This window comes from Streptomyces sp. NPDC055287 (assembly GCF_053646035.1).
Genome location: NZ_JBSHNE010000003.1, coordinates 168174 through 398859, shown reverse-complemented (window position 1 = coordinate 398859; position 230686 = coordinate 168174). Strand labels below are relative to the sequence as shown.

The window sequence follows — 230686 nt, the reverse complement described above, 5'->3', positions numbered from 1 at the left end:
TCACCAAGGTGGAGGAGCGGTTCGAAGTCGGTCTGACACCGGAGGACCTGCCGCTCGACCTGCCGCTGGAGACGCTGCTCAGCAGGCTCACATCGGACATTCAGGGGCGCGCGGCGAACATCGCGGCGCAGGACCTCCCGGCGGAACAGGAGCGAAGCGCGTGATTCCCTTTCTGCGTCCACGCCGCAACGACAGCCCTTCCGTACGGCTGATCGTGTGTCACCACGCGGGAGGCTCCGGCACCGCCTATTTCCCGCTCGGGCGGCGACTGCCCGAAGACTGGGACGTGCTGCTGCTGGACCTGCCCGGCCGGGGCAAGCGGCACGCGGACGAGCCGCTGCGGACGATGACGGCCATGGTGGCGCGCGCGACGGAGGACATCCTGCCGTGGGCGGGTCCGCCCCTCGCGCTGTTCGGCCACAGCATGGGCGCGGTCGTCGCCGTGGAGACCGCTCGCGCGCTGGCGGAACGCGGCGTGCGTCCTGCCTGGGTGGGCGTGTCCGGGCGGCTCGCACCCGAGGACTGCGTACCGGACCGCCACCTCGATCCTGCGCTGCCGGACGAGGAGCTGATGGCGGGGCTGGCCGGTATGGGAGGTATTCCGGACCGGTTCGACGAGGTTCCCGAGTTCCGGCAGCGCTTCCTGCGCGTGGTGCGCGGCGATCTGTACGCCCTGGCCTCCCATCGCCCGGGCCCCGCCCGCCGTCCGCTGACCGTACCGCTCACGGCCTTCGGCGCCGACGGGGACCGGCTGGCGCCGTCTTCGCGGCTGCGCGGATGGTCGGCCGAGACCACGGGGACCTTCCGGCAGCGTGACTTCCGTGGCGGTCACTTCCACTTCCTCGACGACGCTTTCACAGGCCTGGCCGGGGTGCTGACACAGGAGATCGAGCAGGCCCTGCGGCCGCAGGCAGCCCCCGACGATCCGGTGAGGTCGACCGTGTGAGCGGTGACCCGCGCCCCTTTCCTCATGAGAGGCGAACATGAACAGCATCAACAACGAGCCGCCCGGCGTCGGCTCCTCCGCCGCGTCCGGGATGCCGTCGGCGCCCCATGAACTTCCCGACATGCGCGGGCTCATGGGCAGTTTCCCGACCGGTGTGTGCATCGTGACGTCCATCGACGAAGGCGTGCCCTGGGGAATGACCTGCACCTCGCTGTGCAGCGTGGCCCTCGATCCGCCGACACTGCTCGTCTGTCTGCGTCAGGGCAGTCCGACGCTGGGCGCCGTCCTCGGCAGCGGGTCGTTCGCCGTCAACCTGCTGCACGACGAGGCCCAGTCCTCCGCCGAGCTGTTCGCCTCCGGTGCGCACGACCGTTTCGAACGCATCCGGTGGGAGGCGGAGCAGGGCGCCCGGGGGCCGCACCTGGTGAAGTCGGCCCACACGATCGCCGACTGCGACGTCAGCGAAGCGAGCCGGGTGGGCGACCATGTCGTGATCATGGGCCATGTCCGGCGGATCACGCGGCTCACGTCGCAAAAACCCCTGTTGTACGGACTGCGGCGCTACGCCACGTGGCCCGAGGCCGTGGCGGACAGCCAGCCGTACCTCGACTTCATCAACTGACGACCAAGAAGCAGGACACCACCAAGAAGCAGGACACGAGCAGCGAACTGAGCAACCTCGAAGTCGCGTCGGGGCGGCCCGCGTTCCTACGATCGATGCGACGGCCGACGCCGCCCAAGGCTCTGTTCCCGTGCCGTGCCCTGCCGACCAGAGGAGACGATGTGCCCGCATCCCAGGACGCAGCCAGGCCTCAGGAACGAATCAGAGCCGATGTGTGTGTCATCGGCTCCGGCATCGTCGGACTGATCAACACCCTCGCCCTGGCGAAGCGCGGTCTGTCCGTCGTCTGCGTCGACCAGCCCACCGAGAAGCAGCAGTCCAGTTACAAGGTCGGCGAATCCCTGCTGATCTTCTCCAACGCCTTCCTGCGCACGCTCGGAGATCTGGACGACTCGCTCAGCAACTCGTTCCAGAAGGCCGGGTTCTGGATGGCCCACGGTCTCGAGGGGCGCACCGCCTTCGACGACTCCGTGTCCGAATGGGGATTCCAGAGCAAGCTTCCCGAGCGCTGGATGGACAAGTTCAACAACGCGTTCTTCCCCCGCGTGATGTTCCAGGACTCGCAGATCGTCCGGCCCGAGATCGAGGCGGAGTTGCGGGAGCGGGCGCGCTCCACCAAGGGCGTCACCTTCCTCGATCGCGGTCTCGTGCGCGACATCGAACTCGGCGACGACACCGCCGACCATGTGCTCACCTGGAGCTCGCGCGACAAGAAGGAGAGCGGCGAGATAGCCGCCCGCTGGATGGTCGACTGCTCGGGCCGGGCACGGCTGCTGGCCCGCCGCTACGGTCATGACCTCCCGCTGGACGAGGAGTTCAGGACCACCGCTGCCTGGGCGCAGTTCTCCAACTGCTCCGACGACTTGTTCGACGAGCGCTGGAACTATCACTTCCCCGACGGAGACGTGGCACAGAGGGACCGCAACACCCTGCACCTGTGGGGCGACGGTTACTGGATCTGGATCATCCGGCTCGGCGGCGACCGGGTCAGCGTCGGCGTGACCTATCACCGTGGCCGGCCGCCGGAGGACGGCAACGCCCGTGAGGTGTTCTGGAAGGTCCTGCGCAGGTATCCCATGCTGGAATGGCTGACCGAGGACAACGTCCTGGAGTTCAGTGCCTACCGTGACGTCCAGCACTGCACCGACACCTTCGTCTCGCCGAAGCGCTACGCCATGGTCGGAGACGCCTCGTCCATCATCGACGCGTACTACAGCCAGGGCATATCGCTGTCGATGACCACCTCCTGGCACATCGCCAACATCGCCCAGCGCGACATCCAGGAGAGCGCGCTCGACATGGCGTACCTGGACCATGTCAACCGTGCCGCGACCGCGGACTGGCGCATCATGCGCTCCATGGTCCGTTCGAAGTACAGCCCGGCCATCGCCGACAGCCGTTTCTTCATCCTCGATCACCTGCTGGACCTGATGATCTTCGGGGCGGCCATGCTCGCCCGGTTCCGGGCCGCTCGCTGGCTGATCGAGACCGGCGGGCACACCAGCGAGGAGACGGCCGAGCACGAACGGTTGCGCGAAGGGCTGAGCCGGCGCCTGTTCCTGTCGCAGTCGGCGCCCTGGCACCGGGTCGATCCGCACGTGGTGGCCGGACTGGTCGAACGCTGGCACCAGAGCCTGGAGCGGCGTGCCGTGTGGCGTCTGGACAGTGGTGTCCGGCTGCCGGCGACCAAGGCGGGGATGCGGGCGCACGCGGCGCTGCCGGGCATCTGGAAGCTTCCCTTCGGCGGACGGCCCGGCGCGGTCGACCTCACGCTGCCCGCGCCGTCGAGGGAGCCGGAGTTCCTGCAGGTGAAGGGGGACGAGTACCGGCCGGTGCACATGGCGGTCTCGGGTACGGCCCTGCTCACCCTGGCGTCGATCGCCACGTTCGTCGACATCGCGGACACCCAAGTGCGGAGGCTGCGGGGGCTCGGCGGGTCGCTGCGCAGGCGCCGGACGGGGTGGCGCTGAGGTGCCACGACGGACAGTGTCCGGTTCGGGACACGATGTGTAGTGTGGTTACACATGAAGGCGGAAACCCTGAGAGGGAACCTGGAAGGGATGCTGCTGTCTGTGCTGGAGCCTGGACAACTGCATGGATACGCGGTGATCGAGGAGCTCAAGCGGCGAAGCGGTGACGCGATCAACCTGCCCACCGGGACGGTGTATCCGGCGCTTCACCGGATGGAGGCCGCCGGGCTGGTCGGCAGCGAGTGGTCGCGTCACAACGGCCGCCGCCGCCGCAACTACTTCCTCACCACCGCCGGACGCCGTGCCCTGGCCGACAAGCGCATGGCCTGGCAGGAGGTCTCTTCCGTCATCTCGGTCGTGCTGGGAGGGGAGGCGTGATGGAAGCGGCGGTACTGCAGCGCTACACCGACCGTCTGGCGCGGCATCTGGTCGGGCCGGACTCCCGGCGGACCGCGATCATCGACGAGGTGCTGGACGGTCTCCAGTGCGCGGCCGAGGGCAATCTCGACGACTGCCCCGACGCCGAGGAGGCCGCGCACAGAGCCGTCCAGGAGTGGGGGTCGCCGAGTGAGGTGGCCCGCGCCTACAACGACGCCACGCTGCGCATCAGCGCGAACCGGCTGTCCATGCGGGCGGTCTGCGTGCTGCCGCTGCTGGCGGCGACCTGGGCGTGCGCCCTGCTGGGAGGCCCGGCCGGGCCCTGGGCGTACCGTCATCCGCCGACGCTGCTGATGGGGCTGTCGATCGTGGCGTTCGGCTGTGTCCTGTCACTCGCGGGGGCACTGTCCGGGCTGCGCAAGGGCAGCGGCATCGCGGCGGCGGCGGCCGAGCGGGACCAGACGGTCACCACCGGCACGTTGGCGGCCCTGATCGGCCTGCTCTGTGTGCTCGGGGCGCTCGTCCTCCTGCTGCTCAATCGCGGTCTGAGCCATCCCGAGTCCCTGGACTGGCCGATGGTCTCCGTCCCAGCCACCATCACGCTCCTCTCGGGCGCCTATTTCGGGCTGTCCCTGAAGCGTTTCCTGTCCGTGGTGCGGGGGGCCGGCTCGCCGCAGTAGCCCGTTCCGCCCAAGCACGGTCCGGTACTCCGGTACGAACGGCCCGGCACGAGAGCTCCCGGCGGGAGCGACACCTTATCCGGGTGGCGCTTCCGCCGGGAGCTCTGTGCGTGTCCGGGGCGGCGGCGACGCCAACTCGCTTACTGCGCCGAGGGATTGCTGTTGCGGAGCCGCAGTCGGCGGGCTACCTTTGCCTCGATAGGTAGTGTGGCTACACAATAGCGTCCCTACAGGAGGTTCAACCGTGGAGCGCATGACACGGTGGGTACTTGCCCATCGATGGCCCGTGGTCCTCGTCTGGCTGGTGCTCTTCCTTGTCGGGGGCGCCATGTCGAGCGGCACGATCGACAAGCTCACGTTCGAGTCGCGGCTCCCGGACAAGCCTGCCCAGGAGGCCAACGACACCTTCGCCCAGCGCTTCGCGCAGACCGGCGGGAAGAACGCGCCGCTGCTGCTCGTGGTGACCGTGCCCGAAGGCACCACCGCGGACAGCGCGGACGTGCGCGGACAGTGGGGCGACCTGATCGCCAAGGTCACTCCGCAGGGCGGTCGCAGCGTCTCGTACACGAGCACCGGCGACGACTCCCTGCTCTCCGAGGACAAGCGGACCACCGTCGCGCTCGTCTACCCGCCGGCCAACCCGTCCAACGTGCCCTACGAGCAGTCGCTGCCGGCCATAAAGAAGACCGTCGAGCAGACGAAGATCGCCGGTGCGCAGGTCGAGCTGACCGGCCAGCCCGTCCTCTCCGGCCGGGACAGCGGTGCCGAGCGCAGTCCGATCTACGAGACCCTGATCGGCGCCCTCGGCGCCCTCATTGTCCTGGCCCTCGTCTTCACCAGTGGACTTGCCATCGTGCCGCTGCTGATGGCCGCGGTCGCCATTCCCACCACGTTCCTGCTGGTTCGCGGCATCACCGGCATCACCGACGTGTCCTTCATCGTCCAGTACCTGGTCGCGCTCATCGGTCTGGGCATCGCCATCGACTACGCCCTGCTCGTCGTCACCCGCTGGCGGGAGGAGCGCAACAAGCCCGGTGCGGACGGCCCCGAGCCCGAAGCGCGGAAGGAAGCGATCGTTCGCTCCGTCGCCAGCGCGGGCCACGCGGTCGCGCTCAGCGGAGCCACTGTGGCCATCTCGCTCGCGGCCCTCGTGGTGCTGCCGGTGCCGTTCCTGCGCAGCGTCGGGTACGCCGGCCTGCTCATCCCGCTCGTCAGCGTCGCCGTGGCCCTCACCCTGCTGCCCGTGCTGCTGTACGCCTGGGGCGACAAGCTCGACCGGCCGCGCCGCACGCACCGCCCCGACAGCAAGATGTGGACGCGCATCGCCCACGTCACCACGCGCCGGCCGCTGCTCTGCGCGGTGCTCAGCGGCGCGGTCCTGCTGGCCCTGGCGGCCCCGGTGCTGGCCCTCCGGCTCGGCCAGCCGGCCACCTCGACCCTCGCGCAGGGCGGGCAGCCCGCCGCGGCGTTCGAGCGGATCGTCGACGCCGGCTTCGGCGAGGGCATCGCTCGACCGGTCGAGGTCATGGTGGACTCCGGCTCCGCCGACGACATGAACGGCAAGCTCGGCGGCATCGAAGGCGTCGCCGGCTCCGTCGCGCCGCAGGACTGGCAGCGCGACGGTCAGCGCATCGTCGACGTGTGGACCAAGGCGGACCCGTCGAGCGGGGACGGCCGTGACGCGGTGACCAGCGTCGTGGACACGGCCCGGGAGACACCCGGCGCGCTGGCCGGAGGCGGGCCGGCACAGGACGCCGACTTCATCGACGCGGTGTACGGATCGCTAGGGCTCATCCTGATCTTCGTCGGCCTGCTCACCTTCATCGTCCTCGCACGCACCCTGCGTTCGGTGGTGCTGCCGCTGAAGGCCCTGGTGCTCAACGCGCTGTCCACCTGCGCCGCGTACGGCGTGGTCGTCCTCGTCTGGCAGAAGGGTTACGGCAGCGAGCTGCTGTTCGACACCCCCGCTGTCGGAGCGGTGACCATCTGGGTCCCCATGGCGGTCTTCGCGTTCCTCTTCGGACTGTCCATGGACTACGAGGTGTTCATCCTCCACCGGATCCGCGAGACCCATCTCGACCTGACGGCCAAGGGGGAGACGGACACCGTGATCCCGTCGGTGGTGACCGGCATCAGTCGTACGGGTCGGCTCGTCACCTCCGCGGCGCTCATCCTCTTCCTGGCCTTCACCGCGCTGGCCAGCATCCCGATCACCGATGTGAAGGTGTTCGCCACGGCGCTGGCGGCGGGCATCATCATCGACGCCACCGTTGTCCGAGGCCTTCTCACCCCGGCACTCGTCACGCTGCTGGGGCGGTCCAACTGGTGGTTCCCCCGCTCCTTGGGCCGGTTGCTCGTCACCACCCCCGGACGAGGTTCCGGCTCAAGGTCCCCCTCCGCCTCCTCCGGTGAGGCACCCGCCGGCTCCGAGGAGCCGGCCGGCGAACCGGCCGTCGCCGCCCGTTCCTCGGAGCCGGGCCGACAGGGCCGCTGACCGTGTGAGCCACCGCCCCTCGGGGCGGTGGCTTACGCGTGCTTTCTCTTGCCTTCATCGGCGTCCGCGAGGCTGGTCGGGCGGACGCGCGGCACACCGCGCCGTCCGGGAATCGACGACTGCGAAGGGAACCGACAGTGTCCACACAGAGGCCGAGCTACGACGTGGTGATCCTGGGGTCCGGTATCGCCGGATCCACCCTGGGCGCCGTTCTGGCCCGCAGCGGAGTGAAAGTACTCCTCGCCGACGCGGCCACGCACCCCCGTTTCGCGGTGGGGGAATCGATGATCCCCCAGCTGATCGCCTGGCTGCAGGTGCTGGCCGAGCGCTACGACGTTCCCGAGTTCGAGGCCCTGGCCGATGCGGACACCATCAACGAGAAGGTGAGCAACACCTTCGGCCGCAAGCGGCACTTCGGGTTCATGCTGCACCGCCCCGGACAGGAGCCCGACCCCGCCGAAGGCCACCAGTTCGTCATACCCGACGCCCTGACCTCGGCGAGCCATCTGTTCCGCCAGGACAGCGACGCCTATCTCTTCCGTGTCGCGGTCGGCTACGGATGCGACACACGTCAGCAGTGGCGGGTGGGTGACATCGACCTGGCCGACGACGGTGTGACCTTGACCGGCACGGACGGCCAGGTCGTCCGTGCCCGTTACCTGGTGGACGCCAGCGGCTTTCGCTCACCGCTGGCGGACAAGCTCGGCCTGCGGGAAGAGCCCGCCCGCTTCAAGCACCATTCCCGCTCTCTGTTCACGCACATGGTCGGAGTACGTCCCTTCGACGACGTCGTGGACGTGCCGCAGGAGAGCCGGCCGCCCGTGGCCTGGCACGAGGGCACTCTGCACCACCTCTTCGAGCGCGGCTGGTTCTGGGTCATCCCCTTCGACAACCACGAACTCTCCCGCAACCCGCTGTGCAGCGTCGGCGTCACCCTCGACCCGCGGCTCTACCCCAAGCCCGAGGACATCAGCCCCGAGGAGGAGTTCGCACAGCTGGCGCGGCGCTTCCCGGCGGTGGAACGGCAGTTCGCCGGCGCCAGGAAGGTCCGGGAGTGGGTCTCGACCGGGCGACTGCAGTACTCGTCGAACAAGACGGTGGGGCGGCGCTGGTGCCTGATGTCGCATGCCGCCGGCTTCCTGGACCCCCTCTACTCGCGCGGTATGTCGAACACCTTCGAAATCATCAACGCCCTGGTGCCTCGCGTTCTCGACGCACTCGCGGACGACGACTTCGAGGAGGAGCGCTTCCGCTACGTCGAGGAGCTCGAGCAGGGGCTGCTCGACCACAACGACACCCTGGTCAACTGCTCGTTCATCGCCTTCTCCCACTTCCGTCTGTGGGACGCGGTTTTCCGGGTGTGGGGCAGCGGTAACACCCCCGGCACGCTGCGGATCAACAACGCCCTGCGCTCCTTCCGCGCCGACCGCGACGCGAGTGTCTTTGAAACCCTGGAGAAGGTTCCCCATACCGGACTGTGGTGGCCCGACAGCGACGCTTTCAAGGTGCTGCTGGACGGAATGGCACACGCATGCGAACAGTACGAGGCGAAACTCATCGACGGCGACGCGGCGGCGGACCGAATTCTCGGTCTCATCCGGGAATCCGAGGCGGTCTCTCCTGGATTCGGCTGGAAAGACGTGAACCAGAGGTTCATCTACCCGGACCGGCGCGCGATGACGGATTTCCTCGAGTGGGCGGCCGCCTCGCCCCTCCCGGAACTGAGCACGATCGGCCGCGAGAGCCTCGACGCGCTGAACAGGGCGCAGTCCCGGCCCGCCGCCGCGACTCCGAAGAGGTGAAGGACATGACCGCACGCGACGAGGCCGGCGTCCAGGAGGCCAACAAGGCCCTTGCGCGGTACTGGTTCGAAGAAGGCTGGACCCGGGGAAACGTCGACGTGGCGGACCGGATCTTCGCTCCAGGTTTCGTGCTGGGCGGTGAGCGAGTGGGCCCCGAAGGGCCCAAACGCAGTGTGCTGCGCCGGCATGCGGCCTTCGCGGGGCTCCGGGTCGAGGTCGGGCTCCAGATGGCAGACGGGCCGTGGGTGGCGAGCTGGTACACCATCCGGGCCACGCACGTGGGGGAGTTCGCGGGGGTGGCCCCGACCGGACTGCCGGTCACCTCGGAGGGAATTCAGCTGTGGCGGCTGGACGACGGCCTCGTCGTCGAGGACCACAATGTGTTCGACCTGTGGCGGGTCGTTTCCCAACTGCGTTCGGGAGAAGGGCGTGACGCCGGTCACGCCGGTCCGGAGCAATTAGTCAGGGACCGACGTGGATAATGTTCTTCTCGTACGCGAAAATGACCGCGTGCACGCGGTTGCGGAGCCCCAGCTTCTCCATTACTTTCTGGATATGGGACTTCACGGTGCTCTGACTCAGGGTGAGTTCCTGAGAAATCTCGGCATTGCTGTATCCCCGCGTGATGAGGCGGAACACCTCGATTTCCCGGTCCGTGAGCTGTTCCAGCGGCGAGCCGTTCGTCTCCTGCCGCGCGCTGGGGATCAGTAAGGAGCGCCCGGTGGCCATGATACGGACCGCGGCGGCGAGCTCCTGGGAGCTGCTCCCACTGGACAGGAGGCCTTTGACGCCGGCCTGCAATACCTGGCCCGCCGCCGCGTCCACATCGTTCACCAGGACGAGCACATTGGGGACAGGCGGCGGCTGCGCCCGGAACAGCGCACTGACGCTGGTCAGGGCCTCCGTCGCGTCCTTGTGCGAGTTCACGATGACGACGTCGGGCCGCAGCTCCCCGTACCGGCCGGCCGCGGTGGAGCCGTCCCGGGCGACGCCGACCACACGCAGGTCGGGGCAGTTGTCGAGAATGGTGCGCAGTCCGGTCAGAGAGATCGGGTGGGAATCGACGAGCAGGACGCTGGTGGGTGCCGAGCCTGACATGTGCTCCCCCGGTATGCGTGGACAGGGCTGACCTTGCAGACAGAATAGAGCGGCCGCTGTCGGTCCGATCCGATCCGACGCTTATCCCATATTGGCGAACTGGCGTCACGCCGGTGGCCCGGCCGGAGGCGTTGAGCGGCCCGTATTGAACCTCGATTTCGGTAAGCGGAATGCGAAGAACACCCGCTTCCGGGGCACGGGCCCCGGAAGCGGGTTCGTTCTTTGGTGCCGGTTGTCAGTTCCTCCGGCCGACGACCGCGGTCGTCAACGCGGGAAGCGGGACAGTCCGTTCCACGGTGAAGCCCGCGTCCGTCATCCACGAGGCACACTCGGCCGGCGAGAAACCCCGCGCCTGCGCGGACTGGAGCATCATGATCAGGCTGAGCATCAGGGTGTCCGCCCGGTCGCGCCCGTCGTCGATCATCGTGTCGTAGACGATGAGTGTTCCGCCCTCCCGGACGGCGTCGTGGGCCTTGCGGAGCAGCCGTGCGCGCTGCTCGTCCGGCCAGTCATGCAGTACGCCGCCGAACACGAGGACATCCGCCCGCGGCAGCTCGTCCTCGAAGAAGTCGCCACCCACGAAACGCAGTTGCTTGTCCACCCCGCGCCCGGCGACGAGCTCGTCGAAGTGCCTCTCCATCGACGGACGGTCCAGCACCGTCCCGGTGAGCCAGGGATGCGCGGCCGCCAGACTCGCGGCCAGATTCCCGCGCGCCCCGCCCACGTCCGCGAACGTCGAGTACGCGGACCAGTCGATGACGTCCGTCAGCGCGGGCGCGACGGCGCTGCTGAAGCTGTCCATCGCCGACAGGAACTGCCGCAAGCGCTCGGGGTCGTGGAAGATCCGGGTGAACGGAACCTCACCACCGGCGCCCTGGCCGCGGGCGTTGCCGCTGCGCAGCAGACCAGTGAGCGAGTCGTGGTCCCCGCCCATCAGTTCGCTGGTCATCCGCAGGAAGCCGCCCACGAAACCCGGCCGGTCCGGCAGCAGGTGCCGGGCCGCCCCGGGGCTGTTGCCGTACCGGTCCTCCTCCCGCACCAGCAGCCCAATGGCAGCGAGCGCGTCGAGGAAGTCCCGTGCTCCGCGCGGATGAAGCCCCGTACGGTCGCAGATCTCCTCGGCGCCCAGCCAGTCGTCGCCCAGCACCGTGAACACGCCCAGGTCCATGGCGGCCGTGAGCAGCTTGCTGCGGAAGAACGACCAGCCGACGAACATCACGTCGAAGGGGTCGTGCAGAGGGGGCCGGCCCGAGGAGCCGGACGGGGCTGACAGGGCCCCGTCCGCGACCGGCTCTGGCGTTGTCATCCCCGTCAGCCTCATTCCGTCGGTGTGGGACTGTTTTCGGTCCGTCGGACCGGTACCTCGCCCGCAGAGGTCGGGGGCGAAGGCGGAACCTGCGGCCCTCTCCGGCCTGTCCGGGAACGCAGCCACAACTCCGTAGGGCGTTCGTAGAATTGATAGAGCAGCGCACAGAGTGCTGTGGTGAGCACCAGGGCGAGCAAGACCCAGCCGGCATTCGACCAGTCGGCCTCGACGGGCCGCATATAGAACTCGACGATGCTCTTGCGGTCGAATACCGCCGAGGAGATCTCGAACAGCACGGTGAAGTGGAGAAGATAGAAGGCGTACGACCATTCGCCGAGGGCAACCATGGGCCTGGAGCGCAGCCAGGACGAGCCGCCTGCGATGTCGCGCTGGGCGACGGCGACCACCAGCAGGGCGTAGAGCGGCGCGGTGACCTGACCGAGGGCGTCGAACACGACGTACAGACGCCATGTCTCCTCACGCAGCAGCCAGAGCACGAACAGCCCCCCGACGAGCAGGGCGGAGGCCGAGCGGACACCGAGGGGTGAGCGCCACCCCTTGCGGACCGCGGCCGCCGCGACCATGCCCAGCAGGAACTCCCACACCCGGGCGATCGGCGAGTACGTTCCGAAGATCAGCCCGTCCATGCCCGTGAACGACGGGCGCGGTGTGGGCGGGTAGGCCTGCCAGAGCCAGACCTTGATGCCCCAGCCCACCAGGACCAGCACCACGGCCGCCCAGCCGAGCCAGCGCAGCGAGCGCCGCAGCGTGTACTTGGCGAAGAAGGGGAAGATCGCATAGAAGAACGCCTCGCAGGCGAGTGACCAGGTCACCGGGCTGGTTCCGCCCAGGATCCAGCCGGGCACCCACGCCTGGTACAGCAGGACGGCCGAGAGCGCGATCTTGATCAGCGTGCCGGACTGGCTGTCCGGGGCATCGGGGAGCTGCAGCAGCAGCGGTACCAGGACGCCGATGAGCAACAGCGGCCAGATGCGGGCGAACCGGCGCCCGTAGAAGGGGCCGACCCGGTCGCCGGCCATGTACGTCCAGGTGAGGACGAAGCCGGAGAGCACGAAGAAGAACGTCACACCGGACGAGCCCATGGCGAACACGGCGTCCGTGTGGGGGAGCGGCAGCAGGGTGCTGACGTGGGAGAGGAACACCGCTGAGGCGGCGATCCAGCGCAGGCCCGTGAGGGAGTTGAGCCGGACCGCCGGCCCGGCCACGGGTGCGAGCGCGGTGACGGGTGGGGACTCTCGTCTTTGAGCTGAGGAACTCATGGCAGTTGCACCAGCCATTTCGACGGCGATGGGAAAGAGCGGACCATTTTGTGACGGTGTCGCAAAATGCGATGCGATGTTGAGCCGGTGTAATCGGAGACGAGCCGAGCGTGCGGCCCCATTGCACCACTGGCCGATGAATCCGTGATTAAGTCGTCATAAATCGATCGTGCGCGAGTAATTGATTTACATTTCCCGCTGTCCGCCCGCATCCCGGAGGCTAACCTGATGTCGGCGCACAGCTGAATTGTCGAAGAGATTCGGGGAATGGCATGCGACGATTTCCGTACGGCAGGGCGATGGTGACCGGGGCATCGAGCGGTATCGGTGAGGGTTTCGCCCGCCGGCTCGCCGCGCAAGGGGTCGACCTCGTCCTGGTGGCCCGGCGCGGTGATCTGCTCAAGCAGCTCGCGAGCGGACTTGAGACCGAACACCGGGTGAACGTCGAGGTGATGCAGCTCGACCTCACCGACGAAGGCCAGGTCACGCAAGCCGAGGAGCGCCTCGCGGACGGGGCACGCCCGGTGGATCTCCTGGTGAACAACGCCGGATCGAGCGGTTCCGGGTACTTCGCGGAGCTGCCGCCGGAGCGTGAACTGCACACCGCGGTGCTCAACGCCCTGGTGCCGCTGCGGCTGTCACGTGCCTGCCTGCCCGGCATGATCGCCCGGGGCGCCGGCGGCATCGTGAACGTCTCCTCTCTCGTCGCGGTGCTTCCCAAGCCGCGCTCCGCCACCTACGCGGCTTCCAAGGCTTTCATGTCCTCGCTGAGCGAGAGTCTGGGCATGGAAGTGGCGCGACACGGTGTGCACGTCACCACCGTCCACACCGGCCTCACACAGTCCGGGTTCCATGCCGCGGCGGGTGTCCCGGCCTATACACTGCCGCGCATCAGCTGGCTGACGCCCGATCAAGTCGCCCGGTCCGGGCTGGAAGCGGTGGCGGCCGGCCGGCCGTCCGTGGTGCCGGGCCTCGGCTACCGCATCAGACTCCCGCTGATGCGCGCCATGCCGCGGTCGATCGTCAGGACCATCATCCGGCGCGTCCACAAGGCGTAACAGTGAGCGTTTTCAGCGTTGCCTCTCCAGGGTGAGGACGGCGGCAGCGATTGACGTCATGCGATTGGGGCTGGCCCGCGACCTGCGGAAGATCCGCCAGGACTTCAGCTGTGCCATCCCGCGTTCGACGGGTGCTCGTGCCTGGGCCAAGGCGCGGTTGACCGTGCGCTGGGTTGGGGACAGTTCGCCGCCGGGCGGTCGTTTGCGGCCGGTGGTCACCCACGGCCCGGCGCCCTGGTAGGCCCGGTCGGCGAGGATGGGAACACCTTGGCGTTCGCAGATCCGGATGATCCTGTGGGCGCGGGCTGCGGTGAGGTCGTGGGTCCGGCCCGGCAGGGCCGGGGAGATCCACAGCACCTGGCCAGTGGGGTCGGTGACGACCTGCACGTTCACGCCGTGGCGGCGGTGCTTGTGGGAGTAGTCGCCGCGGCTGTCGCCGACTCGGTCGCACTCGGCGAGGGTGCCGTCCAGCAGGACGTACTCGGGGCCGTTCTCACGCAGGGCCTTCAGCAGGCCCGTTGCCCGGTCGGCGAGCAAAGCGATGACCTTCGAGGTGTAGGCGTGGGCGGTGCCCACCGAGATGCCGAAGCCGGCGGCGACCTGGGCGAGGGTGTCGTGCTTGCGCAGGTACACCAGGGCGACCAGCGCACGCTGGTGCGGCGGGAGCTTGCAGCGGCGGTCACCCTCGCGGGTGACGATGAGCATGGTGACCCACTCGACCAGGGCATGCGGCAGGTCGAGTGCGGCAGGATAGGGAACCAACGAGGCTCCTGTGCCGGTGAGTTGAGACGTCGAACACCTCCCTCAACGGCACGGGAGCCTCGTGCGTTGCGTCCCCTGTAGCCATCACCCGATCAGTGGCCAAGCTGAAAACGCTCAGTGCTCCAGGGCGTGCACAGTGTCCCCAGGCGTGCACAGTGGTCCCAGCGGGCGGCGTGCCGACGGGCGAACCTGCGCCGCCGCCCCGTTTCCGCCGTACGGCGAGGAAGGACAAGTCATGACCACACCGAGCTCCATCTCCTCCCGGCACAGGGCGCGCAACAAGGTTGTCGTCTTCTTCCACCGGGTGGGGCTGCCCTTCGGCCCCATGCACCTGCTGACCGTTCCGGGCCGCAGCAGCGGCCTGCCGCGGACCACCCCGGTCGCTCCGGTGGTCGTCGACGGAGCCCGCTACATCCTCCAGGCGTACCCGGACTCCGACTGGGTCAAGAACGCCCGCGCCGCCGGCCGCGGGATTCTCGCCCGGGGCCGGCGCCGACTCCAGGTGGACCTGGTGGAGCTTCCGGTCGAGGAACGGGGGCGCGTGCTGCGTGAGTTCCCGGCACAGAACCCCCGGGGCGTCGGCGCGTTTCTGCGGAACGGCCTGGTGGACTCCGCGTCCCCGGAACACTTCGCGGCCGCGGCGCCGCGGTGCCCGGTCTTCCGCGCCACTCCGCGCGCCGGCTGAGCCGTTCCGCGGCCCACAAGAGGCCGGACATCGCGGACCTCATGGAGACGTGACGGCGGGCGGCTCCCACTCATCCGTGGGAGCCGCCCGCCGTCGTGGCGTCCGTACGCCGCGTCAGTGCGGCACGGGCGTCCTCTCGGGTGCCTCGGCCAGGGGCATCCCGTGCACATCGACACCGGCCGTGAGGTACCGCAGTTCGTCCGGACCCTCGTGGCGCAACCAGTGCGCCATCCTGCGCAGATCCTCCGGCTTGGGGTACACGAACCGGCACTCCGGATCGCGCAGTCCCAGGTGGTCCAGTACCACGGGGGCGTTCGCCACGGTCGTCATCAGCTGCTTGCCCGCGTCCGCGGTGGCCAGTTCGCCGCGGTCGACCGCCTCGCAAACCCGCACCATCTCGTCGAACAGCGCTTTGTAGCCATGTGATCCGGGCACCGGAAGGCCGGGATGGGCAGCCTCCTCCATTGCCCTGAGCACCCCTTCGTCGCCGGATTCCGTGTAGCGCTCGGTGAACCGGTCGAACCGGAGATTGATCGGGACCTCGGCCGCGCACCAGATGCGGTAGACGGCGTTCCACAGGGCATGGTCGGAGAAGGAGACGAACGAGCAGTTGACCAGTTCGTCGTTGTAGCGGATGAGGCCCTGCTGAAGCTCGTCGACGTAGCGGAAGCGCTCTTCGTCGAAGTCGTCCTCGGCGAGTGCGTCCAGGAGTCGCCAGGCCAGGGAGTTGACCACCTCACCGGTGTTGGTGAGGCCGCGCGAGTACAACGGGTCGATGAAGCCCGCCGCATGCGACATGAGGCACCAGCGATGGCCCACCGTCCGGTCGGAGCTGTACTGGATACGGCCGGCCGACACCCAGGGCCGTACGGTCCGGGCATCGGTGAACAGCCTTTCCACCGCCGGGAACCGGGCCGCGAACTGCCGGAACTCCTCCTCCGGGGACAGGTCCTCGGATTTCGGGTAGAGGCGTTCGTCGAGCGTGAGACCGACGCTGACGAGGGGGTTCTTGGAGTCGGGCGTGTTGTTGAACGGAATCGACCAGAACCAGCCGCGCTCGAAGAGGTGGTGCATGGTGCCCTCGACCCACGGGATCGGAGGCGCGTCCTCGGGTCCCACCCGCAGGCACTCGTCCGTGGGTCTGACCCCGATCATGTGGGTGAACATCGAGCGCGAATGGTGCTTGAGCGCCCCCGGAGGCCGGCGCAGGTCCAGCTGCCGGGCGAGGGGGGACCGGAAGCCGCTGGCGTCCACCAGGTAGCGGCCCTCGAGGCGCCGGCCGTCGGCTCCCACCACGGCGACATGGTCCTCGGCGAGTTCCACATCCTCGACCGCGAAGGCCTGGCGGGCCTCGCAGCCGTAGCCGATGGCCGTGTGGAAGAGGTACGCGTCGGTGTCCTGGCGGAACAGATGACTGGTCTGCAGTACCTTCGACGGCGGACTGAACTGAAGGAACTCCGCCGGATCCGGTTCCTTGCCCTCCTCGTGGCGGATGAAGCCGAAGTGCCGCTTGGTACCACTGGTCGGGGCGATCTCGTCCCGGCAGCCCTCGTACGAGGTGAGCGGCTCCAGTTCGGGTACGCCGTAGCGGCGGGCGAGCAGCCGGAACACCTTCAGTGTGTAGAGGGTCGTCGATTCACCGACGGCGAAGCGGGGGTGCGTTCCGCTGTCGACGAGCAGGACCGAGACGCCCTGCCTCGCCAGGATCGCGCCCAGGGTCGAGCCGGCGATGCCGGACCCCAGAATGATCACGTCATGACGGCGGGGTGAGCTGGAGAGCGGCCGCGGGCGGTGTCCGGGCATGGGTGTCCTCCCTGGTGTGACTGGTGCGACGTCGGGGCGTGCACTGCGGGGGACGGCCGGGGTACCGGGAGTTGCCCTGTACCCCGGCCGGTTGTCGCCGGTTCACGCCGAGCGGCGGCGCGCCGGCGGTCGAGAAGGAGCGGGAGCGCCGGGCGCCGGAGTGCGGTTCGGTCAGCCCCGGGCTCCGCGCGCGGCGGCGGGCGGACCACCCATGCTGCCGCGGACACCGGCGGGCGGTCCCGGCACATCACCATGGGCGCCGGGCGGCGGCTGGAAACCGCGCATCTGGTGCGCGTTGGCGAGCTCCTGCATCTTGCTCCAGTCGGGCCGTCCGTTCGCGACCAGCCGGGAAAGCCCGATGAAGAAGTTCTCGACGCCTCCGGGAGTGGCGATGACCAGCAACTGCCCCGGCTCGTCACCGACGTTGAGGAAACGGTGCGGTACGCCGCGCGGACCGAACACGACGGTACCGGCGGTGACGATTTCCGATACGCCGCCGACCTCGAACTCGTAGCGCCCCTGGTTGACGAAGAACGCCTCGTCGACCGTCTCGTGCACGTGCATCGGCGGACCGCTGCCGGGACGGGTGGTGATCTGGTAGAAGCTGTACAGGCCGCCCGTGTCCTCCTTGCGCAGCAGGAAGCGGCCCTCTTCGCCGAACCAGCACACCGGCTCGACATCGTCCCGGTTGACCACTTTTCGTTCGAGCTTCGACACGGTTCCACTGTCCTTTCGGTCGGGTCGTCCTTCGGAGGACGGAGGCCGCTGCCCAGAAGAGCAGCGGCTGAAAAGGGGGCGATAAAGGAGCGGAAAACCCACTGGCCGGTGATGCCGGCCGTACGTCGGGAGCCCTCCGCCGTGCGACGGAATCAAGCGAACGCGGTGCCGCCGTCCGCGAGCAGGCAGCTGCCCGTGAGATACGCGGCCCGCTGCGAGGCGACGAACGCGATGACCTCGGCGACGTCCTCGGGCGTCCCGTTGCGCCGCAGGGCAGCACGCTCGGCGGCCGCCCGTCGCTGCTGCTCGGGGATGTGGTGGGCGAGTTCGGTGAGGATGAGGTTCGGCTCCACGGCGTTGACGCGTACGCCGTGCGGCCCCGCCTCCAGCGCCAGCGTGCGTACCGCGGCCTCCACGCCCGCTTTGGCGACGGCCAGTGACAGGAAGCGCGGCGCCGGCCGGCGGGCGAGTGCCGCTCCGACCGCCACCACCGACCCGTGCCCGCGGGTGATCATGGCCGGAAGTACTTCCCGGGTGGTCAGGAACAATGCCTTGAGCTGCTGGGTGACCACACGTTCCAGGTCCTCCCAGGCCAGTTCCGTCGCCGGGGCGATGGCAGCCTCGTGGGCACCCAGACCGGACGCGTTGAGCACCAGTACGTCCACCGGCCCCAGCTCCGCGGTGACGCCGGCGACCAGGTCGCCGACCTGGTCCGGATCGGTGACGTCACCCTGCAGCGCGACCGCGCGGCCGCCCTGCCGCGCGATCGACTCCACGACCTCCTGTGCCCGGTCCGCGCTCTTGTGGTAGTTGACCGCCACCTGGGCGCCGCGGGCGGCCAGCAGCCGCGCGGTGGCCGCGCCGATGCCGCGGCCGGCCCCGGTGACCAGGGCCACCTTGCCCGTGAACTCGTACGGCCCCGCCGGATGCCCGGGGGCTGAGGGAGCGGGCGGGTTGGTGCGCTGTTCCGCGTCTGCGGTGTTCACCGGATCGACTCCTCGGCTGAGAGATGGATGACGGTCGGGGGGAGGGGGCGTTCACGCCCAGGCCAGCCAGCAGCCGCACAGCGCGGCGCCGAAGGCGAGCGCGGCGAAGGCCGTACGCAGCCGGTTGGCGCGCGCCCAGGCATCGCGCAGCGTGCCCCAGTCGTCCGGGAACTCGCCGGCCTCGGCCCAGGCGTCGATGCGCCTGTTCATCCGCACATTGCGCAGTTCCGACACCAGGGCTACGCCGGCCACCCCGCCCAGTGCCGACGCGAAGGCGGCCTTCGCGTCGGCTCCGGGGGCGAGGAACGACAGCCCCAGCCCCATGGCCAGGGCCACCTTGTTGACGGTCGGCATGAGCGGGTCGAACCCGGGGTCGAGCCGCCGGTGCACATCGGACCAGGCCTGCCGGGGCAGGCTCAGCAGCATGGGCACCACGGCCTGCTCGACCGCTATCAGCGCCCCGGCGAGGACACCCGTGCACAGCACGAGCACGGCGGCCAGGGAAGCGACCAGCATGACGGCCCCTCACCCCGGCCCGAGGCCGGCAGGCCCGGTGGCGGCCGGAACCGGTGTGCGCTCCAGACGCCCGTCCAGCATCAGCCCGTAACTCTGGCCCCTGGCGACGCTGTCGAAGAACGCGTACATCATCAGGTCGCGCAGCCGTGAGAGCGGGGCGCTGTGAACGAGCCCCAGCCTGCCGATCTGCCACGAGGTGGTCACCATGTCCGCGGACCGGGCTCGCCGCGCGGACTCGAACCGGCGGAGGGTCTCCGGGACCGCCTCCGGTTCGCTGCGCCCGAGCATGTCGGCGAGCACCACGCCGCTCTCGATGGCCTGACCGGCGCCCTGGCTGAGGTTGAGTGTCATCGGATGGGCCGCGTCGCCGACGAGCACGACCCGGCCCCGGCTCCAGCCGCCGTCCGGCGGGCGGTCGTGGATGGCCACCGGCAGAATCGCCTCGTCCTCGGTCGAGGCGATGATCCGGCCGATGGGGTCCGGCCAGTGGCGGTACGCGGCGGCCAGCGCCGCACGGCGGGTGTGGCGCACGGTGTCGATGCCGGCGGCCGCGCGGTCACTGGTGATCGCGTCCCAGTACACCTCGTTCTCGTTCAGCCTGCAGTACAGGAAGCGCAGACCGCCCTTGCCCCACAGATTGAAGAAGGTGCCGGTGGGCACCAGTGACTCGCCCGGCAGCCGGGTGATGGCCTGCCAGGCCGTGTAACCGGCGTACCTCGGCGGGGGCTCGAAGCCCCGCCGCATCGTCGCCCGGACCGTGGAGCGCAGCCCGTCCGCTCCGACCAGCACGTCGCCGCGGGCCGTCGATCCGTCCGCGAAGCGGGCGGTGACACCGTCCGAGTCCTGGGTGTACCCCGTGAGCCGGGAGCCGAGCCGGATCCGGTGGTCGCCGACCGCCTCGGTGAGGACTTTGTGCAGAGAGGAGCGGCGCAGGGCGCAAGCCGGCGCGCCGCACTCCTCCGTGGGTCCGTCCAGCTGCCAGCGGGCCAGCCGTCTGCCGGTGTCGGACCGGAACTCGTGGAACCGCATGCGCACCGAGTCGGCGGCGACGGCCTGGTCGAGCCCGATCCTGCGCAGCGAGAGGAAGGCGTTGTGCCAGAGCATGAAGCCGCCTCCGGTCAGCAGACGCCCCGGAGAGGGGCGCGCCTCGAACACCTCCGCCTCGATGCCCTGCCGCAGAAGACCCGCCGCCGTGGTCAGCCCGCCGATACCGGCCCCGATCACCAGGGCCTTGCTGATGGTCGCCATGGTCGCCGCCGCTCAGGTGCGGGACGGCACGCTGTCGAGCCGGGTACGCAGATCGTAGATCCGCCGCTCGATGCCGCCCCCGCTCCAGTACGGGAACATGGGCGCGGCCATCTCCCGGTGCGAGGGGGCGTCCTCCCAGGCGCGGAAAGCCTCTTCGCTCTCCCACTCGGCGAGCAGGATGTAGCGGCCGGGCTCCTCGGCGTCGCGCAGCAGCTCGTCCCGCAGATGTCCGGGCGTGCCGCGCACGACCGCGGTGACCGACCGGTAGGCCTCCTCGAACGCCTCCTGGTCCTTCTCTTCGATACGGGCGGACACCATGACGCGTACGGTCACGACGGATCACCTTCCAACGGTGCGGGAGAGGACACGTGCTCGACGGTTTCGAGCACGCGTTTGTGAGCGGATTCGCGGAACTTCTCCAGACGGGCGCTGAGCTCTTGACGAACGGCGCTCTTCTGGAAGGCGTCCAGGGCGGTGTGGTCGGCCCAGTCCGCCATGATCAGATGTGTGTTGGGGCGGGACGGATCGCGCAGCAGCGTCTGGGCGACGCTGCCCGGCAGCCGGGCGGCGGCCCTCGCCGTCTCGAGCCAGGCCGCGCGGAAGTCGTCCACGCAGCCGTCGCGGACCGTCATCTCCAGTACGGTGCGTACCACGGTCGCTTCCACTCTCAGATGCCGCCGTCGGCGTCGAGCGTGGCTCCCGTGATGTACCGGGCGGCGTGCGAGACGAGGAACAGCACCACGTCGGCGATCTCCTCGGGCCGGCCCAGCCGGCCCAGCGCGATCATCTGCTCGTAACGGGCCCGCCCCTCGGCCGTGACGGCCTTCATCTGGTCGGTCTCCACCAGACCGGAGGCTACGCAGTTGACACGGATACCGCGCGGTCCCAGTTCCTTGGCCAGCGCCTTCGTCAGGCCTATGACACCTGCTTTGGACGCCACGTAGTGGGCGGCGGCGGGCATGCCGTGGTGGGCCACGGCCGAGCTGATGTTGACGATCGAGGCGACGTCGGCGACGTACGGCAGCGCCGCGCGTATCACGTGGTACATGCCCGTGAGATTGGTGTCGAGGATGCGGTGCCACTCGTCGGGGGCCAGTTTCTCCAGCGGCAGGTGGCTGATGACACCGGCGTTGTTGACCACGGCGTCGATCGCGCCGTACGTCCGGTGCGCCTCGGCGGACAGCCGCTCGGCCTGCTCGTGGTCCGTGATGTCGCAGCGTACGAGCGTGCCCTGCGCCCCCTGCTCGTCCAGCTCGCGCCGCAGGGAAGCGACCTGCTCGCTCTCATTGACGTAACAGGCCGTCACCGAGGCACCCTGCGCCGCCAGGGCCAGCACCGTGGCCCTGCCGATGCCCCGGGCGCCACCGGTGACCAGGACGTGCTTGCCCTTGAGCGCGAAGTCCGGGCCCGTCATCGCGCCACCGCCGCTCCGGCGCGCCCGCGTGCTGCCGCCTCGACCCGCTCCTTGATGAGAGCCATCTGGATCTTCGAGTTCTTGTTGATGCGCTCGACCATGGCCGGGTCGTCCACCGGGGCGTCCCGCTTCATGTGGAACTCCTGCACCCACCGCATCTCCACACCCGCGGGGGTCTCCCGGTAGGACCAGTCGATGTTCATGAAGGCGAAGGGGCCGGTCTCGACGCGATGGGCCCGGACCGACTTGTTCACCCGGTCCATGACGCGCTCGGAGACCCAGCTCCACACCTTGCCGTCCGGCTCGGGGTGGAGGGAGAGGCGGAACCGCACCGTGTCGCCCTGGCGGTGCAGGATCGTCGCGGAGGCGTACTCGCTGAAGAGGTCCGGCCAGTTCGCCACATCATTGGTCACGTCCCACACGAGGTCGAACGGCGCGTCGATGACGATGCTGTTCTCGGTGCGGGCCGCGGCCGGCCGCAGCTGCTCGTTGATCAGGGAGTGGATCTCGGGAAAACAGGTGACACCGTCGGCTTCCAGCCGGATGTCGTACCGGTTCTCCACCTCGGTGAGCACATTGAGCAGGCCCAGGGAGTCCACTCCCATGTCCTCGATCGTCACTGTCGGGTCGTCCACCTGAAGCACCTCGGCGGGAACCCCGGTGCAGCGCTGGACGATGGTCAGGAACTCCTCGTACGTGAGGGGTGGAACGGTCATGGAAGCCGGTCCTTTCGCAGTCGCGTGGTCAACATCGGACATGGGGGCCATCAGGGCAGCGCCCGGACGACCAGGGCGGAGTTGAATCCGCCGTAACCCCGGGCGAGCACCAGGGCGGTGCGCAACGGGACCTCCCGGGGCTCGGACACGAGATCGAGCCGGTGGGCGGCGTCCGGTACGACGCCCGGACCGGTGGGCGGGATCACCTGCTCGCGCAGAGCCAGCAGGGCGGTGACGACGTCGAGCGGGGCTCCACCCGCGTAGAGCCGTCCGTAGCGCGCCTTGGGAGCCGTGACGGGCACCCCGGCAGGACCGAACACCTCGACGAGACAGCGCGCCTCGGCCCGGTCGAGGTCGGGAGTGGCCGCCGCGTCGGCGAACACCACATCGATCTCGTCGGGCCGCACCCGGGCTTCCCCGAGGGCGAGTTCGACCGCACGGCGCAGCGCCCCGTGGCCCTGGCGGGCCGCGCCCGACGGCGCCGGGTCGAACGTGGCCGCGTGGCCGGCGATCTCGCCGTACGGCCGGTCGGCGCCGCGCTCGCGGGCACTGTCCTCGTCTTCGAGGACCAGGAGCGCGCCGCCCTCACCGGGCACATGACCACAGGCGTCCGCGTCGAAGGGAACGTAGGCACGCTCCGGGTCGGCGCTGCCGCTCAGCCGCCCCGACGTCATCTGGCAGGTCAGCGCGTACGGACTCAGCGGTGCCTCGGTGCCACCGGTGAGGACGAGCCTGGCGTCCGCGTGCAGTACGGCCCGACGGGCCTGCGCGATGGCGTCCAGCCCGCCGGCCTGCTCGCCGACCGCCACTCCGCAAGGGCCCTTCATGCCGTGCCGGATGGAAAGCTGTCCTGTGGTGGCGGCGTAGAACCATGCGATGGACTGGTACGGGCCGACGTGGCGCGGCCCCTGCGACCACAGGGCCCCGATCTCGCGCTGTCCGAACGCGTTGCCCCCGGAGGAGGACGCCGTGATGACCCCGAGGTCGAACGGCGAGAACGCTTCGGGCCGCACCCCCGCGTCCGCCAGTGCCTCTTCGCCCGCCAGCAGCGCGAACTGGCTCCACCGGTCGGTCTGCACGGCAAGCCGGGGATCGACGCCCGGCAGTACGCCGTCCTCGAAGACTTCGCCGACCACGCGCACGGGGAAGCGTTCCGCGTCGAAGTGCGTCACGGGACCGAGACCGCTGCGGCCTTCGAGCACATTGCGCCAGAACGCCTCAGTACCCCTGCCGCCCGGTGCTATCGCCGAGATTCCGGTGACCACCGCCCGGCGTGCGGCCGTCGCTGTGTCAGACATCGCGCCTCTCCGGTCCGGGTGCGGTGAGCACCATCGCGGTCTGGAAGCCGCCGAAGCCACTGCCGACGCTCAGTACGGTGTCCGTCCTGTGCTCCCGGGCGGTCAGCGGAACGTAGTCCAGCCCCAGTTCCGGGTCGGGGCTGTGCAGGTTGGCGGTCGGCGGCACGGTGTTCATCTCGATGGCCAGAGCACAGGCGGCGAGTTCCAGCGCACCGATCGCGCCGAGGGAGTGCCCCACCATCGACTTGATGGAGCTCACCGGAACGCGGTAGGCGTGCTCGCCGAGCGACTTCTTGAACGCGGCTGTCTCGTGCCGGTCGTTCTGCCGGGTGCCCGAGCCGTGGGCATTGACGTAGTCGACGGTCTCCGGGGCCAGCCGTGCGCGGTCCAGGGCCACCCGGACCGCCTCGGCCAGCTCCTCGCCGTCGGGGCGCAGACCCGTCATGTGGAAGGCGTTGCTGCGCTGTGCGTATCCCGCCACCTCGCAGTAGACATGGGCGCCGCGCCGGCGGGCCGCCCCCTCCTCCTCCAGGATCAGCACCGCCGCGCCCTCGCCGAGCACGAAACCGTCTCGGTCACGGTCGAAGGGACGGGAGGCGTGCGCCGGGTCGTCGTTGTTGGGCGAGGTGGCCTTGATGGCGTCGAAGCAGGCCACGGTGATCGGTGAGATCGGCGCGTCGGTCGCGCCTGCCAGCACCACGTCGGCGGCCCCGTCCTCGATGAACTGGGCACCCTGGGCAACGGAGTCCAGACCTGACGTGCAGCCCGTCGACACCACCCGTACCGGCCCCTGGGCGCCGGCCGCCCAGGCGACCTCCCCGGCCAGGGCGCTGGGCACGAGTGCCCTGTACAGATGCGGGTACGGGTCCTCGGCGTCGACCACCCAACGGCTGCCGCCGCCGCTCACGCGCACGTATTGCTGCTCCAGGGTGACCGTGGAGCCGACGGCGCTGCCGACGGAGACCCCGATCCGGTGGGGCGGCACGTCCTCGGGCTCGACGCCGCTGTCCGCGAGCGCCTCGCGCGCGGCGACCACGGCGAACTGCGCGCAGCGGTCCATGCGTTCGATCTCGTCCGGGCTCAGCCCGGCTGCGGCCGGGTCGAAGTCGCACTCCGCGGCGATCCTGGACCGGTAGGCCGAAGCGTCGAAGTGGGAGATGGCGCGGGTGGCCGTACGGCCCTCGGTCAGCAGCTTCCAGAACGCCTTGGCGCCGATGCCACCCGGCGCCACCACCCCGATGCCCGTGACCACGGCCCTTCGGGCACTCATACGGACTCCTGTTCCGGGAGCGGTTCGGTGTCCACGTGCCCGAGCTCGGGGCGCGGTGCCAGGGGGCCGAGCTGGAAGACCATGAAGGCGGGCTCGGCGCCGTGGTTCTCCAGCCGGTGGCGGACGTTGATCTGCAGGTGGAGCGCCTCGCCGGCCGCGAGCGGGACCGGCTTCCCGTCGACGAGCGCCGTGATCTCACCCCTGACGAGGTACAGGAACTCCTCCGAGTACGGGTGGTAGTGCTCGGTGACCACCTCACCGGGCTCCAGGGTGAGTACCCCCATGAATCCGGACGTCGTGTCCGCCGTGGCCGGGCTCAGCAGCGTCCGCAGGTCCCCGCCCCGCCGCCGGTTGGGCTCGATGTCCTTCGCCGCGATCTTCGTCATTCGGTTGCTGGCCACGCCAGCCTCCTCTCGTTGTCCCGCACGTGTGGTGCGGCCCCCCGTCCGGAGACCCCGTCGTCGCCGGAAGGTGCGCTCCGTCGTCGGAGCTCAGCTGTCCGCGTGCCAGGTGTAGAACTCGTGGGCCATGGCGTCCTTCGGGCCGCGCCATGTCTGCGGGTCGTAGGCGGTGATGTGTGCGCTCAACTGCTCACTGACACCCGTGAAAAGCGAGTGGCCGCGCATTTCGTCGATCGAATCGCGCACTTCGTCGTCGGACGCGATGTAGTGCATGTAGAGATCGTGGAAGCGGAACAGTCTGCGTTCCCTCACCCCGATCAGACCGGGCAGTTCTCCGGCGTCGGATTCCGCGAAGATACGCTTCACATCAGCCGCGGCGTTCGGTTTCATACGGGCCACGATGAGCGTGCTGCGCATTCACTTTCCTTCCGTTCCAGGTCGGGTGCCGCTCTGTACGCGGCGGAATCAGACTCACCTGGTGGCGTAAAGCGGGGATGAGGGCATGGAAAACCGCCAGGGAGCGGGCAGCGGGCCGACGCCGGCTCGGCCGGGGCCGTCCGCTTCCACAGCGGGGCAGCAGTGGCTGGCCAGGCCTGTGCGGCTCTCCTGGATTGCCCAGTCCGCGTCGCCGGAACCCGTTCGCCGCCGTCGCTCCCAGCCCAGTTGAGCAGGGGATTCTCTGGCGGGTCGGCCTGCGTTCGGGTGCGGGCTCCGACCGAAAGTACGCCCCGCCTCGTCCCTTGGGCCGTAGGCGCCGCCGACACCGCCTCGTTAGGCTCGCCCCACCCGCGCCGCCCTGGTTCCGGCTTGGGCACGTGTTTTGCGACGACGGGCGGGCGCGGTCATTCCTAGGGGGTTCTAGTGGACAGCCTGACCGTTTCGGAAACCGAGGAGAAGCGCGCCGCGACCGTGGACGCGGGAGCGATCCGGGAGGTGTGCGGCCGGTTCGTCACCGGTGTCGCAGTGATCACCTGCCAGGACAGCGAGAAAAACCCGGTGGGGCTCACGGTGAATTCGTTCACCTCCGTGTCGCTCGACCCGCCGCTGGTGCTTTTCTGCATCCATGGCGCATCACGGGGCTTGGCCGCGATTCGCGAATCGGACGCCTTCGCCGTCAACATTCTGGCGGCGGACCAGGCCGCTCTGTGCCGTGCGTTCGCCCGCCGCGACACCGCGGGATTCGACGGCCTCCCGCTCGAGGCCGCGGAGACCGGCTCCCCGGTCCTGGCCGACGCGCTCGCGTACCTGGACTGCCGGTTGCATGCCATGTTCCCGGGGGGAGACCACCAGATCGTCGTGGGAAGGGTCGTCGACCTCGGCCTGCTCCGCGAGGAGCAGCCGCTCGCCTTCTTCCGCAGTACCCACCCGAGCCTGGAGGTCCTCGCATGACCGCGTTGACGGAGGCGCGGATCCCGGCCTGCGGCGCGCACGACCTCGCCCCGCGCAAGGTCGCCCTGCGCCTGCTGGGGCCGCTGGAGATCGTCGTCGACTCGGTCGAGGTGCCCCTGCCTCAGCGGAAGCTGCGGCAGCTGCTGGCCACCCTGCTGATCCGGCCGAACGCGACCGTGTCCAACGAGGCACTGATCAGGGAGCTGTGGGGCGACCGGCCGCCGGCCACCGCGCTCGCCGCGCTGCGGGTGTATGTGTCGCAGCTGCGGAAGTTCCTGATCCGGCATGACCTCGACGGCCGGTGGTGCACTCTGCGCACCCGCGCCCCGGGCTACCAGCTCCAGGTCAACGACGGCATCCTCGACACCGTGTGCTTCGACCGGCTGTGCGCGCTGGCCGCGGACTCCGCCGAGGCCGGTCGCCACGAGATGGCCTCCAAGCAGTACCAGGAGGCTCTGGCGCTGCGCCGCGGACCCACACTGGAGGACTTGCGGGAGAGCTCGGCTCTGTCGGGCACCGCCCTTCAGTACGACGAGGCCTGGATGACCGCGCTCAAACGGCGCGTCGACCTGGACCTGAAGCTCGGCCGGCACCTCGAACTCGTCGGCGAGCTGCGCAGACTCGTCGCCGAAGACCCGCTCAACGAAGGGTTCTGTGCCCGGCTGATGGTGGCGTTGCACCGCAGCGGCCGCAGTGGTGACGCCCTGGCCTCCTATCGTGGTACCCGCGGCCAGCTCATCGAGGAGCTCGGCATCGAACCGGGCCTGGAACTGCGCATGGCCCATCAGACCGTGCTGGCCGACGACGCGGTACTCCACCTCGGCGCGCGGGTCTCCGCCTGACCGAGAGCAATCAGGGAGATGACAGCGCACTCCGCACACCGCGAGACTCTCCGAGGCCGCACCTTCCCGGCGTGCGGCGCGCGTCCGGGCGCGTGGGACACGGAAACAGCGAGGGCGGAACGGCCGGTGTCCGCGACACCCGCGGACGCCGGCCACGCACGGCCCAGGCCGTGCGGTCGCGCCCAGAAGGCGGAGGAATGAGTAATCTGTCTCGGCAACCCCGGCCGGGCGCGCCCAGAGCCCTTGTGTTCTACCGCGCTTCGGCCACGTTGCTGTTCCTGATGACCTTGGTGCAGGTTGGTCTCGGGGCCGGCTACATAGGCGGCGACTACGAGTCGATCGACATGCACGACGTCAATGCCCGGGTGCTGATCGTCCTGGCGCTGCTGACTCTGATCACCGCGATCTGGTTGCGGCGCGCGGGCGGCCCGGTCAGGGCGGTGGCAGTGGCCGCCGTCATGCTGGTTGCCCTGGTGGCCCAGATGATGCTCGGCATGGAGCGCGTAGTGGCCGTGCACGTCACCCTCGGCGTGATCATCTTCGCGGCCGTCACGGTGCTGCTGATGAGGGCCTGGACCGCGACCGTGCCCCCGAGGCGAACCGCAACGCCGGACACCGCGGACCACGGCCGGCCCGCGGAGCCCGTCTCATGAGGCGACGACAGTTCATCGGCGGCGCCGCAGCGGGTGTCGCCGGGCTGGCCGGCGTCACCGTACCGCTGCTCGGCAGCGCCCTGCGCAAGGCCGGCGGGGAGAGCCCGGGCAAGCTGCTGACGTCCCGGGCGAAGCTTCCGAAGCCGTACGAAGTGCCGCTGCCGGTGCCCAAGGTGCTCACTCCGGCGAGCAGCGGCGGAGCCACTGACGTCTACGAGATCACCCAGCGGGTGGCCGATCTGGAGATCCTGCCCGGACTGCGCACCAGGGCCTGGACGTACGGAGGAACCTTCCCAGGCCCCACTGTCGTGTCGCGCACGGGCCGGCGCACCCAGGTGAAGCACCGCAACACTCTGTCGCAGCCCACCGTGGCCCACCTGCACGGCGGACACACACCCGCCGACAGCGACGGTTATCCGACGGACGTGATCCTGCCCGCCGACGGAAGCGTCACCGCCGACCGTGCCATGGCGGCGATGATGGAGGGCATGCCCGGCCACTCCGGCCACGGCGCCCGCTCCGGCGTCAGCGGCATGGCCGAGGGCGAACGCACCCACACCTATCCGATGGATCAGCGAGCAGCCACCCTCTGGTACCACGACCACCGCATGAGCTGGACCGGCCTGGGCGTGTGGCGGGGCCTCGCGGGGTTCCATCTCGTCCACGACGACGAGGAGGAGCGCCTTCCGCTCCCCAAGGGGGAGAGGGACATCCCGCTCATGATCACGGACCGGGCGTTCGAGGAGGACGGTTCCTTCCGCTACCCGCTTCTTGACCCGAAGCTGTCCCGCCCCGGTGTCACGGACGCGTACATGGACGGAGTCCTCGGCGACGTGGTGCTGGTCAACGGAGCGCCCTGGCCGGTGCACCGCACACCGCGCGCCCGCCACCGCCTCCGTCTGCTGAACGCCTCCAACGCCCGTCCGTACAAGCTGCAGTTCGATCCCCAGCCGGCCGGGGGCGATGCCTTCGTCCAGGTGGGCAGCGACGGCGGACTGCTCGACCGGCCCGTCCGGCACGACGCCGTGCACGTGGGACCGGGTGAACGCTTCGACGTGGTCGTCGACTTCTCCCGCTGGCGAGCGGGCACCAGGGTGCGGCTGGTGAACACCCTGTCCGAGGGCGGCGCCCATGACGTGATGGCTTTCGAGATCGCCGACGGCCCGTCCCGGGACGACGCCAGTGTGCCGGACCGTCTGTCACGGATCGAGAGACTGGATCCCGGCAAAGCCGTCGTGACCCGGGACTTCCGCTTCCGCCAGGGCAAGGCCGGCTGGACCATCAACGACGAGATCTTCAGCCCCGGCCGGGCTCTGGCCCGACCGAAGCTCGGCCGGCTGGAGATCTGGCGGTTCACCACGAGTCTCCATCATCCGGTGCATGTCCACCTGAACCACTTTCAGGTGGTCGCCCGCAACGGTGGTGACCCGGGTCCCTACGACGCGGGCTGGAAAGACACCGTGGACCTGCCGCCGACACAGTCCGTCGAGGTGGCGGTCCGCTTCACCGACTACGACGGCACCTACATGCTCCACTGCCACAACCTGGAGCACGAGGACATGGCGATGATGGCCGACTTCATCACGGAGTGACCGCACGGTCGACGACGTCGGGCCCCGCACCCCTGGCCGAAGGGTGCGGGGCCCGACGTCCTCGTGGTGCCCCAGGCACCACGACACACAGGCTTTATCAGTACTTTTGCGTGACGGGCAACGATTGCCTCCATGCGTTTCCACATCACACGCCTGCTGCGCGTGTTCTTGGATGCACTCATCGCCTACGGACAGATATACGTGCACGTCCCGGACCAGCGAATCGACGAGCCCGGTCCGGGGCATCCCGAGCGCCTGTGCGCGGAGCAGCCTCTGACCGCAATGGAACGCGCGCTCGACCATCAACTGGAAGGCAGAAGAGGCGGGAAACGAAATGGCTGAAAACCGCAGTCTCACACCTTTGTGTCCTGATGACGCGCCTCGTCCGGCTCGGGGGCCTCCGAACCCGGCTCCGACCGGTCCTTGAACGTCGCCACGGCCGTGATGACGAGCAGGATGAAAGCGATCAGCGCGGTGGAGGTGCGCATCCGGTTGAACATGTCCCAACGCTGCAGAATCTCCACGTGATCGGCCGGCGCCGAGGTGACCGCCCACTCCTTGATCCGCGCGTTGATGGGCACGTTGCCGAAGCGGGTGATCAGGAAGGATCCCACAGTCAGTACGGTCGCACCGACGGCGAGCAGCCGCTCACGGCCCCGCGTCCGGAGAGCCAGCGCGAGCGAACTGAGCGCCGCGGCGACCATCGCGGTCTGCATGACCGGGGAGTTCATCTTCATCAGTTCGGCGTGGAAGGAAAGGCGCATCTGCAGCGGCACCTCCCAGAACGTCGGTGCGAGATTGACAGCCCCGTAGCCGAAGGCTCCGGTGAGAAGTCCGGTGGCGGTCAGAGCCACCCCCTTGATTGCCCGAACGAGCATAACTACTCCCTGCGTTGAGCCGGTCCACGGTCCATTCTGCTGCTGCCGTACGCAGGATATCCACGGCGTCGGCGCGGGGGTGAACAGAGGGTGCCGGGCCGGCCCGGTCAAAAGGGCCGGAAAGCACCGCCAATAAAAGCGGTCGGCGAGAAGCAGCCGCGATTTCCGTACGGACAGTTCTCCGGCAAGCCTGTGCGCCGACCAGTTGGAGGCCTTGCATGACATTCGAATCACGGGCAGCTGCGGACTCCGCGGCGGCCCCCGCGACGCACGCTTCCCGTCACCCGCTGATCGCCCTGCTCGTCATCGCGGCCGCTGAACTCATGGTCGTGCTGGACGCCACCATCGTGAACATCGCGCTGCCCAGCATCCAGAGCGCCCTCGACATGTCCGCCGGGAGCCTCGCCTGGGTGGTCAACGCCTACGCCGTGGCCTTCGGGGGACTGATGCTCCTCGGCGGCCGTGCGGGCGACCTGTTCGGCCGCCGCAGGGTCTTCCGGATCGGCATCGTCGTATTCGTGGCCGCCTCGGTGCTCGGCGGCATCGCCCCCAACTCCGCCCTGCTGATCGCCGCCCGGGTCCTGCAGGGCGTGGGCGCCGCAGTCGCGGCCCCCACCGCGCTCGCGCTGATCGCCACCAACTTCGCCGAGGGCAAGGAACGCAATCGGGCCATGGGCGCCTACGCCGCCATGGCGGGCGTCGGCTCCACGCTGGGACTGATCGCCGGCGGCCTGCTCACCGAATATCTCAACTGGCGCTGGGTGCTACTGGTGAACATCCCCATCGGCATCTGCGTCCTCGCCGGCACAGTCGTACTCGGTGAGGCCGCCGGACGCTCCCACGGCAAACTCGACATCCTGAGCGCCGCCGCGGGCACCGCCGGACTGCTCTCCCTGGCGTACGGGGTCACGCGCGGCGGACAGGACGGCTGGGCCGACGGCCTGACCCTGACCTGCTTCGTCACCGCCGCGGTGCTGCTGACCTTCTTCCTGCTGCGCCAGGACCGCAGCGAGCACCCGATGCTGCCGCTGCACGTCCTCAAGGAACGCAGCCGCGCCGGCACCTACACGGCGCTGTTCCTGGTGGGCGTCGGCATGTTCTCCACGTTCTACTTCCTGACGCTCTACATGCAGCACGTGCTCGGATACAGCGCGGTCCGCACCGGCCTGGCCTATCTGCCCTTCAGCGCCGGTATCGGGCTGATGGCCGGGATCGGCTCCAAACTGGTGGTGAAGCTGCCCCCCAGAATGCTGGCCGCCCCAGGGCTGGCCACGGCCGCCGCGGGCATGCTCTGGATGAGCACCCTGACGCCGCGGTCCTCGTACGTGGGGGCGCTGATGCCCGCCATGTTCGTCACCGCAGTCGGACTGGGCTGTGCTTTCGTGCCGCTCACCCTCGGCGCCGTCCGAGGCGTTGCCGACAAGGACTCGGGCAGCGCGTCGGGGCTGCTCAACACCGCTCAGCAGACCGGCGGGGCACTCGGACTCGCAAGCCTCGCGACGCTGGCCGGCGCCGCTTCCGACCAGCGCCTGCCGCAAGCGGACGAGGCCTACTTCGCCGGGCTGCGCACCCACGACGCGGAGCTCGTGACCCGCGCGCAGGAGGCCCTGACCCACGGCTACACCACCGCGTTCGTCGCCTCGGCACTGGTGTTCCTGGCCGCGACCCTGATCGCGGCCGTCGTCATCAACGCGGGCAAGCAGGAATCCGAACGGAATCACCCACGGCCCGGTGTACCCGGACCGGGGACAGCAGCGGTCCGCAAGGCCGAGTAGGAGCGCCGTTCGAGGGCGGGGTGTTATCGGCGCATAGCGTGATGTGTGTGCCATGGCTGGCGTGGAATCAGCTCGCCGACTCCCCAGAGAGCTTGAAGCAACCTGTCATGCCTAGGATGATCAGCGGCTTCACCTCTCCCCCCGCTTCATGAGGATCTGATGACACAACACATACCGGAGGCGGTGGTCTGGTGCCTTGCTGCCTGTGTGCTCGCGGGTTCGGTCCTGTTGATCCGCCAAGGCCGGCTCACCGCCGCTCTGCGCCGACGCCTGACGGAGGCGGAGGACAGCCTGCGCGCTCGTGACGCAGAGGCCCGGCATCTGGTCGAGGCCCGCCTCTCGGCCCTGTCCGAGGCCCGTCATCACGGCGCACCCCCGCCCGGGCTGCTCGATCCGCGGCTGGCCGTAACGGCGTTCGGACAGAGCCTGCAACAGGTCGAGGATCTCTTCACCACCGCCGTCGACACGGCACGGTCCCGGGCCGATCAGTCGGCGAGAGCGACGCTCAAGGCGGCGATGCGCGCCCTCCAAGCCCTCGCGAACGAACAGCAGCTGTCCATCTCGGACATGCAGGACCGGCACGACAGCCCCGATGTGCTCCAGGACCTGCTGGAGATCGACCACGCCAACGCGCAGTTCGGCCGGCGGGCCCAGGCCATCGCCGTTCTCTGCGGGTCGTGGCCGGGACGGCAGCGGGTCGCGTCACCGCTGATCGACGTCGTACGCGGCGCGACGTCGCGGATCCGGGACTACCGGCGCGTCCAGGTCCACTCGCGGGTCGACATGGACGTGGTGAGCCGGGCGGTGGAGCCCGTGGTCCTCGCGGTCGCCGAACTGCTCGACAACGCGGCGCGGCACTCGCAGCCCAACACCACCGTCGAGGTCGGCATCCAGCCCGCGCACAACGGCGTCAGCGTGGTCATCGACGACGCCGGAGTCGGCATGGACGCGCGGGAGACCGATGAGGCCGGCCGGCGCCTGTCGGGCCATGTGGACACCGACATCAACCGGCTCGGTGACCCGCCGCAGTTCGGCTTCGCCGCCATCGGAGTGCTCGCCGCCCGGTACGGGTTCACGGTCTCGGTCGACACCCGGTCCCCCTACGGGGGAGTACGCGCCGTGCTGTTCCTCCCCAACGCACTTCTCAATCGCGTACGCGCCGCCACGCCGGCGAGCGCAAAGGAGGCCGAAACCACCCCCGTGGCAGCCCCCGTACCGGCCTCCGCTCCGGCAGTGGCCCCCGAAGCCGCTCTCACGCCCGTCGAGCGGTCACCTTCACCGGCGACCGTGAGCGCGGCTGTGCCCGCGCCCGCGACCGCGGCCGTTCCGGAATCCACGGCGGGCGGTCTCCCCAAGCGCCGCCGCCGGTCCGCCCAGGAGCACGACGCGGAGCAGCGGGCAGCCGCCGTACCACCGGACGCCGGTCACACACCGGTCCGCCCGGCCTCGGAAACCGCCTCCCGCATGGGTGCGTTCGCCCGCGGCACCCGCTCCGGGCGCGCCACCTCTCAAGACGACGAAGGGAATCCGCAGGGATGAACGACCACATGGCCAACGAGCTCGGCTGGATGCTCGACGAGGTCCTCAAGGTCCCCGAAGCCCGCCACGCGATCCTCCTGTCCGCCGACGGCATGCTGCGGGCGCATTCCCGGGGCATCGCGCGCGACGAGGCGGAGCGCCAGGCCGCCGCGTTGTCCGGCCTCCAGTCGATCAGCCGCAGCACCGCCGAGTTCTGCGCACAGGAGTCCTCCCCCTGGCAGCAGACCCTGGTCGAGTTCGTCGACGGGTACGTCTTCCTGGTCGCCGCCGGCGCGGGCGCCTACCTGGCGGTCTCCGCCACCCAGAACGTGGACATGGAGGCGGTCACCTACGGGATGCACAAGCTCGTCGACCGTCTGGGCAAGGAGCTGACCAGTCCGCCCCGGCAGGACGCGGTACCGGCGGCCCGGCCAGGCACCAGCCGTACGGCATGACCCCGCCCCACAGGCGTGAGAGGGGACTGGTGCGCCCCTACGTCGTGACGGAGGGCCGCGCCCACCCGACGCGCAACACGCTCGACCTGGTGACGCTCGTGACGGCCGCGGCCGACCGGCCGCTCAAAGGGCTCAGCCCGGAGAAGCGCCGGGTCATGGAGCTGTGCCGGGGAGGAGCGCTGTCGGTCGCCGAGGTGGCAGGACACCTGTCACTGGCGATCAGCGTCACCAAGGTCCTGCTCAGCGACCTGATCGACAGCGGCCACATCAGCACCCGCCCGCCCATACCGAAGGCCCAGCTGCCCGACGACCAGCTTTTGCAGGAGGTGCTCGATGGACTGCGCGCCCGGCTCTGACCACGTCGATGTGTACGTCTCCGACACGGTCAGGACCGCGGTCAAGATCCTGATCGTCGGTCACTTCGCGGTCGGCAAGACCACGTTCGTCGGCACGCTGTCCGAGATCCGGCCACTGCGTACCGAGGAGACCATGACGCAGGCCAGTGAACCGGTCGACGACCTGGCCGGCAGCCCGGACAAGACCACGACCACCGTCGCCATGGACTTCGGCCGCCTGACGCTCAGCGAACAACTGGTGCTCTATCTGTTCGGCGCTCCCGGCCAGAAGCGCTTCACCCCGCTCTGGAAGGACATGCTGAACGGGGCTCTGGGCGCCCTGGTCCTCGCGGACACCCGCCGGCTCGACCAGTCCTTCGACATCATGGGCCTGCTGGAGGAACACGGCATGCCGTACGCGGTGGCCGTCAACCAGTTCGACGGCGCACCGGTCTTCCCGGCCGCGGAGATACGCGAAGCCCTCGACCTGCTCCCCGAAACCCCCCTCGTCACCTGCGACGCGCGGAACACCGCATCCTCCACCGGGGCGCTGATCTCCCTCGTCGAGTACCTCCAGACCCGCACCTCTCAGGAGCGCTGATGACCACCCCCCAGCCCGGTCCGGGCACAGCACCGCCGCCCGGCTGCCCCGCGCACGCGGGCCACGGCGATGGCACGACCGCCGCGCCCGCCGCCCGTACGGCGGAGCCCCTGTACGGACCGGCGTTCGCCGCCGACCCGGCAGCGACGTACGCACACCTGCGTACGTACGGCTCCGTCGCGCCGGTGGAGATCCACCCGGGCGTCCGCGCCTCGCTCGTCACCGGCTACGAGACCGCCCTCGAGGTCCTGCGCAGCCCGGAGCGGTTCTCCAAGGACCCGCGCCGGTGGCGCGCCCTCGCCGACGGGACGGTGCCCGCCGACAGCCCGGTCGTCCCCATGATGATGTACCGGCCGAACGCGCTGTGGACCGACGGTGACGAGCACGCGCGGCTGCGCGGGGCGATCACCGACAGCCTGGCCCGCGTGGATCCCAACGCGCTGCGCGGGTACGTCGAGCAGAGCGCCGACACCCTCATCGACCGGTTCGGTCCCAGGGGGCGGGCCGATCTCCTCGGCGAGTACGGAGCGATCCTGCCCCTGCTGGTCTTCAACCAGCTCTTCGGCTGCCCGCCGGACACCGGGGACAAGCTCGTGGAGGGCATGTCCGGGATCTTCGACGCCGATGCCGACTCGGAGAAGGCGAACGCGGTCCTCACCGAGGGCGTCGCCGAACTGGTCGCTCTCAAGCGCCGGCAGCCCGGCGCGGATGTGACCTCCTGGCTGATGGCCCACCCCGCGCAGCTCACCGACGAGGAGATGATGCATCAGCTCGTGGTCCTCATGGGCGCGGGCACCGAACCCCAGCAGAACCTCATCTGCAACGGACTGCGGCTGCTGCTGTCCGACGACCGGTTCGGCGGCGACCTGGCCGGCGGCAGCATGCCCGTCGAGGACGCGCTCGACGAGGTGCTGTGGACCGACCCGCCGATGGCCAACTACGCCATCCACTACCCCCTCCACGACCTGGAGCTCGACGGAACCCTGCTGCGCGAGGGCGAGCCCGTCCTGATCAGCCTGGCCGCGGCGAACACCGACCCCGCCCTGGCCGGCGACCGGCGCGGGGGCAACCGCGCGCACCTGGCGTGGAGCGCGGGTCCGCACACCTGCCCGGCGAAGAGCCCTGCCCGGCTGATCGCCGCGGTCGCCGTGGAGAAACTCCTCGACCGGCTCCCGGATACCGAACTGGCTGTAGGGGTAAGCCGGTTGGAGTGGCGGCAGGGCCCCTTCCACCGGGCCCTGGCCGCCTTGCCTGTGCGCTTCCCCCCGATCACCGTGCCGGTCACCACGGACGAGCCCTCTGGAGCCAGTAAATGGAACACGAACCCCGCCCCGTCGTCATCGACCCCTCCGGCGCAGACATCCACGGAGAGGGAGCCCGCATCCGGGAACAAGGGCCGGCGGCGCTGGTGGAGCTCCCTGGCCAGGTGGTGGCGTGGGCAGTAAGTGACCACGCCCTGCTCAAGGAACTGCTCACCGACCCCCGTGTGTCCAAGGACCCCCGCCGGCACTGGCCGGCGTGGATCAACGGGGAGATAACCCCGGACTGGCCGCTGTTCACCTGGGTCGCCGTAACGAACATGTTCACCGCGTACGGAAGCGACCACAGGCGGCTGCGGAAGCTGGTCTCCACCGCGTTCACCGCGCGCGCCACGGAGGCCCTGCGCCCCCGTATCGAGCGCATGACCGCCGATCTGCTCGACGGCCTCGCCGCGACCCCGCGCGGGCAGGTGGTGGATCTGCGCGAGGAGTACTGCTACCCGATCCCCATCCAGGTCATCTGCGAGCTGTTCGGCGTCGATGACGAAGGCACGCGCAAGGAACTGCGCCGCCTGGTGGACGGCATCTTCAACACCGCCGCCTCCGCGGAAGAAGCCGCGGCCACCTTCCAGGGCATCCACACGGTGCTCTGCGACCTCGTCGCCCTGAAGCGGCGTACCCCGGGCGACGACATGACCAGCGTCCTGATCGCCGCCCGGGAGGAGGACGGCGAGCGGCTCACGGAAGGGGAGCTGGTCGACACGCTGCTCCTGGTGATCAGCGCCGGGCACGAGACCACCGTCAACCTGCTCGACAACGCGATCCACGCCCTGCTGACCCACCCGGACCAGCTCGAACTGGTCCGCACGGGCGCGGCCACCTGGAACGACGTGATCGAGGAGACGCTGCGCGTCCAGTCGCCGGTGGCGAGCCTTCCGCTGCGGTACGCGGTGGAGGACATCGAGACCCGGGGTGTGAGCATCAAGAAGGGCGAGGCGATCCTCGCCGCCTACGCCGCGGCCGGGCGCAACCCCGCGCTCCACGGCGAGGACGCGGACCGGTTCGACGTCACGCGGCTGAACAAGGAACATCTCGCGTTCGGGCACGGCGTCCACTTCTGCCTCGGCGCGCCGCTGGCCCGGCTGGAGGCCCAGATCGCCCTGCCGGCGCTCTTCGAACGCTTCCCCGACCTGGCCCAGGCCGTCCCGGCGGACGAGCTGCGGCCCGTGGAGTCGTTCATCTCCAACGGCCACCGCAGCCTGCCCGTGCACCTGGGCAGCGAAGCACCGCAGGCCGGCTGACCCCGGTCGCCCGCGTTCCGGGCAGAGGGAGGAGATCCGCTCCGGGCGGCTCTCCTCCCTCTCGCCTTTCCGGGCTCGCGCGCGGGGCCGCTGAACCCGGGAGGCCGGTGATTCCGCCGATGCCCCCGTGCCGTGCGTACGGCGACAGTGGCACCCGCCAGCGAACACGGCGGTGCCCGCTCCCCCCCCGTACGACCGGTCCCGGCCCTCGGCGACGAGTGCGGTGCCCGGTCAGGCCCAGCGGCTCCGCCACGACCGAGAGGACGACTCAGTCGTGCACCAATACAGCAGTGAGATCAGCCGTGGCGCCCGGAGCGCCCCCGCCCACCGCCGACGCGGAACCGGCCGCCTGCGCTCCCTCATGGCCGGCCTGGCGGCGCTCCTCGCCGTCGGCGGGCTCAGCACCGTTGCCACCCCTGCCGCCCAGGCGGCCGACAATCCGTACGAGCGCGGCCCCGCACCCACCACAGCGAGCATCGAGGCGCCCACCGGCCCCTACGCGGTGTCGCAGACCTCCGTCTCCTCCCTCAGCGTCACCGGGTTCGGCGGCGGGACGGTCTACTACCCGACGTACACCGGCGACGGCACCTTCGGCGCGGTGGCCGTCTCGCCCGGCTTCACCGCCGGCGAGTCGTCCATTGCCTGGCTCGGTCCGCGGCTCGCCTCCCAGGGCTTCGTCGTCTTCACCATCGACACCCTCACCCGGTACGAACAGCCGGACAGCAGAGGCCGCCAACTCCTGGCCGCGCTGGACTACCTGACCCAGCGCAGCACCGTACGCGCCCGGATCGACAGCAGCAGGCTGGGCGTGATGGGGCACTCCATGGGCGGCGGCGGCTCACTGGAGGCGGCCAGGAGCCGGCCCTCCCTCCAGGCCGCCATCCCGCTCACCGGGTGGAACACCGACAAGACCTGGCCGGAGCTCCAGACCCCGACCCTGGTCGTGGGGGCCGACGGCGACACGGTCGCGCCGGTCGCCTCGCACTCGGAGCCCTTCTACGAGAGCCTGCCGTCCTCGCTCGACAAGGCGTACCTGGAACTCAACAACGCGACGCATTTCACGCCGAATGCGTCCAGCACCACCATTGCGAAGTACAGCATTTCCTGGCTCAAGCGGTTCATCGACAACGACACCCGCTACGAGCAGTTCCTCTGCCCGCTGCCTCGCCCGAGCCTGACCATCGAGGAATACCGCGGCAACTGCCCGCACACTTCCTGACGTTTCCGGCAGGTCCGGTGCCGGCCGCGTGCCCCGCGGCCGGCACCGGCACACGGCTTTGTCCGGACCGTGTGCGCCGGCACAGACTTCGCCCGCCGACGCTGGGCGCGCGCCCAGCGAAGAGCCGTCCGGACCGCCGTTTCCCCAGGTGAGGCGGTGGGCAGGGCCTCCCGCCCGGTAGCGGACACAAGGCTTCCGTCAATGCTTGCGCGGAAGTAACGTGACAGGCGTGACCGGAAGAAGACCGTGAGCAAGGCCGTGAACGGGGCTCTGCCGCTGTACGGCCGGCATGCCGAACTGGAAGCCGTGGCAGCCCTGTCGGACCGGCTGCGCTCCGGTCGCGGTGGCGCGCTGCTGTTCGCCGCGGAGCCCGGTCTCGGCCGCACCGCCCTCCTCCGCCGGGCCGCCGGCGGCTTCGAGGCCGGTCCGGTGCTGCACACCCGAGCCGTTCCGGCCGAGAGCCGTCTCCCGTACAGCGGAGTGCACGCGCTGCTGTGTGCCGCCGGCGACGCGCCGAGCGCCGCGCCCGCCCGCGTCCTGCGGTCCGGCCTCGCGCCCGGTGACCTGCTGGAGCTGCTGCGCGCACTCGCCGCCGGACGGCCGCTGCTCGTCTGCGTCGACGACGCCCACCTGTGGGACGCCTCGTCGCGCGCCGCCCTCGGTTTCGCCGCCCGGCGACCGGACGCCCTGCGCGACGTCGGACTGCTGCTGTCGGTGGCCGGACACCACGCGCACGATCCGGACTTCGCCGGGCTGCCCGTCGTCCGCCTCGGCCCGCTCACCGAACGCGCCGCGAGGGACCTGCTGGACGAGCTGACGGGGGAGGGGACGGACCCTGGGGTACGGGAGGCCCTGCTGCACGAGGCCGAGGGCAATCCGGCCCTGCTGGAGGTACTGGTCGCCCGCCTCTCACCGGCCCAGCTCTCCGGCCACGCCCCGCTGCCCCGGCCCCTCGCCGACGGTGACACCCTGCTGCGTACCGTGGGCGGCGCTCTGGCCGGCCTCCCGCCCGACACCGCGTTCGTTCTCCTGCTGGCCGCCGCCGCGCAGGAACAGACCCCGGGAGCCGGGGGAGCGGACGCGGCCCTGGTCCTGGGCGCCGCCCGCGCCGCCGGCATCGGGCCGGCGGCGCTCGACGCGGGCGAGGCGGCAGGCGTGGCGCGCTGCGACGGGGACCTGATCCGGTTCGCGAACCCGCTGCTGCGACGCGCCGTTCACGTCGGCGCCCCTCCCGCCCGGCGGCGCGCCGCCCACCAGCTGCTCGCGACGGCCCTCGTCGGTGACCGCCACCGCCTCCCACGCCTGCTGCACCGGGCCCTGGCCGCCGACGGACCCGCACCCCGGCTCGCCGCCGTCCTGGCCGCGGCCGCCGGCGCCCCGGACCCCTGGATCCCGGGCCTGCAGCGCTCCCTGGCGTACGCCCGGGCCGCCGAACTCGGCACCAGCGACGACAGTGTCCGCATGTCGCACCTGACCGCCGCCGCGGAGCACGCCAGGCTGGCGGGCCACCCGCACCGAGCCCGGGAGCTGCTGGCCGCCGCGCGTCCGGGGACCGCCCACGACGCCGTACGCGGCCGGGCCGAACTCGTCAGAGGCGCCCTGGCGCTGGGCGACGGACCCGCCGGGGACGCGTACGGGGCGCTGATGGTGGCGGCGGGCCTGCTCGGCGGGTACGACCCCGGGAACGCTCTTGCCGCGCGGTTCGGTGCCATGGAAGCGGCCTGGGCCGCGGGTGACGCAGCGGCCTGCCTGGCCGCGCTCGACGGTCGCGATCCGGCGCCGGCCGTGCGGGGCGCGTACCCGGCGCGACAAAGCACGTACCCGGCACCGCAGGGCATGTGCCCACACCCCCCGCCCGTGCGGGCGCCGTTGTCCGTCCCGGGTGGGCGCGGGGTCTGTCGGGACTACCGGGCCGGGATGCTTGCCGCCCTCGAGGCACGCCCCGACGCGGCGCGGGCGCCGCTGCGGCGGGTGGTGGACCGGGCGGTGAGCGACGACGATCCGGAGCGGCTGCTGCGTGCCGGAGCCGCAGCGCTCGTCCTCGGTGACATCGCGGCCGCCTGCCGCATCAACGCGCGTGGTCTCGCCGTCGGCCGGGCCCGGGGGCTCGTCGCGCTCGTACCCCGGCTCCTGGAGCACCTGGCCTACGCCGAGTTACGTGCCGGACGTCACGCCCGCGCCGGAGCGCACGCCCGGGAGGGCCTGGGCGCCGCCCACCGTGGCGGCCAGCGCAACGCCGTCGCCCATCAGCACGCGATCCTCGCCCTGGTCGCATCGGTCGAGAGCGACGCGGCGGCCGTGGCCGGTCATGTCGCGGCGGCCATGGCGATCGCGGGGCCGCACGGCCTCACCCAGGCCGCCACCCTGGCCGAATGGGCCTCGGCCCGAGCCGACCTGGGGCGAGGCCGGGCGGGCGACGCCGCGGCACGGCTCGCCCCGCTGGTCCAGGCCGGGCCGCGCCGCGGGCACTTCGCCGTCCGGATGCTGGCCGTCCCCTGTTTCGTGGAGGCCACCGCGCTCGCCGGGCGGCCCGACGACGCACGCGCAGCGGTCGGGGAGTTCGCCGCCTGGGCCGCCCACGGCGGCGATCCGCAGGCCCCCGCGCTGCTCGCCCGCTGCCGGGCGCTGCTCGCGGGCCCCGAGGAGGCCGACGCCCTGTACGCCCATGCGCTGGCCGTACACGAACGGACCGCCGGCGACTTCGAGTGGGCCCGCACCCAGTTGCTGTACGGGAAGTGGCTGCGAAGACGGCGCCGTCCGCGCGAGGCGCGGGGCCTTCTGCGGGACGCGCTGGTCGCCTTCGAGCGCTCCGGGGCCCGGAGCTGGGTGGACCAGACGCGCGCGGAACTCCGGGCCACCGGCGACGTGGGCGGAGGCGAACCGGCGGGGGTCCTGTCCTGCCTGACCCCCCAGCAGCTCCGGATCGCGCACTGTGTCGCCGAGGGGGCGACCAACCGTGAAGTGGCGCAGCGACTGTCCGTCAGCCCCCGCACCGTCGATCACCACCTGCGCAATGTCTTCGCCCTGCTGGGTGTGCGCTCCCGTGTGGAGCTGTCCCGGTTGGTGGCCCGTGCCGGAGCCAACGACGCACACTCCTAGGCACGGCCGTGCCGGCGTATCGGTTGAACTCCGATCCGGCTTACGGTCTGCAACGCTGTGTGCCGCGATTACCACGTACTGATCACGGAGGCAACCACTCGTTTTCCTGGCGTGGCTGGTTATGATCTGCATCCCCCACGTCTCACCCCCTGTCGGCCCGGCCGTCCCCAAGTTCCGCTCCCCGTCCCACGCCGACCCGGGCGTCGGCCTGCCTTTCCGCTCCCCCGTCCCCGAGGACTGATGTCTCCCATAGAACCCGAAGGCTCACGAGACACGCCGACACGTCGTCGCCGGCGCGCCGTTCGCCTGCGCACCCTGCTCATCTGGCTGGCGGTGGTCCCCACCGTCGTGATGAGTGTCCAAGTCGGCGTGACCGCGGACCGGTTGCTGGATCAGTCGGAGCATCTGCGCGCCGATGTGGCGGCCGGTGAGCGGATCGGCGTACCCGCGTACGCACTCGTGGTCGAGTTGCAGGCCGAGCGGACCGTGACGGCCGCGCGGTGGGCGGGAACCGAGGTGTCCGCCCACGACCTGCACGATCGGCGCACGGCCACGGACCGCGCCGCCGCCGAGTTCCGTACGGCGGCCGCAACCGGCCGGCCGGGAGCAAAGCAGTCGGACCACCACCTCGGCGAGGTGCGGCGAAGCCTCGACGACCTGGACACCCATCGGGAGCGCGCCGATGCCCGCAGCGGCGGCGCCGACCGTTCGATCCGGTACTTCACCGGCGTGATCGGCGACCTGATCCACGTCTACCAGAAGGAATTCAGCCACACGCAGGACGCCGAGCTGACCCAGGAGAGCCGGCTCGTGGCCACGATGTTCTCCGCGTCCGAGCTGCTGGCACGCGAGGAGGCGATCCTCGCGTCGGCCGGTCCGTCCAGGGAGTTGACGGCCTCGAGATTCGCCGATTACGTCAACGCCGTCGGAGCCCACAGATACCTGTACGACACGTCGATCGCGCCGTATCTGCCCGCCGAGGACAGAGAGGTCTACGAGCAGATCACCGGCTCGGGCGCGTGGCAGGCCAAGACCCGCATCGAGAACGTGGTGATGGCCGACCACGAGGACACCGCCTCCGGTGTGAAACTGCCGCTGGAGTCAGCCGGCTGGCGAACGGCGCACGACAAGCTGGCCGGACAGCTGGCGACGCTCAACGACGACCGTTCGCGAGGTGTGCTCGTACGCGCCGACGCCACGGCGGCGGAGCTGGAGGCCGAGGTCGCATGGCTCGTCGCGGGAAGCGGCGGGGCGCTGCTGGTCGTCGCCCTGGTCGTCGTGTTCACCACGCGTTCGCTCCTGCGCCGCCTCCGTGACCTGCACGAGCGCACGGTGGCCGTCGCCGAGAAGACGCTGCCCGACGTCGTGGCCCGGCTGCAGCGGGGGCAGGGCGTCGACGCCGACGCGCTGCCCGCGCCCACCGGGGCCGAGGACGAGGTCGGGCGTATCAGCGACGCGTTCGCGCGGGTCGTCGCCGTGTCCGTCGACGGGCACCGGCAGCTCTCGGACGAGCGCCACGGGTTCGGCATGTTCGCCGCCGGCATCGCGTCCCGCACCGGAAACCTGGTCAGCCGTCAGCTGAGCCTCACCGAGGACCTCCAGGACACCTTCGGCCACGACGAGGCACTGCTCGCCCAGCTGATGCGCTCCGACCAGCTGACGGTCGGCATGCGGCGGCAGGTCGAGAACCTGCTGATCCTGGCGGGCGGCGAGATCCCCGATCCCCACACCGCGCCCATGCGCGTCGCCGACCTGCTGCGCGAGGCGGCCGCGGAGGTCGAGGACTTCCGGCGGATCGAGCGGCAGGCCCTGGACGAGATCAGCGTGGAACCGCGGGTGATCAGCCAGATCAGCCACCTTCTGGCGGAGCTGCTGGACAACGCCACCCGGTTCTCCCCGCCGCGATCGAAGGTCGTCATCCGGGCCGAGCTGGTGGCCGACGGACTGTCGCTGGAGATCGAGGACCGCGGCCCCAGGGTGGCCGCCGCGAGCTACGAGGAGATGAACCGGCGACTGCACTCGGCTCCGCCGTACGCCGTCCTGGCCCAGAACGCGCACCGGCTGGGGCTCTTCGTGGTCGGCCACCTCGCCGACCGCCTCCCGGCCACGGTCACGCTGCGCCGTTCGGTCTACGGCGGGACATCGGCCGTGGTGATCATCCCCGGCGAGCTGCTCGTACCGACGGAGCCGGAACCGGCACGCGAGCCGGCGCCGGCCGTCCGCGCGCCGGCCGTCCCCGAGCTCCCCGCGCCGCGCCGCCTCGACGAACCCAGGCCTGGGCCGGGCCCGCAGGGGAAGCCGGGGCTGCCGAGCCGCCGGACGTCCGAGCGCCCGCCCGAGCCGGTGAACGAGCGCTCGCAGGCACGCACGCACCCGGCCCTGCCCGCCGCTCCGGCCGGCGACGCACGCCCGGCCCTCCCCGAGCGCGTACCGCACACGCACATCACCGAGCAGCTCCGCGCGCCACGCGCACCGGAAGCACCGGCCGGCCAGGACGCCGCGACACCCGAAGAGGTGGCCGACGCCTGGGCGGACTACGAACAAGGGACCCAGAAAGTGGAAGCAGAGCTCCGACAGGACCAGCCATGACGACGACATCGAACGACATGATCTACAGCATCCTGGACAACAATCTGACCAGGATCGCCGGCATCGAGGGAGCCGTGCTCCTCTCCAACGACGGCATCAAGCTCAGCGCCTACCTGCTCGAACGGGACCGCGCGGAGCGCATAGCCGCCGCGTCCTCCGGCATCGCGGCGACCATGAAGGCGATATCCAGGGAGATAGACGGCGGCGGCGTGATCCGCCAGCTGGTCGAGATGGACGACCGCTATCTCTGCATCGTGGGGTGCGGCGAGGGCAGCACGCTCATCGTCGTGACCTCGCGCAAGGCGCGGCTGGGGGAGCTGGGCGGTGAGGCGGTACGGACCGCTCAGGCGCTCGGTGAATGGCTGGGCACCCCGGAGCGCACCCGGGTACTCCCCTCGTAATGGCGGACGATCCGCCGGCCCGAGTCCGCCGCCGTACGCGGCTGTACGCCCTGACCGACGGCCGTACAGCCGCCCCGCACACCGTCCTGACCATGGACACCACGATCACGGCGGCGGTCGCCGGGGACGCAATCTCCGGTCTGCCCACCGAATGGCAGGACATCCTCACCATGTGCCCGTCGCCGGACGGGCGGGCGGTCGCCGAGATCGCCGCCCGCATGCACATGCGCCTCACCCCGATGACGGTCCTGCTCGGCGAGCTCGCGGACCGCGGACTGATCCACCACCGGGCACCCCTCGAGGGCGCCGAGACCAGCAATGTCCACCTGCTCATGAGAATCAGGGACAGCCTTGCCCACCTATGACACCCCGGACCGGGAAGCGGCCCCCGTCAAGATCCTCATCGCCGGCGGCTTCGGCGTGGGCAAGACGACGCTGGTCGAGACGGTCTCCGAGATCGAGCCGCTGCGTACGGAGGAGCGGCTGACGGCCGCGGGTGTCGGCGTCGACGACCTCGACGGCATCGAGTCCAAGACGGTGACCACCGTGGCGATGGACTTCGGACGCATCACCCTCAGCGATGCCGGAGTCGTCCTCTACCTGTTCGGCACACCGGGCCAGGAGCGCTTCTGGTTCATGTGGGACGACCTGCTCAACGGTGCGTTCGGCGCGGTCGTGCTGGTCGACACCCGGCGCCTGGACCGCAGCTTCCCGGCCGTCGACTTCTTCGAGAGCCGAGGGCTTCCGTTCGTGGTCGGCGCGAACTGTTTCCACGGTGAGCAGCCGTACACCGCGCAGGAGATCGGGGCGGCGCTGCATCTGCGTGACCCGAACACGCCCATCCTCATGCTCGACGCCCGCTCCCGCGAGGACGTGCGCGACGCCCTGCTGGCCCTCCTGGACCTGCTCATCGCCGAGGCGGGGGCGACCGCGGGGGTCTAGCACCCGCTCTTCCTCCCCGGCCCGGGCGGTTTTCCCTTCCCGCTTGGCCTTCTCGGCGTGCGTCCGGCCGGAGTCGGACGGAGTATGAAGCCGATGAGCGGAGTAGCTGTGACCAAGGGAAACGCGACGCCGGGTACGGACGATGCCCTCGTCGTGCTCAAGAACGTGAACAAGCACTTCGGCGCGCTCCACGTGCTTCAGGACATCGACCTGACCATCTCCCGCGGCGAGGTCGTCGTCGTCATCGGGCCGTCCGGGTCGGGCAAGTCCACGCTGTGCCGCGCCATCAACCGGCTGGAGGCCATCGACTCGGGTGAGATCGCGATCGACGGCAAGCCGCTGCCCGCCGAGGGCCGTGAGCTCGCCGCGCTACGGGCCGATGTGGGCATGGTTTTCCAGTCCTTCAACCTCTTCGCCCACAAGACCGTGCTGCAGAACGTGACGCTGGGCCAGATCAAGGTCCGCAAGAAGGACAAGAAGGAAGCCGAGGAGCGGGCGCGCTCGCTCCTCGAACGGGTGGGAGTGACCACCCAGGCGGACAAGTACCCCGCGCAGCTGTCCGGTGGCCAGCAGCAGCGCGTGGCGATCGCCAGGGCGCTGGCCATGGAGCCGAAGATCATGCTCTTCGACGAGCCGACCTCGGCCCTCGACCCGGAGATGATCAATGAGGTGCTGGAGGTGATGCAGCAGCTCGCCCGTGACGGTATGACGATGGTCGTCGTCACCCACGAAATGGGCTTCGCCCGGTCGGCCGCCAACCGTGTGGTCTTCATGGCGGACGGCAAGATCGTGGAGGAGACGACACCCGACCAGTTCTTCACCAACCCGCGCAGCGACCGGGCGAAGGACTTCCTGTCGAAGATCCTTCACCACTGAGGCCCCACCTAGACCCCCCACTTGAGCGGGCCCTTGTGAGGACCGGTCCCCGCGCTTCGCGGACTCACCCTCCCCCCACATCAATCCCCAGGGATGATCACCATGAAGATGCTCAAGGCCACCGTCGCGGCCGCCGCCGCGCTCGCGCTGTCCCTGACCGCCACGGCCTGCGGCTCGGACGACGACGAGAGCGGGTCGGGCAGTGACAGCAACAAGATCACCGTCGGCATCAAGTACGACCAGCCGGGCCTCGGCCTGAAGACCCCGGACGGCCAGTACACGGGCTTCGACGTCGATGTGGCGACCTACGTCGCCAAGGAGCTCGGCTACGAACCCGGCGACATCGAGTGGAAGGAAGCCAAGAGCGCCGACCGCGAGACGCTCCTCGAGCGCGGCGACGTCGACTTCATCGCGGCCTCCTACTCGATCAACGACGAGCGGGAGCAGAAGGTCGACTTCGCCGGCCCCTACCTGCTCGCCCACCAGGACATCCTCGTCCGCGCGGACGACGACTCCATCAAGAAGCCCGAGGACCTGAACAACAAGAAACTCTGCTCGGTCACCGGGTCCACCTCCGCCCAGAACGTGAAGACGGAGCTCGCGCCGCAGGCCCAGCTCCAGGAGTACGGCGGCTACTCGGAGTGCCTGACCGGCCTGGAGAACAAGGTCATCGACGCGGTGACCACCGATGACTCGATCCTTGCCGGGTACGCCTCCCAGCAGGAGCACCAGGGCAAGTTCAAGCTCGGCGGCTTCAAGCTGAGCAACGAGAACTACGGCATCGGCGTCCAGAACGGCAGCGATCTCAAGGGCCAGATCAACACCGCCCTGGAGAAGATGGTGTCCGACGGCTCGTGGGACCAGTACGTCGAGAAGAACTTCGGCCCGGCCGACTACCAGAACGAGCCGGCCCCGAAGATCGGCAACATCGTCAGCTGAAGCGGATCACTGACCGGCGCGCCGCGCAGCGTTGCGGCGCGCCGTGCCCTCCACCTCTGCGGAAGTGCGGGAGACCGTGTTCGACTTTCTTGAAGGTTACGATCTGCTGGGAGCCTTCTGGGTGACGGTGCAGCTCACGGTCTACTCGGCCATCGGCTCCCTCATCTGGGGAACTCTCCTGTCGGCCATGCGGGCCAGCCCTGTCCCGCTGATGCGCGGCTTCGGCGCGGGCTACGTCAACGTGGTGCGGAACATCCCGCTGACGGTCATCATCGTCTTCACCTCGCTGGGCCTCTTCCAGACACTCGGCGTCAGCCTCGGCGCGGACGACTTCGAGACCATCAACTTCAGGCTCGCCGTGCTGGGCATGATTGCCTACACCTCCGCGTTCGTCTGCGAGGCGCTGCGCTCCGGCATCAACACGGTGCCCGTCGGCCAGTCGGAGGCGGCGCGCGCCATCGGCCTGAGCTTCCCGCAGGTGCTGTCGCTCATCGTCCTTCCGCAGGCTTTCCGCTCCGTGGTGGGCCCGCTGGCGAACGTACTGATCGCCCTGACCAAGAACACCACGGTGGCTTCCGCGATCGGTGTCGCCGAGGCCGCGACGCTGATGCGGGAAATGATCGAGAACGAGGCGCAGCTCATCCTCATCTCGGCCATCTTCGCGCTCGGATTCATCTGCCTCACCCTGCCGACCGGACTCTTCCTCGGCTGGGTGAGCAAGAAGGTGGCGGTGAGGCGATGACGTACGTTCTGTACGACGTACCGGGGCCGCGCGCCAAGCGGCGCAACGTCCTGTTCACGATCGTCTTCCTGGCCGCCCTCGCGGCAGTGGTCTGGTGGGTGCTGCGGAGCCTCGCCGACAAGGACCAGCTCGAATGGGTCAAGTGGGAGCCGTTCTTCACCGACTCCCGGGCCTGGACGACGTACATCCTGCCGGGGCTCAAGAACACGCTCATCGGCTCCGCCCTCGCCATGGTCATCGCCCTGCCCCTCGGAGCGTTCTTCGGTATCGCCCGGCTCTCCGACCACTGGTGGGTGCGCGGCGCGGCCGGCACGGTCGTGGAGTTCTTCCGCGCCATCCCGGTGCTGATCCTGATGCTGTTCGCCAACGCGGCGTACTCCGAGTTCACCGATGTCAGCCCCGACAACCGGCCGCTGTACGCCGTGGTCACCGGCCTGGTCCTCTACAACGCCTCGGTACTCGCCGAGGTCGTGCGGGCCGGAATCCTGTCCCTGCCGGCCGGGCAGACCGACGCGGCCAGGGCCGTCGGTATGCGCAAGGGGCAGGTGATGCGGTTCGTCCTGCTGCCGCAGTCGGTCACCGCGATGCTGCCGGCGCTCGTCAGCCAGCTGGTGGTCATCGTGAAGGACACCGCGCTCGGCGGCGCGCTGCTCGGCTTCTCCGAACTGCTGGCGTCGGTGCGCCCCATGAGCGCGAACTACGGCGCGAACACCATCGCAAGCTTCACCGTTGTCGCCGTGATCTACGTTCTGGTGAACTTCGCGCTCACCACCTTCGCGAGCTGGCTGGAGGGCCGGCTGCGGCGCGGCAGGAAGTCCACCGGCGCGGTGGTCGGCGCCGACGCGGTCGAGGACCTCGCGACGCCCGGCGAGCACGTGAACCCGCGCGGACCGGACAAAACGCAAAGCTGACCGAACGGCAGGGCGCGGCCGAGGAGAATGACCGCATGGCCGAGATACCTGCCGATCGGCGGCAACGCTCCCTGACGCCGACGGCGCACGTCACGCGCGCGACGGGCGAGGCGACGCGGCGGCTCGACGAGTCGCCCCGCGTCCTGGTCGTCGAGCACGAGGCGGAATGCCCGCCCGGACTGTGGGGTGCGTGGCTGACCGAAGCCGGTCTGCGGCTGCACATCGTGCGCCCGTATCTGGGCGAGCCGCTGCCCGAGGACGTGCGCCCTTTCGACGGCCTGCTCGTCCTGGGCGGATCCCCCGGTCCGCTCGACGACGACCACTTCCCGTGGCTGCCCGCCACCCGGGCTCTTCTGCGTACGGCCATCGAGTACGGCACGCCCACATTCGGCATCTGTCTCGGAGCCGAGCTGATGACCGCCGGGCTCGGCGGCCGCACGGCACGCCGTGAGGTGCCTCAAGTCGGCGTGTACGAGTTGAAGGTGTTGCCCGCGGCGGCCGACGACCCCGTCTTCGCGGGACTGCCCGAAGTCCCGCCGGCCATGCTCTGGCATCTGGAGGAGATGGCCGCGCTGCCGCCTGAAGCGGTGCTCCTCATCGGCGGCACCGACTCCCCGCACCAGGCCTTCCGTATCGGCGACCGGGCATGGGGCACCCAGTTCCATCCCGAGGCGACGCCGGGGATCGTCGCGCAATGGGCCCGCGACAGCGCCGTACTCGGTATGACGGGGGCCGGGGCGTACGAGATCGTCGAGCAGCTCGCCGCTGCGCAGGCCGAGGCGGCGCGGGCCTGGCGCCCCGTGGCCCGCCGCTGGGCCGCCCTGGTCCGCCGGCGGCACCGTGAGCCTCTCCCGCCGTCGTGAGCAGGCCGGGCTGAGGTGCGACTTCGGGCAGGCGATATGGTGCGGCCCGAGAGGCGGCTGACCTGGGCCGGCGCGAAGAAGGGGGGTGGGTCGCGGCATGGCGGTACCCGTGGGGACGGTGGATCTTTTCGACCAGGAGTATGTGCTCGACCCCTTCCCGGTCTGGGACGGTCTGCGGGAGAACGCGCCGGTCCACTACGACCCGGACACCGGCCTGTGGCTGGTGAGCCGGTACGACGACGTACGGGCGGTGTTGCTCGATACGGACACCTTCCTCCCGGACAACGCGATGGACGCGATCGGCCGCTTCTCGGTGGCGACCCTGCGCGTCCTCGCCAGGGCGAGGTTCGCCCTGCCGCCCACCCTCGCCAGCAACGGCGGCGAAAGCCACGCCGGGTACCGCCGCATCATGACCCGGCTGCTCAACGCGCAGGCCGTCAGTGCCTGCGTGCCGATGGTCGAGCAGGTGACCGCCGGCTGTCTGGACGAGCTGGAGGAACGGCTCGACGCCGACGGGGTGTGCGACCTGGCCACCACGCTCGCGCAAGACGTGCCGATGAGGGTGCTGCTGCGGCTGCTCGGCCTCGAACAGGCCGTGGACGTCGGCACCGAGACTCTGGCCCGGTGGAGCGACGCCTCGCTGGAGCTCTTCTGGGGACGGCCGGACCCCGTGGGACAGGTCGAGCTGGCCGGGGAGGCCGCCGACTTCTATTCCTGGCTCAGGCGCCTGGTGACCACGCCCGGCCCGCGGGAGGACACGCTGCTCGGCGCCCTCGCGGCGCACCGCCTGCCGGGCGGCGAGCCACTGGGCGTGGCCGAGTCGGCCGCGGTGCTCTACTTCATGATCATCGCTGGCCAGGCGACCACCCGCCAGATGATGAGCACCATGTACCGGCGCGCGCTCGGTGAACCCGGGCTGTGGCGGCGCTTCGCCGACGAGCCGGGCAGCGTGGAGCCATGGGCCGAGGAGATGCTGCGGCGGGAGCCCCCCATCACCACGTGGCGGCGCGTCACCGGCCGGCCGGTCACCCTGTCGGGGGTGGACATCCCGGCGGGTGCGCCGCTGTTGCTGATGCTGGCCGCCACCGGCTCGGACCCCGACGTGTTCGAGGACCCCGCGGAGCTCTGCCCGCACCGGCCGAACCGGCGCAAGCACCTGTCCTTCGGCGTGGGGCGGCACAGGTGCTCCGGGGCCGAACTGGCCAGGGCGGAGGCCGGTGTGCTGCTGCGGATGACCGCGGCCCGGCTGCCCGGCCTGCGGCTCGCGGACCCCTCCTCGGCCCCGGAGATACCGGCGCTGCTGTCCTTCCGGGCGCCGCTGCGCGTACTGGTGCGACGAGGCTGACCTCACCCCCGGCGAAGGGTGAGGCACAGCGGCTTCGGTGCTCGACCGATCAGCTCGCGGACGGCAGGTCCTGCCGCACCGTGATCGCGTTGAGGCGGATCGTGTACCGCGCGGTGTCGCCGACGGTCAGGGCCCGGACCTCCTGGGGGCCGAGAGCGACTGTCACATTGACGCAGAAGGCGATCGTGTAGAGAGACGCCCCGGTCTCCTCGTCCTGGAGGGCGAACAGGAGGTTGTAGTAGTAGCTCGTACGGTCCGGCTCCTCCCGGTAGAAGGAGAGGTGGGTGCCCTCCTGCCGGCCCAGGCCCACGAAGGCCTCGGTGAGACCCCGCTCGGCCTTGTCCCAGAAGGCGGTGCCGGCGTACGGGAGCGGAAGGGCCTGGCGCACGGCCTCCTTGAGGGAGAGGACCATGACACTGACGGGCGCGGTTTCCTGGAGCCCCCAGCCACGGATGATCTTCACGGTCGAACAGTCGGGGATGACGCTCGCCGCCCTGCTGATCTCGCCGAAGTCGAAGTCCACGGTCGCCGGGGCGATCGCGTGCTGGAACCCGGCCTCGATGTCCTGCGCCCGGCCCATGAAAGACGACCCCACCTCGAAGACCGTCTTGAAAGTCGTCTTCTCGGTGGCGATCTGGTCAGCCATCGCTGCTCCTAGCGTTTCGGAAATGATCGCGCCCGGTCGGCAAGTATGCCGTTCGGCATTCAGCCCGCCGCACGGGGCACGGCCCTCCCGGCGTCCGTCACAGCGCGTCGCCGGGCAACCAGGACAGATCGTCCGGATCAGGCTCCGGCGCGGGCTGCTGACCGTCGGTCAGGGACTGCTCGGTCCACATGACCTTGCCGGTCGGCGTGTATCTGGTTCCCCACCGTCCGGCGAACTGGGAGACGAGGAACAGCCCGCGCCCGCCTTCGTCCGTGGTGGCCGCACGCCGCAGGTGGGGGGCGGTGCTGCTGCCGTCGGACACCTCGCAGATCAGGCCGCGGTCGTACATGAGCCGTACGTGGATCGGCTCGGAGCCGTAGCGGATCGCGTTGGTGATCAGCTCGCTCAGCATGAGCTCGGTGGTGAACCCGATCTCACCGAGGCCCCACGACTCCAGCTGACGGACGCACGCCGCACGGACGGGGCCGACGGCCGAGGGGTCGAAGGGGACGTCCCAGTCGGCGACCCGCGAGCGGTCCAGCAGATGAGTGCGGGCCACCAGCAGCGCGATGTCGTCTCTGCGGTGCGGGGGCAGCATCGCGCTGAACACCGCCTGGCAAGTGTCCTCGGGGGTCGGGTTCGCCGGGTCCGCCAGGGTGTGGCGCAGGAGGCGCAGGCCGGTGTCGATGTCGCGGTCGCGGTGTTCGATGAGGCCGTCGGTGTAGAGGACGAGCCGACTGCCCTCGGGCAGCCGCACCTCGGCGGTCTCGAACGGCAGGCCGTGCAGGCCCAGCGGCGGGAAGACGGGCACTTCGAGGAAGTCCACCGTGCCGTCGGGGTGGACCAGCGCCGGGGCGAAGTGCCCCGCCGTCGCCATGGTGCACACGCCGGAGACCGGATCGTAGATGGCGTACAGGCAGGTGGCGCCCGTGATGCCGTCGCCGCCGTCGTCCCCCTCCTCGTCGTCGATGCGGGAGACCAGGTCGTCGAGGTGGCCGAGGAGCTCGTCCGGTGACAGATCGAGGGCGGAGAAGTTGTGGACCGCCGTGCGGAGCCGGCCCATGGTGGCGGCGGCGTGCAGGCCGTGGCCCACGACATCGCCGACGACCAGGGCGACCCGGGCGCCCGGCAGCGGGATGACGTCGAACCAGTCGCCGCCCACACCGGCCTGCGCGGGCAGATAGCGGTACGCGACATCCAGGGCGTCCTGCTCCGGCAGGACCCGGGGCAGCAGGCTGCGCTGGAGGGTTACGGCCATGGCGTGCTCGCGGGTGAAGCGGCGGGCGTTGTCGATGGCGACCGCGGCGCGGGCGGCCAGCTCCTCGGCGAAGGCCAGATCTTCCTCCCCGAAGGGCTTACTGGTCTCCGCGCGCCAGAAATTGGCCATCCCCAGGACGACACCGCGAGCCTGCAGCGGCACCGAGACCAGGGAGCGGATGCCGTAGGCGAGGGCCCGGTCGGCCCCCTGCGGATCCTGGGACCGCCAGCCGTGGGCGACGGTCAGATCGGCCTCGAGCACCGCGTGGCCGCTTCCCAGCGCCGCCGCCATGGGCGTCGTGGGCACGAGGAACCTGATCAGGTCGCCCACCGGCTGGAACGGACGGTCCTCGCGCCCGCCGCTCACGGCGGCGCGGCGCATCTCGGTATGGGTCCCCGTCGGCTCGTCGCCGCGCAGTACGGGGTCCAGCAGCTCCACCGTGGCGAGGTCCGCGAAGCCGGGGACCGCCACCTCCGACAGCTCCTCGGCGGTACGCGCCACGTCCAGTGTGGTGCCGATCCGCACTCCGGCCTCGTACAGCAGCTTCAGCCGCTCCCGGGCCACCTGCGCCGCGCCGGACAGTGCCAGCAGCTCGGTGGTGTCGCGGAGCGTCGCGACAGTGCCGGGGGGCCCGCCGTACGGCGCGGTGGGCCGGGTGTTGACGGCCAGCAGCCGGTCACCGGCCAGGTGGACCTCGTCGGTCACGGCGCGGCCCGAAACCAGCAGCTCGGCGATGGGCTCGTCGAGGCCGAGGTCGGTGATGTGCCGGCCCTCGGCGCCGGCGGGCAGTTCGAGGAGCCTGCGTGCCTCGTCGTTGAGCAGCGTGAGCCGGCCGTCGTCCCCGATGATGAGCACCCCTTCCCGGACGGCGTGCAGGACCGCGTCGTGGTGCTCGTACATACGGGTCATCTCGGTGGGGCCGAGGCCGTGCGTCTGGCGCCGCAGTCTCCTGCTGACGAGCACGGAGCTGCCGATGGCCAGGGCGAGCGCGGCGACCGCGCTCGCGAGGAGCATCGGCAGATGGCGGTCCACCGCGTCCCCGACGTTCTCGACCGTGACTCCCGCACCGACCAGGCCGACGACGGTGCCGTCGGCGTCGGTGACCGGGACGATGGCGCGCGCCGCGTCGTTCGGGGCGCCCTTGAAGATCTCGGTGAAGGCTACTCCGGCCGCGGCGCGCCCGACACCCTCGGCGCGCGTGCCGATCAGTGCCGGATCGGTGTCGGCGACCCGGGTGCCGTCCGGTGCCATCACGGCCATGAAGTCCACGCCCGCGCCCCGCTGGGCCGCGTCCGTATGGGCGCGCAGCGCGGCGGTCGGATCGAGGGAGCGCAGCGCCTCGACGGTGCCCGGGGCCTCCGCGAAGGCCTCCGCCGCGGCGAGGGAGCGGTTACGGGCGTCACCCGCGCTGTCGTGGCGCGTCTGGACCGTGAGTGCGACCACCGCGGCGGTGATCAGCAGCACCGCGACCACGATCTGGAGGAGGAGCACCTGGCCGGCGGCGCTGCGCACCTCCAGCCGGGAACGCACTCCTCGCTGCCGAGACGAGCGCGGTGACCCGACACCCCTGGGTCGTCCGAGACGTCCGCTCATGCCCTATTTTTAGCATTGCGTGACTTTTTAGGGGCTGTGTTGTCTTGTGGCAGATGGAGACGCCGGCTGGGCCGACGGCTCTAGAAGGGGATCGAGCCGATCCCGGAGATCTTCAGCCGCCCGCTGCCGATGGCGGTGCGCTTCGCCACGACGGCGGCCTCCCGGCCGTCGGCCAGCCGCAGGGTGACCTGTCCGCTGTCCATCACGGCGTAGAACTCTTCCGGCACCTGGTCGGTCTGGGCGCTGCCGCCCCACTCGAGCGCCCCCGAGCGGCCTCCGCTCAAGGTGGCCACGACGTCGATCTGGGCATTGCCGGTGATGAGGACCGCGGGGCCCTGATAGTTGCTCATGGCCCCCAGTGTGCGCCCACCGGCCGCCGCTTCCCGCCAGATGGGGGCTGCCGGACGCGCGACGGCCTGCCGGCTCCGTCGGGGCACCCTCGGGGGCCCTGCGGGAACGGGCAGGCCGTAACGCTTCGAGCACTCACTTCGGGAGGGCGTTCACCCACCCGGTGGCCGTTTTTTAGTACGGGCCGTTCACGTTGTCGATCGAGCCGTAACGGTCCGCGGCGTAATTGCAGGCGGCGGTGATGTTGGCGACCGGGTCGTAGCTGTCCGTCGACGTGCCGGGCACGTGGTAGGCCAGGAACGTCGGCTGGATGACCTGGAGGAGGCCCTTGGACGGCGTACCGGCCACAGCGTTGGAGTCCCAGTTGTTGATCGCCATCGGGTTGCCCGAGGACTCGCGCATGATGTTGCGGTGGATGCCGTCGTACGTGCCGGGGATGCCGTGCTTGGCCATGACGGCCAGCGACTCCTTGATCCAGCCGTCCAGGTCGTCGGTGTACGTCGTTGTCTTGGCGACGGCGGCGCGGGTCTCGGAGCGGTCGGCGCGGTCGGCCGCGGGCTTGGCCTTCGCGGGCGCCTTCGCCGGTGCCTCGGCCTTCGCGCCGATCGTCAGCTTGAGGCCGGGGTGGATCAGCGCCGGGTTGTCGCCGATGGTCTTGCGGTTGTCCTGGTACAGCTTCTTCCAGCTGCTCAGCGAGTGCGCGTCCGCGATCTTGGAGAGCGAGTCACCCGCGACCACGGTGTACGTCGTGGGTGCGGCCTTCTTCGCGGCCGGGGCGGCGGCGGGGGCCACGGTCTTCTCGACGGCGGCGGGCTGAGCCGCGCCGGCGGTGGTCGCGCCGACCAGCGGCAGGACCAGGGCGGCGCCACCCGTACCCACGGCGATGAAGCCACGGGTGAGGGATCTGGCCTTGGGACGACGGTGCTTACCCTTTGCGGGCATGACAAATTCCTCTCCGTCGCCTGCGAGGTGAGCTGTCGGGTTCGGGCTGGAGATGCCCGGTCGCACGGTCAACGCGACTTCACCCCGAGCCGTTCCGGATTACCGGACCGGCGGCTTACCTGGGTCCCCCGCTCCTGCCGTACGTGAGTGTGAGTGGGTGTGGATTCCGGACGGCGGCAGGATTCGGCGGTCCACCCGGATTGACGGTGACGTTAAGCGAGACGGATGGAGAAGAACAAGCCCCGGAATGATCGCCTCGATCGCTCGGCCGACCGGGGCGGGGGAACTTCCGTCACTGTCCGTTGGCGCCAAACTCAACTTTCTTTCTGGGGGCGGGAGCTGACGCCCGGCAGGACTTTCACATTCCGTTGCGGACGTGACTCGTATCACGGGAGGCCGGGCTCAACGGCCTTTCCGGCAAAACGCCCATATCGGTCAATCGCGGTCGCAACGTGCACCCCGGGAGCATCTGCGGTCGAGGGTGCGCTCTCGGGGCTGAGGAACTTCTCGCGCCCTGCGTCGACTTGGGCGTCTGTGAGGGGAATTACCCTCATTGTCCAGGGGGGTGCTGCCCGCCTCGCGGTGTAGTGGGCATCGCGGTGCGCGTCGAGAGGGGCGTCGGCTGGACCGGCCGCGACGTGCGGCAAATCGCGCCATATGGGCACAATTTGGTTCCGGTGAATCGCATCAAAGCGCCGGGGCCGGCTTCATGGCAGGGGAGTGCCACCCGTGGCATTGACGATCTCGGCCGTGATGTAGCTGGCCTGCGGAGAGGCGAGGAATACGTACGCCGGGGCCATTTCGGCCGGCTGTGCGGGCCGGCCCAGAGGTGATTGCTTTCCGAACTCCGTGGTGTCCGGCATGGTGGCCGGAATCAACGGAGTCCACACCGGGCCCGGAGCGACGGCGTTGACGCGGATTCCGCTGGGCGCCACCATGTGCGCCAGCCCTTGCGTGAAGGCGACAATCGCCGCCTTCGTCATCGCGTAGTCGAGCAGATGCGGGCTGGGCTTGTACGCCTGAACGGAGGCGGAGTTGATAATGCTCCCTCCCTCGGGCATATGGGGGAGGGCCGTCTTCGAAAGCCAGAACATGCCGTAAAGATTGGTCTTCATGACCCGGTCGAATTGTTCGGTCGTGATGGCGCCGATGCCGTCCGGCTGGGACATTTGATACGCCGTGTTGTTCACCAGAATATTGATCGCGCCGAATTCCGACACAGCGCGCCCGATGAGCGCACGGCACTGCTCCTCGTCCCGGATGTCACAGCTCACCGCCACGGCCCTGCGGCCCGCCTCCTCGACGAGCCGTGAGGTTTCCGCGGCTTCCTTCTCCTCCTCCGGAAGATGGGTGAGCAGCACATCGGCACCCTCACGGGCGAAGGCCAGACTCACCGCCCGGCCGATCCCCGAATCGCCGCCGGTGACCACGGCCGCGAGGCCCTTCAAAAGCCCGCTGCCCCGGTACGACTCCTCGCCGTGATCGGGCGGCGGATCCATCGGGCCCGTCCACCCGGGGTGCGCCTGTTCCTGGTCGGGGAGTTTCGGCTGCGGGTGCTTCGTGACGGGATTCTCCGTCTCGCGGCTCTCGTCCTTCACGGGCGGCCTCCTGCTGGTCGGTGGGTGGTCGGTGGCGGCTGGTCGGTTCGACCACACCTGGGTTCCCCGAAGCGGGGCGCCCAAATCCGGAGCTCCCCCTTCGCGGCCTGCTTTCCGGCCTCGCGTACGGAGCCGGGCCGCCGGCCGGCGCCATACTGGTGCTTATGCGGGTGGCGTTGATGACAGCGGGTTCGCGCGGTGACGTATCGCCCTACACCGGGCTCGCGCACGGCCTCGCACAGGCCGGGCACGAGGTCACCCTCGTGACGCACGCCTGCTTCGCGCCACTGGTGGAGGCGGCGGGCGTGGGCTTCCACCCCCTGCCCGTGGACCCGCGGGCGGAACTCGCCTCCGCGCGAGGCCGCGCCCTGCACCGCAGCGTCACGGACGTCGGGAAGCTGGCGCGGATGGTCTCCATGGCTCGGGCCCTGGTCGGAGGGATGACCGACGATCTGCTGCAGGCGGCGCGGGGGAGCGACGTACTGCTGGTGTCGAGCTCGCTCGGTCCGCTGGGCCACACCATCGCCGAAGGGCTGGCGCTGCCCAGCATGGGTGTCTACCTGCAGCCCCTGGCCGCGACCGGCGCCTTCCCGCCCTCGGTGACCGGCACCCGCTCGTGGGGCGCCGCCGGGAACCGGCTGGCCGGCCGCACGGTGAACGCCGCGGTGGACGCCGCGGTGGACGCCATCTTCGCCGACACCACGCGTGCCCTGCGGGCGCGCCTCGGGCTGCCGGCCGCGAGTCCACGCGCCGCCCGGCGCGTCCGCGAGCGGCAGGACTGGCCGGTCCATCACGGCTTCAGCGCGCTGGTGGTGCCCAGGCCGCGCGACTGGCGCCCCGGACTGGGCATCGCCGGCTACTGGTGGCCCCAGGACCCGCCGGAGGTCCACCTGCCCGCCCCGCTGAGCGACTTCCTCGCCGCCGGCCCGCCGCCGGTCTTCGTCGGCCTGGGCAGCGCCACCGTGCCCGACCCCGGCCGCTTGAGCGGGACGGTGGTCCGCGCCCTGCGCGCCGCCGGACTGCGCGGCGTGATCCAGCGCGGCTGGAGCGGGCTGCACGCCGAGACCGACGCCTCGGACATGATCACCGTCGACGAGATCCCGCACTCCGTCCTGTTCCCGCACATGGCGGCAGTGGTCCACCACGCGGGCGCGGGCACGACCGGCGCCGGCCTGCGCGTCGGCGTCCCCGCCGTACCCGTCCCCATCCAGTTCGACGCGGCCTTCTGGTCCTCCCGCCTCGTCGCCCTCGGGGTCGCCCCGCAGGCCGTCCCGTTGCGCGGGCTGACGGCGCCGCGCCTGGCGGCCGCCCTCGGCCGCGCGACGACCGAGGCGGCGTACGGCCGCCGCGCACGCGAGCTCGCCGCCCGTCTGCGCGCGGAAGACGGCGTACGGCCCGTACTGGCCGCCGTCGACCGGCTCGCCGCGCCGTAGCCCGGCCGGTGCGTCACCGCGCCCCTGCGGTGCGCTCAAGAGGATGATGCGAGCGGGAAAAGGCTGTCGAGCGGGCGAACGGTGATCTCTGGCATGCGCGTCCTGTGTACTGCGATTCTCTCCCCCGCCCACACGCGTGAGGCGCTCCGCTTCGCGCGCCTGCTGTCCGGCGCGGGCCATGACGTACTGATCGCCACCGAGGAGCACCTGCTCGCTTTCTTCCTGGACCAGGGCGTGACCGCGACCGCGTGCCTGCCGAACCTGTTCGGCGCCGCGATGACGGCCGGTCAGGAAACGCGGGACGCCGTCGGACACCTGCAGAGCGGCGCCGCGTCGATGGAGTCGGCGGCGCTCGTACTGGCGGGTCCGCATCTGCTCGGTCAGTTCGACGCGCTGGCCGCGGCGGCCCACGAGTTCAAGCCGGATCTGCTGCTGCGCGACGCCATGGACGTCAGCGCCTGCCTCGTGGCCGAACAACTCGGCATCCCCCAGGTGGCGATGCCGTCCGGGGCGAAGGGCTTCACCGACCCGGCCGCCCTGCTGCCGCACCTCAACCGGTGGCGCTCCACCGCGGGCCTGCCGCCGCAGGACGACCCGTTGTCCCTGACGGCCCACGGGCACCTGGACTACCTCCCGGCCTTCTGCACCTTCGCACCGCACCTGCCGCCCGCGCACGCGTACCGGCAGCCGGCGTTCGTCGATCCCCGCGCGAAGCTCCCGAGCTGGATCGTCGGCCTGCCCGACGGCAAGCCGCTCGTGTACGCCGGACTCGGCTGCGCCCTACCGCTCTTCCTGCCCTCGCCGGACGGCCACCGGCCGCTGCCCGGCCAGCCCGATCCGGGCACCGTCCTGCGGTCGATGATCGAGGGACTGTCACGGCTCGACTGCACCGCCGTCGTGTCGACCAGCGGTGTGACCGTCGCCGACGTGGATCCCGCACCCCATGTGCGTGTCGTCGAATCCGTGCCCCAGACCCTGCTGCTGGAAGCGGCCGACCTCTTCCTCACCCACGGCGGCTACACCAGCGTGCGGGAGTCGATCAGTACCGCCACCCCCATGGTGGTGCTGCCGCAGACGGCCGACCAGCCCATGAACGCGCGGCGCATCACCGAGCTGGGCATCGGCAGCGAGGTCACCGATCCCACCCCTTCCGGCATCGCCTCGACGTGCCGCCGCCTGCTGGAAGACAGCGCCGTGCTGCGGCGCGTGAAGCACGCCCGTCTCGCGTGCCTGGCCCTGCCGGCCGTCGAGGCGGCCGTGGACGACTTGGAATGCCTGGTCAATCACCACACGACCCCACAATGAAGGGCGCGTGTGGTACCCACGGGTGACCGACGTCGACACCGGCAGCAACGATGTGGAGGACTGGGCAGATGGTGCACGAACGAGCGGGACAGCAGGCCGGACCGGACGATCTCATCGACGTGGCCCGGCTGGTGACGGCGTACTACGCGCTGCACCCCGACGTGCGGGAGCCGGGCCGGCGGGTCGCGTTCGGCACCTCCGGGCACCGGGGATCCTCGTCGGCGACCGCGTTCAACGAGGACCACATCGCCGCGACCAGCCAGGCGATCTGCGAGTACCGGGGCCAGCAGGGCATCGACGGACCGCTTTTCCTCGGCGCCGACACCCACGCGCTGTCCGAGCCCGCCCGGGTGACCGCGGTCGAGGTCTTCGCCGCCAACGACGTGACCGTGCTCATCGACGCGGCCGACGGCTACACCCCCACCCCGGCGGTGTCGCACGCCATCCTCACCCACAACCGCGGACGTACGTCGGGCCTCGCCGACGGCGTGGTCGTCACCCCGTCCCACAATCCGCCCGGGGACGGCGGCTTCAAGTACAACCCGCCCAGCGGCGGCCCGGCCGGCTCGGACGCGACCGGCTGGATCCAGGACAGGGCCAACGAGATCATCGCCGACGGACTGAAGGACGTACGGCGGCTGCCCTACACCAGCGCGCTCGCCGCTCCCACCACCGGGCGCTACGACTTCCTGGACACCTACGTCTCGGATCTGCCCTCCGTGCTCGACCTGGACGCGGTACGCGCGGCAGGAGTGCGCATCGGCGCCGATCCGCTGGGCGGGGCGTCGGTCGCGTACTGGGGCCGCATCGCCGAGCAGCACCGGCTCGACCTCACCGTGGTCAACCCGCGGACCGACCCGACCTGGCGATTCATGACGCTGGACTGGGACGGCAAGATCCGCATGGACTGCTCGTCGCCGTACGCGATGGCCTCGCTGATCGAGGCGCGCGACCGCTATCAGATCGCCACGGGCAACGACGCCGACGCCGACCGGCACGGCATCGTCACCCCGGACGGCGGCCTGATGAACCCCAACCACTACCTCGCCACCGCCATCGGATACCTCTACGCCCACCGCGACCAGTGGCCCGCCGACGCCGGGGTCGGCAAGACACTCGTGTCGTCCGGGATGATCGACCGCGTCGCCGCCGACCTCGGGCGCGAGCTCGTCGAAGTACCTGTGGGCTTCAAGTGGTTCGTGGACGGGCTGGCCGGCGGCTCGCTCGGCTTCGGCGGCGAGGAATCGGCCGGCGCCTCCTTCCTGCGCCGCGACGGCTCGGTGTGGACCACCGACAAGGACGGCATCATCCTGGCCCTGCTCGCCTCCGAAATGCTCGCGGTCACCGGAAAATCACCCTCCGAGCACTACGCGGCGCTCACCGCCCGCTTCGGCGAACCCGCCTACGCCCGCATCGACGCCCCCGCGACCCGCGAGGAGAAGGCCGTACTGGCACGCCTGTCGCCCGCGCAGGTCACGGCGGACACGCTGGCCGGGGAGCCGATCACCGCCGTACTGACCGAGGCGCCCGGCAACGGCGCTCCCATCGGCGGGATCAAGGTGACCACCGCCAGTGCCTGGTTCGCCGCCCGCCCGTCGGGCACGGAGGACGTCTACAAGGTGTACGCCGAGTCCTTCCTCGGCCAGGACCATCTCGCCCGGGTGCAGGAAGAGGCCAAGGCCGTCGTGTCGACGGCCTTGGCGGGCTGAACGGCCGCCCGCCGGTCACGACAGCCGGAACTGTCCCGGGCCCTGTCGAGACAGGTACGGTCTAGAGATATCTTGATGTCAAGCAATGTTGCAGACGTGGAGCGGAGCACCCGGTGACTGACTCGACCATCATCTACACACACACCGACGAGGCCCCGGCCCTGGCGACGTATTCGTTCTTGCCCGTGGTCGAGGCCTACGCCTCGACCGCCGGGGTCACGGTGGAGAGCCGCGACATCTCGCTGGCCGGGCGCATCATCGCCGGCTTCCCCGAGCACCTTGAGGAGAACCGGCGGATCGACGACGCGCTCGCCGAGCTCGGTGAGCTGGCCAAGACGCCCGGCGCGAACATCATCAAGCTTCCGAACATCTCGGCATCGATCCCGCAGCTGAAGGCCGCGATCGCCGAGCTCCAGCAGCAGGGCTACACGCTGCCGGACTACCCGGACGACCCGAAGACCGACGCGGACAAGGACGTCCGCGCGCGCTACGACAAGGTCAAGGGCAGCGCCGTCAACCCCGTGCTGCGCGAGGGCAATTCCGACCGCCGCGCCCCCGCGTCGGTCAAGAACTACGCCAAGGCGCACCCGCACCGCATGGGCGCGTGGACGGCCGACTCGAAGACGAACGTCGCCCACATGGACACCGACGACTTCCGCTCCACCGAGAAGTCCGTGGTCGTCTCCGAGGCCGGTTCGCTGCGCATCGAGCTCGCCGGTGACGACGGCACCACCACCGTCCTGCGTGAGTCGGTACCCGTCCTGGCCGGCGAGGTCGTCGACGCGGCCGTCATGCGCGTCGCGGCGCTGCGTGAGTTCTTCACGGCGCAGGTAGCCCGCGCCAAGGCCGACGGCGTGCTGTTCTCGGTGCACCTGAAGGCCACGATGATGAAGGTCTCCGACCCGATCATCTTCGGCCACGTGGTGCGCGCCTTCTTCCCGAAGACGTTCGCCGAGCACGGCGCGACGCTCGCCAAGGCCGGCCTGACCCCGAACGACGGCCTCGGCGGCATCCTCAAGGGCCTGGAGTCGCTGCCCGAGGGCGCGGCGATCCAGGCGTCCTTCGAGGCCGAGCTCGCCGAGGGCCCCGCCCTGGCCATGGTCGACTCCGACAAGGGCATCACCAACCTGCACGTACCGAGCGACGTCATCGTCGACGCCTCCATGCCGGCCATGATCCGCACCTCCGGCCACATGTGGGGCCCGGACGGCCAGGAGGCCGACACCCTCGCGGTCCTCCCGGACAGCAGCTACGCCGGCATCTACCAGGTCGTCATCGACGACTGCCGCGCCAACGGCGCGTTCGACCCCTCGACGATGGGCTCGGTGCCGAACGTCGGCCTGATGGCTCAGAAGGCCGAGGAGTACGGCAGCCACGACAAGACCTTCGAGATCCCGGCCACCGGAACGGTCCGGGTCGTCGACGCGGCCGGCAACGCCGTCCTGGAGCAGGCCGTCGGCGCGGGCGACATCTTCCGCATGTGCCAGACCAAGGACCTGCCGGTCCAGGACTGGGTCAAGCTCGCTGTCACCCGCGCCCGCGCGACCGGCAACCCGGCCGTCTTCTGGCTCGACGAGACCCGCGCGCACGACGCGCAGCTGATCGCCAAGGTCCGGACGTACCTCGCCGAGCACGACACCGAGGGCCTCAAGATCGAGATCATGTCGCCGATCGAGGCCACCGCGTTCTCCCTGGAGCGCATCCGCCGCGGCGAGGACACCATCTCGGTGACCGGCAACGTCCTGCGTGACTACCTGACCGACCTGTTCCCGATCCTCGAGCTCGGCACGAGCGCGAAGATGCTCTCGGTCGTCCCGCTCATGAACGGCGGCGGTCTGTTCGAGACCGGCGCCGGCGGCTCCGCGCCCAAGCACGTGCAGCAGCTCGTCAAGGAGAACTACCTGCGCTGGGACAGCCTGGGCGAGTTCCTCGCGCTCGCGGTCAGCTTCGAGCACCTCGCGCAGACGACGGACAACGCGCGCGCCCAGGTGCTCGCCGACACCCTCGACCGCGCGACCGCGACCTTCCTGGAGGAGGACAAGTCGCCGAGCCGTCGCCTCGGCGGCATCGACAACCGCGGCAGCCACTTCTACCTGGCGCTGTACTGGGCCCAGGAGCTGGCGAAGCAGACCGAGGACGCGAAGCTCGCGGAGGCGTTCTCCGCCCTCGCCAAGACGCTGGCCGAGCAGGAGCAGACCATCGTCGGCGAGCTGATCGCGGTGCAGGGCTCGCCGGTCGACATCGGCGGTTACTACCGGCCCGACGCGGCCAAGGCCGCAGCCGTCATGCGTCCGTCGGCGACCTTCAACGAGGCCATCGCGACGCTCGGCTGACGCGACGGCACCTGTCGCGCTTCCGCCCCAGGTGCCGGTTCACGTTCCGGCTACGTTCCGGACGTCCGCCCCGGTCCGCATCACGCGGGCCGGGGCGGTCCCCTTTCCACTGGCTTCGGGCGCGTGCTCGTCCGCGCGGAGGTTCCCCGTCCGCCAGGGGCGGGCTGCGGCTTTCACCCGGTCGGCCCCGGACCGCGCCCGGGGCCGGAGGCGGGCTGGCCGGGCAATCGGATGACGCCGGTCCGGCGACGCCGTGGCGCGTTGGCAGCTGTCCGGGGGCGGGCGTAGGAAGTGGGAAGGAGTCGGCCCGGGGTGGCGAAGCCCCGGGCGGCTCCCTTCGCCACGAAGGTGGGAATTCGAAGCTGACGACTGGCCGGAGAGATCATGCCTCCGGCCCCGGGTACATCGGCGCCGACGACGGCGGCGAGATCCTGCGCACGACGACCTCGCACAAGGTCCGCCGGCTGCCCGTCATCGACGGCCACGACCTCATCGGCATCGTGGCCCGGGCCGATGCCGCCCTGGCCCTGCCCGCCCCGCAGCCGGGCCACCTTCTAGAAGTCCTCTCCACGGACTGCGGCGGGTAGCCGGCACGGTCCGCACACAGCCGGGCCGGACGCGCGGGTCTGCCGCGTCCGGCCGGGGTCGGGGCCGTTCGGTGGGGGAGTCGAGCGGTCCTCAGGAACTCTTGCCCCGGCCCGACATCGCGTCGCGCATCCGGTCCACGAGCCCCATCCCGGGAGCCAGCAGTTTGTTCGCCGGCGGCTGGTCGGGGGCGGAGGGGTGCGGACGGGTCGGCGCCGTCTTCTTGGCCTGGCGGACCTTCTCGCCCAGCTCGTCCAGCATCTCGGGGGAACACGCTTCGCGCAGCCGGGGGAAGAGGTTGTCCTCCTCGTCCAGGATGTGCGTCCTGATCTCCGTCATCAGCTTGCCCACCAGCATGTCGAACTGCGGGTCGTCCGCCTCGCGGCTCTCCATGTCCTTCATGGTCTGCTCCGCCTCGGCGTGGTCCTCCAACTCCTTGTCCGCGAGCGCGTCACCCCCCTCCACGTGCTTGCGGACCGCCGGGTAGAGGTACGCCTCCTCCGCGACCGAGTGGCGGACCAGCTCCATGGTGACCTGGTCCGCGTACACCTTCCGCTGACTGTCGCCGGCCGGAAGTTCCTCGATATTGGTGAACAGCTCCTTCACTTCGTCATGGTCGGTGGTCAGTTCCGCGATGATGTCTCCGCCGTGTCCCATGGTGGTGCTCCTCTGTGTGATCGATCGTCTGACTGATGTGGCGCAGGCCACGGTCCGGCCGTGAGCCGGGCCATTTCCCCGCGGAAGGACGGGGGGTAGCGTTCCGGACTTCTCTCCCGATGAATTCGGACGGCCCGGACATGCCCGCAGATCTCTCCCCGCTGATAGCGGCGACCGCTCAGTGGCTGACCCGCGCCTACCCGTCGGGCGGCGGCGTGATGGACTCCGCTCTCTGCGAGGCGCAGGCCCGGCAGGCGGTGACGGTGGCGGCGTGGCTGCGCTACCCGACCCCCATGGACGCCGCCCTGGTCTCCGTGGCGGGGCCCGGAGGCTCGGCCCGGCTCGACTGGGTCACCGGCGCCGACGGCGCGGCCGCCGAAGACGACCCGGACACGTACGCGTGGCGTACCTGGGTCGACGAGGTCGTGGCGAGCTGGGCGGCGTGCCTGCTCGGCGCCCCCGGGCTGGCCGGAGCCGCGGTGACCGCGCTTGCGGCGGCCCGGCCGACGGACGGTCCGCCGGTCGAGTTCCGGCGCCTGGTCACGCCCGACGCACGGGACCGGCGGGCCGCCGCACTCCTGCGGCACCCCGATCTCCTGGCTCCTGTGGCCGAGCTGCACCACGACCGGCTTCTCGACCGCCTGAAGCCCGGGCCGGCGCTGACCGCCTGACACCCGGGCCGACGGGGACCGGCTGGGACACGCGGTCCCGCTGGGGGCAGGATTACCTGCCGACTTCCTTGTTGACGGCCGCCGGGGAGTCGTACTCCTTTTCCGGAAGCGCCTCGAGCGCTTCTTTGACCCCCGGGTCGGCGCCGTTCTTCTCCGCCTTGTCGACGATCTGCCTCTTGGAGGCGGGATAACTCACGCCGCCCAGGGACTTCTGCATTTCGATCGGGTTCACCTTCATGGGCCGATACATGCCCCGGCCCCCCGGGCGCGCATACCGGCCGCCAACGCTGTCACTTCGATGGAGCAAAGCGCGGAACCGCGCCCCGGGCCCGCGCCGGAGAGGGCCGCAGACGCTTCTGCCGGTGACCTCGGCGGCCGCCTCTTCGATCACCCGCGCGTCGATCCAGCCGACCGGCTCGACGTCCCCCGACCTGCGGCTCGGGGTGTGACCACGAGCGGTGCGGCCGGTTCTCACTCTCCGTACGTCACCCGGATGCCCCACGTCACCGCGCCTCGCTCCCCACGGAGGCGGACTCTGATCGGAGGCTCTCCGCCCTCGGTCAGAGGAGATCGAATGATGAACGCCGCTTTCTCTCACGACTGGGAACACGCCGTCGTCACCGGCGGTGCCGGCTTCGTCGGTTCGCACCTGTGCACCGCTCTCCTGGACGCGGGAGCCGCCGTCACCTGTGTGGACGACTTCAGCACGGGACGGTCCGAGAACATATCCGCGCTGCTCGACCGCCCCGGATTCACTCTGGTGGAAGCCGACGTCTCCGTGCCGTTCGAGGTGGCCAGGCCGCCCGACCTGGTACTGCACTTCGCATCACCGGCGTCCCCGGCCGACTACCTGCGGCTGCCGCTGCACACCATGAAGGCCGGCAGTCTCGGTACGCGCAACGCCCTGGCCCTCGCCCACCGCGCCGGAGCCCGCTTCCTCCTCGCCTCCACCTCCGAGGTCTACGGCGACCCACAGCAGCACCCGCAGAGCGAGCGTTACTGGGGCAACGTCAACCCGGTCGGCCCGCGCAGCGTGTACGGCGAGGCCAAGCGCTTCGGCGAGGCGCTGACCATCGCCGAGGCCGATGCCCGGGGCACCGACACCGGCATCGTCCGGCTGTTCAACACCTACGGTCCCCGCATGCGCGGCTACGACGGCCGCGCCGTACCGACGTTCATCCGCCAGGCGCTCGCCGGCGAGCCGCTCACCGTCACCGGTGACGGACTCCAGACCCGCTCGCTCTGTTACGTCGACGACGCCGTGCGCGGCATTCTCGCGGCGGCGGCCCACTGCATGCGCGGTCCCGTCAACATCGGACACCCCACCGAGATCACCATGCTCGAACTGGCGCGGCTCGTCATCGAACTCACCGGATCCCGCTCCGAGATCTCCTTCATCGAACGGCCGACGGACGACCCCGCCGTGCGCTGCCCGGACATCACGCTGGCCCACGACAAGCTCGAATGGGAGCCGCGCGTGCCCGCCGCGGAAGGCCTGCAGCTCACCGTCGCCTGGTATCGCGCCCACGTGGACAGCTGATCCGGCCGAACGCCCTCCCGGCCGCGCTCCCCGGCGCGACCCGGCTTCGCCCCGATTCGCCGAAAGGCCTGAGACCCCCATGCGCATCCTCGGAATCAACGCTCTCTTCCACGACCCCGCCGCCGCCCTCGTCGTCGACGGCCGGACCGTCGCCGCGGCGGAGGAGGAACGGTTCTCCCGGCGCAAGCACGGCAAGCGGCCGCTGCCGTTCTCCGCCTGGGAACTGCCGGAGAAGGCCGCCGCCTGGTGCCTGAAGCGCGCCAACCTGCGCCCGCAGGACCTCGACGCGGTGGCGTACTCCTTCGACCCGGAACTCGCCAGGGCCGCCGAGGCGATGGGCCTGGACGACCCCTGGGGCCACCTGCGGCTGACGTACGCCCGGCAGGCCCCCGCGTTCCTCAAGGCCGCCCTGCCGGGCCTGGACCCCGGCATCGTCCGGTTCGTACCGCACCACATGGCGCACGCCGCGTCCGGCGCGTACGCCGCCTCCGACGCGGAGACGTCCTCGGTACTGGTCCTCGACGGCCGGGGGGAACGCGCCTCGCACCTCGCCGCGCGCCGGATCCGGGGCCGGCTGGAGGCGTTCCACGCCCAGGACCTGCCCCACTCGCTGGGCCTGGTCTACGAGGAACTCACCGAGCACCTCGGATTCCTGCGCTCCTGCGACGAGTCCAAGGTCATGGCGCTGGCCTCGCACGGTACACCGCGCATGCTGCCCGAACTGCGCCGTCACGTGTATCCCACGGGCGACGGAGGGTTCCACGCCACGGCGGTGCCCTGGCACGAACTCTGCGCGCCGCGCGGCCCGGACGAGCCGTGGACCCAGGACCACGCGGACATCGCGGCCAGCGCCCAGGCCGTCCTGGAGGAGACCATGCTCGACCTGGTGCGCTGGCTGCACGGCAAGACGCACGACAGCCTCCTCACCCTCGCCGGCGGCGTCGCCCTCAACTGCGTCGCCAACTCCCGGATCGCCCGCGAAGGCCCTTTCTCCCGCGTGTGGGTCCAGCCGGCCGCCGGTGACGCCGGGACCGCACTCGGCGCCGCGCTGCTGGTAGCCGCGGGGGAGGGGAACGAGCCGGAGCCCATGGCCGGCGTGGACCTCGGCCGCGACTGGTCGGACGCGGAACTCGGAGCCTGGCTGAAGACGGCGGCCGTGCCGTTCGACCGGCCGGCGGACATCGCCGCGACCGTGGCCCGGGCGCTGGCGGACAACGCGATCGTGGCCTGGTTCCAGGGCCGCTCGGAGTACGGCCCGAGGGCGCTCGGCCACCGCTCGCTGCTGGCGCACCCCGGTCACGCGGGCAACCTGGAACGGCTGAACGACATCAAGGGACGCGACCAGTTCCGGCCGGTCGCGCCCATGGTGCTGGCGGACCGGGCCCCCGAGATCTTCGAGGGGCCGATGCCGAGCCCGTACATGCTGTTCGTCCACGACGTGGCGTCGGAATGGCGCAGCCGCATCCCGGCCGTCGTGCACGTCGACGGAACCGCCCGCATCCAGACCGTCGACCCGGTGCAGGAGCCGCTGGTCGCCCGGATGCTCGGCGAGTTCGAACGGCTCACCGGTCTGCCGGTGGTCGTCAACACGAGCCTCAGCACGGCGGGCAGGCCCATGGTGGACGACCCGCGCGACGCGCTGGAGTGCTTCGGATCGTCGCCGGTCGACCTGCTGGCCATCGGCCCGTACGCGATCCGGCGCGGCGAGTTCTTCCACTCGTCGGACATGTACGAGAACGGGGCGGTGCGATGACTCCGTACGAAGAGGAGACGGCGGCCCCCGCGTACGCCGTGGTGATTCCGACGCTCGGACGCCGCAGCTTGCAGGTGTGCCTGCGCGCGCTCGCCGACGGGACCGGGCCGAAGCCGGCGCAGGTGGTCCTCGTCGACGACCGTCGCGAGCCCGGCGGCGTACCCCTGGCGGTGCACGTTCCCGAGGTGCTGCGGCCCCTCACCACCGTGGTGGCCGGCCGCGCGCGGGGGCCTGCCGCGGCCCGCAACAGGGGCTGGCGTGAGGCCGGGCCCGTGCCGTGGGCGGTCTTCCTGGACGACGACGTCGTGCCGGGCCCGACCTGGGCCGAGGACCTCGCCAAGGACCTGAAGGCGGCGACGTACCGCACCGCCGCGGTCACCGCCCGCATCACGGTGCCTCTGCCGGTGGACCGCCGTCCCACGGACTGGGAACGCAACACGGCCGGGCTGGCCACCGCGCGGTGGATCACCGCCGACATGGCGTACCGCCGGGAGGCGCTCGAAGCCGTCGGCGGCTTCGACGAACGGTTCCGGCGGGCGTTCCGCGAGGACGCCGACCTCGCGCTGCGGGTCCTGGCGGCGGGCTGGACGGTGGACGCGGGGAAGCGCGGCACGGTCCACCCGGTGCGCCGCGCCGACCGCATGATCTCCGTACGCCTCCAGAGGGGCAACGCCGACGACGTGCTGATGAACCGGCGGCACGGCCGGGACTGGTGGACCCGGGCGGACGCGCCCCGGGGGCGCCTGCCCCGCCACCTCGTGGTGACGGGAGCCGGGTTGACGGCGCTGTCCTGTGCCGCCGCCGGCAGGCGGGGCGCGGCCGCCGTGTGCGCCGCCGGGTGGCTGGCCGGTACGGCCGAAATCGCCTGGGCGCGGATCGCGCCGGGCCCGCGGACCCGCGACGAGGTCGCGACCATGGCCCTGACCAGCCTGCTCGTCCCGGCGGCCGCCACGTGGCACTGGCTGCGCGGCCGCGTCAAGTACCGCCGGGCGCTGCCGCTCGGCCCGCACGAGGCCGGGGCCCCGCCCCGCGCCCCGCGCGAGCCGGTCCAGGTACGGGTGCGGCCATGACCCGCGCTCCCACCTCCCGCCCCACGGCGTCCCCGACGAGCCCGACGACCGGCCCCTGGCTGTTCGACGGCCCGTCCGCCGTCCACCCGGCCCCCTCGTCCGGCCATCCGCAGCCGCGGTCGGCGCCGGGCACCCGCGGGGACGCGGCCCCCGGCCCGAGCCCGGACGCGGCCCGTTGCCGTGGGTTTCCCGAGGCGGTGCTCTCCGACCGGGACGGGACGCTCGTCGTCGACGTTCCGTACCACGGGAATCCGGCGCGGGTGGAACTCATGCCGTCGGCGCGGGAAGCCGTGGACGTCGTGCGCCGACAGCAGGGCCCGGCGCTGCCCGGCTCCGGGGCACCCCTGCCTCGACGGGGTCGGTGACACGGAGGTGCTCGCCGCCGTGGCCGCGCTGGGCGGCCGTACGCGGTCCGCAGCGGGCTGCCCGGCGGTGCCGGGCGGCGTACCCGAGAAGGAACGAGGAGGAGCGACCGCATGAACATCCTGCTGTGGCACGTACACGGTTCCTGGACCACCGCGTTCGTCCAGGGGCCGCACACCTATCTCGTTCCCGTGACACCCGGCCGCGATCCCGACGGGCTCGGCCGGGCCCGTACCTTCACCTGGCCCGACTCCGTACGCGAGACGACGCCCGAGCAGCTGCGCGACGCGCCGGTCGACCTCGTCGTCCTCCAGCGGCCGCACGAGCTCGAACTCGCCGAACGCTGGCTGGGCGGACGCCGGCCCGGCCGTGACGTACCCGCGGTCTATCTGGAGCACAACGCACCGGACGGCAAGGTTCCGGACACCCGGCACCCGTTCGCGGACCGCGACGACCTGACGCTCGTCCATGTCACCCACTTCAACCGGCTGTTCTGGGACAACGGTTCCACCCGCACCCAGGTCGTCGAGCACGGCATCGTCGACCCGGGACACCAGTACACCGGCTGGCTCCCGCGCGCCGCCGTCGTCGTCAACGACCCGATCCGGCGCGGCCGTTGCACCGGTACGGACCTGCTGCCGGCCCTGTCCGAGGCGACGCCGCTGGACGTTTTCGGCATGCGTACCGAGGGCCTGGCCGGCCACCTGGGCGTATCCGACGACCGTCTGCACTCCACTCACCTTCCCCAGCGCGACCTGCACGCCGCCCTCGCCGAGCGCCGTCTGTATCTGCACCCGGTGCGCTGGACCTCGCTGGGCCTGTCCCTGCTGGAGGCCATGCACCTGGGCATGCCGGTGGTGGCCCTCGCCACCACCGAGGCGGTCGAGGCCGTCCCGCCCGGCGCGGGAACGCTGTCCACCCGGCCCGAGGTCCTCGCGCGCGCCGCCCGCCACTACCTGCAGGAACCGGAGGCCGCGGCCGAGGACGGCGCGCGAGGCCGCCAGGCGGCCCTGGAACGGTACGGACTCAAGCGCTTCCTGAACGACTGGGAGCGCGTGATGACGGACGCGCGCTCATGACATCCATCGGCCCCGTCAGTATCAGCATCGGCGCCGGTGACCCCGCCGCTTCGTGGGTCGCCCTCGTCTCGGAACACGCCAGTCCGCTCGCCTCCCCCGGCGGCGTGGACGCCGACGCCGGGCCGCCGCGCTTGGGCGGGCAGCGCACGGGTACCCGGTCGGTGAGTGGGGGCCGCGGCTACCGCCGCCTGTCCGATGGAGGACCCGATGGGTCAACAGGTTCGCGAAGTCATGACGAGCGCCCCGGTCACCGTGGGCGTGCTCACGGCGGTGAGCGAGGTGGCGCACCGGATGCGCGAGGAGAACATCGGGGCGGTTCTGGTCGCCGATGGCGACGGGCTGCGCGGGCTGGTGACCGACCGCGATCTGGTGGTGCGCGTACTGGCGGAGGGCAAGGACCCGGGTGAGACGACGGTCCGCGACGTTTGCAGCCCCGACCTCGTCACCGTCACCCCCGACGACCAGGTCGACCGCGCCATCGAGCTGATGCGCGAACATTCGCTGCGCCGGCTGCCCGTGGTGGAAGGCACCATCGCGGTGGGCATCGTGTCCCTGGGCGACCTGGCCATCGAGCGCGATGCCGATTCCGCTCTCGGTGACGTGAGCGCAGCCAGGCCGAACGCGTGACCAGGCTGAGGCGGCCGACAGGCCGACCGGCGGCCGCGCGGCGCTCCGCACGCAGTGGTCCGAACGAGCAGTGGTCCGAACGAGTGGCGATTCGCCGTTTCGGAGCGTCGCCGGCCCCATCCGTCGGCCGGTGCGGGCAGGGTGGGGCCTGTTAACTCAGTAAGCGCCCCCGAAGCGGAGTTGCTGAGCCGAGCCCCCGGACGCCACCGGGGGCTCTGGCTTGTCCGCGATCGGGGGCTCGCCGCGCTCGCGTCCGGCGTACCGCCGGGCGCGCTCGGCCTCGCGTACCGCGGTTCTCCGCCTCCGTACCGCCCGGTTCTCAGGTGACGGGCTCCGGGGGCGGGACCGGCCCCGGCAGCGGGCCCGGCCCGGGCTTCGGCTCCGGCGGCGGGACGGGCGCGGGCGGGTCCGGTTCGGGCTGGGGCGGCGCCGGGGGCACCGGGTCCGGCCCGGGCGTCGGCACCGGGCCCGGAGCCGGCCCCGGTTGCGGCCCGGGACCGGGCGCGGGGGTCGGGTTGGGCGGGACGGGATCGTTCGGCGGTGTGCCCATGAGGAAACCCCATCACATCTGAAGGAATCCGTCGCTCCGGCGAGTGCCCCGGAGCGGATGCGCCAAACGGACCGGCGCTCCGCCGACGGGTCCCGTCCGCCCCGGCATCGCGGAGAGCGCTCTCGCGCGACGCAGCCCCGCCGGTAGGGTGCGGGCATGACGAGACAGGCGCCGACGCTTGAGGACGTGGCCCGGGAGGCGGGCGTTTCCCGGGCGACCGTCTCCCGCGTCGTCAACGGCATCCGCAACGTCGACCCCGCCATCCGGGAAGCGGTACGGGAAGCGATCGCACGCATCGGTTACACCCCCAACCGCGCCGCGCGGTCCCTGGTGACCCGGCGGGCCGAGACCATCGCCCTGGTGGTCTCCGGCGCGGCCGACGACTCCGAGAGCGAGCAGAACGCCTTCGCGGCCCGGGCTCTCGCGGACCCGTTCTTCAGCCGTGTGGTCAGCGGCGTGGTGGGTTTCCTGCGCCCGCGCTCGATGTACCCGGTGCTGATGTTCGCCGAGACGGAGGACACCAGGCAGGAGGTGCTCGCGTACCTGCGGCAGGGCAGTGCGGACGGCGCGCTGGTCTTCTCCACGCACGCCGAGGACCCCCTGCCGGGCCTCCTGGCGGCCGAGAGTCTGCCCTGCGTGCTCTTCGCACGCCCCGCGCTGCCCGCCCCCCTCACGTACGTGGACGTCGATCACCGCGAGGGCGGCCGGCTGGCCGCCGCGCATCTGCTGGCACGGGGCTGCCGCCGGGCCGCCACGATCACGGGCCCCCTGGACCTGCCGGCGGCGCAGGACCGGCTCTCCGGTTTCCAGGAGACGATGGCGCGGTCCGGGCACCCCTACATCCCGATCGCCGAGGGTGGCTTCACCTTCGACAGCGGGGCGTCGGCCATGACCCGCCTGCTGGCCGAACACCCGCACATCGACGGGGTCTTCGCCGCGAACGACCTGATGGCGCAAGGGGTCTGCCAGGTGTTGCGCGAAGGCGGAAAGCGTGTACCGCAGGACGTGGCCGTGGTCGGCTTCGACGACTCCGGCGCGGCGGTCACCTGCCGCCCGCCGCTGACCACCGTCCGGCAGCCGATGGAGGAGATGGCGGCCACGATGGCGCGGCTCCTCCAGGAACAGATCGAGGGCACGCTGACCGAGCCCACCTCGGTGATCTTCGACCCGGAGCTCGTACGCCGCGAGTCCGCCTAGCCGGACAGCGGCACCCGGCACCTCCCGCCCCGGGGGCAGGAGGAACCGGGCAGGTCGTGCGGCGGCCCGGAAGGCCGTCGGTCGGGGCAGCCGGCGGCCTGCGGCCGGCTGCCCCCTGGTCCGGATCAGGGGAAGGAGACGACCGTTGACGGGATGGTCGATGTCCCACTGGTCGGCGAACCCACGTTGTTGATCACGTGGTCGTAGTGGCCCATCCCGCCGAGCGAGACCACGAGCAGGCTGTGGAACTTCACGCCCGGCTTCACCGGGGCCTTGAAGCCGTGGTCCTGGCGGATGTTCGGGTCGGACGTGTAGTTGCAGTAACTGCCGAGCCCCCAGCCCTCGTGGACGTTCACCGAGTCGTCGACGCGATAGGCGGCGTACCCCTTGGTGTCACCGTTCTGGATGGCGGCCTGGTTGGGCGCGTCGTACGCCTTCTCGTTCTGGTAGAAGATCGTCCGGCCGCGCTCGCCGTACCACTCGACGTCGTACTTGTTGAAGTGCTCCACGAACAGGCCGGTGGCCAGCACGTCGTCGCCGTACACCCGCACCCCGTAGTCGGCGCGGTTGGTCTCCCAGCCGACGCCCTCGCCGTGGTCGGCGCGCCAGACCCAGGTGTGGTCGATGACCGTGTCGTCGCTGTTGACGACGATCGAGGTGGTCGCCTTGCCGGCGCCCGCGCCGCCGACGCGGACATAGACGTCCTGGACGCTGGTGGGGTTGGCGGAGTGGTCGGCCGAGGAGTTCTGCGGGCCGAGTTCCAGCAGTGACGGGGAGTTGACGGGGCCCGCGTCGATGAGGAAGCCGGCGAGCTTGACGCCGTCGACGTCGGCGACCTTCATCGCGGTCACCCCGCCGTCGGGGATGATCGTCGCCAGGCCGAGGCCGAGGACGACCGTGTCGGCGCGGTCGATGTTGATCGTCCGGTCGACGTGGTAGACGCCCGGGGTGAAGAGCAGGTGCAGGCCCTGGGCGAGCGCCTGGTTGATCGTCGCCGCCGTCGCACCGGGCTTGACCACGTAGAACTTGTCCAGGCCGATCGAGGTGCCCTGGGGCGTGCCGTTCCAGGAGACGCCGCGGGCGTCGGTGCGCTTGGCGGGGACGAAGACCTTGTACGCGCTGCCGTCCAGGTGGAGGAACGGTTTCTCGCGGGAGATCGGGGTGGTCTGGAGGGTGGTGTACGGCGGGTCCGGGAAGCTGGTCGCCGGGGCGCCCTCGACCCCCGAGAACGTCATGTTCCACACGCCGTTGGTCCAGCCGCCGACCGAACTGTCGCGGGTGTACCACTGCTGCTGCGAGTACGGGCCGACCGTACCGTCGATCTTGCTGTCGGCGATGTAGCCGCCGGAGGCCCAGCCGTAACCCGCCGGGGCCAGGTTGAGGCCGCCCTTGACGTGCATGCGGCGGAAGGAGGCGGCCTGGGAGACGGCCCAGCGGTTGGTGCCGTTGACCGGGTTCAGCGCCAGGTTCTCGGCGGAACGCCAGAAGTTCTGGGTGGCGTTGCCGTTGAACCATCCGGCGTCGACGGTCACGTCTCCGTTGATGGTGGTGTCGTCGGGCTTGAGGCCCAGGCCGGAAATCGAGGTGTAGAAGCCGATCTGCGCGTTGAGGTTGTTGTACGTGCCCGGCTTGAAGAAGAAGGCGTGGCGGCCGTTGCCGAACTGCGCCGACTCCTGCTGCTTGAACACCTCGTCCAGCTTGGCCTGGATGCCGGAGGTGGACGGGTCGAAGATGTGGACGTTGGGGCCGAGGTCGCCGCCGCCGGGCAGTTGCGGGCCGCCGGTGCCGCCCGACTCGCCGTACACCTTGAACTCCCAGAGCGAGTAGCCGTACTGGGTGCCACGAGTGGTGCCGTGCACGCGGATGTAGCGGGCCTCGCCAGTGATGTCGACGGTGTCCGTGCCCCCGTCACCGGTGGTGGTCTGGTACGCCGTCGACCAGTCGCTGCCGTCCGTCGAGAGCTCGATGCGGTAGCCCTTGCCGTACGCCGTCTCCCAGTTCAGGACGACCTGGCTGACCCGGGTGGCCGCGCCGAGGTCGACGCGCAGCCATTGCGGGTCCGAGTGGGCGCTCGACCAGCGGGTGGCGGCGTTGCCGTCCACGGCCGACGCGGCGAGGGTGCCGTGGTTCTCCTCGCTGGACGCGATGACCGGTTTGCCCTGGGACAGCAGCACCGGCGCGGCCTGGGCCGTACCGATCGGAACGAAGAGCAGGAGCGTGGCGACCAGCGCGGTGACCACGGCGTAGGTAACGCCCTGACGTGCGGAAACGGGGGGTCTGTGGGGCGGGGGCGCCACGTATGGGCCGGCAGCGGGCATGGGTGGTTCTCCTCGGTCGAAGGGAGACACGTGCTTGGAGAGCGCTCTCCAAGCAGGAGATGCTTGTCCGCCCACATCGCTGGGGTCAAGGGGCGCGCAGTGGTTATTTCCGCGCGGGCTCCTGGGGTGCGGTCGTCAGCTTCCGCGTCTCCATCGTGGCGCGCCAGCCCGTCTGTTCGGCGGGCACGTCGCCTTCGCCCGCCGTCTCGTGCGGGCGTCCGCCGCGCGAGAAGAAGTCCGCGAGAGGCAGGGTCGCGGCGCCGACGGTGACGGCGTCGGGCCCGAGCCGGCCGAGTTCGATGGTGACCCGCTCGGCCGGATGCCGCAGTGCGTAGGCGCGGGCGTGACGGCGTACGGCGTCCAGGATGTACGGGGCCAGCTGGAGGCCCGCCCAGCCGCAGAGCAGCACCCGCTCGGGGCTGTAGAGGTTGATGAGATCGGAGATTCCGGCGCCCAGGTACTCCGCCGTCTCCTCCAGCACCCCGAGGGCCACCGGATCGGCCGGCCCCTTCTGCGGGTAGGCGGCGGCCAGCATGGTGGTGACCGCCGTCTCCTCGTCGGTGTCGGCGGGCAGCGTGGCGCCCGCCTCCTGCCAGCGCTGCACCAGGGCTTCGGCGCCGGCGTACGCCTCCAGGCAGCCGAGTGCCCCGCAGCGGCACCGTCGGCCGCGCACGTGCAGGGTGGTGTGGCCCCATTCGGCGGCGCTGCCGCGCGCCCCGCCGAAGATGGCGCCGTCGGTGACGATGCACGCGCCGATTCCGGAGCCGAACAGCACGATCGCCGCGTCGCGTACGCCGCGCCCGCCGCCGAACCACATCTCCGCCTGACCGAGGGTCTTGGCGCCGTTCTCGATGAAGAACCGCGTGCCGGGCGGCAGTACGGCGCAGTCGCGCAACAGCGATTCCAGCGGCACCGCGTCCCAGCCGATGGTCTGGCCGTGCACCACCGCGTCCCCGTCGCCGTCCCCGTCCTCGCCCGCCGAGTTGCGGTCGACGATGCCGGGGATGCCGACGCCGACGCCGAGCAGCAGGTCGGCCGTGATGCCCGCCCCGCTCATCACCTCCCGTACGCCCTCGCTGATGTGTCCGACGACCGATGTGACGTCGTAGCCATTGCGTCGCAACGGCCGCTCCCAGCGGGCCAGTTCGGCCATGACCAGGTCGAACAACTCGACGCGTACCCGCGTTTCGCCCACATCGACGCCGATCAGGTACGCCCCGGAGGGGACCACGCGCAGGAGTGTGCGGGGGCGGCCGCCGTCGGAGTCCACCGTGCCCGCCTCCTCGACCAGCCCCTCGGCGACGAGTTCGGCGACGATGGTGCTGATGGAGCCCGAACTGAGTGACGTGGCGCCTCCGAGCGCCTGACGGCTCATCGGGCCGTCGAAATACAGTCGTTGCAGTACCTCCTTCCGGCTGCTTCGTCGCAGGTCACGGACGGTTCGTCTGCTCGGCATGGCCATATGGCTCCCTTCCTCCGTGCAACATACCGCCGCTTCAAGTCTTGACGCGACCCTCTCTCGGGTCTTAACTCACGTTTTAAATTAAGCCATGAGGTTGTTCAAGGACTGAACGTAACCCGGGCTCACACACTCCGAAGGGCCGTCTTCGCCATGCGCAGAATCCGAGCCGCGGCTGCCATAGCCATCGTCACCTCCCTCACGACCCTCGCCACCGGCTGCGGCGGCGGCGAGAACGGGGCAGGCGGCAGCTCCTCGCCGAAGACACTGACGTACTGGGCTTCGAACCAGGCGCCGAGCGTCGAGGCCGACAAGAAGATTCTCACGGCCGAGCTGAAGAAGTTCGAGAAGCAGACCGGCATCAAGGTCAAGCTCGAAGTGATCCCCTGGACGGATCTGCTGACCCGCATCCTGGCCGCCACGACCTCCGGCCAGGGCCCCGACGTCCTCAACATCGGCAATTCCTGGTCCGCCTCGCTCCAGGCCACCGGCGCCCTGCTGCCGTGGGACGACGCCACCTTCGACAAGATCGGCGGCCGTGACCGGTTCAGCGAGGCGGCCGTCGCCTCGGCGGGAGTCAAGGACAAGGACCCGGCCGCCGTACCGCTGTACTCGCTCTCGTACGCCCTCTATTACAACAAGCAGATGTTCAAGGACGCAGGCATCGAGAAGCCGCCCGCCACCTGGGACGAGCTGGTCGCCGACGGCAAGAGGCTCTCCAAGGACGGCAAGTGGGCCCTCGGCGCGGAGGGGGCGAACCTGTCCAACAACATCCACCAGATCTTCGCACTCGGGCAGCAGTACGGCTCCGACTTCTTCGACGCCGCGGGCAAGCCCGACTTCACCTCCGACAAGAACGTCGCCGCCGTCAAGCAGTACGTCGACTTCATGGCCAAGGACAAGATCGTCGCCCCCGGCAACGCCGAGTACGCCCAGAACCAGTCGCTCCAGGACTTCGCCAAGGGCAGGACCGCGATGGTCCTGTGGCAGGCCGCCGCCAGCGCCTTCACCGCGCACGGAATGAAGCCCGACGACTGGGGAGTGGCCCCCGTACCCGTGCCGTCCGGCATCCCGGGCAGCGGCAAGCAGGTCAACTCGATGGTCGCCGGCATCAACATGGCCGTCTTCAAGAACACCAAGAACCTCGACGGCGCGACCAAGTTCGTGAAGTTCATGACGAGCGACGAGGAGCAGAAGATCCTCAACGACACCTACGGGTCCATCCCGCCGGTCAAGGCAGCCCAGCAGGACCCCGCCTTCGCCGCCCCCGACCGCGCCGTCCTGCGCGACACGCTCGCCAGGAGCGCCGCCCCGCTGCCGCAGGTCCCCGAGGAATCGCAGTTCGAGACCGCGGTGGGCACTGCGGTCAAGGAACTGTTCGCCGATGCCGCCGCCGGACGCCCGGTCACCACCGAGTCCGTCAAGGCCCGCCTGTCCAAGGCCCAGCAGCAGATGCCGAAGTAGGCCCGCTGTGACACCCGCCGCCACCGCCGCACACCAGCAGGCCCCTGCCGGCCGCACGGCCGCGCCGCCCGGAGCGGGGAAGGCCCGGCCCCGCGGCCGACGCCTTCCCGGACGGCTCCGCCGCATCGGCCTGCCGTACCTGCTGCTGCTCCCCGCGCTCGTCCTGGAACTGCTCGTCCACCTGGTGCCCATGGCCATCGGCATCGTCATGAGCTTCCGCGAGCTGACCCAGTTCTACATCCGCGACCTGGGCAGCGCTCCCTGGAACGGCTTCGACAACTTCGCACTCGCCGTCGACATCAACGAGCCCGTCGGCGAGTCGCTGCTCCGCTCCTTCTTCATCACCTGCCAGTTCACCGTGCTCTCCGTCGGCCTGTGCTGGCTGATCGGCACGGCGGCGGCGGTCTTCCTCCAGGAGAACTTCCGCGGCCGCGGCCTGCTGCGGGCCGTCTTCCTCATCCCGTACGCCCTGCCGGTCTACGCGGCCGTCATCACCTGGGCGTTCATGTTCCAGCGGGACAACGGCCTCATGAACCACGTCATCCACGACCAGCTGGGTCTCACCGACACCCCGTCGTTCTGGCTGATCGGCGACAACAGCTTCGTCGCGCTGCTCGTCGTCTCCGTATGGAAGGGCTGGCCCTTCGCCTTCCTCATCATGATGGCCGGGCTCCAGAACATCCCCCGGGAGCTGTACGAGGCGGCGGCCATCGACGGCGCCGGCGTGTGGCAGCAGGTACGCCGCATCACCCTCCCCTCGCTCCAGCCGGTGAACCAGGTGCTGGTGCTGGTCCTCTTCCTCTGGACCTTCAACGACTTCAACACGCCGTACGTCCTTTTCGGGAAGGCGGCCCCGGAGGCGGCGGACCTCATCTCCGTCCACATCTACCAGTCCTCGTTCGTCACCTGGAACTTCGGCACCGGATCCGCGATGTCGGTCCTGCTGCTGATCTTCCTGCTCCTGGTGACGGCCGCGTATCTCCTGTTCACCTCGCGAGGAAAGAAGCCCGCCGATGCCTAGCGACCGCGTCACCGCCGCCGCGCCGGCCCGGCGACGGTCGCCGACCGCGCCGCCCAAGTCCTTCCTCAGGGCCCGGCGGATCTTCCTGAGCCTGCTGACCGGCTTCGTGCTGCTGCCGGTGTACGTCATGGTCAGCAGCTCTCTCAAACCGCTCCAGGACGTCTCGGGCAAGTTCCGCTGGTTGCCGAGCGGGCTCACCGTCCGCCCGTACTTCGACATCTGGGACACCGTCCCCCTCGCCCGCTACTTCGTGAACTCGCTGATCGTCGCGGGCGCCGCCACCGTCTGCTCGGTGGTCATCGCGGTCTTCGCCGCGTACGCCGTCAGCCGCTACGACTTCCGCGGCAAGCGCGTCTTCACGGTGACGGTCCTCTCCACGCAGATGTTCCCCGGCATCCTCTTCCTGCTGCCGCTCTTCCTCATCTACGTGAACATCGGCCAGTCCACCGGCATCGCGCTCTTCGGCTCGCGCGGCGGACTCATCCTCACGTACCTGACCTTCTCCCTGCCGTTCTCCATCTGGATGCTCATCGGGTACTTCGACTCCGTGCCGCGCGAACTCGACGAGGCGGCCAAGGTCGACGGCTGCGGCCCGGTCGGCGCGCTGATCCGCGTCGTGATCCCCGCCGCGGTCCCGGGCATCGTCGCCGTCGCCGTCTACGCCTTCATGACGGCCTGGGGCGAGGTCCTCTTCGCCTCCGTGATGACCAACGACATGACCCGCACCCTCGCCGTGGGCCTCCAGGGCTACTCGACCCAGAACGACGTCTACTGGAACCAGATCATGGCCGCGTCCCTGGTGGTCAGCGTTCCCGTCGTCGCCGGATTCCTTCTGCTCCAGCGCTACCTGGTCGCCGGACTCACCGCCGGAGCCGTCAAGTGACCCTTCCCGAAAGGAACTTCGTGACCGCCCACTCCGACCTCGACCTCACCTCCCTCCCCGAAGACTTCGCCTGGGGCGTCGCCACGTCGGCGTACCAGATCGAGGGAGCGGTGGCGGCGCAGGGCCGTGCTCCGTCGATCTGGGACACGTTCTCGCACACCCCGGGCAAGACCGACAACGGCGACCACGGCGACGTCGCCTGCGACCACTACCACCGGTGGCCCCAGGACATCGCCCTCATGAAGCGACTGGGCGTCACCGACTACCGCTTCTCGGTGGCCTGGCCGCGCGTCGTTCCCGGCGGCGACGGACCCGTCAACCAGGCAGGCCTCGACCACTACTCGCGCCTCGTCGACGCGCTCCTCGAAGCGGGCATCACGCCGAACGTCACCCTGTACCACTGGGACCTGCCCCAGGCGCTCCAGGACCGGGGCGGCTGGCCCGAGCGGGAGACCGCCGAGCACTTCGCCGCCTACGCCGATGTCGTCGCCGGAGCCCTCGGTGACCGCGTGCGGCACTGGGCCACCCTCAACGAGCCGCTGTGCTCGGCCTGGATCGGTCACCTCGAAGGGAAGATGGCCCCCGGGCTCACCGACATCACCGCCGCCGTCCGTGCCTCGTACCACCTGCTCCTCGGCCACGGCCTGGCCACCCAGGCCCTCCGCGCGGCAGCGCCCGGCGCCGGGATCGGCATCGTCAACAACCTCTCCACCGTCCAGCCGGCCTCGTCCAGCGAGGCCGACGCGGCCGCCGCGCGCCGCGCGGACGGCCACACCAACCGCTGGTGGCTCGACCCGGTCCACGGCCGGGGTTTCCCCGCCGACATGCGTGAGGCGTACGGCGTGGACCTGCCGGAGCGCACCGGCGACCTCGCCACCATCGCGCAGCCGCTGGACTGGCTGGGGCTGAACTACTACTTCCCTGCGGTGGTGACCGACGACCCGGACGGCCCCTACCCCTTCGCGCGGCAGATCAGCCGCCCCGGCGTACCGCGCACGGGCATGGACTGGGAGATCGACGCGGGCGGCATCGAGACCCTGCTGATGCGCCTCACCGACGAGTACGGCGCACGCAAGCTGTACGTGACCGAGAACGGGTCCGCGTACCCCGACAGGCTCCTCGCCGACGGCACGATCGACGACCGCGAGCGCACCCAGTACCTCGAGGAACACCTGGCCGCCTGCGCCCGAGCGGCACGGCGGGGCGCGCCACTCGCCGGCTACTACGCCTGGTCCCTGCTGGACAACTTCGAGTGGGCGTACGGCTACGACAAGCGCTTCGGCCTGGTCCACGTCGACTACGCGACGCAGCGCCGCACGATCAAGGGGAGCGGCCACCACTACGCCGGGATCATCCGGCAGCATCGCACGCGCGGTGCCCGCGCGGCCTGACGGACCGTGAACCCCCCGGGCGGGGGGCCACCGCCCCGCCCCCGGGGGTGTCTCCGGTCAGCGCCGACGGCCCCGGGCCGACCACCCGGCACCCAGACCCGCCACATGCAGGGCGAGAAGGGCGAGCCCGACGAGCATGAGGCTCGTCGTACCGAAGATCGTTTCCGTCGACGTCTCGGTCGCGTTGATGATGAAGGCGATGACGAACACCACCGCTGCCGCGATTGCCAGCATGGGCTTCTCCTGCCACTTGACGGCGCACCACGCGTAGTCCGCGGGTTGCTGTGCCGCTGCTGGCCTTGTGCCCCGCCGTGTGGCCGTCATTCCCCGCCGGGCGGGGCGCTCACCGGGCCCGGGCCGAGGCGCGGCAGCACCTTGTCCGGTGTCAGCGGCAGGTCCCGCAGCCGTACGCCCGTCGCGTGGTGGACGGCGTTGGCGATGGCCGCCGCCGTACCGACGATGCCGATCTCTCCGATGCCCTTGCTGCCCATCGGGTTGAGGTGGGGATCGTCCTCGTCGACCCAGTGCGCCTCGATCGCCGGCACGTCCGCGCACGCGGGTACGTGGTACGACGCCAGATCGTGCTCCGCGAAGTCCCCGAAGACGGGGTCCATGGTGCTGTGCTCCGTCAGCGCCATGCCGATGCCCATGGCCATGGCGCCGATGAACTGGGAACGCGCGGTTCGGGGGTTGAGGATGTGGCCGGCGGCGTACACGCCGAGGAGGCGCCGTACGCGGACCTCTCCGCTCACCGTGTCGACCTGCACCTCGGAGAAGTGGGCCCCGAACGCGTGCCGCGCGTAGGGAGATTCCTCCGCCACTTCCCGCTCGGTGTCCGCCGCCTCGGTGATCCCCTCGGCCGGCAGGGCGCCGGAACGCTCCCGCAGACGCTCCGCGAGGAGCGTGCACGCCTTGTGCACGGACCAGCCCCACGACGCCGTCCCCGACGAACCGCCCGCGAGCGGCGCCACGGGCAGGTCGCTGCTGCCGATCTCGACCCGGACCGCTTCCAGGGGAGCGCCCAGCACATCGGCGGCGATCTGCGCGAGCACGGTGCGGGCCCCGGTGCCGATGTCGGTCGCGTTGACCCGGACGGCGTACGTGCCGTCGGGGGCGGCGTGCGCGGTCGCGGCGGACGGACTGACGAGCACGGGATAGGTGGCCGAGGCGACCCCGGTGCCGAGCAGCAGATCTCCCTCCCGGCGGATGCCGGGGCGAGGATCGCGCCGTTCCCAGCCGAAGCGCCGTGCTCCCTCCCGCAGGCACTCGGCCAGGTGCCGGCTGCTGAACGGGCTGCCGCTGTCGGGTTCGGTGTCCGGCTCGTTGCGCAGCCGCAGTTCGACCGGGTCCAGCCCGGCGGCGACGGCGAGTTCGTCCATCGCCGACTCCAGGGCGTACATCCCGGACGCCTCGCCCGGAGCGCGCATCCAGGAGGGGGACGGCACGTCCAGCGCGGCGACCCGGTGGGTGGTGCGGCTGTGCGGCGAGGTGTACATGACGCGAGCCGGTACGGCCGCCTGCTCCACGAACTCCTTGACCGTCGACGTCTGCGTGACCACCTCGTGGGCGAGCGCGGTGATGACGCCGTCGGCGCCGGCCCCCAGCCGCACGCGCTGCACGGTCGGCGCGCGGTGGCCGACCACCGCCGCGAGCCGGCGGCGGGGGAGCGCCAGCTTGACGGGGCGCCCGGTGTGCCGCGCCGCCATGGCGGCCAGCACCACCTGGGGACGCGGGGTGCCCTTGGCGCCGAATCCTCCGCCGACGTGCTCGGACACGACGGTGATCCGCCGCTTCTCCAGTCCGAAGACCTGGGCGAGGGCGTCCCGTACCTTCGTGGAGCCCTGACTGGAGTCGTGCGCCGTGAGGTGTCCGTCGTCCCACCACGCGGTCGTGGCGTGCGGCTCCATGGGGTGGTTGTGCAGCGCGCCCATCGTGTACGTCGCGTCGACGCGCACGGCGGCCGCCGGATAGGCCCTGTCGAAGTCGCCGCGTTCCCGGACGGCGGGGACCCCGCTGTTCGCCTCCTCCGGCGTGTAGAGGCGTGGGTGGTCCGTGGTCAGGACTACGTCGTGCTCCTCGGGCGCGTAGTCGATCCGCAGCGCGTCGGCGGCCGCACTGGCGTCCTCCAATGAATCGGCGACCACCAGCGCGACGTACCAGCCCCGGTGGGGGACCCGGTCGTTCTGGAGGACCGCGAGGATCGGGTCGTCCGGCTCCTTGAGGCGGGGCGCGTTCTCATGGCTGAGCACGGCGAGCACGCCCGGCAGGGCCAGCACCTCCTCGGCGTGCACGGCGGTGACCCGGCCGCGCGCCACGGTCGCGGGCACCGGCCAGGCGTAGGCGCAGCCCGCGGGAGTGTGCTCGGCCGCGTAGCGCGCTGCGCCGGTGACCTTGTCGCGGGCCTCCGCGCGGACGGCCGGGGTGCCCAGGGGTGTCTGTGCGTGCGTCATGACGGGTTGTCACGTCCTCAGGTACGGGAAGCGAGCTCGGCCAGCACGCTGATGGCGAGGTTGCGGGCGAGCGGCACCTTGAATCCGTTGTCGCGCAGCGGCTCGGCCGCGGCGAGTTCGGCGTCGGCCGCCCGGGTGAACGTCTCCTCGGTGGCGGGGGCCCCGCGCAGTACCTCTTCGGCCGCGCGGGCACGCCAGGGCCGGTGCGCAAGTCCGCCGAAGGCGAGTGCGGCGTCCCCGACGACGCCGCCCTCGACGCGCAGGACGACGGCGACGGAGGCGAGCGCGAAAGCGTAGGAGGCGCGGTCGCGGGCCTTGCGGTAGCCGCACCGGGTGCCGGCCAGGAGGGGGGGAAGAGTCACGCCGGTGATCAGTTCGCCCGTACGCAGGACGGTGTCCTGATCGGGACGGTCTCCCGGCAGCCGGTGGAAGTCCGTGACCGCGACGGTGCGCGTGCCCTGTGGGCCGTGCAGGTGGACGGCGGCGTCGAGGGCGGCCAGGGCGACGGCCATGTCCGAGGGGTTGGTGGCGACGCAGTCCGCGGAGTGGCCGAGCACCGCGAGATCACGGTGGATGCCGTCGCGGGCGGGGCATCCGCTGCCCGGGGCGCGCTTGTTGCAGGGCTTCGAGGTGTCCTGGAAGTACGTACAGCGGGTGCGCTGGAGCAGGTTTCCGCCGGTCGTCGCCGTGTTGCGCAGCTGTCCGGAGGCGCCGGAGAGCAGGGCCTGCGACAGCGCGGCGTAACGCGTACGCACGGCCGGATGGGCGGCCAGATCGCTGTTGCGTACGGTCGCGCCGATGTGCAGCCCGCCGTCCGGGGTCTCGTCGATCCCGTCCAGCGGCAGCCGGCTGACGTCGATGAGGAGGTCCGGGGCCGTGACCCCTAGTTTCATCAGGTCGACCAGGTTGGTGCCGCCGCCGAGGTACTGCGCGCGCGGATGGCCGGCGAAGGCGCCGACCGCCTCGTCGGCGCTCTCGGCCCGGAAGTACGCGAACGGCTTCACCGCGCCGCCTCCTCGATCGCCTCGACGATGTGCGGGTAGGCGCCGCAGCGGCAGATGTTGCCGCTCATGCGTTCCTGGATCTCGTGCGGGCCGAGGGCGGAGGGGCCGCCGGGAGAGTGACCCGGAGAGGTGACGTACGAGGGATGCCCTTCGGCGGCCTCGGCCAGCATCCCGACGGCGGAACAGATCTGGCCCGGCGTGCAGTAGCCGCACTGGAGGGCGTCCCGCGCGACGAACGCCTCCTGGACCGGATGGAGCCGCTCGCCGTCGGCCAGACCTTCGACGGTGGTGACGCGCGCGCCGTTGTGGGCGGCGGCCAGCAGCAGACAGCTGTTGGCGCGCCGGCCGTCGACGATCACGGTGCACGCGCCGCACTGGCCGTGGTCGCACCCCTTCTTCGCGCCGGTCAGACGAAGGTGCTCGCGAAGGGCGTCCAGGAGGGTGGTGCGGTGGTCGAGCGTCAGTGTGTGCGCGGTGCCGTTGACATGCAGGGTGAGGACAGAGCTGTGCGCGTTCTCCTGCTGGCTGGTTGGCTCCACTCCGTCACGCCTTTCCGGGGCCGAAGGTGTCGCTGCGTACCCCTTCCTATCAAAATGTTCCGCCTTGTGCGGTTCGGTTCAGCCAGTGCAGGAGGGGTACCGGGGTGGGACGCGGAACGGGACGCAAGCCCGAGCAAGGAGGTCGGCATGGCCATCGCGAAGTACTGTCTCGTGGCCCTGGACTGTCCGGATCCGAAGGCACTCGCCGGTTTCTACGCTGCGGTGCTGGGCGGCGACGTGAAGAATGACGACGAGGACTGGTACGACCTGTACGTACCCGGCGGTATCCGTATGGCCTTCCAGCGCGCGCCCGGTTTCCGGCCGCCGGACTGGCCGCGGGCCGACGACAACTCGCAGCAGATGCACCTGGACTTCGACGTCCCGGACATCGAGGCGGCGCAGGCGCAGGTGCTCGCACTCGGCGCCACCCCGCTCGACGTGGACGACGACAACGGGCAGCGGGGCTTTCGTGTGTACGCCGATCCGGCGGGCCACCCGTTCTGCCTCTGCCGCGCATAGGGAGGAACCACAGTCATGAGTGACCCGCGGACGCAGAAGGAGAACGGCATGCCCGTGCCGAGAGACCTGCCCGATCAGCAGGCACAGGACGGCGAGGACCCGCTGGACGAGGCCAACGGGCGTACCCCGGACGAGGAGGAGCAGGCGCCCGGCGACGGCCAGGGACCGGTCCCGGAGGAGCCGCCGAGCTGAATGGGCGGAACGTGACGGAGCGTCCCCGGATTGCAGGCACGGAGTGACCGGCGCAAGGTGGATGAGCCAAGTCCAGTCACCTCTCATCTCTGTGAAAGGAACACCTCGTGAGCAAGGCCAAGGCGAAGGCGAAGCAGGCCAAGGGCAAGATGAAGGAAGCCGCGGGCAAGGCCGCCAACGACCGGCAGATGCAGGCGGAAGGCCGCGGTGAGCAGCTGAAGGGCAAGATCCAGGAGGCGGTCGAGAGGACCGGCGAGCGGGTCAAGAGGTCCCCGGCCGCACAGAAGTGACACCGGTGCCGAACAGGGGCTGAGAACGGGCCGCGCCGCCACGGGCGCGCGGCCCGTTTGTCTGTCCCGCGAGGAAGGAAACGGCGACATGGACCGCGCGGCCGTCTTCGATGTCGACGGAACGCTCGTCGACACCAACCATCTGCATGTGACGGCCTGGTGGGAGGCGTTCCGCCAGGCCGGGCACGACGTCGTGATGCACGACATCCACCGCGCCGTCGGCCTCCCCGGCCGCGACCTCATCGCCCGTCTGCTCGGAGACGGACGCGACACCGGACAGGACGACGCCATCAGCGCCGCCCACACGACCCTGTACGCGACGTACGCCGACCGGCTGCCCGCCCTGCCACAGGCCGGCCGGCTGCTGCGCACCCTCGCCGGACGGGGGTGGACCGTCGTCCTCGCCACTTCGGCGACCGGCGGGGAACTCGCCGCGCTGCGCCGTGCCATCGACGCCGACGACGCCATCAGCGGCACCGCGAGCGCCGAGGACGTCGACGAGGGGAAGCCGGCCCCCGAGCCGGTCGAGCGGGCGCTGGAACTGGCAGGAGTGCCCGCCGCGCGTGCGGTGTTCGTGGGCGACACCGTGTGGGACATGGCGGCCGCCACCCGGGCCGGCGTGCTCGCCGTGGCGCTCCGGTGTGGAGGCATCGACCAGCGCGGCCTCGAGGAGGCCGGCGCCGCGGCCGTCTTCCAGGACCCCGCCGACCTGCTCGCGCGGCTCGACGACAGCCCGGTCGGCCGGCTCGGGACACGATTGGACGCCGCCGGTGAGGGAACGCGTGCGCCGTCGTAGGTGAGCCGATTCCGGAGGGCGCAGTGACAGGCAGCGGGAGTGGGCACCGGTCGCACGCGGGAGGTGCCGCACTCGGCCGTATGTGGCGGTGGCTTTCCTGGGAGGCGGCGGCGATCGGCCGCTCCGCCCGCCGCGCGGCGGCGGGCCCCGGCCCCGAGCGCGATGTGGTCACCCAGTCGCTGAAGGCCGCGGGAGCCGCGGCCGCGGCATGGGCGCTGACCGGGTGGTGGTGGAACGCGCCGATGGCCCTGATGGCGCCCTGGACGGCGGTCGTACTCGTACAGAGCACCGTCTACCGGTCGATCCGGTCCGGGGTGCAGCAGCTCATCGTGATCGCGGTGGGGACCGTGCTGGCGGCGGGGGCGGCCAATCTGACCGGCAGCACCATGACGGCCATGGTCCTGGTACTGCCGGTCGCCGTCCTGCTCGGCAACTACGCGCGCTTCGGCGAGCACGGTCTGTACGCACCGACCACCGCACTGTTCGTGCTGGCCTACGGGTCCCATTCGGGCATCGACGTCCTGCACCGGCTCTTCGAGTCGGCCATCGGGGCGGTCATCGGTATCGCGGTGAACGCGCTGATCCTCCCGCCGGTCCACCTGCGCAGCGTCCGCGACTCCCTGAGCAGGCTGCCCGCGGAGAGCGCGGAACTCCTGCACACCGTCGCCGACGGCCTGCGGGAGGAGTACGGGCGGCAGGAGGCCGAGGGCTGGCACGACCGTGCGCGACGCGTCATGGGCACCCTGGCGGACCTGCGCGACGCGCGGCTGTGGACGCGCGAGAGCTACCGCCTGAACCCGGGCCACAAGCTGCGCCGTACCGGGCCCGGGCTGCCCCCGGCCGACTGGGACTACGCCTGGGAACGGATCGCCGACCCGCTCGTGGCCCTCACCCGCACCCTCGCCAGTACGGTCAGCGAGGATCCTTCGCTGCGGCAGCCTCCCGAGCCGGCCCTGGCGCACCTGCCGGATGTCCTGCGGGCGGCGGGCGACGTGTGCGCGGCGGATCTGGCGGTACTCGAAGGGCGGGGCCGCGGCGCCGGGCAGGAGCGCGCACTCGCGCTCGAGTCCGCCTGGGCCGCGCACGGGCGGTTGAAGCGGCAGCTGCTGGAGCAGGACAGCGAGACGGCGACGTCGCTGGGCGGCCTGGTGGCGGAGTCCCAGCAGCTCCTGCACGCCCTCGCACCCGTGGAGAGCGGCGTCCGCGCGCCGGGCGAAAGGGGCAGTGGGTAAAACGCCACTTTTGGGGCACCCGGTGGCCAAGGGCTCAAAGCTCGAACGACCCCGAGACCGCTACCGAGACGAGGGGGTGCGTGATGGTCCCGAGTGCCGCCCTCCAGTCGCGGGGACAGACGCGTCGGCTGACCCTGTGCGGCACGGAGAGTGTGGTGAGTCGCTGCCGGGACTTCAGCCGGGAGGCGCTGGCCGACTGGCGGTGGATTCCCGCCGGTGACGACGAGGGGCAGGCGGTCGTCGACGACGTGCTTCTGCTCGTGTCCGAAGTGGTCACCAACGCCTGCCTGCATGCCGGCGGGCCCCGGGAGTTCGTACTGAACTGCACAGCCGAGCGGCTGCGCATCGAGGTCACCGACGGCAGCCCCGTGCATCCGAGGCCGCGGCCGTCCGGTGTGGCCGTGCCCGGTGGGCATGGTCTGACGGTGCTGCGGCGCCTCGCGCGGAGCTGGGGCTCGCTGCCCCGGGGGAGCGGTAAGACGGTGTGGGTGGAGGTGGCGGCGCCGCACGGTCCCCGGCTGTGGGGGGCGTAGCGGGCAGGTCGTCGTCGTCCGCGAGGAGCGCGTCGCGCAGTGTCGTCAGGATGCGCGTGAGCAGCCGGGACACCTGCATCTGCGAGATTCCCATCCGCTCGCCGATCTCCCGCTGGGTCAGCTCCTCCACGAACCGCATGGTGAGAATCGTCCGGTCCCGCTCGGCAAGGCCGGTCACCAGCGGTTTCAGTGCTACGACGCACTCGACGGTGTCGTACGCGCGGACCTCCTGGCCGAGGCAGCACTGGGCGAAGCCCGCCGGGGCGTCGTCGAACACCACGTCGAGGGAGCGTGCGTTGTAACCGTTCGCCGCCCGCCGGCCTTCCTGGACCTCGCTCACGTCCACGCCCAGGTGTACGGCCAGCTCGGCGGCCGTCGGCTCCCGGCCCAGCCGTTGTTCGAGGGTGTCGGAGGCCCGGGCGATGTCGATCCGGAGTTCCTGGAGGCGGCGCGGTACGCGCACGTCCCAGCTGTTGTCGCGGAAGAACCGCTTGATCTCGCCCTCGATCGTCGGCAGCGCGAAAGAGGGGAACTCCACCTCGCGCCCGACGTCGAAACGGTCGATCGCCTTGATCAGACCGATGGTGCCCACCTGGACGATGTCCTCCATCGGCTGGTTCCGGTTGCGGAACCTCGCCGCGGCGTACTTCACCAGGCTGAGATTGATCTCGACCAGGGTGTTGCGGACGTACGCGTAGTCGGGCGTTCCCTCCTTCAGCGACGCCAGTCGCTGGAACAGCGAGTCGGAGAGAGTGCGGGCGTCCAGCGTGCAGAGGGTGGAGGGATCCGGGATGTCGGGGAGACCGGCCGGTACCGGTGGCCGAGAGCCGGGTGCGGTGGATGCGGAGTCGGGTTCACGGGTGCGCAGGCGGCTGGACATGAGGGCTCCTTCGACGCACTGGGGGAACCGTCGTACGAGCGTCCTGCCGACATCCTACCCAAATGGGCGTTTTGGTGCTCTATTGCACGAATGGCGGATGTGTGGGTGGCCGCCTAACTCGCCTTGCGTCCCGCCAGCGGCGCCGTCTGCTCGCCGCTTCCCTTGCGCACGCCGTCGAGGAACTCCCGGATCGCGTCGGTGGACGAACGCAGCGGCTGCCAGTCGAGCTCCCGGAACGCACGGGACGCGTCCAGCACGGGCAGCCGCAGCACCGCGTCGAACAGGTGCGGCGACGCGGGGGCCAGGCGGGCGCTCCATGCCGCCGCCAGTGCGGCGCGGACCACTCCGGTGGGCACCCGCACCACCTTCGCCTCCAGCAGCTCGCCCAGTACCTCGGCGTCGACGACGGGATCGGCGGCCAGGTTGAACGCGCCGCTCACCTCGCGCAGGACGGCCTGTCGGTAGGCCTCCGCCGCGTCGTCGGTGTGCATGGCCTGGAGCACGAGTCCCTGCAGGTCGGGGACCCAGGGCAGCAGGTCCGGCCGTACCAGGGGGCCGGGCAGGAAGCGCCCGGCGAAAATGCGCCGCTGCTCGCTCGCCGACGTCTCCTTGAACAGGAATGCCGGACGCATGCGGACCACGCGGACGTGCGGGTGCTCGTACTCGAAGGTGTCCAGCACCCGTTCGAGGTACGCCTTCTCACGGCAGTACGCCGCGTCCGGCCAGCCGTGGGTCGGCCAGGACTCGTCGACGCCCGGGGCCTCCTTCGGCCCGGGAGCGTACGCACCGACCGAAGAGGCGTGCACCAGTGCTGGCACTCCGGCGGCCGCGACCGCCTCGAAGACCCTGATGGACCCGAGGACGTTCGTCTGCCAGGTGACCACCGGGTCGTGGGTCGGCTGGAAGCGCCAGGCGAGATGGACCACGGCATCGGCGCCGGCGAAGTACCCGGCGAGCCCGTTGCCGTCCGCCTCCTCGCCCAGGTCGACGGCCGCCCACTCCGTTCGGGGGAAGGACAGCTCGGGAACCCTGCGCGCGAGGCCCAGGACGGAGCCGACCCGTGGGTCGTCCGCGAGTGCGCGCATCACACTGGTGCCGACGTTTCCGGTGGCGCCCGTGACGACCACCCGCAGCGCTGCTGTCTCGTTCATGAGGCACTCCGTGACCTTGCTCGTCGTTTCCGTGCTTCCGAACCAGGCGAACGTCCTTCGGGTCCCCAGAACAGAACAGGTGAAACCGGGCGCTCTGGCGACCGCGCTACCGGACGAGCAGCGTGAGCGCCGCGCATGCCCCGCTCGCCGCGCCCGCGCACACGACGGTCACCGCCACGCAACGGGCCCTGAGCCGTCGGTAGCGCTCGGTGTACTCACCGCGCAGCGCGGTGGCACGGGCGGACACGCGCACCAGCATGGCGCGCGAGGCGGCCAGCCGCTCGGCGGTGTAGACGCGTTCCACGTCCTCGCGCTGCGCCGTGGTCAGCCATGGCAGCTGCTCGGTGAAACGGCCGGCATGGTGGCGTGCCTCCGTCACCTCGGCGTTCCACAGGAGGTAGCCCTCCAGCTGGGCCAGACCGCGGTCGCTCTCCTTCTCGGGCTCCACGCTCACGCCTTCCTCCTTCCCCGGCGGCGTACTTACTCCTGCTTGTCTCCCGGCGCCACGGTCACGGAGGCGTCGGGGCGGTTGTGTGCCTGGTCGAGGGCGGCGATCAGGGGATGGTGCAGGTCGAACGCCGGGGATTCGGACCGGATCCGCGGCAGCGTGACGAAGTTGTGGCGGGGCGGCGGGCAGGAAGTCGCCCACTCCAGCGAACGGCCGTAACCCCACGGGTCGTCCACCGTGACCCGCTCGCCGTACTTCGCGGTCTTCCAGACGTTGTAGAAGAACGGCAGCAGCGACATGCCCAGCAGGAACGAGGCGATCGACGAGATCGTGTTCAGTACGGTGAAACCGTCGGCGGCCAGGTAGTCCGCGTACCGGCGCGGCATGCCCTCGGCACCGAGCCAGTGCTGCACCAGGAACGTGCCGTGGAAGCCCACGAACAGCGTCCAGAAGGTCATCTTGCCCAGGCGCTCGTCCAGCATCTTGCCCGTGAACTTCGGCCACCAGAAGTGGAATCCGGCGAACATCGCGAAGACCACGGTGCCGAACACGACGTAATGGAAGTGCGCGACGACGAAGTACGAGTCGGTCACATGGAAGTCCAGTGGCGGCGACGCCAGGATGATGCCGGTCAGACCGCCGAACAGGAACGTGACGAGGAAGCCGGTCGCCCACAGCATGGGCGTCTCGAAGCTGAGCGAGCCCTTCCACATGGTGCCGATCCAGTTGAAGAACTTCACCCCGGTCGGCACAGCGATCAGGAACGTCATGAACGAGAAGAACGGCAACAGCACCGCGCCGGTCGGGAACATGTGGTGCGCCCACACGGTCGCCGAGAGACCTGCGATCGCGATGGTCGCGCCCACCAGACCGATGTAGCCGAAGATCGGCTTGCGGCTGAAGACCGGGATGACCTCCGTGACGATGCCGAAGAACGGCAGCGCGATGATGTACACCTCCGGGTGGCCGAAGAACCAGAAGAGGTGCTGCCACAGCAACGATCCGCCGGTGGCCGGGTCGAAGATGTGCGCACCGAACTTGCGGTCCGCCTCCAAGGCGAGCAGCGCCGCGGCGAGCACCGGGAAGGCCAGCAGGACCAGGACACCCGTCAGCAGGATGTTCCAGGTGAAGATTGGCATCCGGAACATCGTCATGCCGGGTGCGCGCATGCAGATGATCGTGGTGATGAAGTTGACCGAACCGAGGATGGTGCCGAAGCCGGAGAAGGCCAGCCCCATGATCCACAAGTCGGCACCGACACCGGGTGAATGTACGGAGTCGTTCAGGGGGGAGTACGCGAACCACCCGAAGTCCGGCGTACCGTCCGGGGTGAGCAGACCGCCGACCGCGATGGTCGAGCCGAAGAGGTAGAGCCAGTACGCGAACATGTTCAGCCGCGGGAACGCCACGTCGGGCGCGCCGATCTGCAGCGGCATGATCCAGTTCGCGAATCCGGCGAACAGCGGCGTCGCGAACATCAGCAGCATGATCGTGCCGTGCATCGTGAACGCCTGGTTGAACTGCTCGTTCGACATGATCTGCGTGCCGGGCCGGGCCAGTTCGGCGCGCATGAGGAGCGCCATGACCCCGCCGATGACGAAGAAGACGAACGACGTGGTCAGATAGAGCGAGCCGATCGTCTTGTGGTCGGTGGTGGTCAGCCACTTGATGACGACGTTGCCTCGCTGGTGGGGGTGGACCGCGAGCTCGTCCTCGTAGCTCTCCGGTTCCGGGCCGGCCGTTCCTGCGGTGTTCATCGTCGTCATTGCGACGTTCCTCCGGTTGGCATCGCGTGCGGCGGCCCGCCGGCCTCCTGCCCGGGAGCAAACCAGTCGCGGTGGGCGGATGTGCGACCGGAGGCTGGTACGTCGTCGAATTCACCCGGTCGGGCCCTCGGGGACCGGAGGGTCGGAAACCGCCGGCGGTGGCGGGGACTCCGGCGCCGGCGACTGCGGGTCCGGCGGCAGCTGCGAGGAGGGCGGCTCCGAAACGGGGGACTCCGTAGGCGGCGACTCGGAAGACGCTGTCGGCGACGATTCGTCCGGGGAAGGCGACCGCGTGATCGTCTCTTTGGCGGGCGGGGTGGTCCTCTTGTCATCGACGCCCGTGTCACCGGCCTCGCGGGTGAACCAGTCGTCGCTCTCCGGATCGAACATCTTGAATTCCTTCACCGGCTTCGGCGTGGCCTTCACTGTCACGACGTTCGTGGAGCGGAATCCGGACCACGGTTTGCCCGTCCGCTTGGCCGTGCCCTGCACGGCGACCGGCGGGCCCAGCGGATTGCCGCAGGCGCAGCGCACCCGCGGCACACCGCGGTCGTCGACCAGGACGGCGGTGCCGGCCTGCAGTACGGCCTGATAGGGCGTCGGAGCGCCGTTGCGGTAACCGTGGTTGGTGACCCGGGTGTCCATCCGCAGCTGTACGGGGGTCAGTGACCGCAGATACGCGGGCACACCGGTGGGCTCGATGTCCAGGGCTGAGGCGAACGCCTCGTTCTTGTCCCGCTGGGCCGTCAGCGCCGAGATCTGCTTCTCCACGTTGCAGCTGGCGACCTTCCTGGTTCCGCCGTACAGACCTGGCTCCGACCCTTCCACCGCCTGGGTGACGTTGGTCTGCGTCGGCGACACGTTCGGGCGCACGCTCGGCGGTGTGGTCGGGGACGCCGTCGCCGCGGAGGTGTCCGTCGCGGTCGACTCGGTGTACGGATCGGGCCCTGACGAGCCGGCGGCCTCGAGGAACACCTCTCCGCCCTCACCCGACCCGCCGTCGGGCCGGGTGAGTACGACCGTCAGCACCACGGCGGCCACGATGGCGGTGGCGATGACCGCGATCCGGGGCGCGGACCGCCACCAGGGGCGTCCGGGGCCTTCAGGTCCACCGGCCCCGCCCGCCCCACCGGCCCCGCCCGTGCCGCCTCCGTCGCCCGGAGGGCCGTACGGGGGGCCGGAAGGCGTCTCGGGCGGAGGAGTGGGGCCGGGCTGGCCCGGTTGCGTGGGGCCCGAGAGGGGGCCGGAGGGGGGACCGGTGGGGCGGCCGGACGACGGCGGCGGCTGGGAACTCACGGGCGGTACTCCCCAACGTAGGGATCGGTCGCGATGCGTACACTAACTCCTACCTTGCGTGCTTATTGTGTGCCTCGTACCCGTACGGCCCGCAAGCTGACGCGGTCGGCCCTCTCCGGCGGCGGACTCCCGGACCCGTGCTTAGCGTGGCACCGTGAGCCAGCAGAAGATCAGCGACCGGAGCCGCGCCGCGAGCGCCGCACACGACTGGCGTGACGCCCTGGTGGCGGTGCTCGCCGGCCTGGCGGCCATGGCCGTCACGGCCATGCTCGGCCTGTGGGCCGCGGGCGCCGCCGACCTGCCGGGAGGTGCCTTCCCCCGCATCGTCGCGGCCGTCGTCGTGATGGCGGTCGGCGGCTCCGTCGACATCTCGGGCGGCGCGGGTGAGCTCGCGGAGACGAAGGCCGACCTCTCGGTGCTGCCGCTCTCGGTGACGCTCGTCGGGGCCCTCGTCATCGCCACGCTCTTCCTCCGCCCGCTGCGTCACCGGGCCGTCGCCGGGACCCGCGAACTGGCCGGGCGGGCCGCCCGGTTGGCCGCTCTGTGGTTGCTGGGGCTCATCGCCTTCTCGCTCCTGGCGCGGCACACCTTCACCATCCCGGTGGAGGACCCGACGGGCGGCCTCCTCGACGATCTCTTCGGCGACGCCTCGCCCAAGGTCGGGTTCCGGACCGACATCCCCCTCACGCTCCTCTTCGGGCTGCTCTGGCTGGCCGGCCTCCTCGTCCTCGCCCTCCTCGTGTCGCGCAGGGCCCCGCTCCCCACCCGCCTGGTGCGCTACCAGGAGCCCGTCCGGCCCGCGGCCTTCGCGATGGTCGCTCTGCTGCTCTCGTACGTCGCACTGGGGCTGGTCCTCGCGCTCGTGGTCGTGGTGACGCACGGCCACCGCGCCGAGACGGTCGCGGTGATCCTCCTCGGGCTGCCGAACCTCGCCTGGCTCGCCCTCACACTGGGCCTCGGCGCGTCCTGGGAGGGGAAGGTGGACGGCCCCTTCGGCCTGCCGATGCCGAAGGTGCTGAACGAGGTGCTCCGTACGCCGGACATCTCCACCCTCAATCTCGGTACGCTCACCGAGCACGACGGCCGGGCCTGGTGGCTGCTGGTGGCCGCGGCGGTCCTGGTGCCGGCGGCCGCGTTCCTCATGGCGGTCCGCTCACCCGCACGGATGCGGCACTGGCAGCACGCCGTACACATGGCCGTCGCCCTCACCCTCACCGTGCTGATGATCTGTCTCGTCGCCCGCCTCTCGGCGCGCTTGGGCCTGTCACTCCTGGGCATCGGCGATCTCTTCGACACCGGCGGCCTCGGGGGGCAGGTCTCGCTGCAGCCGCGCGTCTGGACGGCGCTCGGTCTCGCCGTGCTGTGGGGGCTGGTGGCGGGCTTCCTCGGCAGTCTGCTCGCCGCCCGCGTGCACCGGCGGGGCGAGGTCGAGGTCGCGCCGGACGCGCCCTGACCGCTGGACGCGGCGGCCTACACCGCGTACCCGGGAAAGACAGGCAGCGCCCAACGAGGCGGAGGCGGAGGCGCCTGGGCGGATGAGGACCGCCCGCCGACGTGCCCGCCCGACCGCGTCGCGGAACGGCCCTCCGGCCCGATGCCGGCCGCCGCGGCGCGCAGTGCGGCCACGAACTGCAGGCAGGAGCCGTAGCGGTCGTCCGGACTCTTGGAAAGTGCCTTCGCCAGCACGCCGTCCACAGCGGCCGGGAGGTCGGGGCGCTGCCCGGTCAGCGGCGGCGGCGGGTCGAACTGGTGAGCCCACAGCAGCGCCATGTCGTCGTCGCGCTGGAAGGGCGGCGTCCCCGCCATCGTTTCGTGGACGACGCAGGCGAGGCTGTAGACATCGCATCTGCCGTCCACCGGACGTCCCGATATCTGTTCCGGTGCCACATAGTCGAGCGTGCCGACGAATTGGCCGACGGTGGTGAAGCCCGTCAGCGACAGCGACTTCTTCGTCAGGCCGAAGTCCGTGAGGTACACGTGCTCCGGGTGGTCGCTGTCCGTGCCCTCCGCGACCAGGATGTTGCCGGGCTTCACGTCGCGGTGCACGAGGTCGTGAGCGTGGGCGGCGTCGAGCGCGGACGCCACCTGCGCGGCGATCCGCGAGGCGGTCACGATCGGCAGCGGTCCCTGGCGGTCGAGCAGATGGCGCAGATCCTGACCGGCGACGAAGCGCATGGCGATGTAGAGGACGCCGTCGGTCTCGCCCGCCTCGAAGACCGGCACGATGTGCGGATGGTCGATCGCGGCGGCCACCCGCGACTCGTGGGTGAACCGCCGGCGGAACGTGTCGTTGCGCGCGAGTTCGGGCGCGAGCAGCTTCAGGGCGACCGTACGGTCCAGGCGCAGGTCCTTGGCCCGGTAGACGACGGCCATGCCGCCGCGGCCGATCTCGCTCTCCACGAGGTATCCGGCGATCTGCGTGCCGAGCAGTTCGGACGGCCTTCCGGCCAGACCGGTCTCACGGGAGGCGCGCGCCATCACCCGTCACCGGACCGGGTGGGCGGACGCCGGATGGGCCTCTCACCGGGCTCGACGAGCCGGGTGGCCGCCTCGTCGCCGTCGTCCCTGCCGTTGCTGTCGCGGTAGTCGTCGCTGCCGTCGCCGCCGTCGGCCGGAGGCGGCGTCCCGGCACCGACGACCCGCGTCGGCTCGCGGGGTGTCGCGCGGCGGCCGTTGCCCGGCGCCCCGCCGGGTCCGGTGGTGGGCGGTCCGCCCGGGTGCGCCGGCACCGGGTCGACGACCCGCGTGGGTTCGGGCGCCTGGGCGCGGTCCGGACCCGCGGGGGTGACGACTTGGGTGGGTTCCGGGGCTGTCGGGGGTTCGTGGGGGGTGACGACTTGGGTGGGTTCCGGGGCTGTCGGGGGTTCGTGGGGGGTGACGACCTGGGTCGGTTCCGCGGCTCCCGGGGGTTCGGTGGGGGTGACGACCTGGGTCGGTTCCGCGGCTCCCGGGGATTCGACGGGGATGGCAGCCTGGGTCGGTTCCGGGGCTTCCGGTGGTTCGCCGGGGGCCACGGCCTGGGTTGGATCTGGCGCTGCCGGTGGTTCTTCCCAGGTGACGACCTCCGTCGGTTCCGGGGCCTGCGGGAGTTCTCCGGGAGTGACCACTTGGGTCCGGTCGGGGGCGGCCGGTTGGCCGGCCGGGGGCTGCTCGGTCACCTGGGTGGGCTCGCGGGGCGGCGGGTCGCCCGGGTTGCCGCTCGGGGAGATCGAAGGCGCGTACGTGGTGAGGCGGGTGCCGTCGCAGTACAGCCAGCGCTCGTGCTCCGCGTCGTACAGCCACACCGACTCGCCGTCGACCACCATTCCCACCCGCAGCCCGCGCGTGCGGCGCCGGAAGCCCTCGCCGTCCGTGCGGCCCGCCGTCAGGTCCTCCGCCGCCCGCCGGTACTGGCTCAGAGACTCCTCGACGCGGGCCAGCAAGGGCCGTGGGTCCGCCGTGCGGGCCATCGGCTGCCCGGCCACCGGCGGCTCCTGCGGTACGGAGACGAGCAGCCGGCCGTCGACCCACGCCGACCAGCCGTTGGCGCACAGGATCTGCCCCCAGTCCCCGCGCCGGCCGATCAGCCGCACGGGAAGCAGCGGGTCGAGCGGTTCGGTGGGCCGGGACACGTCCGGCTCCTCCCAGGCGGAGAGCCCGTCCTGGGGGACGACATGCGTGGGGCGGAAGTCGGGAGTCGTCATGGCGCCCCGTTCCTACTTCCGCATGATGGCGGGCTCGTGCCGCCGCAGCAGTTTCGCGACGATGTACCAGAACACGGCGGAGAGCACCACGAGCATCCCCATGTTGAGCAGCCACACCCCTGCCGAGTGCTCGAACTGCGGGTCCGCCGTCAGGTCGCCCGGCACGATGCTTCCCAGCCCGATCGTTCCGGCCATCGCGCCCAGCGCCCACCGCGACGGGACCAGCCACGCCAGTTGCTCGACCCCGGCGACCCCGTACAGCTTCAGCAGCGCGCCGCAGAACACGACCTGGACGATGGCGAGGAGGACCAGCAACGGCATGGTGACCTCCTCCTTGCGCACCAGGGCGGACACCAGCAGACCCAGCATCATCGCCGTGAACGAGAGCATCGCGACGGCCACCGTGATCTCCACCAGGGGTGGCATGAGCACCCCTTCGCCGCCCGGCGCGCTCAGATCGACGCCGACGAGGGCGACGAGGGTCAGTACGACGGCCTGGAGGATCGTGATGGTGCCCAGCACCACGACCTTGGACATCAGGTACGCCGATCTGGAGAGCCCGACGGCCCGCTCCCGCTGGTAGATCGTCCGTTCCTTGACCAGCTCCCGCACCGCGTTGGCGGCGCCGGTCAGCACTCCGCCCACGCAGAGGATGAGCAGCGCGTTCATCGCTGTTTCCTGCGTCAGCTTCGAGCCGGCCAGGGCCCGCGCCATGGCGCCCATGACGAACGGCAGGGCGATCATGATCGCCAGGAAGGTCCGGTCGGCGCTCAGCGCGGCCGTGTACCGCCGCACCAGCGTCCGCAGCTGCGCGCCGCGGCTCCGGGTCCGCGGCGGCGGCCCGACGACGGCGCGCGCCGCCGCGGCCTGCGGCAGCCGCGGCTGCGCGGTGGCGTTCGTGACGTACTGCCGGTGGAACGGGGACTCGTGGTACTGCCCCGCCCAGTCCCGTTCGCGGTCGTTCTCGAAGGCCTCGAACGCCTCCGGCCACTGCTCGAACCCGAAGAAGGCGAGCGCGTCCTCCGGTGGGCCGTAATAGGCGATCTTCCCGCCGGGGGCGAGCATCAGCAGCCGGTCGCACACGTCGAGGCTGAGCACGCTGTGCGTGACGACGATGACCGTACGGGCGTCGTCGGCCAGGCCGCGAAGCATGTGCATGACCGAGCGGTCCATGCCCGGGTCGAGCCCGGACGTCGGCTCGTCGAGGAAGAGGAGGGAAGGCTTCGTCATCAGCTCCAGGGCCACACTCACCCGCTTGCGCTGGCCGCCGGACAGGCTGTGGATCGGCTGGGAGGCCCGCTGATCGAGCCCCAGCTCGCGGATGACCTCGGTCACCCGCGCCCGGCGTTCCTTCTTCGCGGTGTCCTCGGGGAAGCGCAGTTCGGCGGCGTAGCCGAGGGCCCGCCGCACGGTCAGCTGGGAGTGCAGGATGTCGTCCTGCGGTACGAGCCCGATGCGCTGGCGCAGCTCGGCGTAGTCCCGGTACAGGTCGCGGCCGTCGTACAGAACCGTGCCGCGGTCGGCGGGGCGCAGTCCCGTCAGCGCGTTGAGGAGCGTCGACTTGCCCGCTCCGCTCGGACCGACGACCGCGAGCAGGCACTTCTCGCCGACGGGGAAGGTGACGTGGTCGAGGAGCGTCTTGCGGCCCTTGTCCACCGAGACCGCGAGGTCCTGTACGTCGAGCGAGACCTCGCCGGTGTCGACGAACTCCTGCAGCGTGTCCCCGACGAGGCTGAACGCGGAGTGTCCGATGCCGACGATGTCGCCGGGGGAGACCAGGGCGACGGAGACGGGCTGGCCGTTGAGGTACGTGCCGTTGTGACTGCCGAGGTCGGCGATCTCGTACGTGCCGTCGGGACGCGCCCGCAGCTCGGCGTGCCTGCGCGAGACGATCAGGTCGTCGACGACGAGGTCGTTGTCGGCGGCGCGGCCGATGCGTACGGTACGGACCGGCAGCGGCCGTACCGTCGTCGGCTGCCGGAAGGTGCCTGTCGCGGACGGCATGGACACGGCGGACGGGCGTTCCGGCGCGGGGGGTGGGAGCCCGTGTCCCAGGAGAACCGCCTGTGGCCCGTCGGCCGGGCTGCCGAAGCGGATGACGCTGCCGGGGCCGACGTCCGACTCGTGGATCCGTTTGCCTCCGGCGTACGTGCCGTTGGTGCTGTGCTCGTCCTCCAGCGTCCAGTGGTCCGCCTCGGGCCGGAGCACCGCGTGATGCCATGACACGCGTGCGTCGTCGATGACTATGTCGCTCAGAGGGTCGCGCCCGACGTGGTAGTCCCGGCTCGGACTGATCAGCGTCGAGCCCGCCTCAGTTTCGAGGACGAGCTCGGGCGCGGTCGGCGCGACAGGCCGCTTTCCCATGCTCGAATTCTATCTTTTGGTCCCGTTTTCCGCCCGGCCGGACGGCGGGAGGACCCCTTCGCGAGGCCGTGCCCGGGCCCCGGCCGCACTGCCGGCCGGGGCCTGGGTGATTGCGGGCCGCGCGCTGGTGTCAGCCCATCGGTCCGACGTCCGCGTTCCGGCGGCCGCGGGTGCGGCTCCGGCCGGGGTCGCTGCTGTTCATGGCCGCCATGGCCAGGCCAAGCAGCAGGGCCACGCACCCGACGATCACGTTGCTGACGATGCTGCGCGTGACGTCGACGTTGCCCGACACGACCCACGGAGCGACGATCGTCCATGCGCCGATGGCTGTGGCGGCCCAGGCCATGGCGTGGGTCCGCTCGTACGCCGAGCCGAACCCGCCCATGCACAGGGCGTAGGCGACACCGGTGATCAGGTTGCACACGGCCAGGGTGGTGAGGCCGTTGAACCCGGCTATCCACGGCGACGCCGCGAGGTAGACACCCGTGAGGAGGGCGAGCGTCTCGATCGCCTGGGCGCGTGGAGTGGTGGTCGCCCGCTCGAACCGGGAGCGCATCTCGGCGACGTCTGGGTGTTGCTCGATGCTGGGGTGAGTGGTCATGACAGGCTGCCTCCACATAGAAAGCCTTTATCTGCCCTTTACGTCACAATTAACGCCCTATTGTTCGTTTTGGTCAATGGTCCGGAGGGGCGGAATGCGGCGCTGGCTAGGCTGGGGTCCGTGTTCACCTCCCAGGGACCCACCTTCCGCGAGCTGACCGTGCAGGCTCTCTCCTCCATCGAGCGGGGCTACGACCTGCTGGCCCCGAAGTTCGACCGCACCCCCTTCCGGACCCCCGACCGGTTCCTGGACGCGGTCGCCGGCGCCCTGGAGCCCCTCGGCCCGTTCGGTGCGGGGCTCGATGTCTGCTGCGGCACCGGCGCGGGTGTGCGCGTACTGCGCCCACTGTGCCGGGAGCGGGTCACCGGGGCCGACTTCAGCGCCGGGATGCTGGCCGCCGCCCGGGAGGCTGCCGCCGGCGCGGAGGCGCCCGGCGGTGGGGAGGCGCCCGAGGTGGAGTGGGTACGGGCCGACGCACGCGCCCTGCCGTTCACCCGGGAGTTCGATCTGGCTGTGAGCTTCGGGGCGTTCGGGCACTTCCTGCCCGCCGAGCGTCCGGCACTGTTCGCCGGAGTCCACCGGGCGCTGCGGCCCGGCGGAATCTTCGCCTTTCCCGTCGGCGCGCCCCCGCCCATCGGTTCGCGGCTGTACTGGACACTGCTCGGCTTCGACACCGCCATGCGCGTACGCAACGCGCTGTGGCGGCCGCGATTCGTCATGTACTACCGGACGTTCCCGCTGCGGGGCGTGCGGGACGACCTCGTCAGGGCCGGGTTCACGGTGCGGACGCAGCCCCTGGAGGAGTTCGGCCGGCGTACCGACCAAAGCCCCAACTGGCGCCTGCTGGTGGCCCGCAAGGCGTGAGCGGCCCGGCCCGGCGGCTGCTCAGTAGCCCTTGGGCGGCCGGCTGGGATCGGCCTGCTGGACCCGTTCGGCGAAGTTGGACCCGGACCGGCTGACGCCGTATCTGTCGCGTACGTAGTTGATCGTGGCGCACATGCAGGCGACCACGTCGTACGGCGTGGTGGCGGTGCCCTCCTGGTGGTACGCGGCGAAGGTCGGGGGGATGCACTGCGTGGCGCCGCGCGAGCAGTCGCGCGGGTGTCCGTCGGCCACGACCGGGCCGTGCGCGTTGGAGTCGGTGGTGTTCACCCGCCAGCGCGGGTGGTTGGACGCGGACTCGCGCAGCGCGATCGTGACGAGCGCGGGCACGCCGTACTCCGGGTCCATGCCGGTCAGTTCGCAGGCCTGCCGGGCGTACGTACGCATGGCCGACTCGCCTGATGCGTCGTCGGGGTCCTGGTAGGTGACTTCGGACAGCTCCATGCCCGGTTTCCTACCCATGTCGCCGATGACCTAGGCGGCCCCGTTCCGGAGGGAAGTCGCCGGAAGTCGCTCGCTTTCTCCCCCTGCTGGCCGAGTGGCGTTCCGTAATGACCGTGTCACACCAGCGAATCTGCACATCGAATGCGCAGACGGCACACCGTCTCCCAATAGCTCCACCGGATCTGACCTGCGGCTATGCCTCTCTGATGGGTAATGTCCTATTCGATGTCACGAAGGCTCGGGGTGCTCGCTATTCACGTCGGGTGATCCCGTGAAGAAGCTGTCACCAAGCCATGAACGGACGTGCACGTCCCGATAATTGCACGGCGGAATGTGCCCGGATCCGCAATGACCCGACTGGCTGCCCAACGCGCTTACGTGCTTTGATCCTTCGCACTGAGGCCCATCCGTCAGGGTCGGTCCCGGTTATTTCGAAATATTCACCGCGAAGGGAAACTCGCATCATGAACTTCTCCCAGGTTGCGACCCAGGAAATCTCCGACAACGACCTGGACAACGTGTCCGGCGGCCTCCTCGGCGGCGTCGTCGGCAACGCCACCGGCGTCCTCAACTCCGTCGTTCCGGTCTCGGGCACCGTGGGCTCCGCCCTCGGCACCGTCGAGGGCGTCACCGGCCTCAACACGGGCGCGGTCACGGGCATCGCCACCGCCACGGTCGCCGGCGTCTGATTTCCCCCCGTGCCGCTGAGCTCCAGGGTCACCAGCGGTGACTACGGCCCGTCGGCGTCCCCCTTGCCGACAGGCCGGGCAGTACGCCCCCGGATCCACCCAGGGTCCGGGGCGTACGGCCGCCCGAATACCTGACAGACCATTGCAGTTGGACCATTGCGGTTGAGGGAAGAGTGTCGTGCAGTTTCGCCAACAGGCGCTTTCCAAGCTGCAATCGCCCGAAGAAATTGATCTGCCGGTGCGATTCGCCCGTCCCCAGGGCTGGCTTGTTCTGACCGTCACGGTCGTGGTCATGATCGCCTCCGGCGCCTGGGCCGTGACCGGCACCGTGTCCTCGACGGTCGGCGCACCCGGAATCCTCACCCATGCCCAGGGCAGCTACGTCCTGCAGAGCCCCGTCGCCGGCCAGGTCACCGCCGTACTCGCCGAGGAGGGCGAGCGCGTCTTGGCCAACGCGCCCCTGCTGAAGGTCCGTACCGCGCAGGGGAACACCGTCGTACGCACCATCGCCGCAGGCCGGCTGACGACACTCGTCGCCACCATCGGTTCCGTGGTGACCACCGGAGCGGATGTGGCGGCCGTGGAACGGGTGCGGAACGCGGACGACCCACTCATGGCCGTGCTGTACGTACCGGCCGAGCGCGGCTCCACCGTGCCCGTCGGCGCCGCGGTCGACCTGACCGTCCAGTCGGTCGCGACCCAGCAGTACGGCGTACTGCGGGGCAGGGTCAAGGCTGTCGGCAGGACCGCCCAGACACGCCAGCGCATCACCGGCTTCCTCGGCAGCGGACAGCTCGGCGAGGAGTTCTCGAAGCAGGGCCAGCCCGTGTCCGTCCTCGTGCGGCTCGACCGCTCGGCCGCCTCCAAGTCCGGCTACTCCTGGTCGACCGCGCAGGGACCGCCGTACGCCGTCGAGTCCATGACCCTCGCCACCGGCGCCATTCGCCTCGCCGAGCAGCATCCGATCGATTGGCTGCTTCCGTGACCGCACCGAACCGTTCCGAGGCGCCGCCACAACCGCAGTTGCCGCCGCCGGGCCGTCGCAGACACCGCCCGGAGCCCGCGACGGGCGGGCGCCGCCGTGCGCGGCCCGTCCAGGTCAAGAAGCGCAAGGCCGTCCGTACGCCCACCGTCCTCCAGATGGAGGCGGTGGAGTGCGGCGCCGCCGCGCTGGCCATGGTGCTCGCCCACTACGGCCGCCACGTGCCGCTCGAGGAACTGCGCATCGCGTGCGGTGTCTCGCGCGACGGCTCGCGGGCCAGCAACCTGCTGAAGGCCGCGCGCAGTTACGGCCTGCAGGCCAAGGGCATGCAGATGGAGGCGACGGCGCTCGCCGAGGTCCAGGCACCCGCCATCCTCTTCTGGGAGTTCAACCACTACGTCGTCTACGACGGCATGGGCCGACGCTTCGGCCGCCGTGGCGTCCACATCAACGACCCCGACAAGGGCCGCCGGTTCGTCGCGACGGAGGACTTCGACACCAGCTTCACCGGCGTCGTCCTCGTCTTCGAACCCTCCGAGTCCTTCCGGCGCGGCGGCCGCAAACCCGGCGTCATGAGCGCCGTACCCGCCCGCATGCGCGGGACCACGGGAACCCTGCTCGCCGCGCTGTTCGCCAGCCTCCTGCTGGTCGCCGTCGGCGCCGCCGTGCCCGCGCTCAGCCGTACGTACATCGACATGTTCCTCATCGGCAACCAGACGTCGATGCTCGGGCCGCTCTTCGCTTCCATGGCCACGATGGTGGCGCTCACCGCCGTACTGACCGGTCTGCAACAGGCGAACCTGCTGCGCGGCCGCATCATCTCGTCCACGCTGAGCAGTGCGCGGTTCCTGCGGCACCTGCTGCGGCTGCCCGTGACCTTCTTCGCCCAGCGCAGCCCCGCCGATCTCGTCCAGCGCCTCCAGTCCAACGACGCGGTCGCCGAGACCCTGGCGCGCGACCTGGCAGCGGCCGGTGTGGACGGCGTGGTCGTGATTCTCTACGCCCTCCTGATGTGGACGTACGACCCCCAGCTGACGTTCGTCGGCGTGATCGTCGCGCTGCTCAACGTGGTCGCGATGCGCGTCGTGATCCGGCTGCGGGCCACGCACACCCAGAAACTCCGGGCGGACAGCGCCCGGCTCACCAACACGTCGTACACCGGTCTCCAGCTGATCGAGACGATGAAGGCCACTGGTGGGGAGAACGGCTTCTTCCGCCGCTGGGCCGGTCAGCACGCGACCACGCTCGACGTGCAGCAGCGGCTCGGCGTACCGAGCGCGTTCCTGGCCGTCGTCGCGCCCACGCTCGCGACCCTCAACAGTGCGCTGATCCTCTGGATCGGCGGCCTGCGGGCCGTGGAGGGCCACATCTCCATCGGTCTGCTCGTCGCCTTCCAGGCACTGGTGGCACGCTTCACCGCGCCCATCAGCCGGCTCAACGGGGTGGCGGGCCGCATCCAGGACTTCGCCGCGGACGTGGCCCGCCTGAAGGATGTCGAGAGCTTCCCGGTCGACGTGCTGTACTCGCGCCGCGAGCCCGACGAGAGCACCCGCAGGCTCAAGGGGCACGTGACGCTCGAGGACATCACCTTCGGCTACAGCCCCCTGGACAAACCGCTGCTCACCGGCTTCTCGCTGGCGGTCGGGCCCGGACAGCAGGTCGCTCTCGTCGGCGGATCGGGCAGTGGCAAGTCGACCGTCTCCCGGCTCATCTCGGGGCTCTACACCCCTTGGGAGGGGACGATCCGTATCGACGGGCAGCGCCTCGAGGACATCTCCCGCAGCGCGCTGGCAGCCTCCGTCTCCTTCGTCGACCAGGACGTCTTCCTCTTCGAGGGCACGGTCCGGGACAACGTGGCGCTGTGGGACCCCTCGATCCCCGACGAGGCCGTCGTCGCCGCCCTCCAGGACGCCGCGCTGTACGACGTGGTCGCGCGACGCCCCGACGGCATCCACAGCCGCGTCGAGCAGGACGGCCGCAACTTCTCCGGCGGGCAGCGCCAGCGGCTGGAGATCGCCCGCGCGCTGGTCAGGCGGCCGAGCATCCTCGTACTCGACGAGGTGACGAGCGCGCTCGACGCCGAGACCGAGCGGATCATCATCGACAACCTGCGGCGGCGCGGCTGCGCGTGCGTCGTCATCGCCCACCGGCTGAGCACGGTGCGCGACAGCGACGAGATCGTCGTACTCGACCACGGCTCGGTCGTCGAACGCGGCCGGCACGAAGACCTGGTCGCCGCCGGCGGAGCGTACGCCGACCTGGTCAAGGAGCACTGACATGTCGTCCGTACACCCGGCCGCCGTCGAGGGAGGTTCCGCCGGACTCGACGCGGTGACGTACGCGCTGGGCGGCCTCGGCGCGCCCGTCGACTGCGCCGGACTGCGCAGCCTGCCGCTGGAGGGGCCGCAGGTGCTGTGGCTCGTCGTGGGGGGCGCCCTGGACCTGTTCGCGGTCGACGCCGCCGAGCAGGGCCACTGGCACTTCCTCGGCCGCCTCGAAGCGGGAGCGCTCCTCCTCGGCCCGGTCGAGGGCCCCCAGCACACCCTGCTCGGCAGGCCGTCACAGGACTGTCTGCTGCGGCGGATCCCGCTGCGCGAGCTGTACCGGCCGCCGGAGTACGCGGAGGGGTACGCCGATGCCTACCCGGCGTACGAGAGCCCGCTGGACCACGCCTTCGCGCTGGGCATCGGACGCAGCCTGGGCGTGCTCTTCCAGGCGCCGCTGGACGGCCGTCCGGACTTCGAGGGGGCCGTGGCCGACGACGACGTGCTGTGGATGCCGGTGTCGCCGGGCAGCGTGCAGTACGGCGCCTCCTACAGCCAGGAGGCCGCCGGCGATCTGCTGATCGAAACGGCGATGTGGCAGCAGCTGGTGAACCAGCAGTACCGGCTGCTGTCCGCCGTCGACCACTGGATCGAGGAGCTGGAACGCGCCCACGAGGACCGCACGGCGGCCGGCATCAAGGCGGGCGCCGCCGTCCGCGCCCGGGCCGACGAGGCCCTGGTCGCCTCCATCGGCCGCCCCGACCGGTCCGGACGCGCGGCGACGGGCACCGACCGCGCCACCGAGGACGCCACGTTCGCCGTCTGCCGCCGGGTCGCGGAGGCAGCGGGGATCACCCTCTCCGAGTCTCCCGGGGGAGGCGCCGTCAACGATCGCGTCACCCCCGTCGAACGCATCGCGCTCGGCTCCCGCGTCCGTACCCGCGACGTCCGGCTCACGGGGTCCTGGTGGCGGGCGAACTCCGGCCCCCTGGTCGGACACCGCGCCAAGTCCGGCGCCCCCGTCGCACTGCTGTGGCGCCGCGGGCGGTACGAGGCGGTGAACCCGGCGTCGGGCATGCGGATGCGGGTCGGCAAGGACAACGCGGACGACTTCGAGCCGCGTGCGGTCATGTTCTACCGCCCTCTGCCCGAACGCCCCATGACCCCGTGGCGCCTGCTCCGCTTCAGCCTCCGGGGCACCCGCCTCGACCTGCGGAATCTGCTCCTCAGCGGTCTGGTGACGGTCGGCCTCGGCGCCCTGGTACCGGTCGCGACCGGCCAGGTGCTGGGCGTGTACGTACCGAACGCCGAGAGCGGCCTCATCGTCCAGGTCTCCGTGGCCGTCATGATCACCAGCATCGTCACCGCGTCGTTCATGCTGCTCCAGAACCTCACCATCCTGCGGATGGAAGGCCGCATCGAGGCCACTCTCCAGCCGGCCGTCTGGGACCGGCTCCTGCGGTTGCCGACGAAGTTCTTCACCGAGCGGTCGACCGGGGAGCTCGCGAGCGCCGCGATGGGCATCAGCGCCATCCGCAGGGTGCTGTCCGGGCTCGGGCCGGTGGCCGTACAGGCGAGCACGGTGGGCGCGATGAACGTCGTGCTGCTGTTCTGGTTCAGCGTGCCGCTGGCCCTGGCGGCGATCGCCATGCTGGTGGCCATCGGTGCGGTGTTCCTCGGGATGGGCCTGTGGCAGGTGCGCTGGCAGCGGCGGCTGGTCGAGCTCGGCAACAAGCTCAACAACCAGGCGTTCCAGACTCTTCGGGGGCTGCCCAAACTGCGGGTCGCGGCCGCCGAGAGTTTCGCTTACGCCGCCTGGGCCCGCGAGTTCGCCCGCTCCCGCGAACTCCAGCAGCGTGCGGGCCGTATCAGGAACCTCACCACGGTCCTGGACGCCGTCTATCTGCCGCTCTGTTCGCTCATCATGTTCATGCTGCTTGCGGGGCCGGCCCGCGGCAGCATGTCGGCCGGCGCGTTCCTGACCTTCAGCACGGCTGTCACCATGCTGCTGACGTCGGTCACCCAGCTCACCGGCGCGCTCATCTCGGTCGCCGCCGTGCTGCCGATGTTCGAGCAGATCAAGCCGGTACTGGACGAGGCTCCGGAGGTTCGCGGCGCCAGTTCCCAGCCCGGCACGCTCTCGGGCGGTGTCGAAGCCCGGAAGCTGTCGTTCCGCTACACCGACGACGGGCCGCTGGTCCTCGACGACGTGTCTCTGGCAGTACGGCCGGGCGAGTTCGTGGCGGTCGTCGGCCCCAGCGGCTGCGGCAAGTCCACCCTGCTGCGGCTGCTCATCGGCTTCGACAAGCCGGTCTCGGGCAGTGTGCTGTACGACGGCCAGGACCTCGCGGCGCTCGACCAGGCGGCTGTACGCCGCCAGTGCGGCGTCGTACTCCAGAACGCGCAGCCACTCACCGGATCGATCCTGGACTGCATCAGCGGCGCCGAGGTCTTCACCCAGGAAGAGGTGTGGGAGGCCGCCGAGATGGCAGGCCTGGCCGAGGACATCAGGCGCATGCCGATGGGGCTGCACACCATGATCTCCGGCGGCGGCGCCATCTCCGGCGGGCAGCGGCAGCGCCTCATGATCGCTCAGGCGCTGGTACGCCGCCCGCGCATCCTCTTCTTCGACGAGGCCACCAGCGCGCTGGACAACGAGACCCAGCGCATCGTCATGGAGAGCACGCGCCGGCTGAGCGCCGGCCGGCTGGTGATCGCCCACCGGCTGTCCACCGTCATGGACGCCGACCGGGTCGTCGTCATGGCGGACGGCAGGGTCGTCGAACAGGGGCCGCCCGCCCAGCTGCTGGCCGACCCGGGCGGCCGGCTGAGTGAACTGGTGCGGCGCCAGCTGGCGTGACCGGCTATCCGCGCAAGGACTTGAGCATCTCCTCGGCCAGCGGGCCGGACGACGCCGGGTTCTGGCCGGTGTGGAGATTGCGGTCGACGACGAGGTGCGGCGTCCAGGGCTCACGCTCGCGGAAGTCGGCGCCGAGCTCCACGAGGCGGTCCTGGAGCAGCCACTTCGCCTTGTCCGCGAGACCGGCCCGGGTCTCCTCGGCGTTGGTGAAGCCGGTCAGCCGGTAGCCCGCGAACGGTGAGCTGCCGTCGGGGTTTCGCGCCGCCAGCAGCGCGGCGGGCGCGTGGCACACGACGCCCAGCGGCTTGCCCGAGGCGAGCGTCTCGGTCAGCACCCGGCCGGATACGGGGTCGACCGCCAGGTCCTCCATCGGCCCGTGTCCGCCGGGGTAGAAGACGGCGTCGTAGTCGGCCTGATCCACCCCCTCCAGCTCCAGCGGCTGCTGGAGCCCGGTGAAGGACGCGAGGGCCCGCACGATCCGGTCGGCGCCCTCGGGGCCGCCGTTGACCTCGGGCGCCAGGCTGGCCTTGTCCACGGTCGGCACGACGCCGCCCGGCGTGGCCACCACGACCTCGTGGCCCGCGCCGGTGAACACCTCGTAGGGGGCGACGACCTCCTCGGCCCAGAAGCCGGTGGGGTGGCGTGTCCCGTCGGCCAGCGTCCAGTGATCGGCGCCGGTCACGACGAAGAGGATCTCAGACATGGAGCACACTCCCTGCTTAGTCGATCTCGAGTTCACCCATCGCGTTCCACCCGTCGGCGCCCTCGATGGTCGTGCTGACGATGTCGGGCGTACGGCTGACCAGGGGACGCATCGTCTCCAACGCGGCCCGGAAATGACCGGAGTTGACATGCGCCGCGGCCGCGTCGTCCCGGAACGCCTCCACCAGCACATACGTGTTCGGGTCCTCGACGCTGCGCGACCACTCGAACCACAGGTTGCCCGGCTCGTCCCTGGTGGCCTCGGTGAAGGCCTCGACGTGCTTCGGCCACGCGTCGGCGTACTCCGGCTTCACCGGAAACTTGACAACAATGAAGATCATTCGGTCATTCTATGCCGCACTCGTTCAAGCCGCGCCAGTCGTCGCCCGCTCCTGCCAGAGTGTGCGGCGTGCCCGCACCGCTCCCCGCACCTCCCCGCTCCCCGGATCCTTGCGGCGCCCTGCACGACGGTGCCGTAGGGACGGGCGACCTGGTCTTCTTCGTCGTGGCCGCCGCCGCTCCGCTGACCGTGACGGCGGGTGTGGCTCCGCTCGCCATCGGCATGGCGGGACGGGCGGCGCCGCTCTGCTACCTCGTCTCGGGCCTGCTCCTCGTGGTGTTCGCCGCGGGTTTCACCGCCATGAGCCGGTACGTACGCGACGCCGGTGCCTTCTACGCGTACATCCGGCGCGGACTCGGCCGTCCAGTGGGGGCGGGCTCGGCGTACGTCGCCGTCTTCTCCTACAACGCGATCGAGGTGGGCCTGCTCGCCGCCTTCGGATGGTTCGCCGAGTCGGGCCTCCGGGACCTGACGGGCCTGCGCGTCGCCTGGTGGGCCTGGGCGGTCGCGGGGCTCTTCGCGATCGGCCTACTCGGCTACCTGAGAGTCACGCTCAGCGCCAAGGTGCTCGGCGCGGCACTCGTACTCGAAGTGCTGGTGCTGCTCGCGTTCGAGGCCGGAGTCCTGGCGCACGGCGGCGGACCGCGAGGTCTCGACCTCGGCGCGTTCTCGCCCGCGCAGCTGGGCGGGACCGGCGTCGGCGGTGTGTTCGTGCTCGCCATCGGCGCTTTCGTCGGGTTCGAGGCGACGGCCGTCTACGCAGAGGAGGCCCGGCGCCCGGAACGGACGGTGCCGCGCGCCACCTGCTTCGCCGTCGGCTTCCTCGCGCTCTTCTACACCTTCACCGTCTGGATGGTCATCAACGCCTACGGCGCCGACCGGGCCCAGGCGGTGGCCCGGGGCGAGGACGGCGCCGGCATGGTGCTCAACGCCGCCGGACGGTATGCCGGTGCCTGGGCCGCCGACGCCATGCACGTCCTCGTCGCCACCAGCGCCTTCGCCGCCACCCTCGCCTTCCACAACGGCGCCGCCCGCTACCTCTACGCCCTCGGCCGCGAGGGCCTCCTGCCGCGCCGCCTGGGCACGGTGAGCGCGCGCACGAGGTCGCCCGCCGTGGCGGTCGCCGTCCAGTCGGCCGTCGCATTCGTGGTGGTCTTCGCGACCGTGATCGGCGGAGTGGACCCGTACACCGTCACCTTCCTGTGGGCCAGCGGCTCCGGCATCCTCGGCGTGATGCTCGTGCAGGCGCTGGCCGCCCTCGCCGTATACGGCTTCTTCCGCCGGGACCGCCGCGCCATGCCCGCCTGGCGCGTGACCGCCGCGCCGCTCCTGGCCTGCGCCGGCCTCGCCGCGCTGACCGTCCTGGCCTGCGCGAACTTCGGCCTGCTGACCGGAGCCTCGCATGGTGTGAACACGGCGCTGCTCGCACCGCTGCCGGCGCTGTTCACCGCAGGCGTCCTGACCGCCCGACGGACGCGCCGCCGCGACCCGGCACCGTACGCGCCGCCGACCAGCGCGGACCCCGAGCGCGTCTGACCCACGGCCCGGCCCCGGACCCCACGCCGCCCGTACTGCCCGTCGTGCGCGCCCGTGATCCGCGAGGCATCCACCGTTGCGGAAGGCGGTTGATCACTTCTGTCGTGGACCGGCTAAGCTCCCTTGCAGCGCTGCCAGTTGACCTGACCTTGACCATGTTGTGCCTGCTGCGCAGCCGCGCCTGTCGCGAGGCGGACCATCCCCGTGGTCCGGCGAGTGCCGCCACACCAGGCACCAGCCGCGCGACGAGGGCGCCCCTTACCTTCCCCCGTTCGATCGCGTTGGTTTGAGGATGCAGATGGAACTTGCCACTACGCCGCAGGCGGCCCGGGCCCCGGCCGCCTGGCACATCTGGTGGCTGCTGCCGCTCGGATTAGGCGTCGCCTCCGTCGTCGCCGTGGCCGCAGCACCCGATGACGCCCGAATACCCGGCGGCATGGCGGGGCTTGCGGCGACCGCCGCGACCGCCGTGTGTGTCCGGCTCCTGATCCGGTCCCAGCTGAGGCTGCGCCACTCCGCCGCCGACTTCCTGGCCAGGCAGGCGCAGCACTCCCAGGAGTGGCAGCAGCACATGGTCACCCTGGAGGGGCAGCGGGCCGCCGAGCGCTCCGCCCAGGAGGCGCGGCTCGCCGACGAGACCCGGGCCTGGCAGTCGCGGCTCGAGTACCAGCGGGCGCTCGTCGCCCGCCTCGGGGACGAGTTCCTCCCCGACGCCCTGAAGCGGCTGCGCGACGGCGAATCGATCGACGACGTACTCGCGCCCCTCGCCCAGGACCCGGACGTGTCACCGGAGTTCAGGCGTGAAATGCGCAAGGTCCTGCGGACCGCGCTGATCGCCGTCGAGGAGGAGTTCAACCGGAGTACCTCGGCGGAACAGGCCGTCATCAGCATCGGCAGCCGCATCCACGTCCTCACCAGCAAGCTGCGCGGCAGGCTCCACGAGATGCAGGGCGAACACGGCCGCCTGCCGGCAGTCGCCCAGGGCCTCATGGACCTCGACCAGGAGATCGGCCCCGCCGACTGTCTGGCCGCGAGCATCGGCGTCCTCGGCGGCTCCGACCGCCCCGGGCGCCAGTGGCAGGAGCCGCAGCGTCTGCTCAGCGTGGTCCGCGGCGGTGTCGGACGCATCAAGGACTTCGACCGCGTACAGGTGCGTCACCTCCCCGAACTGGGCCTGGACGGCGGTCTTGTGGACCACCTCACGCTCGTCTTCGCCCACCTCCTGGACAACGCGACGCGGTACTCCCCGCCCACCGAGCCGGTGGTCGTGTCCGGCAAGGAGGTGCCCAACGGCGTCGGTATCGAGATCCAGGACGCCGGAAAGGGACTGAACGAGGAGAAGAAGCGCCAGGCCCTGGAGTCACTGGAAGGCATCGCGGCCGGCCCCGGTCTGGGCGGTCTGTCGGAGGACGCGAACCTGGGCCTGCGTGTGGTGGGGAAGCTCACCCGCAAGTACGGGATCCGGGTGACCTTCGCGGACTCGCCCTGGCTCGGCACCTCCGTGGTCGTGATCGTTCCCCACAAGTACTTCAGCCCCCTGCCCGCAAGCCCGTTGGCCGACAGCCCGACCGGATCGGTCGCGATACCGGCGCCGGGCGGCGAGCGCGCCCTCGCTCCGGCGGCACCGTCCGACGGACCCCGCCCCGCTGCCGGCACCGGCCCCGGCGGCGGCAGCGAAACGACCCCGGGCGGCCTGCCCCGGCGCAGGAGCCGGCGCGGCGAACCGGAGAGGACAGCGGCGCCCGCGGCCGTCTCCCCGGCCGTCACCGACGCCGCGGCCGTGCCGCCGGATTCGTCCTTCTCCGGCCTGGCCGCGTTCGCCACCACAGCCGGACGTGACACCGAAGAGAAGCCCCGTACCGAAGAGAGCGACTAGGCCCATGACGCAGCAGCACACCGACGTGAGCTGGGCGCTCCGCGACCTGACGGAGAGCATCCAGGAAATCCGCTTCGCCCTCGTGGCGTCCAGCGACGGCAAGGCCATCACCTCCTACGGCGCCGACGACCCCGACGACGTCGACCGCTTCGCCGCCGTCGTCGCGGGCCTCCAGGCGCTCGCGCAGCCCGTCGCCGCGCAGTTCCCCAAGTACAGCGGGCAGTTGCGCCTGGCGATGATCGAAGTGGACGGCGGGCACCTCTTCGTGGTGCGGGCGGGGGTGGAGACGTACCTCGGAGTCCTCGCCAAGGAGGGCCTCGACCAGGGCCTGCTCGGCCATCAGATGAGGGACCTCGCCCGGAGGATGGGCGAACTCCTCGGAACCACACCGCGGCTGGAGGAGCACTCTGAATGAGTGATCCTCACCGGCCCACGGACCCGTCCGGTCTCGAGCGCTACTACGTCCTCACCGGCGGTCGCAGCGGACCGGGCGGGGCCGCCCTCGGCCTGGACGTGGCGACCCTCATCGTGTCCTGCTCCGCACCCGTGGCGGGCATGCAGCACGAGCACGAGCAGATCGTCCGGTGGTGCCGCGATCCGCTGTCGGTCGCCGAACTCGGCGCCCATCTCGGACTGCCCTTCAACATTCTCGCGGTGCTGGTGGCCGACCTGCTGGAAGCAGGCCGGGTGGAAGCCCGTGACCCCATCCCGGCTTCCGCCGGCCACGGGCCGGACTTCGCGCTCCTCGAGGAGGTACTCAGTGGACTACAAAGGCTTTGACCGCCCGGACTGGCCCCAGTCGTCCGGATCACTGCCTGCCGAAAGCCGTTCGGTCAAAGTGATGATCGCAGGCGGCTTCGGCACCGGCAAAACCACCATGGTGCGCTCGGTGAGCGACATCAAGCCGCTCACCACCGAGGAGACCCTCACCCAGGCCACCGTCGGCGTCGACGACCTCGTCGGCGTGGCGGACAAGGAGAAGACCACGGTCAGCCTCGATTTCGGCCGGATCGGCCTCAGTGAGCAGCTCGTGCTCTACCTCTTCGGCACGCCCGGCCAGGAACGCTTCTGGTTCCTGTGGAACGGCCTGTTCAAGGGAGCACTCGGCGCGGTCGTCCTGGTGGACACCCGCCGGCTGGAGTCCAGCTTCCGCGCCATCGAGGAGATGGAGCGGCTCGATGTCCCCTTCGTCATCGCCCTCAACGTCTTCCCCGACTCCAAGGACCATCCCATCGCGGAGATCAGGGACGCCCTGGACATCTCCGACCGCACACCGGTCGTCGCGTGCGACGCGCGCGACCGGGGATCGAGTCGTGACGTGCTCATCGCGCTGATACGTCATCTCAAGGAACGCTCTGCCGCCGCTCTGGAGCCCCGATGAACTCCCCGTCCTCACCCGGTCCGTACGCCGGCACACCGCCGGAGAACCCGCCGGCCGGCTGCCCCGTACGCTCCGCCGCATCCGGCGGGATCACGCGGCTCTACGGGCCCGAGGCGTCCACCGACCCCCTCGGCATCTACGCCGGGCTGCGTGAGCAGTACGGCGCGGTGGCGCCCGTACTGCTCGAAGGCGACGTGCCCGCGTGGCTCGTGCTCGGCTACCGGGAGAACCGGCGCGTGCTGGACAACCCGCGCCAGTTCAGCCGTGACTCACGGATCTGGCGTGACTGGGAGGAAGGCCGGATCGAGCCCACCTCGCCCCTCATCCAGATGGTGGGCTGGCGTCCCGACTGCGTCTCCCAGGACGGGGAGCCGCACCGCCGGCTGCGCGGGGCGGTCACCGACAATCTGCAAGCCCTGGCCGGGCGTGGCATCCGCCGTCACGTCACGCACTTCGCGAACAAGCAGATCGACGCGTTCGCCGGCGCGGGGCGGGCCGATCTGGTGGCGGAGTACGCCGAGTACCTGCCGATGCTCGTACTGACGCGGCTCTTCGGCCTCGCGGAGGGGGAGGGCCGGCGACTGGCCACGTCCTGCGCGCAGGTCATCAAGGGCGGCGAGGACGCCCTCCACCACAACGACGTCATCATGCAGGTCCTCGCGGAACTCGCCGAGCGCAAGCGCGACGAGCCGGGATCCGACTTCACCACCGGGCTGCTCGAGCACCGGGCAGGACTGGATGACGAGGAGATCCTCAGCCACCTGCGCCTGGTGCTGATCACCGCGCACATCACGACCAGCAACCTCCTGGCCCGGGTCCTGCAACTGGTCCTCACCCATCGCTCCCACCTGTCCGGCCTGGTGAGCGGACAGCTGAACATCTCGGCGGTGGTGGAGGAAGTCATGTGGAACACCCCGCCGCTGGCCGTGTGCCCGGGGCGGTTCGCGACGGCCGACCTGGAGCTCGGCGGCCAGCGCATCAGGGCCGGTGACCTGCTCGTACTCGGCCTGACGGCCGGGAACCTGGACCCGGAGATCCGGCCCGACGCGGGCGTGTCCATCCAGGGGAACCAGGCGCATCTCGCGTTCAGCAGCGGCCCGCACGAGTGCCCGGGCCAGAACATCGGGCAGGCCATCATCGAGACGGCCGTCGACGTACTGCTGCACCGGCTGCCCGGGCTGCGGCTGGCCGCCCCGGCCGAGGAGCTGACCTCCACCGCCTCGACGTGGGAGTCCCGGCTGGACCACATCCCCGTCGAGTTCGCACCGCAGGGCGCCGGGGCCTGACCGCTCCGCGGACCGGCCGGACCCGAGGGGCGGGGTTCGGCCGGCAGCTGCGCGTCAGACCGTGAGCAGGTCGTCCAGGGAGCCGCGGCCCTCCAGCTCGGCGGCGGCCGCGGGTCCTTCCTTGGCTGCGGCGTAACGGCCCGTGGTCAGCGCCCATTCGTAGTTGCCGCTGATCCAGTGCCGGATGGCTTCCACGCCCATCCATACCCGGTCGCGTTCGTCGTCCGTGAGGCGGAGCTCGTCGCACATGCCGGGCACCCGCGCCTCCAGCCCCACGTACTCGTCGAGTCTCCGGCTGGTCATCCGGAACGCCTCCGTGGCGGCCTTCTCCCAGGAGTAGCCGCACTCGCGGTGCAGCACGGTGATCAGGTTGTGGCCGTCGCCCCGGCGCTTCTCGCGCTCGAAGGAGTGGATGTCGTTCATGAAGCCGATGGTGTCCGCCGCGGCGTCCCGCAACGCCTCCATGACCGGGTGTGCCTGTGCCTGTGCGGGGACTTCGAACCGGCGGCTGCGCTCACCCGCGTCGATGCTGTGGTGGATGCCCACCGTGCGCCTGCGGAAGGCGGTGTAGGGCCCGACGCCCAGCAGGGTGCCGCGGGCGGCCAGGTCGACCTCCTCGGCGTGCGCGGCGAGGAAGCGCCCCCAGGAGGCGGCGAAGCGCGTGCACCAGGTCAGGGACATGCCGTCGGAGAGCTGTTCCCAGACCTGGGCCCAGGCGAGCGTGATCGGGCAGACGACGCGTGGTCGTGTTCCGGCGGGGCGCAGGGGAGTGACGATGAGTTCCCTGGCCACCTCGGTTATTCGGTCGGCGCGGTCGGGACTCGCCGCGTCGAACTGGTCGTCGAAGAGGAAGGCCAGCGAGAACCAGTTCATCAGGACGACCATGTCCTGGGCCGACGCGTGCGGGTAGGTGCGTATCGCGGCCTGCGGCAGGTCCCAGGACTCGTACTCCTCGAAGCCGGCCCGGCTCCTCACGAGTCCCATGTCCCGGACCCACCGCAGATGTTGTTCCCTCGCGTACTCCAGGTGCGCGCTTACCGGGGTGGTGAAGGGGAGGTCGAACCGGACGTCCTGCGGCACTCGGGTGCTCCTTGTTGCGGGCGCGCGGGTCCCCCGGCCTGCGAGCGGCTGATTTGTCATGCTCATTAGTTGAATTGCGCTACCAGCCTGCCCCGCGCGCAAACGATCTATGCCGACAAGATCGATCCGCATCCGCACCGGACCGCCGGTGCGCCGGGTTCGCAATCCGGAGCCGGTGAGGGCCGTTCTCTCGGCGGTCAGGGAGGTGTCGCCGGGCCGGCCCGCCGTGCGCGGCCTGCTCGACGCGCTATGGGGGCTACGGGGCGCGGCGGCGACGTAAATCAATAGAAATGGGGCATAAGGACGCGCTGGCGATAGGGGCGTGCGCATTGCAGTCTTATTTGAGACACTGATGTCTCATGCGAGACCGCAAGGTGTCACCAGGTGCCCTCCGGCCCGACCCGAATGACCCGAACAGGAACCCAATGCACCCCGCTCCCGCCCGGCAAGACACCCGGGCTCAGCTCGATCCCCGGCGCTGGGCCGTCCTCACGATCCTCTCCGGCAGCCTCCTGCTGATCGCGATGGACACCACGATCCTCAACGTCGCCTTCCCTTCCCTCGTCGCCGATCTCCAGCCCAGCTCCGTGCAGCAGTTGTGGATCATCGACGTGTACGCGCTCGCGCTGTCCGGCGTGCTGGTCACCGCGGGCGCGCTCGGCGACCGCTGGGGCCGCAAGCGCATGCTGCTCATGGGCTTCGGCGTCTTCTCGCTCGCCTCGCTGATCGCCGTGTTCGCGACCGCGCCGTGGCAGGTCATCGCCGCCCGCGCGCTGCTCGGTGTCGGCGGCGCGGCGATCATGCCCTCGACCCTGTCGATCCTGCGGGACGTCTTCACCGACGCCCGCGAGCGTGCCTTCGCCTACGCCGTCTGGGCCGCCGTCTTCGGAGGCGGCATGGCGCTCGGCCCGGTGGTGGGCGGACTGCTCGTCGAGAAGAACGGCTGGCAGTCCGCGTTCCTGCTCAACGTGCCGGTCGCGCTGGCCGTCATCGCGTTCGGCCTGTGGCTGCTGCCCGAATCGCGTCAGCCGCGGGAGGGGCGCTGGGACTGGTGGGGCGTCGGACAGTCGGTCGTCGGCATGCTCGCCCTCGCGGGCGGCATCAAGCAGCTCGGCAAGGGCGGCCCGGCCGACCCCGTCGCCTGGGCGCTGCTGATTCTGGCCGCGGTCGCGCTGACCGTGTTCGTACGCCGCCAGCTGAGGCTTCCGCAGCCGCTGCTGCGGGTACGCCTGTTCGCGAACCGGTCGTTCAGCATCGCCGCCGCCGCGATCTTCCTCGGGATGATCGCGCTCGGTTCGGCGCTGTTCCTGATCACCCAGCGGTTCCAGTACGGCCAGGGCTACACGCCGCTGGAGGCCGGCATCCGGCTGCTCCCCGCGCCGCTCGGACTCGTCGTCACCTCCCTGGTGACCCCTGCCCTGATGCACCGGCTCCCGATCCGCCACGTGCTCGGCGGCGGGCTGCTGGTGATGACCGCGGGTCTCGCGCTGCCCTGGGTGTTCCAGCGGACCGGCCACCTCGGCTACCCGTCGATCGCCTTCGCGCTGGCCGTACTCGGCTGTGGAGTGGGCATCGCCACCACAGTCGCCTCGGTGACCCTCATGGCCTCGGCCCCGGCGCGCGACGTCAGCGGCGCCGCCGCCATCGAGGAGACGTGCTACGAACTCGGCGCGGCCATGGGCGTCGCGATCCTGGGCAGTATGGCATCTGCCCTGTACCGGGCCCAGTTGCCCGCACTCGGCCTGGACGGTGCGACGACGGCGGCCGTCCGCGACTCCGTGGGCGAGGCCGCGCACGTGGCCGGCCACATCGGCGGCCCGTCCGGGGCCGCACTGCTGGACAAGGTCTCCACGGCCTTCACCGCGGGCATGACGCCGACCTTCCTGCTCGCCGCTGTACTCCCGCTCGCGGCGGCCGCGCTCACCTGGGCGAAGATCCCCAAGGATCTGCGCCCGACCGAGAACGCGCACTGACGGCACCGCAGGCCGTACCCGTAGTACTTGAGAGCTACGCGCAGGGTGCCCTCCCCGGCGGGACGCCGACCACGAGGCGCGATCCGTAACTTCCGTACCGGAAGCACGCAAGAGATCCGGTACGGAAGGACCACCCTCCATGGCGTCCCGCCCCCGCAGCAGCCGCCCGCGCCGCACCCTGCTCGCCGTGCTCGTCATCGCCTCGGTGGCCGTGCCGGTGTCGGCCGCCGCCCGCCCGTCGGCCGTCCCGGCTCCCGCGCCGGCCGCCGTGGTCCCGCTCGGGACCGCGACCCCCGCTGCCCTCGCCGAGCGGTACGCCGCCACGCGGGACGCAGTTCTAGCCGCCGGACGGACGGCTGCCGGTCACGGTGATCACCGGCGGGCAGCCGCCCTGCGCGCCATGGCGGACCCGGCGCGCCGGTTCCTCTCCTTCGACGGCCGCGACGGCGGCCGCACCGCCGAGGTCTTCGGCGACCTGTCCAAGGCCCGGAGGATCGCCGTGCTCGTTCCGGGCTCGGACACCAGCCTCGACCGGTACGGCCGCCTGCGGGCCGGCGCGACGGCGCTCCAGCGACAACTGGGCGGCCGGTCCGCCGTCGTGGCCTGGCTCGGGTACAGGACCCCGGGCACGGTGAGTCCGGAGGTGCTGACGCCCGGCCGCGCGGACGACGCCGCCCCTGCCCTGCGCCGGTTCGTGGCGGAACTGCGCGCGGCCAGGCCCGCCGCCCGTACCTCCCTCCTCTGCCACTCCTACGGCTCCGTGGTCTGCGGCCGGGCCGCCTCCGGCCTCGAAGTCGCCGACATCGTCCTGTACGGCAGCCCCGGCACCGGCGCCGCCGACGCGGCCGCGTTGCGCACCCGGGCCACCGTCTGGGCCGGCCGGGGAACCGCCGACTGGATTTCCGGTGTGCCGAAGACTCAGCTCCAACTCCCCTTCGTGACCCTGGGGCTGGGGTGCGACCCGGTGTCGCGGGAGTTCGGCGCCCGGCTCTTCGCGGCGGGCGACGGCGGTCACAGCGACTACCTGAAGCCGGGCTCCTTGTCCCTGGAGAACATCGCCCGGATCGTCTCGGGCGGGGCCCCTTCCCAGGAGGACCGTCATGCGTGAGCTCGTCCGTCGGATCGACTCGGCGACTCCGCCCGGCCGTGACCGTGCCGTCGACGCGCTTCGCGCCCTCGCCATCCTCGGTGTGGTGCTCGGCCACTGGCTGGTGACAGCCCTGGTCTCCGACAGCGGCACGGTGCGCGCCGCCAGCCCGCTGTTGTACATGCCCCAACTCGCTCCCGTTTCCTGGATGTTCCAGACCCTGGCGGTCTTCTTCCTGGTGGGCGGGCTGGTGGGTGCGCAGAGTTACGCCGCCGACCGCGCCCGGGGCGCGACGTACGGGCAGTGGCTCGGCGCCCGGACGGCCCGGCTGAGCCGGCCGGTCGCCGCCGTGCTGGTGGTGTGGGCCGTGGCCGCGGGCGCGCTGTGTGTGTCCGGGACGGGCCTGGAGACCGTACGCGCGCTGCTGAAGCTGGTGCTGTCGCCGCTCTGGTTCCTGCTGGTCTTCGCCGCGCTGACGGCGGCGACCCCACTGGTGGCGAAGCTGCATCCGCTGTGGCCGCTCGCCGTCGTACTCCACGTCGACCTGGTCCGGTTCGGTCTCGACGGGCCCGGCTGGCCCGGCTGGATCAACGTGGCGGCCGGTTGGCTGGTCCCGTACTGCCTGGGAGCCGCGTGGGCCCGGGGCGACCTGCGCGGCGGTACGGCCGGCTGGGTGCTGCTCGGCGGGGGAACGGTCGCCACCGCTCTCCTGGTCCTCTTCGCTGGCTACCCGGCGTCCATGGTCGGGGTGCCGGGCGCCGGTGTCTCCAACCTCAACCCGCCCACCCTCGCCGCCGTCACCTTCGGTCTCGCCCAGTGCGGAGCGGCGCTGCTGCTGCTCGGCCCGCTGCGCCGGGCGCTCGCGCGGCCCGCCGCCTGGGCGGCGGTGGCGCTGGTCAACCTCTCCGCGATGACCGTCTTCCTCTGGCACCAGACCGCGATGATGGCCGTCACCGCCGTGGGACTACTCGCAGGCGGGCCCCTGCAAGGCCTGCACACCGTGCCCGACGGCGCGGGCTGGGTGTTCGCCCGGCTGGCCTGGCTGCCCGTGTTCGTGGTGGCGTTGGGGGTGTGCTGGTCCGCGTTCCATGCGTACGAACACGGCCGGCTGAGGCCGCGAAAGATCAGCCGGGTCGTCCGCGAGAGCCGTCCCGCCCGCGACGCGGCGGTGCGGCGTGCCTAGGGTGGATCTTGTGAAGGGGGAGAGTATGGGGGAGTGGCGGCTGGTGCGGGCGGTGCGGGCCGTGCCGCGCAACCTGCGCGAGGACCTGTGGACGGGCGCCGCCGCCCCGCTGCCGCGCAGCGGACGTCCCGGCTGGTTGATGTGGCAGCCGGCCTTCGTGCTGCTGTTGTTCCTCGGCGCGGCACTCCTCGCCGTGGTCAACGTGAACGATCTCGCCTCCGACTGGGGCCACGGACTGGGCACCAGGTACGCGCTGTGGCTCGGCGGGGCCCAGTCGGTGGCGCTCGTCGTCGCGGCGTTCCGGCCGCTTCCGGCGTGGTGGGTGGTGACGATCGCCATGGTCGTCGTCGCGTGGCTCTCGGGCTCGCAGTTCGCCCGGGACGAGTCTCTCCCCTGGACCGGCCCTCCGGCGGCCGCCGCTGGGCTCCCGGGCTCGCAGTTCCACTGGGACCCGATGTTCCCCTGGACCGGCTCCGGGATCGCCGCGCAGGCCGGCGTCCTGTTCATGCTGGCGTTGCGGGTCCGCCCCCGCGTCGCGGTCGAGGCCCTGACGATCAGCCTCCTGGCGGGTCTGGTCTGCAGCACGCTCATTTCCCCCGGCCCCTTCACCGGCGTCGGCCGCGCCGCCGGGATTCTCACCGCCGCGGTGGTGGTCGGCGGCGCGCTGCGCGGTCGCCAGGTGGCCCGCACGGAGCTGGTCGTACAGGAAGAGATGACCGCCGGGGAACGGGCCCGGCGCACGCTCCTGGAGGAGCGAAACCGGATCGCGCGCGAGCTGCACGACGTCGTCGCCCACCACATGTCGGTCATCTCCATCCAGGCCCAGGTCGCCCCGCACCTGGTCGAAAACCCGTCCGACGAGCTGCGGGAGAACCTCGCGGGCATACGGGAGAACGCCGTCGGCGCGCTCACCGAACTGCGCCGGGTGCTGGGCGTACTGCGTTCCGAGGACGCCCTGTCGCAGGCCGTCCGGCACGCCCCGCAGCCCACGCTCGACCGGCTGGACGAACTGGTGGCCAATGTGCGCGGCGCGGGGCTCACGGTCGCCACCCGGATCACCGGAGAGGCGCGGGCGCTGCCGCCCGGCGTCGAGCTCTCGGCGTTCCGCATCGTGCAGGAGGCCCTCAGCAACGTGATGCGGCACGCGCCCGGGGCGCGGGCGCGGGTGGAGATCGGGTACCACGCGGCCTCTCTCACCGTCCGGATCACCAACTCCGCGCAGGACGGGCCGGCCGAGCCCCCGCGGGGTGCCGGCCACGGCCTGCTCGGCATGCGTGAACGCACCGCCATGCTGGGCGGTGAGTTCGCCAACGGGCCGGTACCCGGCGGCGGTTACGAAGTACTGGCGACGCTTCCCCTGGAGGGCAGTCCATGACCATCCGCGTGCTGATAGCCGACGACCAGATGATGGTCCGGCAGGGCTTCACGGTGCTGCTCAACGCCGAACCCGGCATCGAGGTCGTCGGCCAGGCCGTGGACGGCCTCGACGCCGTCGCGAAGGTTGCCGAACTCACCCCGGACGTCGTCCTGATGGACATCCGGATGCCCGGCCTGGGCGGCATCGACGCGACCCGTCGCATCACCGAACCGCCCGGCGCCACCGTCAAGGTCCTGGTCCTGACCACCTTCGACCTCGACGAGTACGTGTACGAGGCGCTGCGCGCCGGCGCCTCCGGGTTCCTGCTCAAGGACGCCTCCGCCGCCGAACTCGCCCAGGCGGTACGGGTGGTGGCGGCCGGCGACGCCCTGCTGGCACCCACCATCACCAAGCGGCTGATAGCCGAGTTCTCCCGGCTGACCGACGCCCCCCGGGCCCCGCTCAAGGACCGCGTCGGTGACCTGACGGAACGCGAGACCGAGGTGCTGTCGCTGATCGCGCAGGGCCTGTCGAACGCGGAGATCGCCGGACGGCTGGTGGTGGCGGAGCAGACGGTGAAGACCCACGTGAGCCGGATCCTGGTCAAGCTCGGCCTGCGCGACCGGACCCAGGCCGCGGTCTTCGCGTACGACACGGGACTGGTGCGCCCGGCCGGGTACTGAGCTGCCGGACGAGCCGCGGGCTGAGCTACCGGCCGGGCCGGGGGATCAGCAGGCTCGCGGCTGATCTCGCCGCCGTCAGGGCCCGGCGGCGGTCGCTGCCGCGCTGGCCCAGTACGACCCGCGTGCTCAGCCCGTCCAGCAGCGCCAGCAGCTGTGAGGCGTGCGCAGGTATGTCCATCGGCGCGAAGCGGGAGCGGGCCACGCCCCTGGCGAGCAGCGCCTCCAGATCCTGCTGCCAGCCCCGGTCCATCTCCTCCTGGGCCTGGCGCAGGTCCTCGTTCGCGGGCGTACGGGCCCAGAGCTCGATCCACAGCATCCAGCGGGGATCGCGAGGGCCGCGCGGCAGATACAGCTCCAGGAACTGGTCGAGCTTGCGCTCCGCCGTCGTCCGGCGGCCCAGCAGGAGCCGGCGCTCCCCGGCGAGGTCGGTCTCGCTCCAGCGCAGCGCCTCCAGCAGCAGCCGGTCCTTGCTGCCGAAGTAGTACAGGATGTGGCCGCCGCTGGTGTCCAGCCGCTCGGCGAGCGCGGACATGGTGAGTGCGGCGAGGCCCTGCTCGGCGATGACCGCCATGGCCTCCTCGAGCATCCGTTCCTGGGCGATGTGCCCGTCACGCCGTCGCGCCGCTCCCGCCACCGTTTCCCCTCCACCGCTTCCACCATTCGTACCCGATGTCACGACCTTAGCCGCGGATTTGCTGCGGGGTCTTGACGGGTGGGGGAGCGGCACCGCATCTTGAATGCCATTCTAACTCTTAGAACGGCATTCAAGGTCTGGTGGGAGTGGCATGGCGATGCACATGGCGGAGCAGCGGCAGAGCGACGAGGTGTTCCGGGTCGAGACCCACGGCATCGACCGCATCCCGGAGGAAGAGCGGCACGGCAGCGCGAAGGACCTCTTCTGGCTCTGGTTCGGCTCGAACCTGACCTTCACCTACGTCATCAACGGGGCGCTCGCGGTCGCCTTCGGCCTGTCCTTCTGGCAGGCGACCGCCGTCGTGGTCGTCGGCGGCCTGACCTTCTTCGTCATCAGCGCCGCCGGCCTCAGCGGCATCCGTACCGGAACGGCCACCCTGGTGATCTCCCGCGCCGCCTTCGGCACGCGCGGCAACTGGCCCGCCGGAGTGCTCAACTGGGTCGTCAGTATCGGCTACACCATCGTCAACACGGTCGTCGGCACCCTCGCCCTCGAGGTCTTCTTCGCCGAGATCGGCTGGCAGGGAGGCGACACCGCCCGCGCCCTCGCGCTCCTGGTCACCATCACCCTGACCTTCGCGGTCGCGATGTGGGGTCACGCCACCGTGCAGTTCGCCGAGCGCTGGATGGCGTACGCCCTGGCCGCGGGCTTCGGGGCGCTGCTCGTCTTCGTCCTGCCCGGCGCCGACACCACCGCGCCCGCGACCGGGCCGGGCGCGGCCGGCTGGTCCCTCGCCTTCGTCGTGATGCTGTCCGGCCCCTTCTCGTACGTGCCGATGCCCGCCGACTACACCCGCTACCTCCCCAGGACCACCTCGCTGCGCTCCATCACCTGGTGCGGAGCGCTCGGCGGGTTCCTCTCCTCGGTCGCGCTCGGTGTCGCCGGTGTCGCCGCCGCGACCCAGACCGACATGACCGACGCGGTGGCCGGCACGGAGAAGCTCCTGCCCGGCTGGTTCCAGCCGGTGTTCCTGGCCCTCGTACTCCTCGGCTCCGTCACCAACTCGATCATCACGCTCTACTCCTCCAGTCTGAACCTCCAGGTCCTCGGCATCCCCTGGAGCCGGTCGAGGGCCATCCTCATCAGCGCCGCCGTCACCGCCGTCGGCTCGCTCTGGGCGCTCTTCTTCGCCGACTTCACCGAGTCGCTGCTGTCCTTCCTTTCCCTCCTGATCATCGTGTTCGCCCCGTGGAGCGGCGTCTTCCTCACCGATATGGTGCTGCGCCGCTGCCGTTACGACGCCGACGCCCTGCACGCCGGAGCCGGCGGCGCGTACGGGTACCGGGCGGGCTTCCACCCGGCGGGCATGGCCGCCCTCCTCACCGGCATCGTCTTCGCCGGCCTCACCTGCGACTCCGCACTGTGGACCGGCCCCCTGGTCGCCCCTCTCGGCGGCGCCGACCTCACCCTCCTCGGCTCGGTCGTCTCCGCGCTCATGTATTGGGCGCTGGCCGCGCGCACGCCCGTCCGTCCCGCCCGCTGAATCATCCGCCGAAGCGGCCGTACCTTCCGTCCGTACCCCTCCCAGGAGTCACCTCTCATGACCCGCACCACCCCGGCCGAGCTCGTCCTCGTCAACGCCCGCATCCACACCGTCGACGCCCGGCTGCCGGAGGCGCAGGCGCTCGCCGTGCGCGACGGGCGGATCGCCTGGCTCGGAGCCGGCTCCGACGCGGCGCGGTGGACCGGACCGGACACCGAGGTCCTCGACGCGGGCGGCCGGCTCGTGCTGCCCGGCTTCGTCGACGCCCACAACCACGTCAGGCTCGGTTCCGACGACGCCTGCGTCCAGCTCGCCGGTGTCCGCACGCTCGACGGCATCCACGAGCGCATCCGTGCCTGGCACACCGCCCACCCGGACGCGGAGTGGATCGAGGCCGAGGCCTTCGACTACTCGGCGATCCCGGACGGCCGCATGCCGCGCGCCGAGGACCTCGACCCGGTCACCGGCGACACCCCCGCCTTCGTCCTCAGCTACGACGTGCACACCGCCTGGCTCAACACGGCGGCGATGCGCCGCCTCCAGATCATCAAGGGCCGTACGAGCCTGCCCTTCGGCGAGGCCGAGACCGACCCCGCCACTGGCGAACCCACTGGATTCGTCAAGGACTTCGCCGTCAAGGGCCTCTCCCGCGACGGCCACCGCGCCCTGCGGGCGCTCGGCGTTCCGTGGGCGTCGCCCGACCGGCAGTACGGGCGCCTCGCGCGGAGCCTGGACGACGCGATCGCCTACGGCATCACCACCGTCGTCGAGCCGCAGAACTCCCTCGACGACCTCGCCCTGTACGAGCGGGCCCGCGCCGAGGGCCGGCTCCGCTCCCGGATCGTCGCTGCCCTCTTCCACCCGCGCGGCACCACCGGGGCCGACCTCGACGCCTTCGCCGCGGCCGCCCGCTCCTTCGACGACGACCGGCTGAACGTCGGCCCGCTCAAGCTCTACATCGACGACGTCGTCGAGCCCCGTACCGCCGCCCTGCTCGAGCCCTACACCGGCTGCGGCCACCACCGGGGCGACACGTTCTACCCGCCCGAGGAGTTCGCCGAGCTGCTGACCCGGCTGGACGCGCGCGGCTTCCAGTGCTTCGTCCACGCCACCGGCGACCGGGGCATCCGTACCGTCCTCGACGCCGTCGAGCGGGCCCGCCGCGCGAACGGCCCCCGCGACGCCCGCCACCAGGTCGTGCACGTCGAGTGCCTCGACCCCGAGGACACCCCGCGCTTCAAGGAGCTGGGCGTGGTCGCCTGCATGCAGCCGCGCCACAGCGCCCCGGAGATCGCCGGCCCCGGCAAGGACTGGGCCGAGAACGTCGGCGAGGACCGTTGGCACAAGGCGTGGCCGATGCGCAGCCTGCACGAGGCCGGTGCGGTGCTCGCCTTCTCCAGCGACTGGAATGTCGCCGAGATGGACCCGATGGTGGGCATCTACACGGCTGTGACCCGGCGTCCGCTCGGCGGCGGCGCGCCGTGGATGCCCGGCGAGACGGTCGACGTGGCGACCGCCGTGCACGGCTACACGATGGGCTCGGCGTACGCCAACTTCCTGGAACACGAACGGGGTTCGCTGACCGTCGGCAAGCTCGCCGACTTCGTCGTCCTCTCCCGCGACATCCTCGAGGCCGCGCCCGAGGACATCCCGGGCACTGTGGCGGAGACCGTCGTCGTGGGCGGTGAGATCGTGGTCAGGGCCTCATAGCCAGCCGTTGCGGCGGAACGCCCGGTGGATGGCGAAGCAGGCGAAGGCCATGACGGCGAGGGCGAGAGGGTAGCCGTACGTCCAGCGCAGCTCGGGCATGTGGTCGAAGTTCATGCCGTAGACGCCGCAGATCATGGTCGGTACGGCGACGATCGCCGCCCACGAGGTGATCTTGCGCATGTCCTCGTTCTGCGTGATCGTCACCTGTGCCAGATGGGCCTGCAGGATCGAGTCGAGCAGACCCTCGAAGGCGGCTATCTGCTCGGCCGTCCTCGTCAGGTGGCCGGCGACGTCGCGGAAGTACGTCCGGATCTCCGGGCCGACCGTCGGCATGGACTCGGTGGCGAGCAGATTCAGCGGACGGGCCAGCGGCGCCACCGCCCGCTTCAGTTCGAGGAGTTCACGCTTGAGCTGGTAGATCCGGCCGGCGTCGCCGCGGCCGGCCGGCTCACTGAACACGGCGGTCTCGACCGCGTCGATGTCGTTCTGCACGGCCTCGGCCACCACGAGGTAGTCGTCGACGACGTGGTCGGCGACGGCGTGCAGCACGGCGGCCGGGCCCATCGCCAGCCGCTCGGGCGACGACTCCAGGACCTCGCGCAGAGGGCCCAGCGAGCCACGCCCGCCGTGCCGGACGGTGATGACGAAATCGGGGCCCGTGAAGACCATCAGGTCGCCGGTGTCCACGATCTCGCTGGTGGCGGTGAGCTCGGCGTGCTCCACGTAATGGACGGTCTTGAAGACGGCGAACAGCACGTCGTCGTACCGCTCCACCTTCGGCCGCTGATGCGCCTGTACGGCGTCCTCCACGGCCAGCGGGTGGAGCCCGAACAGCTCGGCGAGACCGGCGAATTCCTCCTCGGACGGCTCGTGCAGGCCGATCCAGACGAAGCCCTGGCCGACCTTGCGGACCCGCGCCAGCGCCTCCTCGGCCGGGCAGTCGCCCGGCCGCCGGGTGCCGTCCTCGTACACCACGCAGTTGACGACCGCACTGCCCAGCGGGGACCGGGTGGGGTGGCTGAGATCCACGTTCGGGCGGTAGGCGCGGCGAACCGCCCGGCTGAGAGTGCGGATCAACGGCATGGGGTGCTCCTTCGGCGAATCGGCGGCCAGTGTGCCACCGGGGCTCCGGCTCCCCTCACAGGGGGTGCTCCGGGCGGCCCCCGGGGCCGTACACTCCAGAGCATGAGTCGCAGCACAGGGGGAGCCGGGGAGTGCCTGAGCCGGGCTCCTCATGCCCTGTGCCGGGCCCTGCACGGCCACGGCTAGCGATTCCCTTTCCCGGTGAGAGCCCCGCTGCTGCCCGCCGGTTTCTGATCCGGTCTCCTCTGCCCGGTACGCATAGCGCTTTCACCCGCATTGCCCCCTTTCCTCCCTTCTTATGTGCTGTTGTCGCATCTCCGCGACCGGGCCTCCCAGCCCTGGGCGCCGCCTTTGCCGACGCCGGACGCCCGGCCGTCGCCGTACCCCCCCCGAGAGGACCCCTGTGAAGTTGAGCGAGTTGCTGGCCGGCCACGACCACGAGGTCCTCGCGGGAGATCCGGAGACGACGATCACCGCGGGCACGTGCTTCGATGCCCACCGGGCGTCGCCGGGTTCCCTGTTCATCGCCGTGCCTGGGCACGTCGGTGGCGGCCCCGAGGCGGTCGGCCCCGCCATCGCTCGCGGCGCGGTGGCGGTGCTCGTCGAGGGTGACGGAGAGGGCGGGGATACGGACCGGGGCTTGCCGGCGTCGGTGTCCGCGGCCGCCGCGGGCGCCTGCGTCGTACGCGTGCCGGACATCAGGAGGGCGGCCGCGGCCGTCACCTCCCGCTATTACCGGGAGCCCGGGCGGGCCATGGACATGGTGGCCGTCACCGGCACGAACGGGAAGACCTCCGTCTCGTACATGGTCGAGTCCCTGCTGCGGATCGCCGAGGGCGCGCAGGTGGGCGTCATCGGCACGGGCGGCAGCCGGATCGGGGACGAGATCATCCCGATGCCGAGGACGGTGCTGACCACGCCCGAGTCGCCGGACTTCCAGTACCTGCTCGGACGCATGCGGGACAGTGAGGTCTCCACGGTGGTCCTGGAAGCGACCTCCATGGGGCTGCTGACGCACCGGGTGGACGACTCCTTCATCGACGTCGGCATCTTCACCAACCTGACCCAGGACCACCTGGACGACCACGGCACCATGGAGAACTACCGGGACGCCAAGCTGCGCCTGTTCGAAGGGCTCTGCCGGCGAGCGGTCGTCAACGTGGACGACGCGGTGGGCGCCTCGATCGTGGCGATGATGCCCGGCGCGGTGACGACGTACGCCCTGGACGCGGAAGCGGACTACCGGGCGACGGACCTCAGCATGGACGGCCAGGGCACGCGGTTCACCCTGCACCACGACGGACGCAAGTACCCGGCGGCGATCCCCGTGCCCGGCCGGTTCTCGGTCGCCAACGCGCTGGCCACCGTCGCCGCCTGCCATGTACTGGGCCACGACCTGGCCGGGCTGGTCGCCGCGCTGGACCGGATGCCGACGGCTCCCGGACGCTTCGAACGCTTCCGGACGCCGGCCGGAACGTCCGTGATCGTGGACTACGCGCACTCGCCGGACTCGCTGGACAAGGTCCTGACCACCATCCGCGGCTTCGCCACGGGCCGGATCGTCACGGTCTTCGGCTGCGGCGGGGACCGCGACATCACCAAGCGGGCCGAGATGGGCGAGATCGCCGGGACGCACTCCGACCTGTGCGTGCTGACCTCGGACAACCCCAGGAACGAGAATCCCGAGGAGATCCTCGACCAGATCACCCCCGGTCTGGAGGCGACCGGAACACCCTTTGAGCGGTACGCCGACCGCCGCAGCGCCATCGCGTACGCGCTGTCCGCGGCCGGGCCCGACGACATCGTGCTGGTCGCGGGGAAGGGCAGCGAGCCGTACCAGATCGTCGGTGACCAGCTGATCCCGTTCAGCGACATGGCGACGGTACGCGAACTCAGCGAGGCGTGACCGGAGAAGGGGGCGGCGCCGTGCCGGTTCTCAGGCGTACGACATTGGACCGCTCGCCGTACGCGATGGCCCGGACCCGGTAGGACGCCCTCTTCTCGTCGGGCAGGGTGATCAGACCGAAGGAGTCGACGCCGGGGTCCAGGACGGCGGCCGGTCTCCACGAGCGGCTGCTTGCGGTCCTGATCTCCAGCAGCTGGGCCTCCTCGTCGGAGGCGCGGTCGGTCCAGGCGAAGCGGATGCCGTTGGCGTGCTTGACGGTTGCCTTCAGGCCGGCCGGCGCGGCGGCGGCGTCCCGTACGGGACGCGTCTGTACGGCCCGGCTCCCGTTCGTGCGTCGCGGCGGCGCCCACGCGTGGTCGTCCCTCTGGGCCCTCTCCGACAACCCGCCCGGCGGCAGGGTGACTTCGACCGGCCGCGAGGCGGAGCCGTAGTACGGGCGAAGGCGGTAGTGGAACGGGGTCCCGGGCATCAGGTCGGGATGCCGGTACGTCCGCTGCCCGGGGGGCACGTACTGGAGGATTGTGTACGGGCCCCGCGCCGCGGTCGCGAATTCGACGACGCGGCCGACCGCGCCCCTGTCCTCGCCCGTCCACCGCAGGGTGATGTCGACGGGCGAGTCGAGGGCAGCCGTCAGGCGGGTGGCCGTGGGCGGCGCGACGTCGCCGGCCGGTGGGGGAGTGCAGGCGGCCAGTGCGAGGACGAGTCCCGCCGCCGTGGCCCTGGCCGTCGCCTTCACTTGCGCCAGAACTTCACGTTGCTCCAGACCACCGTGGCCGGGCCGTTGCCGCTGCTGGTCCGGTACGCCCCGAACTTGTCGTAGAAGCTCCCGCCCGGACTGCTGTACGTGTGCTTCAGCGAGCCGTTGATGTACGTGCGGTGCTCGTTGCCCACCTGGTGGACCGTGTTCACCCGGACGTTCGCGCCGACCGTCCCCGCGTTGGAGAGCGTGGCGCCGCCGTGCACGGCGTACAGGCGGCCCCCGCGCTCGGCCGCCAGCATGAAGTAGGGGCCCGGCGCCGAGTCGTTGAAGGTCTGCTTGAGACTGATGCGTGTGCCGCCCATGCTGCTGATCCGGAAATAGCCCTCGAACTGCCGGGTCCCGCCGGTGTACGTGGCATAGCGGCGCTCGGCGCGCTGGTCGCCGCTCGCGGTGGAACACGTCAGCGTGAAGGTCAGGTTGTCGACCCGTCCGCATCCCCTTTCCTGGACGTTGAACGCCGGTGAGACCGAGGTCCAGCCGCCGGGCTCGACTTCCGCGTGGGCGCCGGGGGCCAGGAACAGGCCGCCGGCAACCGCGAGGCCGGCCGCGGAGGCGAGGAGTTTGCTTCGCATGGCTCACTTCCCCATATGTGAACGTTGTTCATGACTGGGATCGTGTGAGCGTAGAGCCGCGCAAGTCGACTGGCAATGGGGCACGTTGAATTCACGGATGGAACCCGCCGGAGTCCCGGCGGGTTCCGTGACGTGACGTCGCCGGCTCCTGTCCGGGGTCTCCCCCCGGGGGCCTGGTCAGCTCCCGGCCGGTCCGCCCTCGTACGCGTAACCGGCGACCCACGTGATGTCGAGCTGCGCCGACGAGCCGGGTTCGGCGGGCGGGCCGTACAGGGCGCTCTCGTTCTGCAGTATCCAGGACAGCGGCCCCGACGGTACGCCGCGCGTGCTCGACCCGATGAGCACGCCGTCGAGGTAGTACCGGATCTCCTGCGGCGTCCATTCGACGGACGTGGTGTGCCAGTCCGTCCAGCGGGCACCGGTGGCGAACATGTCCTGCTGCCCGCCGTCGCACGGGTGGGTGAACGCGGTGATCGTGTCGGTCCAGTTCTGCTCCGGGTAGTCGATCTCGCACCCGTCGCCGTACCAGAGGTGCGCCGACTTGTAGCCGGGCGCGGCCCGCACCACCCGGAAGCGCTCGCTGTACTTCCCGTACGTCTGCTCCATCAGCTTCTTCGGCACCACGGCCGCCGCGTGGACCGGCCCGCCGTCCTCGGGCCGCCACATCCGGATGCTCATCCGCCCGTCGCCGCTCTCGTCGGGACCGAAGCTGACGGTGTCCTCCGGGTGGTAGGTGCCGCCCACGGACCTGACCGTGTTGCCGTCGGCGCCGGACGTGGCGGTGTCCTGCCAACTGCTCGGGTAGGCCCACCAGTCGTCCCGGTACCCGCCCGGAAGGCCCCCGCAGTACGCGTCCTTCGTATCCGCGTAGTGGTCGCAGTCGCTGAACGAGCCGAGCGGCACCGAGTCGCCGTTGAAATTCTCGGCGAAGACCTGCCTGAACGGCCCGCAGTGACCGCGCGGCATGCTGTCGCCGACCGTGCGGCAGGCGTCCTGCGAGGGCGCGACCGCGCCGGACGCGGGCATGAGCCACACGAAGAGGAAGAACAGAGAGGGCAGGGCGAGAGCAAGCACGGCCGGCAGAAGACGACGCCGTGGGCGCCGGTGCGTGTGTACGGTCATGGGCCCGGTCCTCCAGATACCGCTGCCTGTTCCGGACGGTGCGCCCCATACCGTACGGGGACGGGGCTCCGCCGTACACGGGCCGGACGGCGAAGGAGTGGCCGGGGGAGTGAACCGGGGGCGCGTTTGGCGGGCACCGCCGTGCGCCGAGAGGGCCGGGGGCGGAGGCTGAGGGCATGTCTCATCACCTCAGCGGACCGAACCTGCGCTCGCCCATGGACGACGCCCGACTGGATCTGACGGATCTGTTCGCGTTCACCGTGCCTGGCGACCGGACCGTCCTGATCATGAACGTCCACCCGATCGCCTCTGCCACGGGTGCGGCGTTCCATCCGGACGCGGTCTACCGCATCAATGTCGACGTCGACGGTGACGAGCGGGCCGACGTGGCGTTCAGTTTCGTCTTCTCCCCGCCCGCCGACGGGCAGCAGACGGCGAGCGTGTACTGGGCGACGGGGGCGCAGGCCCTCAGCCCGGAGCCCGGGGGCCAGCAGATCATCGCCGAGGCGCCCGTCTCCTTCGGTGCGCAGCCCAACGTGATCGAAGCCGGGCCGTATCTCTTCTCGGCCGGCCTGCGCAGCGACCCGTTCTTCGCCGACCTGGACGGCATCGTCAAGGACTTCCAGTGGACGGGCGTGGACTGGGGAGCCGACAAGAACGTTCTCGGCATGGTCCTGGAGATCCCGAGCGAGGAGCTCGACGCGGACCCGATCGGTGTGTGGGCACGGGTGAGTGTGCGGCAGAACGGGCAGCTCATTTCGGTCGACCGGGGCGCCCACCCCTCCCTGACGGCGTACTTCAACGCCGACGAGGTGAAGGACGCCTACAACGCGGGGGAGCCCGCGGCGGACTGGGACTCGTACCACGAGGCGTGGACCGAGGTGCTCCGGCACACCGGCGGCTACGACGCGCGGACCGCCGAGGAGGCCCTGCGCACGGTCCTGCCGGACATCCTGCTCTACGACCGGGGACGGACCGCCGCGTACCCCAATGGCCGTACCCTCACCGACGACGTCACGTCGGCCCGGCTCGCGATGATCTCGGGCGGCAAAATCGCCGGTGACCACATCGGGCCGCACACCGACCTGCTCCCCGAGTTCCCCTATCTGGGTGCACCCCACCCCCACCCGGCGGCCGGTTAGTCACGCGCCCGGCGCGCCCGCCCGCGGTGAGGCCTGGTCTCCGTCCGGGGCGGGGGCGGGCGCGTGCTGGGCGGCGAGCCGTACCGGCGTGTTGGGCAGGCCGAAGCCGCGGTAGCCGCCGAAGCGCTGGACGACCTCGACGAAGACCCGGCCGACGGTGACCGTACAGAGGTGGAGGAACTCTCCGTCGTCGTCCCTGTCGTACATCAGCCCCAGCTCGCGCAGTTCCCGGTGCCGCTCCTCGCCGAGGTCGAAACGGGCCCGCAGGTCGTCGTAGTAGTTGTCGGGAACGGGCAGGAGTACGTCGTCGGGCAGGTCCCGGAGGCGGCGGGCTGTCGCGAGGATGTCGTCGTCGGCGAGCGCGATGTGCTGCCCGGGCAGGTCCCGCCCCCCGACGAGCGCGACGTTGAGCGCGAGGCGGACCGTACCGGCGTCGTCGGACATCGCGCGGCTGCGCAACAGACCGTACGGATCGGCCACTTCGGCACTCTCCTGCGGCCGCAGCCCGAGCACGGAGCGGTAGAACAGGGCCGCCTCGTCGAACTGGTCCCAGGGATGGCTCAGCGCCACATGGTCGATGCGGCTGATGTGCCCCCCGGGCGGCGTCAAGGCGTCGAAGTCCTCCCGCCACTCCGGGTTCACCGGGTCGCAGAAGAACAGCTCGGTGCCGTCCGGCGCCGCGACGGCGTCGAGCCGCGTGGTCCCGGGGGCGCGGTGGCGGGAGAGCGGGGGCGACAGCAGCGCCTTGGCGCGCTCGGCGGAGAGCGCAGGATCCCGGGACTCCACCCCGATGGCCACCAGGGAGGTGTCGGTGGGGCTCTCGGGGTGGACGCGGCTGAGGAGGATCCTGGCCCGGCCCTGCTCCCACAGCTCGACCGGTTTGGTCTCGTGCTGTCCCGTACGGGCGAATCCCAGCGCGCCGAGCAGTCCGCCCAGGCGCTTGTGGTCACGGGTGGCGAGCTCGGCGAAGGCGAACCCGTCGGGCTGCACGGGCCGGGGCAGCGGAGAGCCGGTGCCGAGTACCTGCGCGACGGACTCCTCCAGCGCGATCAGGGAGCGCATCGCGTCGACGGCCGTCCGCCCGCTGTCCGCCTGCCGGAAGGTGTCGTTGAAGACCTCCAGCGACAGCGGGCCCGCGTAGCCGGTGCGCAGGACATGGGCGAGCAGCCCGGCGAGATCGAAGCCGCCCTGGCCGGGGAAGCAGCGGTAGTGGCGGCTCCAGGGGAGTACGTCCATGGCGAGCAGCGGGGCGTCGGCGAGCTGGAGGAAGAAGACCTTGTCGCCGGGGATGGCCTCGATGCCGCCGGGGTCCGAACCGCGCGACAGGATGTGGAAGCTGTCCAGGCACATGCCGAGGTTCGGATGATCGGCCATCCGTACGATCCGCCAGGCGTGCAGGTACGTGTCGACGTGCCGGCCCCACGCCGGTGCCTCGTACGCGATCTTGATCCCGTGCTCCGCGGCCCGCTCGGCGAGCAGCCGCAGCTGGCCGGCGGCGAGCACGTCGTCGTCGGCGGCGTCGGGTGAGACGTTCGAGCAGACCAGCATCATGCCGGCCCCGAGCCGCTCCACCACCCGGAACTTGTGCTCGGCCCGGCGCAGATTGTCCGCGAGCCGGTCGGGAGCGACGGCCTCGAAGTCACGGAACGGCTGGTAGAGGTCGATGCCGAGGCCCAGGCCCTCCGCCCTCTTACGGATCTGCTCCGGCGGCAGCGGGCAGCCGAGAAGGTCGTCCTCGAAGATCTCCACGCCGCTGAACCCGGCCCGGGCGACGGCCTCCAGCTTCTCGGTCAGAGAGCCGCTGAGGGAGACGGTGGCGATGGATTTGCGCATCGGGGACTCCTGGCTGGGGGTGGCGACGAGGGCGGCCATGTGGGCGACCACGCCGCCGCTGTCCAGCGTGCGGCAGTTCAGTGCCCCGATCCGGGCGCAGCGGCTCCGTGTCGGACGGCCCGTAGACCACACCGGCGACGTGGCGCCCCGGATGCAGCAGTGCGGCGGAGGGGGCGGCGCGGAAGGACCGAACGTCCGGGCCGCGGCGTCGGCAAGGCCGAACGGATGGGCCGGTCCGTCGCCCGGCCAGTGTCGCTCCCCGCGTCCCGCGCTGCCCCCTAACGTGTACACGTCCGCACCGCGCACACGGGCGGTGCCGCGACCCGACCCCGTGTCACCTCGGCGGTGCCGCATGTTCTCCCCGAGGCCCCCGTCGCCCTCTGGTGCGTCACCGTGCGCGCCGCGATGCTGTGGGCGACAGCGCTTACTGCCCGCTGCCCAGCCCAACCAGCCGTCTCATAGGAGGACTTGTGGGCCCAGGCACAGTTCGCTCCCTCAAGCGGCCCGTCGTGTTCCTCGCGACGGTGACCGCGCTGACGGCGGGGGCGATCACCCCCGCCACCGCCGATACGACCCCCGATCCCCGTCCCCGTAACTCCGCGGAGATTCTCAGACCCGTGGCGCCGCCACCCGCGAGCGCGCCACCCGGCGGCCCCACATCCGTCGTCGACGGCGACGGCATCGAGACCGCCCGCAGCGCCCGCCCGGTCGCCCCGGGCGTCCGCCTCACCTCGTACGACCGCCTGGAATCCGACAAGTGGCTGCGCGTCGACACGCTCTCCGTCGACCTCGACGGCAGCGGCGTACAGGCCGACTACCTCCACTCGGGCAAGGTCTCCGACCGCCGCTCGGTCTCCGAACTCGCCGCGGCGCACGACCCGGGCGCCGGCCGCCGTACCGTCGCCGCCATCAACGCCGACTTCTTCGACATCAACCAGACCGGCGCCCCGCAGGGCCCCGGTGTCAAGGACGGCAAGCCCGTCCACTCACCGGCACCCGGCGTCAACCGTGCCGTCGCCATCGGACCCGGCAGCGCGGGCCGTGTCCTCCAGCTGTACTTCGAGGGCACCCTCACCCTCCCCACCGGGACGTACCCGCTGGCGTCGTACAACGCCGCCAACGTCCCGCCCGGAGGAGTGGGGGCGTACAACTCCGGCTGGGGCACGGCCGACCGCGCGCTGACGGTCGACGCCGCGACGCCCGTCGCCGAAGCGGTCGTACGGGACGGAAAGGTCGTCACGGTCGACGACCGGCCCGGCACCGGCCCCGTCCCCGAGGGAGTCACGGTCCTCGTCGGCCGAGAGGAGGGGGCGACGGCCCTGAACGCGCTCGAGCCGGGCGACACGGTGGCGATGGAGTACAAGGCGCGCACCGACAGCGGACCGGTGCCGCGCACCGCCGTCGGTGGCCGTGAACTGCTGGTCGTGGACGGCATGCCGCAGAACCATGACGGCCAGGGCAACAACGCCGCCGCGCCCCGCACCGCTGTCGGCTTTTCCGAGGACGGCAGCGAGATGCAGGTGATCACCGTCGACGGCCGCCAGGCCGACAGCGGCGGCGTCACCCTCACCGAACTCGGCCGGATGATGAAACGCGCCGGATCGCACAGCGCGCTGAACCTCGACGGCGGCGGCTCCTCGACCCTGATCGCCCGCGAACCCGGCAGTGACTCGCTCGAGGTGGAGAACAGCCCGTCCGACGGCAGCGAACGCACCGTACCCAACGGCCTGGCCCTCACTGCCCCCGACGGCAGCGGACACCTGCGCGGCTACTGGGTCGAGACCCGTACGCCCGCCGGCGGCGCACCGACCGCCGACCCGGTCAAGGGCGGTCACCCCGAACGGGTCTTCCCCGGCCTGACGCGCCGGCTCACCGCGGCGGGTTACGACGAGACGTACGGACCGGCACAGGGCGCCCCGCACTGGCAGAGCTCCCGCGCGTCCGTGGGCAGGGTCGACGGCGGCGGACTGTTCACGGCGCGCCGCAGCGGCACCACGCACGTGCGCGCACACCGCGGCTCCGCCGACGGCGACATGCGGCTGACCGTCCTCGACGACCTGGCGCGCATCGAAGCAACCACGCGGCGCGTGGGGCTCGCGGACGCGGCGGCGAGCGGCACGTTCGGCATCGTCGGGTACGACGCCCACGGCGCCAGCGCCCCGGTGGAACCGCGTGACGTGCGGCTCGACTACGACCCTTCGCTCTTCGACGTCCGCGACGACGGCCGGGGCAACTTCACCGTCACCTCCCGCACGGGGAGCGGCGCGGGCGAGATCAGGGCCACCGTGGGCGGCAAGGTCACCTCTCTCGCCGTCGGCGTCGGCCTGACCGAGCAGGCGGTGACGGCCTTCGACGACGCCGCGAACTGGACCTTCAGCCAGGCGCGTGCGAGCGGCTCCGTCGCGGCGACGCCCGAGGGCCGCACCGGCACCGGACTGAGACTCACGTACGACTTCACGCAGTCGACGGCGACCCGCGCCGCCTACGCCAACCCGCCGCAGCCGGTCACCGTGGCCGGCCAGCCCCAGTCCTTCTCGATGTGGATCAAGGGCGACGGCAAGGGGGCCTGGCCGACGCTGCACCTGAAGGACGCGGCCGGCTCCGACCAGCTCCTGCGCGGCCCGTTCGTCACCTGGACCGGCTGGCGGCAGGTCGCCTTCGCCGTGCCCCCGGGCGCGGCGATGCCGCTCCGAGTGCACCGCTTCTACCTGGCCGAGACGGCGGCCACCAAGCAGTACACGGGCGAGATCGTCATCGACACCCTCATCGCACAGGTGCCCCCCACCGTCGACCTCCCGGACCGGCCGGCGCCCGTCGACCCGCTCATCGACCCGGCGGCCGGAACGGAGGCCAGGAACTGGCAGTTCGCGGTGATGTCCGACGCCCAGTTCGTCGCCCGTGCCCCGGACAGCGCGATCGTGGCGCAGGCGCGTCGCACCCTGCGCGAGATCAGGGCGGCGAAGCCGGACTTCCTGGTCGTCAACGGCGACCTCGTCGACGAGGGCTCCCCGGCCGACCTCGCCTTCGCACGCCGCGTCCTGACGGAGGAACTCGGGGACGCCCTGCCCTGGTACTACGTACCGGGAAACCACGAGGTGATGGGTGGGAAGATCGACAACTTCGTCGCCGAATTCGGCCCCGCCCAGCGGACGTTCGACCACGAGGGCACCCGCTTCATCACCCTGGACACCTCGAGCCTCAGCCTGCGGGGCGGCGGCTTCGCGCAGATCAAGAACCTGCGCGCGCAACTGGACGCGGCGTCCCGGGACGATGGCGTCAGCTCGGTCATGGTGATCGAACACGTCCCGCCGCGCGACCCGACCGTACAGAAGGGCAGCCAGCTGGGAGACCGCAAGGAAGCGGCGCTGATCGAGGGCTGGCTGGCCGGCTTCCGGCGTACGACCGGGAAGGGCGCGGGCCTGATCGGCAGCCACGTCGGGGTCTTCCACGCCGCACACGTGGAGGGGGTGCCGTACCTCGTCAACGGCAACTCCGGTAAGACACCGGCGGGCCCGGCGGGCGAGGGCGGCTTCACCGGCTGGTCGCTGGTGGGCGTCGACAAGGTCTCCCGCGCCGAGCAGGCGACGGCCCGGCACCGCCCCTGGGACGGTGGCCCGGACTGGCTGTCGGTCCAGACCCGCGCGCACGTGGACGCCCTGGTACTCGACGCCCCGCCGACGCTGCCTCCGGGCGGCGCCGCGCGAGTGGAGGCAACCGTCACCCAGGGCGCGCGGCGGGTCCCGGTCGCCTTCCCGCTGAGCGCGGACTGGACGGGCTCCCCGAACCTCCACATCGGCCCGGCGAAGGACGCCCGGCCACGGCACACAGCCGCGTTCGACCCGGTCACGGGGACTCTGACGGCGCTGCGCCCCGGGACGGTCACCCTCGCGGTGACGGTCAACGGCACTACACAGCGCACCGAGGTCCGCGTCGCGGCCGAGAGGCACGGCGACAGGGCAGCCGCACATCATCGGTGACCTCGGGGCCGTCGCAAGCCGGGGCCCTGCCCGCACCGCGGGCAGGGCCCCGAGCCGCGCGAGCGGGCATCACACCTTGCGGTAGTCGTACGCCTCCCTGGCCGCCGCCTCCACCGCGTCCAGGTCCGCGCCCGCCGAGGCCGTGACCACGGCCGCGACCGCGCCCTCCACGAACGGCGCGTCCACCAGCCGCGCCCCCTCGGGCAGTTCGTCCCCCTCGGCCAGCAGCGCCTTCACCGTGAGCACCGCGCTGCCGAGGTCGACCAGTAGGGCGACCCCCGCTCCCGCGTCGACCGACCTGGCCGCCTCGGCGATCAGGTCCGCACTGGTGCCGAGCCCACCGTCGGGGGTGCCGCCCGCAGCGGCCACCGGCGCTGTCTCCTTGCCGCCCGCGAGGCCCTTCGCCAGCTCGGCGACAGCGGTGGCGACCGGCGCACTGTGCGACACGAGCACGACCCCGACGACCCTGCCCCCGCTCACGCGCCGGCCTCCGCCGACTCCGCCACGTCGGCGAGCGTACCGATGAGCAGCGCCGACGACGTCGCCCCCGGATCCTGGTGCCCGATGCTCCGTTCGCCCAGGTAGCTCGCCCTGCCCTTGCGCGCCTGCATCGGTACGGTCGCGAGCGCCCCCTCGTCGGCCGCGGCCCTCGCGGCGGAGAACGACTGCGAATCGCCGAGCGCGGCGGCCGCCGGAATCAGCGAGTCCAGCATCGTCTTGTCCCCGGCCTTCGCCCCGCCCAGCTGCGCCACCGCGTCGACGCCCGCACCCAGCGCCGCGGCGAGCTGTGCGGGCGTCGCCTCGGGGTCGTCGGCGAGCGCCTTGCCCGTACGCCGCAACAGCGTCCCGTACAGCGGCCCGGAGGCCCCGCCCACGGTCGAGATCAACTGCCGCCCTGCGAGCATGAGTACGGCGCCGGGTGTGGCGGGCGGCTCCTTCTCCAGTGCGGCGGCGACGGCCGCGAAGCCGCGTTGCAGGTTGCTGCCGTGATCGGCGTCGCCGATGGCCGAGTCGAGGTCGGTGAGACGGCCGGCCTCACGGTCCACGGCGGCCGCCATGGCCGACATCCAGCGACGGAAGAAGGGGGCGTCGAGCACAAGCACAGGATCTCCTCACACGGTCGGTACGGATGTACGTCTGTACGTCGTCGGCTCAGCGACCCCAGCGGAGCGCGGGGGTCTCGACCGGCGCGTCCCACAGGCGCAGCAGCTCCTCGTCGACCTGACAGAGCGTCACCGAGCAGCCCGCCATGTCCAGCGAGGTGACGTAGTTCCCGACGAGCGTACGGGCCACGGCGACACCCCGCTCGGACAGGACGCGCTGCACCTCGGCATTGAAGCCGTACAGCTCCAGCAGCGGGGTGGCACCCATGCCGTTCACGAGTACGAGCACGGGCCGCGTCGGCCGCAGGTCCTCCAGTACCGCGTCGACGGCGAAGTCCGCGATCTCGCCCGAGGTCATCATCGCCCGCCGCTCGCGCCCCGGCTCGCCGTGGATGCCGATGCCCAACTCCAGTTCGCCCGGAGGCAGGTCGAAGGTCGGCGCACCCTTCGCGGGCGTGGTGACGGCACTGAGCGCGACCCCGAAGCTGCGGGAGGACTCGTTCACCTGCCGCGCGACGGCCTCCACCCGCTCCAGCGGCGCGCCCTCCTCGGCGGCGGCGCCCGCGATCTTCTCGACGAAGAGCGTCGCACCGGTGCCCCGCCGGCCCGCTGTGAAGAGGCTGTCGGTCACGGCGACGTCGTCATTGACGAGCACCTTGGCGACCTGAATGCCCTCGTCCTCGGCGAGCTCGGCCGCCATGTTGAAATTGAGTACGTCGCCGGTGTAGTTCTTGACCACGAAGAGGACACCCTGCCCGCTGTCGACGGCGGCAGCGGCCCGCACCATCTGGTCGGGGACGGGCGAAGTGAACACCTCACCGGGACACGCGGCGGACAGCATCCCGGGCCCGACGAACCCCCCGTGCAACGGCTCGTGCCCACTGCCCCCGCCCGACACGAGCCCCACCTGCCCGGCTACGGGTGCGTCGGCCCGGACGACGACCTTGTTCTCGACGTCGACCGCCAGCCGCGGATGCGCGGCGGCCATCCCGCGCAGCGCATCGGCGACGACGGTCTCGGCCACGTTGATGAGCATCCTCATGCGTACCTCCTGGTGAGCTGTCAGTGGCTGATCGTCAGATGTAGTTCGGAGTCACGTGGGCGTCCTGATCGGCTGAGCCCAGTATCGACGGATCGCGGGGCCGGGGCCACGTATTGGCATCGGCTTGGCGGGGGACTGGACACCGAGATCCATCCGGATTAACTTAGGTAAGCCTAACTTAACCTGGAGGGTGGCTCGGATGGATGTTACGGGCGCGTGCGCGGTCCGGCCGACCAACGGCGAGCGAGTCCGCACCGTGGTGGCGGCGGCGGGATCGCTGACGGTGGTCACGGACAGACACTCCTGCGCGTTGGCCGGCCTGCACACCCTGGACGAGAGGGGGCGGCTGATGCTGCGAGTGCCGGACGATGGTGTGCTGGCCGCCGAGGTCGCCCTCGCGCCACGCGGGATCGTGGCCGCGGTGCTGAGGTTCACCGACATCGCACCCATGGCGGTGCGCGCCCGCGTGCGCGCCCGCGTGACGCTCACCGGCTGGTTCGCTCCGGTCGGTGGGACCTCCGAGGAGCCCGGCGTCGAACTGCGTCTGGACTTCGCGCACGCCGAACTTGAAACAGCGGGAGGAGCGGCGACCGTCGGGCTCGACGAACTCACCCTGGCCTGCGCCGATCCCCTGGCCGCCTACGAGGCCGACATGCTCACCCACCTTGTCGACGACCACAGCGACGTCGTGGCCCTGCTCACCCGACTCGTGGACCTGCGGCTCGTCCAGGGAGTGAGGCGCGTCCTTCCGGTGGCACTCGACCGGTACGGGATAACGCTGCGGCTCGAACTCACCAACGCGCACCACGACGTGCGGCTGTCCTTCGCCGCTCCACTCAGTGATGCCGCAGAGGCCGGCGGTCGGATCCAGGAACTCCTCGCGGCCGCACGCGCCTGCTGCCGTCGGCACGGGTCGCCGAGCCGACCATGATCGCATCAGGGCCCCGGGGGCCGAAAAGAGCTGCCACGACGAGAGGGCGATCGACGCAGCCGCTGCTCGTCCCGGCGTGGCGTAGGCCCGGCGCCCTTCGGTCAGTTGTCGGTGGTGACGTGGCCGCCCGTGGAGCGGAAGTAGTCGGCCGCAGCCATTTCTTCGCCGTCCTCGGTGCGTACACGGGTGATGGCGAGGCCGTACGTGCCGCTGGTGTGGGCGCCGGCTCCGGCGACGATCACCACTCCGTCGTCCTCGCGCCATGAGATGTGGCCGGGGCTGCCGCTGTATTGGCCTTCGGAAACGGTGGCGGCCAGGATTTCGAGGCGCTTGCCGTTGTAGTGGGTGTAGGCGCTCGGGTGGGCGTGGGACTGGGCGCGCACGAGGCGTAAGACCTCTTCGGCGGGCAGATTCCAGTCGATACGGCTGTCCTCGATGGAGTGCTTGCGTAAGGAGCCGGCGCGGGTCGGGCCCTGCTTCAATTCGGCGCTTCCCCGGATGACGCTCGACGGGGCCGGTTCGAGATGTGCGTGCAAGCGGCGCAGCAGGGCGCCGAGTTGGGCGCGTTCCGCTTCGGTCAAGGGGGCCAGGAGGTCGTCGTCGACGGCGGAGATGTCGGCGTTGAGGTAGGTCAGGGCGGACCTGCCCTCGGACGTCAGCGTGACCTCGACCCGGCGACGGTCGGCAGGGTCGCGGGCGCAGTCGGCGTAGCCCGCCTTTTCCAGGTCGTTCGTGATCTTGACCAGGTCGCTCTGATTCATGTCCAGACGGGCCGCCAGATCCCCCTTGGACTGGGGGCCGAGGTCGGCCAGCAGGGACAGTACGGTCAGGTGCCACAGCCGCATTCCGTGGGCCGTCAGCCTCTCGGTGAGTCTGCGTCGCGCGGCCTTGCCTGTCGCATACATGAGGTACGCGTTGAGGTTCAGCACGCCCGGCGGAGTCATGCTCATGGGCCGCGAGCCGGAGACCTTGGCCTGGCCGCCGCTCGCGTTGAACGTTCCCGCGGGGTTGGACGAGCCGCGCGCGGCGGTACGCCCGGCGTCGTGGCCCCCCTCCGCCAGCATCGCGATGTCCAGGTCGCCATTCGCGACGGCACGGAAGACCTGAGCCCAGTCGGTCGGCATGTTGGATACGCCGACAATGGTGAACTTGGCGCCTGACGGGTCGTGAACCGCCCCCGAGACGGTCGGCTGCTCCATCGCTCTTCCCTCCGGTCCGATCGGCCCCTTCAGGGCCGTGGACGCATCGCCTGTCGCATGCATCCACAGGGGCTGAAAAGCACACACGAATTTAGGTTAGCCTAACCAGGATTGCCTGGGAATGGTTGATCAACAATGCGGTGGTATTCGGCAGCGCCGCGCCGAGAAAGTACCGCCGCCGAGTGGATCGGATGATCCACTCGGCGGCGACGACCGATCGGCCCAGGGGACCATGGCAGGGCCGGTCGGCAGACTGGTCGGCCCAACGCAGCCCCGGGGTGCGGCACTTGACGCTTGCGTCGGCCTTGAGAAGCTCCGACAGATCGACGAGGGTCAGATGAGGCGGTACAGCGGCCGCGCTGTACGCGCTGTGGGCACGGGTGTTGATTCCCTGATGTCAGGGACGGCTGGTGAGGTAGCCGCCCATCGAGGAGAAGTAGTCGGTCGCGGGCATTTCCTCGCCGTCCTCGGTGCGCACGCGCGTGATGGCCAGGCCGTGGTTGCGGCCGGTGCGGGCGTCGGCTCCGGCGACGATCACCACCCCGTTGCCCTCGCGGTAGAAGATGCGGCCGGGCGTGCCGCCGTAGCGGCCCTCGGACACAACGGCGGTCAGGATTTCGAGGCGCTTGCCCTTGTGATGGGTGAACGCGCTCGGATACGGGGCGGACTGGGCGCGCACGAGGCGCTCGAGGTCGGCGGCCGGCCAGTTCCAGTCGATCCGGATGTCCTCGGCGGACCGCTTGTGGAAGAAGCTGGCCTGTGACCGGTCCTGCTTGGTGAACTCGGTCTCGCCGGCCGCGATGCGGCCGAGTGCGCCGACCGTGACCGGGGCGATGAGGTCGACCGTCTTGTGGAACAGATCGGTGGCCGTGTCCGTCGGCTCGACCGCCACCGCGCGCTGCACCACGATGTCACCGGCGTCGAGCTCGCCGTCCATCATGTGGGCGGTGACGCCCACTTCACGCTCGCCGTTGATCAGCGCCCAGATCAGCGGGGAGAAGCCCGCGTACTTGGGCAGCAGCGAGTCGTGCACATTCAGGGTGCCGTGGCGGGGCAGGCCGAAGATGCGGGGAGGGATCCACGTCCGCCAGTTGTTCGCCACGATGATGTCCGGGTCGGCCGCCTTCAGGGCGGCGAACAGCTCTTCGTCATCGGGGCGGTTGCGGATCAGTACGGGTACGCCGTGCTCCTCGGCGAGGTCGGCGACCGAGTCGCTCCAGATCTTCTCGTACGCGTGCTCGCTCTTGGGGTGCGTCACGACCATCACCACGTCGTGCTCGGAGTCCAGGAGAGCTTGCAGGGTGCGGTGGCCCCAGGTCTGATAACCGAACATGACGACCCGCATGGGGTTCCTCCTCAGAAACAGCGATGGACCGGCATCAAGTAAAGCAAGCCTTACCTAAGGATGCAACGGGCCGAATTTTGAGGGGTGTTGGCGCCCGTAGCTCTCAACTTGCCCGTTTTGCCCTGTCGACAGGTTCGCCAGATGAGGTTAGCTTTACCTAAGTTCCGCTCGGTCCGCCGCTCCGCCGGTGTGCCCTGCTCCCGCATTCCCCAACGCCTGACAAGCGGCTGCCCCGCACGATGGGAGTGACATGTCACAGGCTCTTCCTGACGACGCACCACCGATCCACGACCTCATAGGAATTGGCTTCGGGCCGTCCAATGTGGCCATGGCGATAGCGCTCAGTGAGCACAACGCACGCGTCGGCAGGCAGGAGGCGGTCACTGCTCACTTCTTCGAGCGGCAACCGCGCTTCGGCTGGCACCGCGGCATGCTGATCGACGACGCGACCATGCAGGTGTCCTTCCTCAAGGACCTTGTAACGCTGCGGAATCCGTCGAGTGAGTACAGCTTCCTGTGCTACCTGCAGAGCAAGGGGCGGCTGGTCGACTTCGTCAACGGCAAGAGCCTGTTCCCGCTCCGGGTCGAGTTCCACGAGTACTTCGAGTGGGCCGCGGCCCAGGTGGACGACATGGTGTCCTACGGGCACGAGGTCGTCGCCGTGCGGCCCGTCGTACGCGACGGAGTTGTGGAGTACGTGGATGTGACGGCCCGTTCGGGGTCCGAGGTCGTGGTCCACCGGGCCCGCAACCTTGTGATCGGCACGGGTCTGCGGCCGCAGATGCCCGAGGGTGTCGACCGGACGGACCGGATCTGGCACACCTCCGACCTGCTGGCCCGCGTGGATGGACTGGACGACGCCCAGCCGTCCCGCTTCATCGTGGTCGGAGCCGGCCAGAGCGCCGCCGAGAACGTGGCCTTCCTGCATCGCCGTTTCCCCGAGGCCGAGGTCTGCGCCGTCTTCGCCCGTTACGGCTACAGTCCCGCCGACGACAGCAGCTTCGCCAACCGGATCTTCGACCCCGCAGCGGTCGACGATTACTTCACGGCGCCGGACGAGATCAAGCGCAAGCTGATGGGCTATCACGGCAACACCAACTACGCCGTGGTGGACATCGACCTGATCGACGACCTCTACCGCCAGGCGTACCAGGAGAAGGTCCTGGGCACCGAGCGTCTGCGCTTCCTCAACGTGTCCCGGCTCGCCGACGTCGTCGAGACCCCGGACAAGGTCCGCACCACGGTCGAGTCGCTGGTCACCGGAGAGAAGACCCCCCTGGACGCCGATGTGGTGGTCTATGCCACCGGCTACCGGTCCGCCGACGCCCTCGGGCTCCTCGGCGAGGTCGGGGAGCAGTGCCATCGTGACGACGCGGGACGTGTGCGTGTCGAGCGCGACTACCGCGTCGCCACCGATCCCGAACTGCGCTGCGGCATCTACCTGCAGGGCGGCACCGAGCACACGCACGGCATCACGTCCTCCCTCCTGTCGAACACCGCGATCAGGGTCGGCGAGATCCTCGATTCGATCGTGGACCGGAGCAAGGAGCCCACCGTCGGCCGGCTCCGTGACCCCGCCGACGAGGTCAGCACGCCCCTCTAGCCCGGCCACTCCGCATCAGACGCCTGCCCGCCGGCCGTTCCGGCCGGTCGGGCGTGGCAAGCCATGAAGTAGCGGCCACGCCGTCGACGAGTCAGCACACCTCTGTCCCCACCCCCCGCACCCAAGTCCTGCCCGTTCCCCTGGAAGACCTCGGACGGGCGGGACTCGCTCTGTGAAACCCCGTGAAAGGAACCATCGTGTCCGCTGGACCACGTCCCCTGCAGCATGGATACGTCAGAAGGCTGCCGAGCGCGGCCGTCGCCGTTGCCGCCGCGCTGGCCCTGACCGCCTGTGGCGGCAACGACGCCAAGAAGGACGACACGAAGTCGGCCGACAAGACGGGCGCCTCCGCCGGCACCTTCCCCGTCACCGTCGAGCACAAGTACGGCAGCACGAAGATCGAGGAGGAGCCGAAGAAGGTCGTCACCCTCGGCCTGTCCGATCAGGACGCGGTGCTGGCGCTCGGCGTCAAGCCGGTCGGCGCGGTCGACTGGTTCAAGGAGACGCCGTACGGCAAGTGGCCGTGGACCAAGGAGCTGTGGGGTTCGACGAAGCCGCAGATCGTGGGTGAGCGGGACGAGTACAACGTGGAGAAGATCGCGGCCCTCGAGCCGGATCTGATCATCGCTCAGTACTCGGGCATGAAGAAGGAGCAGTACGACACGCTGTCCAAGATCGCCAAGGTCGTCGCCCAGCCGAAGGGCCACGCCGACTACGCGGCGCCGTGGCAGGTCATGACCAAGCAGATCGGCAAGGCGCTCGGCAAGGAGGCCGAGATCGAGAAGAAGATCTCGGACGTCGACGCGCGATTCAAGGCCGTCCGCGAGAAGCACCCGGAGTTCGCGGACAAGACCCTGGCCGTGGCCGACAGCTTCGAAGCGGGCAAGTACTCGGCGTTCACCAGGACCGACCCCAAGTCGATCTTCTTCTCCGAGCTCGGGTTCAAGCAGAAGCCCGAGATCGACAAGCTGGCCAAGCCGGGCTTCAACACCGCCGAGCTGAGCGCCGAGAAGCTGGACGTACTCGACGTCGACCGGCTCGTCTGGGTCACCTCCAGCACCGAGGCCAACAAGCGGATCAAGGCCGAGGCGTTCTACAAGAAGCTGAACGTCTCCCAGGAGAAGCGCGACCTGTTCGTCCCCTACCAGGACCCGGACGTCGGCGCGGCGTTCTCCTTCAACACGGTCCTGTCGATCCCGTACGCGATCGACGAGATCGAGCCGTTGCTGACGGCCGTCAAGTAACCGCTCCACCACCGACGAACGACGCATGACCAGGGAAGGCGATCCGACCATGTTTGATGCCGAGTCCGACCGGACATCCGCGAGCGGGATACCCGTGACCGGTGCCCAAACCGGCATCTGGCTGGCCCAGCAGATCGAACCCGACAGCTCGGCCTACAACATCGCTTTCTTCCTGGAACTGCGGGGCGACACCGACCTGGACCGCCTGGCCGCCTCCGTGCGGCGGGCGGTCGAGGAGGCCGAATGCCTGCATGTGCGCATCACCCCCGAGGAAGCGGGAGCGCGGCAGATACCCACGCCGTTCCCCGTCGACGTCACTCTGATCGATCTGCGCTGCGAGCCGGACCCCGACGCCGCGGCGGCGGACTGGATGGACGCCGACCGCGGCCGGCCCGTCGACCTCGCCGGCGGTCCGCTGTTCGTCCAGGCGCTGCTCCGCCTCGGCGAGGACCGCGTCCTGTGGTACCAGCGCTACCACCACATCGTGCTCGACGGCGCGGGGGTCGCGCTGATCTCCCGACGGGCCGGCGACCTCTACACGGCGGGCGAGGCGGCCGGTACGACCCACTGGGAGCTGCCCCGCCTGGTCGACTGCGACCGCGCGTACCGGGCGTCCGAGCTGTTCCGGACCGACCGCGCGTACTGGCTGAACAGGCTGGCCGACCGCCCGGAGCCCGTCCGCCTGGTCGAGCGCGCGTCGGCGCCGATGACGCGACGGGTACGGCGCACGGTGGAGCTGTCGCCGGAGCGCACCGGCCGGCTGCGCGAAGCCTCGCGCGGCGCGGGCGTCCGTCTGACCCGGCTGCTGGTCGCGGCCGTGGCCGCCTACCTGCACCGGGTCACCGGCGAGCGGGATCTCGTACTCGGCCTGCCGGTCACCGCCCGGCTGGACTCCGAGTCGAAGGACGTCCCCGGCATGGCGTCCAACGTGGTCCCGCTGCGCGTCGCCGTCCGCGGGGACATGACCTCGGCCGGCCTCGTCGAGGCAGTCGGCCAGGAGATCGCCGGGGCCGTCGTACACAGCCGCTACCGCGCCGAGGACCTGGCCAGGGACCTGGGCCTGGTCGACGGGGTGCAGGAGCTGGTGGGGCCGACGGTCAACATCCTGCCCCGTGGCGAGGGTCTGCGCTTCGGCGATCACCGGACCGACATCCACCCCGTGTGGCTCGGTCCGGTCAGCGATCTCGCGGTCACCTTCAGCGAGTTCCACGCGGGTGACAGCGTCCGTATCGACTTCGACGCGGACGCGGACGTGTGCGACCCGCAGACGCTGGCCGGCCACGAGCGCCGGTTCCTCCTGCTGCTGGACGCGATGGCCGCGGGGATGGACCGCCCTCTCGCCCGCATCGAGCTGGTGGCCGGAGCGGAACGGGCCCTGCTGCTCGAGGAGTTCGGAGCCGCACCGTGCGAGGTGCCCGAACTGTCCTGGCCCGCCGCGTTCGAGCAGCAGGTCCGCCGCTCGCCGGACGCCGTGGCGCTCGTGTGCGAGGACCGGGAGCTGACCTACGGGGAGCTGAACGCTGCCGCCAACCGGCTGGCACGCCTCCTGACCGCGCGGGGCGTACGCCGTGAGGACGTCGTGGCTGTCGCCGTGGACCGGTCCGTGGAGCTTGTGGTGTCCCTGCTGGCGGTGATGAAGGCGGGGGCGGCGTACCTGCCGCTGGACGCGGACCACCCCCAGGACCGCATCGCGTACATGCTCTCCGACGCCGGGGCGCGGACCGTCGTCACGACGCGCGAACTCGCCGGCGAGCTGCCGCGGATGGACACGGTCGCCCACGTACTGCTCGACGAGGCATCCACCGTCGCCGAGCTCGGCTCGGCCGACGACTCGGACCCGGGAGTCCCGGTCGTCCTCGACCAGGCCGCGTACGTCATCTACACCTCGGGCTCCACGGGCCGTCCGAAGGGCGTGGTCGTCACGCACGACGGCGTCGGCAGCCTGATCGCGACGGCCACGGAACGGATCGGTATCGAGGCGGACAGCCGCGTCGTGCAGTTCGCTTCGGTCGGTTTCGATGTGACGGTCTGGGACCTGATCATGTCGCTGTGCGTCGGCGGCCGGGTCGTCGTGGTCCCCGCCGAGCGCCGGGTCGCCGGGCCGGGCCTGACGGACTACATCGAGGAGCACCTGGCCACCCATATGATCCTGCCGCCGTCGCTGGTCGCGGCGCTTCCGCAGGACTGCGAACTGCCCGAGGGCGCGGTGCTCGTCGTGGGCACCGAGGCGGTGCCGAACGAACTGATCGTCCGCTGGGCCGGGCGCCTGCGGGTCGTCGTCGCGTACGGACTGACCGAGGCGACGGTCAACTCCACCCTGTGGACCGCGGACCCCGACTGGCAGGGTCCCGTACCCATCGGCCGCCCCGACCCCAACACCCGCTGCTACGTGCTCGACGCGGCGCTGAATCCGGTCGGCGTCGGCGTCGAGGGCGAGTTGTACGTCGCCGGGCGCGGCCTGGCCCGCGGCTACCTCGGCCGGCCGGGGCTGACCTCGGAACGCTTCGTCGCCGACCCGTTCGGCGGACCCGGCGCGCGGATGTACCGCACCGGCGACCACGTCCGCTGGCGCGCCGACGGCAACCTGGAGTTCCTCGGGCGCGCGGACGGCCAGCTCAAGATCCGCGGCCACCGGATCGAACCGGGCGAGATCGAGAGCGCGTTCATGGCATGCACGGGCATCGCCCAGGCAGCCGTCCTCGTACGGGAGGACCACCGCGGAGCCAAGCGTCTCGTCGCCTACCTGGTCGGCGCGGACGGCGCGGAGGCCGATGCGGCGGTGTCGGACGCGCGGGCACAGGTGGCCGGCACGCTGCCCGACTTCATGGCGCCGTCGGCCGTCGTCGTACTGGACGGACCCCTTCCGCTGACCCCCAACGGAAAGCTCGACGCGCGTGCGCTGCCCGAGCCCCAGTGGACCGCGACAGGTGGCGGCTCCGCGCCGACGACGCCGACGGAAGCCGCTCTCGCCGAGCTGTTCGCCGAGGTCCTCCGACTGCCCTCGGTGGGTGTCCACGACAGCTTCTTCGAACTCGGCGGCGACAGCATCGTCGCGATCCAGTTGGTGAACCGCGCCCGGGCGGCCGGCCTCGCGATCACCCCCCGCGACGTCTTCCGTAGCCGCACGGTCGCGGCGCTCGCCGCCGCGGCGGGCGCGGTCACCGGCGAGGGCCCCGTGGCGCCGGCCAGGGCGGCGCTGGACGAGACGGCGCTGCCGGTGTCCCCGTTGCAGGAGGGCTTCTTCTTCCACGCGCAGTTCGACGAGCAGGCCGCCGACCTCTACGTGGTCCAGGAGCTGCTGGAGCTCGCGGGGCCCGTCGACGCCGACCGGCTGCGGGGTGCCCTGCAGGAGCTCCTCAACCGGCACCCGCTGCTGCGCGCGTCGTTCCGGCAGCTCCCCGGTGGACAGGTCGTCCAGCAGTTGGCCGATCACGTCACGCTGCCGTGGCGGGAGGCCGATGTACCCGAGACCGCACTGGCCGAGCTGCTTCGGGCGGACCGGACCGAGCGGTTCGACCTCGCACGGCCGCCGCTGATGCGCGCCACCCTGATCCGGGACGGGCGTCGCTGCCGACTGCTGCTGACCCTGCACCACATCATCGCCGACGGCTGGTCGGTGGCCGTTCTGCTGCGCGAACTGCTCGCGGCGTACCGGGAAGAGCAACTTCCGCCCCCGGCCGCCCCGCACGCGTACCTGTCCTGGCTGGCCGCCCGCGACCGCGACGCGGCGCACGGAGCCTGGCAGGTGGCGCTGTCCGGTCTGGCCGGGCCGACGCGGCTGGTCGCGACGCCGGACACCGCGGCGAACGACGGCACGTTGCCGGCCCGCCCGGAGCACATCGACATCCGACTGCCCGAAGGGCTCACCGCGGACCTGACCGCCTACGCCCGTACGCACGGCCTCACCCTCAGCAGCGTCATGAACGGTGCCTGGGGTCTGCTGCTGAGCGGCCTCACCGGCAGCTCGGACGTGGTGTTCGGCACCACGGTCTCCGGACGCACCACCGAGGTCGACGGCCTCGCCTCGGCCGTGGGCCTGTTCATCAATACGGTCCCCGCGCGGGTGCGCACGCGGCCCGAGGACTCGCTCACCGGGCTGCTGCGGCGGATGCAGGACGAGCACGCCGCGCTGCTGGACCACCAGCACCTCGGTCTCGCCGACATCCAGCGGATCGCCGGTGGCGGGGAACTCTTCGACACTCTCGTGGTGTTCGAGAACTACCCGGCCGAGAGTCTGCCCGAGCCGGGCGCGGACACGCCGCAGATCACCGACGTCGAGGTGTTCGACGCCGTGCACTACCCGCTGGCGCTGATCGTCCAGCCGGGCGACCGGCTCGCACTGCGGTTCAAGCACGATGCCGCACGGCTCGACCGGCCGGCGGTGGCCACGCTCGCCGCCCGGTTCGAGTCGCTGCTGCGGACCGTGGTGACCGACCCCGACCGGACGGTCGCCCGGATCGACCTGCTGTCCGTACGGGAGCACGAGCACCTGGGCGAGCTCAACGCGACCGCCCACGCCGTGCCCGACGCCACACTCGCCTCCCTCTTCGCCGCGCAGGCGGCGCGGACACCGCAGGCCACCGCCGTGGTCTTCGAGCACACCACGCTGTCGTACGAGGAGCTCGACCGGCGTGCCGGACTCCTCGCCCGACAGCTGCGGGCCCGAGGCGCCTGCCCGGAGCAGTTCGTCGCCGTCGCCGTTCCGCGCTCGGTCGAACTGATGGTCGCGCTCCTGGGCGTCCTCAAGTCGGGCGCCGCCTATCTGCCCGTCGACCCGGACTACCCCGCCGACCGGGTGGCGTTCATGCTCGCCGACTCGGGCGCACGCACCGTCGTCACCACCGCCGCGGTGGCCGGGCAGCTGCCCGAGGTCGCCGGTCTCCAGCGGCTCGTCCTCGAGGACGCCGAGGACGCCGAGGACGCCGAGGAGGTGGCGAACGCCGAGCACGCCCATGACGGCCCCCACCTGCCGGTCGCACAGGCGGACCTCGACCATCCCGCGTACCTGATCTACACCTCCGGCTCCACCGGGCGGGCCAAGGGCGTCGCGGTGACGCACCGGGCGATCGTCAACCGGCTTGCGTGGATGCAGGGCCAGTACGGACTCGACGCCGACGACCGGGTGCTGCAGAAGACCCCGTCGAGCTTCGACGTATCGGTGTGGGAGTTCTTCTGGGCGCTCGTGGAGGGGGCGACGGTCGTTCTCGCCCGTCCGGACGGTCACCGGGACCCCGGCTACCTGGCCGAGCTGATCCGGGCGGAACGCATCACGACGCTGCACTTCGTGCCCTCGATGCTGGCCGCGTTCGTCCAGGCCATGGAGGCCCGGACGGGCGCTGCGGACTGGGCGGCGAGCCTGCGCCGCGTCTTCTCCAGCGGGGAGGCACTCACCGGCGAGGCCGCTCGGCGCTGGCGGGAGCTGACCACCCGCTCCGAGCGCGGCCCGGTGCCCCTGCACAACCTCTACGGGCCCACGGAAGCGGCCGTGGATGTGACCTGGTACCCCTACGAGGGCGACGACGAGCTCTCCGTACCGATCGGCCGGCCGGTGTGGAACACGCGGCTCCATGTGCTGGATGCCTTCCTGCGTCAGGTTCCCGACGGGGTGCCCGGTGAGCTGTACCTCGCCGGGGTCCAGCTGGCCCGCGGCTATCACGACCGGCCCGGCCTGACCGCCGAACGATTCGTGGCCGACCCGTACGGCGCCCCGGGTGAGCGGATGTACCGGACCGGTGACCTGGTCCGGCGGCGTCCGGACGGAGCCGTCGAGTACCTCGGCCGCACCGACCGGCAGGTCAAGATCCGCGGAAACCGCATCGAACTCGGTGAGATCGAGGCCGCGTTGTCGGCGCAGCCCGGTGTCGTGGGGGCGGCCGTGATCGTCCGCGACGGCGCACTCGTCGGCTACGCCGTGCCCGCGACGCGGGGTGCTGGCGCCCTCGCTGTGGGCGCTCCCGACGCCGACGCCCTGCGTTCGGCGCTGAGCGACGCGCTGCCCGCGACGATGGTGCCCGGCGCCGTCGTGGTGCTCGACGCGCTGCCCCTGACTCCCAGCGGCAAGCTCGACCAGAACGCCCTGCCCGCGCCCGTCGTGGCCGCCGGGACCGGTGGTCGCGAGCCGCGCGACGAGGGGGAGCGCGCCTTCTGCGAGATCTTCGCGGCCGTTCTCGGGGTGCCCCGGGTCGGCGCGGATGACGACTTCTTCGTACGGGGCGGCGACAGCCTCACTTCCATTGCCGTGGCCACCCGGGCCCGTGAGAGAGGAATGAAGATCAGCACGCGCGATGTCTTCGAGGGCCGTACCCCGGCCGCGCTCGCCGCCGTCGCCGGGCGCGACGCGGCCTCCGCGCCCGCCGCCGGAGCACAGGACGGGCCGCAGGCATCCGCCGGACGTCCGGGCGTGACGGTGGCCGCCGCGGAGGCCGGGCAGGCCGCCGCCGCCCTCCGGGCCATGCTGGCCCAGCAGTCCGGCACCGCGGTCGACCCCGCGCTGCAGGCGCTGCTCGACCAGCTGGTCGCCGCGTCCGGCGTACCCGAGAAGGTCACGGCTCCGCTGGGCGGGCTGTCGCTCTCCCCGGAAGAGAACGCCCACGTGGAGGCCCTGGCAGGGCTGCCGGTCGCCGACGTCTGGCCCCTCTCGCCGTTGCAGGAGGGCATGTACTTTCACGCCAGCTACGACCTGGGGGCGCTCGACGTCTATCTCTCCCAGGAGACCCTGGACTTCGACCGCCGCGTCGACGTCGACCGCCTCCGCGCGGCCTGCCGTACGCTCCTTGCGCGCAACGCCGGTCTCCGTGCCGGGTTCACCAGCGACGGCCTGCCGGGACCGGTGCAGTTCATCGTGGACGGCGCCCAGATCCCGCTGACGGAGATCGACCTCGCCGGCGTACCCGCCGAGGACCAGCAGGAGCGGGTCGGCGAACTCCTGGCAGCCGACCGCCAGAAGCGCTTCGACCTCGCCGCACCGCCGCTCTGCCGACTGCTGCTGATCCGGCTGGCCGACGGCAGGGACCGGCTCGTCGTCACCCACCACCTCATCCTCTGGGACGGGTGGTCCGCGTGGCTGTTCCTGGAGGAGCTGTTCACGCTGTACGAGCGGGCCGGTGACGACACCGGGCTCCCGCTCCCCGGTTCCTACCGCGACTACCTGGCCTGGCTCGACGAGCAGGACAACGCCGCCGCCCTCGCGGCGTGGGGCAGTGCGCTCGCCGGCTTCGACGAGCCGACCCTGGTGGCGCCGGCCGGGCGCGACGGCGACCCGGTGATCCCGGCGGACCTCGACGCGGTGCTGTCGCTGGAGACCAGCGACCGGCTGCGCACGCTCGCCCGCCGCCACGGACTCACCCTCAACACGGTACTGAACGCCGCCTGGGGCCTGGTGCTGTCGGCGGTCGTGGGCCGCGGCGACGTCGCGTTCGGCACGGCGGTCGCCGGGCGGCCCACGGACATCCCGCATGTGGCCGGCATCATCGGCATGTTCCTCAACACGGTCCCGACCAGGGTCGCTTTCAACCCGGGTGAGTCTCTCCTCGGCCTCCTGCGGCGGATGCAGTCGGAGCGTGCGGCAGTCATGCCGTACGAGTACGTCGGCCTCGGTGCGTTGCAGCAGGAGACCGGCCACCGCCGGCTGTTCGACACCCTGTTCGTCCTGCGCTCGGCCGACGGCGAGGACCGGGCGGCCGCGCTGAAGCAGCGGCACGGCATCGTCGACGTCTCGAACGTGGACGGCACCCACTTCCCGCTCACTCTGATCGTCACCCCCGAGACCCGGCTGCGAGTGACCCTCGCGGCGCGTCCCGACCTGTTCGGCGCCGAGGAAGCGGCCACGATCCTCACCCGGTACACGACCGTCCTGGAGCGGCTGACCGAGGCCCTCTCCGCCTCGGCAGGGCATGCCCCGGCCGGGATCACCGCCCGGACCTGCGGCGTCGATCTGTTGCTGCCGGACGAGCGCGCCGCCCTGGCCGCCGACTGGGCGGACAGCCGCGACCCGGTGACCGACGAGACCATCGCCGACCTGCTCGCCGTCCAGACGGCCCGTACACCGGACACGGTGGCGCTGGTCTTCGGGGACCGCACCCTGACCTACGCCGAACTGGACGCGGAGATCAACCGGCTGGCGCGGCTGCTGCTGGCGCGCGGCGCGGGACCGGAGAAGGTCGTCGCCCTGGCATTGCCGCGCTCCATCGAAATGGTGGTGGCCCTCTTCGCGGTGCTGCGCACCGGCGCGGCCTACCTGCCGCTCGACCTGGACCACCCCGCCGACCGGCTGCGCCTGATGGTCGAGGACACCGGGCCGATGTGCCTGCTGTCCGTGGCGGCCGTCGCGCCGACGCTGCGCGGGGAAGCGGGAGCCCTGGCCCCCGAGGTCCTGCTGGACGACCCCGCCGTCGCCGCGGAGCTCGCCGGCCTCCCCTCCGGGGAGATCACCGACACCGAGCGGCCCGCGTTCGCGCACGGCGTGGCGAACCGGCTCGACCACCCCGCGTACGTCATCTACACCTCCGGATCGACCGGCAGGCCCAAGGGTGTCGTCACCCCGTACCGCGGCCTGACGAACATGCAGCTCAACCACCAGAAGGAGATCTTCGACCCGGCGATCGCCTCGGCCGGCGGACGGCGCCTGCGCATCGCGCACACCGTCTCCTTCGCCTTCGACATGTCCTGGGAGGAGCTGCTCTGGCTCGTGGAGGGGCATGAGGTCCACGTCTGCGACGAGGAGCTGCGACGCGACGCCGAAGCCCTCGTGGCGTACTGCGACCGGCACCACGTCGACGTGGTCAATGTGACGCCCACCTACGCCCAGCTGCTGATCGAGGAGGGCCTGCTCGACCACGACGAGAGTGCCGGCAAGCACCGGCCCGCTCTGGTCCTGCTCGGCGGTGAGGCCGTGTCCGACGCGGTGTGGACGCGGCTGCGCCGCACCGAGGGCACGTACGGCTACAACCTGTACGGGCCGACCGAGTACACGATCAACACCCTGGGCGGGTCCACGGCGGACAGTGCCACCCCGACCGTCGGCATGCCGATCCGCAACACCCGGGCCTATGTGCTCGATTCGATGCTGCGCCCGGTTCCGCCGGGCTGCCCCGGTGAGCTGTACATCGCGGGCACCGGCCTGGCCCGCGGCTATCACGACCGGCCCGGCCTGACGGCCGAGCGGTTCGTCGCCGACCCGTTCGGCGCCCCCGGTGAGCGGATGTACCGTACGGGCGACCTCGTCCGGCAGCGCCCGGACGGCCTGATCGACTTCCTCGGCCGTACCGACGACCAGGTCAAGATCCGCGGATACCGGATCGAGCTGGGCGAGATCTCCTCGGCCCTGGCCGCGCACGCCGAGGTCGCGCACGCGGCGGTCGTCGTGGCGGAGAGCGCCGGGACGAAGCGCCTGGTCGGCTATGTCGTACCCGAGGAAGGTACGGAGGCCGGGGAGGCCCTGGTCCAGCGGCTGCGCGAGCACCTGAAGGCCGGTCTGCCCGACTACATGGTCCCGGCCGCGCTGGTCGCGGTTCAGACGCTGCCGCTGACCGTCAACGGCAAGCTCGACGTCAACACCCTGCCCGCCCCGGACTTCGCCGGGCCGAGCACGAGCCGCCCGCCTCGCTCGCCGCGGGAGGAGACCCTCTGCGCCCTCTTCGCCGAGGTCCTCGGACTCGCCGAGGGCAGCGTCGGCATCGACAGCGACTTCTTCGAGCTCGGCGGCCACTCGTTGCTCGCCACCCGGCTCGTCAGCCGGGCCCGTACCGCCCTCTCGGCGGAGCTGGCGATCCGCGACCTCTTCGAGGCACCGACCGTCGCCGCACTCGTGGAACGGGCGGCCGGATCGCAGGCAGCGCGGCGCCCGGCCCTGACCGCCGGAGAGCGGCCGGACGAGCTGCCGCTCTCCCACGCCCAGCAGCGGCTGTGGGTCATCCAGCAGATCGAGTGCACCTCGGCCGCCTACAACTTCCCGCTCGTGATGCGGCTGCGCGGCACGCTCGACCTGGACGGGTGGCGGGCGGCGCTCGCCGATGTGACGGCCCGCCACGAGGCCCTGCGTACGGTCTTCACCGAGCGCGACGGCCACGCGTACCAGCACGTCCTGCCCATCGAGCGGGCCCACCCGCCGGTGGAGCACCTGCGGGCCGGCGAGGACCAAGTGGCCGCGCTCGTCGACGCCGCCGTCAACCGCCCCTTCGACCTCGCCACGGAGCTCCCGCTGCGGGCGACCGTCATCGAGGTGGCGCCCGACGATCACGTCGTCGTCCTGCTCCTGCACCACATCACCACCGACGAATGGTCGGACCGGCCGTTCCTGAGCGACCTGGCCGCCGCTTACGCCGCCCGCCGGTCCGGCACGGCGCCCCGGTGGGAGCCGCTGCCGGTCCAGTACGCCGACTACGCGCTCTGGCAGCAGCAACTGCTCGGTGACCCGGCCGACGGGCAGAGTCTGTCCGCCCAGCAGCTGGAGTACTGGCGGACCACTCTGGACGGCGCGCCCGAGGAACTGGAGCTGCCGACCGACCGTCCCCGGCCCGCCCGACCGGCCTTCGCCGGAGCCGAACTCGACATCGAGTTCGACGCCCCGGCGTACCAGGGCCTGAAGCGGCTGGCCAAGGAGAGCGGCGTCAGCATGTTCATGGTGGTGCACGCGGCCGTCGCCACCCTGCTCCACCGCATGGGCGCCGGCACGGACATACCCCTCGGCTCGCCCATCGCCGGACGCGGCGACGAAGCCCTCGACGACCTCGTCGGGTTCTTCGTCAACACGCTCGTGCTGCGGACGGACCTCAGCGGCGACCCCAGCTTCACCGAACTGCTGGCCCGGGTCCGCGACACGGACCTGGCCGCCTTCTCCCACGCGGACGTGCCGTTCGAGTCCGTCGTGGAGAAGCTGAACCCGACCCGCTCGCTCGCCCGCAACCCGCTGTTCCAGGTGATGGTCGGCTACCACAACCGCGCCGAGGGCGAACTGGATCTGGCCGGCCTGGACGTGGCGTACGTGCCCTTCCGGATCCGCTCGGCCAAGTTCGACCTCGTCTTCAGCTTCACCGAGCAGACATCGGCCGACCGCGACAGCGGCTCCCTCGTGTGCCGCCTGGAGTTCGCCACCGAACTGTTCGACCAGGAGACCGCCGAGCTGCTCGGCGAGCGGCTGCGGCTCCTCGTCGCCGCAGTCGCCGCCGCACCCGAACAGCCCGTCTCCGCGGCCGACGTGCTCTCCGGCGACGAGCGCCGTCTGGTCCTGGAGGGCTTCAACGCCACCGCCCGCGAGGTGGAGGAGGCATCGCTGCCCGCCCTGTTCCACCGGCTCGTCGCCGAACAGCCCGACGCCGTCGCCGTCGTGGACCGGTCCACCCAGGTCAGCTACGCCCAGCTGGACGCCCGGTCCAACCGGATCGCCCGGCTGCTGGCCGCGCGCGGGGTCGGTGCCGAGAGCGTGGTCGGCGTGGCCGTCCCCCGGTCGGTCGACATGGTCGCCACGGTGCTGGCCGCTCTGAAGCTCGGCGCCGCGTTCCTGCCGCTCGACCTCGCCCACCCGGCGGACCGGCTCAGTTACATGATCGAGGACTCCCGGGCGGCCCTGGTGGTCGGTACCGAGCCGGTGGCCGGGAAGATCCCCGACGTGGCCGGCGTCCCCGTCGTCCTGCTCGACGCCCCCGGGACCGTCACCGAACTCGCCGGGCTGTCCGATTCCGCGCCGGCCGGCCTGCCCGTCGGCCTGGACCAGGCCGCGTACGTCATCTACACCTCCGGCTCCACCGGTCGCCCCAAGGGTGTCGTCCTCCCGCACGAGGGCATTTCCAGCCTGGTCGCCACGGCGGTCGACCGGATGGGTCTCGAACGCGACAGCCGGGTACTGCAGTTCGCGTCGATCGGCTTTGACGTCTTCGTCTTCGAACTGTCCATGGCGCTGTGCCACGGTGGCCGACTCGTGCTCATCTCCGACGAGGCACGTGTCGCCGGACCGGCGCTCACCGACTTCCTGGCGGATCACGGGATCAGCCACATGATCCTGCCGCCGTCCCTGGTGTCGGCCCTGCCCGCCGGCTGCGAGCTGCCCGAGGGGTCGACGATCCTGGTCGGCACCGAGACCGTGCCGCCGGACCTCTTCGAGCGGTTCGGTGCCACCGCCAACCTGATCTGCGCGTACGGACTGACCGAGGCCACCGTCAACTCGACACTCTGGCGCTCCCCGTCCCGGCACACAGCCACCCTGCCGGGCGGCCGCGTGCCGATCGGCATCCCGGACCCCAACACGCTCTGCTACGTCCTGGACGACCGCCTCGGGGCCGTCCCGCCGGGCGTGATCGGTGAGCTGTACGTCGCCGGACGCGGACTGGCCCGCGGGTACCTCGGCCGGTTCGGGCTCACTTCCGAGCGGTTCGTCGCCGACCCGTACGGCCCGCCCGGCAGCCGGATGTACCGGACCGGAGACCGCGCCCGCTGGCGCCGCGACGGCAACCTGGACTTCCTCGGCCGGGTCGACAACCAGGTCAAGATCCGCGGCTTCCGCATCGAACTCGGCGAGATCGAGGCCGCGCTCGCCGGACACCCCGCCGTCAGCCAGACCGCCGTGGTGCCCGACCACGACGGCGACATCGTCCGGCTTGTCGCCTATGTCGTCGCGGAGCAGAGCAGAGTCGTCCCGGAACAGAGCAGCGTCGCCCCGGGGCACGGCACCTTCGACCCGCAGGAGATCCGGGCCCACTTGTCCGGGCTTCTGCCCGAGTACATGGTGCCCGCCCTCGTCGTGCCGCTCGACGGCCCGCTGCCGCTGACCCCCAACGGCAAGCTGGACCACAAGGCGCTACCCGCGCCCGACTGGTCCGCGATGACCGGCGACGCCCGCCCGGCCACCGGGACGCAGGCCCGCCTGGCCGAGCTGTTCGGCGAGATCCTCAAGCTGGAGGACGTCGGCATCCACGACAACTTCTTCGCCCTGGGCGGCCATTCGATGGCCTCGATGCGGCTGCTCGGCCGGATCCGCTCCGAGTTCGGGGTCGAGCTGAGCATCCGGGACGTCTTCGACGCGCTGACCGTCGCCGGTATCGCTGCCAAACTCGACGGAGCATCGGCCGCCCGGCCGCCGCTGCGCCCGGTCGAGCACGCGGAGGGTCTTCCGCTGCCGGTCGCCCCCGTACAGCGGTGGCAGTGGTCCTCGTACCGACGGCACTCCGGCTTCGACCACGCACTCGTGCTGCGCTCGCCCGGAGGGCTGCACACCGGCGCGCTGTCAGCCGCGCTGGGTGACGTGGTGGCGCGGCACGAGCCGCTGCGCACCGTCTTCACCGAGCGGGACGGAGCCGTCCGCCAGCAGGCCGCCGAACCCCCGGCCCTGGAACGGGTGCACTGCGCCGATCTGGACGTCCGGCTGGCCGAACTCGCCGCGCAGGCCCCGGACCTCACCCGGGAACCACCCCTGCGGGCCCGGCTGCTCACTGGTGCGGACGGCACCCAGGCGGTCCTGCTGACCATGCACTACCTCGCCGTGGACGAATGGTCGGTGGTGCCTCTGTTCCGCGACCTCACCACGGCGTACGAGTGCAGGACGCATGGCCGGGAACCCGGGTGGGAGCCGCTGCCGGTGACCTACGCCGACTACACCCACTGGGCGCACGAGGTGCTCGGCGACCTCACCGACCCAGACAGCCCGGGCGGCCGGCAGCTCGCGTACTGGCAGCAGGCGCTGGAGGACGTACCGCATGAGCTTGCGCTGCCGACAGACCGGCCGCGTCCCGCCGCGCCAGACCTGGCCGGGCATGGCGGTGACCACGTCGGATTCGTACTCGACGAGCAGCTCCACGCCGCTGTCGACAACCTCGCGCGGGCGACCGGCACCAGCATGTTCATGGTGCTGCACTCGGCGCTGTCGGCGCTGCTCACCGCCCACGGCGCGGGCACCGACCTGCCGATCGGCACCATGGTGGCCGGCCGGGGCGACGACCAGCTGGCCGAACTCGTCGGCTGCTTCTTCAACACCGTGGTGCTGCGCACCGACACCGCGGGGGACCCGACCTTCGCCGAGCTGCTGACCCGGGTGCGGGAGACGACGCTCAGCGCGCTGGACCGGCAGGACGTTCCGTTCGACGACGTCGTACGGGCGACCGGCCTCCCGCCCGCGGGACCGCAGGTCATGGTGATCCACCATGAGCAGGCACAGCTGGCGGAACTCGAGGGCGGCGTGGGCTCGCTGGACGCTGTACCGACCGGCTCGGCGAAGGCGGAGCTGACGCTCAGCTTCTACGAGCCGCGCGGTGACGGGCCGGTGCACTGCGCGCTGATCTACGCGACGGAGCTGCTCGGCCGTGCGAAGGCGGAGCAGCTGGCCGACGAACTTCAGGTGCTGCTGCGCAATGCGGCAGCCGACTCGCAACAGCCGCTCTCGGAGCTGTTCACCGTAATGTCCATGAGGAGTGACGACGTATGACAACCAACCCGTTCGAGGACCCGCAGGCCCGCTACCTGGTCCTGGTCAACGAGGAGAACCAGCACTCGCTGTGGCCGTCCTTCGCCGAGGTACCGGCGGGGTGGCGGACCGTCTTCGGTGAGGACACGCGAGAAGCGTGCCTGGCCCATGTCGAGGCCAACTGGACGGACCTGAGGCCGGCCGGCCTCATCGCGCAGCAAACCTGACCGGCGAGCCGACGCGGCAGCGAAGATCTCGACCTTGAACAGGGGAGGACCCCGGCAATCGCCGGGGTCCTCCCCACTGTCCGGCTCAGTCCGGCTCAGGGGTACGGACGCGCGCCGAACTCGCCGTCGGCACCGCCGTCGCAGGTTGCGGGCCCGGCTGACCGGCGCCCCCGGCACCGGGCGCGTTGATCCTCATCCGAAACCGGTCCGGAATGCCGAAGGCCCCCGGTCAGGGGGGCCTTCGGCATGAGAGGACAGTGGCGCATCCGGTCAGGAGGTGGCAGCTCCCTTCGGAACCTGATGCGGCTCCGGGTCCGGCCCCAGCTCCAGCTCCGGCTCGGGCTCCGTTTCCGGTTCCCGGGGATGGCGGCGGCTGTCGGACCACGCGGCCCAGAGCGCCGCATAGCGGCCGCCCGCGGCCACCAGATCGCCGTGGGTGCCGGTTTCGACGACCCGGCCCTCGTCGAGGACGACGACCCGGTCAGCGGTCGCGGCCTGCGGCAGCCGGTGGGCCACCACCAGTCCCGTACGCCCTTCCATGGCCCGGGCGGCGGCCGTCTCCAGCGTACGCGCGCCCGCGCTGCCCGCGTCGGCGGTCGCCTCGTCCAGGATCGCGACCGGTGGGTCGGCGAGGACGAGGCGGGCGAGGGCCAGGTGCTGGGCCTGGGTCACGGTGAGCCGGTGCCCGCCCTCGCCGACGACCGTGTCCATTCCCTCGGGCAGACCGTCCACCCACGAGAGGGCGTCGACTTTCGTCAGCGCGGCCCTCAGCTCCTCGTCGGTCGCCTCCGGCCGCGCGAGTCGCAGGTCGTCGGCGAGCGGCCCGGCGAACACATGGACCTCCTGGCTGATCAGCGTCACCGTCCGACGGGTGCCGAGGGGCCCGAGCTCCGCGATGTCGACGCCACCGAGGGCGATTCCGCCGCCGGACGGACGGTGGATGCCGGCGATCAGCTTCGCCAGGGTGGTCTTCCCGGCCCCGCTCGCGCCGACCAGGGCGACCCGCTCACCGCTGCGCACCTCCAGGTCGACCTTGCGCAGCACCGGGTGGCCGGGGACGTACTCGTGGCTGAGCGAGTCGGCCTTGACCGAGCCGTCCACCGGAACGGCGGGCCGGACGGGCTCCTGCTCGGGCGCCAGGTTCGACACGCCGACGAGGCGGGCCAGGCTCGCGCCGGCGGACTGCGCGTCGTCGATGAGGAAGAGCGCGGCGTTGATCGGATTGAACAGGCTGTGGAAATAGAGCGCGGCCGCGGTCGCCGTGCCGATGCTCACGGAGCCGTTGTCGACGAGGACGAATCCCGTGGCCAGAACCGAGGCCAGGCCGACGAACTCGGCGAGGTTGAGCCGCGAGAAGAACCCCGTCACCAGGTGAATGCCGCGCAGGGCGATGTCGACGGCCTTCTGTGACCGCTCCTCCAGCAGGTCTGTGTGACTGTCGTTCAGCCGGAAGGCGCGTACGGTCCGGACGCCGCCGATGCTGTCGAGAAGCTGGTGCTGGAGGGCGCCGGTCGCTACCCGGTGCTCGGCGTACACAGGGGTGGCGCGGGGGATGTACCACCGCACGGTGAGGACGTGGATCGGCACCGCGAGCAGTACGGCGAGAAGGAAGCGCCAGTCCAGCACGGTGAGTCCGACCAGCGTCAGCGCGATGGTGAGGAGGGCCCGGCTGAACTCGGGCAGCGCCTGGCGAACTCCCTTCGTGATCAGGGTCACGTCACCGGTCACCCGGGAGGTCAGATCACCCGAGCCGGCTTGCTCGACGCGTTCGAGCGGCAGGCTCAGCGCCCGCTCGATGAACCGCTCGCGCAGGCTCGCAAGGACCGTCTCACCGAGCCGCGCGACGAGGGAGGTGCCGGCCGCGGTCGCGATGCCCCGCGCCACGGCCACTGCGAGGAGGAGGACCATGGGTACCGTCAGCGAGTCGGGACCGCGCTGCTGGACCACCAGGTCGACGATGCGGCCGAGCAGCGGGGCGGTCAGCAGACCGATGCCCGTCCCGATGACCAGCACGGTCACCGCTGTCACCGCGAGTGCCCGGTGGCGGCGGAGCAACGCGCGGACGACGGCGAGGGTCTGGGCGCCGGTGGCGATCGGCAGGAGTGTGCGATCCGGCGAACTGGTTCCGCTCATCGTCCGTCCTTCGTCGTTCACGTCGGTCGTGTCCGTACCGGTCATGTCAGCACCACCGAGCGGTACGCCTCGTCGGTGGCGACGAGGTCGGGATGGCGGCCGTCCGCGGTCACGGCGCCGCCGGCGAGCACCACCACGCGATCGGTCATGGCGAGCAGAGCGGGGCTGGTGGTGACCAGGATCGTGGTGCGGCCACGGCGGAGATCCTTGAGCCGGGCGGCGATGAGGGACTCGGTGACCGTGTCGACGGCGGTGGTCGGGTCGTGGACGACCAGCACCGGCTGATCGGCGGCGAGCGCCCGGGCGAGCGCGACCCGCTGGCGCTGCCCACCGGACAGCGAGCGCCCGCGCTCGGCGAGCACGGTGGCCACACCGTTGGGCAGGTTGCGGGCCACATCGTCCGCCGCCGAAGCTGCCAGGGCCGGTTCGACGTCCGCTGCCGTGCTGTCCGTTCCGGCCCGTACGTTGTCGAGCAGGCTGCTCTCGAACAGGTCCGCGTCGTGGTGGGCGACGAGGATCGCGCGGCGGACGTCGGTGGGGCCGAGGTCGGCCAGAGGTACGCCGTCGAGCTCGATCGATCCTTCGTCGGGGTCGAGTTCGCGGCCCAGGCAGAGCAGCAGGTCGGCCGCCACGGACGGGTCCTTGGCCACGATGCCGACCAGAGTGCCGGGTTCGATGTCGAGGTCGACCTCGCGCAGCGCGCCGTGTGTGACGCCGCGCAGCCGGAGCCCTCCGGCGACCGGCTCGTCAAGCGTCGTCGATCCCCCTGTCACGGCGGGAGACGACGCCAGCACCTCGGCGATCCGGCCGGCCGACGCGCGGCCCTGGGCGAACTCGCCGCTGAAGAAGGTGAGGAGCTGGAACGGCCCGAGGAGGAACTGGGCGAGACCGACGGCCGCCACCAGGTCACCGACGCTGATCGCGCCGCTCATCGCCAGATGCGCGCCGACCAGCCCGATGACCACGATGAAGATTCCGGTCAGGGCGAGGATGGCGCCATCGTGCCAGGCCCGGCTCCGGGCGGCGCGCAGCGCGGCGGCCAGCGAGTCCTGGCTGGTCTGCCGGTAGCGGGCCACCGCGGCCGGTTCGGCGCCGATCCCCTTGAGCACCCGAAGCCCCGCGACCAGGTCGGCGGCGACGCCGGAGGCATGTGCGGCGCGCTCCTGCTCGACCTCACTGCGCCGCTCCAGCGGTCGGCTGATCCGGTGCCCGAGCCACAGCAGGGGCGGGATGCCGAGGAGCACGAGCAGGCCGAGCGGTACGGAGATCCGGAGCAGTACCACCGCGCTGATGGCCAGTCCGGCGACCGCCGCCATCCCGAAGGGCAGTACGGCCGCGACCGCGCCCACCCGCTTGGCGTCGCCGGTCGCGATGTTGGTCAGCACGCCCGGGAGCCGGCCCGCGTCCGCTCCGCCGCGCGGGTCGAGCACCCTGGAGCCGAGGTCGAGCCGCAGCCGGTGCGCGGCCTGTTCGCCGGCCCGCTCGCTGATCCGGGCAGCGGTCCGGTAGCACGTGGACAGAACGAAGAAGAGGACGGCGAGTACCAGCAGCCAACGCAGGAGAGCGCCGGAAGAACCGGTCGCCACCGCCTCGTCGATGACCACGCCGATGACGACGGGAACCATCGCCTCGCACCCCTGGTGCGCCATGCCGAGGAACGATGCCCCGGCAACATGGCGACGCTGGCCGCCGATCGCCCTCCGGAGGACTTCGCCCCCCGTTGGTCCTCCATCGAGCATTCGGTACCTCCGCGAAGGCCATAGAAGTTAGGTAAGGCTACTCTAAGTGTTGTGTCCAGCTGTCCTGCGCGCCGAGCCGCCGCCATTCGTCAAGGTCGAAGCATGGAGAGGGAGTTGGATCCCCCTGAGGTTGTGCGGTGTCCGGTTTGGAGTCGTGCTCGGGCGTTGACCCTCTGAAACGTATTCGGTTAGCCTCACCTAAGTAAATGTTTCGCGCGATGTCGCACTGCGCCCTCGGGCGGGGCCGTCAGGTGGGGGGACTTGTTGTCGGTCGACGCGAAGGCGGCACCCGAGAGCGATGTGGGCGACGCCCCGACGCCGTCGCCGCGCCGGGGCGCCGCGGCGTCGCTGCGCGGCCTGGGACTCCTCGCGGCCGTAGCCCTGCTGGTCGTGATCGCCCTGCTCAGCGTGTGGGTGGGAACACGCGGGATCCCGTTCATGTCGACGTGGAACGTGCTGTGGCACAACGACGGCTCCAAGACCGCGGTGATCATCCACGACTACCGCATCCCCCGCACCCTGCTCGGTCTGCTGGTCGGCGTCGCACTTGGGATGTCGGGAGCCCTGATGCAGGCACTGACACGCAATCCGCTCGCCGATCCCGGGTTGCTGGGCGTGAGCCTCGGTGCCTCGACCGGCGTAGTCGTGGCCATCGCGTTCCTCGGCGTCGGGTCGGCCCTCGGCTATGTGTGGTTCGCCTTCCTGGGCGCGGCGGTCGCCGCGGTCGCCGTCTACCTCCTCAGCTCGGCCGGGCGTACGCCCGCGACACCGGAAAAACTCGTCGTCGCCGGAGCCGCGATGACTGCCGTGCTCTACGCCTTCAACTCGGCCGTGCTGCTCCTCGACCCCGAGGCGTTCGACTCCTTCCGCTTCTGGACCGTGGGCACACTCGCCGGCCGTAGCTTCGAAGTGGTGTACGTGGTACTGCCCTTCGTCGCCGTCGGACTGGTGATCACCCTGGCGCTGGCCCGGCCACTGAACGCGCTGGCGCTGGGCGACCAGGTCGGACGGGCGCTGGGCGTCAGTGTCGGCCGCACGAGGGTGCTCGGCGCGGTCGCGGTGATGCTGCTGTGCGGCGCGGCCACGGCGGCGGCGGGTCCGATCGGTTTCGTCGGTCTCGCGGTGCCGCACATGGCCCGGTTCGTCGTCGGCCCCGACCAGCGATGGGTGCTCGCCTACTCCACGCTGCTGGCGCCCGTCCTGCTGCTCGGCGCGGACATCCTGGGCCGGGTTCTCGGCGCCCCCGGCGAGGTCCAGGTCGGCATCGTCACGGCCCTTCTGGGCGGGCCGCTGTTCATCGCGCTGTGCCGCCGCCGAAAGCTGGTCATGCTGTGAGTACGACGAAGTCCGTCAACGTCCGTGCGGTCGGCGGTCTCGTCGTACGAACCCGAGGCGGCCGGCTGTCGCTGCGGATCCAGGGCCGCGCGGTGGCCGTGTCGGTGGCCCTGCTGACCACGTTCGTCCTGGTCGTCGGGGTCACCCTGACCACGGGGGACTTCGAGCTCTCCGTCGCGGAGGTCCTCCAGGCGCTGACCGGAAACGGTTCGGGCGGCGCGGACTTCATCGTCAACACCGTGCGCATGCCACGCCTGCTGACCGCGCTGTTCGTCGGCGCCGCCCTGGCGGTCAGCGGGGCGATCCTGCAGAGCCTCTCGGGCAACTCGCTCGGCAGCCCGGACATCATCGGCTTCACCAACGGCTCGGCGACCGGGGCGCTGCTGGTCATCATCGTGCTGAACGGATCCATGGCCCAGATCGCGCTCGGAGCGCTGGCCGGCGGGATGGCCACCGCCCTGGTGGTCTACCTGCTGGTGTTCTCCGGGGGCCTGCAGGGATTCAGACTGGTCGTCGTCGGGATCGGCGTCAGCGCCATGCTGCTCGCCGTCAACTCGTACCTGATCACCCGAGCCAGCCTGCAGGAGGCTCTGGAGGCGCAGACCTGGCTGATCGGCAGCCTCAACAACCGTGGCTGGGACCAGGCGGCCGGCGCGGGCATCGCCGTCGCGATCCTGCTGCCGCTCGCCTTCCACTACGGCCGCAGGCTGTCGATGCTCGAGATGGGCGGCGACACGGCGAAGGGGCTCGGCGTGGACGTGGAGCGCAGCCGGCTGGTCCTGCTCGTCGTCAGCGTCGCGCTGGCCGCGTTCGCCACCGCCGCGACGGGCCCGATCTGGTTCGTCGCGCTGGCGGCTCCACAACTCGCCCGCAGGCTCGTCCGGTCGTCCGGCCCCGGACTGGTCCCGGCGGCCCTGATGGGCGCCGTACTGCTGGCCGCGAGTGATCTCGCGGTGCAGCGGATCTTCTCACCCGCCATCCTGCCGGTGGGCACCGCGACCGGCACCATCGGCGGCCTCTACCTCATCTGGCTGCTCGTCACAGAGTCGCGAAAGAGCCGCACATGACAGAAACGACGCACCCGACGCCACGGCTGTGGGCGGAGGACCTGACGCTCTCCTACGACCGGCGGACGGTGGCCACCGATCTCGGTGTCATCATTCCTGACCATTCGTTCACCGTGATCCTCGGCCCGAACGCGTGCGGGAAGTCGACCCTGCTCAAGGCGCTCGCACGCATGATCAGGCCCAGGGCGGGAGAGGTGCGCCTCGACGGCGCCCCCATCGCGTCGTACCGGCCGCGCGAGGTCGCCCGCAAGCTGGGACTGCTCCCGCAGACCTCCACCGCGCCGTCCGGGATCACAGTGGGGGACTTGGTGGCCCGCGGCCGGTACCCGCACCAGCGGCTCCTGCGGCAGTGGTCCGTCGAGGACGAGGCCGCCGTGACCGAGTCGATGCGGCTGACCGGCGTGGCGGAGCTCGCCGACCGACCGGTCGAGGACCTCTCCGGCGGCCAGCGGCAACGCGTGTGGCTGTCCATGGTCCTGGCGCAGCAGACGTCGATCCTGCTGCTGGACGAACCGACGACCTTCCTGGACATCGCGCACCAGGTCGAGGTGCTGGACCTGTGCGCCGATCTGCACGAGCAGAAGGGGCACACGATCGTCGCGGTGCTGCACGACCTCAACCAGGCATGCCGCTATGCCAGCCATCTGGTGGTCATGAGGGCCGGCGGCGAGATCGCCGCCGAAGGCGACCCTGCGACAGTCATGACCGCCGAGCTGGTCGAGGACGTCTTCGGCCTGCCCTGCCGGATCATCGACGACCCGGAGACCGGCACTCCGCTGGTGGTGCCCACCGCTCGCAAGCGCCCTGCCATGGCAGGCGACGCCCTTGCAGAAACGCCATAGGGACGGACTGCCCATGCTCTGTACGAGGCTGACGAACGCCCACATCATCACCATGGACCCGGACCACCCCGTCGCCCACGACCTGGGCATCTGGCGCGGCCGGATCGTGGGCCTGGACGACGCGGTGACATCACTGCCCGCGCGCGAGGTGATCGACCTCCAGGGCGCGACCGTGCTGCCCGGATTCATCGACAGCCATGTTCACCTGGCGTGGACGGGACTGAAGGCGAGTACCCCGAGCGTCGCACCCTGCGAGCGGATCGAGGACGTGCTGGCGGTCGTGGAAGAGGCCGTCTCCCGGAAGGGTTCCACCGGCGGCGCCTGGGTGGACCTTGCCGGGTACGACCAGCGGGCCCTCGGACGCCATCTGACCGCGACCGAGCTCGACCGGGTCAGTCACGGGCGAAAGGTGTTCCTGATGCACGACTCCGGACACGCCTGCGTGGTCAACAGTGCCGTCCTGGACCTGCTGCCCGCTCATGTCCCGCACGAGGACGGCTACCTCGCGGAGAGCGCCATGGGCGCCGCACGGAAGCTTCGGCCGGCGTACTCCCAGGAGGAGTTGGCGGACGCGATCGCGCGCGCCGCGCGAATCTGTCTCTCGGAGGGAGTGACGGCCTGTGCCGAGGCGGGCATCGGCGGTGCTCTGTTCGGCCACAGCCCGGTCGAGCTGGCCGCATATCAGCTGGTGCGGGAGCAGAGCCGGCTGCCGCTGCGGGTGCAGCTCATGGTGGCCGCGGACGCGCTGCACCCGGTCGGCTCGCACGGAGGCGATGGTGTACCCCGGGCCCTCGACCTCGGCCTGCGCACGGGGTTCGGCGACGAGTGGCTCTCCGTGGGCGCCCTCAAGATCTGGACCGACGGTGGCATGATGGCGCGTACCGCCGCACTGAGCAGCCCGTACCACGGTATGGAACACGCCGGGGAGCTGCAGGACGATCCGGAACTCCTCGCGGACACCATCGTCGACGGCCATCTCGCCGGGTGGCAGCTCGCCGTCCATGCCATCGGCGACCGCGCCGCCGACGTCGCCCTGGACGCCCTGGAACGGGCACAGGCCGTTAGGCCACGCCCTGACGCGAGGCACCGCATCGAACACGCCGGCCTGATCAGACCCGACCAGCTCTCCCGCTTCGCGCGGCTCGGCGCGATCGCGGTGGTCCAGCCGAACTTCCTGCGCTACTTCGGCGACGACTACGCGTCGATCATGGGCGAGCACAGGGCCCCCTGGCTGTACCGGGGCAAGGGGTTCCTGGAACACGGCATCACGCTCGTGGGCAGTTCCGACCGTCCCGTCACGGACGGATCGCCGCTGCGGGCGATTCAGTTCATGGTCGAGCGCGCCTCCGGCTCGGGCCAGGTCATCGGCCCGGACGAGGGCATCACGGTCGACGAGGCCCTGCGCTCCTACACCGTCGGTGGAGCCTTCGCCTGCCACTGGGACGACAGCGCGGGCAGCCTCACCCCGGGTAAACGCGCCGATCTGGTCGTGCTGGGAGACGACCCACGGGGCGTCAGCACCTCGCGCATCGGTGACATCGAAGTGGTCGCGACGTTCGTCGACGGCCGTGAGAGCGAAAAGGCGGCGCTGTGAGTACGAGGGTGGAAGGCATCGAGCAGTACGCGTACCTGTGGCAGGCATCCTCGTACCCGTATCAGTGGGTCATTTGGAACACAGCTGCGGAGACCATGGTCTTCGACAGGCAGATCAACTGTCCGGTGGACATCGACGGGGAAGCGGCCCTGCGCGAGGTACTGCGCAGGATGCGCGAGGCCGGGGTACCGGAGAGCGACGACTATCCGGGCCGCCCGTGCGGGGCGTAGAACGATACAGGCCGTCCTTGTCCTCAAGCTCGGAGAGCCGCTGCATTCCGCCCAGTTGACCCGTGCGGCCGGAGAGCCGAGAGATACGAGGCCGGACGGAAGGGGTGGGCGGAAGGCGGGCCGGCACACCCGCGCCGAGGGACGGTTGCACGTTTTGGCCGACCGCTTAGGTGAGGCTACCCTTACCTTGATCTGGTGTCCCAGGTGCCGCGGAGGCTGAGCTGCCCTCCGTGCACGGGTGGGACCGAAGGAAGGGAATCCCTTGATTACGGCCGCCCCCCGCCCCGGCGCACGGTTGTCACGCCCCACCTTGCCCGCCCCACTCCCTGTCCGATCCGCGCTGAGCGGAGATGCCGCCGCCCTCGCGGCCCTGTCCCGGCCGTTCGTGCGCTCGGGCGCGCTGCGCGAGCGTTCCCTCTCCCTCTACGCCTCGGCCGCGAGTGACTTCCTGGTCGTGGAGGCCCGCGACGGCACCCTCGACGGATGCCTGGGCCTGCGTGTTCACCACGCCGACACGGCCGGCGGCCGCGGGCCCGCCGGCGTCCTCTACAACTTCTGCGTCGCCCCGCGCAGGCAGGGCTCGGGACTGGGGGCTCAGCTCCTGCGTGCGGCGCTCGCCAAAGCGACGGCCCTTTCGCTGGACGCGCTGTTCACCGCGACGACCGGTGGCGGCGCCCTCTTCCTCCGGTACGGCTTCGCGCCCGCCTGCGCCGGTCTCGCGCCGACGTCCTGGGCGAACTCCCTGGACCGCCGCCGCAATTCGCAGGTTCTCGCCCGCGTGCTCTGACAACAGGGGCCTGGTCCGGAAGCCGGCGGCTTCCGGACCGGCCCCTGCTCCGCGACCGCACGTGACGTCGGCTCAGGCGTCAAGCGCGCCCGGCAGCGCCGCGATCAGCTCATCCACCTGCGTTTCACGGACCGTCAGCGCCGGAGCCAGCCGCACCGTCGTGGGGCCGATGGCGTTGACGAGGAAGCCGGCGTCCTGCGCCGCCTTCCGCACCAGCGGTGCGACCGGTTCGGTGAGGACCACGCCGAGCAGCAGCCCCGCGCCCCGGACATGGCTCACCCGGGGATGCCGCAGCCCCTCGACGCCGCACCGCAGCCGCTCACCCACGCGCGCCACATGGGCGAGGAGCCCCTCCGCTTCGATGGTCTCCAGTACGGCCATCCCGGCTGCGCAGGCCACCGGGTTGCCGCCGAAGGTCGAGCCGTGCTGGCCCGGTGTCAGCAGGTCCGCCGCGGGGCCGAACGCCACCGCTGCACCGATCGGCAGCCCCCCGCCCAGTCCCTTGGCCAAGGTCACCACATCGGGGTCCGCGCCCTCCACCGACTGATGGGCGAACCAGCGACCGGTGCGACCGATCCCGGTCTGTACCTCGTCGAGCACCAGCAGCGTGCCGGTGGCCCGGGTGATCTCACGGGCCGCCCGCAGATATCCCTCGGGTGCCGGGAGCACGCCGGCCTCACCCTGTACCGGTTCGATGAAGACGGCCGCCGTCTCTTCCGTGACCGCCGCGCGCAGCGCCGTCACGTCACCGAACGGCACATGGGACACCTCACCCGGCAGCGGGAGGAACGGTTCTCGCTTCGCCGGTTGCCCGGTAAGGGCGAGCGCCCCCATGGTGCGGCCGTGAAAGCCACCCTGGGTCGCGACCAGGCGCGGCCGCCCCGTCCGACGGGCGATCTTGAACGCCGCTTCGACCGCTTCCGTCCCGGAGTTCGCGAAGAACACCCGTCCCGGTCTTCCCATCAGCCGCAGCAGCCGTTCGGCAAGCGCGACCGGCGGCTCGGAGACGTACAGGTTGGAGACGTGACCCAGCCGGGCGACCTGGGCGCTCACCGCCGAGACCACGGCGGGATGGGCGTGCCCCAGCGTGTTCACGGCGATCCCGCCCGTGAAATCGAGGTACGCACGCCCGGCCTCGTCCCACACCGTGCTGCCCTCGCCCCTGACCAGAGCCAGTGGCGGAGTACCGTAGTTGTCCATCATCACGGCACGCCAGCGATCGGTGATGGCCGTGCGGCCCACTGTCCCGGCGGTCACGCGTCGCCCTCCTCGTCGGGGACCACGGTGGTGCCGAACCCGTCGCCGCCGCCGAACACCCCCCGCAGCAGCGCGTGCGGCACCCTGCCGTCCAGCACGTGTGCCATGGGCACGCCCGCGCCTGCGGCCCGCAGGCACCCCTCCATCTTGGGGAGCATCCCGCCCGCCAGCTCCGGCAGCAGTTTCTCCAGCTCACCCGCCGTCAGACGCTCGATCACCTCGGTGTCGTGCGGCCAGTTCGCGTACAGCCCCTCGACGTCGGTGAGCACGACCAGCTTCTCCGCGTCGAGGGCCACCGCCACGGCCGCCGCCGCGAGATCGGCGTTGACGTTGTAGACCAGCCCGTCCGCGCCCCGCGCCACGGGGGAGACGACCGGGATACGACCCCGGTCCAGCAGGGTTCGCACGGTGTCCGGGTTCACCTCGACGATGTCGCCGACCAGCCCGATGTCCACTTGCGCACCGTCGACCCAGGCCGGCCGCCGCACGGCCGTCATGGTGTGCGCGTCCTCGCCCGACATCCCCACCGCGAACGGCCCATGGCTGTTGATGAGTCCGACCAGTTCCGGCTGGACCTGGCCCGTCAGTACCATCCGGACCACGTCCATGATCTCGGGAGTGGTCACCCGCAGGCCCGCCTCGAAGCGCACCTCCAGGTTGAGCCGGTCGAGCAACGCGCTGATCTGCGGCCCGCCCCCGTGTACGACGACAGGGCGCAGCCCCGCGTGCCACAGCTCCACCACGTCCTGGGCGAACGTCCGCTTCAGGTCCTCGTCCACCATGGCGTTGCCGCCGAACTTGATCACGACCGTCCGGCCCTGGAACTCCTCCAGGGCGTCGGGCGAGAGGTGCGGCTTCGCTTGCGCTCCGAGCCCGCTCATGAGCTGTACGCGCTGTTCTCGTGGACGTACTCCGCGGTGAGGTCATTGGTCCAGATCACCGCCGACTCGCCACCGGAGCGCAGATCGATCGTGATCGTGATCTGACGCCCCGACAGGTCGACTTTGTCACGGGACGCGCCCGCCGCTCCGGCGCGGCACACCCAGACGCCGTTGATGGCCACATCCAGGCGGTCGGGATCGAAGACGGCTGACGTCGTACCGATCGCCGACAGCACCCGGCCCCAGTTCGGATCCTCCCCGTGCAGCGCGCACTTGAGCAGGTTGTTCCTCGCCACGGACCGGCCCACCGTCACGGCGTCCTCCTCCGACGCCGCGCCGACGACCTCCACCTCGATCTCCTTCGAGGCGCCCTCCGCGTCCGCGACCAGCTGTCGTGCCAGATCCAGACAGACCGTGTGCACGGCCTCGGCGAAGGAATCTGGGTCCGGTGCGACCCCGGAAGCACCTGACGCGAGGAGCAGCACCGTGTCGTTGGTGGACATGCAGCCGTCCGAGTCCACCCGGTCGAAGGTGGTACGAACGGCCTCTCGCAGCGTGGAGTCGAGCGTCGGCCCGGCCACGTCGGCGTCCGTCGTGAGCACCACGAGCATGGTGGCCAGCCCGGGCGCGAGCATGCCCGCGCCCTTCGCCATACCGCCCACCGTCCAGCCCGGCCCGGAGACCACCGCCGTCTTGTGCACCGAATCCGTCGTCCTGATCGCGACAGCCGCCTCCACACCCCGCTCGGGCGACAGCCGCTCGGCGGCGGCGTCGATTCCCGCGGTGACCCTGTTCATCGGCAACGGGACGCCGATGAGCCCGGTGGAACACACCGCGATCTCGTCCGGTCCCACCCCCACGGCGCGGGCTGTGTGCTCGGCCATCACCCGCGCGTCCACGGCGCCCGCAGGCCCGGTGCACGCGTTGGCACCACCCGAGTTGAGGACGACCCCGGATATCCGGCCGTCGGCCAGCACGCGCCGGGACCAGCGGACCGGGGCGGCCTGGACCCGGTTGGAGGTGAACACCCCGGCGGCCGCGCGCGACGGGCCGCGGTTCACCACCAGAGCCAGGTCGGGATCGCCGGATTCCTTGATCCCGGCGGCCACACCGCTCGCGAGGAATCCCTGTGCAGCGGTCACGGTCACGGAGCCACTCCATTCGTGGGCAGGCCCAGCCCTTCGGGCAGGCCGAGGGCGACATTCATGCTCTGCACCGCGCCGCCGGCGGTGCCCTTGGTCAGGTTGTCGATCGCACTCACGGAGATCAGGCGACCGGTGTGCTCGTCCACCGCAACCTGCACCTGCGTGGTGTTGGAGCCGAGTACGGCGGCGGTCGACGGCCACTGCCCGGACGGCAGCAGACGGACGAACGGCTCGTCGGCACAGGCGGCCTCGTACACAGCCCGCACTTCGCGCGGACCGGCTCCGGCTCCCGGACGCAGGCGCGCCGAACAGGTGGCGAGGATGCCGCGGGCCATTGGCACCAGCGTCGGTGTGAACGACACGGCCACGCGCTCGCCCGCCACCCGCGACAGGTTCTGCGTCAGCTCGGGGGTGTGCCGGTGGCCGCCGCCGACTCCGTACGGGCTCATCGAACCCATCACTTCGGATCCGAGCAGATGGGGTTTGGCCGTACGGCCCGCTCCCGAGGCCCCGCTCGCCGCCACGATCACGGCCTCCGGTTCCACCACGCCCGCGGCGAAGGCCGGGTAGAGCGCCAGGGTCACCGCGGTCGGATAGCAGCCGGGTACGGCCACCCGGGTCGAGCCTTTGAGTTCTTCTCGTACTCCCGGGAGTTCCGGCAGTCCGTAGGGCCAGGTGCCGGCGTGAGCCGAGCCGTAGAACCGCTCCCAGTCGACCGGGTCGCGCAGTCTGAAGTCCGCGCCGCAGTCCACGATCAGCGTGTCGGCGCCCAACTGTGCCGCGAGCGCCGCCGACTGGCCGTGCGGCAGGGCCAGGAACACCACGTCGTGCCCGCCGAGCGACGCGGCGGAGGTCTCGACGAGTACTCGGTCCGCGAGGGTGGCCAGGTGCGGCTGTACTTCCCCCAGCGTGCGGCCCGCGCTGCTGTGCGCGGCGACCACCCCGATCTCCACGTGGGGATGTGACACCAGCAGGCGCAGGATCTCCCCTCCGGCGTAGCCGCTCGCTCCGGCCACCGCGACCCGTAACGTCATGTTCTTCGTCTCTCTTCGTGCCTGCTCGATGCCGGGCCGATTCCCGGCCCGGTCTCTGATTTCCCGTCATGCACCGTGCGTCGCCCTGCTGATCAGGAGGTCGTGCAGCAGTCCGTCGGTAGTGGACACGACCCCACTGCGCGCGGCCCACCGCAGCGCCATGGCGTGTTCCTCGGCCGAGAAGTCGGCCACCGCGTCAGCGACGACGAAGGGCTGTATGTCGTTCATGAAGGCGTCCGCCGCCGTCAGCAGGACACCGAGATGTGCGAACACGCCACAGATGATCAGCTGGTCGCGGCCCGTGGAGCGCAGCAGCCTGCCGAGATGGCTGCGGAGAAATGCGTTGTGGCGCACGTTGGCCAGCAGGTGCTCGCCGGGCCGCGGGGTGAGCGCCGGCACGATCGCGGCGGCGTCGGGCTCGTGGCCGATGCCGGGCCCCCAGATATCGGCCAGCAATCCGCGCTGGCCGGGCGGCTGCGCAGCCGGTTCGGCGCTGAACACGACCGGCATGCCGAGCGTGTCCGCGAGTTCGCGCAGGGCGGCGATGTTGTCCACGAGCTCCACCACGGGGGAGCGACCTGCCGGAAAAGTCCGGACGAAGTGGTTCTGCATGTCATGGACCAACAGCGCGGCCCGTGCCGGATCGATCGTCCACGGAACGCAGGACGAAGGGAGCGCGGCGCGGTCGGGCATGGGGTAGGAGCCGATGACCGGCAAGCCCATGGGCAATCTCCTCCCTGATGATGTGTCCGCCCAGTCGGGCACTCGGATCGCCCCACATCGAGAACTTAGCTTAGCCTCACCTAAGTGACAATGGGCGGGTTGGGCCTCCGGTCGAGCCGCGCTCCGGCAACCCGGCGCGCACAAGCACCCCTCGGGTGGGGTGAATTGGCCGCCGTGACCGGACAGGTCGCACTCACGTCCGACACCTCGCGACCGTCTCCCGGTCGACGCCTCGAGTTAGGGCGGGAGTCGCGGGACTGGACGGCCCAAGGCGTGACGGCCATCCACATGGACACGTACCTCGCGGCAGCGGGGCCGCTGCTGGAACAGGTGGCGCGACTCGACGATCTCGGCCCGGACGCCAAGCGGTTGAGGGCACGTCTGTTGTCCTGGGACCGCCACATGGACGCCGACAGCATTGCCGCGGCGGACTACGCGCGCCTGCGTTCGGCCGTCAGCCGGCGGATCGCGGCCGCCGCGCAGCTGAAGAGCCTCGCCGTACCCCCGCCGTATCCCTCCGTGTTCGAACCCTGGCTGACTCTCACCCCGAAGGTTGCCTTCGCGTCGGAGAACCTGCTGACCACGTGCCGACTCCCCGGCCTTGCCGTCCCGGACATCGTCCGCGCCGCCATGGACGAGGTCGCCGACGCGGAACCCGTGGCGTGGGGCGGACCCTGCGTACTGGCCACCTCGAGCACGCCCGGCGTCACCGATCTCAGCCCACGAGGCCCGTCCGCCCGGTACGTCTGGGATCTCTCCCGCCGTGAGAGCAGCCTCTGGATCGTCCCCCTGGGTGCTCGCGGAATCCCGCTGGACGCACACCACCGCGACCAGCTGCCCTTGTGGGTTCGCGGCGAACTCGTTCCCGTCATCACCGATTTCGCTCGGCTCACCGAAGAGGACTGAGGGGAGTCGAGGACAGTCAGGCCGGCTTGGTGCCGCCCTCGACCTCCACGGTGAAGGTCAGTTCCATCTGTACGCCGTTGCCCTAGTCGACCGTGCCGTGCAGGCACAGCTTCGCGCCGACCGGTACGGGGGCGGGAAAACGGACCTTCTCCAGGCCGTAGTTGACGCTCATGGAGATGCCGGTGGTGTCCAGCACAGTGGAACCTCGGCACCGAGCCCGACGACCCGCTGCGGCCGCTGTGGGTCGAGACTCTCTCGTCGACGCACACCGACGAGAGCGGGATCGACCGACCGAGCGGGTGGCGCGGGTGGCGCGGGCCGTCGTGGACACACTCGTCGGGGGGTGAGGCGTCCTCGGTCCCGAGAAGGCCCGAGGTCGGGAACTGCGCCCCATTGTCGCCTCGGGCCGTAGGACTGTTGCGGGGATTGCGGGGATTGCGGGGCGTGCGCGCCGAGTTCGACCGCGCTCCGGCGAATGGCGTAACCGTCGCTGTGCCGCTGCCGCCGTGATCAATAACCTGACGCCCGGCGCGTGACCTCGCGTCTGTCGGACAGAGAAGGCGAGCGACCCCGGTGAAGCTTCCGATGTTCCAGCGCATGGCCTGGCGCACCGCGGCGGTCATGCTGCTGACGGTGCTCGGCACCACGCAGGCCGGTGCGGACGACGCATGGCAGAAGGTCGGCGACGATGCCCGCAGCGGTGTCAGCGGCCTCGCGTACGAGGGTCCTGCCGGAGACGGAGACGGAGACGGAGCCGGGGTCCACGTGCTGGTCGTGCACGACAACAAGCGGACGGGGCAGCGGCGTCTGTCCCGGATCACCCACTGGGAGGGCTCCGACGGCATCTCCCCGATCACCTGGGACGGGCCGGAGCCCGTCGATCTGGAGGCCATCGAGGCCATTCCCGGAATGCCGGGGGAATACCTGGCGCTCGCCGGCCGTGGCATCGTCTACCGCCTGAAGGTCGCCGGCCCCACGGCGGCGGTCGTCGACTACGCGCCACTGCCGGCGATCGGCGAGGGCGACGACTTCGAGAGCTTCGCGGTCGTCGCCCAGAACGGGAAGCTCGCCGCTTTGTGGGCGGACCGGGGAGCAGGCGCGGACCGGCCCGCCACGCTCTACGCGGCGCCCCTGACGTTCGCCCCATGGGGCCAGCCGCAGTTCGGCGCTGTGACGCGCCGGGCCTACCGGGCGCCGTACCCGACCGACGGCGGCACGCGACACGTTTCGGACATCTCGGTGACCGGTTCCGGCCGGATCGTTGTGAGCTCGGCGGCGGACGCCGGCGACGACGGCCCGTTCGACTCCGCGGTGAGCGACGCGGGCCGGGTGACCGTGTCGGCGGCGGGCCGCGTGCGGGTCACGCTCGCGGCGCCCCCGACCCTGCTCGGGACGTTCCCGCAGTACAAGATCGAGGCAGTGGAGTGTCTGCCCGGGTCCGCCGGTGCCCTCCTCGGCACCGACGACGAGAACCTCGGCGGGTACGTGCGGACCATGCCGTTCTGCGGAGCCTGACCCCGGTTTCCGCAGGGCACGCGAAGGCTTCGCGGCGTCCGGCCCGGATCACCACCAGGTGTTCGGCGAGCGCTGTCCCATCCGCCACGCCGGCCCCCACTGCCGGGCACGAACCGTGCCCGGGGCGGTCAGGAACCCGGCTGGGCGGGGCGGTCGGCTCGCTCCGCGTTCTTCTCCTTGATACGCGCCGCTTCCTTGCGGACCTCGGCCTGCGTGGCGCGTTCCTTCTGGAGCCACTCGGGAGACTCCGCCTTCAGGGCTTCGATCTGCTCGGTGGTGAGGGGTTCCGTGACACCGCCCCGCGCGAGACCGGCGATGGAGATGCCCAGCTTCGCCGCGACCACGGGCCGGGGGTGCGGGCCGCTGCGGCGGAGCTCCACCAGCCACTCGGGCGGATTGGCCTGGAGGGCGTTCAGCTCGGTGCGCGAAACCACACCCTCCTGGAACTCGGCGGGGGTGGCCTCGAGGTACACACCCAGCTTCTTCGCCGCGGTGGCGGGCTTCATTGTCTGGGTGCTCTGGTGCGACGTCATGGTGTCAAGAGTATCGAGCGTGCGTGCTGCCTCCGACCATGAAGGTAACCTGGCGGGGTGACTGGCTCGGAAGTAACCCCTTCGTTCCGCCTCGCGTATGTGCCGGGAGTGATGCCCACCAAGTGGGTTCGGATCTGGAACGAGAGGCTGCCCGACGTCCCACTGACCCTCGTCGGCGTGACCGCCGCCGAGGTGTTCGGCGTACTCAGGGGCGGCGGCGCCGACGCGGGTTTCGTACGGTTGCCGGTCGACCGGACGGATCTCAGCGCGATCCCCCTCTACACCGAGACGACTGTGGTGGTGCTCCCGAAGGACCACCCCATGACGTCGGCCGACGAGGTGTCCACGGAGGATTTCGCCGACGACATCGTGCTCCACCCCCTCGACGACACCCTGGTGTGGGAGCACCGGCCGGGACAGCCCGCGAACGAGCGCCCCGCCACGACGGCGGACGCCGTCGAACTGGTGGCGGCGGGAATCGGCCTGCTTGTCGTCCCCCAGTCGCTCGCCCGCCTGCACCACCGCAGAGACCTCACCTATCTGCCGGTGTCGGACGCCCCCCAGTCGCGCGTCGCGCTGTCGTGGCCGCAGGACGAAACCACCGACCTGGTGGAGCAATTCATCGGGATCGTCCGCGGGCGGACCGTCAACAGCACCCGCGGCCGCCCCCCGGCCGCCCCGGCGGAGAAGAAGCGCAAGGCCCCAGCCGCACGCGGGGCGACGCCGCGCCAGACCGCGGCCGGGAAACCGGCCGGCAAGAACCCCCGGAGCGGTTCCGGCGGCCCGAAGGGCGGCAAGCGGGGCAAACCCCGCCGCCGGTCCTAACCAGGCGGGCTCAGGCGGGCCGGCGGTCGCAGGCGAGATCGTCGATGGTCACGGGGACGATCAGTACGGCGAGCCGGCCCGGACGGCGGGTGGCGTCTGTGCTGCGGGTGCGGGTGCGGTGGCGCACGCGGGTCATCGCACCAGGTCGTGCAGGGGTACGCACGCCTTCGGCCAGATCTGCCCGGCGCGGGCGATGGCCGTCTGGGTCACCGACGTACCGAACCAGCTGACCAGGCGGAGCGTCCCGATGCGGTTCCGTTTCCATCCGCGCGCTGTCGCGACACCCGCACGGGGCATTGCGCCACGGTGCCGTGATGGCCGGGTACGGCCTGATGCCGGACTTGTCGGAGGCGGCTGGTCGAGCACCGCGGTTCACCTCGTACGCCTGCGTTCATGAATGTGGTCCACACCAAGCCCTTGACAGGGTTTGTGTTCACTCCTTAAATCACGTAGTGAACTAAGTTCCCCCCAGCTCGACTTCGCACCCCCCACCCCTGTCGGCGCATCGACCACTCGGTTCCCCCCTCGCGCCCTTGCCTGTCATATGCATGCCAATAACAGGCTATTCCGTCATGCTCATGGAAGGGAGAGTCATGGACTCCCCACACCTACGCCGGCGCCTGCTGCTGTCCCTCGTACCGGTCCTCGCCCTCGCGTCGCTGTCCACCGGACTGGCGCACGGCGCGCCCGCGCCCGCGGCGAAGCCCCCCGCTCCCGCCGCCGCGGCCGCGGCGGCCGCCGTCACGTTCTCCGACGAATTCGACGGGCCGGCCGGCTCCGCCGTCGACGGCGGGAAGTGGCAGACCGAGACGGGCGACAACGTCAACAACCACGAGCGGCAGTACTACACCGCGGGCAACCGCAATGCCGCCCTCGACGGCCAGGGCCACCTGGTCATCACCGCCCGCCGTGAGAACCTGGTCAACTACCAGTGCTGGTACGGGAGATGTGAGTACACCTCCGCACGGCTGAACACGGCCGGCAGGTTCACCACGACGTACGGCCGCGTCGAGGCCCGGATGAAGATCCCGCGCGGACAGGGCATGTGGCCCGCCTTCTGGATGCTGGGCAACGACATCGGCCAGGTCGGCTGGCCCAACTCCGGTGAGATCGACGTCATGGAGAACGTCGGCTTCGAACCCTCCACGGTCCACGGCACCCTCCACGGCCCCGGGTACTCCGGCTCCGGAGGCATCGGCGCCGGATACACCCTGCCCGGCGGCCAGGCGTTCGCCGACGCCTTCCACACCTTCGCCGTCGACTGGAGTCCGAACGCGATCACCTGGTCCGTCGACGGCACCGTCTACCAGCGACGCACGCCCGCCGACCTCGGCGGAAAGCAGTGGGTCTTCAACAAGCCCTTCTTCCTGATCCTCAACCTCGCCGTCGGCGGGTACTGGCCTGGAGACCCCGACGGCAGCACGGCCTTCCCCCAGCAGCTCCTCGTCGACTACGTGCGGGTCAGCACCGACGGCGGCCAGCCGGGCGGCGCCGGTCCCATCACCGGCGTCGGCGGCAAGTGCGTGGACGTACCCAGCGCCAACAGCGCCAACGGCACGCCCGTACAGCTCTACGACTGCAACGGCACCGACGCCCAGCGCTGGAGCGTGGGCTCCGACGGCACGATCCGCGCGCTCGGCAAGTGCCTGGACGTCGCGTCGGGAGGCACGGCCGACGGTACGCCGGTCCAGCTGTGGGACTGCAACGGCTCCGCCGCCCAGCGGTGGGCCGTCCCCGAAGCCAAGGACATCGTCAACCCGCAGGCCGACAAGTGCCTGGACGCCTCGGGCGGCAGCTCGGCCAACGGCACCCGGCTGCAGATCTGGAGCTGTACGGGCGCCGCCAACCAGAAGTGGACGGTGACCCGGTGATCACGAGGCTCCATCGCAGGTCATCGGTGCGCGGTGCGCTGGGCACGGCGGCGGCCGCCGTGCTCGTCACCGGCCTCACCGCCGGCCCCGCGAGCGGCGCGGCAGCGGCGACCGGCCGGATCACCGGGCTGGGCGGCAAGTGCGTCGACGTCGCGGGGGCGAGCAGCGCCAACGGCGCCGCCGTACAGCTCCACGACTGCAACGGCACCACCGCACAGCAGTGGAACGTCGCAAGCGACGGCACGATCCGCGCGCTCGGCAAGTGTCTGGACGTGGCATCGGGCAGTACCGCCGACGGAAGCCGGACCCAGCTGTGGGACTGCAACGGCAGCGCCGCCCAGCAGTGGTGGGTCACCGCGGCCCGCGACATCGTCAACCCGCAGGCCGACAAGTGCCTGGACGCGACGGGCAACAGCTCGGCCAACGGCACCCGGCTGCAGATCTGGAGCTGTACGGGCGCCGCCAACCAGAAGTGGACGGCGCCGAGCGGGGGGAGCACCCCGGCGCCCGGGCCGGGAGCCATGGCCGTGGCGCCCTACCTCTACAACGGCTGGGGCAGCCCGCCGAGCCCCACCACCGTGACGAACGCGACCGGCGTCAAGTGGTTCACGCTCGCCTTCGTCCTCAGCAACGGCTACTGCGACCCGCAGTGGGACGGCAGCCGTCCGCTGACCGGAGGTGTCGACCAGCAGACGGTCAGCACCGTGCGGGCGAACGGCGGCGACGTCATCCCGTCCTTCGGCGGCTGGAGCGGCAACAAGCTGGAGAGCTCCTGCGGCAGCGCGGGCGACCTGGCCGCGGCGTACCAGAAGGTCATCAACGCCTACGGCCTCAAGGCGATCGACATCGACATCGAGGCGGCGGCGTACGACAGCCCGACCGTCCAGCAGCGCACGGTCGACGCGCTCAAGACCGTCAAGGCCAACAACCCCGGCATCAAGGTGTACGTCACCTTCGGCACCGGGCAGAACGGCCCCGACAGCAGCCTGATCAGCAAGGCAGCCGCGTCCGGTCTGACCGTGGACAGCTGGACGATCATGCCGTTCAACTTCGGCGGCGCCGGCCAGAACATGGGCCGGCTCACCGTCCAGGCGGCCGAAGGCCTCAAGAACGCGGTCAAGAACGCTTACGGGTATGCGGACGATGCCGCCTACCGGCACACCGGCATCTCGTCGATGAACGGCATCACCGACAACGGCGAGACGGTGACCGTCGACGACTTCCGCACCATTCTCGGCTACGCCCAGCAGCGCCACCTCGCGCGGCTGACCTTCTGGTCCGTCAACCGGGACCGACCCTGCACCGGCGGCGGGGCCGACACCTGCTCGGGCGTCTCCCAGCAGCCGTGGGACTTCACCCGCGTCTTCGCCCAGTACTACGGCTGACCCACCCCTCCCTGCCCAGCCTTCCTCTCCGCCCGTCCTCCCTGCCCGCCCCCTCTGCCCAGCCCCCCACTCATGCCGCACAGCCGGCACAGGAGACAACGTGCTCAGATACCCGCGAACGCCCGGAGCGGTTCGCCGCAGCGCAAGCCGGGCCCGCATCACCCGGCCCTGGGTCGCTGCCTTCGTGGTCGCAGCCTCGGCCGCCTCGGTGCTCACCGCCGTCCAGCCCAGCCGGGCCGCCGCCCCCCGGGCCGCCCACCCGAAGGCTTCCGCGGAGGCGGCCGCCGCCCTGCCCACGGGCTGGTCCACGGTCGTGAACTCCGGCAGCGGCAAGTGCCTGGACGCGCGGGCGGCCGCGACCGTGAACGGCACGGCGGTGCAGCAGTACGCCTGCAACAACAGCACCGCGCAGCAGTGGAGTTTCACGCCGACCAGTGACGGCTACGTGCGGATCGGCAACCGCAACGAGGGCAATCAGGTCGTCGACGTGAGTGGCACGTCCTCGGCCGACAACGCGGCCGTGCACCTGTGGGCGTACGGCGGCGGCAACAACCAGCAGTGGCAGGCCGTCGACGAGGGCGGCGGCGCATACCACTTCGTCAACCGCCACAGCGGCAAGTGCCTGGACGTGCCGTCCGCCTCGACGGCCGACAGCGTCCAGCTGGTCCAGTACACCTGCAACGGCACGGCGGCCCAGCGCTTCCAGGTCGCCCCCGTGAACACCGCGCCCGGGGACGTCGACCTCGGCCCGAACGTGGTCGTCTTCGATCCGTCGATGCCGCCGTCCACCATCCAGAGCCGGCTGAACTCCATCTTCCAGCAACAGGAGACCAACCAGTTCGGCTCCCAGCGCTACGCGGTGATGTTCAAGCCGGGTACGTACAGCAACGACGTGAACGTCGGCTTCTACACCCAGGTCCTCGGCCTCGGCCAGTCGCCCGACTCGGTCACGATCAACGGCGCCGTGCACGTGGAGGCGGACTGGTTCCCGCCGCAGAACGCCACCCAGAACTTCTGGCGCGGCGCCGAGAACCTGTCGGTGAACCCGACGGGCGGCACCGACCGTTGGGCGGTTTCGCAGGCGTCCGGGTACCGGCGCATGCATGTCCGCGGCAATCTGGAGCTGAGTGACGGCGGCTGGTCCAGCGGCGGGTTCATGGCCGACAGCAAGATCGACGGTCAGGTGCGGTCCGGCACGCAGCAGCAGTGGCTGACCCGCAACTCCCAGCTCGGCGGCTGGACCGGTTCCAACTGGAACATGGTGTTCGTCGGCAGCCAGGGCGTGCCGGGCAACAGCTTCCCCAACCCGCCGTACACCACGGTGAACCAGACCCCGACGGTCCGGGAGAAGCCCTTCCTTTACGTCGACGGCGCGGGCGCGTATCAGGTGTTCGTACCGTCCCTGCGCACTAACTCCTCGGCCACCAGCTGGGCGAACGGGAACGCGGCGGGCAGCTCGCTCGGCATGGACCAGTTCTTCGTCGTCAAGGCCGGAGCAACGGCCGCGCAGATCAACGCCGCACTGGCCGACGGCAAGAACCTGCTGGTCACCCCCGGTGTCTACCACCTGAACCAGACCCTGAAGGTGACCCGCCCCGACACCGTCGTCCTCGGTCTCGGCCTCGCCACCTTCATCCCTGACAACGGTGTCACGGCCATGACGGTCGCCGACGTCGACGGCGTGAAGGTCGCGGGTGTCCTCTTCGACGCCGGCACCGCCAACTCGCAGACACTGATGGAGGTCGGCCCGGCGGGCGCCGCCGCGAGCCACGCGGCGAACCCCACCTCTCTGCACGACGTCTACTTCCGGGTCGGCGGCGCGGCCGTCGGCAGGGCGACGACGAGCCTGGTCGTCAACAGTGACCACGTCATCGGCGACCACATGTGGATCTGGCGCGGCGACCATGGCAGCGGCATCGGCTGGAACAGCAATACGGCGGACACGGGACTCGTCGTCAACGGCGACGACGTGACCATGTACGGCCTGTTCGTCGAGCACTACCAGAAGCACCAGACGATCTGGAACGGCAACGGCGGGCGGACGTACTTCTACCAGAACGAGATGCCGTACGACCCGCCGGACCAGGCAGCCTGGATGAACGGCTCCACCCAGGGCTACTCGGCGTACAAGGTCGCGAACTCGGTGACCAGCCACCAGGCGTACGGGCTCGGCAGTTACTGCTTCTTCAACGTCAACCCGAGCGTCACCGCCGAGCGCGCCTTCGAGGCCCCCAGCAACCCGAACGTCCGCTTCCAGAACATGGTGACCGTGTCGCTCGGCGGCACCGGAACCATCCGGCACGTCATCAACGACAGAGGCGGTCCTTCCAACTCGTCCACCAATGTGGCCAACCTGGTGAGCTACCCGTGAGGCGGCTCGTGGCACGGCTGCTGGTCCTGCTGGCGATGCTGCTGGGGGTGACGGCGGCCCCGGCCCAGGCCGGGACCCAGGCCGCGGCCTTCAAGGTGATCGCCTTCTACAACGGCACCTGGGACTCCGCACACATCGACTTCGTAAGAGAAGCCAACGAGTGGTTCCCGCGAACCGCCGCGCAGAACGACTTCAGCTACACGGCGACCACCAACTGGGAGCTGCTCGCGAACGGAGGGGTGAACGAGTACCAGGTGGTGCTGTTCCTGGACGACGCGCCGAAGACGGCGGCCCAGCGGACCGGCTTCGAGCGGTACATGCGGGCCGGCGGCGGCTGGATGGGCTTCCACTCCTCGGCGTTCACCACCAACGCGGGTGCCTGGCCCTGGTACCACAACCAGTTCCTCGGCAGCGGGAACTTCAGGTCCAACACCTGGGGGCCGACGACCGCGGTGCTGCGCACGGAGGACCGGACGCATCCTTCGACCACCGGCCTGCCCGCGACGTTCACCTCGTCGGTCAGCGAGTGGTACAGCTGGTCCAACGACCTGCGGACCAACCCGGACATCAAGATCCTCGCATCGGTCGACCCGACGAGTTTCCCCCTCGGTACGGACCCGAACCAGTCCTGGTACAACGGCCACTACCCGATCCTGTGGACCAACACCCAGTACAGGATGCTGTACGCCAACTTCGGGCACAACGCCATGGACTACGGCTCCAACACACGGCTGTCCTCGACGTTCGCGAGTCCCACGCAGAACCGCTTCCTCGTCGACGGGCTCAAGTGGCTCGGCGGCGGGGGCGGCGGCCCCGCGCCGTCCGATCCGATCTCCGAAACGGCGTGGCGGCACAGCGGCAAGTGCCTGAGCACGACGGGAAGTCCGGCGAACAGCGTGCAGCTGGTGCAGCGCGCCTGTGACGACTCCGCCGCGCAGAGCTTTCATCTGAACGCTCAGCCCTGAGGTACTGCGGCCCGCCGGCCGCGGTCAGGAATGACCGCGGCCGCCGGCCGAAGCCATGCCGAGCCAGGTGTGCGGGTTTCCCTCCCAGCACCACCCCAGTTTCGGAGCGCCCTTGCTGATCCACAGGGCCGGGACGCGGCGGTCGCCGAGGCGCGTCCCGCCCAGCGAGAAGCATTTGTTCTTGGCGAGAGCCCGGGGGTACTGGGTGATGAGCGCAATGCCCTCCTCGATGGTGAGCGGCGTACGGTCCCGCTCCGCGATAGCCTCCAGCGCGTTCAGCGGAACGACGCCACAGAATTCCTCGCCCCGGTCGACGTCGAAGGCGACGTACACCTCCCCTTCGGGGACGGCCAGTTCCTTGAGCGTGACGAATCTTTCCAGTTCACCGGGTGCGTAGAAGCGTTCGATGACTCCGGGGGCACTCTTGCCGGCGAGCGTGGTCAGCGGCACCGACTCCTCGAGGGGGACGAGCGCCCTGGTGACCACCAGCAGGAAGGGGATCTTGCCCTCGGCCGGCGGCTCCAGCGTTGCCGCCCTGGCGAGAACGGTGGCGCGCAGTGGTTCGACGAGGCCGCGGAACGCGGTCTCGGTCATCCCTGCGAGGGCCGGATATCCCATGTCGGCCAGCGTGTCGACCTGGCGGTCGAATTCGGTGCCTGCGTCGAAATCGGTCATGTGGGGCCTTCCTGCGTTGACCGGGCGGAACTGGCCACAGAGTCTTGATGCTCGGTGGAAATTTGCTACGGACGTAAACTTAGCCCCGGCGTCGATCATTCGTCAAGCGCAAACTTGCCACGGATGTAAGATTGCCCCATGAGTATCGAACCGATGGGGCTCCGCGAGTCCAAGAAGCAAGAGACCCGGCAGCTCATCTCCGACCACGCGACCCGGTTGTTCATCGAGAACGGCTTCGAGGCCACGACGATCGCCGAGATCGCCGCGGCCGCCAGGGTCGCCAAGAAGACGGTCACCAACTACTTCGCCCGCAAAGAGGACTTGGCCTTCGATCATCAGGACGAGTTCGTCGCGGGGCTCGCCCGTACGGTGGCGGGCCGGGCCGAGGGGGAGTCGGCGCTCGCCGCGCTGCGGCGGGCGTTCCTCGACGCAGCGGAACGGCACGACCCGGTCACCGGGTTCTCCGGAGAGGTGTTCGCCCGGATGATCGCGGACAGTCCCACGCTGCTCGCCCGCCTGCGCGACCTGCAGGACCTGCGGGAGGGCGCGCTTGCCGGGCTCCTCGCCGCGGAGACCGGGGTCGCGCCCGACGACATCATCCCCCGGGCGGCGGCAGCCCAGATGGGTGGCGCGCACCGCGTCCTGTTCCAGCACATCCAGGAGCTCACGCTCGACGGGCGGAGCAACGAGCGGATCGCCGAGACAGTGACGGCCTCGGCCCACCGCGTCTTCGGCCTGCTGGAGGGCTCGCTCGCCGGGTATGCCGTGAAGTGAGTACGGCGGGGTGCCGAGGGCGCCCCGCCCGGCGGCCCCGGCGCCAGTCGGCGTATTGTCACGTTATGGGTGCATCCGCGTGCCGCCGGAGGAGAGTGAGCGCATGCAGGGCTCTGCCGAATCCGGAGTGCGGCTGCTGGAACCGGTCACGACCGACATCATCCGTGACACCGGCGCGTCCGCCGCCATGGTGTACCTGTTGCCGCCGGGGGAGAGTGCTCTCCATCTCGCCGTGCTCGGCGGAGTCGCCCGGGAGTTCACCGCGCCGTGGGAACGGGTCGCGCTGACGGATCCGATTCCCGTGGCCGACGCCGTGAAGGAACGGCGCTTGATCTGGATCGGCGGGCAGGAGGAGATGGGCCGTCGCTACCCGAGGCCGGCGCTCGTCCTGCCCTACCAGTTCACCGTGGCCGCCGCCCCCATCGCCCAGGGCGCGACACCCCTGGGAGGGCTGGTGCTGCTGTGGCCCGGCTCGTATCCGGAGCAGCTCGGGGAACGGGAACGCGAGGCGGTGCGCACCGGGTGCGAACGCCTCGGTCGGCTGATCCTGCACGCCGCCGAAAGCGGCAGCCCCATGCTTCCCGAGCATCGGCCCCGCATGCTCCCGCTGGCGGAAGGCCGCACACCCGGCCCGGCCGAGGCCGCGGCCGCGGTGGCATTCATCGACCGCCTGCCGGGCGGCAGCTGCGGGCTGGACCTGAACGGCCGCATCACCCTGATCACTCCCGCATCCGCCGAACTTCTGGGGGTCGACGCCGACGACCTGGTGGGAGCACTGCCGTGGCAGGCGCTGCCCTGGATGGACAACCCGACCGTCGAGGACCGCTACCGCGCCGCGGTGATCAGCCGCCAGAGCACGTCCTTCACCGTCCTGCGCCCGCCCTCCCACTGGCTGTCGTTCGACCTCCATGCCGACGCCACCGGCACCAGCGTGCGGATCACGCCCACCACCGCACCGGAGAACAGTGACGACGTTTCGAGCCCGCCCGCTTCCGCGTCGATGCCGAGCCGGGCGACCGCTCTCTATCACCTGATGCACCTGGCCGCCACGCTCACCGAGGCCGCCGAGGTACGCGATGTCGTGGACCAGGCCGCCGACCAGCTCATCCCCGCCCTGGGCGCCCAGGCGCTGACGATCTTCGTGGCGGAAGAGGGACGCCTGAAGGTCGTCGGCTACCGCGGCCACACCAGCGAACTCCTGGACCGGTTCGACGCCGCTCCCCTCGATTCCGACGCCCCCAACGCGCGAGTACTGACCACCGGAATGCCTCTGTTCTTCGCCAGCCCCGAGGAACTCCACCGCGCCTGTCCCTCCGCCGTCATCCTGGGAGACATGCAGGCGTGGGCCTTTCTGCCGCTGGTCGCGTCCGGCCGCCCCGTCGGCTCCCTCGTCCTCGCCTACGCTCGGCCCCACCCCTTCGCCCCGGGGGAACGCGCCATCCTCAGTTCACTGGCCGGCCTGATCGCGCAGGCACTCGACCGGGCACGTCTCTACGACGCCAAGCACCAACTCGCCCACAGCCTGCAGGCCAGCCTCCTGCCTCACACGCTGCCCCACGTCGAGGGACTCGACGTGGCAGCCCGATACCTCCCCGCCGGACACGGCATGGGTGTCGGAGGGGACTTCTACGATTTCATCCGCCTCGACGACACGACCGCTGCCGCCGCCATCGGAGACGTACAGGGGCACAACGTCGAGGCAGCCGCCCTCATGGGGCAGGTCCGCACCGCCGTTCACGCCTCGGCGGGTGCGCCGCCCGACGAGGTCCTCGCCCGCACCAACCGGCTGCTCACGGACCTGGACACCGGCCTGTTCACCAGCTGTACGTACGCACACATCGACCTGGCCGACCGCCGCATCCAACTGGCCAGCGCCGGTCACCCCCCGCCTCTGCTCCGCCACCCCGACGGACACACGGAGGTGGTACCGGTCCCAGCCGGGCTGCTCCTGGGGATCGACCCGGCGGCCCGGTACCGCACGCTGGACATGGCCCTGCCCGCCGGCTCCGTTCTGGCGTTGTACACCGACGGCCTGGTGGAAGCACCCGGCGTCGACATCGACCACGCCGTCTCGGCGCTGGCCCAGCGCCTGACGCAGTGCCGTGACCGCACCATGGCCGCCGTGGCCGACACGCTTGTCCGGCGCCCCGAGACCCCCTCCCACCACGACGACATCGCGCTCCTCCTGATCGGCACCGACCCGGACGGAGGCTGAGGACTGGTCGTCGGCCGCCCGTGCCGCCGCCCGCGGACGTCCCTCGCGATCCCGCCAACTTCGGGAGCAGGGCCTCGTCACATCAGGAACGGAAGGCCATCATGCCGTCCATGCCGACTGTTTCCCCCAGCTCGCTGCCCGTCATCGATCTGTCCACGGCCGACGCCCCCGCGACCCGGGCCGCGTTTCGACGCCGCCTGCACGACGCCGCTCACGAAGTCGGTTTCTTCCATCTGACCGGCCATGGCGTCAGCGCGGCTGAGATGGACCGGATCTCCGGTCTGACCAGAGCGTTCTTCGCACTGCCGGAGGCGGACCGGGTCGCGGTCAGCAACCTGAACTCGCCGCACTTCCGGGGCTACACACGGGTCGGCCACGAGCTCACCGGCGGCCGGTCCGACTGGCGCGAACAGCTGGACGTGGGCGCGGAGCGGCCCGCTGTCGCGGTGGGCCCGGGCGACCCGGCGTACCTCTGGCTGGAAGGCCCCAACCAGTGGCCCGCCGCGCTGCCGGAGTTGCGGACCGGCGTACTCGCCTGGCAGGAGCGGCTGGCCACGGTGGCCCACCGGCTGCTGCGGGAGCTGCTCGCGGCCGTCGGAGCGCCGGCGGACTTCTTCGACGAGGCCTTCGCCGACCGCCCGCACCTGCACACCAAGCTGATCCGTTACCCCGGATCCGCTCCCGTCGGCGGCGGTCAGGGCGTGGGCGCGCACAAGGACTACGGCTTCCTCACGCTGCTGCTCCAGGACGGTGTGGGCGGGCTCCAAGTGCGCCGCGGCGACGGCTTCCTGGATGTGCCGGCCATCCCGGGGGCCTTCGTGGTCAACCTGGGGGAACTCCTGGAGATCGCGACCGAGGGTTACTTGTCGGCCACCGACCACCGGGTCGTCAGCCCGCTGGGAGCGGTGGAACGCTATTCGGTGCCGTTCTTCTACAACCCGCGGCTGGACGCGGTCATCGACACGGTGCCCGGCCCCTATCTGCGGCAGGCGCCGGGCATCAAGCACGACCACACCAACCCCCTGCACGCCGAGTACGGACGCAACGAACTCAAGGGCTGGATACGGGCCCACCCGCAGGTCGCCCGCCGCCACCACCCCGAACTGGCGGCCGGCTGAGGCCCGGTGGGGCGTCCGGGTCCGGCGGGTGGGCGGATCGAGTACAGCGCGGGGCACGCACTCTTGACGGCGTCGGGAAGTGCTCCGACACTCGGGGCAGACACACCGGGCGAGCAGACACAGCGGGCGAACAGGCGGACGTGATGGGGCTTTCAGCGACGGGTGCGGGCTGCGCCGTACGGCTGCCGCTGCTGCTGACCTCACGCCGCCACATCGATCTGCTGCGTGTGTGCAGCGCGGCGAGTACAGCCCGCCGCTGAGCCGTCAAGGAGCAGCGCTGCGGGCACAGGGCCGCCGCAGGCGTCATTCCCTTCCTCACACACGCACTTCGACCTGCCCCAGGAGACGTATGTCCGCCACATCCTCCACAGCCGTGTCCGTCTTCCGCGGGAGGATCGGCCGTGACGCCCGCAGCGGTCACTACGCCGTACCGCACCGGTACCGGCTGTACCTCTCGCCCGCCTGTCCCGACAGCCTGCGGATCGCGGTGGCGCACAGCCTTCTCGGTCTCGGGGACGTACTCCCGGTGACACTTCTGCCCGCCACGCCCGACGAACAGGGCGGTGGGTACTCCGTCCTGCGGCCGTTCTACGAGGCCAGTTCGCACCACCATCCCGGACCGGCCACCGCGCCCGCGCTGGGCGACAACTGGACCGGTCGGATCGTCAGCACCCACACGCCGGACATCCTGCGGGACCTGGCCCTGCGGTTCGGAGGCGACGGCCCCGACCTCTACCCGCAGGACGCGCGGGACGACATCGAGGCGATCGGCCGGCTCTGTGACGCGGGCATCGGCGCCGCCGCGCAGCACGCGGGTGAACTGGGCATCGACGGCCGTGATCACGAAGCCCCTCTGCGGACGCTGCTGGGGGCGCTGGACTCACTCGAGCGACGACTGAAGCACCAGGCCCACATCTCGGGCACCGGCATCACGGCGGCCGACGTGGACGTGTGGGTGGCGCTGGTGGAACTGGACTGCGTGCACCGCTGCCATCTGGACGCGGCAGCGGTGCACCGTATCGCCGCCCGGTCGGGCCTGTGGGCATACGCCCGGCGACTGGGGGCGCACCCCGCTTTCGGGCCGCACCTCGACCTGGCCGCCATCGCCCGTCGGCACCACGCCCGCTGCCGGGGCCGCGAGGCGGCGGGTGCGGCCGTGCCGATCGTGGACTGGGCGGCCCACGTCCCTCGCGGGACCGCCCGGCAGCCCGGCTGAGCCCGAGCCCGAGCCGGCGGACCCAGCGCTCATCCCGCACCCGCCGCTCATCCCGCACCCGCCGAAGTCCGGCTCAGACACGGCTCCGTGACGCGTACGCGCGTACGTCGGCGTCCGGGTCGCCCGTGGCCGTCGCCAGTGCCGCGCGGGCCCGGTCGTCGGCCCGGTGCCGGAGCAGGGCGAGCACCGCGGCCTTGCGGACATCGGCGTTGGCGTCGTCGAGCGCCTTGGCCAGTGCCGGGACCGCCACCTCGGGATCCGCCGCGCTCAGGGAGGCCGCCGCTCCCGCGCGGGCGCGCCAGGCCGCGTCGGCGAGGGCCGAAACGGCCGTGTCCGCGAGGGCGGGTGGGCAGCCTGTCGAGCCGAGCGCCTCGAACGCGGCGGCGCGCACCAGGGGATCGTGGTCGCGTACCAGCCGCGCCAGTGTCCCGAGGACGCTCACCGGGCGGTCGGGCGCGGCTTCGTCGTCCGCTGTGCCGTACGCAGCCGAGGCCGCCACCGCCGCCAGACCCTTCGCCGTCGCGACCCGCACTTCGCGGTCCGAGTCCCCCGCGGCCGTGGCCAGCGCCTCCACGGCGTTGACCGAGACCAGGGCGTGGACCGTTTCGACGCGTACGGCCAGATCGGGGTCCGCCAGGCCGGCGGCGAACAGGCCGGCGTCGCCGAGGCGCAGAGCGCGCAGTACGGCCGAGGCGGCCGTACGCACCACCGGGTCGCCGGACGCGTGCGCTGCCACGAGCAGGTCCCGCAGTTCCGGTTCCGGCGCCAGCGTCTCCACGAGTTCGCGCAGCGAGTCCGCGGCGGCCGCCCGCACTCCCGCGTCGGAGTCGGCCAAGGCCCCGGCCAGCGCGGGGCCGGTGCCGTCCGGTGTGGTCTCCGTGAGCGTCGCGACCGCGGCGCGGCGCACCGCCGGGTCGGGGTCCGCCACGTACGGCGCGAGTGCGTCCAGTGCGGGCTGTCCGTCGGCGAGGGCCAGGAGCTCCAGGATGCGCGGAGACGCGGTCGCGGGCCGGTGACTGGTGTGTACGGGCGCCGCGGCGAGACGCGAGCCGGTCGGCGCGACCTCGCGCGGGCCGGCCGTCGCCACCTGTTCCAGCGCGATCTCGCCGAGATGCCGGGACGGGCCGCCGACCGGGGCGTACTCGTCGACCGGGACGAGGTACGGCTCCACCGGCCGGGCCGTGAACTCCATCGCCCCGGAGGGGGACTTGCGCAGATCCAGATGGTGCAGCCAGTCCTGGTCGTCCTGGCGCGGATGGTCCGTACGCTCGTGGTACAGCCCCCAGCGCGACTCCGTCCGTGCCAACGACGCACGGGCCGCCATCTCGGCGCAGTCCCGGATGAAGCCCACCTCCGCGCAGCGCATCAGTTCGTGCGGGGTCGCCGCGCCCATACCGGCGATCTCGGAGCGCATCCGTTCGAAGTGCTCCACCGCGAGGGACAGCCGGGCGCCCGACTTGGGCGGTGCCACATAGTCGTTCACGAAGCGGCGGAGCTTGTACTCGACCTGGGTCTGCGGCGGGCCGTCGGGGTGGCGCAGCGGCCGGTAGATCAACTCATGCGCGTCCCGCAGCTGTTCGGAGGACAGCTCGCCCTTGTACGCCCGGTTCCGCGAGGCGTCCTCGCCCGCGAGGTCACCGAAGACGAACGCGCCGATCATATAGTTGTGCGGGACACAGGCGAGGTCCCCGGCGGCATACAGGCCGGGCACGGTGGTGCGGCCGTGGTCGTCCACGCGTACGCCCGAGGCCGAGTGGCCGCCGCACAGGCCGATCTCGGAGATGTGCATCTCGATGTCGTGGGTGCGGTAGTCGTGGCCGCGGCCCGCGTGGAACGTGCCCCGGGTGGGGCGCTCGGTCGAGTGCAGGATGCCTTCCAGAGCCGCCACCGACTCCTCGGGCAGGTGGCTGAGCTTGAGGTAGACCGGCCCCCGGTCGGACGCCAGCTCGTCCCTGAACTCGGCCATCATCCGGCCGGACCAGTAGTCGGAGTCGACGAACCGTTCGCCGTGCCGGTTGACCTGGTAGCCGCCGAATGGGTTGGCGACATAGGCGCAGGCCGGACCGTTGTAGTCCTTGATCAGCGGGTTGATCTGGAAGCACTCGATGCCGGTGAGCTCGGCGCCGGCGTGGTACGCCATGGCGTACCCGTCACCGGCGTTGGTGGGGTTCTCGTACGTGCCGTAGAGGTAGCCGGAAGCGGGCAGGCCGAGCCGGCCGGCCGCGCCCGTCGCGAGGATCACCGCGCCGGCCCGTACGGTCACGAACGCGCCGGTACGGGTGTGGAAACCGGCCGCTCCCACCGCCCGGCCGTCGTCGCCGGTCAGCACGCGCACCGGCATGACGCGGTTCTCGATACGGATGCGTTCGCGCATCTCGCGGCGGCGCAACTGCCGGTAGAGGACCTTCTTGACGTCTTTGCCCTCGGGCATGGGCAGCACGTACGAGCCGGAGCGGTGCACCTGGCGGACCGCGTAGTCACCGTGTTCGTCCTTCTCGAACTTCACGCCGTACGACTCCAGGCGTTTGACCATCGCGAAACCGCGGACCGCGGTCTGCCGGACGGTGGACTGGTCCACGATGCCGTCATTGGCGCGGGTGATCTCGGCGACGTAGTCGTCGGGTTCGGCGTGGCCGGGGACGACGGCGTTGTTGACGCCGTCCATGCCCATGGCCAGCGCGCCGGAGTGGCGGACGTGCGCCTTCTCCAGGAGCAGGACGTTCGCGCCGTGCTCGGCGGCGGTAAGCGCGGCCATCGTTCCCGCGGTGCCGCCGCCGATGACGAGGACGTCGCAGGAGAGTTCCTCCGCGTCCGTGAGGGAGGGGATGTCCATGGTGCTTGCCTCTCAGGTACTGAGCGATGCGAGAACGGCGCGGCGCAGGGCGTCGGTGGCGGAATCGGTGAGGTACGCGCGGTCACGGGGATGCGGAACGGGGAGAACGCGGCCCGTGCCCAGGAGCGCGACCCGGTCACCGAGGAAGACCGCCTCGTCCACGTCGTGCGTGACGAAGACGACGGTCGCCCCGGTGCCGTGCAGTACGTCGATCAGCAACTGCTGCATCTCCGACCGGGTCTGGGCGTCCAGCGCACCGAACGGTTCGTCCATCAGCACGGCCCGCGGCGCGCCCGCGAGTGCCCGGGCGAGCTGCACCCGCTGGCGCTGCCCGCCGGAGATCCGGTGCGGGTACGTGCCCGCGTGCTCCCGGAGCCCCACCCGCTCCAGCCACCGGGCGGCGACGGCCCGCCGCTCGGCCCGTGCCACCCCTCTGATCGCCAGGGGCAGTTCGACGTTGCGGCGTACGGTCCGCCAGGGCAGCAGAGCGTCCTCCTGGAAGACGAGTGCCCGCTCGCCCCCCGGCCCCGTCACGGCCTGCCCGTCCTGCGTGACCTCCCCGCCGAGCGCGGGCAGCAGCCCGGCGAGCGTGCGCAGCAGAGTCGATTTGCCGCAGCCGGACGGTCCGACGACGGTCAGGATCTCCCCGGGCACGACATCGAGGTCGAGCCCGTCGAGAACGGCGGCTCCGGCGTGTCCGAGCGCCGCGCCCCGCAGAGTGAGGCGCGCGCCGGGAGGAGAGAGCTGCTCGCGGGCTTCGGTGGTCGCGGTACTGGTCATGAGGCTTCCCCTCGTACTCGGCCGACGGGCTCCGGCAGGGCGGACCCGGGGCGCGGTGCGGTGCTCGGCGCCGGGCGGGCTCCTCGCCCCTGGAACGCCGGCTCCCGGGATTCCGTCCGGGGGAGCCACCGTGTCAAGCGGCGCCCCACGACCTCCACGGCCATCGACGTCAGCCAGCCGAGCAGCCCGATCGTCACCATGCCGACGAACACCCCGGAGTAGTCCACGACGGTGTAGTCCTGCCAGGTGCGGTAACCCACCCCGTACTCCCCGGAGATCATTTCCGCCGAGATCACGCAGATCCACGAGACCCCGATCCCCACCGAGAGGCCGCCGAGGATCCCCGGCAGCGCTCCCGGCAGTACGACCGAGCCCAGGACACGCCACCGGCCCCCGCCCATCGTGCGGACCGCCTCCTCCCAGACCGGGCTGAGCGCCCGCACCGCGTGCCGGGTGGAGACCATGACCGGGAAGAAGGCCGCCGTGAAGGTGATGAAGACGATTCCCTGCTCATTGCTGGGGAAGAGCAGGATCGCCACCGGTACCAGGGCGATCGCCGGGATGGGACGCAGTACTTCGAGCACCGGACCCAGCACGTCGGCGGCCAGCCGCGAACGGGCGACCGCCGTGCCGACGACCACGCCCGCGACCGCCGCCAGTACGAACCCGGTCACGATACGGGTGAGGCTGTCGGTCAGGTCCTGCCAGTACGTGCCGCCGCCGATCCGCTGCCCGAAGGTCCGGGCCACATCCGTCACGGTCGGGAACTGCTCGAACCGCAGCCACACACTGACGTCGTACGAGGTCAGCAGGTGCCACGTCCCGAGGGCGCCGGCCAGCGACAGGACGCGCAGCGCGGGCCGTGCCGTCATGACGCACCCCGCAGCGCATGGCGGTAAGGGACCGTTCGCGCACCCGCGTGTCCGGCGACGTAAGCCTCGGCCGCGGACGGTGTGACGAACGGCAGCAGCTTCGTACTGTCCGCCACCCACACCGCCTTGTCGGCGAACCACAGGGTGCCGGTCGTGGTGTCGGGGACGTACGCGGCGCGCACCGAGCCGCCGGCGTCGGCCACGGCCCTCAGCAGCCCGGCGGGGGTGCCGAAGGACTTGGTGGTGCCGTCCTTCAGCCACACTTCGCCGCGCGGCGCGCGAGCCCGGGCGTCACACGCCTTCGCGTACCTCTCGCCGTACGCCCGCTTCACGTACTGCTCGTCGACGAACGCGTCGACGTCCACGTCCCCGACGAGCCCGGCCGACTTCAGGACCGGTACGTCTTTCTCGAGGGCGTCCACCAGCGCCGGTTTGAGCGTCGGATCGAAGGTGGCGATTCCATTGGCGCCGTTGTAGAGATACACGACTTCGGCGGGCAGCCCGGTGGCCCCGGCCACCGACTCGGCGGCCTCGACCGGCTTCTCGCGCAGATGGCCGGTGGCCCGGATCTGCGCGCTCAGGAACGCTTCCAGCACCGCCGGACGCTCCTTCGCGAAGGCCTCGCGCACCGTGACACCGTGGAAGGTCGGCAGGGCCAGTTCGGCGCCGTCGTACAGGGCCTTGGCCCGGCCCTGGAAGGCGAGCAGTCCGGGCCACGCGACGAACTGCGAGAGCGCGTCCGCGCTGCCGGACTGGAGGGCCGAAGCGCCGACGGCCGGCTGCTGGTTGAGCTTGCGGATGTCCTTGCCCGGGTCGATGCCCGCCCGCTGAAGGGCCCGTACGAGCGTGCCGTCGGCCGCCGAGCCGACCGACGTCGACACCTTCTTGCCCCGCAGGTCCTCGAGGGAGCTCAGTTTCGAATCCGGCGCGGTGACAATGGTGTTGAGGCCGCCGCGCAGGTTGTAGCCGGTGACGGAGACCAGCCGGGTGGGCCGGCCCAGTTGCTTGCCGCGCGCCGCGTTGATCAGGAGGGGAAAGTCACCCATCGAACCGATGTCGACCTTCCCGGCGGTCATCTGGGCGGTGATCGGCGCCCCGGTGGCGTAGTCCTGCCACCGCACCTTGTAGGTGACACCGTCCCGGGCGCCGCGCTTTCTGAGCTCCTGCTCGAAATAGCCGAGGCTGCGCAGGAGGGTGCCGGCGGTGACGGTGTTGATGGTCTTGGACTGGTAGCCGACGGTCACGGTGACCGTGCGGGAGTCGCCCGCGGTCGCGTTGCCGCCGCACCCGGTGGCGAGGGTGGCGGTCAAGACGGTGGCGAGGGCGGCGGCGGGAAGTGTGGTGCGGTGCATGGGCTTCGGGCCTCTCAGCGGAGCAGATAGGGCATGTTGACCTCGACCGCGCCGGTGGGGCACCGGGCGGCGCAGGGGCCGCAGTACCAGCACTCGTCGACGTGCATGTACGCCTTGCCGCTGTCCGGGTTGATCGCGAGCGAGTCGAGCGGGCACATGTCGACGCACAGCGTGCAGCCGTCGATGCACTTCGACTCGTCGATGGTCACGGGCACGTCGGCACGCTGGGGCGCCAGAGGCATGGCTGTCTCCAGGAAGGGAGTGGGCGAAAGGGGAGAGCGGGCGAAAGGAAAGGGGGAGGACGGGTGAAAGGGGGAACCGGGGCTCAGGGGGAGCGGTGCAGCAGCCCGCTCATGGTGATGCGGTCGCCGCGGAAGCGGATGAACTCCAGGTCCACGGGCCGCCCGTCGCGCAGGTGGGTGAGCCGCTCCAGCATGAGCACGGCCGCACCGCGCGGGGCCTCCAGCACGGCGGCGGAGTGGGCGTCCGCGTTGACGGCTTCCAGGGTGATGTCGGCCGTGCCGAGCGGCTGCCCGCTGAGCTCCTCGATGAGACGGAACACGTCGTTGTGCTCCAGGTCGCAGTCGAGAAGGCCGAATCCGATGTCCATCGGGATGTAGGTCAGGTCGAGCGAGAGCGGCAGGCCGTTCAGCCGGCGCAGGCGCTCGACGCAGAGCACGTCGGAGTGTTCGGCCAGACCCAGCCGCCGCGCCACCGGTCCGGGAGCACAGACCGGGCCCGCCGTCCGTACCTCATTGGTCACCTCACCGTGCTCGTGCAGGGTCTCGGCGAGCCCCTGGAGCCGGTCCAGGCCGTGCGGGTACTTCTCGGACACCAGGACCGTCCCCACACCCGGCTGCCGTTCCACCAGTCCTTCCGCGCGCAGCAGGTCCAGGGCCTGGCGCACGGTGTTGCGGGACACGCGGAAGTCCGCGCCGATCCTGCCCTCCAGCGGGAGGACGCCGCCGGGGAATCCGACGGTACGTGCCTGGTGCCGCAGCAGGTCGGCGAGCTGCCGGGCGCGGTCCGCGCGCAGCCGTCGCCGGCGGGCGGCGGCGACAGGTACGGCGTGTTCACGGATGCGTTCGGCTGGCATGCGACGGACCATACCGACGCTGCCCGCGCAATGGTGTTGCGGCAGTATTGCGCCACTTCCAGCCTCTGCCGGGACCCCTGTGACCTGCGTGTCAGCGGCGCCGGGCGGAAGATCTGCCACACGCCGCCGTCAGCACGGCCGACGCCACACCCCGAGGTCCAGCTTCTTGCGCATCGAGCTGAGGCCGAGCTTTCCGGAGCGCTCGCAGAAGTCGCCGGCCGGCAGTGCGTACTCCACGTGCAGGACCGCTTTGCCCGCCTTCACGAAGGGGGTGAGCGCCGCGCATTCGCCGTACTGCGCGCACTCCTCGTTCACCGCGAAGTCGAAGTCCTCCACCAGCGCGGGGATCTGGGGCAGGTCGTTCTTCAGGCCCACCGACATGCCGCGAGCGTGGGCGAGGCCGGCGAGCATGCGGTTGTACGCGAGCTGGTGGTCCGCGGTCAGGGGGAAACCGGTGTCGTTGAGGTAGCCGTCCATCAGATCGGGCTCGACCGCGTCGAAGCCCTTCTCGCGGCACATGTCGAACCGCTCGGCCATCAGCGGGCGCAGGACGTCCAGACGGCGGATGTCGAGCCAGCGTTCGCCTGCCCACCCGTTGCCGCGCCCCCGGACGTCGGCCGGGAAGTCCCGGCGGTCGGGGCGGTACGACTCCCAGGCGCCCGCGTTGATGTAGCAGATGACCTTGCGGCCGTCCCTGTGCAGGCGGCGGACCGTTTCCGCGTCGTTCTCGAACCCGTCGATGTCGTAGACGGGCACGTCGACCCGGTGGTCGACGCGCCCGTCGAGCTGCCACTGCCAGGCCGTGCCCACGGCCGGGCGCCACCGCTGGGCCGGGGGCTTCCCGGACCCGGGCCCGGAACAGGCTGCCAGCAGTACGAGAAGCAGCAGGCAGAGCGGACGCGAGCGGGTCATGGAGCCTTCCGGTTCAGGACGGGCGGCAGGAGAGACCAGGGATTCGGCCCGTGGCCGGGGACCGCGCAGTGCACGGCGGCGCGACGCAGCGCCGCCGTGCGCGCGGCCAGGGCGCACAGCCCGGCCGGTACGCCGTGGATCAGGTGGCAGAAGCGTTCCGGCGGGTGCGCGGCGGTCCAGGGCGGTGCGACGGGCGCCGCCGAGTACGCTGCCCAGTCGCCTTCGAACGTGACCAGGAGATCGGCGACCGCCGCGTACCCCGGGGCCGGATGGACGCCCGGGTTCAGCACGACCGTACGGCCACCGCGGGAGCGCGCCGCCCGGGCGATGCGCCGGTAGTGCCGCACCGCGCCCGGTTCGCAGGCTGCCTGGTCCAGGAAGAAGCCGTCGGTGGCGTACCAGTCGCGGTAGCGGTCGAAGTCGGCGGTGACGGCCCGCAGCGGCCGGTGCCCGTAGTCCGTGTCGGCGTACCCGAGCAGCGGCACCCCCGCCGCCCGCAGAGCGCGGGCGGCGGCGGCGAACGACGGCTCCGGCGCTGCGCCGGGGCCGTCCGCGATGTTGAGCACCACGCCGTACAACAGCGGCGCGGACTCGACGAGCGTCCACCAGGCGCCGGGGTCGACGGCGGGGTGGACGTACATGGGCACGAGCAGTTTCGCCGGCGGCACCGGTCGGGGCTGCGGCTGCGGCTCCGCCTTCACCGGGCTGCCGGGACGGAGTCCTCGGGCAGCGACCGCCACAGGTCGGACAGCGACTCGGCGAGAGTGAGCCGCGGCTGCCAGCCCAGCGCGGCCCGCGCAGCCGCGATGTCCGCGCACTGCCAGGAGACCGCCGACGAACGGGCCGACCCTCCGCTCGTCTCCTCGACGCCGCCGCCGAATCCGGCGGCCCGGACGAGCCCGCGGGCGATCTCGCGGACGGCGGTCGCCCGGCCACTGCCGATGTTGAGTACGGGGGGCAGCGGTCCCGGGAGCGTCGCCGCGAGGACGGCGGCGCGCGCCACGTCCCGCGCGTCCACGAAGTCGCGGTACGCCGACAGGTCCCCGACCCGCACGGTCCCCGACGCCCCGGCCCGGCGCAGTTCACCGGCGAGCCGTCCCGGCAGCCCGGCGGTCGGCGCGCCGGGGCCCACCGGGTTGAAGACGCGCAGCACCACGGCGTCGAGACCCGCGGCGGTCACGGCGGCCGTACCGGCGAGTTTCGTCGCCCCGTACGGTCCCTGGGGGCGGGTGGCCGCGTCTTCCGCAACGGCCACACCGTGCGCGGTGGGCCCGTACTCGGCCGCCGAGCCCAGGTGGACCAGGCGGGCGCCGGGCGCCGCCGCGAGCAGAGCCTCGCAGAGCGCGGCGGGCCCCCGGGCGTTGACATCCGTGAGCTGTACGGGGCTTCCGGCCACCAGACCGGCGCAGTTGACGACGACATCGGGCCGGGCGCCGCGCAGCGCCCGCGCGAGGACGTCCGGGTCGGCGCTGAGATCGAGCGGCACATCGGCGGCCGGGGACCGCCCGCCGCCGAGCAGCCGCACGCCCGGCAGGGCGCGCAGCTGCTCGGCGGTGTGCCCGCCCAGGAATCCGGTGGAGCCCAGGACGAGAATGCGCATGTCCGGCTCACGCCCCCTTGAGGAGCAGGCCGCGGTGGGTGGTGAACTCCGCGTTGGCCCGGTCGTAGTCGTCGGGACGGCCGATGTCGAGCCAGTAGCCCTCGAACTCGTAGGCGTGCGGGGGCGTTTCGGCGCCGAGCAGGTCGAGGACCAGCTCGTCGAAGCCGAGCGGCAGGCCGGGGGTGTACCCGGCGAGCGTCTCCCGGGAGAGCCCGTAGACGCCCATGGAGACCCGGTAGTCCATGCTCGGCTTCTCGGCGAAACCGACGACCCGGCCTCCCTCCGTCGTCAGGACGCCGAAGTCGATGGCGACCTTGCGGGAGTACGTGGCGACGGTGAGCGGCGCCGCGGACGCGCGGTGTTCCCGGAGTACGTCCCCGTAGTCGAGGTCGGTCAGGATGTCGCCGTTCATCACCAGGAATTCGTCGGGCAGCCGGTCCATCATGGTGAGCAGTGGGCCCATCGTGCCGAGCGGGCTGTCCTCCGTCGAATAGCCCACGCGCAGCCCCCACTGCGAGCCGTTGCCGACGTACGCGCGGATGATGTGGCCGAGGTGGCCGATGGCGATGGTGCAGCTGGTGAAGCCGCTCGCGGCCAGCTGCCGGAGCACGATCTCCAGGATCGCGTGCTGGTCGCCGATGGGAACGAGCGGCTTGGGAAGAGCCGTCGTGTACGGCCGCAGCCGAACGCCCTTGCCACCGGCGAGGATCACTGCATGCATGGAAGCCCCCTGTACGTCGCGTGCGGTCGGAGTCATATGTTGTAGATGCCGGTCTTGTACCGGGAGAGATTGCCCGGGTCGCGGAAGAAGTCGATGGTGTGGCCCAGCCCCTGCTCCAGGTCGTGCGCGGGCTGCCAGCCGGTGGCGGTGCGCAGCCGTGTGGCGTCCGCGACCAGTCGCATCACCTCGGAGGCGGCCGGCCGGATGCGCTGTTCGTCCTCGCGTACGTCGAGGTCGGCGTCCATCAGCTTGCCGATGAGCCGGGTCAGTTCGCCCACCGAGATCTCGCCGCCCGTGCCGGCGTTGAAGGTCCGTCCCACGACCGCGTCGGCGGGCGCGGTGCCGACGGCGATGAAGGCGCGCGCGGTGTCCTTGACGTACAGGAAGTCACGGGTGGGGCGGAGGTCCCCGAGGGTGATGGTCCGCTCCCCGGCCGCGACCTGGCCGATGACGGTGGGGATGACCGCCCGCATCGACTGGCGCGGGCCGAAGGTGTTGAAGGGGCGCAGGGTGACGACGGGGGTTTCGAAGCTCGCGTGGTAGCTGTCCGCGAGCCGGTCGCCGCCGGCCTTGGACGCGGCGTACGGCGACTGCGTGCTGATGGGGTGGTCCTCGGTGATCGGCACGGTCTGCGCGGTGCCGTACGTCTCGCTCGTCGAGGTGTGCACCAGGCGCGGGGTGCCCTGCCTGCGCACGGCTTCGAGGACGTTGAGGGTGCCCGTGACGTTGGTGTCCACGTAGCTGTGCGGGGCCTGGTAGGAGTACGGGATCGCGATGAGGGCGGCCAGGTGATAGACGGCCTCCGCTCCGTCGATCAGCTGGTTGACCGAGCCCGGGTCGCGGACGTCACCGAGGACGATCTCGACCTGGTCGAGCGTCTCGGCGGAGAGGGTCTCCAACCACCCGTAGGAGGAGAAGGAGTTGTACTGGGCCATGGCGCGGACCCGGTGGCCGGCCGCGACGAGCGCCTCGGTGAGATGGGACCCGATGAAGCCCTCGGCGCCGGTGACGGCGACAAGTGACGATGCTGGTGCGGGCGCTGGTGCTGGTGCTGTCACGGGGACGCTCCTCTGTAGGTGAAGGGAGTGCGGGATACGAGCGGTTCGGGGTTCAACGGTGTGCGGTGGGCCTGCCGAGGATCCGGCAGGCCAGGAACAGGAGGACGAGGGCCGCGGCGGTCCGGCAGATCAGCTGCCCGGTCGCGGTGGAGAACCCGGCGGCCGGCGCGGCGGCTTCGGCCGCGGCGGCGGCGATACAGACCGCCGCCGGTGGCCAGGCCACACCGAACGCCTGGAGCAGCAGGGCGGTCCACAGCACCGCCCCGAGCCCGAGCAGCGGGGCCGGGCCGGTCCCGGCGAGCAGGGCGCCGGCCGCCAGCAGGGCGAGGTACGCACCGAGGCACAGCGCCAGGGCGCGGGCGGCGCGCACGGTGAAGCCCCGCGGTTCGGTGCTGGCGCGCAGCGCCGCGACGGCGAGACCGCGATAGCGGTAGAGCAGCCACTCGGCGAAGCCCATGCTGAGCGTGAGGACGACCACGGCGTACGGGTCCGTGGCCCCCGTGAGCATCGCGAGCACCCCGGCCGCCAGGCCGAACAGCCCGTAGGGCAGGGACCGCACCAGTGCGGGCGCGGCGCCCGCGGGTGCGGGGCCCGCGCGCAGGGCGCTCCGTATCCCGTGGCCGGCCGCGAGCGTCGCGAGCCCGGCGGTGGCGAGCAGCAGGACCACGACCACGGCGGCAGGCGGCTGCCACCACAGCGTGACGGCGGCGCCCCCGGTGACGGGCAGCAGCGCCAGCAGCAGCGCGCGTTCGCGGCCGAGGACGAGGAGTACGGTGGCCGCGCCCAGGTAGCACGACTGCCCGGCCGCGAAGGCCGCGGCCGTCCCGGGGCCCGCCAGGAGCAGACCGGCCACCGCTGCCGGCAGCACCCCGAGGGGGGCGCCGAGCCGCAGGGTGCGGCCCGCGGCGGCGGCACCCGCCGTCCCGAGTCGCAGATACGCACGGTGACTGAGCGCCTGATTCCACGCCCACGCCGCCAGCCCCGCGGCGACGAGCCCGGCCACGGCCCGGGCGCCTCCCAGCAGCCCGGAGCCCAGTACGTAGGCCAGGCCGGGGAGCGCGAACACCAGTCCGCGCAGGGCGCACCGCACGTGGTCGGGGCGCCAGGGGTCGGCTGTCGGCGGCGGTTCGGGGTAGTGCCGGGGCACCCGCTCGTACAGGTCTTCGGCCAGCGCGAACAGGCCGGGGCGTGCGTAACGCGTACTGATCTGATCAGCCGTCAGGCCGTCGGACTCCAGGAGGGCCGCGACCTCGTAGGGATGGACGGCGGCGGACACGGGCTCCATCAGCCGGTCGGCGAGTTCGTCGATCGGATCGGCGGCCCAGCTCGGCCGCCGCCTGCCGCCCGTCCGCTGCCGGGGCAGGGTGGGCAGGCTGCCGCCCTCGCCCGGCAGCAGACGCAAGGGGCCGCTCATACGAGGACTCCCGCGCGCCGGTCTTCCGGCCACGCTGCGGATCCGGCGTCGCTCGCCGCTTCCCCGCCAGCCAGTTCGGTGTAGATCGAGCGGAAGGTGTCGACGGTCTGGCGGAGCGTGAACTGCTCGATGACGCGCAGCCGCGCGCCCTCGCCCATGGCGGTCCTGCGCACCGGGTCGCGGAGCAGTTCCAGGGCCGCGCGGGCCATGGCCTCCGGTTCCCTGGGCGGCACGACCAGGCCGGTGTCGCCGACCGCCTCCCGCACGCCGCCGACATCGGTGGAGACGGTGGCCCGCCCGCAGGACATGGCCTCGATGAGAGTGAAGGGGAAGCCCTCGCTGATGCTGGAGAGCATCACGGCGTTGCCCGCCGCGTAGGCGTCGCGGATGTCCTCGACCCGGCCCTCGAAGACGACCGCGTCCGCGTGGCCGAGCTCCGCCGCGAGCGCCTCGCAGCGCTCCCGGTAGGCCTCGCCGCCGCGCGGGGTGCCGCCGAAGAGCCGCAGCCGGGCCTCCGGTATCTCGGCCCTGACCAGGGCGAAGGCCCTGATGAGGGTCTCCAGGTCCTTGATCGGGTCGACCCGGCCCGCCCAACTGAGGGTGGGGACGTCCGGCTCGGGTCCGGCGGCCGGGAAGGCCGCCGGGTCGACGCCGTTGTAGACGGTACGGATCAACTCCGGTGCCGCCCCGCCCTGTTCCTCCCAGAGCCGGTTGTAGCGGTTGCCCGGCGTGATCAGGGCAGCGGTGCGGTACGTCTCCTCGGCGAGCAGCCGGAAGAAGCCGAGGAGCAGCGCCTTGACCGGCCACCGGTAGGGGCCGGTGCGGTAGCCGAGGTAGCGCTCCCGCAGGTAGACGCCGTGCTCGGTGAGCAGCAGCGGCACGCCGTGCAGCCGGTGCGCGACGAGCCCGGGCAGCACCGCCAGGCCGCCGCTCACCGCGTGGGACACGCCCTGCTCGGGCGGCGCGGCGGTGAGCGGACGCAGGGCGTGTTCCAGCAGATCGGTGGCGGTCAGGGCGTCGTGCAGGGTGGGCCGCGCCGCGTGCACCGGCAGGCCGGGCCGGCTCCACACGGCTGCCAGGACGCCGACGGCCTGGTCCGTGCGCAGGGCGGGGGCGAGCAGGCCGTCCCGCGCGGCCCGGGCCAGCTCGTGCAGCGCGGGACCGAACTGGTCCTCGGCGCGGGGGTCGAGGAGCGCCGTTAGGAAGCGTTCGTACGCCGCCATCAGCTGTCGGCGGCGACGGCCGCGCGGCGCCCTGCCGACCGGGTCGGGGCCCCACATGGGGACCGTGACGGGAGGTGCGACATGGCCGGGCAGCTCCCAGGCGAGCGGTTCCCGGCCGGTGCCGGTCACCGCGACGACCCGGAAGTCGAAGTCGGGCATCGCCTGGACGAGCTGGTCGCACCACACGCTGACGCCGCCGTGGCTGTGTGGGTAGGTGCCTTCGGTGAGAAGTGTGACCCGGACCGCGCCGGACAGCGGCGGGCGGAGTAAATCGGGCATGACGAGATGGTCCCCCGTGGAGATGATGCTGGTCGTGTCTGGGCCGGGCCGGTCAGGCGGTGCCGCAGGTCACCCTGTGACGCCGTACGGCACTCTCTGGCGCACCCCGGCCGGCACCGGCAGGCGACGCGCACTGTCCTGCACCGGGTCGGCCCGGTCCGCCGGCGCGGCCTGGGCGATGGTGCCCGCGGGCAGCGTGAGCGTCACCCGGTCCTGGAGCAGCGCGGGCGAGACCCAGCCCGAGAGCGCTCCGGCGTACGGGCTGCCGAAGGCCTGGGAGCCGAGCAGTGTGTTCTGCCGGGTGCCGGCCGGCATGGTGGCGGTGGCACGCACGCCGCCCGGTGCCCGGACGGTGACGGTGTCGCCGATCCGGTACGCCGTCACCTGGCCGGCCTTGACCGCGGTGTTCCAGGCGGCCCGGTCGCGCAGTTCGGCGCCGATCTGCTGCTGACGGAGGTTGACCAGCGGGGTGTTGGCGGCGTACAGCCCGGTGTAGTCGTCGATGACGCGGTTCAGCACCGGGTAGGCGATGCGGTCCTCGGCGAGGTTGGACTGGTGGATGAAGTGCGGCCGGGGGTCGTTGCCGAGGACGTGGCCGAGGCCGATGCGGGCCTCCAGCGGCACGATGTAGTCGGCGTAACCGGTGACCGTGTCGAGCGGCTCTTCCAGGCACGTCGTGCCGGCGGCGCTCTCGCAGACGCCGCTGCCGCCGTCGGACGCCCGGGTGTAGATCCAGTTGTACTCGTCGATCTGCTCGGTCGTGCGGCCCGCGTTGTAGAACACGTTCATGGGGTAGCGGGGCACGGTGAGCGCCGGGCCCACCTTGCGCTGGGCGCGGTCACGGGAGTTGTCGGAGCCGAGCCAGGTGATGGCGTTGTCGGCGAGAGCGGGCCCGAGGTTGGGGTTGTCGTCGGGCTGCTGCGGAAGGATCTTCAGCCCGGAGTGTTCACCCGTCACCAGTTCACCGGTCTCCAGGGGGAGTCCGGCGCGCTGGGCCCACGCGCGGTTGTCGCGGATCTGGGTGGAGATCTCGGCGCGGGTGACGTACTTCGTGCTGCCGTCGGCGTTCCTGGCACAGACCCAGGGGACGACCGTGACGTCCTGGACGCAGCCGAGGAAGGGGTGGTTGTACGTGTGGTTGATCCACCGGTAGGTGTTCTTGTCGGCGGTCAGCTGCTGCGCCAGGGGGTCGGTGCCGCCGTGCTCCTCCTTGTAGAGCTCGCTGCCGCCGCCGTTGTACGCCATGTCCAGGGTGAACCCCTTGGCCGCAGACCACTCGGCGGCGTACTGCGCGTCGGCGGCCGTCATCCGGATCGGGTCGGGCTCACCGCCCTGCCCCGGGGCGCAGTCCACGTCGCCGGGGGTGCAGTTGAGTTCGGTGTCCCAGCGGTCGTCGGCGGCGAAGACGTCGTCGACGTGCACCGCGAAGTAGTTGCGGGACGCGCCCAGCCGCACGCCCTGGGTCATCCAGTCCACGATGCCGCGGGCGAGCAGCCGGAACTGCTGCTGGTACTGGTTGTAGACGAAACCGACGACCAGCTCGCGGCGCCCGTCGTGCCGGTACTCGCCGACGATCGACCCCCGCGCCTGCGTGCCCGGCAGCGGCGCCTCGACGTAGCTGGTGAAGTCCGCGCCCGGCAGGGGCTTGGCGACGTAACCGTAACTCTCGCTCACCGAGGGGGAGTTGTCCTCGAAGGGTATGCCACCGTCGAGGTAGCCGAAGGGGCCTGCGGCCCCGGCGGCCGTCACCTCGGCGCGTACGCCGTCCAGGGACCCGCTGTAGCCGCCGTTGGCGGGGTGGTCGAGACCGACCTCGGGGCGGGCGTAGGTGTACGCGTCGACCTGCGGGACGGCGAAGGTCTTCTCGTACGAGACGAGCGCTTCCATCTCGGCCGAACCGGCGCCGAACGGGTTGTCGTTGGGCAGCACCACGGCCTGGTACTTGGCCCGCGGACGGCCGTCGAGCGTGTCGGCGAGGAATCCGCCCCCGATCCTCGGGCGGTCCGGGCGGGTCAGGTCGAGGACCGTGTACGGCGTGCCCGCCCCGTCGAGTTCCGAGGTGATCGCCGCGGTGGCGGGGCCTCCGTCGCTCACGACCAGGACGCGCAGGTCGACGCGTGGTGGCGCCGGGGCCGCCGCGGCCGCGTTCGCCGGCGCGAAGAGCGTCGCCACGAGCGCGGCGGACAGCGTGGATCTCGCGGCCCATCGGACCGTACGGCTTGTGAAGTGCATGGGTCCCTCCCCGCAAGGGGCATGCCGGACGTGCGACCGGCGTGCCCCTGCCCCCAGCGGAACGGGCGCTCGGACAGCCGCCGCCCGCATCCCGCTCTGTCGGATCACATAGTGGGGTCAGCCATGGAGGTTTTGTGAGGGCGTCGTGAAACCTGGCGAGAAACACACCCGCCCGCATCGCGCCCGGACCCCCTCGGCCGGCTCGCTGGAAACCCCTGCGGCACCACAGGGGGCAGGGATTCCGTTTCTCCGCCACAGCTCACGGGTGCTGCGGGCGCTTGCGGCGCTGACCGGCGCACTCATGTGGTCCAGACCATAGAAAGCATTCTGGAGCCAGTCATCGATTTCAGCCACGCCGGCCGTCGGCCGCACGGCGGCGCGGACGGTTCGAGAGGCCGGCCGGACGGAACGGAGCGTCGTGCGGCCCGGGTTTGCGGCCAACGACCCCGTGCGTGACCGCTGCCCTGATCCTGACCGGCCTGATGCCGCGCGTTGTCGCCCTGCCGCTCGCCCCGCACTCCGGTGAGGGGGTGTCGTCGCGCTGGGCCGTGAAGAGGGTCTTCCCCCGGTTCGGCGACGTGCGTGACACGGCGGACTACGGCTGAATCGGGGGTGTGCTCAGCTGCCCGGTGTAAGACGGGGGTGCGCTCCGTTGAGGTAGTGGTCGCCGATGTCGCGGAGCCTGTGGGCGGTGGAACTCCGTGCCGTCAGGACGTGTGCGTTGCGCCAGAAGCGGTCCAGTCCGGCGCCCCCGTCCAGGGAACCGGCGTCGTCGGTGAGGTCCAGGGCGCGGGCGGTGATGTGCGCGGCGGACCTGACGGTGACAGCCTCGGCGGCGGCGACCTGCACCGCGATGTCCGCGCAGCTGTCGACGCCGAGTTCCTGCCCCGTCACAAGCCCCCGTGCCAGCGCCTCTGTCGCCCGCTCGACGACGGCAGCGGCGGTGTGCGCGGCGGTCGCCAGTTCTCCGTAGGCGAGGAGTACGTACGGGTCCTCGCCCGGCCGCTCCGCGTACGCGTCGCCCGCGCCCGAGGACGTCCGTGCGGGCGGCATGGTCCGGCTGATGTCCCGCGCCTCGGCCAGGGCCCCTTCGGCGATTCCCAGGCAGACATGGGTGAGCAGGAGATCCAGTGCGACAGGGGCGAGCGACGTGAAGGGGGAGACGGTGTGCTCGTCGGGCGAAAAGGTGCCGAGCACGTCGTCCGCGCCCACCGGGACGTTGTCGAAACCGACGCTGCCGGCTCCGGTGAGGCGCTGGCCGAGGCGTTCGTCCGCCGCGTCGGCCAGTACGCCCGCGTGCGCCGGGTCCACGAGGACGATCGGCAGTTCACCGGTGCTCGTACGGCTCGCGGTGAGGACCAGCCGGTCGGCCACCGTGACCCCCGCGCGGAAGTCCCGGCGGCCGTTGAGTACGTAGCCTCCACGGGCCGGTGTGAGCGTGAGGCCGGGCCCCTCGTCCGTCTCCGCGGGGCGCGTGCTGCCGCCGAGCAGCCACTGGCCCTCGGCGGCCCGGCTCTCGAACGCGAAGGACTTCTCCGGGGCGCCGAAGAAGCGGGCGCTCCAGGACAGTGCGTAGTGGCGGGCGAGCAGTTCGCCGATGGAACTGTCGGCCGCCGAGATCTCCCGGACGACGGCGCAGGCGGTACCCCAGTCGGTCCCCGGACGCGGCGCGGGCCCCGGCGGGGTCAGCAGCGCCGGCAGGCCGGCCTCGCGCAGTCGCGCGACCTCGTCGAACGGCGGCTTGCCCGCGCGGTCCCGGACGACGGCGTCCGCGGCGAGATCGTCCGCGAGCTCCCGGGTGACACGTGGCCATATCGCCTCGTCGGCCGGCGGGTTCGATCCGCCGGAAGCCTTCCCGGCGGCAGGTTTCTTCGGCACTCCGCCGCTCACCTCGGTCCTGACGCGGGTCGCGGACGTGGCGCGCGTCCAACGGGCGGCGTTCTCACGGGCGTTCTCCGGCCATCTCGCGGTCCCCGATCCCTAGTATTCCCACTGGATTGGTAGGGATTCTGGCAGAGGTCGCTCCCCGGCCCAAGGGGGCGACCAAGGGGTGGACTTCAGGTACCGGCTTTTGAGACGGCCGATCGGCCGGCCCGGGTGGTCAGGGGTTCGTCCAGGCGTCGGGCTCGGCGGCGAGGGCGGTCACGGTGGCGGGCAGCTCGGCCGACGCGAGGTCGGCGAGGGTCACGCCGTCGAGGACCTCGCGGACGTTGGCCCGCAGCGCGATCCACAGCGGCAGCAGTGACTCGGCCGGTCCGGTGTACGACAGTTCCGGCGGCCGGACCCCGCGGACCGAGACGAGCGGTCCGTCGACGACGCGTATGACGTCCGCGACGGTGATGGCGCCGGCAGGTTTGGCCAGCCGGTAGCCGCCGTTGCCGCCGCGCCTGCTGAGCACGAGCCCGCCCCGCCGCATGTCGTTCAGGATGCCTTCGAGGAACTTGTGCGGAATGTCCTGGGCCTCGGCGATGGCCTCGGCCTTGAGCGGCTCGGCATCGCCCGCCGCGGCGAGTTGCAGGGCGGCACGTACCGCGTAGTCCGCCTTGGCTGAGATCCGCATGCCCCGCATTATCCCGCACCGGTGCGGGTGCACCCGGGGGAGTGGTTCCCGGCCGCAGGGGCAGGGCGGCGTACCGCTGTCCGGATGCGTCCAGGGCCGTCCGGGGGGACGCTGGACCCATGTCCGGACACATGCCTGTGATCGTTCATCCCCCGCTCGGCGACAGCGGCCGTCGCGTGACCGTGCGTGGTGAGGACTTCGGCCTCGCGTCGGGCCTGCCCGATCTCGTCGAGTTCCTGAATCGCGCCGGGCTCGGCATGGAGGACACCGAAGCCGTGGTGTCCCCGCTGATCGACTGGCGGGGCGGCGGCCCGGACTACTGGGGGCCTGAGCCACGGCAATGAGCCACGCGGACAGCGGGCCGGCCGGCCGCACTGCCGGTGAAGTACGGCGCCGGCTCTACCGGCGCGATGCGGTAAGCCTCTCCAGGCGCTCGCTGTCGCAGACGCGCGGGCAGGTCAGACACGCGTCGTCGGGGCGGATCGTGTAGTAGAGACAGCAGCCCACCCTGGTGCGGGTCGTGTGCGGCAGTCCGCCGCTGTCGCGCAGGCGGCGGAAGTCGGCGCCGCCCGGGAACGGTGCGACCGGCCCGGGGAGCAGCTCGGTGGCGGCGCGGACCGCCCGGTCCTCCTCACCGAGCATGCGGCCGACGTACCAGATCCCGGAGATCAGGTCGTCACCCGCCATGCCCCACAGCACCCTGGGCGCGCGGCGCAGCCGGGGTGCGAGCGCGGTGAGCAGTGGGCGCATGTGTCCGGCCGACGCGGCGCGCAGCTCGGCGCGCAGCGCCTCCTCGTCCGGTACGACGTGTACGCCGGGCGACCCGGCCGCCGGGTCGCCCGGGAGGCAGGTGAACGCCCCCGGCACCACGGCGAAGTCCCCGGTGGCGGGCTCGATGTGCACGTCCTGCGGGCGGAGCCGGGGCACCCGGCGCTCCAGGTACCACGGGCCGCTCATCAGCAGGCAGACCGACCAGAGGTAGTGGTGCAGCGCCCTGGAGGCGGCGACGTGGGGGCGGGCGGTGTGGCCGTGCGCGGCCTCGATGCGCAGGGACTCCGCGCCGACGAAGTCGTCGAGCCGCCCCGGTTCCGCCACCAGGCGCGCTCCGTCGGTCCATCCCTCGGCGGGGTGCGCCGTCCGCGCGACCTCCACGCGCAGCGATCCGCAGACGCGCGCCAGGCGTCGGTACGTTTCGGCCAGTGGTGCGGCGCAACTCGCGCCCGGTGCAGGCGCGGTGGGTGCCGGGGCATGCATCGTCGACTCCCGTCCAAGATCGTTCGATGTAAGGGAAGGCTCACCTTAGTCACAGGTGGGCGGGGATGCGATCGCGGGATGGGCCATGCGGTGGGCCCGCATGCGAAGTTGACAGGCTTAGGTAGGCCTAACCTAACCTTCGCCTCGTGTCCATGAACGAGCCGGGGGCCGCGCCGGGTGCTCCTCCCCCTCCACAACCGCCCGGTGGATCCCGCGCTTTGCCGTCGGCGCCCGCGTGCTGACGGACCGCCTCCGCCCGGCGCGACCGAACCTCCCCACCCCGGCCCGGAAGGGGCTCCCGCCTGTGCGGATGTACCTGCTTGCCCTCAACCCGACCGACTCCGTCTCCGAGGGCTTCCTCCCCGCCGCCCGCGAGCTCGGTATCGGCATCACCCTGCTCACCGACCAGCCCGAGCCCCACCGTCGCCGTGCTCCGGACATCGAGATCCTGGAGTGCGACGTACGCGACCACCGCGCCGTCATCACCCGGATCGCCACCCACCACCCCGCCGACGGGGTCTTCACCAACAGCGACCACCTCCAGACCCAAGCGGCCCTGGCCGCCGCGTACTTCGGCCTGCCAGGCAAGGACTGGCGGGCCACCCTGCGCACCAAGGACAAGGCAGAGATGCGCAGGCACCTCGCGGCCGCCGGGGCCGACGCCGTGTGGTCGGCCGAACTCGCCGCCGGCCAGGACCCCGTGGACCTGCGGGCACGCGCCGTCCCCTACCCCTGTGTGGTCAAACCCCGGGAGGGCGTGGCCAGCGAGGACGTAGTAATGGCCCGGTCGGACGACGAACTGGTCCTGCGCTGCGAGGAGATACAGGCCAGGCGGCCGCAAGCGGCGCTGGTCGTCGAGGAGTACCTCGCCGGGGAGCTCTACACGCTGGAAACCCTCGGCGACGGCCGGCTGCGTCATGTGCTGGGCGGCTTCCACACCGAGGTGTCCGAGCCGCCGTACTTCACCGAGACGCGTCTCACGTACGTCCCCGCGCACCCCGAGTCCGTCCTGGCCCAGGTGTGCGCGCAGCTCGACGCGCTCGGCGTCGGATTCGGCGCCTGCCACACCGAGTTCGTGGTCCACGAAGGCCGGGCGCGCATCATCGAGGTCAACTACCGGGTGATCGGCGACCAGTGCGACCTGTTGCTGCGAGAACTCCTCGGCATCCCGCTGTTCGAACACATCCTGCGTACACACCTGGGCGAGCCGCTTCCCGTCGACCTCGGAGCCCGCTCCGACGGGCGGGCCCGCGTCGACTATGCGTGCGCGCACAGCGCGGGGACCCTTGTCGCGGCGCCGCCGGCCGCCGACCTGTGCGTGGACGGCGTACGACTGGCCTACCGGCCCCTGCGCGAAGTCGGGGAGCGGCACGAACTGCACCACACCAACCGCGACTACATCGGAGCGCTCCGGGCCGTCGGCGACGATCAGGAAAGCGTCGACCGGGCCGTGACGGGCTTCCTCTCCGGGCAGCGCTGGGAGTTCACACCATGACCGCCGCCACGGAGCGGCGCGCGACCGCCGCGCCCGACGCAGACGAAGCCGGACTGCTGCTGCGGGTCCTCAGCGCGCTCCTGCGCGAGGACGTCGTTGGCCTGCGGACGCGCAGCACGCCCCAAAAGCTGCCGGACGGCCGCTGGCTGCGGCTGGCCGGCAGCGAGGGGGACGCGCTGCTGCTCCCGGTCGCCGACGACGGCTTCCAGTGCGCGGACGTCGCCCGGCTGCCGCTGCTCAGACGGGAGTCCGACGGCGCGGAACTGACCAGCACCGACGAGGTCGTCGCGGCGCTCCGCGCCCTGGCCGACCCCGCCGACCGGGGCGGCTTCGACCACTTCGCCGAGGAGTGCCGGCAGACCCTCGACACCGTCCGTCTGCACACCGAGACGCGCGCGGAGGTCACCGAGGCCCTCACCGCCCGGTACGGCCCGGAGCCGGCCGACTGGACCGGCCTGGACGGCGGCCTCGCCCATGACACCCTCGCCGCCCGTCTCGATCACCCCGTCTACCCGACCGCGCGCGGCCGGTCCGGTTTCGGCCGCGCGCAACTCCGTGCCTACGCACCGGAGGTCCACCCGCGCTTCGCCCTGCGCTGGATCGCCGTACCTAAGGGCGCGGTCACCCTGTCCGGCGGCCGGGCGGCGCTGCCCGGCTGCTGGCCCACCCCCGCGCTCCTCGGCCTGCCCGACCTCGAAAGCAGCCATCTCGCCCTCCCCGTCCACCCGCTGTCGGCCGGCGCCCCACTGCGCGACGCCCTGCGCGAGACGGGGCTCACCGGCCGGACGATCCTCGCCACCCACCCGTACCTCGAAGCCGTACCGACCCTGTCGATGCGTACGGTCGGGCTCGTGGCCCACCCCTCCCTCCACCTCAAACTGCCGCTCGCCACCGCCTCCCTGGGACGGCTCAACCGCCGTACGATCAAGCCCGGCACGCTCGTCGACGGCGCGGCGGGACAGCGGCTGCTGGAATGCGTGATCGCGCGCGAGGAGCGGTTCGGCGACACGGTCCTGCTGGCGGACGAGACGACGTACGCCCACGCGGGTCATGAGCTCCTCGCCGTACTCTGCCGCCGCTACCCGGCAGGGCTCGACACGTCGGCTGTCGTCCCCATGGCCGCGCTGCTGAGCGAGGCACCCGACGGCGGACTCGTGATCGACCACCTCGCCGGCCGGTTCTACGGCGGCGACCCCGTCGCCCTGCTCGACGCCTGCCTCACCCTCCTCTTCGACTGGCAGACCACACTCTTCGGGTACGGCATCGCGCTGGAGTCCCACCAGCAGAACATTTCCCTGCTGCTCGACTCCGACGCGACGGGCGCGACCCGGCTGCGGCTCCTGCTGAAGGACAACGACGGTCCACGCCTGCACGCCGTCCGGCTGCGCGCGACCCTCGGGGCCGACGCCCCCGCGCCGTCCGCCTTCGCCGACCGGCGGATCTTCACGGACGACGACCGCCTGCTCACCGACCTGTTCACCACCATCACGGTCCACCTGTGCGCGGGCGCGTACGCCTTCGGGCTCGCCCGGCACGGCCGGGCGCCGCTCGACGCGCTGCTGAGGCTCGTACGCGACCGGCTCGCGGAAGCCGTTGCACGCCTCGGCCACCGGCCCGGCGAGCCCGGCGCGGTGCTGCGGGCCCACGTACTGGACGCGCCACGGCTCCCGGTCAAGGCGATGGTCACCGCGGGCACCCTGCTCAGCAAGGAGCGCTCGGGCGCCGCCGACATCAACAAGCACTACACCGACGGCCCCAACTACCTCCGGCGGATGGGAGACGCGAGATGAGCGGGCCGAGGCCGGCCACCACCCGCGACTCCACCGAAGGCGGCACCGGCTGGTCCCGTCCGGCGCGCCGGTGCTCACCGGCGCCACCGTTGTAGTCACGGGCCCTCATGGCCGATCCCACCACCTTGAGCCACCGTTCGTACCGTCCTCGCAGGAGCCGTTGATGACACTGCCCACCGGCGCCGCACCCCGCCATGCGTCGGCCCCTCGTGGCCTGCCCACCGCCGACGAGGCCGTGACGCACACCCTCCTGAACTGCCTGCTGCGCGAGGTGTCGGGCCCCGAGCACCAGACCGCCGTCGCCGGAGGACGGCTGCTGCTGCGCCTCCCCAGATGCGGCGTACTCCTGCGGATCACGCTGCGCCGTACGTCGCTGCTCGGCGCCCACCGCTTCAGCGGCCCGGTGACCGAGCAGCGGGGCGGTGCCTGGACCGAGGTCGGCTGGCGACGGCTCGCCGACTACGCCCACACCGAGCTCTCCCTCCGTACCGGCCTGCGCAACGAGGAGTTCCTGGAGCAGATCAGCTCCAGCCACCGGGGTGTCAGCGCCGCGCTCGCCGCCGGACCGCGCCCGGCGGCCGCCGACCGGCACGGCTCGTACCTCGCGTCGGAGCAGTCGCTCCTCCTCGGCCACCGTTTCCACCCCGCCCCGAAGGCCCGCACCGGCGCCCCCGGCGCCTGGTCGTCGTACGCCCCCGAAGCGGCGGCGTCCTTCCCGCTGCGCCATCTGGCCGTACGCGAGGAGCTGATCGCCGAGGAATGCGCCGAGCCGGGCGCGGCCGGCCCGCTGGACCGGCTCCACGACGGCGGCACCGGCCCGGATCTCCCGGCCGGCTACCGGCTGCTGCCGGCCCATCCATGGCAGTACGGACTGCTGCGCGAGCACCCCGGGCTCCGGGCGGCGCTGAAGCGCGGCGACGTCATCGATCTGGGGGAGGGACGCACGCCGTTCGCCGCCACGGCGTCGGTGCGCACGCTGTACGACGGAGAGACGTTCCTCAAGTTCAGCCTCAACGTCCGTATCACCAACTGCGTGCGCAAAAACGCCAGTTACGAGCTGGCGGGAGCCGTCGCCCTGACCCGTCTGCTGCGCCCGGTCCTCGCCGGGCTGGCCGTGCGGTTCCCCGGCGCCGCCGTGCTCCGCGAGCCCGCCTACCGCAGCCTCGCCCTCCCGGGCCCCGACGGCGTACCGGACCTCGATCTGCTCGAAGGCTTCGGCGTGATCGTCCGCGAAGGCCTGTCGCGACGCCGGCTGCCCGGCACCACGGCGCTGCTCGCCGCAGCCGTGGCCGACGAGTACCCGACGGGCCCCGCCCACATCTCCCACCTCATCGGCGGGGCCGGCCCGCAGGTCGCGCTGGACTGGTGGGAGGCGTATCTCGACCTGCTCGTCCCGCCCGTCCTCGCCGCCTACTTCGACCACGGCCTGGTCCTGGAGCCGCACCTGCAGAACGTCGTCGTCTGCGTCGACGACGACGGCATGCCCGCCCAGGTGCTCCTGCGTGACCTGGAAGGCACAAAACTCCTTCCGGAGCACCACGCGGACGCGCTCGCCGCGCTCCCGGCCGATGTCGCCGGCCCCATGACGTACGACGCGGAGCGGGGCTGGGACCGGGTGGTCTACTGCCTGCTGGTCAACCACGTCGCCGAGATGCTCGCCGCCCTGGCCGACCTGCATCCGGACACCGAGCCCGCCCTGTGGGCGAAGGTCCGCGCGAGCTTGCGGACCCACGCGAGCCGGTACGGCTGCCCGCCCCGGCTCGCCGCCCTGCTCGCGGGAGTGCCGCTGCCCGCCAAGACCAACCTGCTCACCCGCTGGGAGCGCAAGCCCGACCGCGAGGCCGGTTACGTTCGGCTCCCCTCACCGCTCGCCGAGGACGTCCTCTCCGGGGCGGCCGGCACCGACACCCCTTGGAACGCCCGATGACCTACCCCACCCCCGCGGTACGTGCCCGCGCCCTTTCCCTCCCCCCGGCCGGGCTCCCCGCGTACCTCTACGACGTGGCGGCGCTGCGCGAACACGCCGGAGCGGTACGGGCCGCCCTGCCCCGGCGGATCGAGCTGTACTACGCCGCCAAGGCCAACCCGGACCCGGAGATCCTGACGGCGCTCGCCCCGTTCGTGGACGGCTACGAAGTCTCCTCCGGCGGCGAACTCACCCACGTCCACCAGGCCGTCCCCGGACATCCACTGGCTTTCGGCGGCCCCGGCAAGACACCTGCGGAGATCACGACCGCGCTGGAGCTCGGCGTACGCCGCTTCCACGTGGAGAGCACCTACGAACTGCGGATGCTGGCCGAGCTGACCGCGCGAACGGCCCCCGACGCGCGGGTGGCGGTGCTCCCGCGCTTCAACCTGCCGGTGCCGGACGGCTCCCTGCAGAACAGCTCGCTGACGATGGGCGGCCGCCCGACGCCGTTCGGACTCGACCCGGCGGAGGCCGACGAGACCGTACGTCTCCTCACCGACGGCAGGTATCCCCAGCTGCAGCTGCGGGGCGTCCACGCCCACCTCGCCAGCGGCCTGGAGGCCGCGCCGCTGCTGGCGGTGGCGGAGTCCACAGTCGGCTGGGCCACCGCTCTGGCGGACCGGCACGGCGTGCGGCTCGCGGAGGTCAACGTCGGCGGCGGCATGACGGTGGACTACGCGGAGCCGGAGCGCCGCTTCGACTGGGCGGCGTACGGCAAGGGACTCGGCGAACTGGCGGACGCGCACCCGGAACTGACGATCCGTATAGAACCGGGACGCGCACTCACCGCGTACTGCGGCTGGTACGCCACCGAGGTGCTGGACGTGAAGCACAGCCACGGCGAGGAGTTCGCGGTCGTACGCGGCGGCACGCACCATCTGCGCACTCCGGCCACGAAGGGCCACGACCAGCCGTGTTCCGTACTCCCGGTGGACGACTGGCCGCACCCCTGGCCGCGCTCGGCGGCCCGCCGGGACCTCGTCACCCTCACCGGCCAGCTGTGCACTCCGAAGGACGTCCTGGCCCGCGAGGTCCCGGCGGCGGGGCTGCGGGCGGGCGACCGGGTGGCCTTCTCGCTCGCCGGCGCGTACGCGTGGAACATCTCGCACCACGACTTCCTCATGCATCCGCGTCCCGGCTTCCACTACCTGGGCGCCTGAGGCGTCGGCGTCCTCAGGGCGAGGCGACTGATCGCCCCTCGATGACGACGGCGAAACCGTCCAGCAGCGCGGTCAGGCCCAGCTCGAACAGCACGTCCAGGTCCAGGTCGTAGCCGCCGGCCAGGGCCTCCGCGACCCTGGTGAACGCCGGGTAGTCGCCGGAAGCCGCCAACGCCTCCAGCGCGGGTGTCTGGTGGTCCATCCGGTCGCTCTCCGAGAGGCCGGTGGCAGCCTCGGCCTGAGCCTCCCGTTCCAGGTCGGCCGCCATGCCGTGCAAAAAGCCGTAGCCCAGCACGTGCAGATTCATCATGGTCTCGGGGGTGAGGCCGAGACCGTCCAGCGCGCCCAGCGCCCACTCGGCGTGGACCATCAGGTTCGGCAGCATCAAGGGCCGGGTGAGGGGACTGATGTGTGCGAGCCAGGGGTGGCGGCGGTAGAGCGACCACAGCGTGTGTGAGCTCAGTTCCAGCCGGGCCCGCCAGCCTTCGGGGGCGTCGGCGTCCGACGGGTGGGACAGTTCTCCGTACACCGCGTCGGCCATGAGCAGGACGAGGTCGTCCTTGCTGGTCACATAGCGGTGCGGCGACATGGCGGCGACGCCCAGCCGGGCCGCGACGCCGCGCATCGAGAGCGCGGCCAGCCCCTCGGCGTCGGCGATCGCGACACCTGCCTCACCGACGACCGCGAGCGGCAGGCGGGCTCCGCGGGGGTACGTGCGGAGGCCACCTGCCGGGCCCGTCCGCGCCTCCGGGAGGTCGACGGGCGTACGCCGCCCTAGGGTGGGCACTCGGGGGCCGGTGATCGTTTCTCTCGAGGCGTTGGAGGACCCATGGCTGTACGTCATCAGCTGATCCGTACCTCACCCGAGGCCGTGTGGGAGGTCCTGGCGGACGGGGCGCGGTACAGCGACTGGGTCGTCGGCACGTCGGACTCACGGCCCGCCGACGGCCACTGGCCGGACGTGGGAGCGTCGATCGAGTACACCGTGTGCATCGGGCCCTGGACGCTGACGGGCAGGACGATCGTCCGCCGGGCCGTACCACCGCACGAGCTCGAACTCGAAGTCGACAGCGGTGCGCTCGGCACCGCGCGGATCGCCATTGAGGTCCGCCCCTGGGGGGACCACGCCCTGGTCATCCTCGACGAGCACCCCCTGCGCGGAGTGGGCGGCGCGCTGCACAACGCGGCGCTCGACGCCCTGATCCAGCTGCGCCACCGCAGCATGCTGGGCAGACTGGCCAAGGTCGTAGAGGGGACGCGGCGGCGCGCCGGCGCTCCGTCCTGAACCCGCGCGGCCCAGCGTCAACAGGAGGCAGCGATGCCGGACGCCGTAGTGATCGGCGGGGGCCCCAACGGGCTCGTCGCCGCCAATGTGCTGGCCGACGCCGGGTGGACCGTCGAGGTCCTCGAAGCCCAGCCCGAGCCCGGGGGAGCGGTACGCAGCGACCGGGGAGTCCACCCCGACTACGTCAGCGACCTCTTCAGCGCCTTCTACCCCCTGGCCGCCGCGTCCCCCGTCCTGGCCCGCCTGCGCCTCCACGAGTACGGGCTGCGCTGGAGTCACGCCCCCAGCGTGCTGGCGCATCCGCTGGACGGCGGCCGGTGCGCGGTCCTGCGGCGCCGTACCGCGGACACCGCCGCCGGGCTGGATGCCTTCGCCGCCGGCGACGGAGCGGCGTGGCAGGGACTGTGCGAGGTCTGGGACCGGCTCGGCCCCGACATCCTCGCCTCCCTCTTCACCCCCTTCCCGCCGGTGCGTTCCGCCGTCCGGCTCGCGGCCAGGCTGCGCGGCGCGGGCGGACTGCGTCTCGCCCGGACGCTGCTGCTGCCCGTACGCCGCCTGGGCGAGGAGGAGTTCGAGGGCGAGGCGGGCAGGCTGCTGCTCGCGGGCAACGCCCTGCACGCCGACCTCGCCCCGGAGGCGGCGGGCAGCGGCGGCTTCGGGTGGCTCATGTCCATGCTCGGCCAGAGTTACGGGTTCCCCGTACCGGCCGGTGGCGCGGGCGAGCTCACGGCGGCGCTCGTACGACGCCTGGAGGAGCGCGGCGGGGCCGTACGGTGCGGCGAGCGCGTCGTCGAGATCGTCGTGCGGGCGGGCCGCGCCGTTGCCGTGCGCACCGCGGGCGGCGAGACGGTGCCGGCGCGGCGGGCCGTGCTGGCGGACGTGGCCGTGCCGGATCTCTACGGGGGACTGGTCGACGTACGGCACCTGCCCAGCCGGTTCGTCAGGGACCTGCGCGGCTTCCAGTGGGACTTCGCCACATTCAAGGTCGACTGGGCCCTCGACGGCCGCGTGCCGTGGACCGCGGCGGAAGCGTCGACGGCCGGCACCGTGCACCTGGCCGACGGCGTCGACGCCCTCACCCGGTTCGCCGCGCAGATCGCGACGGGCCAGGTGCCCGACCGGCCCTTCGCGCTGTTCGGCCAGATGACGACGGCCGATGCCTCCCGTTCACCGGCGGGAACAGAGTCGGCCTGGGCGTACACCCATGTTCCGCACCGGATCAAAGGCGACGCGGGCGACGACGGCCTGACGGGCGTATGGGACAAGGGCGAGCAGGAAGCGATGGCGGACCGGGTGGAGGCCCAGGTCGAGCGGTACGCGCCGGGCTTCCGGTCGCGGATCCTGGCCCGTCGCGTCCTCGCCCCTCCGACGCTGGAATCGATGAACGCGAACCTGCACGGCGGCGCGATCAACGGCGGCACCACCGCCATCCACCAGCAGCTCGTCTTCCGCCCGGTCCCCGGCACGGGGCGCCCGGAAACGCCCGTCCAGGGGCTCTACCTCGCCTCGGCCTGCGCACACCCCGGCGGCGGTGTCCACGGTGCTCCGGGCGCCAACGCGGCCCGGGCCGCCCTGCGCGGCCGCTCCCTGGGCAGCGTACTCAGCCGGACCCAGCGCGCCCTCAGCCACCGCGACAGGAGCGGCGAACCCGAGGGCCCCGCCTCGGCGTGACCACGCCTCACCCCTGCCCGGCGGAGACGGCGTTTCCGCCTCCCCGTCGGCCCCGAGCCGCCCCGTCACCGAGAGATCGGGCCCGCCCCGCATCCGCGCGGACAGGGGCGGGCCCCTGCTCACACGGCGGTGTCGGGACGGACGGTGCCGGCGTCGAGCCGTTCGAACGCGTTGTGCAGAGCCGTGCGCAGCGGACCGCTGGGGGGCGGTCCGTCAACGCTGTCGACGAGGCGCTGCGCGATCTCGCGGAGCTCGATGTTGGTGTACCGGGAGACGTCCACCAGGACCTGGAACGCCTCCTCATGAGTGCAGTTTCCCAGCGTCATGACGATGCTGCGCGCCAGGCCGATCACCGGGCGGGTCTCGAAGGTGTGCCAGAGCTGGTTGAGTTCCTTCTTGAGCGCCTTCTCCGCGGGCTCCGGGGGCCGGACCGCTTCGAGGGCGGCCTGCGCGGCGTGGTACTGCGCCGCGTCCGACGCCTGCCAGGACTGGTCGTCGTGTTCCCGGTGCACGGGAGCCTCGCTGTCCGCGGTGACCGTGCGGTTGTCGTTCGTCGTCATGACTCCGGCTCCTTTTGACCAGTCTGCCGGCCGCCCCCGGCACAAGCAGGGGACGGCCGGCGGCCCGCCGTACGGACGTGCTCCTTGCTTGATTCCCTGTTTCTGCCGGTTTGAGCTGTGCGTCTTTTTTCTGTGGTTCTTTTTTCGTTGCGCGGCTTTCGCTGCGCGGTGATGGCGTTCGGGGGCGTGCAGCGGTGCTCGCCGTGCTGACGGCGTGGGCGCGGCGTTCAGCGGTGCTCGGGGTTGGGAAAGTCCGACCGGCAGCCGGCGTCCCACGCCGAGCGCTGGTTTCCGTGGGCGGGGATGCCGCCCGCCTGCTTCAGCATCGCTGCGACGTGCATCAGGTTCCAGCTCATGAAGGCCGTGTTGCGGTTGGTGAAGTCGTTCTCGGGACCGCCCGAGCCCGGGTCCAGGTAGGAGGGCCCGGGGCCCGCCTCGCCGATCCAGCCCGCGTCGGCCTGCGGCGGGACGGTGTAGCCGAGGTGCTGGAGGCTGTAGAGGACGTTCATGGCGCAGTGCTTGACTCCGTCCTCGTTGCCGGTGACGAGAGCGCCGCCGACCCTGCCGTAATAGGCGTACTGTCCCCGGTCGTTGAGGATGCTGGAGCACGCGTACAGCCGCTCGATCACCTGCTTCATCACGGAGCTGTTGTCACCCAGCCAGATCGGCCCGCACAGCACGAGGATGTCGGCCGCCATGACGCGCTCGTACAGCCGTGGCCAGGCGTCGGACTCCCATCCGTGCTCCGTCATGTCCGGCCACACACCGGTGGCGATGTCGAGGTCGACGGCGCGGATCACCTCGGTCGTGACCCCGTTGTTCTCCATCACGCCCCGGCTCCTGTCGATCAGCCCCTCCGTGTTGCTGACCTCGGGCGAGCGCTTGAGCGTGCAGTTGAGGAACAGGGCGTTCAACGTGTCGTAGCGGTACGTCGTCGTGGGCATCGGCGGCTCTCCTCGTGGTGGGTTCGCTCGCCCAACCCTGGCGCAGAGAGCCACGGATCCCGTGCACCGACCCGGCCGCCGGTGTGTGTCCCGGCGCGCCGCCCACCGCGGCCTGCCCCAGGGCCGTGGTGGGGTCAACCCCTACACGAGTCAGGGGTGGGCCCCCGTCCTCCGGGTGATGCCCGATCACCGGGTCGTGGAGTGGAATCGCAGTAACGGTTCAACCGCTCCCCGGAGGCTTTCCGTGACGACCCGCACGCACCCGCGTCCGCTCCCGCCGATGATCGCGGCCTTCGTACGTTTCGTCGTCTGCGGCGGCGGCGTCGGGCTGGCCTCCAGCGGTGTGCTCCTGCTGCTCGCCGACCGGATGCCGCTGGCCGTCGCCAACGCCCTGGTCACCGTCGTGTCCACCCTGATCGCCACCGAACTGCACGGCCGGGTGTCCTTCCGCAGCGGACGCGGCGGCTGGGGCGTCCATCTGCAGTCCGGCCTCACGGTCCTGGTGAGTTACGCCTTCACGACCGGCGCCCTCTTCGCCCTGTACGCCGTCCGGTCCTCGCCCTCGGTCCTGACCGAGCAGGCGGTCTACCTCACGGCTTCCGCACTGGCGGGCATCGGCCGCTTCGCGGTCCTGCGGCTCGTCGTCTTCGCCGACAGCCCCGCCCCCGCCGCCGAACCGGCGCTCAGCAAAGCTGCCGTGGCCATCGCGGCCTAGGGCGGATCGGTCCCGCCGGACGCATGGAGCGGGCCGCCCCTCATCCGCTGGGGGCGGCCCGCTGTTCAGTGCGTGAGTGCGGTCAGCACTCGCGCAGGCCGGGTGCCGGGTCCACCGAGGTGTGGACGTCCACGGCCGCCATGTTGCCCCACTGGCCGTTGTCCAGCTTGGTCCAGTACCAGATGTTGTTGCCGCCCGGGTGGCTGTCGCCACGGCCCCAGCACTGGAACCAGCTGAACGTCGTGTTCATCCGGCCGCGCACCGCCGAGGCGTACGAACGGTGCTCGTAGCCCTTGGCTCCGGCCCGGTTGCCGCAGTACAGCTTGCCGTCCGAGCGGACCCCGCACTCGGCGGCGGGCCCGGCGGGTGCGGCGGTGGCCGGAGCGGTCACGCCCGCCAGGCCGGCCGTCAGAGCGGTCGCGGCGACGGTGATCGCGAGCTTCTTGGCAAGGTTCAGCTTCGGGTTCATGATTTCTCCTTGAGGTGTGGTGCGTCCTACGGACAGGTGGGCACGCCGTCGAGCCAGGCCGGGCCCTTGATGTAGATGTTGGTGATCCACGCCTTGTGGTCCGGCAGATAGGACCAGGCGTCGTTGGTGATGCCTTCGGCGGTGACGGACTGGGCGTGCTTCTGGCACTCGACGTGCACGGACGTCGGCCCGGCGAACCTGTGCACCCGCGCGCTCGTCGTGGACGCCTCGGCATGCGTCCAGACATCCGTGCCCCACGTGCTGAACGTGCCCTGCCCCGGAGAGCCGTTGACACGTACAGCACCGAACCAGTCGCCGCCCAGGCGCACATCGCTGACCGTGATCCGGGTGCCGGACTGCCTCGCCTCGACCATCTTTCCGGCACCGAGGTAGATCGCGACGTGGTGGACCTTGCGGGCGTTCCCGTAGACCAGCAGATCACCGGGGACCAGCGGCCCGGTCCCGTCGGCGGCGCCGAAGCGGGCCGTCGCGTGCGGGGAGTTGTACTGGCTGTGGGCCGTGCCGTTCAGGATGTCCCGGCCGGTCGCCTCGGCGTAGGCGTACCTGACCAGTCCCGAGCAGTCGAAGCCCCGCCGCTGCGGGTCGTGTTCGCTGGCGGGGTCGGTGGGGTCCACCACCCCGTACGTGGGACCCGGAGCCGGGCCGTGGCCGCCGCCCCACGAGTACCAGACGCCGATCTGCGAACAGGCGGTCCGTACCGCCTTCTCGGCGGCCACCGAGGCTCCCGGTGCGAGAACGTCGCACCCTTCGGCGGCCGTCGTACCCGGCGTCGCCGCCTGTCCCGGTCGCTCCGCCGCCTGTGCCGGTCGCTCCGCCGGCCAGGCGACGAGCGACAGCGCGACGGCTGCCGCCGCGGTTGCCGCTCTCCATCGGTTGCGCATGCTTCTGATCCCCGTTCAGTTTCCGTCAGGCTTACGGTGTGGCGGCTCCGGTCCGTTCGGTCCGGCCCTTCGAGCCTGGGTGGTGAAGCCCGCGGCTGTCGAGGATCCAGCTGTCTCCTGGTGCGGCAGGAAACGGGAAACGCCCTGGGAAACAGCCCTGACGTCGGTGTTCCACAGCCGTACGGTGCCGTCGTTGCTGCTGCTGATCAGCTGGTGTGTCCGCGGATCGAAGACGACGCCCCACACCGCGCCGCTGTGGCCGGTGAGCGTGGCGGTGAGCCGGTGCCGACCGGTGTCCCACAGGCGCACGGTGCCGTCACTGCCGCTGCTCGCGAGCAGCCCGCCGTCCACCCCGGCGCCCGTGCCCGGCCCGAAGGCGACCGCCCGCACCGCACCGCTGTGGCCCGCAAGGGTCGCTCTGCCCCGGTGGTCCGCTGTGTCCCACAGACGAACCGTCCCGTCGTTGCCGCTGCTCGCGAGCGTCCGCCCGTCCCGGCTGTACGCCACACCGCGCACCGAGCCCGTGTGGCCGCGCAGCACAGCGCGCCCTCTGCGGTCCGCCACGTCCCACAGCCGCACGGTCAGGTCGTCGCCGCCGGCCGCCAGCGTCGCGCCGTCCGGGCTGAACGCGACGGCGTTCGCGAAGTCCTGATGGCCCGTGAGGGTGGTGAGGAGTCTGTGGCGGCGTACGTCCCAGAGCTTGACCGTGCGGTCGGCGCCGGCGGAGGCGATGAGGTGGCCGTCGGGGGAGAAGGCGACGCCGAAGACGGAACCGGTGTGTCCGGTGAGGGTGGTGAGGAGTCGGTGGCGGCGTACGTCCCAGAGTCTGACCGTGCGGTCGGCGCCGGCGGAGGCGATGAGGTGGCCGTCGGGGGAGAAGGCGACGCCGAAGACGGAACCGGTGTGTCCGGTGAGGGTGGTGA

General features: G+C 71.2%; 197 protein-coding genes, 3 pseudogenes and 1 riboswitch (1 of these 201 running past the window's edge). Of the genes and pseudogenes, 111 read left to right on the top strand and 89 right to left on the bottom strand.

What is annotated here, in order from left to right:
• The 9 genes from ACWIHY_RS07935 to ACWIHY_RS07895 all read left to right on the top strand — a co-directional run.
• Positions 1 to 164 carry the final stretch of a beta-ketoacyl synthase N-terminal-like domain-containing protein gene (locus tag ACWIHY_RS07935; RefSeq protein ID WP_454374754.1) on the top strand. The gene continues 2320 nt to the left of window position 1, outside the view, so only the last 164 of its 2484 coding nucleotides appear in the window; its start codon lies beyond the left edge, outside the window; it ends in the stop codon at positions 162 to 164.
• Positions 161 to 946, top strand: a complete 786-nt coding sequence (locus ACWIHY_RS07930) for a thioesterase II family protein (RefSeq protein ID WP_454374753.1) — start codon at positions 161 to 163, stop codon at positions 944 to 946. The genes ACWIHY_RS07935 and ACWIHY_RS07930 overlap by 4 nt, the downstream gene beginning before the upstream one ends.
• 37 nt (positions 947 to 983) lie before the next feature.
• Positions 984 to 1568 (top strand): flavin reductase family protein, encoded by a 585-nt coding sequence (locus ACWIHY_RS07925; protein ID WP_454374752.1) that lies wholly within the window; start codon positions 984 to 986, stop codon positions 1566 to 1568.
• Positions 1569 to 1729: 161 nt separating this feature from the next.
• Positions 1730 to 3538, top strand: coding sequence for an FAD-dependent monooxygenase (locus ACWIHY_RS07920; RefSeq protein WP_454374751.1), 1809 nt, complete (start codon positions 1730 to 1732; stop codon positions 3536 to 3538).
• Positions 3539 to 3628: 90 nt separating this feature from the next.
• Positions 3629 to 3916, top strand: a complete 288-nt coding sequence (locus tag ACWIHY_RS07915) for a PadR family transcriptional regulator (protein ID WP_454374750.1) — start codon at positions 3629 to 3631, stop codon at positions 3914 to 3916.
• Positions 3916 to 4596 carry a hypothetical protein gene (locus ACWIHY_RS07910; RefSeq protein ID WP_454374749.1) on the top strand — a complete coding sequence of 227 codons (681 nt, stop codon included), beginning with the start codon at positions 3916 to 3918 and terminating at the stop codon, positions 4594 to 4596. The genes ACWIHY_RS07915 and ACWIHY_RS07910 overlap by 1 nt, the downstream gene beginning before the upstream one ends.
• A 253-nt stretch (positions 4597 to 4849) precedes the next feature.
• A complete protein-coding gene (locus ACWIHY_RS07905) occupies positions 4850 to 7090 on the top strand; it encodes an MMPL family transporter (RefSeq protein ID WP_454374748.1) in 2241 nt (746 codons plus the stop codon).
• 137 nt (positions 7091 to 7227) lie between these two features.
• Entirely contained in the window at positions 7228 to 8892 is a 1665-nt protein-coding gene (locus tag ACWIHY_RS07900; RefSeq protein ID WP_454374747.1) for an NAD(P)/FAD-dependent oxidoreductase, read from the top strand.
• 5 nt (positions 8893 to 8897) lie between these two features.
• Positions 8898 to 9374 carry an ester cyclase gene (locus ACWIHY_RS07895; protein ID WP_454374746.1) on the top strand — a complete coding sequence of 159 codons (477 nt, stop codon included), beginning with the start codon at positions 8898 to 8900 and terminating at the stop codon, positions 9372 to 9374.
• Here ACWIHY_RS07895 and ACWIHY_RS07890 read toward each other — a convergent pair.
• The 3 genes from ACWIHY_RS07890 to ACWIHY_RS07880 all read right to left on the bottom strand — a co-directional run bounded on the left by ACWIHY_RS07890 (position 9355) and on the right by ACWIHY_RS07880 (position 12576).
• Positions 9355 to 9990 (bottom strand): response regulator transcription factor, encoded by a 636-nt coding sequence (locus tag ACWIHY_RS07890; protein WP_454374745.1) that lies wholly within the window; start codon positions 9988 to 9990, stop codon positions 9355 to 9357. The two genes, ACWIHY_RS07895 and ACWIHY_RS07890, sit on opposite strands and share 20 nt — an antisense overlap.
• 235 nt (positions 9991 to 10225) lie before the next feature.
• Complete coding sequence (locus tag ACWIHY_RS07885) at positions 10226 to 11296, bottom strand: methyltransferase (protein ID WP_454374744.1); 1071 nt, start codon at positions 11294 to 11296, stop codon at positions 10226 to 10228.
• 11 nt (positions 11297 to 11307) lie between these two features.
• Complete coding sequence (locus tag ACWIHY_RS07880; RefSeq protein WP_454374743.1) at positions 11308 to 12576, bottom strand: acyltransferase family protein; 1269 nt, start codon at positions 12574 to 12576, stop codon at positions 11308 to 11310.
• A gap of 272 nt (positions 12577 to 12848) precedes the next feature.
• Here ACWIHY_RS07880 and ACWIHY_RS07875 point away from each other — a divergent pair, with 272 nt between their 5' ends.
• A complete protein-coding gene (locus ACWIHY_RS07875; RefSeq protein ID WP_454374742.1) occupies positions 12849 to 13634 on the top strand; it encodes an SDR family NAD(P)-dependent oxidoreductase in 786 nt (261 codons plus the stop codon).
• Positions 13635 to 13646: 12 nt separating this feature from the next.
• Here ACWIHY_RS07875 and ACWIHY_RS07870 read toward each other — a convergent pair whose 3' ends face one another.
• Positions 13647 to 14396, bottom strand: coding sequence for a transposase (locus ACWIHY_RS07870; RefSeq protein WP_454374741.1), 750 nt, complete (start codon positions 14394 to 14396; stop codon positions 13647 to 13649).
• A gap of 235 nt (positions 14397 to 14631) precedes the next feature.
• On the opposite strand from ACWIHY_RS07870, the gene ACWIHY_RS07865 reads away from it, so the two are divergent.
• Positions 14632 to 15081 carry a nitroreductase family deazaflavin-dependent oxidoreductase gene (locus ACWIHY_RS07865; protein WP_454374740.1) on the top strand — a complete coding sequence of 150 codons (450 nt, stop codon included), beginning with the start codon at positions 14632 to 14634 and terminating at the stop codon, positions 15079 to 15081.
• Positions 15082 to 15195: 114 nt separating this feature from the next.
• Here the strand turns inward: ACWIHY_RS07865 and ACWIHY_RS07860 are convergent, their stop codons facing one another.
• The 14 genes and pseudogenes from ACWIHY_RS07860 to ACWIHY_RS07795 form a co-directional block, all read right to left on the bottom strand.
• The gene (locus tag ACWIHY_RS07860) at positions 15196 to 16884 is read right to left on the bottom strand and encodes an NAD(P)/FAD-dependent oxidoreductase (protein ID WP_454374739.1); all 1689 of its coding nucleotides are present in this window, start codon (positions 16882 to 16884) and stop codon (positions 15196 to 15198) included.
• 171 nt (positions 16885 to 17055) lie between these two features.
• Positions 17056 to 17601, bottom strand: a complete 546-nt coding sequence (locus ACWIHY_RS07855; RefSeq protein WP_454374738.1) for a cupin domain-containing protein — start codon at positions 17599 to 17601, stop codon at positions 17056 to 17058.
• 152 nt (positions 17602 to 17753) lie between these two features.
• Positions 17754 to 18587: an SDR family NAD(P)-dependent oxidoreductase gene (locus ACWIHY_RS07850; protein ID WP_454374737.1), complete on the bottom strand. Its 834-nt coding sequence runs from the start codon at positions 18585 to 18587 to the stop codon at positions 17754 to 17756.
• A 51-nt stretch (positions 18588 to 18638) separates the two neighbouring features.
• Positions 18639 to 19103 carry an anthrone oxygenase family protein gene (locus ACWIHY_RS07845; protein ID WP_454374736.1) on the bottom strand — a complete coding sequence of 155 codons (465 nt, stop codon included), beginning with the start codon at positions 19101 to 19103 and terminating at the stop codon, positions 18639 to 18641.
• 9 nt (positions 19104 to 19112) lie between these two features.
• Positions 19113 to 20351 (bottom strand): FAD-dependent monooxygenase, encoded by a 1239-nt coding sequence (locus ACWIHY_RS07840; protein WP_454374735.1) that lies wholly within the window; start codon positions 20349 to 20351, stop codon positions 19113 to 19115.
• Between the two features lie 12 nt (positions 20352 to 20363).
• Positions 20364 to 20684, bottom strand: a complete 321-nt coding sequence (locus ACWIHY_RS07835) for an antibiotic biosynthesis monooxygenase family protein (protein WP_454374734.1) — start codon at positions 20682 to 20684, stop codon at positions 20364 to 20366.
• Positions 20681 to 21016, bottom strand: a complete 336-nt coding sequence (locus ACWIHY_RS07830; RefSeq protein WP_454374733.1) for a putative quinol monooxygenase — start codon at positions 21014 to 21016, stop codon at positions 20681 to 20683. The genes ACWIHY_RS07835 and ACWIHY_RS07830 overlap by 4 nt, the downstream gene beginning before the upstream one ends.
• A 2-nt stretch (positions 21017 to 21018) precedes the next feature.
• Entirely contained in the window at positions 21019 to 21765 is a 747-nt protein-coding gene (locus ACWIHY_RS07825; RefSeq protein ID WP_454374732.1) for an SDR family oxidoreductase, read from the bottom strand.
• Positions 21762 to 22247 carry an SRPBCC family protein gene (locus ACWIHY_RS07820; RefSeq protein ID WP_454374786.1) on the bottom strand — a complete coding sequence of 162 codons (486 nt, stop codon included), beginning with the start codon at positions 22245 to 22247 and terminating at the stop codon, positions 21762 to 21764. Before ACWIHY_RS07820 ends, ACWIHY_RS07825 begins: the two co-directional genes overlap by 4 nt.
• 57 nt (positions 22248 to 22304) lie before the next feature.
• Positions 22305 to 22481, bottom strand: a pseudogene (locus ACWIHY_RS07815) (acyl carrier protein); the annotation flags it as partial.
• Between the two features lie 50 nt (positions 22482 to 22531).
• Positions 22532 to 23779 (bottom strand): ketosynthase chain-length factor, encoded by a 1248-nt coding sequence (locus tag ACWIHY_RS07810; RefSeq protein ID WP_454374731.1) that lies wholly within the window; start codon positions 23777 to 23779, stop codon positions 22532 to 22534.
• A complete protein-coding gene (locus ACWIHY_RS07805; RefSeq protein WP_454374730.1) occupies positions 23772 to 25049 on the bottom strand; it encodes a beta-ketoacyl-[acyl-carrier-protein] synthase family protein in 1278 nt (425 codons plus the stop codon). The genes ACWIHY_RS07810 and ACWIHY_RS07805 overlap by 8 nt, the downstream gene beginning before the upstream one ends.
• Complete coding sequence (locus tag ACWIHY_RS07800; protein ID WP_454374785.1) at positions 25046 to 25435, bottom strand: cupin domain-containing protein; 390 nt, start codon at positions 25433 to 25435, stop codon at positions 25046 to 25048. Before ACWIHY_RS07800 ends, ACWIHY_RS07805 begins: the two co-directional genes overlap by 4 nt.
• Before the next feature lie 105 nt (positions 25436 to 25540).
• Complete coding sequence (locus ACWIHY_RS07795; protein ID WP_454374729.1) at positions 25541 to 25867, bottom strand: TcmI family type II polyketide cyclase; 327 nt, start codon at positions 25865 to 25867, stop codon at positions 25541 to 25543.
• A gap of 444 nt (positions 25868 to 26311) precedes the next feature.
• Between ACWIHY_RS07795 and ACWIHY_RS07790 the strand changes: the two genes are divergently transcribed.
• From ACWIHY_RS07790 to ACWIHY_RS07770, 5 genes are all read left to right on the top strand, one after another.
• Positions 26312 to 26839: a flavin reductase family protein gene (locus ACWIHY_RS07790; RefSeq protein ID WP_454374728.1), complete on the top strand. Its 528-nt coding sequence runs from the start codon at positions 26312 to 26314 to the stop codon at positions 26837 to 26839.
• On the top strand, positions 26836 to 27681 hold the full coding sequence (locus ACWIHY_RS07785; RefSeq protein WP_454374727.1) for an AfsR/SARP family transcriptional regulator: 846 nt from the start codon (positions 26836 to 26838) through the stop codon (positions 27679 to 27681). Before ACWIHY_RS07790 ends, ACWIHY_RS07785 begins: the two co-directional genes overlap by 4 nt.
• Positions 27682 to 27878: 197 nt before the next feature.
• Entirely contained in the window at positions 27879 to 28334 is a 456-nt protein-coding gene (locus ACWIHY_RS07780; protein WP_454374726.1) for a hypothetical protein, read from the top strand.
• On the top strand, positions 28331 to 29926 hold the full coding sequence (locus tag ACWIHY_RS07775) for a multicopper oxidase family protein (RefSeq protein ID WP_454374725.1): 1596 nt from the start codon (positions 28331 to 28333) through the stop codon (positions 29924 to 29926). Before ACWIHY_RS07780 ends, ACWIHY_RS07775 begins: the two co-directional genes overlap by 4 nt.
• Before the next feature lie 132 nt (positions 29927 to 30058).
• Positions 30059 to 30268, top strand: a complete 210-nt coding sequence (locus tag ACWIHY_RS07770; RefSeq protein ID WP_454374724.1) for a DUF6059 family protein — start codon at positions 30059 to 30061, stop codon at positions 30266 to 30268.
• An 11-nt stretch (positions 30269 to 30279) separates the two neighbouring features.
• On the opposite strand, the gene ACWIHY_RS07765 is transcribed toward ACWIHY_RS07770, so the two are convergent.
• Positions 30280 to 30804 carry an anthrone oxygenase family protein gene (locus ACWIHY_RS07765; protein ID WP_454374723.1) on the bottom strand — a complete coding sequence of 175 codons (525 nt, stop codon included), beginning with the start codon at positions 30802 to 30804 and terminating at the stop codon, positions 30280 to 30282.
• Between the two features lie 218 nt (positions 30805 to 31022).
• On the opposite strand from ACWIHY_RS07765, the gene ACWIHY_RS07760 reads away from it, so the two are divergent.
• The 19 genes from ACWIHY_RS07760 (at position 31023) to ACWIHY_RS07670 (ending at position 51974) form a co-directional block, all read left to right on the top strand.
• On the top strand, positions 31023 to 32579 hold the full coding sequence (locus tag ACWIHY_RS07760) for an MFS transporter (protein ID WP_454374722.1): 1557 nt from the start codon (positions 31023 to 31025) through the stop codon (positions 32577 to 32579).
• Between the two features lie 159 nt (positions 32580 to 32738).
• Positions 32739 to 34118, top strand: a complete 1380-nt coding sequence (locus ACWIHY_RS07755) for an ATP-binding protein (protein WP_454374721.1) — start codon at positions 32739 to 32741, stop codon at positions 34116 to 34118.
• Positions 34115 to 34552 (top strand): roadblock/LC7 domain-containing protein, encoded by a 438-nt coding sequence (locus tag ACWIHY_RS07750; protein ID WP_454374720.1) that lies wholly within the window; start codon positions 34115 to 34117, stop codon positions 34550 to 34552. Before ACWIHY_RS07755 ends, ACWIHY_RS07750 begins: the two co-directional genes overlap by 4 nt.
• Entirely contained in the window at positions 34549 to 34908 is a 360-nt protein-coding gene (locus tag ACWIHY_RS07745; protein WP_454374719.1) for a DUF742 domain-containing protein, read from the top strand. The genes ACWIHY_RS07750 and ACWIHY_RS07745 overlap by 4 nt, the downstream gene beginning before the upstream one ends.
• A complete protein-coding gene (locus tag ACWIHY_RS07740; RefSeq protein ID WP_454374718.1) occupies positions 34886 to 35488 on the top strand; it encodes a GTP-binding protein in 603 nt (200 codons plus the stop codon). The genes ACWIHY_RS07745 and ACWIHY_RS07740 overlap by 23 nt, the downstream gene beginning before the upstream one ends.
• Positions 35488 to 36933 (top strand): cytochrome P450, encoded by a 1446-nt coding sequence (locus ACWIHY_RS07735; protein WP_454374717.1) that lies wholly within the window; start codon positions 35488 to 35490, stop codon positions 36931 to 36933. The genes ACWIHY_RS07740 and ACWIHY_RS07735 overlap by 1 nt, the downstream gene beginning before the upstream one ends.
• On the top strand, positions 36915 to 38048 hold the full coding sequence (locus tag ACWIHY_RS07730; protein WP_454374784.1) for a cytochrome P450 family protein: 1134 nt from the start codon (positions 36915 to 36917) through the stop codon (positions 38046 to 38048). The genes ACWIHY_RS07735 and ACWIHY_RS07730 overlap by 19 nt, the downstream gene beginning before the upstream one ends.
• Before the next feature lie 295 nt (positions 38049 to 38343).
• Positions 38344 to 39267: a bis(hydroxyethyl) terephthalate hydrolase gene (gene bdeA, locus ACWIHY_RS07725; protein ID WP_454374783.1), complete on the top strand. Its 924-nt coding sequence runs from the start codon at positions 38344 to 38346 to the stop codon at positions 39265 to 39267.
• A gap of 246 nt (positions 39268 to 39513) precedes the next feature.
• Positions 39514 to 42366: a LuxR C-terminal-related transcriptional regulator gene (locus ACWIHY_RS07720; RefSeq protein WP_454374716.1), complete on the top strand. Its 2853-nt coding sequence runs from the start codon at positions 39514 to 39516 to the stop codon at positions 42364 to 42366.
• A 351-nt stretch (positions 42367 to 42717) separates the two neighbouring features.
• A complete protein-coding gene (locus ACWIHY_RS07715) occupies positions 42718 to 44955 on the top strand; it encodes a nitrate- and nitrite sensing domain-containing protein (protein WP_454374715.1) in 2238 nt (745 codons plus the stop codon).
• On the top strand, positions 44952 to 45356 hold the full coding sequence (locus ACWIHY_RS07710) for a roadblock/LC7 domain-containing protein (RefSeq protein WP_454374714.1): 405 nt from the start codon (positions 44952 to 44954) through the stop codon (positions 45354 to 45356). The genes ACWIHY_RS07715 and ACWIHY_RS07710 overlap by 4 nt, the downstream gene beginning before the upstream one ends.
• On the top strand, positions 45356 to 45721 hold the full coding sequence (locus ACWIHY_RS07705) for a DUF742 domain-containing protein (protein WP_454374713.1): 366 nt from the start codon (positions 45356 to 45358) through the stop codon (positions 45719 to 45721). The genes ACWIHY_RS07710 and ACWIHY_RS07705 overlap by 1 nt, the downstream gene beginning before the upstream one ends.
• Entirely contained in the window at positions 45708 to 46298 is a 591-nt protein-coding gene (locus tag ACWIHY_RS07700; RefSeq protein WP_454374712.1) for a GTP-binding protein, read from the top strand. The genes ACWIHY_RS07705 and ACWIHY_RS07700 overlap by 14 nt, the downstream gene beginning before the upstream one ends.
• Before the next feature lie 93 nt (positions 46299 to 46391).
• Positions 46392 to 47174 (top strand): amino acid ABC transporter ATP-binding protein, encoded by a 783-nt coding sequence (locus tag ACWIHY_RS07695; RefSeq protein ID WP_454374711.1) that lies wholly within the window; start codon positions 46392 to 46394, stop codon positions 47172 to 47174.
• Between the two features lie 102 nt (positions 47175 to 47276).
• Positions 47277 to 48113, top strand: coding sequence for a glutamate ABC transporter substrate-binding protein (locus tag ACWIHY_RS07690; RefSeq protein WP_454374710.1), 837 nt, complete (start codon positions 47277 to 47279; stop codon positions 48111 to 48113).
• Positions 48114 to 48189: 76 nt separating this feature from the next.
• On the top strand, positions 48190 to 48855 hold the full coding sequence (locus ACWIHY_RS07685) for an amino acid ABC transporter permease (protein WP_454374782.1): 666 nt from the start codon (positions 48190 to 48192) through the stop codon (positions 48853 to 48855).
• Positions 48852 to 49766, top strand: coding sequence for an amino acid ABC transporter permease (locus ACWIHY_RS07680; protein ID WP_454374709.1), 915 nt, complete (start codon positions 48852 to 48854; stop codon positions 49764 to 49766). Before ACWIHY_RS07685 ends, ACWIHY_RS07680 begins: the two co-directional genes overlap by 4 nt.
• Before the next feature lie 35 nt (positions 49767 to 49801).
• Positions 49802 to 50629, top strand: coding sequence for a type 1 glutamine amidotransferase (locus ACWIHY_RS07675; RefSeq protein WP_454374708.1), 828 nt, complete (start codon positions 49802 to 49804; stop codon positions 50627 to 50629).
• Between the two features lie 97 nt (positions 50630 to 50726).
• Positions 50727 to 51974, top strand: a complete 1248-nt coding sequence (locus ACWIHY_RS07670; RefSeq protein ID WP_454374707.1) for a cytochrome P450 — start codon at positions 50727 to 50729, stop codon at positions 51972 to 51974.
• Between the two features lie 49 nt (positions 51975 to 52023).
• On the opposite strand, the gene ACWIHY_RS07665 is transcribed toward ACWIHY_RS07670, so the two are convergent.
• From ACWIHY_RS07665 to ACWIHY_RS07645, 5 genes are all read right to left on the bottom strand, one after another.
• Positions 52024 to 52620: a Type-2Aa cytolytic delta-endotoxin gene (locus tag ACWIHY_RS07665; protein WP_454374706.1), complete on the bottom strand. Its 597-nt coding sequence runs from the start codon at positions 52618 to 52620 to the stop codon at positions 52024 to 52026.
• A 97-nt stretch (positions 52621 to 52717) separates the two neighbouring features.
• The gene (locus ACWIHY_RS07660; RefSeq protein ID WP_454374705.1) at positions 52718 to 55471 is read right to left on the bottom strand and encodes a SpoIIE family protein phosphatase; all 2754 of its coding nucleotides are present in this window, start codon (positions 55469 to 55471) and stop codon (positions 52718 to 52720) included.
• Positions 55472 to 55551: 80 nt separating this feature from the next.
• Positions 55552 to 55821: a DUF4873 domain-containing protein gene (locus tag ACWIHY_RS07655; RefSeq protein ID WP_454374704.1), complete on the bottom strand. Its 270-nt coding sequence runs from the start codon at positions 55819 to 55821 to the stop codon at positions 55552 to 55554.
• A 172-nt stretch (positions 55822 to 55993) separates the two neighbouring features.
• Entirely contained in the window at positions 55994 to 56761 is a 768-nt protein-coding gene (locus ACWIHY_RS07650; protein WP_454374703.1) for a LysM peptidoglycan-binding domain-containing protein, read from the bottom strand.
• 2 nt (positions 56762 to 56763) lie between these two features.
• Positions 56764 to 56927, bottom strand: a riboswitch (cyclic di-AMP (ydaO/yuaA leader).
• 541 nt (positions 56928 to 57468) lie between these two features.
• Positions 57469 to 58260 (bottom strand): SDR family oxidoreductase, encoded by a 792-nt coding sequence (locus ACWIHY_RS07645; protein WP_454374702.1) that lies wholly within the window; start codon positions 58258 to 58260, stop codon positions 57469 to 57471.
• A 278-nt stretch (positions 58261 to 58538) separates the two neighbouring features.
• Between ACWIHY_RS07645 and ACWIHY_RS07640 the strand changes: the two genes are divergently transcribed.
• The 5 genes and pseudogenes from ACWIHY_RS07640 to ACWIHY_RS07620 form a co-directional block, all read left to right on the top strand.
• The gene (locus tag ACWIHY_RS07640) at positions 58539 to 59792 is read left to right on the top strand and encodes a glycosyltransferase (protein ID WP_454374701.1); all 1254 of its coding nucleotides are present in this window, start codon (positions 58539 to 58541) and stop codon (positions 59790 to 59792) included.
• A 93-nt stretch (positions 59793 to 59885) separates the two neighbouring features.
• On the top strand, positions 59886 to 61097 hold the full coding sequence (locus tag ACWIHY_RS07635) for a glycosyltransferase (RefSeq protein WP_454374700.1): 1212 nt from the start codon (positions 59886 to 59888) through the stop codon (positions 61095 to 61097).
• A gap of 68 nt (positions 61098 to 61165) precedes the next feature.
• Entirely contained in the window at positions 61166 to 62806 is a 1641-nt protein-coding gene (gene pgm, locus ACWIHY_RS07630; RefSeq protein WP_454374699.1) for a phosphoglucomutase (alpha-D-glucose-1,6-bisphosphate-dependent), read from the top strand.
• A gap of 113 nt (positions 62807 to 62919) precedes the next feature.
• Positions 62920 to 65139, top strand: coding sequence for an NADP-dependent isocitrate dehydrogenase (locus tag ACWIHY_RS07625; RefSeq protein WP_454374698.1), 2220 nt, complete (start codon positions 62920 to 62922; stop codon positions 65137 to 65139).
• 404 nt (positions 65140 to 65543) lie between these two features.
• Positions 65544 to 65726: pseudogene (locus tag ACWIHY_RS07620) on the top strand (CBS domain-containing protein); the annotation flags it as partial.
• Between the two features lie 91 nt (positions 65727 to 65817).
• Here the strand turns inward: ACWIHY_RS07620 and ACWIHY_RS07615 are convergent.
• On the bottom strand, positions 65818 to 66381 hold the full coding sequence (locus tag ACWIHY_RS07615) for a hemerythrin domain-containing protein (RefSeq protein WP_454374697.1): 564 nt from the start codon (positions 66379 to 66381) through the stop codon (positions 65818 to 65820).
• 140 nt (positions 66382 to 66521) lie between these two features.
• Between ACWIHY_RS07615 and ACWIHY_RS07610 the strand changes: the two genes are divergently transcribed.
• Positions 66522 to 67052, top strand: coding sequence for a hypothetical protein (locus ACWIHY_RS07610; RefSeq protein WP_454374696.1), 531 nt, complete (start codon positions 66522 to 66524; stop codon positions 67050 to 67052).
• Between the two features lie 52 nt (positions 67053 to 67104).
• Here ACWIHY_RS07610 and ACWIHY_RS07605 read toward each other — a convergent pair whose 3' ends face one another.
• Positions 67105 to 67290, bottom strand: a complete 186-nt coding sequence (locus tag ACWIHY_RS07605; protein WP_454374695.1) for a DUF2795 domain-containing protein — start codon at positions 67288 to 67290, stop codon at positions 67105 to 67107.
• A gap of 339 nt (positions 67291 to 67629) precedes the next feature.
• Between ACWIHY_RS07605 and ACWIHY_RS07600 the strand changes: the two genes are divergently transcribed.
• The 7 genes from ACWIHY_RS07600 to ACWIHY_RS07570 all read left to right on the top strand — a co-directional run bounded on the left by ACWIHY_RS07600 (position 67630) and on the right by ACWIHY_RS07570 (position 75231).
• Positions 67630 to 68592 carry an NAD-dependent epimerase/dehydratase family protein gene (locus ACWIHY_RS07600; protein ID WP_454374694.1) on the top strand — a complete coding sequence of 321 codons (963 nt, stop codon included), beginning with the start codon at positions 67630 to 67632 and terminating at the stop codon, positions 68590 to 68592.
• A 79-nt stretch (positions 68593 to 68671) separates the two neighbouring features.
• Positions 68672 to 70345: a carbamoyltransferase family protein gene (locus ACWIHY_RS07595; RefSeq protein WP_454374693.1), complete on the top strand. Its 1674-nt coding sequence runs from the start codon at positions 68672 to 68674 to the stop codon at positions 70343 to 70345.
• Positions 70342 to 71415, top strand: a complete 1074-nt coding sequence (locus tag ACWIHY_RS07590) for a glycosyltransferase family 2 protein (RefSeq protein WP_454374692.1) — start codon at positions 70342 to 70344, stop codon at positions 71413 to 71415. The genes ACWIHY_RS07595 and ACWIHY_RS07590 overlap by 4 nt, the downstream gene beginning before the upstream one ends.
• Positions 71412 to 71780, top strand: a complete 369-nt coding sequence (locus ACWIHY_RS07585) for a hypothetical protein (RefSeq protein ID WP_454374691.1) — start codon at positions 71412 to 71414, stop codon at positions 71778 to 71780. Before ACWIHY_RS07590 ends, ACWIHY_RS07585 begins: the two co-directional genes overlap by 4 nt.
• Before the next feature lie 111 nt (positions 71781 to 71891).
• Positions 71892 to 72857, top strand: coding sequence for a glycosyltransferase (locus ACWIHY_RS07580; RefSeq protein ID WP_454374690.1), 966 nt, complete (start codon positions 71892 to 71894; stop codon positions 72855 to 72857).
• Between the two features lie 207 nt (positions 72858 to 73064).
• Positions 73065 to 73484 (top strand): CBS domain-containing protein, encoded by a 420-nt coding sequence (locus ACWIHY_RS07575; RefSeq protein WP_454374689.1) that lies wholly within the window; start codon positions 73065 to 73067, stop codon positions 73482 to 73484.
• A gap of 706 nt (positions 73485 to 74190) precedes the next feature.
• Complete coding sequence (locus ACWIHY_RS07570; protein ID WP_454374688.1) at positions 74191 to 75231, top strand: LacI family DNA-binding transcriptional regulator; 1041 nt, start codon at positions 74191 to 74193, stop codon at positions 75229 to 75231.
• Between the two features lie 125 nt (positions 75232 to 75356).
• Here the strand turns inward: ACWIHY_RS07570 and ACWIHY_RS07565 are convergent, their stop codons facing one another.
• Both ACWIHY_RS07565 and ACWIHY_RS07560 read right to left on the bottom strand, forming a co-directional pair.
• Positions 75357 to 77549 carry a discoidin domain-containing protein gene (locus tag ACWIHY_RS07565; RefSeq protein ID WP_454374687.1) on the bottom strand — a complete coding sequence of 731 codons (2193 nt, stop codon included), beginning with the start codon at positions 77547 to 77549 and terminating at the stop codon, positions 75357 to 75359.
• 103 nt (positions 77550 to 77652) lie between these two features.
• Complete coding sequence (locus ACWIHY_RS07560) at positions 77653 to 79011, bottom strand: ROK family protein (RefSeq protein WP_454374686.1); 1359 nt, start codon at positions 79009 to 79011, stop codon at positions 77653 to 77655.
• 150 nt (positions 79012 to 79161) lie between these two features.
• On the opposite strand from ACWIHY_RS07560, the gene ACWIHY_RS07555 reads away from it, so the two are divergent.
• The 4 genes from ACWIHY_RS07555 to ACWIHY_RS07540 are packed head-to-tail and all read left to right on the top strand — an operon-like array spanning position 79162 to position 83767.
• The gene (locus ACWIHY_RS07555) at positions 79162 to 80472 is read left to right on the top strand and encodes an ABC transporter substrate-binding protein (protein ID WP_454374685.1); all 1311 of its coding nucleotides are present in this window, start codon (positions 79162 to 79164) and stop codon (positions 80470 to 80472) included.
• Positions 80473 to 80479: 7 nt separating this feature from the next.
• Positions 80480 to 81493: a carbohydrate ABC transporter permease gene (locus ACWIHY_RS07550; protein ID WP_454374684.1), complete on the top strand. Its 1014-nt coding sequence runs from the start codon at positions 80480 to 80482 to the stop codon at positions 81491 to 81493.
• Positions 81486 to 82376, top strand: a complete 891-nt coding sequence (locus tag ACWIHY_RS07545; RefSeq protein WP_454374683.1) for a carbohydrate ABC transporter permease — start codon at positions 81486 to 81488, stop codon at positions 82374 to 82376. Before ACWIHY_RS07550 ends, ACWIHY_RS07545 begins: the two co-directional genes overlap by 8 nt.
• A gap of 20 nt (positions 82377 to 82396) precedes the next feature.
• The gene (locus ACWIHY_RS07540; RefSeq protein ID WP_454374682.1) at positions 82397 to 83767 is read left to right on the top strand and encodes a GH1 family beta-glucosidase; all 1371 of its coding nucleotides are present in this window, start codon (positions 82397 to 82399) and stop codon (positions 83765 to 83767) included.
• A gap of 57 nt (positions 83768 to 83824) precedes the next feature.
• Here the strand turns inward: ACWIHY_RS07540 and ACWIHY_RS07535 are convergent, their stop codons facing one another.
• The 4 genes from ACWIHY_RS07535 to ACWIHY_RS07520 form a co-directional block, all read right to left on the bottom strand.
• Positions 83825 to 84001, bottom strand: a complete 177-nt coding sequence (locus ACWIHY_RS07535) for a hypothetical protein (RefSeq protein WP_454374681.1) — start codon at positions 83999 to 84001, stop codon at positions 83825 to 83827.
• Positions 84002 to 84087: 86 nt separating this feature from the next.
• Complete coding sequence (locus ACWIHY_RS07530; protein WP_454374680.1) at positions 84088 to 86217, bottom strand: xanthine dehydrogenase family protein molybdopterin-binding subunit; 2130 nt, start codon at positions 86215 to 86217, stop codon at positions 84088 to 84090.
• Between the two features lie 17 nt (positions 86218 to 86234).
• A complete protein-coding gene (locus tag ACWIHY_RS07525; RefSeq protein ID WP_454374679.1) occupies positions 86235 to 87221 on the bottom strand; it encodes an FAD binding domain-containing protein in 987 nt (328 codons plus the stop codon).
• Positions 87218 to 87760 (bottom strand): 2Fe-2S iron-sulfur cluster-binding protein, encoded by a 543-nt coding sequence (locus ACWIHY_RS07520; protein WP_454374678.1) that lies wholly within the window; start codon positions 87758 to 87760, stop codon positions 87218 to 87220. The genes ACWIHY_RS07525 and ACWIHY_RS07520 overlap by 4 nt, the downstream gene beginning before the upstream one ends.
• A 147-nt stretch (positions 87761 to 87907) precedes the next feature.
• Here ACWIHY_RS07520 and ACWIHY_RS07515 point away from each other — a divergent pair, with 147 nt between their 5' ends.
• The 6 genes and pseudogenes from ACWIHY_RS07515 to ACWIHY_RS07490 form a co-directional block, all read left to right on the top strand.
• Entirely contained in the window at positions 87908 to 88279 is a 372-nt protein-coding gene (locus ACWIHY_RS07515) for a VOC family protein (protein WP_454374677.1), read from the top strand.
• A 15-nt stretch (positions 88280 to 88294) separates the two neighbouring features.
• Positions 88295 to 88471 carry a hypothetical protein gene (locus ACWIHY_RS07510; RefSeq protein WP_454374676.1) on the top strand — a complete coding sequence of 59 codons (177 nt, stop codon included), beginning with the start codon at positions 88295 to 88297 and terminating at the stop codon, positions 88469 to 88471.
• 107 nt (positions 88472 to 88578) lie between these two features.
• The gene (locus tag ACWIHY_RS07505) at positions 88579 to 88761 is read left to right on the top strand and encodes a CsbD family protein (protein WP_454374675.1); all 183 of its coding nucleotides are present in this window, start codon (positions 88579 to 88581) and stop codon (positions 88759 to 88761) included.
• 88 nt (positions 88762 to 88849) lie between these two features.
• Positions 88850 to 89557, top strand: coding sequence for an HAD family hydrolase (locus ACWIHY_RS07500; protein ID WP_454374674.1), 708 nt, complete (start codon positions 88850 to 88852; stop codon positions 89555 to 89557).
• Between the two features lie 80 nt (positions 89558 to 89637).
• The gene (locus ACWIHY_RS07495; protein ID WP_454374673.1) at positions 89638 to 90789 is read left to right on the top strand and encodes an FUSC family protein; all 1152 of its coding nucleotides are present in this window, start codon (positions 89638 to 89640) and stop codon (positions 90787 to 90789) included.
• Between the two features lie 83 nt (positions 90790 to 90872).
• A pseudogene (locus tag ACWIHY_RS07490) lies at positions 90873 to 91220 on the top strand (ATP-binding protein); the annotation flags it as partial.
• Here ACWIHY_RS07490 and ACWIHY_RS07485 read toward each other — a convergent pair.
• The 5 genes from ACWIHY_RS07485 to ACWIHY_RS07465 form a co-directional block, all read right to left on the bottom strand.
• Positions 91141 to 92202, bottom strand: coding sequence for a SigB/SigF/SigG family RNA polymerase sigma factor (locus tag ACWIHY_RS07485; protein ID WP_454374672.1), 1062 nt, complete (start codon positions 92200 to 92202; stop codon positions 91141 to 91143). The pseudogene ACWIHY_RS07490 and the gene ACWIHY_RS07485 sit on opposite strands and share 80 nt — an antisense overlap.
• Positions 92203 to 92315: 113 nt before the next feature.
• Positions 92316 to 93353 (bottom strand): NAD-dependent epimerase/dehydratase family protein, encoded by a 1038-nt coding sequence (locus tag ACWIHY_RS07480; protein WP_454374671.1) that lies wholly within the window; start codon positions 93351 to 93353, stop codon positions 92316 to 92318.
• Positions 93354 to 93459: 106 nt separating this feature from the next.
• Positions 93460 to 93801: a hypothetical protein gene (locus tag ACWIHY_RS07475; protein WP_454374781.1), complete on the bottom strand. Its 342-nt coding sequence runs from the start codon at positions 93799 to 93801 to the stop codon at positions 93460 to 93462.
• A gap of 32 nt (positions 93802 to 93833) precedes the next feature.
• Positions 93834 to 95558, bottom strand: coding sequence for an aa3-type cytochrome oxidase subunit I (gene ctaD / locus ACWIHY_RS07470; protein WP_454374780.1), 1725 nt, complete (start codon positions 95556 to 95558; stop codon positions 93834 to 93836).
• 120 nt (positions 95559 to 95678) lie between these two features.
• Positions 95679 to 96863: a DUF6777 domain-containing protein gene (locus ACWIHY_RS07465; RefSeq protein WP_454374670.1), complete on the bottom strand. Its 1185-nt coding sequence runs from the start codon at positions 96861 to 96863 to the stop codon at positions 95679 to 95681.
• Positions 96864 to 97017: 154 nt separating this feature from the next.
• Here ACWIHY_RS07465 and ACWIHY_RS07460 point away from each other — a divergent pair, with 154 nt between their 5' ends.
• Positions 97018 to 98316, top strand: a complete 1299-nt coding sequence (locus ACWIHY_RS07460; RefSeq protein ID WP_454374669.1) for a streptophobe family protein — start codon at positions 97018 to 97020, stop codon at positions 98314 to 98316.
• Positions 98317 to 98333: 17 nt separating this feature from the next.
• Here ACWIHY_RS07460 and ACWIHY_RS07455 read toward each other — a convergent pair whose 3' ends face one another.
• From ACWIHY_RS07455 to ACWIHY_RS07440, 4 genes are all read right to left on the bottom strand, one after another.
• Positions 98334 to 99341, bottom strand: a complete 1008-nt coding sequence (locus ACWIHY_RS07455; RefSeq protein WP_454374668.1) for a serine/threonine-protein kinase — start codon at positions 99339 to 99341, stop codon at positions 98334 to 98336.
• Complete coding sequence (locus ACWIHY_RS07450) at positions 99341 to 100546, bottom strand: hypothetical protein (protein WP_454374667.1); 1206 nt, start codon at positions 100544 to 100546, stop codon at positions 99341 to 99343. Before ACWIHY_RS07450 ends, ACWIHY_RS07455 begins: the two co-directional genes overlap by 1 nt.
• Before the next feature lie 12 nt (positions 100547 to 100558).
• The gene (locus tag ACWIHY_RS07445) at positions 100559 to 102910 is read right to left on the bottom strand and encodes an FHA domain-containing protein (RefSeq protein ID WP_454374666.1); all 2352 of its coding nucleotides are present in this window, start codon (positions 102908 to 102910) and stop codon (positions 100559 to 100561) included.
• Positions 102911 to 103040: 130 nt separating this feature from the next.
• A complete protein-coding gene (locus tag ACWIHY_RS07440) occupies positions 103041 to 103511 on the bottom strand; it encodes an SPW repeat protein (protein ID WP_454374665.1) in 471 nt (156 codons plus the stop codon).
• A 120-nt stretch (positions 103512 to 103631) separates the two neighbouring features.
• Here ACWIHY_RS07440 and ACWIHY_RS07435 point away from each other — a divergent pair, with 120 nt between their 5' ends.
• On the top strand, positions 103632 to 104375 hold the full coding sequence (locus tag ACWIHY_RS07435) for a class I SAM-dependent methyltransferase (RefSeq protein WP_454374664.1): 744 nt from the start codon (positions 103632 to 103634) through the stop codon (positions 104373 to 104375).
• Positions 104376 to 104396: 21 nt separating this feature from the next.
• Here the strand turns inward: ACWIHY_RS07435 and ACWIHY_RS07430 are convergent, their stop codons facing one another.
• A complete protein-coding gene (locus ACWIHY_RS07430; protein WP_454374663.1) occupies positions 104397 to 104837 on the bottom strand; it encodes a hypothetical protein in 441 nt (146 codons plus the stop codon).
• A 464-nt stretch (positions 104838 to 105301) separates the two neighbouring features.
• Here ACWIHY_RS07430 and ACWIHY_RS07425 point away from each other — a divergent pair, with 464 nt between their 5' ends.
• The 4 genes from ACWIHY_RS07425 to ACWIHY_RS07410 all read left to right on the top strand — a co-directional run bounded on the left by ACWIHY_RS07425 (position 105302) and on the right by ACWIHY_RS07410 (position 111632).
• Positions 105302 to 105526, top strand: a complete 225-nt coding sequence (locus tag ACWIHY_RS07425) for a type A2 lantipeptide (RefSeq protein WP_138895529.1) — start codon at positions 105302 to 105304, stop codon at positions 105524 to 105526.
• A gap of 178 nt (positions 105527 to 105704) precedes the next feature.
• Positions 105705 to 106511 (top strand): hypothetical protein, encoded by an 807-nt coding sequence (locus tag ACWIHY_RS07420; RefSeq protein ID WP_454374662.1) that lies wholly within the window; start codon positions 105705 to 105707, stop codon positions 106509 to 106511.
• Positions 106508 to 108784 carry an NHLP family bacteriocin export ABC transporter peptidase/permease/ATPase subunit gene (locus ACWIHY_RS07415; protein ID WP_454374661.1) on the top strand — a complete coding sequence of 759 codons (2277 nt, stop codon included), beginning with the start codon at positions 106508 to 106510 and terminating at the stop codon, positions 108782 to 108784. The genes ACWIHY_RS07420 and ACWIHY_RS07415 overlap by 4 nt, the downstream gene beginning before the upstream one ends.
• 1 nt (position 108785) lies before the next feature.
• On the top strand, positions 108786 to 111632 hold the full coding sequence (locus ACWIHY_RS07410) for an NHLP bacteriocin export ABC transporter permease/ATPase subunit (protein ID WP_454374660.1): 2847 nt from the start codon (positions 108786 to 108788) through the stop codon (positions 111630 to 111632).
• Between the two features lie 4 nt (positions 111633 to 111636).
• Here ACWIHY_RS07410 and ACWIHY_RS07405 read toward each other — a convergent pair whose 3' ends face one another.
• Entirely contained in the window at positions 111637 to 112335 is a 699-nt protein-coding gene (locus ACWIHY_RS07405; protein ID WP_454374659.1) for a type 1 glutamine amidotransferase domain-containing protein, read from the bottom strand.
• A gap of 16 nt (positions 112336 to 112351) precedes the next feature.
• Positions 112352 to 112675: a putative quinol monooxygenase gene (locus tag ACWIHY_RS07400; protein ID WP_454374658.1), complete on the bottom strand. Its 324-nt coding sequence runs from the start codon at positions 112673 to 112675 to the stop codon at positions 112352 to 112354.
• Between the two features lie 68 nt (positions 112676 to 112743).
• Here ACWIHY_RS07400 and ACWIHY_RS07395 point away from each other — a divergent pair, with 68 nt between their 5' ends.
• From ACWIHY_RS07395 to ACWIHY_RS07370, 6 genes are all read left to right on the top strand, one after another.
• Positions 112744 to 114210: an APC family permease gene (locus tag ACWIHY_RS07395; protein ID WP_454374657.1), complete on the top strand. Its 1467-nt coding sequence runs from the start codon at positions 112744 to 112746 to the stop codon at positions 114208 to 114210.
• A gap of 298 nt (positions 114211 to 114508) precedes the next feature.
• Positions 114509 to 116086: a sensor histidine kinase gene (locus ACWIHY_RS07390; protein ID WP_454374656.1), complete on the top strand. Its 1578-nt coding sequence runs from the start codon at positions 114509 to 114511 to the stop codon at positions 116084 to 116086.
• 4 nt (positions 116087 to 116090) lie between these two features.
• Entirely contained in the window at positions 116091 to 116501 is a 411-nt protein-coding gene (locus ACWIHY_RS07385) for a roadblock/LC7 domain-containing protein (protein ID WP_454374655.1), read from the top strand.
• Positions 116498 to 116866 (top strand): DUF742 domain-containing protein, encoded by a 369-nt coding sequence (locus ACWIHY_RS07380; protein ID WP_454374654.1) that lies wholly within the window; start codon positions 116498 to 116500, stop codon positions 116864 to 116866. The genes ACWIHY_RS07385 and ACWIHY_RS07380 overlap by 4 nt, the downstream gene beginning before the upstream one ends.
• A complete protein-coding gene (locus tag ACWIHY_RS07375; RefSeq protein ID WP_454374653.1) occupies positions 116847 to 117467 on the top strand; it encodes a GTP-binding protein in 621 nt (206 codons plus the stop codon). The genes ACWIHY_RS07380 and ACWIHY_RS07375 overlap by 20 nt, the downstream gene beginning before the upstream one ends.
• On the top strand, positions 117464 to 118753 hold the full coding sequence (locus tag ACWIHY_RS07370; protein ID WP_454374652.1) for a cytochrome P450: 1290 nt from the start codon (positions 117464 to 117466) through the stop codon (positions 118751 to 118753). Before ACWIHY_RS07375 ends, ACWIHY_RS07370 begins: the two co-directional genes overlap by 4 nt.
• A gap of 54 nt (positions 118754 to 118807) precedes the next feature.
• Here ACWIHY_RS07370 and ACWIHY_RS07365 read toward each other — a convergent pair whose 3' ends face one another.
• Positions 118808 to 119833, bottom strand: coding sequence for a 7-epi-alpha-eudesmol synthase (locus ACWIHY_RS07365; RefSeq protein WP_454374651.1), 1026 nt, complete (start codon positions 119831 to 119833; stop codon positions 118808 to 118810).
• A gap of 425 nt (positions 119834 to 120258) precedes the next feature.
• Between ACWIHY_RS07365 and ACWIHY_RS07360 the strand changes: the two genes are divergently transcribed.
• The 5 genes from ACWIHY_RS07360 to ACWIHY_RS07340 all read left to right on the top strand — a co-directional run bounded on the left by ACWIHY_RS07360 (position 120259) and on the right by ACWIHY_RS07340 (position 126116).
• Positions 120259 to 121806, top strand: a complete 1548-nt coding sequence (locus ACWIHY_RS07360; RefSeq protein WP_454374650.1) for an MFS transporter — start codon at positions 120259 to 120261, stop codon at positions 121804 to 121806.
• A gap of 139 nt (positions 121807 to 121945) precedes the next feature.
• Positions 121946 to 122914 (top strand): alpha/beta hydrolase, encoded by a 969-nt coding sequence (locus ACWIHY_RS07355; RefSeq protein ID WP_454374649.1) that lies wholly within the window; start codon positions 121946 to 121948, stop codon positions 122912 to 122914.
• Complete coding sequence (locus ACWIHY_RS07350) at positions 122907 to 124076, top strand: acyltransferase family protein (protein WP_454374648.1); 1170 nt, start codon at positions 122907 to 122909, stop codon at positions 124074 to 124076. Before ACWIHY_RS07355 ends, ACWIHY_RS07350 begins: the two co-directional genes overlap by 8 nt.
• A gap of 25 nt (positions 124077 to 124101) precedes the next feature.
• On the top strand, positions 124102 to 125451 hold the full coding sequence (locus ACWIHY_RS07345) for a sensor histidine kinase (RefSeq protein WP_454374779.1): 1350 nt from the start codon (positions 124102 to 124104) through the stop codon (positions 125449 to 125451).
• Positions 125448 to 126116, top strand: coding sequence for a response regulator (locus ACWIHY_RS07340; RefSeq protein WP_454374647.1), 669 nt, complete (start codon positions 125448 to 125450; stop codon positions 126114 to 126116). Before ACWIHY_RS07345 ends, ACWIHY_RS07340 begins: the two co-directional genes overlap by 4 nt.
• Before the next feature lie 25 nt (positions 126117 to 126141).
• On the opposite strand, the gene ACWIHY_RS07335 is transcribed toward ACWIHY_RS07340, so the two are convergent.
• Complete coding sequence (locus ACWIHY_RS07335; RefSeq protein ID WP_454374646.1) at positions 126142 to 126750, bottom strand: TetR/AcrR family transcriptional regulator; 609 nt, start codon at positions 126748 to 126750, stop codon at positions 126142 to 126144.
• Between the two features lie 151 nt (positions 126751 to 126901).
• Between ACWIHY_RS07335 and ACWIHY_RS07330 the strand changes: the two genes are divergently transcribed.
• Together ACWIHY_RS07330 and ACWIHY_RS07325 are read left to right on the top strand one after the other, a co-directional pair.
• Positions 126902 to 128293, top strand: coding sequence for a purine-cytosine permease family protein (locus ACWIHY_RS07330; RefSeq protein WP_454374645.1), 1392 nt, complete (start codon positions 126902 to 126904; stop codon positions 128291 to 128293).
• Positions 128294 to 128350: 57 nt separating this feature from the next.
• The gene (locus ACWIHY_RS07325; protein WP_454374644.1) at positions 128351 to 130003 is read left to right on the top strand and encodes an amidohydrolase; all 1653 of its coding nucleotides are present in this window, start codon (positions 128351 to 128353) and stop codon (positions 130001 to 130003) included.
• Here ACWIHY_RS07325 and ACWIHY_RS07320 read toward each other — a convergent pair.
• Positions 129998 to 131086 carry a magnesium and cobalt transport protein CorA gene (locus ACWIHY_RS07320; RefSeq protein ID WP_454374643.1) on the bottom strand — a complete coding sequence of 363 codons (1089 nt, stop codon included), beginning with the start codon at positions 131084 to 131086 and terminating at the stop codon, positions 129998 to 130000. The two genes, ACWIHY_RS07325 and ACWIHY_RS07320, sit on opposite strands and share 6 nt — an antisense overlap.
• 403 nt (positions 131087 to 131489) lie before the next feature.
• Between ACWIHY_RS07320 and ACWIHY_RS07315 the strand changes: the two genes are divergently transcribed.
• Positions 131490 to 132992 (top strand): UDP-N-acetylmuramoyl-L-alanyl-D-glutamate--2,6-diaminopimelate ligase, encoded by a 1503-nt coding sequence (locus ACWIHY_RS07315; RefSeq protein ID WP_454374642.1) that lies wholly within the window; start codon positions 131490 to 131492, stop codon positions 132990 to 132992.
• Here the strand turns inward: ACWIHY_RS07315 and ACWIHY_RS07310 are convergent.
• From ACWIHY_RS07310 to ACWIHY_RS07300, 3 genes are all read right to left on the bottom strand, one after another.
• A complete protein-coding gene (locus tag ACWIHY_RS07310) occupies positions 132979 to 133728 on the bottom strand; it encodes a fibronectin type III domain-containing protein (protein WP_454374641.1) in 750 nt (249 codons plus the stop codon). The genes ACWIHY_RS07315 and ACWIHY_RS07310 overlap by 14 nt on opposite strands.
• On the bottom strand, positions 133725 to 134324 hold the full coding sequence (locus ACWIHY_RS07305; protein ID WP_454374640.1) for a hypothetical protein: 600 nt from the start codon (positions 134322 to 134324) through the stop codon (positions 133725 to 133727). The genes ACWIHY_RS07310 and ACWIHY_RS07305 overlap by 4 nt, the downstream gene beginning before the upstream one ends.
• 177 nt (positions 134325 to 134501) lie before the next feature.
• Entirely contained in the window at positions 134502 to 135446 is a 945-nt protein-coding gene (locus ACWIHY_RS07300) for a glycoside hydrolase family 16 protein (RefSeq protein ID WP_454374639.1), read from the bottom strand.
• Positions 135447 to 135622: 176 nt separating this feature from the next.
• Between ACWIHY_RS07300 and ACWIHY_RS07295 the strand changes: the two genes are divergently transcribed.
• A complete protein-coding gene (locus ACWIHY_RS07295; RefSeq protein ID WP_454374638.1) occupies positions 135623 to 136588 on the top strand; it encodes a DUF4331 family protein in 966 nt (321 codons plus the stop codon).
• Here the strand turns inward: ACWIHY_RS07295 and ACWIHY_RS07290 are convergent, their stop codons facing one another.
• Complete coding sequence (locus ACWIHY_RS07290; protein WP_454374637.1) at positions 136589 to 138421, bottom strand: bifunctional sugar phosphate isomerase/epimerase/4-hydroxyphenylpyruvate dioxygenase family protein; 1833 nt, start codon at positions 138419 to 138421, stop codon at positions 136589 to 136591.
• A 470-nt stretch (positions 138422 to 138891) separates the two neighbouring features.
• On the opposite strand from ACWIHY_RS07290, the gene ACWIHY_RS07285 reads away from it, so the two are divergent.
• Positions 138892 to 142398, top strand: coding sequence for a phosphodiester glycosidase family protein (locus ACWIHY_RS07285; RefSeq protein WP_454374636.1), 3507 nt, complete (start codon positions 138892 to 138894; stop codon positions 142396 to 142398).
• 69 nt (positions 142399 to 142467) lie between these two features.
• Here ACWIHY_RS07285 and ACWIHY_RS07280 read toward each other — a convergent pair whose 3' ends face one another.
• Genes ACWIHY_RS07280 through dhaK form a run of 3 tightly spaced genes read right to left on the bottom strand, consistent with a single transcriptional unit; the run spans position 142468 to position 144543 of the window.
• Positions 142468 to 142878 (bottom strand): PTS-dependent dihydroxyacetone kinase phosphotransferase subunit DhaM, encoded by a 411-nt coding sequence (locus ACWIHY_RS07280; protein ID WP_454374635.1) that lies wholly within the window; start codon positions 142876 to 142878, stop codon positions 142468 to 142470.
• Positions 142875 to 143495, bottom strand: a complete 621-nt coding sequence (gene dhaL, locus ACWIHY_RS07275; RefSeq protein ID WP_454374778.1) for a dihydroxyacetone kinase subunit DhaL — start codon at positions 143493 to 143495, stop codon at positions 142875 to 142877. The genes ACWIHY_RS07280 and dhaL overlap by 4 nt, the downstream gene beginning before the upstream one ends.
• A gap of 55 nt (positions 143496 to 143550) precedes the next feature.
• Positions 143551 to 144543, bottom strand: coding sequence for a dihydroxyacetone kinase subunit DhaK (gene dhaK / locus ACWIHY_RS07270; protein ID WP_454374634.1), 993 nt, complete (start codon positions 144541 to 144543; stop codon positions 143551 to 143553).
• Positions 144544 to 144742: 199 nt separating this feature from the next.
• On the opposite strand from dhaK, the gene ACWIHY_RS07265 reads away from it, so the two are divergent.
• The gene (locus ACWIHY_RS07265) at positions 144743 to 145474 is read left to right on the top strand and encodes a DUF2470 domain-containing protein (protein WP_454374633.1); all 732 of its coding nucleotides are present in this window, start codon (positions 144743 to 144745) and stop codon (positions 145472 to 145474) included.
• 101 nt (positions 145475 to 145575) lie between these two features.
• On the opposite strand, the gene ACWIHY_RS07260 is transcribed toward ACWIHY_RS07265, so the two are convergent.
• Positions 145576 to 146673, bottom strand: coding sequence for a MarR family transcriptional regulator (locus tag ACWIHY_RS07260; protein WP_454374632.1), 1098 nt, complete (start codon positions 146671 to 146673; stop codon positions 145576 to 145578).
• A 397-nt stretch (positions 146674 to 147070) separates the two neighbouring features.
• The gene (locus ACWIHY_RS07255; protein ID WP_454374631.1) at positions 147071 to 148018 is read right to left on the bottom strand and encodes a methionyl-tRNA formyltransferase; all 948 of its coding nucleotides are present in this window, start codon (positions 148016 to 148018) and stop codon (positions 147071 to 147073) included.
• 250 nt (positions 148019 to 148268) lie between these two features.
• Here ACWIHY_RS07255 and ACWIHY_RS07250 point away from each other — a divergent pair, with 250 nt between their 5' ends.
• The 4 genes from ACWIHY_RS07250 to ACWIHY_RS07235 all read left to right on the top strand — a co-directional run bounded on the left by ACWIHY_RS07250 (position 148269) and on the right by ACWIHY_RS07235 (position 165481).
• Positions 148269 to 149621, top strand: coding sequence for a lysine N(6)-hydroxylase/L-ornithine N(5)-oxygenase family protein (locus tag ACWIHY_RS07250; protein ID WP_454374630.1), 1353 nt, complete (start codon positions 148269 to 148271; stop codon positions 149619 to 149621).
• A gap of 197 nt (positions 149622 to 149818) precedes the next feature.
• Complete coding sequence (locus ACWIHY_RS07245) at positions 149819 to 150865, top strand: iron-siderophore ABC transporter substrate-binding protein (RefSeq protein ID WP_454374629.1); 1047 nt, start codon at positions 149819 to 149821, stop codon at positions 150863 to 150865.
• Between the two features lie 49 nt (positions 150866 to 150914).
• Entirely contained in the window at positions 150915 to 165275 is a 14361-nt protein-coding gene (locus ACWIHY_RS07240) for an amino acid adenylation domain-containing protein (protein ID WP_454374628.1), read from the top strand.
• Positions 165272 to 165481, top strand: a complete 210-nt coding sequence (locus ACWIHY_RS07235) for an MbtH family protein (RefSeq protein WP_454374627.1) — start codon at positions 165272 to 165274, stop codon at positions 165479 to 165481. Before ACWIHY_RS07240 ends, ACWIHY_RS07235 begins: the two co-directional genes overlap by 4 nt.
• Before the next feature lie 270 nt (positions 165482 to 165751).
• Here ACWIHY_RS07235 and ACWIHY_RS07230 read toward each other — a convergent pair whose 3' ends face one another.
• Positions 165752 to 167659 carry an ABC transporter ATP-binding protein gene (locus tag ACWIHY_RS07230; RefSeq protein WP_454374626.1) on the bottom strand — a complete coding sequence of 636 codons (1908 nt, stop codon included), beginning with the start codon at positions 167657 to 167659 and terminating at the stop codon, positions 165752 to 165754.
• On the bottom strand, positions 167656 to 169353 hold the full coding sequence (locus ACWIHY_RS07225; protein WP_454374625.1) for an ABC transporter ATP-binding protein: 1698 nt from the start codon (positions 169351 to 169353) through the stop codon (positions 167656 to 167658). Before ACWIHY_RS07225 ends, ACWIHY_RS07230 begins: the two co-directional genes overlap by 4 nt.
• Before the next feature lie 261 nt (positions 169354 to 169614).
• Here ACWIHY_RS07225 and ACWIHY_RS07220 point away from each other — a divergent pair, with 261 nt between their 5' ends.
• The 6 genes from ACWIHY_RS07220 to ACWIHY_RS07195 all read left to right on the top strand — a co-directional run bounded on the left by ACWIHY_RS07220 (position 169615) and on the right by ACWIHY_RS07195 (position 175208).
• Positions 169615 to 170688 carry a FecCD family ABC transporter permease gene (locus ACWIHY_RS07220; protein ID WP_454374624.1) on the top strand — a complete coding sequence of 358 codons (1074 nt, stop codon included), beginning with the start codon at positions 169615 to 169617 and terminating at the stop codon, positions 170686 to 170688.
• Positions 170685 to 171755: a FecCD family ABC transporter permease gene (locus ACWIHY_RS07215; protein ID WP_454374623.1), complete on the top strand. Its 1071-nt coding sequence runs from the start codon at positions 170685 to 170687 to the stop codon at positions 171753 to 171755. The genes ACWIHY_RS07220 and ACWIHY_RS07215 overlap by 4 nt, the downstream gene beginning before the upstream one ends.
• Positions 171752 to 172597, top strand: a complete 846-nt coding sequence (locus tag ACWIHY_RS07210; RefSeq protein ID WP_454374622.1) for an ABC transporter ATP-binding protein — start codon at positions 171752 to 171754, stop codon at positions 172595 to 172597. The genes ACWIHY_RS07215 and ACWIHY_RS07210 overlap by 4 nt, the downstream gene beginning before the upstream one ends.
• 13 nt (positions 172598 to 172610) lie before the next feature.
• Complete coding sequence (locus ACWIHY_RS07205; protein WP_454374621.1) at positions 172611 to 174191, top strand: amidohydrolase; 1581 nt, start codon at positions 172611 to 172613, stop codon at positions 174189 to 174191.
• Positions 174188 to 174421 (top strand): hypothetical protein, encoded by a 234-nt coding sequence (locus ACWIHY_RS07200; RefSeq protein ID WP_454374620.1) that lies wholly within the window; start codon positions 174188 to 174190, stop codon positions 174419 to 174421. Before ACWIHY_RS07205 ends, ACWIHY_RS07200 begins: the two co-directional genes overlap by 4 nt.
• 310 nt (positions 174422 to 174731) lie before the next feature.
• Positions 174732 to 175208 carry a GNAT family N-acetyltransferase gene (locus ACWIHY_RS07195; protein WP_454374619.1) on the top strand — a complete coding sequence of 159 codons (477 nt, stop codon included), beginning with the start codon at positions 174732 to 174734 and terminating at the stop codon, positions 175206 to 175208.
• A gap of 72 nt (positions 175209 to 175280) precedes the next feature.
• Here the strand turns inward: ACWIHY_RS07195 and ACWIHY_RS07190 are convergent, their stop codons facing one another.
• The 5 genes from ACWIHY_RS07190 to ACWIHY_RS07170 all read right to left on the bottom strand — a co-directional run bounded on the left by ACWIHY_RS07190 (position 175281) and on the right by ACWIHY_RS07170 (position 180248).
• Complete coding sequence (locus tag ACWIHY_RS07190; RefSeq protein WP_454374618.1) at positions 175281 to 176465, bottom strand: acetylornithine transaminase; 1185 nt, start codon at positions 176463 to 176465, stop codon at positions 175281 to 175283.
• Positions 176462 to 177346, bottom strand: a complete 885-nt coding sequence (gene argB / locus ACWIHY_RS07185) for an acetylglutamate kinase (protein ID WP_454374617.1) — start codon at positions 177344 to 177346, stop codon at positions 176462 to 176464. The genes ACWIHY_RS07190 and argB overlap by 4 nt, the downstream gene beginning before the upstream one ends.
• Positions 177343 to 178494, bottom strand: a complete 1152-nt coding sequence (gene argJ, locus ACWIHY_RS07180) for a bifunctional glutamate N-acetyltransferase/amino-acid acetyltransferase ArgJ (RefSeq protein WP_454374616.1) — start codon at positions 178492 to 178494, stop codon at positions 177343 to 177345. Before argJ ends, argB begins: the two co-directional genes overlap by 4 nt.
• On the bottom strand, positions 178491 to 179525 hold the full coding sequence (gene argC / locus ACWIHY_RS07175; RefSeq protein WP_454374615.1) for an N-acetyl-gamma-glutamyl-phosphate reductase: 1035 nt from the start codon (positions 179523 to 179525) through the stop codon (positions 178491 to 178493). The genes argJ and argC overlap by 4 nt, the downstream gene beginning before the upstream one ends.
• 66 nt (positions 179526 to 179591) lie before the next feature.
• Entirely contained in the window at positions 179592 to 180248 is a 657-nt protein-coding gene (locus tag ACWIHY_RS07170; protein ID WP_454374614.1) for an isochorismatase family protein, read from the bottom strand.
• A 90-nt stretch (positions 180249 to 180338) separates the two neighbouring features.
• On the opposite strand from ACWIHY_RS07170, the gene ACWIHY_RS07165 reads away from it, so the two are divergent.
• Both ACWIHY_RS07165 and ACWIHY_RS07160 read left to right on the top strand, forming a co-directional pair.
• Positions 180339 to 181154 carry a penicillin acylase family protein gene (locus tag ACWIHY_RS07165; protein WP_454374777.1) on the top strand — a complete coding sequence of 272 codons (816 nt, stop codon included), beginning with the start codon at positions 180339 to 180341 and terminating at the stop codon, positions 181152 to 181154.
• A 597-nt stretch (positions 181155 to 181751) separates the two neighbouring features.
• Positions 181752 to 182669, top strand: coding sequence for a hypothetical protein (locus ACWIHY_RS07160; RefSeq protein ID WP_454374613.1), 918 nt, complete (start codon positions 181752 to 181754; stop codon positions 182667 to 182669).
• 128 nt (positions 182670 to 182797) lie between these two features.
• Here ACWIHY_RS07160 and ACWIHY_RS07155 read toward each other — a convergent pair whose 3' ends face one another.
• On the bottom strand, positions 182798 to 183202 hold the full coding sequence (locus ACWIHY_RS07155; protein WP_454374612.1) for a DUF5997 family protein: 405 nt from the start codon (positions 183200 to 183202) through the stop codon (positions 182798 to 182800).
• Positions 183203 to 183259: 57 nt separating this feature from the next.
• Here ACWIHY_RS07155 and ACWIHY_RS07150 point away from each other — a divergent pair, with 57 nt between their 5' ends.
• On the top strand, positions 183260 to 184027 hold the full coding sequence (locus ACWIHY_RS07150; RefSeq protein ID WP_454374611.1) for a LysR family substrate-binding domain-containing protein: 768 nt from the start codon (positions 183260 to 183262) through the stop codon (positions 184025 to 184027).
• 132 nt (positions 184028 to 184159) lie between these two features.
• Here ACWIHY_RS07150 and ACWIHY_RS07145 read toward each other — a convergent pair whose 3' ends face one another.
• Positions 184160 to 184324 (bottom strand): hypothetical protein, encoded by a 165-nt coding sequence (locus tag ACWIHY_RS07145; protein ID WP_454374610.1) that lies wholly within the window; start codon positions 184322 to 184324, stop codon positions 184160 to 184162.
• Positions 184325 to 184620: 296 nt separating this feature from the next.
• Here ACWIHY_RS07145 and ACWIHY_RS07140 point away from each other — a divergent pair, with 296 nt between their 5' ends.
• The 4 genes from ACWIHY_RS07140 (at position 184621) to ACWIHY_RS07125 (ending at position 190619) form a co-directional block, all read left to right on the top strand.
• Positions 184621 to 185898: a lectin gene (locus ACWIHY_RS07140; protein ID WP_454374609.1), complete on the top strand. Its 1278-nt coding sequence runs from the start codon at positions 184621 to 184623 to the stop codon at positions 185896 to 185898.
• Positions 185895 to 187283, top strand: a complete 1389-nt coding sequence (locus ACWIHY_RS07135) for a ricin-type beta-trefoil lectin domain protein (protein WP_454374608.1) — start codon at positions 185895 to 185897, stop codon at positions 187281 to 187283. The genes ACWIHY_RS07140 and ACWIHY_RS07135 overlap by 4 nt, the downstream gene beginning before the upstream one ends.
• 157 nt (positions 187284 to 187440) lie before the next feature.
• Positions 187441 to 189654 carry an RICIN domain-containing protein gene (locus ACWIHY_RS07130; protein WP_454374776.1) on the top strand — a complete coding sequence of 738 codons (2214 nt, stop codon included), beginning with the start codon at positions 187441 to 187443 and terminating at the stop codon, positions 189652 to 189654.
• Positions 189651 to 190619 (top strand): ThuA domain-containing protein, encoded by a 969-nt coding sequence (locus ACWIHY_RS07125; RefSeq protein ID WP_454374607.1) that lies wholly within the window; start codon positions 189651 to 189653, stop codon positions 190617 to 190619. Before ACWIHY_RS07130 ends, ACWIHY_RS07125 begins: the two co-directional genes overlap by 4 nt.
• 24 nt (positions 190620 to 190643) lie before the next feature.
• Here the strand turns inward: ACWIHY_RS07125 and ACWIHY_RS07120 are convergent, their stop codons facing one another.
• Positions 190644 to 191294, bottom strand: a complete 651-nt coding sequence (locus ACWIHY_RS07120) for a DUF5701 family protein (protein WP_454374606.1) — start codon at positions 191292 to 191294, stop codon at positions 190644 to 190646.
• Positions 191295 to 191432: 138 nt separating this feature from the next.
• Between ACWIHY_RS07120 and ACWIHY_RS07115 the strand changes: the two genes are divergently transcribed.
• The 4 genes from ACWIHY_RS07115 (at position 191433) to ACWIHY_RS07100 (ending at position 196617) form a co-directional block, all read left to right on the top strand.
• Positions 191433 to 192068 carry a TetR/AcrR family transcriptional regulator gene (locus tag ACWIHY_RS07115; protein WP_454374605.1) on the top strand — a complete coding sequence of 212 codons (636 nt, stop codon included), beginning with the start codon at positions 191433 to 191435 and terminating at the stop codon, positions 192066 to 192068.
• A gap of 103 nt (positions 192069 to 192171) precedes the next feature.
• Positions 192172 to 194283: a SpoIIE family protein phosphatase gene (locus ACWIHY_RS07110; RefSeq protein ID WP_454374604.1), complete on the top strand. Its 2112-nt coding sequence runs from the start codon at positions 192172 to 192174 to the stop codon at positions 194281 to 194283.
• Between the two features lie 110 nt (positions 194284 to 194393).
• Positions 194394 to 195401 carry an isopenicillin N synthase family dioxygenase gene (locus ACWIHY_RS07105; RefSeq protein ID WP_454374603.1) on the top strand — a complete coding sequence of 336 codons (1008 nt, stop codon included), beginning with the start codon at positions 194394 to 194396 and terminating at the stop codon, positions 195399 to 195401.
• 349 nt (positions 195402 to 195750) lie between these two features.
• Positions 195751 to 196617 carry a glutathione S-transferase C-terminal domain-containing protein gene (locus ACWIHY_RS07100; protein ID WP_454374602.1) on the top strand — a complete coding sequence of 289 codons (867 nt, stop codon included), beginning with the start codon at positions 195751 to 195753 and terminating at the stop codon, positions 196615 to 196617.
• Positions 196618 to 196690: 73 nt separating this feature from the next.
• Here the strand turns inward: ACWIHY_RS07100 and ACWIHY_RS07095 are convergent, their stop codons facing one another.
• The 14 genes from ACWIHY_RS07095 to ACWIHY_RS07030 form a co-directional block, all read right to left on the bottom strand.
• Entirely contained in the window at positions 196691 to 199450 is a 2760-nt protein-coding gene (locus tag ACWIHY_RS07095; protein ID WP_454374601.1) for a fumarate reductase/succinate dehydrogenase flavoprotein subunit, read from the bottom strand.
• 12 nt (positions 199451 to 199462) lie between these two features.
• Positions 199463 to 200230: an ABC transporter ATP-binding protein gene (locus tag ACWIHY_RS07090; protein ID WP_454374600.1), complete on the bottom strand. Its 768-nt coding sequence runs from the start codon at positions 200228 to 200230 to the stop codon at positions 199463 to 199465.
• Entirely contained in the window at positions 200227 to 201102 is an 876-nt protein-coding gene (locus tag ACWIHY_RS07085; RefSeq protein WP_454374599.1) for an ABC transporter permease, read from the bottom strand. The genes ACWIHY_RS07090 and ACWIHY_RS07085 overlap by 4 nt, the downstream gene beginning before the upstream one ends.
• Positions 201099 to 202454: an ABC transporter substrate-binding protein gene (locus ACWIHY_RS07080; protein ID WP_454374598.1), complete on the bottom strand. Its 1356-nt coding sequence runs from the start codon at positions 202452 to 202454 to the stop codon at positions 201099 to 201101. The genes ACWIHY_RS07085 and ACWIHY_RS07080 overlap by 4 nt, the downstream gene beginning before the upstream one ends.
• Before the next feature lie 14 nt (positions 202455 to 202468).
• Entirely contained in the window at positions 202469 to 202696 is a 228-nt protein-coding gene (locus ACWIHY_RS07075) for a 4Fe-4S dicluster domain-containing protein (protein WP_064067780.1), read from the bottom strand.
• 83 nt (positions 202697 to 202779) lie between these two features.
• A complete protein-coding gene (locus ACWIHY_RS07070; RefSeq protein WP_454374597.1) occupies positions 202780 to 203550 on the bottom strand; it encodes a GntR family transcriptional regulator in 771 nt (256 codons plus the stop codon).
• A 129-nt stretch (positions 203551 to 203679) separates the two neighbouring features.
• A complete protein-coding gene (locus ACWIHY_RS07065; RefSeq protein ID WP_454374596.1) occupies positions 203680 to 204462 on the bottom strand; it encodes an endo alpha-1,4 polygalactosaminidase in 783 nt (260 codons plus the stop codon).
• Positions 204459 to 205103, bottom strand: coding sequence for a spherulation-specific family 4 protein (locus tag ACWIHY_RS07060; RefSeq protein ID WP_454374775.1), 645 nt, complete (start codon positions 205101 to 205103; stop codon positions 204459 to 204461). Before ACWIHY_RS07060 ends, ACWIHY_RS07065 begins: the two co-directional genes overlap by 4 nt.
• A 56-nt stretch (positions 205104 to 205159) precedes the next feature.
• On the bottom strand, positions 205160 to 206062 hold the full coding sequence (locus tag ACWIHY_RS07055) for an NAD-dependent epimerase/dehydratase family protein (protein WP_454374595.1): 903 nt from the start codon (positions 206060 to 206062) through the stop codon (positions 205160 to 205162).
• Between the two features lie 7 nt (positions 206063 to 206069).
• Positions 206070 to 206783 carry a nucleotidyltransferase family protein gene (locus ACWIHY_RS07050; RefSeq protein WP_454374594.1) on the bottom strand — a complete coding sequence of 238 codons (714 nt, stop codon included), beginning with the start codon at positions 206781 to 206783 and terminating at the stop codon, positions 206070 to 206072.
• 32 nt (positions 206784 to 206815) lie between these two features.
• On the bottom strand, positions 206816 to 207841 hold the full coding sequence (locus ACWIHY_RS07045) for an SDR family NAD(P)-dependent oxidoreductase (protein WP_454374593.1): 1026 nt from the start codon (positions 207839 to 207841) through the stop codon (positions 206816 to 206818).
• A 52-nt stretch (positions 207842 to 207893) separates the two neighbouring features.
• Positions 207894 to 209255, bottom strand: a complete 1362-nt coding sequence (locus tag ACWIHY_RS07040) for a hypothetical protein (protein ID WP_454374592.1) — start codon at positions 209253 to 209255, stop codon at positions 207894 to 207896.
• Complete coding sequence (gene pelF, locus ACWIHY_RS07035; RefSeq protein ID WP_454374591.1) at positions 209252 to 210757, bottom strand: GT4 family glycosyltransferase PelF; 1506 nt, start codon at positions 210755 to 210757, stop codon at positions 209252 to 209254. The genes ACWIHY_RS07040 and pelF overlap by 4 nt, the downstream gene beginning before the upstream one ends.
• Positions 210758 to 210826: 69 nt before the next feature.
• Positions 210827 to 212989 (bottom strand): hypothetical protein, encoded by a 2163-nt coding sequence (locus ACWIHY_RS07030; protein ID WP_454374590.1) that lies wholly within the window; start codon positions 212987 to 212989, stop codon positions 210827 to 210829.
• Between the two features lie 452 nt (positions 212990 to 213441).
• Here ACWIHY_RS07030 and ACWIHY_RS07025 point away from each other — a divergent pair, with 452 nt between their 5' ends.
• Positions 213442 to 213594 (top strand): hypothetical protein, encoded by a 153-nt coding sequence (locus tag ACWIHY_RS07025; protein ID WP_454374589.1) that lies wholly within the window; start codon positions 213442 to 213444, stop codon positions 213592 to 213594.
• A gap of 13 nt (positions 213595 to 213607) precedes the next feature.
• On the opposite strand, the gene ACWIHY_RS07020 is transcribed toward ACWIHY_RS07025, so the two are convergent.
• Both ACWIHY_RS07020 and ACWIHY_RS07015 read right to left on the bottom strand, forming a co-directional pair.
• The gene (locus ACWIHY_RS07020; protein ID WP_454374588.1) at positions 213608 to 214867 is read right to left on the bottom strand and encodes an acyl-CoA dehydrogenase; all 1260 of its coding nucleotides are present in this window, start codon (positions 214865 to 214867) and stop codon (positions 213608 to 213610) included.
• Between the two features lie 223 nt (positions 214868 to 215090).
• Complete coding sequence (locus ACWIHY_RS07015) at positions 215091 to 215549, bottom strand: RrF2 family transcriptional regulator (RefSeq protein WP_454374587.1); 459 nt, start codon at positions 215547 to 215549, stop codon at positions 215091 to 215093.
• Positions 215550 to 215668: 119 nt separating this feature from the next.
• Between ACWIHY_RS07015 and ACWIHY_RS07010 the strand changes: the two genes are divergently transcribed.
• Complete coding sequence (locus ACWIHY_RS07010) at positions 215669 to 215893, top strand: hypothetical protein (protein WP_454374586.1); 225 nt, start codon at positions 215669 to 215671, stop codon at positions 215891 to 215893.
• Between the two features lie 55 nt (positions 215894 to 215948).
• On the opposite strand, the gene ACWIHY_RS07005 is transcribed toward ACWIHY_RS07010, so the two are convergent.
• Positions 215949 to 216803 carry a (2Fe-2S)-binding protein gene (locus ACWIHY_RS07005; RefSeq protein ID WP_454374585.1) on the bottom strand — a complete coding sequence of 285 codons (855 nt, stop codon included), beginning with the start codon at positions 216801 to 216803 and terminating at the stop codon, positions 215949 to 215951.
• Between the two features lie 304 nt (positions 216804 to 217107).
• Between ACWIHY_RS07005 and ACWIHY_RS07000 the strand changes: the two genes are divergently transcribed.
• The 4 genes from ACWIHY_RS07000 to ACWIHY_RS06985 all read left to right on the top strand — a co-directional run bounded on the left by ACWIHY_RS07000 (position 217108) and on the right by ACWIHY_RS06985 (position 223217).
• Positions 217108 to 218298, top strand: coding sequence for an ATP-grasp domain-containing protein (locus tag ACWIHY_RS07000; RefSeq protein ID WP_454374584.1), 1191 nt, complete (start codon positions 217108 to 217110; stop codon positions 218296 to 218298).
• Entirely contained in the window at positions 218295 to 220088 is a 1794-nt protein-coding gene (locus ACWIHY_RS06995) for an IucA/IucC family protein (protein ID WP_454374583.1), read from the top strand. The genes ACWIHY_RS07000 and ACWIHY_RS06995 overlap by 4 nt, the downstream gene beginning before the upstream one ends.
• A gap of 163 nt (positions 220089 to 220251) precedes the next feature.
• Complete coding sequence (locus ACWIHY_RS06990; RefSeq protein ID WP_454374582.1) at positions 220252 to 222015, top strand: IucA/IucC family protein; 1764 nt, start codon at positions 220252 to 220254, stop codon at positions 222013 to 222015.
• Complete coding sequence (locus ACWIHY_RS06985; protein ID WP_454374581.1) at positions 222012 to 223217, top strand: type III PLP-dependent enzyme; 1206 nt, start codon at positions 222012 to 222014, stop codon at positions 223215 to 223217. Before ACWIHY_RS06990 ends, ACWIHY_RS06985 begins: the two co-directional genes overlap by 4 nt.
• Before the next feature lie 13 nt (positions 223218 to 223230).
• Here ACWIHY_RS06985 and ACWIHY_RS06980 read toward each other — a convergent pair whose 3' ends face one another.
• Entirely contained in the window at positions 223231 to 224061 is an 831-nt protein-coding gene (locus tag ACWIHY_RS06980) for a TetR/AcrR family transcriptional regulator (RefSeq protein ID WP_454374580.1), read from the bottom strand.
• Between ACWIHY_RS06980 and ACWIHY_RS06975 the strand changes: the two genes are divergently transcribed.
• Together ACWIHY_RS06975 and ACWIHY_RS06970 are read left to right on the top strand one after the other, a co-directional pair.
• Complete coding sequence (locus ACWIHY_RS06975; protein ID WP_454374579.1) at positions 224047 to 224502, top strand: SRPBCC family protein; 456 nt, start codon at positions 224047 to 224049, stop codon at positions 224500 to 224502. The two genes, ACWIHY_RS06980 and ACWIHY_RS06975, sit on opposite strands and share 15 nt — an antisense overlap.
• Before the next feature lie 33 nt (positions 224503 to 224535).
• Positions 224536 to 226173, top strand: a complete 1638-nt coding sequence (locus ACWIHY_RS06970) for a phytoene desaturase family protein (RefSeq protein WP_454374578.1) — start codon at positions 224536 to 224538, stop codon at positions 226171 to 226173.
• Between the two features lie 119 nt (positions 226174 to 226292).
• Here the strand turns inward: ACWIHY_RS06970 and ACWIHY_RS06965 are convergent, their stop codons facing one another.
• Complete coding sequence (locus ACWIHY_RS06965; RefSeq protein WP_454374577.1) at positions 226293 to 226733, bottom strand: ANTAR domain-containing protein; 441 nt, start codon at positions 226731 to 226733, stop codon at positions 226293 to 226295.
• Between the two features lie 227 nt (positions 226734 to 226960).
• Complete coding sequence (locus ACWIHY_RS06960) at positions 226961 to 227677, bottom strand: flavodoxin family protein (RefSeq protein ID WP_454374576.1); 717 nt, start codon at positions 227675 to 227677, stop codon at positions 226961 to 226963.
• A 280-nt stretch (positions 227678 to 227957) separates the two neighbouring features.
• Between ACWIHY_RS06960 and ACWIHY_RS06955 the strand changes: the two genes are divergently transcribed.
• Positions 227958 to 228392, top strand: coding sequence for a hypothetical protein (locus ACWIHY_RS06955; RefSeq protein ID WP_454374774.1), 435 nt, complete (start codon positions 227958 to 227960; stop codon positions 228390 to 228392).
• Positions 228393 to 228474: 82 nt separating this feature from the next.
• Here ACWIHY_RS06955 and ACWIHY_RS06950 read toward each other — a convergent pair whose 3' ends face one another.
• The 3 genes from ACWIHY_RS06950 to ACWIHY_RS06940 form a co-directional block, all read right to left on the bottom strand.
• A complete protein-coding gene (locus ACWIHY_RS06950) occupies positions 228475 to 228861 on the bottom strand; it encodes a hypothetical protein (RefSeq protein WP_454374575.1) in 387 nt (128 codons plus the stop codon).
• Between the two features lie 26 nt (positions 228862 to 228887).
• A complete protein-coding gene (locus ACWIHY_RS06945; RefSeq protein WP_454374574.1) occupies positions 228888 to 229763 on the bottom strand; it encodes a C40 family peptidase in 876 nt (291 codons plus the stop codon).
• Between the two features lie 15 nt (positions 229764 to 229778).
• On the bottom strand, positions 229779 to 230686 hold a 908-nt coding region (locus tag ACWIHY_RS06940), incomplete at its 5' end, for a WD40 repeat domain-containing protein (RefSeq protein ID WP_454374573.1).

Coding starts and splice junctions, on each gene's coding strand:
- ACWIHY_RS07925 (WP_454374752.1), top strand. CDS start 984: ATGAACAGCATCAACAACGAGCCGCCCGGCGTCGGCTCCTCCGCCGCG.
- ACWIHY_RS07915 (WP_454374750.1), top strand. CDS start 3,629: ATGCTGCTGTCTGTGCTGGAGCCTGGACAACTGCATGGATACGCGGTG.
- ACWIHY_RS07910 (WP_454374749.1), top strand. CDS start 3,916: ATGGAAGCGGCGGTACTGCAGCGCTACACCGACCGTCTGGCGCGGCAT.
- ACWIHY_RS07905 (WP_454374748.1), top strand. CDS start 4,850: ATGACACGGTGGGTACTTGCCCATCGATGGCCCGTGGTCCTCGTCTGG.
- ACWIHY_RS07895 (WP_454374746.1), top strand. CDS start 8,898: ATGACCGCACGCGACGAGGCCGGCGTCCAGGAGGCCAACAAGGCCCTT.
- ACWIHY_RS07890 (WP_454374745.1), bottom strand. CDS start 9,990: ATGTCAGGCTCGGCACCCACCAGCGTCCTGCTCGTCGATTCCCACCCG.
- ACWIHY_RS07885 (WP_454374744.1), bottom strand. CDS start 11,296: ATGACAACGCCAGAGCCGGTCGCGGACGGGGCCCTGTCAGCCCCGTCC.
- ACWIHY_RS07880 (WP_454374743.1), bottom strand. CDS start 12,576: ATGAGTTCCTCAGCTCAAAGACGAGAGTCCCCACCCGTCACCGCGCTC.
- ACWIHY_RS07875 (WP_454374742.1), top strand. CDS start 12,849: ATGCGACGATTTCCGTACGGCAGGGCGATGGTGACCGGGGCATCGAGC.
- ACWIHY_RS07865 (WP_454374740.1), top strand. CDS start 14,632: ATGACCACACCGAGCTCCATCTCCTCCCGGCACAGGGCGCGCAACAAG.
- ACWIHY_RS07860 (WP_454374739.1), bottom strand. CDS start 16,884: ATGCCCGGACACCGCCCGCGGCCGCTCTCCAGCTCACCCCGCCGTCAT.
- ACWIHY_RS07845 (WP_454374736.1), bottom strand. CDS start 19,103: ATGCTGGTCGCTTCCCTGGCCGCCGTGCTCGTGCTGTGCACGGGTGTC.
- ACWIHY_RS07840 (WP_454374735.1), bottom strand. CDS start 20,351: ATGGCGACCATCAGCAAGGCCCTGGTGATCGGGGCCGGTATCGGCGGG.
- ACWIHY_RS07825 (WP_454374732.1), bottom strand. CDS start 21,765: ATGACGGGCCCGGACTTCGCGCTCAAGGGCAAGCACGTCCTGGTCACC.
- ACWIHY_RS07810 (WP_454374731.1), bottom strand. CDS start 23,779: ATGTCTGACACAGCGACGGCCGCACGCCGGGCGGTGGTCACCGGAATC.
- ACWIHY_RS07805 (WP_454374730.1), bottom strand. CDS start 25,049: ATGAGTGCCCGAAGGGCCGTGGTCACGGGCATCGGGGTGGTGGCGCCG.
- ACWIHY_RS07800 (WP_454374785.1), bottom strand. CDS start 25,435: ATGACGAAGATCGCGGCGAAGGACATCGAGCCCAACCGGCGGCGGGGC.
- ACWIHY_RS07795 (WP_454374729.1), bottom strand. CDS start 25,867: ATGCGCAGCACGCTCATCGTGGCCCGTATGAAACCGAACGCCGCGGCT.
- ACWIHY_RS07785 (WP_454374727.1), top strand. CDS start 26,836: ATGACCGCGTTGACGGAGGCGCGGATCCCGGCCTGCGGCGCGCACGAC.
- ACWIHY_RS07780 (WP_454374726.1), top strand. CDS start 27,879: ATGAGTAATCTGTCTCGGCAACCCCGGCCGGGCGCGCCCAGAGCCCTT.
- ACWIHY_RS07775 (WP_454374725.1), top strand. CDS start 28,331: ATGAGGCGACGACAGTTCATCGGCGGCGCCGCAGCGGGTGTCGCCGGG.
- ACWIHY_RS07770 (WP_454374724.1), top strand. CDS start 30,059: ATGCGTTTCCACATCACACGCCTGCTGCGCGTGTTCTTGGATGCACTC.
- ACWIHY_RS07765 (WP_454374723.1), bottom strand. CDS start 30,804: ATGCTCGTTCGGGCAATCAAGGGGGTGGCTCTGACCGCCACCGGACTT.
- ACWIHY_RS07760 (WP_454374722.1), top strand. CDS start 31,023: ATGACATTCGAATCACGGGCAGCTGCGGACTCCGCGGCGGCCCCCGCG.
- ACWIHY_RS07755 (WP_454374721.1), top strand. CDS start 32,739: ATGACACAACACATACCGGAGGCGGTGGTCTGGTGCCTTGCTGCCTGT.
- ACWIHY_RS07750 (WP_454374720.1), top strand. CDS start 34,115: ATGAACGACCACATGGCCAACGAGCTCGGCTGGATGCTCGACGAGGTC.
- ACWIHY_RS07745 (WP_454374719.1), top strand. CDS start 34,549: ATGACCCCGCCCCACAGGCGTGAGAGGGGACTGGTGCGCCCCTACGTC.
- ACWIHY_RS07740 (WP_454374718.1), top strand. CDS start 34,886: ATGGACTGCGCGCCCGGCTCTGACCACGTCGATGTGTACGTCTCCGAC.
- ACWIHY_RS07735 (WP_454374717.1), top strand. CDS start 35,488: ATGACCACCCCCCAGCCCGGTCCGGGCACAGCACCGCCGCCCGGCTGC.
- ACWIHY_RS07715 (WP_454374715.1), top strand. CDS start 42,718: ATGAGTGTCCAAGTCGGCGTGACCGCGGACCGGTTGCTGGATCAGTCG.
- ACWIHY_RS07710 (WP_454374714.1), top strand. CDS start 44,952: ATGACGACGACATCGAACGACATGATCTACAGCATCCTGGACAACAAT.
- ACWIHY_RS07705 (WP_454374713.1), top strand. CDS start 45,356: ATGGCGGACGATCCGCCGGCCCGAGTCCGCCGCCGTACGCGGCTGTAC.
- ACWIHY_RS07695 (WP_454374711.1), top strand. CDS start 46,392: ATGAGCGGAGTAGCTGTGACCAAGGGAAACGCGACGCCGGGTACGGAC.
- ACWIHY_RS07690 (WP_454374710.1), top strand. CDS start 47,277: ATGAAGATGCTCAAGGCCACCGTCGCGGCCGCCGCCGCGCTCGCGCTG.
- ACWIHY_RS07680 (WP_454374709.1), top strand. CDS start 48,852: ATGACGTACGTTCTGTACGACGTACCGGGGCCGCGCGCCAAGCGGCGC.
- ACWIHY_RS07675 (WP_454374708.1), top strand. CDS start 49,802: ATGGCCGAGATACCTGCCGATCGGCGGCAACGCTCCCTGACGCCGACG.
- ACWIHY_RS07670 (WP_454374707.1), top strand. CDS start 50,727: ATGGCGGTACCCGTGGGGACGGTGGATCTTTTCGACCAGGAGTATGTG.
- ACWIHY_RS07665 (WP_454374706.1), bottom strand. CDS start 52,620: ATGGCTGACCAGATCGCCACCGAGAAGACGACTTTCAAGACGGTCTTC.
- ACWIHY_RS07660 (WP_454374705.1), bottom strand. CDS start 55,471: ATGAGCGGACGTCTCGGACGACCCAGGGGTGTCGGGTCACCGCGCTCG.
- ACWIHY_RS07655 (WP_454374704.1), bottom strand. CDS start 55,821: ATGAGCAACTATCAGGGCCCCGCGGTCCTCATCACCGGCAATGCCCAG.
- ACWIHY_RS07650 (WP_454374703.1), bottom strand. CDS start 56,761: ATGCCCGCAAAGGGTAAGCACCGTCGTCCCAAGGCCAGATCCCTCACC.
- ACWIHY_RS07645 (WP_454374702.1), bottom strand. CDS start 58,260: ATGGATCCGCCGCCCGATCACGGCGAGGAGTCGTACCGGGGCAGCGGG.
- ACWIHY_RS07640 (WP_454374701.1), top strand. CDS start 58,539: ATGACAGCGGGTTCGCGCGGTGACGTATCGCCCTACACCGGGCTCGCG.
- ACWIHY_RS07635 (WP_454374700.1), top strand. CDS start 59,886: ATGCGCGTCCTGTGTACTGCGATTCTCTCCCCCGCCCACACGCGTGAG.
- pgm (WP_454374699.1), top strand. CDS start 61,166: ATGGTGCACGAACGAGCGGGACAGCAGGCCGGACCGGACGATCTCATC.
- ACWIHY_RS07615 (WP_454374697.1), bottom strand. CDS start 66,381: ATGGGACACGGCGGAGACATCATCGCGGAACTGACCACCGACCATGAC.
- ACWIHY_RS07610 (WP_454374696.1), top strand. CDS start 66,522: ATGCCCGCAGATCTCTCCCCGCTGATAGCGGCGACCGCTCAGTGGCTG.
- ACWIHY_RS07605 (WP_454374695.1), bottom strand. CDS start 67,290: ATGAAGGTGAACCCGATCGAAATGCAGAAGTCCCTGGGCGGCGTGAGT.
- ACWIHY_RS07600 (WP_454374694.1), top strand. CDS start 67,630: ATGAACGCCGCTTTCTCTCACGACTGGGAACACGCCGTCGTCACCGGC.
- ACWIHY_RS07595 (WP_454374693.1), top strand. CDS start 68,672: ATGCGCATCCTCGGAATCAACGCTCTCTTCCACGACCCCGCCGCCGCC.
- ACWIHY_RS07590 (WP_454374692.1), top strand. CDS start 70,342: ATGACTCCGTACGAAGAGGAGACGGCGGCCCCCGCGTACGCCGTGGTG.
- ACWIHY_RS07585 (WP_454374691.1), top strand. CDS start 71,412: ATGACCCGCGCTCCCACCTCCCGCCCCACGGCGTCCCCGACGAGCCCG.
- ACWIHY_RS07580 (WP_454374690.1), top strand. CDS start 71,892: ATGAACATCCTGCTGTGGCACGTACACGGTTCCTGGACCACCGCGTTC.
- ACWIHY_RS07575 (WP_454374689.1), top strand. CDS start 73,065: ATGGGTCAACAGGTTCGCGAAGTCATGACGAGCGCCCCGGTCACCGTG.
- ACWIHY_RS07570 (WP_454374688.1), top strand. CDS start 74,191: ATGACGAGACAGGCGCCGACGCTTGAGGACGTGGCCCGGGAGGCGGGC.
- ACWIHY_RS07565 (WP_454374687.1), bottom strand. CDS start 77,549: ATGCCCGCTGCCGGCCCATACGTGGCGCCCCCGCCCCACAGACCCCCC.
- ACWIHY_RS07560 (WP_454374686.1), bottom strand. CDS start 79,011: ATGGCCATGCCGAGCAGACGAACCGTCCGTGACCTGCGACGAAGCAGC.
- ACWIHY_RS07555 (WP_454374685.1), top strand. CDS start 79,162: ATGCGCAGAATCCGAGCCGCGGCTGCCATAGCCATCGTCACCTCCCTC.
- ACWIHY_RS07545 (WP_454374683.1), top strand. CDS start 81,486: ATGCCTAGCGACCGCGTCACCGCCGCCGCGCCGGCCCGGCGACGGTCG.
- ACWIHY_RS07535 (WP_454374681.1), bottom strand. CDS start 84,001: ATGCTGGCAATCGCGGCAGCGGTGGTGTTCGTCATCGCCTTCATCATC.
- ACWIHY_RS07530 (WP_454374680.1), bottom strand. CDS start 86,217: ATGACGCACGCACAGACACCCCTGGGCACCCCGGCCGTCCGCGCGGAG.
- ACWIHY_RS07515 (WP_454374677.1), top strand. CDS start 87,908: ATGGCCATCGCGAAGTACTGTCTCGTGGCCCTGGACTGTCCGGATCCG.
- ACWIHY_RS07510 (WP_454374676.1), top strand. CDS start 88,295: ATGAGTGACCCGCGGACGCAGAAGGAGAACGGCATGCCCGTGCCGAGA.
- ACWIHY_RS07500 (WP_454374674.1), top strand. CDS start 88,850: ATGGACCGCGCGGCCGTCTTCGATGTCGACGGAACGCTCGTCGACACC.
- ACWIHY_RS07495 (WP_454374673.1), top strand. CDS start 89,638: ATGTGGCGGTGGCTTTCCTGGGAGGCGGCGGCGATCGGCCGCTCCGCC.
- ACWIHY_RS07485 (WP_454374672.1), bottom strand. CDS start 92,202: ATGTCCAGCCGCCTGCGCACCCGTGAACCCGACTCCGCATCCACCGCA.
- ACWIHY_RS07480 (WP_454374671.1), bottom strand. CDS start 93,353: ATGAACGAGACAGCAGCGCTGCGGGTGGTCGTCACGGGCGCCACCGGA.
- ctaD (WP_454374780.1), bottom strand. CDS start 95,558: ATGAACACCGCAGGAACGGCCGGCCCGGAACCGGAGAGCTACGAGGAC.
- ACWIHY_RS07455 (WP_454374668.1), bottom strand. CDS start 99,341: ATGGCGCGCGCCTCCCGTGAGACCGGTCTGGCCGGAAGGCCGTCCGAA.
- ACWIHY_RS07450 (WP_454374667.1), bottom strand. CDS start 100,546: ATGACGACTCCCGACTTCCGCCCCACGCATGTCGTCCCCCAGGACGGG.
- ACWIHY_RS07445 (WP_454374666.1), bottom strand. CDS start 102,910: ATGGGAAAGCGGCCTGTCGCGCCGACCGCGCCCGAGCTCGTCCTCGAA.
- ACWIHY_RS07440 (WP_454374665.1), bottom strand. CDS start 103,511: ATGACCACTCACCCCAGCATCGAGCAACACCCAGACGTCGCCGAGATG.
- ACWIHY_RS07430 (WP_454374663.1), bottom strand. CDS start 104,837: ATGGAGCTGTCCGAAGTCACCTACCAGGACCCCGACGACGCATCAGGC.
- ACWIHY_RS07425 (WP_138895529.1), top strand. CDS start 105,302: ATGAACTTCTCCCAGGTTGCGACCCAGGAAATCTCCGACAACGACCTG.
- ACWIHY_RS07410 (WP_454374660.1), top strand. CDS start 108,786: ATGTCGTCCGTACACCCGGCCGCCGTCGAGGGAGGTTCCGCCGGACTC.
- ACWIHY_RS07405 (WP_454374659.1), bottom strand. CDS start 112,335: ATGTCTGAGATCCTCTTCGTCGTGACCGGCGCCGATCACTGGACGCTG.
- ACWIHY_RS07400 (WP_454374658.1), bottom strand. CDS start 112,675: ATGATCTTCATTGTTGTCAAGTTTCCGGTGAAGCCGGAGTACGCCGAC.
- ACWIHY_RS07390 (WP_454374656.1), top strand. CDS start 114,509: ATGGAACTTGCCACTACGCCGCAGGCGGCCCGGGCCCCGGCCGCCTGG.
- ACWIHY_RS07385 (WP_454374655.1), top strand. CDS start 116,091: ATGACGCAGCAGCACACCGACGTGAGCTGGGCGCTCCGCGACCTGACG.
- ACWIHY_RS07380 (WP_454374654.1), top strand. CDS start 116,498: ATGAGTGATCCTCACCGGCCCACGGACCCGTCCGGTCTCGAGCGCTAC.
- ACWIHY_RS07370 (WP_454374652.1), top strand. CDS start 117,464: ATGAACTCCCCGTCCTCACCCGGTCCGTACGCCGGCACACCGCCGGAG.
- ACWIHY_RS07360 (WP_454374650.1), top strand. CDS start 120,259: ATGCACCCCGCTCCCGCCCGGCAAGACACCCGGGCTCAGCTCGATCCC.
- ACWIHY_RS07355 (WP_454374649.1), top strand. CDS start 121,946: ATGGCGTCCCGCCCCCGCAGCAGCCGCCCGCGCCGCACCCTGCTCGCC.
- ACWIHY_RS07350 (WP_454374648.1), top strand. CDS start 122,907: ATGCGTGAGCTCGTCCGTCGGATCGACTCGGCGACTCCGCCCGGCCGT.
- ACWIHY_RS07345 (WP_454374779.1), top strand. CDS start 124,102: ATGGGGGAGTGGCGGCTGGTGCGGGCGGTGCGGGCCGTGCCGCGCAAC.
- ACWIHY_RS07340 (WP_454374647.1), top strand. CDS start 125,448: ATGACCATCCGCGTGCTGATAGCCGACGACCAGATGATGGTCCGGCAG.
- ACWIHY_RS07330 (WP_454374645.1), top strand. CDS start 126,902: ATGGCGATGCACATGGCGGAGCAGCGGCAGAGCGACGAGGTGTTCCGG.
- ACWIHY_RS07325 (WP_454374644.1), top strand. CDS start 128,351: ATGACCCGCACCACCCCGGCCGAGCTCGTCCTCGTCAACGCCCGCATC.
- ACWIHY_RS07320 (WP_454374643.1), bottom strand. CDS start 131,086: ATGCCGTTGATCCGCACTCTCAGCCGGGCGGTTCGCCGCGCCTACCGC.
- ACWIHY_RS07305 (WP_454374640.1), bottom strand. CDS start 134,324: ATGCGAAGCAAACTCCTCGCCTCCGCGGCCGGCCTCGCGGTTGCCGGC.
- ACWIHY_RS07300 (WP_454374639.1), bottom strand. CDS start 135,446: ATGACCGTACACACGCACCGGCGCCCACGGCGTCGTCTTCTGCCGGCC.
- ACWIHY_RS07295 (WP_454374638.1), top strand. CDS start 135,623: ATGTCTCATCACCTCAGCGGACCGAACCTGCGCTCGCCCATGGACGAC.
- ACWIHY_RS07290 (WP_454374637.1), bottom strand. CDS start 138,421: ATGCGCAAATCCATCGCCACCGTCTCCCTCAGCGGCTCTCTGACCGAG.
- dhaK (WP_454374634.1), bottom strand. CDS start 144,543: ATGAGGATGCTCATCAACGTGGCCGAGACCGTCGTCGCCGATGCGCTG.
- ACWIHY_RS07265 (WP_454374633.1), top strand. CDS start 144,743: ATGGATGTTACGGGCGCGTGCGCGGTCCGGCCGACCAACGGCGAGCGA.
- ACWIHY_RS07260 (WP_454374632.1), bottom strand. CDS start 146,673: ATGGAGCAGCCGACCGTCTCGGGGGCGGTTCACGACCCGTCAGGCGCC.
- ACWIHY_RS07255 (WP_454374631.1), bottom strand. CDS start 148,018: ATGCGGGTCGTCATGTTCGGTTATCAGACCTGGGGCCACCGCACCCTG.
- ACWIHY_RS07250 (WP_454374630.1), top strand. CDS start 148,269: ATGTCACAGGCTCTTCCTGACGACGCACCACCGATCCACGACCTCATA.
- ACWIHY_RS07240 (WP_454374628.1), top strand. CDS start 150,915: ATGTTTGATGCCGAGTCCGACCGGACATCCGCGAGCGGGATACCCGTG.
- ACWIHY_RS07235 (WP_454374627.1), top strand. CDS start 165,272: ATGACAACCAACCCGTTCGAGGACCCGCAGGCCCGCTACCTGGTCCTG.
- ACWIHY_RS07230 (WP_454374626.1), bottom strand. CDS start 167,659: ATGACCGGTACGGACACGACCGACGTGAACGACGAAGGACGGACGATG.
- ACWIHY_RS07225 (WP_454374625.1), bottom strand. CDS start 169,353: ATGCTCGATGGAGGACCAACGGGGGGCGAAGTCCTCCGGAGGGCGATC.
- ACWIHY_RS07210 (WP_454374622.1), top strand. CDS start 171,752: ATGACAGAAACGACGCACCCGACGCCACGGCTGTGGGCGGAGGACCTG.
- ACWIHY_RS07205 (WP_454374621.1), top strand. CDS start 172,611: ATGCTCTGTACGAGGCTGACGAACGCCCACATCATCACCATGGACCCG.
- argB (WP_454374617.1), bottom strand. CDS start 177,346: ATGAGCGGGCTCGGAGCGCAAGCGAAGCCGCACCTCTCGCCCGACGCC.
- argC (WP_454374615.1), bottom strand. CDS start 179,525: ATGACGTTACGGGTCGCGGTGGCCGGAGCGAGCGGCTACGCCGGAGGG.
- ACWIHY_RS07170 (WP_454374614.1), bottom strand. CDS start 180,248: ATGGGCTTGCCGGTCATCGGCTCCTACCCCATGCCCGACCGCGCCGCG.
- ACWIHY_RS07165 (WP_454374777.1), top strand. CDS start 180,339: ATGGGCGGGTTGGGCCTCCGGTCGAGCCGCGCTCCGGCAACCCGGCGC.
- ACWIHY_RS07160 (WP_454374613.1), top strand. CDS start 181,752: ATGGCCTGGCGCACCGCGGCGGTCATGCTGCTGACGGTGCTCGGCACC.
- ACWIHY_RS07155 (WP_454374612.1), bottom strand. CDS start 183,202: ATGACGTCGCACCAGAGCACCCAGACAATGAAGCCCGCCACCGCGGCG.
- ACWIHY_RS07145 (WP_454374610.1), bottom strand. CDS start 184,324: ATGCCCCGTGCGGGTGTCGCGACAGCGCGCGGATGGAAACGGAACCGC.
- ACWIHY_RS07140 (WP_454374609.1), top strand. CDS start 184,621: ATGGACTCCCCACACCTACGCCGGCGCCTGCTGCTGTCCCTCGTACCG.
- ACWIHY_RS07120 (WP_454374606.1), bottom strand. CDS start 191,294: ATGACCGATTTCGACGCAGGCACCGAATTCGACCGCCAGGTCGACACG.
- ACWIHY_RS07115 (WP_454374605.1), top strand. CDS start 191,433: ATGAGTATCGAACCGATGGGGCTCCGCGAGTCCAAGAAGCAAGAGACC.
- ACWIHY_RS07110 (WP_454374604.1), top strand. CDS start 192,172: ATGCAGGGCTCTGCCGAATCCGGAGTGCGGCTGCTGGAACCGGTCACG.
- ACWIHY_RS07105 (WP_454374603.1), top strand. CDS start 194,394: ATGCCGACTGTTTCCCCCAGCTCGCTGCCCGTCATCGATCTGTCCACG.
- ACWIHY_RS07100 (WP_454374602.1), top strand. CDS start 195,751: ATGTCCGCCACATCCTCCACAGCCGTGTCCGTCTTCCGCGGGAGGATC.
- ACWIHY_RS07095 (WP_454374601.1), bottom strand. CDS start 199,450: ATGGACATCCCCTCCCTCACGGACGCGGAGGAACTCTCCTGCGACGTC.
- ACWIHY_RS07090 (WP_454374600.1), bottom strand. CDS start 200,230: ATGACCAGTACCGCGACCACCGAAGCCCGCGAGCAGCTCTCTCCTCCC.
- ACWIHY_RS07085 (WP_454374599.1), bottom strand. CDS start 201,102: ATGACGGCACGGCCCGCGCTGCGCGTCCTGTCGCTGGCCGGCGCCCTC.
- ACWIHY_RS07080 (WP_454374598.1), bottom strand. CDS start 202,454: ATGCACCGCACCACACTTCCCGCCGCCGCCCTCGCCACCGTCTTGACC.
- ACWIHY_RS07075 (WP_064067780.1), bottom strand. CDS start 202,696: ATGCCTCTGGCGCCCCAGCGTGCCGACGTGCCCGTGACCATCGACGAG.
- ACWIHY_RS07070 (WP_454374597.1), bottom strand. CDS start 203,550: ATGCCAGCCGAACGCATCCGTGAACACGCCGTACCTGTCGCCGCCGCC.
- ACWIHY_RS07065 (WP_454374596.1), bottom strand. CDS start 204,462: ATGACCCGCTCGCGTCCGCTCTGCCTGCTGCTTCTCGTACTGCTGGCA.
- ACWIHY_RS07060 (WP_454374775.1), bottom strand. CDS start 205,103: ATGTACGTCCACCCCGCCGTCGACCCCGGCGCCTGGTGGACGCTCGTC.
- ACWIHY_RS07055 (WP_454374595.1), bottom strand. CDS start 206,062: ATGCGCATTCTCGTCCTGGGCTCCACCGGATTCCTGGGCGGGCACACC.
- ACWIHY_RS07050 (WP_454374594.1), bottom strand. CDS start 206,783: ATGCATGCAGTGATCCTCGCCGGTGGCAAGGGCGTTCGGCTGCGGCCG.
- ACWIHY_RS07040 (WP_454374592.1), bottom strand. CDS start 209,255: ATGAGCGGCCCCTTGCGTCTGCTGCCGGGCGAGGGCGGCAGCCTGCCC.
- pelF (WP_454374591.1), bottom strand. CDS start 210,757: ATGCCCGATTTACTCCGCCCGCCGCTGTCCGGCGCGGTCCGGGTCACA.
- ACWIHY_RS07030 (WP_454374590.1), bottom strand. CDS start 212,989: ATGCACTTCACAAGCCGTACGGTCCGATGGGCCGCGAGATCCACGCTG.
- ACWIHY_RS07015 (WP_454374587.1), bottom strand. CDS start 215,549: ATGCGGATCTCAGCCAAGGCGGACTACGCGGTACGTGCCGCCCTGCAA.
- ACWIHY_RS07010 (WP_454374586.1), top strand. CDS start 215,669: ATGTCCGGACACATGCCTGTGATCGTTCATCCCCCGCTCGGCGACAGC.
- ACWIHY_RS07005 (WP_454374585.1), bottom strand. CDS start 216,803: ATGCATGCCCCGGCACCCACCGCGCCTGCACCGGGCGCGAGTTGCGCC.
- ACWIHY_RS06995 (WP_454374583.1), top strand. CDS start 218,295: ATGACCGCCGCCACGGAGCGGCGCGCGACCGCCGCGCCCGACGCAGAC.
- ACWIHY_RS06990 (WP_454374582.1), top strand. CDS start 220,252: ATGACACTGCCCACCGGCGCCGCACCCCGCCATGCGTCGGCCCCTCGT.
- ACWIHY_RS06985 (WP_454374581.1), top strand. CDS start 222,012: ATGACCTACCCCACCCCCGCGGTACGTGCCCGCGCCCTTTCCCTCCCC.
- ACWIHY_RS06975 (WP_454374579.1), top strand. CDS start 224,047: ATGGCTGTACGTCATCAGCTGATCCGTACCTCACCCGAGGCCGTGTGG.
- ACWIHY_RS06980 (WP_454374580.1), bottom strand. CDS start 224,061: ATGACGTACAGCCATGGGTCCTCCAACGCCTCGAGAGAAACGATCACC.
- ACWIHY_RS06970 (WP_454374578.1), top strand. CDS start 224,536: ATGCCGGACGCCGTAGTGATCGGCGGGGGCCCCAACGGGCTCGTCGCC.
- ACWIHY_RS06965 (WP_454374577.1), bottom strand. CDS start 226,733: ATGACGACGAACGACAACCGCACGGTCACCGCGGACAGCGAGGCTCCC.
- ACWIHY_RS06960 (WP_454374576.1), bottom strand. CDS start 227,677: ATGCCCACGACGACGTACCGCTACGACACGTTGAACGCCCTGTTCCTC.
- ACWIHY_RS06955 (WP_454374774.1), top strand. CDS start 227,958: ATGATCGCGGCCTTCGTACGTTTCGTCGTCTGCGGCGGCGGCGTCGGG.
- ACWIHY_RS06950 (WP_454374575.1), bottom strand. CDS start 228,861: ATGAACCCGAAGCTGAACCTTGCCAAGAAGCTCGCGATCACCGTCGCC.
- ACWIHY_RS06945 (WP_454374574.1), bottom strand. CDS start 229,763: ATGCGCAACCGATGGAGAGCGGCAACCGCGGCGGCAGCCGTCGCGCTG.